At 32.5% G+C, this 189376-nt stretch carries 178 protein-coding genes, 1 tRNA gene, 1 pseudogene and 1 other annotated feature; of the genes and pseudogenes, 13 read left to right on the top strand and 167 right to left on the bottom strand.

The features are described from left to right. Positions 1-78: 78 nt before the first annotated feature. The 11 genes from proC to mraY all read right to left on the bottom strand — a co-directional run bounded on the left by proC (position 79) and on the right by mraY (position 11199). Complete coding sequence (gene proC / locus ACZYT4_RS04275) at positions 79-870, bottom strand: pyrroline-5-carboxylate reductase (RefSeq protein ID WP_463782714.1); 792 nt, start codon at positions 868-870, stop codon at positions 79-81. Between the two features lie 39 nt (positions 871-909). Continuing rightward, complete coding sequence (gene ftsZ, locus ACZYT4_RS04270; protein WP_463782712.1) at positions 910-1974, bottom strand: cell division protein FtsZ; 1065 nt, start codon at positions 1972-1974, stop codon at positions 910-912. A gap of 23 nt (positions 1975-1997) precedes the next feature. Next, complete coding sequence (gene ftsA, locus ACZYT4_RS04265) at positions 1998-3275, bottom strand: cell division protein FtsA (RefSeq protein ID WP_463782711.1); 1278 nt, start codon at positions 3273-3275, stop codon at positions 1998-2000. A 121-nt stretch (positions 3276-3396) separates the two neighbouring features. Beyond that, positions 3397-4161 (bottom strand): cell division protein FtsQ/DivIB, encoded by a 765-nt coding sequence (locus ACZYT4_RS04260; protein WP_463782708.1) that lies wholly within the window; start codon positions 4159-4161, stop codon positions 3397-3399. 9 nt (positions 4162-4170) lie between these two features. Then, on the bottom strand, positions 4171-5082 hold the full coding sequence (murB, locus tag ACZYT4_RS04255) for a UDP-N-acetylmuramate dehydrogenase (RefSeq protein ID WP_463782706.1): 912 nt from the start codon (positions 5080-5082) through the stop codon (positions 4171-4173). Between the two features lie 2 nt (positions 5083-5084). Beyond that, on the bottom strand, positions 5085-6173 hold the full coding sequence (gene murG, locus ACZYT4_RS04250) for an undecaprenyldiphospho-muramoylpentapeptide beta-N-acetylglucosaminyltransferase (RefSeq protein ID WP_463782704.1): 1089 nt from the start codon (positions 6171-6173) through the stop codon (positions 5085-5087). 23 nt (positions 6174-6196) lie between these two features. Further along, the gene (ftsW, locus tag ACZYT4_RS04245; RefSeq protein ID WP_463782702.1) at positions 6197-7282 is read right to left on the bottom strand and encodes a putative lipid II flippase FtsW; all 1086 of its coding nucleotides are present in this window, start codon (positions 7280-7282) and stop codon (positions 6197-6199) included. Between the two features lie 95 nt (positions 7283-7377). Continuing rightward, a complete protein-coding gene (locus ACZYT4_RS04240; RefSeq protein WP_463782700.1) occupies positions 7378-7962 on the bottom strand; it encodes an MATE family efflux transporter in 585 nt (194 codons plus the stop codon). Between the two features lie 7 nt (positions 7963-7969). Further along, a complete protein-coding gene (locus ACZYT4_RS04235; protein WP_463782697.1) occupies positions 7970-8704 on the bottom strand; it encodes an MATE family efflux transporter in 735 nt (244 codons plus the stop codon). A gap of 166 nt (positions 8705-8870) precedes the next feature. Further along, positions 8871-10214: a UDP-N-acetylmuramoyl-L-alanine--D-glutamate ligase gene (gene murD / locus ACZYT4_RS04230; RefSeq protein ID WP_463782695.1), complete on the bottom strand. Its 1344-nt coding sequence runs from the start codon at positions 10212-10214 to the stop codon at positions 8871-8873. A gap of 1 nt (position 10215) precedes the next feature. Then, the gene (gene mraY, locus ACZYT4_RS04225; RefSeq protein ID WP_463782693.1) at positions 10216-11199 is read right to left on the bottom strand and encodes a phospho-N-acetylmuramoyl-pentapeptide-transferase; all 984 of its coding nucleotides are present in this window, start codon (positions 11197-11199) and stop codon (positions 10216-10218) included. A gap of 181 nt (positions 11200-11380) precedes the next feature. Here mraY and ACZYT4_RS04220 point away from each other — a divergent pair, with 181 nt between their 5' ends. Then, positions 11381-12847, top strand: coding sequence for a DUF1846 domain-containing protein (locus ACZYT4_RS04220; RefSeq protein ID WP_463782687.1), 1467 nt, complete (start codon positions 11381-11383; stop codon positions 12845-12847). Between the two features lie 44 nt (positions 12848-12891). Here ACZYT4_RS04220 and ACZYT4_RS04215 read toward each other — a convergent pair whose 3' ends face one another. Continuing rightward, a complete protein-coding gene (locus ACZYT4_RS04215; RefSeq protein ID WP_463782686.1) occupies positions 12892-13272 on the bottom strand; it encodes a DUF3783 domain-containing protein in 381 nt (126 codons plus the stop codon). A gap of 13 nt (positions 13273-13285) precedes the next feature. Continuing rightward, positions 13286-14743 (bottom strand): LCP family protein, encoded by a 1458-nt coding sequence (locus tag ACZYT4_RS04210; RefSeq protein WP_463782683.1) that lies wholly within the window; start codon positions 14741-14743, stop codon positions 13286-13288. A 133-nt stretch (positions 14744-14876) separates the two neighbouring features. On the opposite strand from ACZYT4_RS04210, the gene ACZYT4_RS04205 reads away from it, so the two are divergent. Beyond that, positions 14877-16058 carry an Mbeg1-like protein gene (locus ACZYT4_RS04205; RefSeq protein WP_463782681.1) on the top strand — a complete coding sequence of 394 codons (1182 nt, stop codon included), beginning with the start codon at positions 14877-14879 and terminating at the stop codon, positions 16056-16058. A gap of 5 nt (positions 16059-16063) precedes the next feature. On the opposite strand, the gene ACZYT4_RS04200 is transcribed toward ACZYT4_RS04205, so the two are convergent. After that, positions 16064-17104 (bottom strand): ribonucleotide-diphosphate reductase subunit beta, encoded by a 1041-nt coding sequence (locus ACZYT4_RS04200; RefSeq protein ID WP_463782678.1) that lies wholly within the window; start codon positions 17102-17104, stop codon positions 16064-16066. A gap of 10 nt (positions 17105-17114) precedes the next feature. Beyond that, a complete protein-coding gene (locus ACZYT4_RS04195) occupies positions 17115-19370 on the bottom strand; it encodes a ribonucleoside-diphosphate reductase subunit alpha (protein ID WP_463782676.1) in 2256 nt (751 codons plus the stop codon). A 136-nt stretch (positions 19371-19506) separates the two neighbouring features. Between ACZYT4_RS04195 and ACZYT4_RS04190 the strand changes: the two genes are divergently transcribed. Next, on the top strand, positions 19507-20349 hold the full coding sequence (locus ACZYT4_RS04190; protein WP_463782675.1) for a putative manganese transporter: 843 nt from the start codon (positions 19507-19509) through the stop codon (positions 20347-20349). 32 nt (positions 20350-20381) lie between these two features. Here ACZYT4_RS04190 and ACZYT4_RS04185 read toward each other — a convergent pair whose 3' ends face one another. Continuing rightward, the gene (locus tag ACZYT4_RS04185; RefSeq protein WP_463782673.1) at positions 20382-22931 is read right to left on the bottom strand and encodes an NYN domain-containing protein; all 2550 of its coding nucleotides are present in this window, start codon (positions 22929-22931) and stop codon (positions 20382-20384) included. A gap of 161 nt (positions 22932-23092) precedes the next feature. Between ACZYT4_RS04185 and ACZYT4_RS04180 the strand changes: the two genes are divergently transcribed. Continuing rightward, positions 23093-23395, top strand: coding sequence for a hypothetical protein (locus tag ACZYT4_RS04180; protein ID WP_463782671.1), 303 nt, complete (start codon positions 23093-23095; stop codon positions 23393-23395). 47 nt (positions 23396-23442) lie between these two features. Here the strand turns inward: ACZYT4_RS04180 and ACZYT4_RS04175 are convergent, their stop codons facing one another. After that, the gene (locus ACZYT4_RS04175) at positions 23443-24924 is read right to left on the bottom strand and encodes a glycoside hydrolase family 1 protein (RefSeq protein ID WP_463782669.1); all 1482 of its coding nucleotides are present in this window, start codon (positions 24922-24924) and stop codon (positions 23443-23445) included. Between the two features lie 158 nt (positions 24925-25082). Between ACZYT4_RS04175 and ACZYT4_RS04170 the strand changes: the two genes are divergently transcribed. After that, positions 25083-25370, top strand: coding sequence for a hypothetical protein (locus ACZYT4_RS04170; RefSeq protein ID WP_463782667.1), 288 nt, complete (start codon positions 25083-25085; stop codon positions 25368-25370). A gap of 20 nt (positions 25371-25390) precedes the next feature. Here ACZYT4_RS04170 and ACZYT4_RS04165 read toward each other — a convergent pair whose 3' ends face one another. Next, positions 25391-26260, bottom strand: coding sequence for a methionyl aminopeptidase (locus ACZYT4_RS04165; RefSeq protein WP_463782666.1), 870 nt, complete (start codon positions 26258-26260; stop codon positions 25391-25393). 448 nt (positions 26261-26708) lie between these two features. Further along, a tRNA-Lys gene (locus ACZYT4_RS04160) sits at positions 26709-26784 on the bottom strand. 107 nt (positions 26785-26891) lie between these two features. On the opposite strand from ACZYT4_RS04160, the gene ACZYT4_RS04155 reads away from it, so the two are divergent. Together ACZYT4_RS04155 and ACZYT4_RS04150 are read left to right on the top strand one after the other, a co-directional pair. Further along, entirely contained in the window at positions 26892-28406 is a 1515-nt protein-coding gene (locus ACZYT4_RS04155) for an HAD hydrolase-like protein (RefSeq protein WP_463782663.1), read from the top strand. After that, complete coding sequence (locus ACZYT4_RS04150; RefSeq protein WP_463782661.1) at positions 28390-28911, top strand: phosphatase PAP2 family protein; 522 nt, start codon at positions 28390-28392, stop codon at positions 28909-28911. Before ACZYT4_RS04155 ends, ACZYT4_RS04150 begins: the two co-directional genes overlap by 17 nt. Positions 28912-28966: 55 nt before the next feature. Here the strand turns inward: ACZYT4_RS04150 and ACZYT4_RS04145 are convergent, their stop codons facing one another. The 3 genes from ACZYT4_RS04145 to ACZYT4_RS04135 are packed head-to-tail and all read right to left on the bottom strand — an operon-like array spanning position 28967 to position 30924. Further along, positions 28967-29692, bottom strand: a complete 726-nt coding sequence (locus tag ACZYT4_RS04145) for a CPBP family intramembrane glutamic endopeptidase (RefSeq protein ID WP_463782659.1) — start codon at positions 29690-29692, stop codon at positions 28967-28969. Further along, a complete protein-coding gene (locus tag ACZYT4_RS04140) occupies positions 29685-30548 on the bottom strand; it encodes a DUF975 family protein (RefSeq protein WP_463782656.1) in 864 nt (287 codons plus the stop codon). The genes ACZYT4_RS04145 and ACZYT4_RS04140 overlap by 8 nt, the downstream gene beginning before the upstream one ends. Before the next feature lie 43 nt (positions 30549-30591). Beyond that, positions 30592-30924 (bottom strand): type II toxin-antitoxin system PemK/MazF family toxin, encoded by a 333-nt coding sequence (locus ACZYT4_RS04135; protein ID WP_463782653.1) that lies wholly within the window; start codon positions 30922-30924, stop codon positions 30592-30594. Between the two features lie 285 nt (positions 30925-31209). Between ACZYT4_RS04135 and ACZYT4_RS04130 the strand changes: the two genes are divergently transcribed. Continuing rightward, positions 31210-31617, top strand: a complete 408-nt coding sequence (locus ACZYT4_RS04130) for an Hsp20/alpha crystallin family protein (RefSeq protein WP_463782651.1) — start codon at positions 31210-31212, stop codon at positions 31615-31617. A gap of 28 nt (positions 31618-31645) precedes the next feature. Here ACZYT4_RS04130 and ACZYT4_RS04125 read toward each other — a convergent pair whose 3' ends face one another. From ACZYT4_RS04125 to ACZYT4_RS04095, 7 genes are all read right to left on the bottom strand, one after another. Then, positions 31646-32767 carry a CDP-glycerol glycerophosphotransferase family protein gene (locus tag ACZYT4_RS04125; protein ID WP_463782647.1) on the bottom strand — a complete coding sequence of 374 codons (1122 nt, stop codon included), beginning with the start codon at positions 32765-32767 and terminating at the stop codon, positions 31646-31648. Next, positions 32767-33801 (bottom strand): CDP-glycerol glycerophosphotransferase family protein, encoded by a 1035-nt coding sequence (locus ACZYT4_RS04120; RefSeq protein ID WP_463782645.1) that lies wholly within the window; start codon positions 33799-33801, stop codon positions 32767-32769. The genes ACZYT4_RS04125 and ACZYT4_RS04120 overlap by 1 nt, the downstream gene beginning before the upstream one ends. A 164-nt stretch (positions 33802-33965) precedes the next feature. Continuing rightward, the gene (locus ACZYT4_RS04115) at positions 33966-35081 is read right to left on the bottom strand and encodes a glycosyltransferase family 2 protein (protein ID WP_463782641.1); all 1116 of its coding nucleotides are present in this window, start codon (positions 35079-35081) and stop codon (positions 33966-33968) included. 18 nt (positions 35082-35099) lie between these two features. Continuing rightward, positions 35100-36146, bottom strand: a complete 1047-nt coding sequence (locus ACZYT4_RS04110; protein ID WP_463782638.1) for a glycosyltransferase — start codon at positions 36144-36146, stop codon at positions 35100-35102. A 1-nt stretch (position 36147) separates the two neighbouring features. After that, positions 36148-37263, bottom strand: coding sequence for a glycosyltransferase family 2 protein (locus tag ACZYT4_RS04105; RefSeq protein ID WP_463782634.1), 1116 nt, complete (start codon positions 37261-37263; stop codon positions 36148-36150). Between the two features lie 18 nt (positions 37264-37281). Then, a complete protein-coding gene (gene glf / locus ACZYT4_RS04100) occupies positions 37282-38379 on the bottom strand; it encodes a UDP-galactopyranose mutase (protein WP_463782630.1) in 1098 nt (365 codons plus the stop codon). 16 nt (positions 38380-38395) lie between these two features. Beyond that, positions 38396-39424, bottom strand: a complete 1029-nt coding sequence (locus tag ACZYT4_RS04095; protein WP_463782628.1) for an acyltransferase — start codon at positions 39422-39424, stop codon at positions 38396-38398. A gap of 259 nt (positions 39425-39683) precedes the next feature. Here ACZYT4_RS04095 and ACZYT4_RS04090 point away from each other — a divergent pair, with 259 nt between their 5' ends. Beyond that, positions 39684-40850 carry a nucleotide sugar dehydrogenase gene (locus ACZYT4_RS04090; RefSeq protein WP_463782626.1) on the top strand — a complete coding sequence of 389 codons (1167 nt, stop codon included), beginning with the start codon at positions 39684-39686 and terminating at the stop codon, positions 40848-40850. A gap of 11 nt (positions 40851-40861) precedes the next feature. Here ACZYT4_RS04090 and ACZYT4_RS04085 read toward each other — a convergent pair whose 3' ends face one another. The 18 genes from ACZYT4_RS04085 to pyrF form a co-directional block, all read right to left on the bottom strand. Then, positions 40862-42031 carry a CDP-glycerol glycerophosphotransferase family protein gene (locus tag ACZYT4_RS04085; protein ID WP_463782623.1) on the bottom strand — a complete coding sequence of 390 codons (1170 nt, stop codon included), beginning with the start codon at positions 42029-42031 and terminating at the stop codon, positions 40862-40864. 14 nt (positions 42032-42045) lie between these two features. Beyond that, positions 42046-43089 (bottom strand): acyltransferase family protein, encoded by a 1044-nt coding sequence (locus tag ACZYT4_RS04080; protein ID WP_463782620.1) that lies wholly within the window; start codon positions 43087-43089, stop codon positions 42046-42048. Between the two features lie 17 nt (positions 43090-43106). After that, positions 43107-44147 (bottom strand): acyltransferase, encoded by a 1041-nt coding sequence (locus ACZYT4_RS04075; protein ID WP_463782616.1) that lies wholly within the window; start codon positions 44145-44147, stop codon positions 43107-43109. Positions 44148-44149: 2 nt separating this feature from the next. Beyond that, positions 44150-45331, bottom strand: coding sequence for a CDP-glycerol glycerophosphotransferase family protein (locus ACZYT4_RS04070; RefSeq protein WP_463782612.1), 1182 nt, complete (start codon positions 45329-45331; stop codon positions 44150-44152). Between the two features lie 19 nt (positions 45332-45350). Beyond that, positions 45351-47990, bottom strand: coding sequence for a glycosyltransferase (locus ACZYT4_RS04065; RefSeq protein ID WP_463782610.1), 2640 nt, complete (start codon positions 47988-47990; stop codon positions 45351-45353). Between the two features lie 51 nt (positions 47991-48041). Next, on the bottom strand, positions 48042-49058 hold the full coding sequence (locus ACZYT4_RS04060) for a zinc-binding dehydrogenase (RefSeq protein WP_463782609.1): 1017 nt from the start codon (positions 49056-49058) through the stop codon (positions 48042-48044). Then, a complete protein-coding gene (locus tag ACZYT4_RS04055) occupies positions 49058-49765 on the bottom strand; it encodes an IspD/TarI family cytidylyltransferase (RefSeq protein WP_463782605.1) in 708 nt (235 codons plus the stop codon). Before ACZYT4_RS04055 ends, ACZYT4_RS04060 begins: the two co-directional genes overlap by 1 nt. 89 nt (positions 49766-49854) lie before the next feature. Continuing rightward, a complete protein-coding gene (locus ACZYT4_RS04050; RefSeq protein WP_463782603.1) occupies positions 49855-50871 on the bottom strand; it encodes an acyltransferase family protein in 1017 nt (338 codons plus the stop codon). Positions 50872-50926: 55 nt separating this feature from the next. Beyond that, positions 50927-52567, bottom strand: a complete 1641-nt coding sequence (locus ACZYT4_RS04045) for a CDP-glycerol glycerophosphotransferase family protein (RefSeq protein WP_463782601.1) — start codon at positions 52565-52567, stop codon at positions 50927-50929. Between the two features lie 193 nt (positions 52568-52760). Then, a complete protein-coding gene (locus ACZYT4_RS04040) occupies positions 52761-54878 on the bottom strand; it encodes a glycosyltransferase family 2 protein (RefSeq protein WP_463782599.1) in 2118 nt (705 codons plus the stop codon). Positions 54879-54999: 121 nt separating this feature from the next. Continuing rightward, positions 55000-57663: a YfhO family protein gene (locus tag ACZYT4_RS04035; RefSeq protein WP_463782596.1), complete on the bottom strand. Its 2664-nt coding sequence runs from the start codon at positions 57661-57663 to the stop codon at positions 55000-55002. After that, positions 57650-58603, bottom strand: a complete 954-nt coding sequence (locus tag ACZYT4_RS04030; RefSeq protein WP_463782594.1) for a glycosyltransferase family 2 protein — start codon at positions 58601-58603, stop codon at positions 57650-57652. The genes ACZYT4_RS04035 and ACZYT4_RS04030 overlap by 14 nt, the downstream gene beginning before the upstream one ends. A gap of 4 nt (positions 58604-58607) precedes the next feature. Then, positions 58608-59030 carry a GtrA family protein gene (locus tag ACZYT4_RS04025; protein ID WP_463782592.1) on the bottom strand — a complete coding sequence of 141 codons (423 nt, stop codon included), beginning with the start codon at positions 59028-59030 and terminating at the stop codon, positions 58608-58610. A 24-nt stretch (positions 59031-59054) separates the two neighbouring features. After that, positions 59055-60518 carry an Ig-like domain-containing protein gene (locus ACZYT4_RS04020; RefSeq protein ID WP_463782590.1) on the bottom strand — a complete coding sequence of 488 codons (1464 nt, stop codon included), beginning with the start codon at positions 60516-60518 and terminating at the stop codon, positions 59055-59057. A gap of 221 nt (positions 60519-60739) precedes the next feature. Next, the gene (locus tag ACZYT4_RS04015) at positions 60740-61552 is read right to left on the bottom strand and encodes an ABC transporter ATP-binding protein (protein ID WP_463782588.1); all 813 of its coding nucleotides are present in this window, start codon (positions 61550-61552) and stop codon (positions 60740-60742) included. 10 nt (positions 61553-61562) lie between these two features. Further along, positions 61563-62375 (bottom strand): ABC transporter permease, encoded by an 813-nt coding sequence (locus ACZYT4_RS04010; RefSeq protein WP_463782586.1) that lies wholly within the window; start codon positions 62373-62375, stop codon positions 61563-61565. A gap of 68 nt (positions 62376-62443) precedes the next feature. Then, positions 62444-63076: an orotate phosphoribosyltransferase gene (pyrE, locus tag ACZYT4_RS04005; protein ID WP_463782582.1), complete on the bottom strand. Its 633-nt coding sequence runs from the start codon at positions 63074-63076 to the stop codon at positions 62444-62446. Between the two features lie 6 nt (positions 63077-63082). After that, entirely contained in the window at positions 63083-63793 is a 711-nt protein-coding gene (gene pyrF, locus ACZYT4_RS04000) for an orotidine-5'-phosphate decarboxylase (RefSeq protein ID WP_463782579.1), read from the bottom strand. Between the two features lie 297 nt (positions 63794-64090). Between pyrF and ACZYT4_RS03995 the strand changes: the two genes are divergently transcribed. Next, positions 64091-65677 (top strand): putative polysaccharide biosynthesis protein, encoded by a 1587-nt coding sequence (locus ACZYT4_RS03995; RefSeq protein ID WP_463782577.1) that lies wholly within the window; start codon positions 64091-64093, stop codon positions 65675-65677. Positions 65678-65852: 175 nt separating this feature from the next. On the opposite strand, the gene fabZ is transcribed toward ACZYT4_RS03995, so the two are convergent. From fabZ to ACZYT4_RS03755, 48 genes are all read right to left on the bottom strand, one after another. Continuing rightward, positions 65853-66284 (bottom strand): 3-hydroxyacyl-ACP dehydratase FabZ, encoded by a 432-nt coding sequence (gene fabZ / locus ACZYT4_RS03990; protein ID WP_087243245.1) that lies wholly within the window; start codon positions 66282-66284, stop codon positions 65853-65855. Between the two features lie 2 nt (positions 66285-66286). Beyond that, a complete protein-coding gene (gene fabF, locus ACZYT4_RS03985) occupies positions 66287-67525 on the bottom strand; it encodes a beta-ketoacyl-ACP synthase II (RefSeq protein ID WP_463782574.1) in 1239 nt (412 codons plus the stop codon). An 11-nt stretch (positions 67526-67536) separates the two neighbouring features. Then, entirely contained in the window at positions 67537-68271 is a 735-nt protein-coding gene (gene fabG / locus ACZYT4_RS03980; protein WP_463782572.1) for a 3-oxoacyl-[acyl-carrier-protein] reductase, read from the bottom strand. Next, positions 68264-69178 carry an ACP S-malonyltransferase gene (fabD, locus tag ACZYT4_RS03975; protein ID WP_463782569.1) on the bottom strand — a complete coding sequence of 305 codons (915 nt, stop codon included), beginning with the start codon at positions 69176-69178 and terminating at the stop codon, positions 68264-68266. The genes fabG and fabD overlap by 8 nt, the downstream gene beginning before the upstream one ends. After that, entirely contained in the window at positions 69175-70239 is a 1065-nt protein-coding gene (locus ACZYT4_RS03970) for an NAD(P)H-dependent flavin oxidoreductase (RefSeq protein WP_463782567.1), read from the bottom strand. The genes fabD and ACZYT4_RS03970 overlap by 4 nt, the downstream gene beginning before the upstream one ends. Continuing rightward, on the bottom strand, positions 70236-71180 hold the full coding sequence (fabK, locus tag ACZYT4_RS03965; RefSeq protein ID WP_463782565.1) for an enoyl-[acyl-carrier-protein] reductase FabK: 945 nt from the start codon (positions 71178-71180) through the stop codon (positions 70236-70238). Before fabK ends, ACZYT4_RS03970 begins: the two co-directional genes overlap by 4 nt. 1 nt (position 71181) lies before the next feature. Continuing rightward, complete coding sequence (locus ACZYT4_RS03960) at positions 71182-72156, bottom strand: beta-ketoacyl-ACP synthase III (RefSeq protein WP_463782563.1); 975 nt, start codon at positions 72154-72156, stop codon at positions 71182-71184. Continuing rightward, complete coding sequence (locus ACZYT4_RS03955; RefSeq protein WP_463782559.1) at positions 72153-73073, bottom strand: acetyl-CoA carboxylase carboxyltransferase subunit alpha; 921 nt, start codon at positions 73071-73073, stop codon at positions 72153-72155. Before ACZYT4_RS03955 ends, ACZYT4_RS03960 begins: the two co-directional genes overlap by 4 nt. Continuing rightward, positions 73070-73939: an acetyl-CoA carboxylase, carboxyltransferase subunit beta gene (accD, locus tag ACZYT4_RS03950; RefSeq protein WP_463782557.1), complete on the bottom strand. Its 870-nt coding sequence runs from the start codon at positions 73937-73939 to the stop codon at positions 73070-73072. The genes ACZYT4_RS03955 and accD overlap by 4 nt, the downstream gene beginning before the upstream one ends. Further along, positions 73923-75290, bottom strand: coding sequence for an acetyl-CoA carboxylase biotin carboxylase subunit (gene accC / locus ACZYT4_RS03945; RefSeq protein WP_463782556.1), 1368 nt, complete (start codon positions 75288-75290; stop codon positions 73923-73925). The genes accD and accC overlap by 17 nt, the downstream gene beginning before the upstream one ends. A gap of 9 nt (positions 75291-75299) precedes the next feature. Further along, the gene (locus ACZYT4_RS03940; RefSeq protein WP_463782554.1) at positions 75300-75710 is read right to left on the bottom strand and encodes an acetyl-CoA carboxylase biotin carboxyl carrier protein; all 411 of its coding nucleotides are present in this window, start codon (positions 75708-75710) and stop codon (positions 75300-75302) included. Positions 75711-75752: 42 nt separating this feature from the next. After that, entirely contained in the window at positions 75753-75977 is a 225-nt protein-coding gene (locus tag ACZYT4_RS03935) for an acyl carrier protein (RefSeq protein ID WP_463782552.1), read from the bottom strand. A gap of 185 nt (positions 75978-76162) precedes the next feature. Then, on the bottom strand, positions 76163-77986 hold the full coding sequence (locus ACZYT4_RS03930) for an ABC transporter ATP-binding protein (protein WP_463782549.1): 1824 nt from the start codon (positions 77984-77986) through the stop codon (positions 76163-76165). Then, entirely contained in the window at positions 77979-80201 is a 2223-nt protein-coding gene (locus tag ACZYT4_RS03925; RefSeq protein ID WP_463782546.1) for an ABC transporter ATP-binding protein, read from the bottom strand. Before ACZYT4_RS03925 ends, ACZYT4_RS03930 begins: the two co-directional genes overlap by 8 nt. Continuing rightward, entirely contained in the window at positions 80198-80626 is a 429-nt protein-coding gene (locus ACZYT4_RS03920; RefSeq protein ID WP_463782544.1) for a MarR family winged helix-turn-helix transcriptional regulator, read from the bottom strand. Before ACZYT4_RS03920 ends, ACZYT4_RS03925 begins: the two co-directional genes overlap by 4 nt. 86 nt (positions 80627-80712) lie before the next feature. After that, a complete protein-coding gene (locus tag ACZYT4_RS03915; protein ID WP_463782541.1) occupies positions 80713-81954 on the bottom strand; it encodes a glutamate-5-semialdehyde dehydrogenase in 1242 nt (413 codons plus the stop codon). Next, entirely contained in the window at positions 81947-83080 is a 1134-nt protein-coding gene (proB, locus tag ACZYT4_RS03910) for a glutamate 5-kinase (RefSeq protein WP_463782539.1), read from the bottom strand. The genes ACZYT4_RS03915 and proB overlap by 8 nt, the downstream gene beginning before the upstream one ends. Then, positions 83067-83897, bottom strand: coding sequence for a hypothetical protein (locus ACZYT4_RS03905; protein ID WP_463782537.1), 831 nt, complete (start codon positions 83895-83897; stop codon positions 83067-83069). Before ACZYT4_RS03905 ends, proB begins: the two co-directional genes overlap by 14 nt. 165 nt (positions 83898-84062) lie before the next feature. Next, on the bottom strand, positions 84063-86858 hold the full coding sequence (locus ACZYT4_RS03900) for an MBL fold metallo-hydrolase (protein WP_463782534.1): 2796 nt from the start codon (positions 86856-86858) through the stop codon (positions 84063-84065). Positions 86859-87000: 142 nt separating this feature from the next. Then, positions 87001-87750 (bottom strand): MurR/RpiR family transcriptional regulator, encoded by a 750-nt coding sequence (locus ACZYT4_RS03895; RefSeq protein ID WP_463782531.1) that lies wholly within the window; start codon positions 87748-87750, stop codon positions 87001-87003. Further along, on the bottom strand, positions 87747-88484 hold the full coding sequence (locus tag ACZYT4_RS03890; RefSeq protein ID WP_463782528.1) for a MurR/RpiR family transcriptional regulator: 738 nt from the start codon (positions 88482-88484) through the stop codon (positions 87747-87749). Before ACZYT4_RS03890 ends, ACZYT4_RS03895 begins: the two co-directional genes overlap by 4 nt. Before the next feature lie 123 nt (positions 88485-88607). Further along, entirely contained in the window at positions 88608-90386 is a 1779-nt protein-coding gene (locus ACZYT4_RS03885; protein WP_463782523.1) for an ABC transporter ATP-binding protein, read from the bottom strand. Continuing rightward, entirely contained in the window at positions 90379-92115 is a 1737-nt protein-coding gene (locus tag ACZYT4_RS03880) for an ABC transporter ATP-binding protein (protein WP_463782520.1), read from the bottom strand. The genes ACZYT4_RS03885 and ACZYT4_RS03880 overlap by 8 nt, the downstream gene beginning before the upstream one ends. 120 nt (positions 92116-92235) lie before the next feature. Continuing rightward, positions 92236-92838: a rubrerythrin gene (gene rbr / locus ACZYT4_RS03875; RefSeq protein WP_463782516.1), complete on the bottom strand. Its 603-nt coding sequence runs from the start codon at positions 92836-92838 to the stop codon at positions 92236-92238. Positions 92839-92880: 42 nt separating this feature from the next. Further along, positions 92881-93609, bottom strand: a complete 729-nt coding sequence (locus ACZYT4_RS03870) for an ABC transporter permease (protein ID WP_463782514.1) — start codon at positions 93607-93609, stop codon at positions 92881-92883. Continuing rightward, positions 93606-94484 carry a hypothetical protein gene (locus ACZYT4_RS03865; RefSeq protein ID WP_463782512.1) on the bottom strand — a complete coding sequence of 293 codons (879 nt, stop codon included), beginning with the start codon at positions 94482-94484 and terminating at the stop codon, positions 93606-93608. Before ACZYT4_RS03865 ends, ACZYT4_RS03870 begins: the two co-directional genes overlap by 4 nt. Positions 94485-94498: 14 nt before the next feature. Then, positions 94499-96247, bottom strand: a complete 1749-nt coding sequence (locus ACZYT4_RS03860) for an NADH-dependent [FeFe] hydrogenase, group A6 (protein ID WP_463782509.1) — start codon at positions 96245-96247, stop codon at positions 94499-94501. A gap of 8 nt (positions 96248-96255) precedes the next feature. Next, positions 96256-98055, bottom strand: a complete 1800-nt coding sequence (locus ACZYT4_RS03855) for an NADH-ubiquinone oxidoreductase-F iron-sulfur binding region domain-containing protein (protein WP_463782505.1) — start codon at positions 98053-98055, stop codon at positions 96256-96258. A gap of 11 nt (positions 98056-98066) precedes the next feature. After that, on the bottom strand, positions 98067-98435 hold the full coding sequence (locus ACZYT4_RS03850) for a (2Fe-2S) ferredoxin domain-containing protein (protein WP_463782502.1): 369 nt from the start codon (positions 98433-98435) through the stop codon (positions 98067-98069). Next, positions 98432-98965, bottom strand: a complete 534-nt coding sequence (locus tag ACZYT4_RS03845) for an ATP-binding protein (RefSeq protein ID WP_463782499.1) — start codon at positions 98963-98965, stop codon at positions 98432-98434. The genes ACZYT4_RS03850 and ACZYT4_RS03845 overlap by 4 nt, the downstream gene beginning before the upstream one ends. Then, the gene (locus tag ACZYT4_RS03840; RefSeq protein WP_463782497.1) at positions 98947-99669 is read right to left on the bottom strand and encodes a PHP domain-containing protein; all 723 of its coding nucleotides are present in this window, start codon (positions 99667-99669) and stop codon (positions 98947-98949) included. The genes ACZYT4_RS03845 and ACZYT4_RS03840 overlap by 19 nt, the downstream gene beginning before the upstream one ends. 1 nt (position 99670) lies before the next feature. After that, positions 99671-99997, bottom strand: a complete 327-nt coding sequence (locus ACZYT4_RS03835) for a hypothetical protein (protein WP_463782494.1) — start codon at positions 99995-99997, stop codon at positions 99671-99673. A gap of 4 nt (positions 99998-100001) precedes the next feature. Beyond that, positions 100002-101162 carry a [Fe-Fe] hydrogenase large subunit C-terminal domain-containing protein gene (locus tag ACZYT4_RS03830; RefSeq protein ID WP_463782492.1) on the bottom strand — a complete coding sequence of 387 codons (1161 nt, stop codon included), beginning with the start codon at positions 101160-101162 and terminating at the stop codon, positions 100002-100004. Next, positions 101159-101566, bottom strand: a complete 408-nt coding sequence (locus tag ACZYT4_RS03825) for an ATP-binding protein (protein WP_463782490.1) — start codon at positions 101564-101566, stop codon at positions 101159-101161. Before ACZYT4_RS03825 ends, ACZYT4_RS03830 begins: the two co-directional genes overlap by 4 nt. Further along, complete coding sequence (locus ACZYT4_RS03820) at positions 101566-101916, bottom strand: hypothetical protein (protein ID WP_463782488.1); 351 nt, start codon at positions 101914-101916, stop codon at positions 101566-101568. Before ACZYT4_RS03820 ends, ACZYT4_RS03825 begins: the two co-directional genes overlap by 1 nt. Further along, positions 101910-102401 (bottom strand): NADH-quinone oxidoreductase subunit NuoE family protein, encoded by a 492-nt coding sequence (locus ACZYT4_RS03815; RefSeq protein WP_463782484.1) that lies wholly within the window; start codon positions 102399-102401, stop codon positions 101910-101912. The genes ACZYT4_RS03820 and ACZYT4_RS03815 overlap by 7 nt, the downstream gene beginning before the upstream one ends. A gap of 144 nt (positions 102402-102545) precedes the next feature. Then, positions 102546-103190: a bifunctional phosphoribosyl-AMP cyclohydrolase/phosphoribosyl-ATP diphosphatase HisIE gene (hisIE, locus tag ACZYT4_RS03810; RefSeq protein ID WP_463782482.1), complete on the bottom strand. Its 645-nt coding sequence runs from the start codon at positions 103188-103190 to the stop codon at positions 102546-102548. Beyond that, positions 103187-103954: an imidazole glycerol phosphate synthase subunit HisF gene (gene hisF / locus ACZYT4_RS03805; RefSeq protein WP_463782479.1), complete on the bottom strand. Its 768-nt coding sequence runs from the start codon at positions 103952-103954 to the stop codon at positions 103187-103189. The genes hisIE and hisF overlap by 4 nt, the downstream gene beginning before the upstream one ends. Then, positions 103924-104661 carry a 1-(5-phosphoribosyl)-5-[(5-phosphoribosylamino)methylideneamino]imidazole-4-carboxamide isomerase gene (gene hisA / locus ACZYT4_RS03800; protein ID WP_463782477.1) on the bottom strand — a complete coding sequence of 246 codons (738 nt, stop codon included), beginning with the start codon at positions 104659-104661 and terminating at the stop codon, positions 103924-103926. Before hisA ends, hisF begins: the two co-directional genes overlap by 31 nt. Beyond that, positions 104658-105263 carry an imidazole glycerol phosphate synthase subunit HisH gene (hisH, locus tag ACZYT4_RS03795; protein WP_463782474.1) on the bottom strand — a complete coding sequence of 202 codons (606 nt, stop codon included), beginning with the start codon at positions 105261-105263 and terminating at the stop codon, positions 104658-104660. Before hisH ends, hisA begins: the two co-directional genes overlap by 4 nt. An 11-nt stretch (positions 105264-105274) precedes the next feature. Then, positions 105275-105862: an imidazoleglycerol-phosphate dehydratase HisB gene (gene hisB / locus ACZYT4_RS03790; RefSeq protein WP_463782470.1), complete on the bottom strand. Its 588-nt coding sequence runs from the start codon at positions 105860-105862 to the stop codon at positions 105275-105277. After that, positions 105849-107162: a histidinol dehydrogenase gene (gene hisD / locus ACZYT4_RS03785; protein ID WP_463782466.1), complete on the bottom strand. Its 1314-nt coding sequence runs from the start codon at positions 107160-107162 to the stop codon at positions 105849-105851. The genes hisB and hisD overlap by 14 nt, the downstream gene beginning before the upstream one ends. After that, entirely contained in the window at positions 107156-107782 is a 627-nt protein-coding gene (gene hisG, locus ACZYT4_RS03780; RefSeq protein ID WP_463782463.1) for an ATP phosphoribosyltransferase, read from the bottom strand. The genes hisD and hisG overlap by 7 nt, the downstream gene beginning before the upstream one ends. Beyond that, positions 107779-108741 carry an ATP phosphoribosyltransferase regulatory subunit gene (locus ACZYT4_RS03775; RefSeq protein ID WP_463782461.1) on the bottom strand — a complete coding sequence of 321 codons (963 nt, stop codon included), beginning with the start codon at positions 108739-108741 and terminating at the stop codon, positions 107779-107781. The genes hisG and ACZYT4_RS03775 overlap by 4 nt, the downstream gene beginning before the upstream one ends. Positions 108742-108992: 251 nt before the next feature. Further along, the gene (locus ACZYT4_RS03770; RefSeq protein WP_463782458.1) at positions 108993-110717 is read right to left on the bottom strand and encodes a hypothetical protein; all 1725 of its coding nucleotides are present in this window, start codon (positions 110715-110717) and stop codon (positions 108993-108995) included. A gap of 24 nt (positions 110718-110741) precedes the next feature. Continuing rightward, complete coding sequence (locus ACZYT4_RS03765; protein WP_463782456.1) at positions 110742-111596, bottom strand: damage-control phosphatase ARMT1 family protein; 855 nt, start codon at positions 111594-111596, stop codon at positions 110742-110744. Between the two features lie 60 nt (positions 111597-111656). Beyond that, entirely contained in the window at positions 111657-112427 is a 771-nt protein-coding gene (locus ACZYT4_RS03760; RefSeq protein WP_463782451.1) for a MurR/RpiR family transcriptional regulator, read from the bottom strand. 2 nt (positions 112428-112429) lie between these two features. Then, positions 112430-112798, bottom strand: a complete 369-nt coding sequence (locus ACZYT4_RS03755) for a hypothetical protein (protein WP_463782449.1) — start codon at positions 112796-112798, stop codon at positions 112430-112432. 224 nt (positions 112799-113022) lie between these two features. On the opposite strand from ACZYT4_RS03755, the gene gdhA reads away from it, so the two are divergent. Then, a complete protein-coding gene (gene gdhA / locus ACZYT4_RS03750; protein WP_463782447.1) occupies positions 113023-114231 on the top strand; it encodes an NADP-specific glutamate dehydrogenase in 1209 nt (402 codons plus the stop codon). A gap of 67 nt (positions 114232-114298) precedes the next feature. Here the strand turns inward: gdhA and ACZYT4_RS03745 are convergent, their stop codons facing one another. From ACZYT4_RS03745 to ppk1, 33 genes are all read right to left on the bottom strand, one after another. Next, positions 114299-114523 carry a PF20097 family protein gene (locus ACZYT4_RS03745; RefSeq protein ID WP_463782445.1) on the bottom strand — a complete coding sequence of 75 codons (225 nt, stop codon included), beginning with the start codon at positions 114521-114523 and terminating at the stop codon, positions 114299-114301. Positions 114524-114568: 45 nt separating this feature from the next. Continuing rightward, the gene (locus ACZYT4_RS03740) at positions 114569-114850 is read right to left on the bottom strand and encodes a hypothetical protein (RefSeq protein WP_463782443.1); all 282 of its coding nucleotides are present in this window, start codon (positions 114848-114850) and stop codon (positions 114569-114571) included. 47 nt (positions 114851-114897) lie between these two features. Continuing rightward, positions 114898-116652, bottom strand: coding sequence for a phosphoenolpyruvate carboxykinase (locus tag ACZYT4_RS03735; RefSeq protein WP_463782441.1), 1755 nt, complete (start codon positions 116650-116652; stop codon positions 114898-114900). A gap of 95 nt (positions 116653-116747) precedes the next feature. Beyond that, positions 116748-117242, bottom strand: coding sequence for a hypothetical protein (locus tag ACZYT4_RS03730; RefSeq protein ID WP_463782439.1), 495 nt, complete (start codon positions 117240-117242; stop codon positions 116748-116750). 29 nt (positions 117243-117271) lie between these two features. Next, entirely contained in the window at positions 117272-117772 is a 501-nt protein-coding gene (gene lepB, locus ACZYT4_RS03725; RefSeq protein WP_463782436.1) for a signal peptidase I, read from the bottom strand. A 30-nt stretch (positions 117773-117802) separates the two neighbouring features. Next, positions 117803-118528, bottom strand: coding sequence for a SigB/SigF/SigG family RNA polymerase sigma factor (locus ACZYT4_RS03720; RefSeq protein WP_463782432.1), 726 nt, complete (start codon positions 118526-118528; stop codon positions 117803-117805). Then, positions 118515-118946: an anti-sigma F factor gene (gene spoIIAB / locus ACZYT4_RS03715; RefSeq protein WP_463782429.1), complete on the bottom strand. Its 432-nt coding sequence runs from the start codon at positions 118944-118946 to the stop codon at positions 118515-118517. Before spoIIAB ends, ACZYT4_RS03720 begins: the two co-directional genes overlap by 14 nt. After that, positions 118943-119284, bottom strand: coding sequence for an anti-sigma factor antagonist (locus tag ACZYT4_RS03710; RefSeq protein ID WP_463782425.1), 342 nt, complete (start codon positions 119282-119284; stop codon positions 118943-118945). The genes spoIIAB and ACZYT4_RS03710 overlap by 4 nt, the downstream gene beginning before the upstream one ends. Positions 119285-119412: 128 nt before the next feature. Next, the gene (locus tag ACZYT4_RS03705; RefSeq protein WP_463782422.1) at positions 119413-120558 is read right to left on the bottom strand and encodes a D-alanyl-D-alanine carboxypeptidase family protein; all 1146 of its coding nucleotides are present in this window, start codon (positions 120556-120558) and stop codon (positions 119413-119415) included. A 134-nt stretch (positions 120559-120692) separates the two neighbouring features. After that, positions 120693-121622: a DUF1848 domain-containing protein gene (locus ACZYT4_RS03700; protein ID WP_463782419.1), complete on the bottom strand. Its 930-nt coding sequence runs from the start codon at positions 121620-121622 to the stop codon at positions 120693-120695. Between the two features lie 3 nt (positions 121623-121625). Then, entirely contained in the window at positions 121626-122300 is a 675-nt protein-coding gene (locus ACZYT4_RS03695) for a TIGR00266 family protein (protein WP_463782416.1), read from the bottom strand. Between the two features lies 1 nt (position 122301). After that, positions 122302-122676 carry a methylglyoxal synthase gene (gene mgsA / locus ACZYT4_RS03690; RefSeq protein ID WP_463782413.1) on the bottom strand — a complete coding sequence of 125 codons (375 nt, stop codon included), beginning with the start codon at positions 122674-122676 and terminating at the stop codon, positions 122302-122304. A 57-nt stretch (positions 122677-122733) separates the two neighbouring features. Further along, the gene (locus ACZYT4_RS03685) at positions 122734-123540 is read right to left on the bottom strand and encodes a Cof-type HAD-IIB family hydrolase (protein WP_463782411.1); all 807 of its coding nucleotides are present in this window, start codon (positions 123538-123540) and stop codon (positions 122734-122736) included. A gap of 12 nt (positions 123541-123552) precedes the next feature. Next, positions 123553-124305 carry a MurR/RpiR family transcriptional regulator gene (locus tag ACZYT4_RS03680; protein WP_463782409.1) on the bottom strand — a complete coding sequence of 251 codons (753 nt, stop codon included), beginning with the start codon at positions 124303-124305 and terminating at the stop codon, positions 123553-123555. A gap of 187 nt (positions 124306-124492) precedes the next feature. After that, entirely contained in the window at positions 124493-125803 is a 1311-nt protein-coding gene (locus ACZYT4_RS03675) for an MATE family efflux transporter (RefSeq protein ID WP_463782407.1), read from the bottom strand. Positions 125804-125979: 176 nt separating this feature from the next. Further along, a complete protein-coding gene (locus tag ACZYT4_RS03670) occupies positions 125980-126831 on the bottom strand; it encodes a Cof-type HAD-IIB family hydrolase (protein ID WP_463782403.1) in 852 nt (283 codons plus the stop codon). A gap of 73 nt (positions 126832-126904) precedes the next feature. Next, positions 126905-128206 (bottom strand): pyrimidine-nucleoside phosphorylase, encoded by a 1302-nt coding sequence (locus tag ACZYT4_RS03665; protein ID WP_463782400.1) that lies wholly within the window; start codon positions 128204-128206, stop codon positions 126905-126907. A 341-nt stretch (positions 128207-128547) separates the two neighbouring features. Beyond that, positions 128548-129324 carry an arginase family protein gene (locus ACZYT4_RS03660; RefSeq protein ID WP_463782397.1) on the bottom strand — a complete coding sequence of 259 codons (777 nt, stop codon included), beginning with the start codon at positions 129322-129324 and terminating at the stop codon, positions 128548-128550. Between the two features lie 471 nt (positions 129325-129795). Then, entirely contained in the window at positions 129796-130746 is a 951-nt protein-coding gene (gene fmt / locus ACZYT4_RS03655) for a methionyl-tRNA formyltransferase (RefSeq protein ID WP_463782393.1), read from the bottom strand. A 62-nt stretch (positions 130747-130808) separates the two neighbouring features. Further along, positions 130809-132224, bottom strand: coding sequence for a PTS sugar transporter subunit IIB (locus ACZYT4_RS03650; RefSeq protein WP_463782390.1), 1416 nt, complete (start codon positions 132222-132224; stop codon positions 130809-130811). 85 nt (positions 132225-132309) lie between these two features. Further along, entirely contained in the window at positions 132310-133326 is a 1017-nt protein-coding gene (locus tag ACZYT4_RS03645) for a CapA family protein (protein WP_463782388.1), read from the bottom strand. A 22-nt stretch (positions 133327-133348) separates the two neighbouring features. Next, the gene (locus ACZYT4_RS03640; RefSeq protein WP_463782386.1) at positions 133349-134107 is read right to left on the bottom strand and encodes a MurR/RpiR family transcriptional regulator; all 759 of its coding nucleotides are present in this window, start codon (positions 134105-134107) and stop codon (positions 133349-133351) included. A 121-nt stretch (positions 134108-134228) separates the two neighbouring features. Then, positions 134229-134651 carry a DUF5301 domain-containing protein gene (locus tag ACZYT4_RS03635; protein WP_463782382.1) on the bottom strand — a complete coding sequence of 141 codons (423 nt, stop codon included), beginning with the start codon at positions 134649-134651 and terminating at the stop codon, positions 134229-134231. Beyond that, positions 134644-134871, bottom strand: a complete 228-nt coding sequence (locus tag ACZYT4_RS03630) for an acyl carrier protein (RefSeq protein WP_463782380.1) — start codon at positions 134869-134871, stop codon at positions 134644-134646. Before ACZYT4_RS03630 ends, ACZYT4_RS03635 begins: the two co-directional genes overlap by 8 nt. Positions 134872-134875: 4 nt before the next feature. Continuing rightward, the gene (locus ACZYT4_RS03625) at positions 134876-136057 is read right to left on the bottom strand and encodes an alanine racemase (protein WP_463782378.1); all 1182 of its coding nucleotides are present in this window, start codon (positions 136055-136057) and stop codon (positions 134876-134878) included. Next, entirely contained in the window at positions 136050-137558 is a 1509-nt protein-coding gene (locus ACZYT4_RS03620; protein ID WP_463782376.1) for an amino acid adenylation domain-containing protein, read from the bottom strand. Before ACZYT4_RS03620 ends, ACZYT4_RS03625 begins: the two co-directional genes overlap by 8 nt. 10 nt (positions 137559-137568) lie before the next feature. Next, positions 137569-138681, bottom strand: a complete 1113-nt coding sequence (locus ACZYT4_RS03615; protein WP_463782374.1) for a hypothetical protein — start codon at positions 138679-138681, stop codon at positions 137569-137571. Positions 138682-138692: 11 nt separating this feature from the next. After that, the gene (locus tag ACZYT4_RS03610; RefSeq protein WP_463782372.1) at positions 138693-140258 is read right to left on the bottom strand and encodes an MBOAT family O-acyltransferase; all 1566 of its coding nucleotides are present in this window, start codon (positions 140256-140258) and stop codon (positions 138693-138695) included. Positions 140259-140480: 222 nt separating this feature from the next. Further along, positions 140481-140948 carry a hypothetical protein gene (locus ACZYT4_RS03605; protein ID WP_463782369.1) on the bottom strand — a complete coding sequence of 156 codons (468 nt, stop codon included), beginning with the start codon at positions 140946-140948 and terminating at the stop codon, positions 140481-140483. Positions 140949-141024: 76 nt separating this feature from the next. After that, positions 141025-141606 carry a TVP38/TMEM64 family protein gene (locus tag ACZYT4_RS03600; protein WP_463782367.1) on the bottom strand — a complete coding sequence of 194 codons (582 nt, stop codon included), beginning with the start codon at positions 141604-141606 and terminating at the stop codon, positions 141025-141027. 162 nt (positions 141607-141768) lie between these two features. Further along, positions 141769-142245, bottom strand: coding sequence for a pyridoxamine 5'-phosphate oxidase family protein (locus ACZYT4_RS03595; protein WP_463782365.1), 477 nt, complete (start codon positions 142243-142245; stop codon positions 141769-141771). Between the two features lie 134 nt (positions 142246-142379). Next, complete coding sequence (locus ACZYT4_RS03590) at positions 142380-143456, bottom strand: 6-phosphofructokinase (RefSeq protein ID WP_463782361.1); 1077 nt, start codon at positions 143454-143456, stop codon at positions 142380-142382. Positions 143457-143460: 4 nt separating this feature from the next. After that, positions 143461-145512 carry a polyphosphate kinase 1 gene (gene ppk1 / locus ACZYT4_RS03585; protein ID WP_463782359.1) on the bottom strand — a complete coding sequence of 684 codons (2052 nt, stop codon included), beginning with the start codon at positions 145510-145512 and terminating at the stop codon, positions 143461-143463. Positions 145513-145751: 239 nt separating this feature from the next. On the opposite strand from ppk1, the gene ACZYT4_RS03580 reads away from it, so the two are divergent. Then, complete coding sequence (locus ACZYT4_RS03580; RefSeq protein ID WP_463782357.1) at positions 145752-147542, top strand: flavin reductase; 1791 nt, start codon at positions 145752-145754, stop codon at positions 147540-147542. Between the two features lie 24 nt (positions 147543-147566). On the opposite strand, the gene ACZYT4_RS03575 is transcribed toward ACZYT4_RS03580, so the two are convergent. From ACZYT4_RS03575 to ACZYT4_RS03525, 11 genes are all read right to left on the bottom strand, one after another. Continuing rightward, positions 147567-148253: an ABC transporter ATP-binding protein gene (locus ACZYT4_RS03575; protein WP_463782355.1), complete on the bottom strand. Its 687-nt coding sequence runs from the start codon at positions 148251-148253 to the stop codon at positions 147567-147569. Continuing rightward, complete coding sequence (locus ACZYT4_RS03570) at positions 148250-150415, bottom strand: ABC transporter permease (protein ID WP_463782353.1); 2166 nt, start codon at positions 150413-150415, stop codon at positions 148250-148252. Before ACZYT4_RS03570 ends, ACZYT4_RS03575 begins: the two co-directional genes overlap by 4 nt. Before the next feature lie 27 nt (positions 150416-150442). Next, on the bottom strand, positions 150443-150673 hold the full coding sequence (locus tag ACZYT4_RS03565) for a hypothetical protein (protein ID WP_463782350.1): 231 nt from the start codon (positions 150671-150673) through the stop codon (positions 150443-150445). Between the two features lie 55 nt (positions 150674-150728). Beyond that, positions 150729-152930, bottom strand: a complete 2202-nt coding sequence (locus tag ACZYT4_RS03560; RefSeq protein WP_463782348.1) for an ABC transporter permease — start codon at positions 152928-152930, stop codon at positions 150729-150731. Positions 152931-152985: 55 nt separating this feature from the next. Continuing rightward, a complete protein-coding gene (locus ACZYT4_RS03555) occupies positions 152986-153984 on the bottom strand; it encodes a sensor histidine kinase (RefSeq protein WP_463782346.1) in 999 nt (332 codons plus the stop codon). Then, positions 153969-154634: a response regulator transcription factor gene (locus ACZYT4_RS03550; protein ID WP_463782344.1), complete on the bottom strand. Its 666-nt coding sequence runs from the start codon at positions 154632-154634 to the stop codon at positions 153969-153971. Before ACZYT4_RS03550 ends, ACZYT4_RS03555 begins: the two co-directional genes overlap by 16 nt. 69 nt (positions 154635-154703) lie before the next feature. Further along, entirely contained in the window at positions 154704-155528 is an 825-nt protein-coding gene (locus tag ACZYT4_RS03545) for a MetQ/NlpA family ABC transporter substrate-binding protein (protein ID WP_463782342.1), read from the bottom strand. A gap of 14 nt (positions 155529-155542) precedes the next feature. Continuing rightward, positions 155543-156208 (bottom strand): methionine ABC transporter permease, encoded by a 666-nt coding sequence (locus ACZYT4_RS03540; RefSeq protein ID WP_463782340.1) that lies wholly within the window; start codon positions 156206-156208, stop codon positions 155543-155545. Between the two features lies 1 nt (position 156209). After that, a complete protein-coding gene (locus ACZYT4_RS03535) occupies positions 156210-157229 on the bottom strand; it encodes a methionine ABC transporter ATP-binding protein (protein ID WP_463782337.1) in 1020 nt (339 codons plus the stop codon). Positions 157230-157264: 35 nt separating this feature from the next. Further along, positions 157265-157496: a binding site (T-box leader), on the bottom strand. A 41-nt stretch (positions 157497-157537) separates the two neighbouring features. Further along, complete coding sequence (locus ACZYT4_RS03530) at positions 157538-158704, bottom strand: cation diffusion facilitator family transporter (RefSeq protein WP_463782334.1); 1167 nt, start codon at positions 158702-158704, stop codon at positions 157538-157540. Positions 158705-158713: 9 nt separating this feature from the next. Next, positions 158714-159064: a hypothetical protein gene (locus tag ACZYT4_RS03525; protein WP_463782332.1), complete on the bottom strand. Its 351-nt coding sequence runs from the start codon at positions 159062-159064 to the stop codon at positions 158714-158716. A 185-nt stretch (positions 159065-159249) separates the two neighbouring features. On the opposite strand from ACZYT4_RS03525, the gene cysK reads away from it, so the two are divergent. After that, positions 159250-160176 (top strand): cysteine synthase A, encoded by a 927-nt coding sequence (gene cysK, locus ACZYT4_RS03520; RefSeq protein WP_463782330.1) that lies wholly within the window; start codon positions 159250-159252, stop codon positions 160174-160176. 70 nt (positions 160177-160246) lie between these two features. On the opposite strand, the gene thrS is transcribed toward cysK, so the two are convergent. The 28 genes and pseudogenes from thrS to ACZYT4_RS03380 form a co-directional block, all read right to left on the bottom strand. Beyond that, complete coding sequence (gene thrS, locus ACZYT4_RS03515; protein ID WP_463782328.1) at positions 160247-161980, bottom strand: threonine--tRNA ligase; 1734 nt, start codon at positions 161978-161980, stop codon at positions 160247-160249. Next, positions 161967-162494 carry a GNAT family N-acetyltransferase gene (locus tag ACZYT4_RS03510; protein ID WP_463782326.1) on the bottom strand — a complete coding sequence of 176 codons (528 nt, stop codon included), beginning with the start codon at positions 162492-162494 and terminating at the stop codon, positions 161967-161969. The genes thrS and ACZYT4_RS03510 overlap by 14 nt, the downstream gene beginning before the upstream one ends. 238 nt (positions 162495-162732) lie before the next feature. Next, positions 162733-163011: a hypothetical protein gene (locus ACZYT4_RS03505; RefSeq protein ID WP_463782324.1), complete on the bottom strand. Its 279-nt coding sequence runs from the start codon at positions 163009-163011 to the stop codon at positions 162733-162735. Between the two features lie 28 nt (positions 163012-163039). Next, positions 163040-163258, bottom strand: coding sequence for a hypothetical protein (locus tag ACZYT4_RS03500; RefSeq protein WP_463782321.1), 219 nt, complete (start codon positions 163256-163258; stop codon positions 163040-163042). 170 nt (positions 163259-163428) lie between these two features. Then, positions 163429-164853 (bottom strand): pyruvate kinase, encoded by a 1425-nt coding sequence (pyk, locus tag ACZYT4_RS03495; protein WP_463782318.1) that lies wholly within the window; start codon positions 164851-164853, stop codon positions 163429-163431. 32 nt (positions 164854-164885) lie between these two features. After that, complete coding sequence (gene pfkA / locus ACZYT4_RS03490; RefSeq protein WP_463782315.1) at positions 164886-165845, bottom strand: 6-phosphofructokinase; 960 nt, start codon at positions 165843-165845, stop codon at positions 164886-164888. Positions 165846-165940: 95 nt separating this feature from the next. Continuing rightward, positions 165941-166834, bottom strand: a complete 894-nt coding sequence (locus ACZYT4_RS03485; RefSeq protein ID WP_463782313.1) for an ATP-binding protein — start codon at positions 166832-166834, stop codon at positions 165941-165943. Next, positions 166831-168078, bottom strand: coding sequence for a DnaD domain protein (locus ACZYT4_RS03480; protein WP_463782311.1), 1248 nt, complete (start codon positions 168076-168078; stop codon positions 166831-166833). Before ACZYT4_RS03480 ends, ACZYT4_RS03485 begins: the two co-directional genes overlap by 4 nt. After that, complete coding sequence (gene coaE / locus ACZYT4_RS03475) at positions 168059-168655, bottom strand: dephospho-CoA kinase (RefSeq protein ID WP_463782309.1); 597 nt, start codon at positions 168653-168655, stop codon at positions 168059-168061. Before coaE ends, ACZYT4_RS03480 begins: the two co-directional genes overlap by 20 nt. Positions 168656-168667: 12 nt before the next feature. Continuing rightward, positions 168668-169480 carry a DNA-formamidopyrimidine glycosylase gene (gene mutM / locus ACZYT4_RS03470; RefSeq protein WP_463782305.1) on the bottom strand — a complete coding sequence of 271 codons (813 nt, stop codon included), beginning with the start codon at positions 169478-169480 and terminating at the stop codon, positions 168668-168670. Positions 169481-169490: 10 nt separating this feature from the next. Further along, a complete protein-coding gene (gene polA / locus ACZYT4_RS03465; protein ID WP_463782298.1) occupies positions 169491-172100 on the bottom strand; it encodes a DNA polymerase I in 2610 nt (869 codons plus the stop codon). A 2-nt stretch (positions 172101-172102) separates the two neighbouring features. Continuing rightward, positions 172103-175159, bottom strand: coding sequence for a DNA polymerase III subunit alpha (gene dnaE, locus ACZYT4_RS03460; protein ID WP_463782295.1), 3057 nt, complete (start codon positions 175157-175159; stop codon positions 172103-172105). Positions 175160-175200: 41 nt separating this feature from the next. After that, entirely contained in the window at positions 175201-175509 is a 309-nt protein-coding gene (locus ACZYT4_RS03455) for a hypothetical protein (protein ID WP_463782291.1), read from the bottom strand. Between the two features lie 84 nt (positions 175510-175593). After that, the gene (locus ACZYT4_RS03450) at positions 175594-175833 is read right to left on the bottom strand and encodes a TIGR03905 family TSCPD domain-containing protein (protein ID WP_463782288.1); all 240 of its coding nucleotides are present in this window, start codon (positions 175831-175833) and stop codon (positions 175594-175596) included. 10 nt (positions 175834-175843) lie between these two features. Beyond that, entirely contained in the window at positions 175844-176977 is a 1134-nt protein-coding gene (locus tag ACZYT4_RS03445) for an FAD:protein FMN transferase (RefSeq protein WP_463782286.1), read from the bottom strand. Positions 176978-177080: 103 nt separating this feature from the next. Then, positions 177081-178010 (bottom strand): hypothetical protein, encoded by a 930-nt coding sequence (locus ACZYT4_RS03440; RefSeq protein ID WP_463782283.1) that lies wholly within the window; start codon positions 178008-178010, stop codon positions 177081-177083. Between the two features lie 188 nt (positions 178011-178198). Continuing rightward, the gene (locus tag ACZYT4_RS03435; protein WP_463782279.1) at positions 178199-178918 is read right to left on the bottom strand and encodes a lysophospholipid acyltransferase family protein; all 720 of its coding nucleotides are present in this window, start codon (positions 178916-178918) and stop codon (positions 178199-178201) included. Continuing rightward, positions 178918-179391, bottom strand: coding sequence for a dihydrofolate reductase (locus tag ACZYT4_RS03430; protein ID WP_463782276.1), 474 nt, complete (start codon positions 179389-179391; stop codon positions 178918-178920). Before ACZYT4_RS03430 ends, ACZYT4_RS03435 begins: the two co-directional genes overlap by 1 nt. Further along, entirely contained in the window at positions 179391-180278 is an 888-nt protein-coding gene (thyA, locus tag ACZYT4_RS03425) for a thymidylate synthase (protein WP_463782273.1), read from the bottom strand. The genes ACZYT4_RS03430 and thyA overlap by 1 nt, the downstream gene beginning before the upstream one ends. Before the next feature lie 93 nt (positions 180279-180371). Next, positions 180372-181055, bottom strand: a complete 684-nt coding sequence (locus tag ACZYT4_RS03420; RefSeq protein ID WP_463782271.1) for a hydrolase — start codon at positions 181053-181055, stop codon at positions 180372-180374. A gap of 35 nt (positions 181056-181090) precedes the next feature. After that, a complete protein-coding gene (locus tag ACZYT4_RS03415) occupies positions 181091-181978 on the bottom strand; it encodes an ROK family protein (RefSeq protein ID WP_463782268.1) in 888 nt (295 codons plus the stop codon). Positions 181979-182509: 531 nt separating this feature from the next. Further along, a pseudogene (locus ACZYT4_RS03410) lies at positions 182510-183075 on the bottom strand (recombinase family protein). A gap of 1143 nt (positions 183076-184218) precedes the next feature. Continuing rightward, the gene (locus ACZYT4_RS03405) at positions 184219-184725 is read right to left on the bottom strand and encodes a shikimate kinase (RefSeq protein WP_463782266.1); all 507 of its coding nucleotides are present in this window, start codon (positions 184723-184725) and stop codon (positions 184219-184221) included. Then, the gene (gene pheA / locus ACZYT4_RS03400) at positions 184712-185830 is read right to left on the bottom strand and encodes a prephenate dehydratase (protein ID WP_463782263.1); all 1119 of its coding nucleotides are present in this window, start codon (positions 185828-185830) and stop codon (positions 184712-184714) included. Before pheA ends, ACZYT4_RS03405 begins: the two co-directional genes overlap by 14 nt. 1 nt (position 185831) lies before the next feature. Beyond that, positions 185832-186902: a chorismate synthase gene (aroC, locus tag ACZYT4_RS03395; RefSeq protein WP_463782260.1), complete on the bottom strand. Its 1071-nt coding sequence runs from the start codon at positions 186900-186902 to the stop codon at positions 185832-185834. Continuing rightward, positions 186880-188157: a 3-phosphoshikimate 1-carboxyvinyltransferase gene (gene aroA, locus ACZYT4_RS03390; protein ID WP_463782258.1), complete on the bottom strand. Its 1278-nt coding sequence runs from the start codon at positions 188155-188157 to the stop codon at positions 186880-186882. The genes aroC and aroA overlap by 23 nt, the downstream gene beginning before the upstream one ends. A gap of 1 nt (position 188158) precedes the next feature. Continuing rightward, the gene (gene aroB / locus ACZYT4_RS03385) at positions 188159-189217 is read right to left on the bottom strand and encodes a 3-dehydroquinate synthase (protein WP_463782253.1); all 1059 of its coding nucleotides are present in this window, start codon (positions 189215-189217) and stop codon (positions 188159-188161) included. Between the two features lie 17 nt (positions 189218-189234). Beyond that, the gene (locus tag ACZYT4_RS03380; RefSeq protein WP_463782717.1) at positions 189235-189363 is read right to left on the bottom strand and encodes a hypothetical protein; all 129 of its coding nucleotides are present in this window, start codon (positions 189361-189363) and stop codon (positions 189235-189237) included. Positions 189364-189376: the final 13 nt, after the last annotated feature.

Below are 189376 nucleotides of genomic sequence, written 5' to 3'. Positions count from 1 at the left end.
TGCCTTTTTCATCGCTGTTTTTTCTTTCCATTTTTTTACAAAAAAAATAGAAATATCGACTATTTCGATATTTCTATCCTATTTTTTTGATTGATAATGAACAGCAGCGGATATAGCTGACATTAAAGTTGCACGAAGTTTTCCTTCTTCCAATGCTTCAACCCCACAAATTGTTGAACCTCCTGGTGAACAGACTTGATCTTTTAAAACGCCAGGATGTTGTTTTGTCTGTAATTGCATAGCTGCACTTCCCAGCAATGTCTGCGATGCCAATTTATACGCCATATCTCTAGGAACACCTTCTTTGACAGCCCCATCTGCCAAGCCTTCTATCATCATATATACAAAAGCCGGTCCACAACCACTTAATGTTCCAGCTGTTGCCATAAGATGACTAGGCACAACTTCAATATTTCCAATAGACTCAAATAATTGTTTAACAAATACAAACTCATCTTCTGTCAACGAATGACGTTCCTCAATTAACGACATTCCTTTTAATACACGCACAGGCGTATTAGGCATAACAAATATATGACGTGTAGAAGAGTCCAATAATGATTGATATTTATCAAAATCATAACCTAATACAATTGAAATAACTGCTTTTCCTTTCAACATCTCAACATATGGTCGTAACACTTCTTCCACAACTTGTGGTTTCACACCAATAAAAACAAATTCACTCTTTTCAATAATTTCTTCTATTCCCTTTGCAAATTCCATATTTGTGTCCTGCATTTTTTGCAGTACCAAATCATTAATATCATACGCTATCATCTCTTTAGCTGACAAAAAACCAGAATCTATAATCCCACGAGCAATAGACCCAGCCATATTACCTAATCCTATAAATCCAATTTTTTTCATTACAAACCTCCATATAAAGAAAAGCTAACAAAAGTTAGCTTATAATTTTCTATTTCTTAAAAATGCTGGTACATCATCGTCATCATCATCTTCATACATTGATGGTTTGACAACAGACTCAAAAGAAGATGTCTGCTTTGCAGGTGCAGGTTCTTCTTCATCTTCAAATCCAGTTGCAATAACAGTAACAATAACCTGGTCATCCAACTGGTCATTAATAGCCACACCTAAAACAGTATTCACATCATTTCCAACTGCTTCTCGAATTGTTGCTAAAGCTGTATTGGCATCATACAAAGTAATATTTGTTCCACCTGTCACATTGACAATGGCATCTTTTGCACCAGCAATAGAAACATCTAATAAAGGTGAAGAAATAGCACGCATTGCAGCTTCTTCAGCTTTATTTTCTCCATCACTCATACCAATTCCAATCAATGCTGAACCTCTATCTTTCATAACTGATGAAACATCTGCAAAATCAAGATTAATAAATGCTGGAATAGCAATCAAGTCTGTAATTGTTTGAACACCTTGTCTTAAAACATTATCAGCTTCTCTAAAAGCTTCTCCCATTGGCTTACGGCCAATAGCTTCAAGCAATCTATCATTAGAAACAACAATAATTGAATCTACATTTTCTCTTAATTCAGCCAACCCACTCTTAGCCTGTCTTAAAACTTTAGGTCCTTCAAAAGTAAATGGAGAAGTGACAACACCAACTGTTAAAGCACCTAGTTCACGAGATATCTTTGCGACAACTGGGGCAGCACCTGTTCCAGTACCACCACCCATTCCGGCAGCAATAAAGACCATATTTGCTCCTGATAAAGCTGCTTTAATTTCATCTTCAGTTTCTAAAGCAGCTTTACGTCCAACTTCAGGATTCCCACCAGCTCCTAAACCATGTGTCAATTCTTTACCTAAAACAATTTTATTTTCAATATCAATTCCCTTTAAGATTTGTGCATCTGTATTGGCAACATAAAAGTCAACACCTTTTACACCATCTTTGGCCATTCTGGCAACAGCATTACAACCACCGCCACCAACACCAATAACTTTAATCTTTGCAACTTGAACAAAATCTAAATTCCCATCCATATTTCTCTATCCTCACTTTTATATTAATCTTCTTCACTAAATAAATTTTCAATCACTTTTGTCAATTTACCTTTTTTCTTCGTATCTATACCATAAGTCGTTTTGGTTTTTGTCAATCCTTTAAATCTGATACTCATTGTATTAGAAATATCGGGCAAAACAAGTGACGGATCCATTTGACCAAAAATCTTTAAACGATCATTGAGATAATACATCATACCAAGACAAGAAACAAAAGACATATCTCTAGCACCAATTGTATCAGGGCGATATGTCCTGACTGCACTATTTAAAACCTGTGTCGCTATATCGTCGATAGCAGGTAGTTCTCCACCTCCACCAACAATCACTGTTTCATAGCTTCTTCCGTCATTAATCACATCAATCTTTGTTTTAATGACTTCCATAATTTCCTTAACACCTTCAACTAAAACTTGTGCCAAGTCTCTTTGTGTATAATGTTTTTCCACATCATTTTGACTTGTTGTATGTATAACATCTTCATCTCCAATATGAAGATCACATGTTCCATATTTCACTTTATATAATTCCGCCTTATCCATTGGTATCTGCCATGATGCAGCTATTTTGCGAGTTAAATCATAACCTCCAACATGGGCCTGAGCTATGTACTTTAAATAACCATCCTCAAAAAAAGCAATTGTTGAAGAACGATATCCAATATCAATTAAAATAGCCCCCTCCTGAAGATAAACAGCATCGAATGCTTCTTTGGCACAGGCATAAGCATTAATTGTAATATCCAAAACTTCTACACCTGCTTTTTCAACAGCATTAATATATCCATAAAGTAATTTCTTTTTCGATGTAATCACTAAAGATTCTACTTTTAATGATGCTGATTTTTCACCAATCGGAATATCCTTCATCGATTTCGTATCAAGGTAAAACATTGCCGGAATTACAGAAATAATTTCTTCATCTTCCTTTAATTCAAAACGTTTTGAAAGCTTTAAAGCACGAACAATGTCTTCACTTGTAATCTGATCCAAAGGAGAATTGACTTTTGTAATTCCATCGCTTTGATATATATGCGCATGAAAAGACGGTATGCATAAAGCAACTTTTGTAATTGTTGCCCCTAATGTTTCTGAAGCTTCATCAATCAATTGTTTGACTTCACTCACCACAGCAGGCATATTCTCAATCTGTCCTTTACGAATTCCATGACTTGTTATTTTCTTAGCAAATAAAATATTAATATTTGCACTGACAACTTCACCAACAAGTAATTTTACCGTTGCACTTCCTATATCTAACACTGCATAGATATTCTTCATATATGATTCTCCTTCAAAAAATACTTCTTTATTATTGTAACATAATTTTTTCCATAAGAAAACATATAAATAACGAAAAAGAAAGACGAAAATCAAAAAAATAATGCACCAAATCGATGCATTATTCACAGTCTTTCATATAGACATTATTACCCTCAAAACTAAAAATACATTTATTCTTATAGACTTCTTTATTCGCTTCATAATTATATATATTCAACTGATTAACCATATCTTCAATACGAAGATAAAGAATTTTTCCGTCATCCATAATAAATTTCAAACGTGTTTCATCGGCTTTTTTAGGATCATAAATAATATCACTTGTCTGACTCTTGACAATCTCAGGAATATTCACATATTCCTTCGCAAATTGTTTCAATAAATCTAAATCCGTAAACTTTGTAATTTGTGGTGTTGATTGTAAAGAAGCAATCAAATCTTTATCATCAGTCTCACTGACATTTCCTAATTCATCAATCACATATGTTTTTTGATCAATCACACTATAAGCAACTTTTTGTGCTTCTTCAATTTCAATACGCACCGTACCAACTAACGATTTCGTGACCTTTACTTTTTTTACAAAAGCCATAGCTCCAACTTCTTTTTCAACTTGACTCGTATTGACCAATAAAGTCACGTCTCCTTTATGGACAGAAATTCCACTTAAAATATCTTCCTGGGAAAGTTCCTGTTGTCCAGTTACCACTATTTGACGAACACGCGAAACATCGCTCACAAAATATGCGCCGATCATCACAAAAATCAACAATACCAATAATATTTTGATTTTTCTCTTTAATTTTCGCTTTCTTTTATCTTTCCTTAATTTCTCAACCTGATTTTCATCATGTTCATTATAATAATATTGCTTCTGATGCATGAAAATCACCTACTCCCAATTAACCAGAATAACCTCTTTTTCTAGTTCTATGCCAAAACGATTAAAAACACTTTTCTCTACCAGTAAAATTAAATCCAATATATCTTTTGCACTGGCATAACCATTATTAACAATAAAATTAGAATGCTTTGGAGAAACCTGAGCGCCACCTATTTCATAGCCTCTCAAACCACATTCATCAATATATTTCCACGCTGGCTTCTCTTCGGGATTTCTAAAGATACTTCCAGCACTTGCAAAATTCCATGGCTGTGTAGACATACGTTTTTCCTTACGCTTATCAAGGACATGCATAATATCCTGAGGATCACGAGAAGTCATTGTAAATGTGGCTTCAATGAGAATCCATTCTTTGTGTTTTTGAAGAATGGACTGACGATATCCAAATTGCATTTCATCACGATTTAAAACAATCAATTGACCTTCTTCATTCAAAATCAAAGCTGATGTCAAAACATCACTGATACAATATTTATAGGCCCCGGCATTCATATAAACGCCTCCCCCAATTGTCCCAGGGATTCCACCCATAAATTCAAAACCAGATAGTCCAACTTTTGCTGATTCATACGCCAAATAAATCATACTAACACCGGCTTGAGCCTTAATTTCTACACCATTAAAATGAACTTTATTTAAATTTTTCAAAGAAAAAATAACACCTTCATATTCTTTGTCAGAGAACAAAAGATCAGAGCCTCTACCAATAACCATATGCTTAATCTGATGCTTTTGACAATATTGCATTCCTCTTTTTAATGCTTCAACATCTTGAATATGCACAAAAAGTCTGGCAGGTCCCCCAACTTTGAAAGTTGTATGTTTATATAAAGGTTCATTTTCAATAATTTCACCTAAATCTAATTCAACCAAATCATAAAATATATTTTCAAAATCCATGCTTATTTCCTTTCTAACGTTTTTAAAATTTCCTGATATATATCTTCACAAGCATGTGGTTTTCCTAGTTGACATGCATGAGCTTTTAACGAACTTAATAATTCCTGATTTTTCAATAAACTTCTTATTTCTAATACAAATTTTTCTGCTGTTAAGTCCTTTTCCAAAATCATGCGTGCAGCCTGCGCATTCACCAGTTCCTGAGCATTGTATTCTTGATGATTCGCTACAACATAAGGACTTGGAATCAATACAGAAGCAGCACCTAAAGCCGTAATTTCCGCTAAAGTTGTAGCACCAGCACGAGACACAATAACATCACAACTTGAAATCAAACTTGGCATATCATCTACATAATTCACCAAATGAATAGATGGATTCAAATCTCTCAAGTCTTTTTTCATTTCATCATAATATTTCTTTCCAGTGACATAAATGACATCATAATCATCATATTGCATCTGACGCAAAGCTTCCTTCATAACACGATTTACTGAAGAAGAACCTAAACTTCCCATCACAATAACAACTGTCTTTCTTGAAGCAGGAATTCCATAAATGTCATGAATATCTTTTAATTCCTGATGTGATACGACACTTGCACGTGGATTTCCTAATAAAACAGTTTTATTACTTGGAAAATCATTATACGCTTTTTGATAACAACATACAATCTTATTCACTCTTTTTATCAAAACTTTATTTGTTAAACCAATGATTGAATTTTGTTCATGGATCATTGTCGGTATTTTTAAACTTGATGCCGCCATCACTATCGAAGCACTTGGATAGCCTCCAAAACCAATAACTATATCAGGCTGAAATTCTTTTAAAATCTGTTTAGATTTCTTTAATGACTTCAAAAAAATGAAGACATTCTTTATTTTCTGTAAAGGATTGCCAACAAAACCCTTAACATCCAATCCATGATAGTCATAACCTAATTGCGGAACAACTTGAGATTCTAAGCGATCTGTTGTTCCCACAAATAAAAATTCTGCATTCTCATCTTGTGTTTTGATATATTCAACAAGGGCTAAAGCAGGGTACAAATGTCCTCCTGTCCCCCCAGCACTCACAATTATTTTCATCTCTCACCAACTCCTAATCCACATTATAGCACATCACGACAAGATTTCGAAATATTAATTAAAATTCCTATACTCATTAATGTAATGGTTAAACTTGTTCCTCCATAAGACATTAATGGCAATGTCACGCCTGTGACTGGAAACAACCCTACAACAACACCTAAATTAATCAGCGTTTGAATTCCAATCATAGAAATAATACCAACCATTAAAAAACCTCCAAATAAATCAGGAGCATTCTGACTGACTTTTAAAACAGTTTTAAAGAGAGTGACATATAAGAGGATTAACAAAACTCCGCCAATAAAGCCAAATTCTTCTGCCACAATCGCAAAAATAAAATCTGTTTGAGGTTCCGGTAAATAAAAATGTTTTTGAATACTTTGATCAAAACCAACCCCTAATAAGCCTCCCGGTCCAATCGCATACAAAGCCTGAATAGCCTGAAATCCACTTCCTAAGGGATCTTGAAACGGATTTAAAAAAGACAAAATACGTTCCATACGATATGGTGCAGATAAAATCATAATAACAATGCCAAAAATTCCTATAATACCTAAGCCCACAAAATAAATAAAAGGAAAAGGAGAAACAATAATCATGACAATGATACTACATGCCATGACTACACCACTGCCAAAATCGGGTTGCAGCATAATTAATAGAAAACCTAGTCCCATAATTCCCAAAACAGGAAAACTGTATTTTAATTTCTTCATCTGATAATAATGCTTTTCAATATAGACAGCAGTATAAATAATGATACCAATTTTAAATAATTCACTAGGCTGCAAGGCAAAGACACCAAAATGAAACCAGCTACGACTTCCACCTCTCACCACACCTAATCCAGGAATCAACACGAGAATAAGCAAAAGGAAACAAATCACGAGAATCAATTTATAATATTTTTTATAGAGATGATAATCAATACGTGATGTCACAAACATAGCCAATATTCCCAAACACGCAAAAAGAGTCTGACGTTTGATATAATAGAGAGAATCGTCATATTTATAGAGTGCCCAGATATGTGAAGAACTATAAACACTTATTAGACCAAATATCACAATGATCAACGTCAGGCAAACAATTTTTTTCGTTTTCATAGTGACACCCCCATTATTTTTAATATATGACGAAAACGAAAAAAAAGAAGATATATTCAAATATCTTCTCAAAACACATAGAAGTTCCTTTTTTATCAATGACTATACAACTCTTGCGTATATGTCTTCATATTGAATCCAGCATAAACAGCTACAAAAACTTCTGTTAATGGCATAGCAAGCCATAAGAAATTCGGAGATATAAGTGGTAACAGGAATATCAATAGGCCACTGAGAATCAACACTCTTGAAATGGAAACAATAAAAGAAATTTTAGGTTGTAACAAAGCTTGGAAATAATATGTTGAAAATATATTAAATGGTAACAGTAAGAATGACAAACCATAACAGCTGATAATTTGTGGAGCAATAGCAGTGATTTCTGGTGTAGGTGCCATAAAAATACGAACAAATGTCATTGGTGTAAACAGGGATAAACCAGTCCATACAAGACTAAAAAATGCCACACTGATTAAAGCATATTTTAAAATCTCCTGAATACGACGAGGTTGATTGGCTCCATAATTGACAGAAATGATCGGCTGTGATGCCTGTCCAACACTATATGCACAACATTGTACAAAGGTTGAAATATTCACAATAATTCCATATACAGACAAAGCATTGGTTCCGAGATATTTCATAATCTGTCGGTTAAACAAAATTGTCAAAATTCCCATAGCAACATCAATAAAAAAATGTAGAGAATCCAGTAATAGATATCTTCGTTATCTTTTCTACAAAATGGGTAGGCTTTTTCAGTTTTAAAGTATTTGTCTTTTTCACAAAATGAAGCATTAATATCACAAAAGATATAACAGCTCCCATAGCAGTTGCTAAACCTGCTCCATAAACACCCATATCCATCACAAAGACAAAAAAATAATCTCCAAAGATATTAAAAATTCCACCTGCCAGCACACCAATTGTAGCAAGAGTCGGATCATTATCATTTCGCAAATAAGCAGATAACATCTGATTCAATAAAAAGAACGGAACGACATATTGGATAGGCTGAAGATAACTTAATCCTAAAGGCAACAATTTTTCTTCAGCTCCAAAAAGCATTAATAATTGTTCATCAAAAACAACAACTACAAACCACGCTAACAAAGCCAGAACAATCGCTCCAATAACTGATGTTGTAAAAATTTCATGAGCTTCCTGATCCTTACGACCCTCTTGTCCTTTCAAAGTACTAAAGATAACAGAACCACCAATACCCATCAATAATCCTAAACTATAGACAATATTCCATATTGGTGCCACAACAGCTAATGCAGCTGTTCCATCTGGTCCCTGATACTGACCAACCATAGCCATATCAACAATAGAATAAATTGATGTTATTAAGGCACTCCCAAATGCCGCTGCAAGATACTTAAAAAATATCGGCCTTATTCTTCCATTTAAAAAATCCATTTTTTTCTTCCTCCCTCAACAAATAAAAAAGCTGGACAAGAACAGATATCTCAATCTGTAGCCTTATCCAGCTCACCATTTCTTATGAATAGCTCACCCTCCGAGCAAGCATAAATATTCTATTACTTTTTTATCAATAGTCAAGATAGATTCATTTCTCTTTCACTTATTCAAATGCGTTGACAATCTGCTTAAAGACACGTCCACGTTCCTCATAACCACTAAATTCATCATAAGAACTTGTTGATGGGGATAACAAAACAACATCTCCTTTTTGAGCAATGTCTTTTGCTTTTAAAATAGCATCTTTCATATGTGGAACCACAATCGTTGATGGACAATGCATGTCTTTGGCAAAACGCTCTCTTGCTTCACCAAAACAAATCAATGTTGAAATATGTGAATGATAGGAAGCCATCTCTGTTAAATCCAAGCCTTTTTCATGTCCACCCATTAATAAAATAACAGGTTGTTCAAAGGCCTTTAGTGCTATGATAGCAGCATCTGTATTCGTCGCTTTAGAATCATTATAATAGCGAACACCTTGATATTCTCTAACAAATTCAATACGATGCTCAACTCCCTGAAAAGCTGCCAAAGCATCATGAATCACTTGAAGACACACACCACTCAGTGCACAAGCCACAATAGCAATCATCATGTTTTGAACATTATGTTTGCCAACAATTTTGATTTCCTGAAGCTCTATGACTTTTTGTCCCTGATAATATATAGCCTGATCTTTAATCATACAGTCAGCTTCTTTTTCCAATGAAAAAGTTATTCTTTGGGCATGAACAGGATATTTTTTCAAATATTCCTGCAATACCTCATCATCTAAATTTTCAACGAAATAATCATCTTGATTTTGATTCATATAAATACGTGTCTTAGATGCATAGTATTCATCTAATGAATCCATGTAATCCAGATGATCTGGAGTCAAATTAATAATCGTAGAAATATGAGGATGGAATTGATCAATATCTAACAATTGAAAATTAGACATTTCTAAAACAACATCATAATGATCCTGATGAAGCAAATCATTTTTCAATACCAAAGAAGAATAAGGTGTTCCCACATTTCCTGCTAGACAAACCTGATGTTGTGCCTGTCTTAAGATATTATCAATCAAAGTGACTGTTGTTGTTTTTCCATTTGTCCCTGTAACAGCAATATAATTTTGCATTTTGGCAACCTGATAAGCCAATTCAATTTCTGTATAAACAGGAATACCTCTTTCTTTTAACCTTAAAACAAAAGGTTTATGATAATTAATACCAGGATTTTTCACAACAAAATCAAAATCTCTTTCAAATAATTCCTGAGGATGACCACCTGTAATCATCTCAATACCACGACTGACATATTCATCATAACAGTCTATTTTTTCCTGTCTCGCAAATTCATTCACTGTAATGGTTGCATGTAGTGCTGACAAAAGTTCTACAGCAGCTTTTCCACTTTTTGCTAGACCTAAAACTAAAACTTTTTTTCCTTTTAACATATTACATAACCCCTAATACAATACCAACGATTCCGCAAATAAATCCTAAAAACCAAAATGAGATGACAACCTGCTGCTCACTCCATCCCAACATTTCAAAATGATGATGAATAGGTGCCATTTTAAATACTCTTTTTCCTCTTGTTTTAAATGAAACAACCTGAATAATAACAGATAATGTTTCTACCAGGAATACTCCACCAATCAGAATCAATAATAATTCCTGACGTGTTAAAACTGCTAATGCTGCAAGAAGGCCACCTAAGGCAAGTGAGCCTGTATCTCCCATAAAAATACGTGCAGGGTGATAATTGAAAAACATAAATCCTAATAAAGCCCCAATAACAGCCATCGCATAAATAGCAATTTCATAATCCTTATTCATAATAGCAAAAATAACAAAAACAGAAATTGCAATCATAGAAAGTCCTGTTGCTAATCCATCAAGACCGTCTGTCAAATTCACAGCATTGCTGCCAGCTGTAAACATGAAATAAACAAGAATTGGATAAAACCATCCAATATCAACTTCAATATGTAATAATGGAATAGAAATAGCTGTATCAAAACCTGGAATAAAATATCTTGCTAAAAAGTAAAAAGCTATAGCAACCACTGACTGTAAAGCATATTTATATAAAGGCTTTAAACCTTCATTTGTTTTTCTTACAACAATCAAATAATCATCAATAAATCCAACCAATCCAAATCCAACAAAAGCAAATGTCAATAAATGAATATAAGGATTATTTAATGAAGAAAAATTAAGAATATAAACAATCAAAACAGCACCTAAAATAAAAACAATACCACCCATAGTTGGTGTTCCACCTTTGGCTTTATGTGATTGTAAACCTTCTTCTCTTTCTACCTGACCAAACTTTAATTTCTTTAAATACTGAATAGCTTTTGGCATCACTGCCAAAACCAAGACAAATGCCAATAAAAAATTCAAAACAATTCTCAAAAAGACCATATTAAACATAATAAGACTCCTTTACCTCTTTTTATCTTTTTACAATATATCATATTTTTTCTTCAATAACAACCTATCAAAAAATGTCATCTTCATTCATAATTATCAATGTTTATCGACATAATATTTTTTTATTATTTTCTTTAACTTCACTTCATTTTCTATATAATGTTGACTAGGAGTGAGAGAAATGAAGAAAGCATTTAGTAATGAATTATATGTTGAACTACAATCTAAGCATATACAAGAAAGAATTGACCAGTTTGACAATAAGTTGTACTTGGAATTTGGTGGTAAACTTTTCGATGATACTCATGCTTCAAGAGTATTACCAGGATTTGAACCAGATAGTAAATTAAAAATGTTACTGACACTTAAAGATAAGGTGGAAGTGATTATTGCTGTATGCGCCAAAGATTTAGAAAGACACAAGATGAGAAGAGATTTAGGTATTACTTATGATGATGAAGTCATTAGACTTATTGATGAATATACGCGTGTTGGTTTATATGTCGGTAGTGTCACAATTACACAATACCAGCATCAAAATTCAGCCGATACTTTTAAAACAAAATTAGAAAAACGTGGCATTCAGGTCTTTATGCAATATCCTATTGAGGGTTATCCACATAATGTTGATCATATTATTTCTGAAGATGGCTTTGGTAAAAACGACTACATTATGACAACAAAACCATTAGTCGTTGTGACAGCCCCAGGACCTGGTTCTGGAAAAATGGCAACATGTCTTTCACAGCTTTATCATGAACATAAACATGGCATTCGTGCTGGATACGCTAAATTTGAGACATTCCCAATCTGGAATTTACCATTAAAGCATCCTGTTAACTTAGCCTATGAAGCTGCAACAATTGATTTAAATGATGTCAATATGATTGACCCATTCCATCTTGAAAAATATAGTGAAACAACAGTCAACTATAATCGTGATATTGAAATTTTCCCAGTATTGAATACAATGTTTGAAAAAATCTTTGGGGAATCTCCTTATGCTTCACCTACAGAGATGGGTGTCAATATGGCGGGATATGCCATAATAGATAATGAGGCCGCAAAAGATGCCAGCTGTCGTGAAATTGTGCGTCGCTACTACCATGCACAGGTTGACTATCTCATGGGCAAAATCAATGATCAGTCACTTGAAAAAATGCAAATGTTATTATCACAGGCTGGTGTAGATGCCAAAAATCGTAAATGTGCTATTGTTGCAAGAGACATTGCACAAACACGTCAAGGACCTGTATGTGCTATCGAATTAAATGATGGCAAGTTAATCAGTGGAAAAACATCATCATTATTGCGTGCCTCAAGTGCCGCAATGCTTAATGCTTTAAAATATTTAGCAGGCATTGAACAGGATATCGAATTAATTTCACCGACTATGCTTCATGCGATTCTATCTTTAAAAAATGATTATTTAAATATGAAAACACCATTATTAGATATCGACGAAGTTCTTTTAACCTTAACAATTGCTTCATCGCAAGATCAAAATGCTAAAAAATGCCTTGAAGCTCTACCATTATTAAAAGATAGCGAAATTCATTCAACTGTTATTCTCAGCAATAAAGATACAGCAACATTAAGACAATTAAAAATGAATCTGACTTGTGATCCTAAGCATGCGCATGCTTAGGATTTTTTATAAAGAAAAGACTGAAACATTTCAACGCCTTAGTTTCAGTCTTTCATATTCATAAACTGCTGATATTCATTAGCGACACTTTGATAAAGCTGTACAAATGTATAATCAGCATTGTATTTTGTGAGAATAGCTTTATAAGGAATATGAGGGATTCCTTTCATTCTAAAAAGCTGTAATAGCATATCCAGCTGTTCATCATGATTTAATGCAAAGAAAACAAATGTCTGTTCCATTGGTGCCAACAACAGATTTTTCTCCTGTGCATCATATCCTTCAAGTTGGAGCAGATACCCCATCTTTTGATGAATCTGATCATCTGGAATTTCTCTTATCACAATATCTAAATCTTTCGCAATATCTTCAATTTTAGCTCTGATATCATCTGCTAGATGATATATTAAAATGGTATCTTTCATAACTATCCTTTCTTTATTGTTCTAAATCTCCCGTTTCGGTAGAAATCTTTTCATTATTCATCATCTGATCAATATAATCACAAGCCTGCTGAATAGACAATTCATATGGAATGACCACAGAAGCGTTCATACCAACAGAATAGCAAGGCATAGAAGCACTGTCACCAATAATCTGATATGATTGAATATCCCACTGAGGCATATCAGATAATTGCATTTGAACCAAGGCATTCATTTCTTCACTGGTCATATTCGTTTCAATACTTTGACTGACTGTATCCAGCACCTGCGAAAAAGAAGTTAAAATGGCTGGTGAACAAACTTTTTTCACAATGGCAGAAATCATTCTCTGCTGATTTCTTCCTCTTGCAAAATCTCCATCAATAAAGGATTTTCTTTCACGCACAAAAGCTAATGCCTGCTGTGCATTCAACTGATTGTTTCCTTCTTGAATCTGATAATTTCCAATCTTTGTTGTAAAGGATACTGGTGAATAAACAGTAATTCCTCCTAAAGCATCAACAATATCAATAAAAGACGTAAAATTCATACGGACATAATAATTGATATCCTGATCAACCATATCCGATAATGTATCAATGCTTTCCTGTAAACCATACATTCCTGTATGCGTAAATTTATCATATTCACCATTGCGATGCAGTGGATAATAAGTATCACGTGGAATACTGATCAACAATATCTGTTTTGTGGTAGGATTGACACACACCAGCATATTCACGTCACTACGAGAAATCGTCGTTAAATCTCCATATTCATCATTTCCACTAATATAAACCAAAAATGGTTTTTCAGTCACATCCACACTTTTAGCATTGACAGCATCTTCATTTTGTTTCACCTGAAAAATGACACGGGTATCGTCACTAAAATTCTCTTCTTCCTGTTCAACAAGACTTCTAAATGCTTCATCTAAAATAATGGCATCCACATCTTCATTATAAAGCTTCTCTACAAGATTATGGAAATCTGAAGAATCCTCTAAAGAAATCTTGCCCACTTCTTTTTCTATCTGCGAAACAGTATAATCCATTGTTTCCTCATCAACATAAGAAACATGTGAAACCAGATGTTGAGGTAATTGATGTTCATTTCTAATTTCAGAATCCTTCAATACAATAACAGAAACCGCTCTTGTCTGAAATGTTTCATCCGCTAATAAATCAACAACCTGACCGGTTCTATAAATATAAAAAGAGCCGACTGCCATAACCGAGCTTAATAAAAGGCTCAATAACTGCGTCAATAAAGAACGCTTACTTCCTTTCTTTTTATAAAAAATCAAGAAATATTCACCAATCATTAAGGCAACCAAAATAACAGCAGTGATTATTATATATTTCATCGGAACAAAACTAATAAAATACATTGTTGACAAAATAACAATCGACATTAGAAATTGGATACTATAAACAATACGTCGTATATATTTATTGTCTAATTTTTTCATATCGTGACACATCCTTTTTTGTTAGGTTATCATATTTCGACAATTTTAGCAATCAAATATCAAGTCATGATTTGCATTTTTAAGAAAAATCATGTAAAATGTGTCCCAATATAAGAAATAAGGAGGCGATTTGATGACTTACAATACAATCCATCATTATGTTCAATTACGTGGTGACCTTTTGGCTAAACAATTTCCTTATAATGAAATTGATGCACTCATATTTAGTGAACTGGCCTATGTCTATTTTGATGAAATCATTGATGAACCTATCACTTTAAAGGAGGCTTATCAAAAATATCAACAAAGAAATGCCAATCTTTCTGAAAAACAACTGCAAACGATTATGGTTCCAAGTCATGCTTTATTTGAAGAAATAGCAAAATCACCACGTTATCAAAATATTCAAATTATCGCCTACGTTAATGATATCAATAAGGAATTTATCAAACAGTTTTCTGCTTTAGCACTTCTATTAGAAGATGGTCGTATTGTCATTTCTTATCGTGGCACGGATGATTCCTTAATTGGATGGCATGAAGATTTTTTAATGTTATGTGAAAAAGTTGTTCCAGCGCAAGAATCATCTGTCCATTTTCTAGAAAATATAGCCAGTACAACTATTCATACAACCTTATGGGAAGATTTAAACAATCCATTTTTAGATGCATCCTTATGGCGTCGTTTTCAAAAACATTTTCAATACCAAAAAAATCGTCCTTTATGGCTTGTTGGTCATTCTAAAGGAGGCAATCTTGCTATGTATGCAGGATGTTTTTGTCAAAAAGACGTTCAACAAAGAATTATCCAGATTGACAATTTTGATGGTCCAGGTTTTCAGGACGAAATCATTCATTCAAGCAATTATCAAAAAATGTTACCTCGTATTCATAGCTACATTCCTCATTATTCCTTTTTTGGTATTGTCTTAGGTCATGAAGAAGATTATACTGTGGTGAAAAGTCAGGAGATAGGAATGATGCAACACAATGCCTTTTCATGGCATGTCAATGCTAATCATTTTGAAAAAGATGAATTATCATATGAAAGTGTAGAGTTTGCTGTAAAAGTTATTCTTTTTTTAGAGAAATTAAACTATGAAGAAAAACATCAATTTGTAAAGGCAATGTTTGATCTTTTTGATAAATTATCCATCTATACTTTTTCTGATTTATCACATATTTCTTATAAACATATTATTAATGCCATTAAAGAATTAACTTTATTAGACACCAAAACACGTAATATGTTGTTAGAGGTTCTTCATATGTTATGGCTTGAAGCCAGAAAAATCAAAAAAGGTACTGCTCAATAATAGTTTTATAAATCATCTTCAATAGCCCCTGATTTAGCATATGCTGTTGACTTAGCTTCAAAAAAATCTGTTTTGATCTGATTGGCCTGACTATATAAAGAGACCCAATGCATCGATTCCGGTTCATCTTCATATCCTTCAAAAAGTGGCTTAAATCCTAATGATGTTGCTCTTAAGTTACCCAAATAATGAATATAGTCACTGACCATATCTATTGTCAATCCTTCAATACGATTACCTAGAACGTATTCAGCCCAAGCTATCTCTTCTTGAACACCACGTCGCATCATTTCGCGATAGACTTCAATATTTTCTTGAGTAAACAGTTCTGGTTCTTCTTTTTGAAGTTCTAATATCATATTTCTAAATAACCATAAATGTGTATTTTCATCACGATTAATATAACGAATCTCCTGGGCTGAACCCGGCATCTTTCCCATTCTTCCTAAATTATAGAAAAACATAAAACCACTATAAAAATAAATACCTTCCAATATATAGTTAGCCATAATGGTCTTCATCAAATGAAAAGAATCACGATGCTCTAAAAAAGCATTATACTGTTCTCCAATAAATTGATTGCGCTTTAATAAATGTTCATCATATTTCCACTGATATAAAATTTCATCACGCTTAGCTGGAGAACAGATAGTATCTAGCATATAACTATAGCTTTGTGAATGAACGGCTTCCTGAAATGCCTGAATAGTTAAGCAGAGATTGATTTCATTAGCTGTAATATATTCACCAATATGGGGTAAATTGGCTGTCTGCAGTGAATCTAAAAAAACTAAAAATGAGAGAATCTTATCATATGCCTGTCTTTCTGCATCCTTTAATAGGCGATAATCCTTAATATCTTGTGCCAAATTGATTTCTTCAGGAATCCAGAAATTATTCATAGCTTGACGATACCAGTCATGAACCCATTGATATTTCATATGATTAAAATCATTCAAATTCGTTGTATTTCCATTGATCATACGACGTTTTCTAACATCAGTATCTCCTTGTGCATTAAATAATGCCTTTGTCTTTAATTCCATATGTCCTCCTTTATGCACTACAAGATTCACATTCTTCAACTTCTAAAGATTGACTCCTGACATAATACAATGTTTTCACACCTAATTCATAAGCCAGAATATACAAATTCAAAAGCTTTCTGAAGGTAAATTCCTGTGTAATATAAATATTCACTGATTGTGACTGATCAATATGACGTTGACGTATTCCAGCAGCTTTGATAATCCAATTTTGATCGATATAATGTGCATTTTTATAAAGCCAAAATGTTTTGGGACTCAAATCTGGGGCCACACGACGCATCAGACTTCCCTTTTTTTCTTCAATAAAAAACTTTTTCATAATAGGATCAACAGCAGCTGTTGTTCCTGCAATAATAGATGTTGAAGATGTTGGTGCAATAGCCATTAAATAACCATTTCGTAAGCCATAGTGATGAATCATCTCTTGAAGCTGTTGCCATTTTGGAGAGTGATAATTTCTTTTTTGAAAATAAGCACCTGTTTCATAATCACTTCCCTGAAAATAAGCATAGTGACCCTTTTCTTTCGCCAATAGACAAGAGGCTTCTAAAGCATAGTAGTTGATTTTCTCATATAACTGATCCATGAATTTTAAATGTTCATCACTTTCAAATGGAATGCCTTTTTGACATAACAAATGATGATATCCACTTGTTCCTAAACCAACGGAACGATATTTTTGATTCGTGATTTGGGCAAAAGGAATTGGATAATAATTGAGATCAATGACATTATCTAACGCCCTCATCACAACATGAATTGTTTGCTGGAGTTCCTTCTCATCATCTACATTTAAACGCCCTAAAGTTAAAGAAGCCAAATTACAAACAACAAAATCTCCTGGCTTTGTTTTTTCTACGACAATCGTTTCCCCATGAAGATTAACAGTCTCAGTATCTAAAATCTCCATAGCACTCATATTCTGTGCAATCTCACTACATAGATTACTACAATAAATCATTCCTTGGTGATGATTAGGGTTCATTTCATTGACATGGTCACGATTAAAAGCAAATGGTGTTCCCGTTTCTACTAAAGATCTGATGATCAGACGAACAATTTCTTTAACTGTCATCACTCTTTTAGAAAGACGATCGTCTGCAACACAATCATAATAACGTTGTTCCCACTCTTGACCAAAATAATCCTCTAAATGATATCCCTTAATTTCATAAATTTCATGAGGACACATCATATACCATGGAGCATCTAAATTCGTTTTAGCAAGTTCCCAGAAAAGATTTGGGTAGCAGACTCCAGGAAAGATATCATGTGCTTTCATGCGATCATCTCCATTATTGGTACGAATCTGCAAAAATTCAGGCAAATCTTTATGCCAAACATCCAAATAAACAGCTGCTGCCCCCTGTCGCACACCAAGTTGATCAACTGCAATGGCTGTATCATTAACCAGCTTCAGCCAACGAATGACACCGCCAGCTGCACCTTTATAGCCACGAATCGAACTCCCGTTAGCGCGCACTTTTCCAAAGTACAGTCCCATTCCTCCACCATGTTTGGATACCTGAGAGAAATTATCTAAACTTTTATAAATGCTATCTAATGAATCTCCCACTACATCCACAAAACAAGAACTCATCTGATGGAATGGTTTTCTGGCATTAGACATGGTAGGTGTTGCCATGGTCACTTTTAAAGTACTGAAAACATCGTAAAACTGTTTAGCCCAATGCACACGCTCTTTTTCCTGCATCGCTAAATGCATAGCTATTCCCATGAACATTTCCTGTGGTGTTTCTAAGACATGATGTTCATAATCATGAATCAGATAACGTCTATAAAGAAGTTCTAAACCACTATAATTAAACAAATCATTGCGTTCATCTTTCAAATATGCTGATAATTCTTCAATTTCCTGGGGAGAATAATGTTCTAAAAGATAAGCACCATAATATCCCTCACGAACAAAATATTGTACTTTCTCAACAAAAGTAGACAATTGAAGCTGCTGCATACGTTGCTTCACTTGACACATGATATCATATCCTAAAAATCGTGCTGCAATCATTTCCCACTCTGGTTCTTCAACACTAATCAATTCTTCACTCGCCTTCGTCAACATTTCAAAAGCCTCTTGGTGACTCATTCCCTCTTTATAAAAAGAAAGCCATTTGTTATAAAGAGATTGTAAATGATCTTTATTTTGGCAGAAATCTTGTTGAATCCTTTCAAAAACAGAAAGTAAATCCTGATTTCCCATTTTTTGTAAAAAAGTCGTTATGATTTTTTCATTTGTCTTCATTTTCTCACATCCTTGTCGGCATTCTACCATACCATAAAATACTTTGACCACTCATATGCCCAACAAATATTTTTATAGCATTTCATTAGCATTTTTTTCATCGTTGTGATATGATTAATCACTATCGGAGGTGTATATGTTACATATTTTAGAACACTCATTACAAGATTTAATCCCTATGCTGCCATTTTTATTTCTCACTTATTTATTAATGGAGTATATTGAACATAAAGGGACACAAAAATTTCAGACATTTTTAACAAACGCACAAAAATTAGGACCTATCATTGGAAGCTTTTTAGGTATTATTCCTCAATGTGGTTTTTCTGTGATTGCCAGTGGACTTTATCTGAATCAAAGTATAAGTCTAGGAACTTTATTATCCGTCTTTATTGCAACAAGCGATGAAGCCATTCCAATCTTAATAGCGCAACCAGAACAGAGTCAGATTATTCCTCTTATTATTATTTTAAAAATTGTTGTGGCTATTGCGGTCGGATATATTGTAGATGCCTTGGTTCAATCCCATCATCTTCAAAGCAATCATTTATTACATGATATTCACGAACATTGTGATGAAGAAGAACATGGTCATGGTATAGTCTATCTTGCTTTTATTCATACTATCAAAATTTTCATCTTTGTCTTTGTAGTCAATTTTGCCTTGACATGGATTATTGAAGAAGTTGGTGAAGATACATTAAGCTATATTCTTATTAATGGTTCTCTTTTCCAGCCAGTGCTTGCTGCTATCACTGGTTTCATTCCTAACTGTGCCGCAAGCGTTCTCTTATCACAGCTATATATTGATCAAGTTCTCAGCTTTGGCGCATTATTTGCCGGTCTGATGACAAGTGCAGGTTTGGGATTACTTGTTTTATTACGCATGTATGACAATAAAAAAGATATTTTCAGAATTGCTGGTATCTTATTGATCAGTGCCAGCATCACAGGAATTCTTTTACAATTTCTATTTTAAAAGCAAATGCTTATCAGCACTTGCTTTTTTTATTACTTATATTTTTTAACATCATCTAGTAAAAACTCATGATTTTGTGGTTGCTTTCTTTGAAATTCTTCAAAATGATGTGTGCTCACTGCTTCTACTTCCAAAGCCAATTCACGAGATGACATACGTCTCGCTCCTCTACCAATGACAATCGTCTGTTCTAAAGCATCTGAAGTTGCGACAATCACACGATAATCACTCGCCAGCTGGTGAGTTACTCTTTCAATATACATATCAGCTGTTTGAGCTTCTTTGGTATAAACAACATAGACATTATGATGTTTTTCTTGTGTACCCAAATTTTGTTTTACTTTATAGGCATCAAAAACAATAATCATCAAACATTGTTTATATCCCTGGTAATTACTTAAAATATCAATCAGTCGATCACGAGCTGCACCTAAATTCACCATCGCCAAATCTTTAAGTTCTGACCATGAATGAATCACATTATAACCATCCACCAATAAACATTCTGGTTTGACAGTGACACTCATTGACTCTTCAAACTGTTGATTTTTGCGATAATAATCATCCGCTAAACGACGTTTGACTGGGCCATATGTTCTTTGAAAGATAGCATCCAACTCTTCATCTTCACTGTCATAAACCGGCAAAGTAGAGTCTGCTTGTTTTTGAGATGAAGACTGATAATGATAAGGTATATGCATATAATTTTCTACTTCATTCCATGGAACATAAAAGCCTGCTCCCTGACGGCAAAAAATAGAACCTGTCGGATTCAAAGTATCAGTTTCACTATCATATCGAATACGATCTATGACTTCCTGTGAATTATGACAAGGATAATATCCTTTCATTGTACAAATCATCTGCCCTCTTCCTTTTGTTGCAGAAATGATATTTTGCTGATAATCCTGCAAACAGGCAGCTGGTCCAGAGCCATAGATATCAACTTGAGCAGAATGATTTTCTATACTCACCTGAGCATGTCTTTTTTCTAAATCATATAAAACACGACTTAAAAATTCTTCAGGTATTTGAATATGAATGTCATAATAAGGTTCCAGTAACTGTGATTCTCCTTTTTTAAGACCCTGACGAATGGCACGATAAGTCGCTTCACGGAAATCTCCACCTTCGGTATGTTTCTGATGAGCCTTTCCACTCAGGAGTATAATCTTCATATCTGTAATCGGTGATCCTGTCAAAACACCTAAATGTTCTTTTTCCTGAAAATGGGTCATAATTAAATTCTGATAATGCAAAGCCAGTTCATCATGAGAACACTGACTTTCAAAAACCAACCCACTTCCTGCAGGCATTGGTTCTAACAAGACATGAACTTCTGCATAATGGCGCAATGGTTCAAAGTGTCCAACACCTTCAACTGGTTTTGTAATCGTTTCTTTATAAAGTATTTCACCATGATCAAATGTCACATCTTCATGGAATCTATCATGAATGAGATTTTGCAGAATCTCAATTTGAATCGTTCCCATTAATTGAACATATATATCTTGTGTTTTAGCCACATAAGAGATATGTAAAGTAGGATCTTCCTGTGCCAGTAGCTGAAGATTTTTCAACATCTGATGACAATCTGTATGAGGAGACAAGACAACACGATAATTCATATAAGGAGTCATCATAGGTTGAGAAACACTCTGATCTTTCAATGTGCTACCTGGCAAATAATTCTTTAATCCTTTTAATGCAACGACATCACCTGCGTTGGCTTGAGATAATAGTGTATATTTCTGTCCATCATATAAACGAATCTGATCAACTTTTTCGTCTTTCAAAACATCTTTAACATGCAATGTTCCACCCGTCAGTTTCACAAATGTCAATCGATTTCCCTGCTGATCATGATTGACCTTATAAACCAGACCATCAAGCTCCTGCTGGTAAGAAGGTTCTTGCACATATGTATCCAACATATCTAAAAAGGTACTCACCCCATCATTTTTTAAAGCTGAGCCAAAAAAGACAGGAAAGATTTTTCTTTGGAGAATACCTTTTTGAATATGCTCTATAGAAATACTTTGATTTTCCATATATTCATCAAGCCATAAATCATCAACTAATGCTAGGTTTTCATAGAGCTGTGGCATTGGAATGGTAAAATCCAAACAAAATTCATGACATTTTTGTGTCAATTCTTTAAGCAAATCTTCTTTGATATAATGTGTCTGATCCATCTTATTCATAAAAACAAATGTAGGAATATGATAATGTTCCAACAAACGCCATATCGTTTCAGTATGGGACTGAACTCCATCCATCCCATTAACAACAATAATCGCATAATCCAAAATACGAAGTGTACGTTCCATCTCGGCAGAGAAGTCGGCATGACCTGGTGTATCAATCAATGTCAATTGTGTATTTTTCCAGTGAAAAAGAGCCTGTTTTGAAAAAATCGTAATACCACGATGACGTTCCTGCTTATCATAATCTAAAAAGGTATCTTGATGGTCCACTCTTCCTAATCGACGAATTTCTCCAGAAAGATAAAGCATACTTTCAGATAATGTTGTTTTTCCAGCATCAACATGTGCCAATATTCCAATAACGATTTTTTTCATTTCAAAGCCTCCTTCTCCTTTAAAGTTCTTGAGAAATTATTATACACTATTTTCATCATAATATCATCTTTTTCATCTCAGACATAATATCATCTTTTTCATCTCAGTCTCTTCTTTTTTATCAAAATATGTTACAATAGAAAAGAAAGTGAGGATTGTTTATGTTTGTAAGACTTCATGTCATTATTTCAAGTGAAAATGAACAAGATGAAAAAACAATTAAAGATTTGCTGTATCAAATCAAACCAGAATTTTCTATTTCACCGGCTCGTGAATATGCCGGTTTAAAAGATCATAGTGAATTCTATGCCACTTGTGATATTGAGCCAAGTGAAGTTCAACCTTTGTTAGATTATCTCAACAATGATTGGGATGGTCCACAGGATGACTGTATCTGTTATGGTTTTAATACAAAAATGTTTCATGAACTTGTTTATTACCTTGGATTTACTTTATTCGAGTAAAAAAGTTTTAGGATATTGTCTGATGTGACACCTAAAACTTTTTTAGTTTATTTATTTTCAAGTAATATGTCTCCATTACTTTCAATGATAGCTTTATAACGATAATAAGAATCTTTAATATGACGCTCTAATGTCCCATGCCCATCATTAAAACGATCAACATAGACAAATCCATAACGTTTTTTCATTTCACCAGTTCCAGCTGAAACAACATCAATTGGTCCCCAGTATAAATATCCCATAACTTCAACACCATCTAAAATTGCTTCATGAACATATTTTAAATGATCTTCTACATACTTCATTCTAAAATCATCATGAATGTGTCCATTTTCATCAAGATTTTCATCTAATCCTATACCATTTTCAACAATAAATAATGGCAAATGGTAACGATCATATAAAACATTTAAAACATAACGAATTCCTTTTGGATCAATAGGCCAAGACCAAGGTTTTGGGGAACATCCTTCCAAATAAGGATTTTCTTTTCCTAAGATACCTCCAGTATCTCCACCCAATGCGTATTCTTTTTCATATGTTGATGAACGATAATAACTAAATGAGAAAAACTCTACTGTATAATCTTTCATTAACTGTAATTCCTGCTCATCCATAACTGGTTGGAAGTGATGTTCATTCCATACACGTTTCACATAGCCAGGAATTTCTCCAAAACAGAAAGCATCACCAAAATAGAAATTAGACATTCTGACTGTATCCAATGCACCCCAAACATTATCTGGATCACAATTATAAGGATAAGTTGCGACAGATGAACATGTTAACATACAACCTACTTTGGCATTTGGATCAATGTCATGGCAAAGTTTAACAGTCCATGCATTGGCTACACAAAGATGATAATAAGCCTGCCATTTATCTTCAAAGGTTGTTGAACCAATTGGATCATCAGGATTTTCAGGATTTAATGTCAAAACCCCACCAGCGACTAAAGGATTACGCATCATATTATTGACTTCATTAAATGTCAACCAATATTTAACCTTTCCTTTATAACGATTAAAAACTGTTGTCACATAACGTTTCCAAAAATCAATCAAACGATGATTACTCCATCCACCATACTCTGTCAACAAGTGTAATGGTGTCTCATAATGACTCAATGTGATAACTGGTTCCATATGTAATTCTAACATCTTATCAATTAAACGATCATAAAATGCCAGACCTTTTTCATTAGGTTCCTCTTCATCACCATTGGGAAAAATTCTTCCCCAGGCAATGGAAGTTCTAAAACAATTAAATCCCATACCAGCCATCAACTTAAGATCTTCTTCATAACGATGATAAAAATCAATCGCCTCATGACTTAAATATACTTTTTGAGGATCAAGACACATCTCATATTTTTGTGTCTGTGAATTCCATTTTAAACCTGGATCCTTTGATCCAATTCCTACCATAACATCTGTAATATTAGGTTCCTTGCCATCTTCTAACCAGGCCCCTTCACATTGATTGGCGGCTACAGCTCCACCCCATAAAAAATTTTTAGGAAAACTCATTTTTCTCTACCTCCGTATATATCATTTTACTCCTTTTTTTAATTTCTCATGGAAAATTTCAAAAAAAGAAAAGAAACATCAGGACATGAATCAGTTATAAAAATCAATTTACTTACATCCGCAATTCTTTTATAATATAAATGTTGGGAGATGAAATGATGGATAGAGAACTTTTCGCAAGAAATATCATCAATATCATTGATGTCAAACATTGTACTGAATATGGTATATTCATGAACGATGATTTATTTGATCAACTCTTAAAATATTTAAAAAAGATGGCTCCTGATGCCCTTAAAGATATTGATGTATTTATGGCAGGACATGAACAAACTATAAAAAAAGTGATCGCCAACAAACAGATTGATATATATGAATATAATCAGTTTATGAACGATCTTAAAAAATTCAAAAAGAAAAATATAATGAAATCAAAACGCCCCTAATCAGAGGTGTTTTTTTGATACTACATTGAAATGATTTCAACACCTGTATCAGTAATCAAAAGCGTGTGTTCCCACTGTGCTGACAATGATCCATCATCGGTATACACTGTCCATCCATTAGGAGCAATATGTATAAAACGCTCTCCCACATTAATCATAGGTTCAATCGTAATCACCATACCAGGTACCAGAAGTGTCGTTGGATAATGTGGGTCGAAATGTAAAACATAAGGATCTTCATGCATTGATAAACCAACCCCATGCCCACAAAACTCTCTCACAACACTATACCCATTTTGATGAGCATGTGTTTCAATGGCTCTTCCAATATCGCTGATTGTACTTTTGAATGGACGAATCGTCTCAATCGCTTTATAAAGACACTCACGCGTCACTTCCACAAGTCTTTTGGCTTCATCACTGACTTCACCAATCATGAACATACGCGATGCATCAGCATAATAACCCTGATAACATGATGTTGCATCAACATTAATAATATCTCCATCTTTCAAAACAACCTGAGGACTTGGAATACCATGACAAACTTCATCATTAACTGATGTACAAATACTTTTTGGATAACCTTCATAATGCAAATCAGCCGAAGTCGCATCATGAGCTTTTAAATATTCTACTGTCATCTGATCAATTTGTTCTGTTGTCATTCCCGCACAGATATTGTCTTCTATATAATCTAGCAATCCATTATTGATAACAGCTGCCTGTCTAATCCCCTCAATTTGTTTCTCATTTTTTATCATGGAACGTTTTGGAATGACGTATCCCTGTTTTTTTAAATAACGCAATCTCTCATCAAACTTTTCATGACATTTTTTATATTTCTTATGACTTCCACACCAACATTCATCATTACCTAATATTTTCATAAAATCCCTCTTTCTTAAAGTTAAATATCGCTAACTATTAGTTTAAACCTCTTTTGATATCTTGTAAACAAGATAAAATAAAAAATCAGAAAAATATCTGATTTCTTATTCGTTGTCTTGTGTGTTAAGAGATCGGTTTTTGACAACATGAGATAGTGAGAATTTGTTTGAAATAAGGTATACCTTGATTTCAGCTATTGTGTATAAGTAAAGAACTGACACAAGATTCACAATAGCTATTAACAGTTTAACAAAATTACTCATTTGTTATATCAATCTTCATTAAAGTTTCAGTTAATTTTATGTTAAATCACTTTTGACAACCACAAGTTGTAAGAAGCATATCTTCCATTCATCTGTCTTCACAGATTTCATTTCTTTTATTATAAAAGCATAAAAAAAATCGAAAAATATCGATTCAATCAATACTTTTCGATAACTTATCAAATGGTCTCCCCGCACGGGATCGAACCGTGGACCCTCTGATTAAGAGTCAGATGCTCTGCCAGCTGAGCTACGGAGAGGTGATTAACGAATATATAATACACTAAACTCTCAAAAAAATCAAGATATTTAAATGGAATATTTATATAATATTTGATATAATGTTACACATAAGGTGGTGGTCAATATGTCTAATCAATCTCTTCAAGATATTCAATTAGCTATTATTCCTCTTGACGGAACTATTTTTGACCTCAATAGATACAGATATAATTATACACATCATTATTGTGAAAGCCACAAACTTAATTATTCATTAGATGATTTTTATCAGCATCTCTCTAATATGTATGATATGTATAAAGACACTCCTATCCAAAAAATATTGAGTGAAGGTCTTTTTAATGCTAAAGTAGAAAGAGAAATGATGCAGTATTTAACTTATAAAGGTCTAAAACCTAAAGAAGGCTTTTTAGAACTTCTAGAATGTCTGCATCAAAAAAATATACCTGTTGCTGTTTTATCTACACATCGTCAAAAAGATGCACAACAATATTTATCTATGTGTCATTTGACTAAAAAAGTACAATATATCATTGGAAGTGACACTGTCAGTATGTCCTTACCTTCTACGGAAATACTTGAAAAGATTCTCAATCATTTTCAAGTCAAAGCCCAAAATACATTAGTGATTTCATCCTTTGCGTCATTGAATCAAGCCAGTTATCAATTAGGTATGAATATTATCTTTTGTGAAGATTTAAAGGCTGCTGGTACATTTGAAAAAGAAACGTCTTATAAAGTCTGTCATAATTCATTTGAAGTTCTGAATACTCTTCTATTTGATCGTTATAATGAAGTTGATATGTATTCTTCTGTTTTAGGTATGCATGAACATATGTCTAAAGAAGAATTAAATCAGGTCAAGGAAAAATGGGAACATGATTATCCTGATGATTCTCAATTAGGTCAAATTGTCAATCAGACATATGCCTATCATATATCACAATTAAATGAACCATTTATGAAAGATGGCAGCGTTTATCTAAATCAATCATCACCTAAAAAGCAATTTCATTTTGAAGATGAAGAACAATCACAAGAAACAATCAAATCCACTGAAACCAAAACCGAATCATTGGCAAATGATAGCCATCAAAAAAAATCATCCATAAAACTACAGCCACAGGAAGAAGATGAATTAGCCTCACTTTTAAAACAAATCAACTTTAAAAATAAAGATATGCCTTCACAAGATAAAGAAACCTCAGCTGATACAGATTTAGATGAAGAAGATGATGACAGAGAGAATGAAGACAAACAGTTCTCTTTTATAGATATCCTCTTTAATTTCATTTATATTGTTGCGACATCATTCCTTATTATCTTTATTGGTATTGTGATTTATATTGCATTTATTCCTCAATTTGAAAGTCAGAGTGGTTTCTTCCATATTCTCAGTCTGATTTTTCAGGGATACTATGCCATTATTGAAGCATGCTTTAGAGTTTTCTTTGACAGCTTACATACTTTAATTCCTTTCATTCCTTCTTATCAGGATTATTTATCTCATAATCAAATGTTTTCCTTAGATGGTGTTCAACTTTTTAATATCTTCATCTTCCAAATTATTTTATTAGCTCTAATCAAGATGATTATCTATATTTTAAGGAGAGATTCAAATAATGAAAACGATTCTTAAGACCATTCAGCATTATGATAAACGTGTATCATTCTATATGTTGCGCTTCTATCATCACCATCGGTTAAACCAATTAATGAAATTTATTAGCTCATGTGGAGATTTTGGGATTGCATGGCTCATTGTTATTCTTATTACGAATGTAATTATGCCAACACGTTCAATGTCCATCCACATGTTAGCAGCTCTGATTGCAACTGCACTCATTGGACAAATTACAATCAAAACACTAGTCAAAAGAAAAAGACCCTGTCATCTTTATCCACAGGTTCATTTACTTGTTCCTACACCTAATGATTCTTCATTTCCTTCCAGTCATACGGCATCATCATTTGCCTGTAGTACCGTCCTGTTTATCTTTTTTCCTTTGATTGGTATTTTTGGATATATTTTTGCTTTTCTCACAGGTGTTTCGAGAATCTATTTATTTGTTCATTTTTTAAGTGATGTCATCTGTGGTATGATTTTAGGGATTTCTATTGGTTATATCATTTGTCTTATATAATTATAAAAAAGAGGCTAATATACATGAATCAAAATGTATATCAGTCTCTTTCTTTTTATAATAGAACTAAACACATAGAAATCATATTATTCATCATATGTGACAAAATAGGAACATAAATATTGTTTTGTTTTTCATATAAATAACTCAATACAAATCCCATCAGAAAATATGGAAAGATTTGTACCCATTCTGAAATATTACCATTCATAACAGCTGACATAATATGAATAAAACCAAAGATAAAAGCAGAAATCAAATGAGCCATCTTCGGATTCCATTCATATAACCAGCCAAAGACAATTCCTCTAAATAACATTTCTTCAACAATAGGTGCTAAAACACAAGACACAAAAATCATAATCACCGGATATGATGTAGAGATAGATTCTATAAACTGTTGATTCTCACTGCTTTGATTACCTCCTAAAGCTAAAGTCAGCAATCCTCCAACAATCTGGCAGGCATAAATTAGTAAAACACCAACAACACATCCATAAAACATATGATTCTTTATATTCTTCTTAAAATCCTTAAATTGTTCAATCATGCTATCTTTTAATAGCCATCCTGCTAAAAGCAATAAAATCAAATCAAAAACCAAATTTAAATAAGCATTTAATTGTGTATAATCTGCCTGAAGATGAAAATGCAAGATTAAAAACTTAAATAAAGCACTCAATATTATTGATCCACAATACATATAAAGTGGCAATATCACAAAAATAAACATCCATTTGGCTTGTGTTGGGACTCTTCTAGAAAAACTTGTATTAAACATAAGATTCATCTCCAAAATCATTTTTATACTCATAACGATGATATGCTAATTCTTCAAAGAAAATAGTTCTTGATAAATAATATCTTGGTACATAAGTATAAATGCCAATAAGTCCTGCCACAATAGCCGCCACTAAAGATCCAAAAATAGGTAAAAAGATTAACGCTTCTTCAATTAATAACTGCAACACTAAAATACCAATCATCCAACCTAAAAAAGAAAGATTTAATTTGATAAAATCCCAGATATGTCCTTTCATTAAACGATAAGATTCTTTAATAGCCTGTAAATTTTTCATATGATATTGTTCTAATAAATATGGTACAGCAAACATGTAAGCTGAAATCACAAAAACAAGAACAAGTAAAACAAGATAACAAAGCATCATCACAGCAATAAGTGATGGAGCTTTCTGAAATAACTGAATAATGGTCTGAGTATATTGACCACTTGAAATAAGAATGTTAGACATGATTTCAGGATCCAATTCAGAAACAAAGAGACCTAAAATCATAAAAATAATAAATATAGAAACAAAAAGAATGAGAACCATGATGATGTTGTTCAATAAATATGTAGAAAACAATTCTTTTATTCTTTTGAATCCTACAAATGCATCATCATCTGATAACAAATGTGCCTGATTTCTCACCATTTTTAATGAACTGACAACATAACCATGAGATAATGTTAAGAAAACAAGACTGATAATTGCATAAAGTAAACTACTCTGACCAGTATTAAATAATCCAGGTATTAGCCCAAGTAAAATCAGAATAATTAAAATACGTATATATTGTGCTTTATTCATTTCAAGCACTTGATTTGCTCTTTCTTTGATTTTTTGGATATTCATTCACATCACTCCTTAATGTATTGCCAACATTATATCATATCTCCTATTTAATGTCTAAACTTGTTTTGATAGCCTGATCAACCTTTTCCATTAAGGAATCTGATAAAGTCCCTAATCGTTCATCAATTCTTTTTTTATCAATTGTACGTATTTGTTCAAGTAAAATAACTGACTTCTTATCAAGAAACTGTGTTTCAATAATGACATGTGTAGGTAAATCATTTTTTGTCATTTTTGATGAAATGGGCGCTATAATAACAGTAGTTGAATATTTATTGCCCTTGTTATTTTGTAAAATCAAAACAGGTCTATATCCTCCCTGTTCACTGCCTACAACTGGTGATAAATCTGCATAATATATTTCTCCCCTGTTCATAATATCCTCCTATCATACCCTTAATATATGAAGGAAAATGAAAAAAAGAACCTCATCGTCAAAAGTGAAAAGCAAAAACATCAAAAACAATTCTTTTTCATAATAACAATATACTTTCATCATGACGAAAAATGGAAATAGATAAAAATTTTTATTTTTTTAGCACTCTTGACTTGACTCTGCTAAAATTAGTACTATAATATAGTTGTAGTTAAGGAAAGGACCTTAACCCAAGGAAAGAATTTTATATCCAATAAAGAATTTGAAAGAAAGAGGCGATGTATTATGAAATTCCTACCAACTATTAATGATATGTTTAATGATTTATTTTATGATCCTTTTATGAATCGTTCTTCTATTGATACAATGCGTACTGATATCGTTGAAAAAGACAATGAATACAAATTAAGTATGGAATTACCTGGTTATCAGAAATCTGATATCAAGATGGAATTAAAAGATGGTTATCTTAAAGTTGAAGCCAGCAGAAATTCTCAAAATGATACCAAAGATAATGATGGTCATATTATCAGACGTGAAAGATATAGTGGAAACTGCTATCGTAGTTTCTATGTTGGAGACGTTTCAGAAAATGATATTAAAGCTTCATTTGATAATGGTGAATTAAAGATTTCTATACCAAAGAATAATGTCAAACAAGTAGAAGATAAGAAATATATTACGATTGAATAAAAAGAACCTTCGCAAAACGCGAAGGCTTTTATATTTTCTGCTGTAATATAAAATCAACAATATCACGTGTATAGCTTTTTTGTGGTGGAGCAACCATTTTTCTAGAAAACGCTTGAATATCATAATTTGACTTATCGTGTAAATTTTCTAAAAGTGTCTGTGGTTGTGTATAAATCTCACCTGGTAAATCATGTTGGTAATCAATATACATATTCCTTTTTGACATATATTCTTCATAATCAAATGCATAAAAATAAATAGGTTTATTTAATAAAGATGCTTCAAAAATAACTGCTGAATAATCTGTAATAATATAATCAGCAACATGAAAAAACTCTAAAGATGTATATTGATGGTCTTCAATAATTCTTGGATCATCAATATGAAACTCCGTTAATGGATGAAGTTTTAAAACAAAATGATATTTTTCAAAATCAACATATTCAATGAACTCTTTGACTGCTTCCTTAAAATGAGAATCATCTTTTCTAAATGTAGGTGCATAAACAATGACTTTTTTACTTTGATCTAATAATTGAGGATAACTTTGTTGAATACGTGCAACAATAGCTTGTTTATGTGATGAATCAATTAACAAATCAGTCTTAGGTAATGGAAACACTTTAACCTGTGATAAATTGACATGAAATGCTTCAGCAAAAAAAGGTCTTGTATATTCACTGCTTGAAAAAACATATGTATAGTTCTTATGCATTCTCATCAAATGTGCAACCTTTGAACTTGAACCTTCAGGGCAATCTAAAATACTGTATCCAAATTTCTTGAAAGCACCTAAAGCATGCCAGATTTGGATCACAATAAGTTCTGGTCGCTGTTTAAGAATACTGACAGGAATACAGTAGGTATCTAAAATAACAACTTGTGATGTTGCAATATGGTACATTTGTTTTAACATATGAAAACAATAGAAAAGATGATTCTTCATACCACTTTTTAACATTTTTGCTAAGACAACATGTTGAATATCAGGTCTCACCTGTTTCATTTCATCAATCAGCATTTGGAAATCTAAAGGTGTCGTATCCATCTGACGAGAAATATAAGTAATTTTCTTTTGCACAGGCAAACATTTCATCAAAGCAAAAAGAATATTAAGAAAAAAGATTCCAACATTAACAACAATACCCATTATTCTTCCTCCCTTAAAAGCAGATTGACAAATCGTTGACTACTCTTTCCGTCACAAGCTTCCATAAACTGTTTTTGAAACTCCTTTTTTTTGTCAGAAAAATCTTGAGCTGACAAAATAGCATTCACTAATTCTTTCTGATTTTTCACTACAGGTCCGTAAGTATAATTTTCATATGGATAGAAAAAATCTCTTTGTTGAATATATTCTTCTAAGTCATAAGCAAAAAAGATTGTTTGTATGTCCAATAATGATGCCTCAAAAATAACTGATGAATAATCTGTAATTAATATATCTGTCACAAATAACAAATCATTAATTTCTCTAAGAGAAGTCAAATTCATAAAAAAATGTTCATCTAAAATTTCCTGACATTTATTCTTTATATAAGGATGCAATTTTAAAATCAATACATATTCATCTCCCAATGCTTTTTGAAGAGATGAAAAATGAATATGCTGAAAATCATAAAATCCCTGATGAATATCATTTCCTCTAAATGTTGGAGCAAATAAAATCACTTTCTTATTTTTTAATAATGGATATTTCTGATAAAGATCTTCTCTGATTTTCATTTTATATGTTGAATCAAAAAATATATCTGTTCTTGGTATTCCATAACTATGAACATTTTGAATATCCATACGAAATGCTTTCGCATAATCCTTACGTATACTTTCACTGCTGACAATGGCATCAGTATAATTTCTATGTGTCATTGAGAAACGATCGTGATTTTGTTTTCTGGCAAATCCTACAGTTTTAAATGCACCAACAGCATGCCATACCTGAATCAGTTTCGTCTGCTTTCTTAAAGGAATAGGATAAATCAAAGGATAAAAATCATCAACAAGTATATATTTTGACATAGCTATGTCTTTACAAATGGCTTTTTTATCATGTTTGACAGAAGAGGATACATATAAATGCTTTTTCACAATATATGTATTATCTAAAGCATTTTCTATAAATGCAAAATTTCCACTCATATCTCCTCTAGAATCTGATAAAAATGTTATCTGCTTTTTATTCAAACGAAACCTCATGCAATAAAAAATATATAAAATAATGTAGTCTAAACGACGTATCACCTGTAAAATCATTTTTATGAAGCTCAACACAATTATCACCTACTTTCAAGCATTATATCATAACTTTACTAAAAAACAAAAAAATTATAAGTCAATATCCTATCTCCTTATAATTTCTTTATTTTCTCCTTTATTTTTGAACATACCTTCCATATCTTTGAATAATAAAGCGTATAATATATGCGATAAGGAATTTTACGTCCACGTGTATAAATATCCTGATTCACTGATTGATATTGAGATAATAAAAATTGATTAGGTGTCAATGTCATGACATCTTTAAAATCATGATAATCTTTTGGTACATAAAAGTAACTTTGATCAAGTTGACTTGGAATTTGAAAATCTCGAATCAAATCCTGTTGTAATTTTGCATAAATGTTCATAAAAGACTGAATCAATGTCTGTGTTTTTAAAGAATATAACATCCCATTAATTAAGCGATTATCAAAAGATTGCTTCACTTCTTTACAAAAATCTGGTTCGTCTTTTAATGATTTATAGACTTGATAGTATGCCTGATAACTGCAAAAGACTGTCTCTGAAGCTTTTCCTGTTAAACTTTGTTGGTTATTAATACGATAATTAATTAAAGGTTTATCAACAATTGTTATACGTTCTGCCAGAAAATAAGACATCATTGAAAAATATGTATCATTCGCTTGTTTTAAATTTTGAAATCTTAAATGATATTTTTCAATAAACGACCTTTTCCACATTTTGTTCCAAGGAACATTCGTTGAAAAATTAAAAATGTAACGTGGATGTGTTTTCCTTGAAAAAGGAATATGTTCTGGTAATTTTTCTTTCTTTAAATATGTCCCAGTTTTAATCACTGTTTGTGTTAACGTATCATATCTATTTGCTGCACAGACACATAAATCCGCTTGATCTTTCTCACATTTTTTATACATGGACTCCAATGCATTTTTTTCAAAAATATCATCAGCATCCCAAAACACAACATATTTTCCATGAGCTATATCAAGAGCATGGTTACGTGCAACACCTGCATACATATTCTTTTGTTGAAGAACAATAATACGTGAATCCTGATTTTCATACTGCTTTAAAATAGTCAAAGAATCATCTGTAGAACCATCATCAACACAAATGATTTCAATGGATTTTAAAGATTGATGAATAATACTTTCCATTGTTTCCACAAGATATTTTTCTGCATTATAAATAGGGACAACCACACTCACTTTGATATTGTTCATGATTGTGAAAACCTCCTCTTATTGACGTAAAACTTTTTTAACATTTCTGATTCGACGTTTGATAAAATTCTTTGTTTTACGAATACGCGCACTTGTATTCATCCACTTATAGGCAGCTTTTGGATCATCAATAATGCGTGTAATTTTTTGCCACTCTAATTTTGTAAAATCTGACTCTCTGAATTCATGAAGTTTCATAGCTTCTTTAAATTCTTCTGACAGACGATATAAATATTCCAACCTAAATTCTTTCGCAATACGTCCATAATTCCAAAAATAATTTCTGACACGTTTAATAGAATATTCATAAATAAAATATTCCTTTAATTGTGGATTTGAATCTAAAAAATCATGAATAAATTGATATTCATCATTCATGCAATAGACTTTTGCTTTACTATTAACAGATGAATTGGGATTATCACGACGATTCATATAATAAGGTCTATTGACAAAATACATTCTTTCAGCCCAGCAAAAAGTCTGAAACCAAAAACCATTATCCTGAAAAGATGCTCCAGGTGTTGTATTATGACGAATATGATGTTTTTCTAACATTTCTCTTTTATAAATTCCACTCCATGTATTTAATATATATTTAAAAACTTCTGGGTGTTCTTTTGGATTCACAACTTCATTATAACCAGTGCCATCTTTTGATAATTGATTGTATGTTGCCACTAAAGTATTATTTTTATACACAAATCGATAAAAATCTGCTTTGATAACATCTAAATCTTTCTCATGAGCAATCTGATATAAATCTTCATACATATGTAAATCCACATAATCATCTGGTTCAACAATACCTACATATTCTCCTGTAGCTCTATCCAAACCATCATTCATGCCTTTTCCATATCCTTCATTTTGCTTATCAATAATAACGATACGGTCATCCTTTTGCGCATAGTCTTGAATAATCTGAAGTGATCCATCAGTAGATCCATCATTGACACAAATAATTTCTATATCTTTCAATGTTTGATGAACAATACTTTCCATACATTCTACTAAATATTGCTCTACATTATAAATTGGTACAATAATTGATACTTTTGCCATTTTAATGATTTCTCCTTTTTAACATTTTTTTGATTTGGTGAGGAATATACAAAACCATTTTTCCTACTTTATAAGTTGTTGAATTTTTGACTGTTTGAGCACCATCATCATTTTTCTGTTTTGATTTTTTTCTAAGCAGAAAAAATTGCTCATAAACATATGTATCACAATCTTTTTGTAAAACTTCATTGACTCTATTAGCATAAGACTCCACAAGAAAACCTTGTGGATATTTTTCTAAATTCAAAGAAGGAAAAATATTGTCTCTGAGTAGTTGGTAAACTTTTTGATAAGCTTCACCTTCAATCGTATCCAGGTTCCAAAAACAAAAATGAACATACCAATTCACAAATGATTTTTCTACTTCCTGATATTTACCGATGCGAATCAATTCATCTCTTAAAGCATTTGCTGCCAGATAAAAACAATTCCATGATTTTTCTCTTGTGACTGATAGAGATGGAGAAGCATTAACACGATGATGAATTAATTTTTCATTTAATGCATAAATTTTGTTAGCTTTAACGAGTGAAGAAAAAACAAAGAAAAGATCATTAGATGTACGCAAATTTTGAAATGATAACTGTTCTTGAACAATAAATTCACGACGATAAAGTTTATCCCATGCCCAGCCTACACAAAAATGAAAAACATGATCTTTAATATCCTGATACGAAAAAGGATTACACGGAATTTCATTCATGCGCAATGCATAATCCATTGGTAAATAACGATGATTTTGTTGATCATATTTATCTCCTTTAAAAATACAAATATCAACTTGATGTTTCTGACTACTGAGATAAGCTTTTTCAAGCATTTGAGGTTCATAAAAATCATCAGCATCTAAGAATGATACATATTCTCCTTTGGCATATTTAAATCCATGATTTCTGGCAACAGCGGCTCCCTGATTTTTTTGTGAAACATAAATTACACGCTCATCTTCCAATGCCGCTTTCTCAATAATATTTTTTGTCTGATCTGTTGATCCATCATCGACACAAATCACTTCAATCTCTTTTAAACTTTGATTTAAAACATCCTTCAAACATTTTTCAAAAGCTTCACCACCATTATAAACAGGTATAATAACAGAAACTTTAATCTCACTCATTTCTCCTTTTCACCTCATTTAAACTTCTTTTTCTACACACTTCAAAGCTTCTTCTATGACATGATGCATATCAAAATATTTATACATGCCTAATCTGCCACCAAAGATGACTTTATCTTCTTTATCAGCTAATGCTTTATATTTGGCATATAATGTATTATTCTTTTCATCATTCATTGGATAATATGGTTCATCTCCCTTATGCCATGAAGCCGGATATTCTCTAGTTATGACTGTTTTTGGCTGTGTTCCATATTCAAAATGCTTATGCTCTATGATTCTTGTATAAGGCACTTCATATTCATTGTAGTTGACAACAGCATTTCCCTGATAATTGTCTATATCTAATACCTCTTCTTCAAATCTGAGACTGCGATATTCCAGTTCTCCATAACAATAGTCATAATACTGGTCTATCATCCCTGTAAAGACAATCTTATCTGCCATCTCTTCCAGATCTTTGTGATGTTCAAAGAAATCACAATTGATTTTCACATCAATCCCTTCAAGCATCTTTTCAATGATCTGTGTATATCCTCCAATAGGTATACCCTGATACAAATCATTGAAATAGTTATTATCATATGTAAATCTGACTGGCAGCCTTTTAATGATGAATGATGGTAACTCTGTACATGGTCTACCCCATTGCTTTTGTGTATAGCCCTTGACAAGCTTTTCATAGATATCTTTTCCAACTAGAGAAATAGCCTGTTCCTCTAGATTTTTAGGTTCAGTAATGCCTGATTCTTTAATCTGTTCATTGATTTTTTCCTTCGCCTGCTGAGGTGTGACAACACCCCATAACTTATTGAAAGTATTCATGTTAAAAGGCATATTGTAGATTTCACCTTTATAATTGGCAATCGGACTATTGGTATATCTGTTAAATTCAGCAAACTGTTGAATATAATCCCAGACTTTCTTGTTAGAAGTATGGAAGATATGAGCCCCATACTTATGAACATTAATACCTTCTACTTCTTGAGTATAAATATTTCCACCAACATGACTTCTTTTATCAATAACGAGACATGTCTTTCCTTTTTTATGGGCTTCATAAGCAAAGATACTGCCAAACAATCCACTTCCTACTATTAAATAATCATATTTCATATTCATTCTCCTCTCACTATGCAGGTACACATTTTTTCAATATAGGTATTTTTTGCATTAATTTTACAATTATGACACATATCAACATGATGAAAAATGGTCCTATAATACGATAAATCACAACACGTTGAGATATTCCTGATACAAGTAAAAAAACTTGAATAACAAACCAGTGAATCAAATAAATGCCAAAAGTTGTGGAATTCACACTAGATGTTATTTTCTCTAAAATCTGAACTTTATTGACAGACATATATTTAAACGCAACAAAAATAGCTGTAGCGTATAAAACCGATGGTGCATTAGTATATCCTTTAAATAAACGACTAACATCTCCAAGCTGGTATGATACATACCATGTGCCTAACCAATGAACTAAAAATCCAACAATTCCCAGTATATAAATCCATCGTCTTTGTGATTTTGTAAGAGGATAACGATCTATATAATAGCCTATCAATACAAATAAAACATGATTTGTAGCGACTGGTAATTGTAAACTTCCATTATAAGGAATTCCTATCAAATCAAAAAACAATGGTAATAAAGAAACTGTTAAAAATGAGAAGCATATGATATATTGAAATATCTTTTGTCGATTTTCAGATGGTATCGATGAGAGTACAGGAATACTTAAATAAATAGCTATCAATGGTATAAAATACCAATATACAGTAATCATATCAGCATTCATCAAAACATCGATAATCATTTTCAAACTGACATCATTCCAATTGATTTCTTTCATCATAATCATCCATAATATACCTATTATTGACCAAATAATATAAGGAATAACAACCTTATGAATTCGTTTTTGAAAATATTCTCTAGTAGAATACCTTTTTCGATAATCCATTAAAGTGACACCTGTTATCATAAAAAATATGGGAACCGCAAAATACATGAGACTTTCAATAAAATTTGCTAATACCCAATAATTTTCATATCCAAAATCCCAAAAACAATGATTCACATGTAAGACAATGACTGCGAAACAAGAAAAAACATTGAGTATTTGAATATAGGATTTATGTTTTAACACAAACTTCACCTCTTAACATTATATTTGTAAATATACTCTATTTATATCAATGAAAAAATCATCAAAAAATTAAGTTTTTGTTAACCATATGTTAAGAAGACGGGTCCTTATATCTACTCAAAATATTATCTCAATCATAGTATTATGAACATGAACACGATGAAAAATTAAGTTTTTGTAAAGTCATGTTAAAGTCTTGTAAAAGGGGTTTACAAAGTTTTGGAATCATTTAAACTAAAAAAATGAAAAGAGGTAGAATATGAAAGTAACAGTTGCTGGAATGGGATATGTCGGTTTAAGTTTAGCATGTCTTCTTGCTCAAAAATATGATGTTCATGCTATTGATATTATTCCCGAAAAAATAGAAATGATAAAAAATAAAAAGTCTCCTATTAAGGACACAGAAATCGAAGAATTTTTAGCTCATAAAGATCTTCATCTTTTGCCAACTTGTGATAGTCAAGTTGCATATCAGGATGCTGACTATGTCATTGTTGCAGCACCAACAAACTATGATGATGCATCTAATCACTTTGACACAAGTGCTGTAGAAAGTGTCATTCAAGAGGTATTCAAATACAATGATCATGCTACTATTGTTATTAAATCAACGATACCTGTTGGGTATACACAGTCAATCAATCATCAATTCAATACACAATGTATTATCTTTTCGCCAGAATTTTTAAGAGAGGGAAAAGCATTGTATGATAATCTCTATCCATCGCGTATCATTGTTGGAGAAGATAGTCAACGTGCACATATTTTTGCTGAAATGTTAAAAGAATGTGCTATTAAACAAGATGTTCCTATTCTTTATACTCAAGCCACAGAAGCAGAAGCTATTAAATTATTTGCTAATACATATCTTGCTTTACGTGTTGCTTATTTCAATGAATTAGATACATATTGTGAAATTAAAGGACTCAATACAAAACAAATTATTGAGGGCGTTGGTCTAGACCCACGTATTGGTCAACATTATAATAATCCATCTTTCGGATATGGTGGATACTGCTTACCTAAAGATACAAAGCAATTAAAAGCCAATTATGTTGGTGTTCCTAATGATATTATTAAAGCTATTGTAGATTCCAATTTAACAAGAAAAAAGCATATTGCACAAATGATTTTAAATAGACATCCTCAAACCGTTGGAGTCTATCGTTTAACAATGAAAGCCAATAGTGATAACTTTAGAGCGAGTGCTATCTTAGATGTCATGAATATGATTAAAGCACAAGGCACTAAGGTCATTATTTATGAACCTACTTTAAATCAGGATAGTTACGAAGGTATGAAACTTATAAATGATTTAGAGACATTCAAAAAACAAAGCGACATTATTTTAGCAAATCGTTTTAATCAGGAAATTGATGATGTTATTCAAAAAGTTTATACAAGAGACCTTTATTTTAGAGACTAAAAAGGACTCCACTAAGAGTCCTTAAAAATCCATTCACATGTTTTTTGAGTGGAATGTCCATCACACGCACTCAAAAATCTTTGATAAAAAGCTTGACGTTGAGATTCGTTCATGTCTTTATTCTGTAAAGCTTGTATAAGCTCATCTGTATTTGTCGTGATTGCTCCATAGACATATTCATAAAAGTCAAAATAAAGGCCACGACCTCCATAACCTGTATATTCATCTAAATCATAGGTAAAATAAATAATAGGTTTATGTGTAAAATAATAATCAAAAACAACAGATGAGTAATCTGTAATCAAAATATCAGAAATAATCAATAAATCATTAATATCACGATTATTAGAAAAATCTCTGTAAAAATGATTATATTGTGTTAAGTCAGGCATTTCAACAATTCCTCTTTGAATATTGTTATAGAGGGCAGGATGCCATTTAATAATAAAAATATAATCTTTATGAAATGTTTCATATATTTTTTGAAAATCAATCTTTGAAAAATCATAATTAGCTTTAGAAACAGGTGCCCCACGATATGTTGGCGCAAATAAAATAATTTTCTTCCCTTGATAACGAGGATGTCTTTGATAAAAACTATTTTTGACATCCTCTTTATATTGATCATCAAAAAACATATCCGTACGTGGAAATCCTGTAGCTTTTATTTTCGATACATCCATATGAAAAGCTTCAGCATAACAGCTTCTAATGTCTTCACTGCTAACAATAGCTTTTGTATAAGTACGATATCCCTTATGAATAGGTCCAACATCTTCACCAGTATTTGCACGGGACCAACCAAACTTCTTAAAAGCACCAGCACCATGCCATAACTGAACAACTTCCTGATTTTTTCTCACTTGTAAATAATTGCATTCTCTTGATAAATCATCCAATAAAATATATTGAGATGTACTCAAATGATATATTAATTTGAATTTACTAATGAGTCCTCGTCTTTCTCTATGATCGCTTTTCAAAGCGACTATTTTTTTATATTTTGAACAATCTAGATATTCATAGATACATTCCAGATTCCCACCCATAACACTTCTTACATCTGATAAAAAACAAACCTTATTTTTTTGAAGTGGAAACAGGAAAATGCATAATCTATTTAAAAAAATGGATATGACAACATTTATTCCATTGAATATCTTTTTTATTATTTTTTTCATATACTCCCTCTTTTCTACATATATGTAGATTTAAAGACCTTTTTCTTCAGATAATTAGCAAAACAATTGATATAATACGCAAGAATGATTGTCGCAACAAAACATAAGCTCAAATATAAATAAGGATCCCATTCATGAATATGATAATATTGAAATAAAATCATAGGAATTCTTTGAAGAATATATATCCAAAATAAGTGTCCACCCATCCATGATAATATTTGACTATGAAAAGACAATTTCATAGATAAGAAAACAAATATTAGGCAAAACAATATAGCAACAACATTAAACATCATTAATCTGGTATATCTATATTGAAAGAAATAGATATATAAAATAATTGTCAGAAAAGTCACAATATAGTATATGATATGATATTGCTGGAAAACAACATCTATTTTTTCTTTAAAGTAAGAATACCACATTCCTGCAACATAACATAAATATGTACTACTCCAATAATTATCCCTAATCAGTGACATTATATATACATATCCTAAAGATAATAAAGTCATCAAACAAATAGAAATTATTTTTTTATGATCACATATTCGAAAGCTTAAATAGGTAAGAATATATAATGTAAATATAGCAAACATATACCATGCACTATTGCCAACACTTGTCCATCCTGTAAAAGAAAGCAAGATAGTTGGTAATGAATAGTGACGTCCGATAAAAAGATCTAAAATTAAAAATAGAATAATAGCTAAGGAAAAATCAAAAAATATTTTTCCAATACGATGAATGGGTAGTGAATCAATATATTTTTTCCCTTTATGTTTAATAGATTCATAAATACCATAACCTGAATAAAAAAGAAATAAAGCTACCATTAATTGGCCAAAATAATTCAAAACTTGAATAACAAATTGATCACCCATAGTTGTAAAATCAGCATATGTTCTCACATGACTCAAAAACACAATGATAACAAAAATGCCTTTTATAGATTGTGTATATTCTTTTGAATTGTAGTTTTGATCTAATCCTGCATAGTGAAATCTTAACGAATATATCATGACAAAACACAACAATACAAATAAGATAATCATCTTTTATGGTCCTCCTTTTAAATCCAGTGTTTTATCAAATGAATCTTTGAAAAAATATGCGCCATAAACATAGAAAATAATGTAATACCTATTGAAAGAATAGGAACAGAAAACCAAGCATTAAAGCTTAAAGAATTTATATGTAATAAATTATCTAGATGTTCAATAACAAAAGGATGAAACAAGTAAACAAATAAAGTATAATGTGAAACTTGAACAATCTTTGTTTGAAGTCTATACATAGATTGATGAATAGGAATTTTTAAGAAAATCATCAGTATTAAAATAGCTTCAACAGCTGGGAAAAAAGTCTGATTTTCATACAAAAAAGAAACTTGCTCGCCATTATATAAAGAGTATATTTGTGTCAAAATAATGCCTACAACAGTCACAAAAATAAGAACACCTATGAAATAGATTGTTTTTATATGTTGCCATTTTTCTTTTATATTATCAATATAATATCCCATTAAAAAATACCCACAATATATTCCTAAATCAAAAGAAAAAGTACTTAATAACTCCCTTATAATATCTGGTAAAAAAGGCAATGCTAAAAAAGTCGCTCGTAAGATTCCCAAAACCCATACTGCTATACATGTATATTTGAGATATTTGCCCTGCTCATAGTGGACAATGCACCATAAAACAGGCAACATTAAATAGACCCCAATAAGTGCAGGTAAATACCATAAATGAAACTCAGACGCTAATGTTTCTTCAAATAAAGTCTCTATCGTTAAATGTGAAATTCCAATACGATCAACTGCATATAGAAAAGACCAAACAAAATAAATAATCAATAATTTACCAATATTCTTTTGAAACAATTGTTTTAAGGGCATCAATTGATTTCGTGACAAAAAGAGTTTTCCACTAATCATAAAAAATAGAGGAACACAACTTCTCACAGCACTATCATAGACATTAAATGCTAACCATTCCATACTATGGACATTTACACGACTCCAATTTTGTCCAGAAACATGTAGAAACACAACCATGAAGCAAGCAAAAATTCTTAAAAGGTCAATTCTTAAATCTCTTTTTTGCCCCATTATCAATCATCTCTTCCAGAAATATAATTCCAAGTTTTTTCAGTAGAATGACCATCACAAGCGTTCATAAACTGTGCAATAAATTTTTGGCGTTTATCTTCCATCATTTCAGGATATTGGATACAATCAATCAAGTCATCCTGATTTTTGGCAATTTTACCATAAACATAATCATCAAAATCAAAATATAATCCTCTTCCACCATACTGAGTATACTGTTCCAAATCATATGCAAAATAAATAATGGGTTTATTCAATAAAACATAATCAAAAACCATAGATGAATAATCAGTAATCAATAAATCACAGACAATTAACAAGTCATTGATATCACGATAATCAGAGAAGTCTAAGAAAAAATCCTGATATCCTGATAAATCTGGAGCTTTTTGTTTACCTAAAATAATATTATTATAATACATTGGATGCCATTTAATAATCATGACATATTCATCATGAAAATGCTGATACAGTTGCTGAAAATTCAACTGACTATAATCATATGCCGCATCATTGACTTTTGTTCCACGATATGTTGGCGCAAATAAGATGATTTTTTTATCTTTCAAATTTGGATATTTTTGATAAAATGATTGCTTTGTTTTTTCTAAATAATCATGATGAAAAAAATCATCTGTTCTTGGAAAACCAGTTGCTTTGATTTTTTCTTCGCTTATCGAAAATGCTTCAGCATAACACCATTTAATAGCATCACTACTCACAATTGCTTTTGTATACTTTTTATATCCAGTATGGATAGCTCCAATTTTCTCACCATTGGTCTTTCGAGAAAATCCAAATTTTTTAAATGCCCCTGGCCCATGCCAAAGTTGAACAAGTTCTTGATTTTTTCTCACACGTAAATACGTTGTTATGGCAACCATATCTTCCAAGAGGATATAATGTGATGTCACTAAAGTATATATAAGTTTCAATTTCTGAAAAAAACTTGTTTTGATTCTACGATCCATTTTAAACATAACAACACGTTGATAATCCTGGTTTTCCAGATAATCATATATAGCTCCTAAATTGCCACCCATAACTTCCCTAGAATCTGATAAAAAACAGATTTTTTTTGTTCGAAGTGGACAAACACGGGGCAAAAAGCGAAATAAAAAGATAGTTATCTTTTTATCAGCTTTTTGATACCATTTTTTTATTTTCTTTTTCATTTTCTTCATAAAATACTCCTGTATATTATCAAATTTTGTTTTTGATTAATTCCTGATAAATTTTTTCTGAAGGATCTTGATCGACAGAAAAGAATTCTTTCATTCTCGTTAGATAAGGTTCTTGCGGTTGAAAATCATTTTCTATAATTTGTTTTAATTCCAATAATAAATGATCACTTGTATGGCATAAACATCCAAATGCATCTTCATATTTCAAATCTAAAGAACGATATGAATGTAATCCAGCCATTACTTCTTTTTCATCAGGCAAAAAATACAAAATAGGTCTTTTTAACATCACATAGTCAAATTGATATGATGAAAAATCAGTGATAAAAATTCTATATTCACTCAAATCATGTTTTTCAAAGTTAAGGTTAACATTTTCAACATCTTCAAGTTGAAAATGCTTTTGATAAGGTTTAAAAATAGGATGTAATTGAAAATCTAAAGTTAACTGATATTGGTTCAGTAACTGATTTAATTGATCTGAGTGTAAGAATTGATAAATTTGTTTATAAAAATCTGAAGCTAAAAATTCCTGATCCTTCAGAGCACGTCGATTATTAACTAAATAGCCAATTAAATATTGACGCCATGAAGGAGCAAATAAAATTTTATTTTGTGCTTCTTTTTCTTTTTGAAAGGACATTCTTGGCATTCCAGACATTATCAAATCATCTTCCGAATAATCATAATTTTGAATTAGATTCTTTTTTTCAAATTCAGAAGAAATAACAAATTTATCTATTTCTGTAAATTCCTTTGCGTACATTCTTTGAAGTGATGCATGAAGAATTCCATGTTGAAGATATACCAATTCATAATCCAGTAAATCTTTATACCAGGACATCTTTTTAAATGGCGAATATATTGATATTGAACTAAACGAAATCAGAAGTTTTTCTGCTTGTAAAAATAATTCTTTATGTTTTTTACTTTTAAATTTTAAAAGATATTTCCTTTGCTCTTTTGTTAACTTTCCATTTAAAAAAGAAGTGTCTCCATCAACAACATAATATCTTTCAATACCATCATTTTTATCAAAATCATGAATAAACTGGTAATATGCATTATCAATAACTCCAGGCGAATCAGAATATAACCAAACTTTCTTAGAATGCAATCCTAGATATCGATAATAAAGAATACCTGGAAGCTGTTTTTTAGGATAAAACAATAAAGATTTAAGCTCATATAAATAATCAGTAACAACATGACGTTGAGAAACTTTAAAAACATGGTGAAAATGATGATAAGTTAAACGATAATTCTTTAATGGAATAGAATTTTTTTTGAGTTTTTTTACAAATCCACAAAATCTATTATTCAATGCTTTTGCTAAAATCAATACATCATTAACTTTAACATAAAATTGAAACGACTTAATTTCTTGGGGATCAAATATATATTCAAATGCATAAGAATCTGCCGTTGGCATCTTTGTGTTTTTAAATGGAACTTTTGACAAAGTCAATGTTTTATGTTCTTCAAAATTCTCACCATTTCTTTTTTTACCAGTAATGATAAGTTCCTGCAATGGATAAACCTGTAAAAGAGGCGAAACAAAAGATACGAATAATTGTATTTTCCCATTTCTCATACGACTTCGATATAAGTAACAGCGAATATTCTTCCCTTCAGAAAATTCTAGACCTGAAGCTAGGGATAGATAAAATTTTGGTGAATGAATAGACGCGTTGACTTTTGAACCTTTCCATCGCAGTAAATATAATTTTGTAAAAATATCAGAAGATAAATATTGGACAATAACTTCATCATCAATTTTTTGTAAAATATGAAATATCCTCTGTTTGGCCATTTCTAAATCTTTTCCTTTATAATGATAAGGTATTAATTGATCCTGTTTAATTCGCCATCCAAAGGTATTGATAACTAAAGTTTGAACATATTTAGGTATTTGTCCATTTTTTTGAAATTTCTCCAATAAAGCTTCATTATAACCCATAATATCTTCAAAGCAATAATATGGATTGTTACGTGTTTGTGAAACACTGGCACCATGTCTTCTATAGTAATATTTAGCTTTTTTTACAAAACCAAGCTTATTCTTTTTCATCAATAGGCATGTGTCAAAATTTTGATCTTCAGATAATTTCATTGAAATATCATATAACTGATTATTTTCAAACTCATTTTTAAATATAATATTGACTGTTGACTGATTTAAATATGGGTATTGATCAAGATCATAAATCCCTGTCCCTTTATCATATTTTTTGGGACTATAACGACTATGTAATAAGATTTTTCCATTTCGATCCCAATATATCGGATAAGTGACAAGATCAACTTCATGATAATGCTTGTCAAAAAAATCAATCAAATTTTTTATCGTCTGATGATCAAGATAATCATCAGAATCTAATAACATAATGTATTTTCCTTGTGCTTTTTTTATACCAACATTTCTTGTATCTGAAACACCTGTGTTTTCTTTATGAATATAGCAAATATTGTGGTATTGTTGAGCTAGTTTTTTACAGATATCATGACTATGATCAGTTGATCCATCATTAATTAATAATATTTCAATTTGTGATACATCCATATTTTGATTCTCAATTGATTTTATACATTCTTCTATATAATCTTGATTGTTATATACTGGAATAACCACTGTTACAAGATATTTAAAATGATCCATTCCTATCCTCCTTAATCAAATTAAAATAAAGACAAGATACAAAATCTTGTCTTAAATGTCCCATTTCATAACTGTCTTGAAATCATTATTTAAATCATCTTCAAAAGCTTTATGCATATCTTTAATAGACTGAACAACAACTTCTTCTGAGATAATCGTTGATAAATATTCACAAACATCTGGATATGTTTCCATTAATTCGACAGATTTCTTAAAATCATCATAATTACTACGACTATTACCTAAAAGTGTTAATCCCTTCTCTAAAACCATACGTGTATTTATTCCTACAGGTGTTTCACTTACTCCCATTAATGTAATAGAACCCTGTGGTTGAATATAATCTATAATTTGATTAATGGCAGCTTCACTCCCTCTACCACCTACACATTCAAAAGCATGATCAACTCTTAAATCACTAGGAATATTATTAATAAGATATGTTTCATCGACAAATGAAAAATAAGCCATCTTGTGTTCTTCAACACCAAACACAATAATCTTTGTATCTGGATATGTTTTCTTTAAAACCAATGCGGAAATAAATCCCAAATTCCCATTTCCCCAAATACCAATCACATTTTTTCTAGCATTTGCAGATTTTTTAAAATTTTCTACAGCGTTCATGACAACACTTGTTAATTCTAACAAAACTGCAACCCTTGGTTCTATTTGAAATGGAATAATCAAATCTCTACGCATACTTACGACATTTTGCATAAAACCATCAAAACCACTTGCTCTAAACTTGCTAGAACGGAGATAGTTTTCTTTAATAATATCATCATGTTCCATTGGAGTGTTTGGAATCATGACAACATTCGTTCCTACTGGATATTCTCCTTTAGGATCATAAACAACTTCACCAACAGATTCATGAATTAAAGCCATAGGTAATTTTTGTTTCATAATCACACGCCCACGACTTCCTGTATAATATCTTTGATCAGCTGCACAAATAGATAAATATGTAGGTCTCACAATAAGATTTTCATCATCTATCTTCAAATCCACAAAATCTGCACGAATTTGTTTTGGAGCAATTAATCTATATGCCTGATTAATCATTATTTATCACCTTCCACTAATCCATTGGCAACTTTTAAATCATGTTGAGTTGTAATTTTCATATTATAAACTTCACCACGTACAAGGTGAACTGGTGTTCCTTTAATAACCAATGCTTTACAAGCATCTGTTAAAATATTTTTTTCATCATCAGTCAATGATAAAAACAAGCTTTTTAATAATTTAATATTAAAAGATTGAGGAGTTTGTCCTTGATACATTTCGCTTCTCACCGGAATATCTGTAATCACTTTTCCATCTTGAGAATGAACAATTGTATCAAATGCTTCTACAACTGTATCAACAGCTCCATATTTTAAAGCTCCGTCAATATTATCATCAATAATTCTTTGTGTTAAGAACGGACGAACTGCATCATGTGTAATGATGATATCATCATCATTTAATCCAATTTGATTTTCAATATACTGAATTCCATTCATAATCGTATCATTACGTGTTGCACCACCAGCAACAACAACAACCTTATCAGTTACAATATGATATTTCTTTAATGTATCTTTTGTATAAGCCATCCATTGTTCTGGACAACAGATAATAATCTTTTCAACTCTTTTATTTAAAATAAACTGTTCTACAGTATGAATAAAAATAGGTTTATGACCTAACTTTAAAAATTGTTTAGGCATTTCTGTATTACCCATTCTTGTTCCTTTACCACCAGCTAATATTTCTGCATAAATCATAGTTTACCTCCATTCATAACTATACATCTCATATTGTAACCTTTAATAATTTTAAAGTCAATGAATATAAACATTATCTTAAAATCTTGTTAAAAACATGTAAATTGAGTTTTCTTTATCAAGTGATACATTCCATCATATATATTCATCCACAATTGATTCAGATAATGATAAATTTTTATAATAATAGGATTATAGGATAAGAAAAAGATAATTATACCACCGATAAAAACAATAGATTGTCCTTCCATGCTAACAGGCCATGATGGTATAAGCAAACGCATCACTCTAATCCAATAAGTATGGAAAATATAAATACCTCCTGTTTCTTGTCCAATATGAGATAAGACCATTGAATGAGTCGGTAAAATTTTTAATAGACAGCATGAAATCACAACTGTCAAAACACAATTCAATATTCTTATTATCATACCTGTAAGTAATGAGACATCATAATTCTGATATGGACTATCATTATAAAACAATGAAACTCTCATTAAATCGTTTTGTGTTAAATAAATCATCATAAAAAGAATAGCCAATATAATCATCCAAGAAAGTTTAAATGATAATTTGTCTTTAACCAATTGAAGATGGTGAGGTTGACAATGATATCCACCTAAAAAGAAAGGCAGATACACAAAAAATCTAATAATAACATCATTTTTTATAAATGGAAATACGCTAATAATCAATGCCATAATCACTGATATTATCATATGGAAAGGTATTTTGATGATATATTTTAAGAAAAATCTATAAAAAAACATCACTAATAAAAACCACATTGACCAAGATGGGTTAATCACTGAGAAATCAGTTGATCCAGTTAATATATTCTTGAATGTATATGCTAAAAAATTAAAAAAGAAATATGGAAAAAAATAGTTTCTTATAGCAGTATGATGGGCTTTCTGATCATTTTTAGAAAAATAACCTGATACAAAAATAAAAGCTCCCATATGAAAAACATATATAAATGCATAAATTCCTTTTAAAATATAATTATCATCAATATAGCTTTCCAATACATGTCCAATAACCACACATATGATTAATAATGCTTTAAAATTATCTAGCCAAGCATTTCGTTTTATTTCACTCACTTCAATCACCTTTACATATTATTTATTTTATAGAAAAACAAGATGATTTTGACATCTATCTTGTTTCAATTTGACCTAAAATCAACTGGTCAATAATACGATCTGTTGATTTTCCATCAGTATATTTAAAATTCTTTTTCACAAAAGATTCTACTTTTTCTAGTTCAAAATCCTCTTTTTCCAATGCATCTACCAATTGTTCAAAAGTTCTCACAATTTTTCCAGGAACCATTTCTGAATATGGTTCATAAAAACCACGATCTGCTTCATACTTCATTCTATCAAAAGCATAAAATAACATTGGCTTATGGAACAACGAAAACTCATAAATAACAGATGAATAATCAGTTATCAAAATATCTGTAATAAAGAGCATATCATTAATTTCTCTAAATCCTGAAGCATCAATAATAACATCTTTATATTTTTCTGGAATTTGTAATGGCGTTTTAACAAATGGATGCATCTTGATTAACATAACACTTTTTGTTTTTAACAAATAGTCACCAATCAAATCAAAATCTATCATATCCATTGGAAAAGATGCTGTTTTCGCATTCACCCCTCTAAATGTTGGTGCATACATGATGACCTGAGAAGCCTGTCGACATTGCGGAAAATAATCTAACACCTGAGGAACGATTTTCTTTTTATATTCTTCATCGAAGAAAATATCCGTTCTTGCAATGCCAATAGGCACAATTTTTTTCTCATCCATGCCAAAAGCCTCAGCATAATGTTGAGCCGATAATTCACTACTAACAGTCATATATGTATAACATTTATGAACATGTGTATCAAATAATGGTGCTCCAGGTTTTCCAATTCTTTCTAAACCAACTGTCTTAAAGGCACCACAAGCATGCCATAATTGTATAACCTTTACATGATCCAAAAATTTAACAAGATAAATTTCTGGTTGGTAATCATCAACAATCACTATATTAGCTCTTGCAAGTTTGTATGTAAAAGTAAATTTTTTCAATAAAGAGCGATATGATTTAATACTATCTTTATAAGAAAAAGAAATCTTAAATTGTTTATCTATTCCTCTTTCCACCATACGATCATAAACAAATTTTTCATTACCACTAATAGAAGATCGTGATGACGAAGTCAATAAAATTCTGTTTCCATGAGGCGAATTAAAACATTTGAAAAAATCAAACATTTTCACAAAAGCCCATTGTCTTAAATTTTTCAGTTTTGTTTTCATGATTTTTTTTATTTTTTTTCTTAATGTCAATGGTTCAGGTGGTTTTTTATAAACAATCTTTAAATAATATGATAAATTATCCTGATCAATTTGGCTTTCTACATGATAATAATGTTGTGGTTCTCTATCAAAATAAGCATGGTATTGATTTGTCATATGATATGTATTTTCTTGAATTCTTTGAATAAGTTCTTGTGTTGGATGCACTTCATGATTCTTTTGTAAACTATCAACTCCTACTAAATACCAATCTCCACTATGAATAGGATATTGATGATCTAGAGACATTAAATTAAATGAAATAACAAATTGATTTTTATTCCATTCTATATGAGCTATTTCTAATCTATCATTTGTAATATAATCACGTATCAAAAATTTCTCGATTTTTAATTCAGGATTTGTATTCTCCCCTGATATTTGAACTATAATACGTTTAATTTTTATATCTGTAATTATTAAACTTTGTTTATTATCCATTTTAAAACTCCTTTTCATATTTTTAACAAATACTTAACAATAAAAATACCATTTTCTTTATATTTTTTCAACTTCATTTCAATTTTATTTCATATAACCAATCAGTATCAACATTGTATTCATCAACTATATATAAAAGGTTGTTGACTATTTTATCAACAACCTCAGAATATATTCAATATGATTTTCTTTTTTAAATATGTCTTTTTATATACCTAATCCATGTACTTGGCTTTAAACGATTTAGCTTTCTTCTCAATTCTTTATTTTCCTGACGTAATTCTTTGATCATTAAACCACGTTCATATTTCTCATCAAAAGTTATTTGTAATCTTTGTTGTTTTAAAATCAGTTCACTCTTGATATTCCCAGGTGTTGCAACAAGAATTTTAAAATGATACATTTCATGTAAATCTAATGCTAAATAGGACATTTTTTCTGCTTTATCTAATCTTGCATATATATCTCTAGCATTTGTCAATAAACGTAAGATCATATCAAAAATAGGCTTTTGTTCTTCATTAGAATAATTTTCAAAAACTGATATCTGCTTAATCAAATCCGCATATGCTATATAATACCCATAAACATTTTGAAAACTTTCTTTTTTTGTCATAATTGAATTATGACGATATCTTCTTTTGAAATAGTCTTTATGAATATAACCAACTTTTTTTGATAAAATCATATTCATAATGGTGAATGCATTATCTTCATGCAACACCCCCTCATGAAAACGCAACTGATGTTTCAAGATATGCTCTCTTTTCATCAATTGCAAGCATGCAGAAGCCTTAAACTCATCATGCTCGCACATTCTTTGGAACAATTCAATACCAGTACAAACATTTGGATAAACACCTATCCTGTGATACTGATTAACCAAATTCTCATCAAGACTATCTATATCATCACTAAAACATGATGCATCAAAGAAAACAGAATCAAGATGGTTGTTTGAAGCAAATTCATAAGTTTCTTTAAGTGCATGACTATCTAAAATATCATCCCCATCCATAAAATAAACATATTCCCCTATAGCTTCCTTAACACCATGATTTCTCGTTGCTGATAAGCCCATATTTTCCTGATTAATGATAGTGATTCTTTGATCTTGTTTAGCAAATGTTTTCACAATATCAATTGAATGATCTAGCGAACCATCAATAATACAAATAATTTGAATGTTTTTTAATGTTTGAGAAACAATACTTTCTAAACAATCTTTTAAATACTTTTCAACATTATATATGGGGATAATCACTGATACTGCACAAGAATCAGTAAAGCTTGCTTTTTTGATAATTTGATAACAATCTTTTATTTTCTTGTTTTTTTCTAAAAGTTGTGATTGTTTGAGGATATATTTTTGTCCTTTTACAAAATAATAATCATTGATATTGATATAAAATGATTCTGGATATTCTAACAAATGCATGGATGTATATTTTTCTTCTCCTAATGCTTGAATAATTTGTTTTTTAGCTTCCTCATGATGTGTCGTCTTTAAACAATAAACAGTACTTGATAAAGCAACTCTAACAAAACATCTTTCAACTTCTGTATAAATACCTCTTGTCTTTAATTCATCATAAATAGCTTTATAGGCATCAATAAAACAACAAGGATGTTTTTCTTTACGACTTTGTGTATTATTCTTTAAACCCACACGGTAATTCACAAAATCAGCATCAATCCATGTTATTCTTTCTGCTATAGCCATGGCTGTTATTGTAAAGAAAGCATCATTTGTGTTGGGTATAGATTGAAAACGTAAATGTTCATTGATTACAAAATCTTTTGAAAAAGCTTTTGTCCAGGGAGCAGGTGATGTCAGACATAAAATATCATCTGGGAAATCATGGCGATTAAAGACATCCTTTCCTTCTAGCTTCTCTCTTCTCAAATAAGTCGAAACCTCAATATATTCTCTTGTTTGTTGATGATATTGTCTTGCTCCAAAAAGAACAATTTGTGCTTTCGTTTCTTGACCACGTAAATATATTTTTTCAAGCATATCTTTTTCAAAAAAATCATCTGCATCTAAAAAAAGAAGATATTCCCCTCGAGCTATATCTATAGCTTTATTGCGAGCAACTCCAGCGAACTGATTTTGCTGATGTAAAACAATCATTCTGGAATCCTTTTCTTTGTATTCATGCAAAATATCTAAAGACATATCTGTAGAACCATCATCAACACAAATCACTTCAAATTCTTGTAAAGTTTGAGAAAGTAAACTATTTAAACAATCTTTTAAATAATCCTCTACATTATATACTGGTATAATCACTGACACTTTCACACACATAAACTGACTCTCCTCAATTTTAGAATTAACAACTTCATGTTAAAATATGCGTATGAATTGAAAATGAAACTTATGTTAAGTTTATGTATAGAAAAACAAGATGAACTATTTTTCACCTTGTTTACACATTTTGATATTTACGTTTTTTAAAAACAATAGCAAAAGTTGCCCAGCCAACAGTTGATAAAATAAGACCCACTTTTAATCCTGGAGTCACATATCTGAGTTCGATTTGATGCTCTCCAGCCTCTAATGGAATTCCCATATACATTGTATTGACACGATATAAATCAACTTTTTGACCATCCACATATGCTTCCCATCCTTTATTGTAAGGGATGGTTAAACATAATAATTTATCTTTTTCTAAAGAGATAGTCCCTGTCACCTTATTTGTTCCTATCTCAATATTTTCTAAGGTATTTTCTTTGAGCTTTTCAACATACTGCTGATAATACTCCATTGATTGATAAATAATCTGCATACCTTGAGCTTGATATGTTCCTGTAGATGGAAAAGTAATGGTAATTTCTGTTGGCCCTTCTTCAACATATCCCATATTTAAAAGATACTCAGTTGTTCCTTCATAATAAGAATTATAAGGCGTTCTGACAACAAGAGTTCTTTGCGTGTGATTGCGATTATTTGATACCTTAACGTTTACCTTATCACGTCTTGCTGTGGGCGTTAAATATTGAAGATTCGCAAAATAAGTATAAAATTCTCCAGCTGCCTGCTGTGGAATCTTAATCTTTAATTTTGCATTTTTTTCTTTAACAATCCATTGATCTCCTTGTACTTCCATCCCTTGCCAATCTGTTATTTCATAAGATATCTTTTGACTGGATAATTGAGGAGAAGCAGTGAATGATGAAGAACTATCATCATTGATGACAGCCATTTGAAGAAGTGCTTCCTGCTTTTCTATAGCAGATAAAGATTCATAAGTTTGTAAATCCATCGTCTGATCATAGGTATACCCTAACGGCAAAGCATATTGATTTTCATAAAGCTTCAATTGATCCTTTTGCTGAATCAATGTATAACCATAAGGCACATAACCTTCCTTTTCATCAGGCGCAATAAAATATTTTGCTGAAGCCAAAGTATTTAAAAATGTACGATAATCCACCCCAGTATACGCTGAAGATAAAGCATTAACATTCAACATTTCTTTAAAAAATTCACTGACATAACCATTACCTAAACTATAAAAGAAAGTTAGTGAACTATGATGAGACTGTAAGCCTGCATTACGCATCCATTTTTCACCGAAAGAAACTTCATCAATACGATAAAACTCTGAATTATCAAGTAGCTCTTCAAAACTATCATAGCGCGTATGTGTCAAAGTCTGATAACCTTTAGAAAAAGGATGGAACTCATTAACATAATGCATATAAGGTGAATCGTATTTCAGTCTGGCAGTCACACAAACATTGATAATCACTAAAAATAAAAGAGAACAATATACAAACGATTTAATCGGTAAATGAAATTGCTTATGACAGATCATAGCAATCAATAAGATAATCATCATAAGAACTAAAAAAGCAATAGAAATGAGATGTGTTTCCAAAAATTTTTGAGGAACATATAAAATAATTCCAATATAGACAAACATAATAACAAATAAAGTCACGAACTGATAAACCTTTAATGTATAAAGCTTTGGAAAGACACATACAATAATATAAGCAAGTAACATGGAATAAGCAAAAATCCAACGATTTGTAATGTATGAGAAACCATTCATGACAGATCCAAAAAAAGGCATACACAGACCAATTGTCAAAACAATAAATGCAATCTTCAAAGAACGATGTTGTTTATCTAAAAACAACATAATTGTTGTAATAAAAATAAGTGATGTATACATTGTCTGACTCCAATATTGTGCAGAATGAACGGACATATTAGAAAAGAAAATTTGAAAATAATAACGCAAATGATAAAACAACGGAATATAAACATCACTTTGACTTCTAGAAGTTCCAAAAAATAAAATCAATACTGGTATCAGTATAACAGCTGACATCAGAACTCCCATAACTCCATATAATAAAAACTGTCCTAATCTCTTTCCAATATTTTTTATATAGTGATCATGATGATAGTCAAAAAATCTTATGATACAGTAAATGACGACAACCATACATAAAATATAGAAAAAATAAAAATTACTTATAACTGATAAAAAAACACTAAAAACAAATAATATAGGCGAAGACTTTCGATATATTTTCTCAACACCTATCAATAATAACGGAAGATATATCATTGGATTGATAAAATAAGGATGTCGAACACTCGCAACGAGTGCATATCCACAGAAAACATAAACAATAGCCCCTAAAATACTATAAGCATAGGCATGTTTCATGTAACGACAATACCAAATAAATGTGAATCCCGCTAAATATAGACGTAATATTATTAAAAATTCATATAAATATTCACAATAACGGGAAGGGACAAAAATAGATAATAAATTCAATGGATCACCAATACAATAATAATGCAATGTAGAAATAATATCGGCTCCATATCCCATTGCAAAATCCCACATTGGAAATTCAAAATGAGTGACTATGTATCTTAAATATCTTCCAAAATACATTAATGCATTATAGTGTTGAACAAGTCCGTCTTTAGTCTCACCAACCCATATAAATGATTTTTTTGCTAAAATAAATGAGATAAACACTCCTAGACATGTCAAAAGGAAAAGACCTGTATAACATAAATAAGGATGCTTAGAAATCCATTGTTTAATGTGCTTCATGGTGTTTCCCCTTTGATTGATAAATTTGTTTAATCAGATAAACAGGTCTGTTTTTAGATTCTAAATAGTTTTTAGATAGATATTGTCCTAAAACACCAATACATAACAATTGGATTCCCGCTGTTAAAAGTATTAATGATGCTAAGGTTGGAAAACCAGCAACAGGATCTCCCCAAATCAATGTTTTAATAACAATCGTTGCTAGAAAAACAATAGATATTAAAAAGAAAAGAATTCCTAAAACAGAAGAAATCACAAGTGGCACTGTAGAAAAGGCAACAATCCCATCAACGGCATAAATAAATAGTTTCCAAAAAGACCATTTAGATGTTCCAAAAGCACGTTCCTCTACCTGATAGGGCATATAATAAGTCTGAAATCCGACCCATGAGAAAATACCTTTAGAAAAACGGCATTTTTCAGGTAGTGAAACAATAGCATCTACAACCTTTCTTTTCAAAAGTCTAAAATCACTGGCAGATTGAACAAATTCTACTTCTGTCATTTTATTAATTAAACGATAAAAACAATCTTTGAAGAATGTCAATATTTTTCCTTCATGACGCACTTCCTGATATGCAGCAACTTCATCAATATTAGGATTATTCTTCAAAATATCTAACATTTTTAAAATATACTCTGGTCTCTGTTGAAGATCCGCATCAATAATTGCAACGTAATCTCCTTGTGAAGACTCTAACCCTGCTAATAAAGCTGCTTCTTTCCCAAAATTTCTTGAAAAATCGATAACTTTTATTTGATAGTGACTTTCATCTGAAATCTTTTGTAACTTCTTTAAAGTCTGATCTTGACTTCCATCGTTAATGAAAATCAATTCTGTTTCCGGCATAATTCCCTCTAAAACACGTGTACATTCCTGATAAAATAAAGGGACATTTTGTTCTTCATTATAACATGGTATAACAATAGATAATAACATTTTCTTACCCCTTCCTTTGAAAAACGAAAAACTTACTGATAATATAATTTCCAATTAAAACAATAACTTGTGTTTCTAATTTGGCAATAACTTCTTCCTGTCCAATTATCTCATATAAAACGAAGACTCCTCCGACTTCTATAATCATTGTCAATAATCTGGCTCCAATAAACGAAACCATTTCTTTCATCAGTTCTGCCGTTGAGTGACAATGTGATTGAAATACAAATATTTTATTTGTTACATAAGCAAATAAAATAGCACAGATAACTGAAATGATATTGCTTATATTCACTTCAACATTCATGATTTTACATAACACTGTAAATACAATTAAATTCACTGCTGTTGTACATCCCCCAACAACAATATATCTTAAAATTTCCTGATGATATAAATTCTGTATTTTCTTCATCAATCCATTCACAAAAACTCTTCCTTTCCCCTTTAATTAATTGGCTTTAGTCCAATATTCGTATGGAAGCATCTGCAACCATTTTTTCTGAATGCTCTTCAATTGGGAAGTATATAAATTCAATGCATCATTTTTCTTTGTTTGCTGTAAATCTGATATATTTTCAACAAGATCCGTAGGAATTTCTCCTGGCTTATAAAACGTCCCAAAATAGTAAAGTTCAGAAGCTCTTTCTTTTTGTTTATATATCTCTGTAACAAAACGATTAGTCATTTTATGATGAATATGACCATATTCACCCTCTGGATTATGTGTCACAATCATATCCCATGCCTGATAGTTCATCACTTTTGTAATATCTTTCATCATTTCTTTTTTGATTGTTTTCCAATCATCTCTTTGACCATTTCTTAAATCATAATATGACAAAATAATTCCTTTGGCTCCCAAACATTTTAATGCATTCTTATATTCTTGTTTTCTTGTTTTATTATCGCCATTTGTCAGACATACAACAAACCATTGACCTTCGGCCAAATGACCACCACCCCATAATGTTTCATCATCTGGATGCGCAACAATCATTAATTTTTTTGTTGAAGAAATGCCAGCTTTTTTTAACATTTCATCTGTAATATATGGACCTTTCGCTGATAGATTGACCTTCTTCACTGTAACTTGAACCGTATAATGAAGACTATCAATCGTAACTGTCACTTTCGTATTTCCCGCTTGTTTTGCAGTAATGATTCCATCTTCAGATACACTGGCTATACTTTCATCCGAACTCATATAAAAAATTTTTCCAGTTTTATTATTTAGAAAAGAAATCTTATCTTTCAAATGATATTCTTCTTTTAATTCCAGTTTGATACTTTTAGGGACTTTCCATTGAATATCATCTTTTGTGAGAGGAGATTTTTCAACTTCCAGATTTATTGAATCCATGATTTTTCCATTCTTTACAATACTGATAGAGACTTGACCATGTTTCTTTGCGAGAACTTTCCCTTGATCAACAGTTGCTATTGTATTATCAGATGAAGCCCATTCAAGCTGTGCTGGCTCATTGGTAATTTCATCTATAGCAGATAATTGTATCTGCTCATTTTCTTTTATCTTCTTCTGATATTTTTTTTGAATACAATAAGTATGTGGTTTCACTTCAACTTCTATATTCTTTTTCTTATTTGAATCTTTTATCTTAACTTCAATATTTGTTTTCCCTTCATGTAAACCATATACTTCTCCATTTTTTGATACTGAAATAATCTGATGATCATAGTTATTAAATTCTATATTTTTCTCATATTTTTGATCTTGCGCTGTCGCATGAATATCTTTTTTTTGATCAGTATATATAGAAATTTGTTTCTCATTTGATGGTATGTTCACTTCAGCATTTTTTAGAGAATAAAAATCATAAATGAAGTATAAACCTATAGCCATAAAAAAAATTGTCAAAATAACAATGAATTGTTTATTTAATAATTTCTTCACTTATATCCTTCCTTCCACCAATGAGTATAGAGCAAAGATTTGTATAAGTTGTGTACATTATGAAATTTATGTCAATTTCTTGTAAAGAAAATGTAAATACAAAAATCATGAAAATATTTTTATAATTTATATAATATCAAAAAATAAAAAACAGAGATGTGGACTATCATCAGACAGCTACTTCTCTGTTTATTTGATTTAAAAAAGAATGAAATTTTATTTTATAAATGAAATATTCTATCAAAAAGACTAACTTTGTGATTAACTAATAATCTCTTTTCAAATTTATCATCACGTTCTTTTTTCTTATCGGCATTAGATAAACCATTATAGTAATCAACATATTCTGCATAGTGATCACAGACTTCATCGACTTCACCATACTCTTTTAACATACCGCCTTCAATCCACATAGCCGTATCACAGAATTCTCTAACTTGTGCTAAAGTATGAGAGATAAACACAATCGTTTTACCATTATCTTTCAATTCAGTCATTTTATTTAAACATTTTTGAGCAAAACCTTTATCTCCAACAGATAAAGCTTCGTCAACAATAAGAATATCAGGATCCAGACAAAGATTTATAGAGAATCCAAGTCTTGATTTCATACCACTCGAATATTTCTTAACAGGCTGATATAAGAAGTCTCCAATTTCTGCAAAATCAATAACACCTTGCTTAATTTCTTCTATACGTTTTTTTGATAACCCAAGCAAAGCACCTTTCAATTCAATGTTTTCCATACCAGTTAACTGCATATTCAAGCCTGTATTAATAGCAATCAAAGCTTGTTCACCATTGACAATCATTTCACCTTCATCAACTTCACTAATTCCAGCCAAAATGACAGACATTGTTGATTTTCCAGAACCATTTGTTCCTAAAACACCAACAACTTCTCCTTGAGGAATCTTAAAATTAATATCCTTAAGCGCATAAAATCTTTTATCATTTGTGTGTTTTTTATCTTTTGATTTTAAACTATATATCTTAGACACATGTTTAAATTCTATTGCATATTCTTGATTCATCTTTACACCTCTAAATTAAATCAATAAATTTATGTTTAAATTTATACATCATATAACTACCACATATCAAAAGCACAAATGTAATCACCCAGAAAATAATGATTTGAGTTCCAAAAGATGCAATACCTTGATGATAAAAGAAACAATCTCTATATCCCTGAACAATATAGTCTATCGGATTAAATTGCATCAAAACACTCAATAACCTATGCTTTGATAGTTTTGAAGGTGCCCAGACAATTGGTGTTAAATACATCAATAATCGCATACAAGCTAATATAAGCTTTCTCGTATCACGTGCTAGCATATTCAAAACTGATGTAATCATAGATAATGATATTGCAAACATAGATGCACAAAATAAATAATAAATTAATCCTAACCAATGAATATTAGGATAAAAACCAAAGAATAAAAACAAAATAACCAATACAACCATCAAACACAGATGATTAAATAATTCTTTCAAAATAACTGTTGCAGGCAAAATACTCACAGGAAACTTCATTTTTGTAATCACATTGACTTTTGAGTAGATGGCATTACATCCATTTGTGATACAAGGAGATACATAGAACCAGACAACAATTCCACCAAGTAGCCAACATATGTACGGTATTCCATCTTGCTCTGATCTTCCTGTCATAATGATTCCAAAAACTAACCAATATGTCAAAACTTGAATTGTTGGGTTTGCAAAGTTCCAAAATAATCCTAGTTTAGAATCACGCATATCCGCCAATAACTCATATTTTGCAATCGAATATATTCTAAATAAATTCGTAAAATTTTCCTTGAGAACATATCTTAAACTTTTAAACATGCATAATGAGCCTCCTTCTTCATGTGATAAGCTTATATACTTATACAACAATTCCCTAAAAAATGCAATTATTTTTGCATCCAAGACTCATCGTGAGGATCTTTTTTCCATGCTTTTAGTTTTTCTAAGTCAGCAGCTTCAATATAATCATGATCAACAGCGACCTGAATTAAAGTATCATAGTTTGTCAATGTGTGGAAACTACATTCTTTAGCCTCAAAATTCTTTGCAGAATCGGCTAAACCATACGTAAAGATGGCAACCATTCCTAAAACTTCACATCCTGCTTCTCTTAAAGCATCAACACATTCTAATGATGATCCACCAGTTGAAATTAAATCTTCTACGACAACAACTTTCATTCCTGGTTTCACAATACCTTCAATACGATTATTTCTACCATGAGATTTCGCTCCACCACGAACATATCCCATTGGTAAATCTAAAATATCTGCCACTAAAGCTGCATGAGCAATCCCTGCAGTTGCAGTTCCCATTAAACATTCACATGATGGATAATGTTCTTTCACTAAATGTGCTAAACCTTGTTCAATATCATTTCTCACCTGTGGATAAGATAATGTCAAACGATTATCACAATAAATTGGTGATTTAATACCTGATGCATAAGTAAAAGGCTCATTTGGTCTTAAAAAGACTGCTTGAATATCTAATAAATCTTTTGCTATTTTCTTTTCCATAATTCTCTACTCTCCTTGAAATTGTCTATAAACTTCTTTATATGTTGCAACTGGATCATCAGCATTTGTAATTGTTCTTCCTACAACAATATAACTTGATGTTAATTCTTTAGCCATTGCAGGTGTTGTCACACGCTTTTGATCATTGACACTATCACTGGCAAGTCTAATTCCAGGTGTCACTGTTAGAAAATCCATACCTAAATTTTCATGAATAATTTTTGATTCTAATGGCGAACAAACAACACCATCTAATCCAGCTTCTTTAGCATTCTCTGCCCATTTTAAAACAACGTTTTCTAATGGTTCATGGATCAACAATTCATCATCCAGTACTTTTTGATCTAATGACGTTAAGCATGTCACAGCAATACATAAAGGACGTTTCTTTCCAGCACTTCCTTCATTTAAACCTTCAATGGCTGCTTTCATCATCGCAATACTTCCTGATGCATGAACGTTAACCATGTCGACATCCAATTTTGCTAACTGTCTCATTGCACTTTTAACAGTATTAGGAATATCATGTAATTTTAAATCAAGGAAAATCTTATGCCCTTTTTCCTTAATCATCTTAATCATTTCTATTCCTTCACCATAGAAAAGTTCCATCCCAATTTTCACATATAGCTTTTCATCTTCAAACTTATCTAAGAAATTTTTCACTTCTTCTTTTGTCTGAAAATCTAAAGCAATACAAATTCTACTTTCGCTCATAATTCTCCTCCAAGACATATTTTTATATATTATACCACAATATCAATATTAAAAAATAGCTTTTTTTCATTTCCTATTAACGTCTTCACTTTTTTCATATTTTTAATCATACAATTGACCATATGAGCATCTGACTCATTATAAATTTAAATACGTTCTCATGACAGATTCATATTATACAATTCATGTGGAAAAATTGTGAAGTCGCTTTTTTATATGTATTGATTTAAGTTTTTTTGCAATTATTGGAATTAATGATATAATAAACAAGAAATCATTGGAAAGTGGGGTTTACGAATGTCGCGTTCGATTGTAAAACAGGCTTCAATTCTTGCGGTAGCAGGAATCCTGGTTAGAATTATTGGGGCTTTATATAAAAGTCCATTAACTGCTTTGATTAGTGCTGAAGGTATTGGATATTATTCAATGGCTTATAATATTTATGCCTTGATATTGCTTTTATCATCTTATAGTATACCAACAGCTATTTCAAAACTGATTGCTGAAAAACTGGCTTTACATCAGTATAATAATGTTCAGAAAATTTTAAAATGTTCATTTATTTATATTTGTATCATTGGTGGGAGTGCTTCTATCATCGCCTTTTTCCTGGCACCATTTCTGGTCACAGGACATTCTGTCTTACCATTAAGAATTTTATGTCCGACTATTTTCTTTTCTGGGTTATTAGGGGTTTTTAGAGGCTATTTCCAGGCCCATCAGACAACATTTTATACATCTGTATCACAAATTATTGAACAGATTTTTAATGCAGGGGTTGCTATTGGATGTGCCTATTTATTTATCCAACCATATATGCAAACAGGTGGTAGTGAATTAGCTGCAGCCGGAGCTGCTGGTGGTGCTGTAGGTCCAGGTGTCGGTGTTCTTGTTGGATTAATCTTTATGATGATCATGTATTTAAAAAACCACAATCATTTAATCATTAAAGAAACACCTGATGATTATGAAGATTCTTATCAAGATATTTTTAAAATGATCATTCATATTGTGACACCTATCATTTTTGCAACATGTGTCTATAATCTAATTACAGTCATTGATCAATATATTTATTCTTTTGCAATTGGTACCGACCCTCAATCTGCCACAATGTGGGGTGTGTATTCAGGACAATATATCGTATTACAAAACGTACCTGTTGCTTTAGCTTCTGCTATGTCAACTGCCTCTATACCAGCTATATCATCTTCATGGTCATTAAAAAATTATCGCGAGACAAGAGAGCATATTCGTTCAGGTATTCGCATCACAATGATGATTTTAATCCCTGCTGCAGTTGGTATGAGTGTTTTAGCCTATCCTATCATTGGTTTGCTTTTCCCACAGGAAGAGACATGTGTTGTTTCAACTATCATGCTCACAATTGGAAGTCCAGGCATTGTTTTCTTTGGTTTATCCACATTAACCAACGGAATCTTGCAAGCTCTTGGTGAAGTCAATACCCCATTAAAAAATGCAGCTATTGCTTTAATTTATCATGTTGTTATTACAATTGTCCTTTTGATTTTTACACCTTTAGGTTTATATTCATTAGTCATTGCCAATTGTTTATATGGTTTACAGGTTTGTTATTTGAATCAGAAAATGCTTCGTAAAAAAACTCGTTATAAACAAGAGATGAAAAAGACTTATATCTTACCTATTATTTCATCTATTCTTATGGGAATCGTTGTTGCTATTGTATACTATGGATTATTTGCCTTAACAAGAAAAGTGCTTATCCCACTTATTTTCGCAATCGTAATTGGTGTTATTGTTTATTTTATCATTATATTCTATTTCTATTCAGATCACCCAGAAGAGCTTTCTTCAATACCTTATGCTAATAGAATCATATACAAATTAAAAAAACATAAATAGTCAAAAAAGCTATTGTTATATGTCTATCATATAACCAATGCTTTTATTATTTACAGCTATACACTTCTATGAATATAATAACCGAATAATACCTCATATTTAAAATAAATATAATACTTTGTATACAAAAACAGAAAGACAAAATATCTTTCTGTTTTTTCATTGATCTATTGAATTATTCACCAACAGCACACATAATTTCTCCAGTGACTGCAATTTCATCTTCAACCTTTGCTTCAATAGCCGCAAAGTAAATACCACCTTTTTCTTTTGTTAAAGTGACAGTCATTGTTAAAACATCACCGGGAATGACTTGTTTTCTAAAACGTGCTTTATTAATTCCAGCAAAGAAAGCAATCTTGCCTTTGTTTTCTTCTTTAGAAAGCAATAACACACAACCTGTTTGCGCTAATGCTTCAATAATTAAAACACCTGGCATCACATGTTTTTCAGGGAAATGCCCTAAAAATTGCATTTCATTAGCTGTTACACATTTTCTTCCTACAATTGTTTTCCCATCTTCACTGATACTTTCAATACAATCAACAAGTAAGAATGGATAACGATGAGGAATAATTTTTTGAATATCATTAGAATTATATAACATATTTAGTCCTCCCATTTTTTGAAAATCAATGATGCATTATGTCCACCGAATCCAAGAGAATTGTTCATTGCATAATGAATATCTTGTTTTCTACCTTCATTTGCAACAATATCCAAATCACAATCTTCATCTTTGTTTTGATAATGAATTGTAGCTGGGATATAACCATCCTGTAAAGCTTTCACACAAATGACTGATTCTAAAGCACCACTGGCTCCTAATAAATGTCCTGTATAAGATTTTGTTGATGACATGGCTAAATGATAAGCATCATCACCAAAAGCATATTTTACAGCCAATGTTTCTGTTTTATCATTTAAAGGTGTAGATGTTCCATGAGCATTAATATAATCAATATCAGATGGTTGTAAAGAAGCATCTGCTAAAGCCTGTTTCATAGCTTCTCCACCACCACTTCCATCAGATAATGGTGCTGTAATATGATAAGCGTCACAAGTTGCTCCATAACCAACGATTTCACCATAGATAGTTGCATTTCGATCCAAGGCATGTTGTAACTCTTCTAAGACTAAAATAGCTGCGCCTTCTCCCATAACAAAGCCACTACGATCTTTATCAAAAGGAATAGAAGCACGATTTTTATCATCACCTGTATGCAAAGCTTTCATAGAAGCAAATCCTGCTACAGATAAAGGTGTAATAGAGGCTTCACTTCCTCCAGCCAACATAATTTCTTCATATCCATCTCTAATTTTATGGAAGGCTTCTCCTATCGCATTTGTTCCTGCTGCACATGCAGTGACAATAGAAGAAACATGACCTTTTGCTCCTAAATCAATCGCAACGCTTCCTGCAGCTAAATTGATTAAAGTCATAGGAATAAAATATGGGGAAACTTTTGATGGTCCTCTATTCAATAAGCTTTGTTCAGCTTTTTCAATAGATTCTACACCACCAATACCACTACCAATAATAACTCCAAAATGGCTCTTATCCATTGTTTCTAAATCTAATTTTGCATCTTCTACAGCCTGTTTAGCAACAACTCTTGCAAATTGAGTAAAACGGTCATTAAATTTTAAATCTCTTTTTGTAAAATATTGTTCAAAATCAAGACCTTTCACTTCTCCTGCCAATTTCACTTTATAATCACTTGTATCAAAATGTGTAATTTCATCAATTCCACATGTCTGATTTAAAATACCATTCCATGTTTCTTCAACAGTATTTCCAATTGGAGACACAGCTCCCATTCCTGTAACAACGACTCTTCTTTTCATGTTTTTCCTCCCTACATGACCATTCCGCCATCAACATTGATCACTTGGCCTGTAATATATTTCGCACTATCACTTGCTAAAAAGTATGCGACATTCGCAACATCTTCTGGTTCTCCCATTTGTTGCAATGGAATATTTTTCAAAATATTTTCTTTTGTATCATCACTTAAAACATCAGTCATCTTTGTGGCAATAAATCCTGGTGCAATGGCATTAGCGCGGATATGACGTGGTGCTAATTCTTTTGCAACTGATTTTGTTAATGCAATAACCCCTGCTTTACTAGCTGCATAATTAGCCTGTCCAACATTACCAATGATTCCAATAACACTGGCCATATTAATAATAACACCAGATCTTTGTTTCATCATAATACGAGAAACAGCTTTAATGGTATTGAATGTTCCTTTTAAGTTCACATCAATCACATCCATAAATGATTGTGTATTCATCTTTAATAATAACTGATCTTTTGTAATTCCTGAATTATTCACTAAAACATCAATAGATCCAAACTTTTCTAAAACAGCTTTCATCATTTGATCCATAGCATCATAATCAGTAACATCACCTTCATAAATCATAGCTTCAATACCATGAGCACAACATTCTTTTTGTACTTCTAAAGCTTCATCTTGATTTCCAATATAATTAATGGCAATATTGTAACCTTCACTTGCAAATTTTAAAGCAATGGCTCTACCAATTCCACGACTGGCACCAGTAATTAACGCTACTTTACTCATCTTTTAACGCTCCTAACATTTGATTTAAACCTTCAATACTATCTACACTATAAACTGGAATACTTCTATCTGTTTTCTTAACAAAGGCACTTAACGCTTTTCCTGGTCCAATTTCTACAAAAGCTTCTACACCTTGAGCAATCATATATTGAATAGATTGATAGAAGTAAACACTTGATTTGATTTGTCGAGTTAAAATATCAATAAGATCTCCATCTTCTTCTTTTCCTGACACATTATAAACAACAGGAATTTTTGTTTCATGAATATCATATTTTTCTAGCTCTTCTTTAAGTTTATAAGATGCTTCTTCTAATAATGGAGAATGGAAAGCTCCTGAAACTTTTAATGGAATGACACGTTTTGCGCCAGCTTCTTTTAATTTTTCTGAAGCAATCTCAACAGCTTCTTTTGTTCCCGTAATGACAATTTGTCCAGGACAATTGTAATTGGCAATTGTGACACCATCAATAGGTTCAATCACTTCTTGAATCTTCTCAGCATCCATTGCTAAAACAGCTGCCATAGATGTTGTTCCAGCTGGCAAAGCTTCACTCATAATCTGACCACGATGTCTGACAATAGAAATTGCATCCTGTATGTCAAAAGCACCTGCATAAGCTAAAGCAGAATATTCTCCTAATGATAAACCTGCAACATAATCAGGATGAATACCTTGAGCTTCAATCACCTTGGCAATGGCTAATGATGTTGTTAAAATACAAGGTTGTGCATAAGATGTTTCATTTAAAACATCTTCAGGTCCTTCAAAACATACCTTTTTCACATCAATATCAATATGGGCCTGATCAAAAACATCTCTAGCTTCTTGAAATTCATCATAAAACGCTTTTCCCATGCCTACATATTGGCTACCTTGACCGGCAAAAATCATTCCTATTTTCATAGATTCTCCTCCATTTCTTCTATATACTCCTGAATCACTTCATCAACATGTTTCATCTCATGAATCCTTGCAGCTTGACTGCCTACAAAAACAAGACCATTATCCACATTTCCTTTAACACTTTGAATCAATGCTTCACTGATACAATAAGGTGTATTTTCAGGATTACAAGGAATCATACAATGCAAACAATTCTTCATACAAATGTTTCCTGTTTCTCTTGTTTTCTTTACAAAATCATTCACAATGGCACGCCCTGGCATTCCTGCTGGACTAGAAACAAGCTCGATATCTTCTGCTTGACATTGAATAACCATATCTTTAAATTCCTGAGCTGCATCACATTCATAAGTGGCAATAAATGGTGTGGCAATCTGTACACCAGTTGCCCCCTGTTTGATCAATTCAGCAATTTTCTTTCCTGAATCAATACCTCCAGCAACAAAGATGGGAATGGTCTTTTTATATTTTTCTTCCCAAGACTTTAATTCTTTTTTGACATCAGCTAAGATTTCACTTAATTTCTGACATGTATGTGATAAAAGTTCATCTTTTTTAAAGCCTAAATGTCCACCAGCTTCGCTACCTTCAATGACAATGAAATCAGGTGTATATTGATAACGTTTATCCCATACTCTAGCAATTAATCTGGCAGCTTTCCCACTCGATACAATCGGTGCCAAAAGGGCCTTTCCCTTAGCAAATTTAGGCAAATCTAATGGTAAGCCGGCTCCTGAAATAATCGCATCACATCCACTTTCCAGTGAAGCTTTCACAAAATCCTCATAGTTTTGACTGGCAACCATGATATTAACACCAATCAAACCATTTCCTTGAGCAATCTCTTTAGCACGTCGAATATGATCTTTTAAAGCCTTGCAATTCACAGCAACAGGATTTTTTCTAAATCCTTCATAATTATAGCCTGGATGGGCAGCACTGATCACTCCCATGGCACCACATTTAGCAACAGCACCAGCTAATGATGATAAGGAAATTCCAACACCCATTCCACCTTGGATAATAGGAAGTTTCATGAAACGATCTTGTATTTTTATCATTGGATTTCCTCCATGACTTTTTGTAAGTTTGCATAAACTTGTTTTGTAGATTCCATCATTTCATCAAGAATCTGTTGCATTGGTTTTTTCTCTTTAACCATTCCGGCAATCTGTCCCATCATGACAGATCCTGTTTTCACATCACCAGTTTGAACGGCCTTTCTTAAAGCTCCTAATGTTAATTTTTCTAGTTCTTCACGACTTTCAAAATGTCCTTCAAGCTTTAAATATTCTCTGGCCATCTGATTCTTTAAAATACGGACAGGTGTATTCACACTTCTTCCTGTAACAACAGTATCTGTATCTTTCGCTTTAATAACAGCATCTTTATAATTTTCATGAATTGGACATTCATCAGCAACCAATAAACATGTTCCTACTTGAACACCAATAGCACCTAAGCTTAAAGCTGCCATCATACCACGTCCATCAGCAATACCACCAGCTGCAATAACGGGAATATTGACAGCATCAACAACCTGTGGCACCAAAGCCATTGTTGTCATTTCACCAACATGTCCACCAGATTCTCCACCTTCAACAATCAAAGCATCAGCACCAGCTCTTTCCATACGTTTGGCTAAACCTACGCTTGGTACAACTGGAAAAACTTTAATACCGGCAGATTTCAATTTTTCCATATATGTTCCTGGATTTCCAGCACCAGTTGTCACAACATGGACACCTTCTTCTACAATGACATCAATAATCTCACTGGCATAAGGATTCATCAACATGACATTCACACCAAATGGTTTATCTGTTAACTGTTTACATTTTTGAATTTCTTCACGTGTCTGAGTGGCATCCATTGATCCTGTCGCAATAATACCTAAACCACCACTGTTAGAAACACAGGCTGCAAAAGAAGCTGTCGCAATGTTAGCCATGGCTCCTTGAATAATGGGATATTTAATATTTAATAATTCATTTAATAACACTTTATTGTCCTCCTACATTATCAATTAAAGTTGCTCCATAAGTTAATCCAGCACCAAATCCAACTAAAATCACACGTCCATGTTCAGGAATCAAACCTTCTTCTTTGGCCATGGCATAAGCAATTGGTATACTGGCAGCAGATGTATTTCCAAACTCCTGAAGATTCATATAAAATTTTGAAATATCAACTTTCATTTTCTTCGCTACATGATTGATAATACGATAATTGGCCTGATGTGGAATGACTAAATCTATATCATCAATCGTTAATCCTGACTGCTCTAATACATTTTCAATAGATTCTTTTAAAACTCTTATCGCAAATCTAAACACATCATTTCCTTTCATTGTTAAAAAATGTGTTTGTGGTTCACTGTTTTGTAAATCATGTATTAATGGTAAACCTTCAGTATGTAACACTTGTTGAAGATCACCTTCACTATTGGCATAGTGATAAAGCTGTGTTTCTCCACGTCCTAAAACCATCGCTCCTGCGCCATCCCCAAAAAGAACACATGTTGAACGATCGTTCCAGTCAATCATTTTACTGATTGTTTCACTACCAATGACTAAAATATGATGATAACGATTTAACAAATCACTGGCAATCTGAAAAGCATAGAGAAAACCACTACATGCCCCATTAATATCAAAAGCAAAGATTGGGCAATCATTTAATCCCAATTTAGCCTGAACAAGACACGCTGTTGAAGGTGTCATACAATCAGGTGTCATTGTTGCAACAATAATGACTTCAATATCTTCCTTTTGAATATGTGCATCTTCAATTGCTTTTAAACTGGCTTTATAAGCCAAATCACTTGTATTTTCTGTTTCACTGACATAACGTGATGAAATGCCTGTTCGTTGAACAATCCATTCATCACTTGTATCAACTCTCTTTTCTAAATCAAAATTAGATATTTTCTTTTCTGCACTGACATATCCAGTACCTAATATTTCTATTGAACTCATGACATACTTCCTATCTTACGAAATTTCTGATAACGTTTTTCTAATAATTCTTTTTCCTTTGTATGTGTTAAAACATCTAATTCCTTTAATAAATATTGATCAATATTATCTAATACAAGTTTTAAATCATTTTGCATACCACCTGTTGGTTCTTTGACAAGATAATCAGCAATTCCTTTTTCATATAAATCATAAGATGTTAATTTCATCACTTCTGCTGCTTCCTGTACACGACTATCATCTTTCCATAAGATACTTGCAAAACCTTCAGGTGATAAAACAGAGTAAATAGCATTTTCCAACATACAAATACGATCAGCAACACTGAGTGCTAATGCACCACCACTGCCACCTTCTGATAAGACAATACAAATAACCGGTGTTTTTAAATCTGAGAATGTATATAAACATTCTGCAATAGCTTGAGCCTGTCCCCTCTCTTCGGCTTCAATTCCTGGATAAGCCCCCGCTGTATCCACAAAAGTAATAATTGGGCGATGAAACTTTTCTGCTTGTTTAGCAAGTCTTAAAGCTTTGCGATATCCTTCTGGATTGCACATTCCAAAATGACGATTCACATTTTCTTCCAATGTCTTTCCTTTAGCCTGCGCAATCACTGTAACCGGCATATTATGAAAGTAACCAATTCCCCCAATAATCGCTTGATCATCTCCAAAGCATCTATCCCCATGTAATTCATAGAAATGATCAAACAATCCTTCAATAAAATCACTCGCTTTTGGACGTGACGGATGTCTTGCCAGTGTCACACGATCCCAAGCTGTTAAATTATGATATGTTTCTTTTGTCAGAGCATCAATCTCTTTTGATAATTCATCATGTTCACTTTGATCTTGAGTTTGAGCTCTTTTGGCTTGTAATTCTTTTATTTTTCTTTCATTATCTATGAGGCTCATAATCTTCCTCCATGTAACTTTAATAAATCTGAAATCACATTCTTTAAATCATGTCTTTGAACAATCATATCAATAAAACCTTTTTGAAGTAAAAACTCTGCTGTTTGAAAACCTTCAGGCAATTCCTGTTTGATTGTATCCTGAATCACACGTTTTCCGGCAAACCCAATTAAAGCCTGTGGTTCAGAAATAATAATATCTCCTAACATTGCAAAGCTGGCACTGACACCACCAGTTGTAGGATGTGTCAACAATGCAATATATAAACCACCCTGATTAGAAAAGCGCTTCAATGCGGCACTGATTTTGGCCATCTGCATTAAAGAGTCAATACCTTCCTGCATTCTGGCTCCACCACTTGTACAGCTAATAATCAGTGGTAATTTTTTACGCATGGCTAATTCTACAGACTTACATATCTTTTCACCAACAACTTTTCCCATGCTTCCCATCATGAAACGAGAGTCCATGACACATAAAACCACGCGTGTCTGATTGATTTTTCCTACTCCACAGATCACTGCTTCATTCATTCCTGTAGACATTTGTGCTTTTTTCAGCTTTTCATCATAACCTGGAAAATTCTCAGTGTTTTGTGAGCGTTCTTTTTCTAAATATTCTTTCCATGTCCCTTCGTCAATCAAATCACGAATACGTTGTCTTGCACTAATTTTCATATGATAGCCACATTTAGGACAGACATAATCATTTTCAATCAATGAAAAATAAGGAATAGATTCATGACAATGATCACACTGTTTAAAAATATTCTCTGGAATTTCTTTTTTTTCTTTAACTTTATGTCTTTTTAGCCATGAAGAGAATTCTTTCAATTCTTCATTTCTTTTTTTAAACAATTGATCCATTCTCTTTCAACTCCTTTATAAATGTTTCACAGAAACTTGTATCGTATTTTCCTTCGATAAATTCTTTAGAATGAAGGACATAATAATGAAATTTGGTATTTGTTGAAATACCATCAATAATCACTTCACTTAAAGCTGCACGCATTTTTTTAATACATTCTAATCGTGTAGGGGCAAATGTAATCAATTTTAAAATCATGGAATCATAATAAGGTGAAATTTCACAACCACTATACATGGCACTATCCACACGGACACCTCTACCTCCTGGCAAATGCATAAATGTGATTTTTCCAGGTGTAGGTGCAAAATCACGATTCATATCTTCAGCGTTAATACGGCATTCTAAAGCATATCCATTTTGATGAATATCTTCCTGCTGATAAGGGAGTTTATGTCCTTCAGCCACCTTAATCTGTAACTTCACTAAATCCACACCACAAATCATTTCTGTAATAGGATGTTCTACCTGAATACGCGTATTCATTTCCATAAAATAATAATTTCCATGTTTATCTAATAAAAATTCAATTGTTCCAACACTATTATATCCAACATGACGACAGGCCTTTAAAGCATCTTCAAATAATCTTTGACGCACATCTTTCTTTAATATATGGCAAGGAGCTTCTTCAATCATCTTTTGATGACGTCTTTGAAAAGAACAGTCTCTTTCATATAAATGAATGACATTACCATGCTGATCTCCAATGACCTGAACTTCTATATGCTTTGGATTTTCAATCAATTTTTCAAGATAGACATCATCATCTCCAAAACAGGCTTTGGCTTCTGATTTGGCATTTTGATACTGTGTTTCGAACTCTTCTTCATTATTGACAACACGCATACCACGTCCACCGCCACCATTGCTGGCTTTAATCATGACTGGATAACCAATATCTGCTGCAATCTGTTTCCCCTGTTCAACAGTTTCAACAACTTCCTTAGACCCTGGAATAACGGGAATACCTGCTTCTTTCATCATTTTTCTGGCTGCTGATTTGTTCCCTAACATATCAATAATATCAGGGGAAGGTCCAACCCAAATCAGTCCACATTGCATAACCAGTCTGGCAAATTGACTATTTTCACTTAAAAATCCAAATCCAGGATGAATCGCATCACATCCTGTATTACAAGCTGCCTGTATGATGGCATTCATGTTCAAATAAGAATCATTTGCTAAGGGTCCACCAATACATACAGATTCATCAGCAAGCTGAACATGTAAAGAATGCTTATCAGCTGTTGAATAAACAGCCACTGTCTGAATCCCCATTTCTTTACATGTACGAATGATTCTGACTGCAATCTCTCCACGATTAGCAATTAATAATTTTTCAATCACATTATCACCTTACCCTATCATCATCAAAGTCTGATCATATTCAACAGTTTCACCATCTTGCACTTCAATAGATAAAACTTTTCCAGAGACAGTTGCTTTGATTTCATTCATGACCTTCATCGCTTCAATAATACAAATTGTATCTCCTTCTTGAATCATATCTCCTACTTTGACATAAGGTTCTTTTCCTTCACCACTAGACTGATAATATGTTCCAACAATTGGACTTTTGATTGGTGTCCCCAATTTTTCTTCTTGTGTATTGTCTTCAACAGTTTGTTCTACTGTCACAGGAACAACCTGTTTAACTTCTACATCTTTTTCTAATGTGATATGTAAATCACCATCAGTTAAATCCATCTTAGATATTTGACTTTCTTCAAACATCTGCATAATTGATTTAATTTTTTCAGTATCCATATCCATTCCTCCTTAGAAAAATAAGCTAAGTGAAACCTTAGCTTATTGTTTAGATTCAATTAATTTCACAATATCTTCTACAGTTACTAATGCAGCTAATTCTTCATCAGAAATTTCAACATCAAATTCTGTTTCTAAATCTAAAGATAATTCAACAGCTGCTAGAGAATCAATTCCTAAATCATCTTTTAAATTTGATTCTAATTTAATTTCATCTCCATCAATATTTAAAGATTCTACTAAAGCATCTTTTACTTGTTCAAACATGATATGTCCTCCTATGTGTTTACTTAAAAATTTTTATATTCTTACTTCAAATTTTTGAAGTAATGTTACTATACACCTCTTTTTCTTATTTGTAAATAGATTTTCCATATTTTATTTAAAAAATTTTATATAAATTTTTTTAAAGTATTTAAATATTAAAAAAATAACTTACTCCTAGAAGTAAGTTATTCATGACTAGATTCAAATTGTGATTGATAAAGATTAGCGTAGAAGCCACCTTTTTGAAGAAGTGATTCATGATTTCCAAGTTCAACAATATCTCCATCTTTCATGACAATAATTGTATTGGCATCCTTGATTGTAGAAAGTCTATGTGCAATGATAAAGCAAGTTCTACCTTCCATCAGCTTATCCATACCTCGTTGAATCAAAACTTCAGTTCTCGTATCAACTGATGATGTCGCTTCATCAAGAATTAGAATTTTTGGATTTGCTAAAAAAGCTCTAGCAATTGTTAATAACTGCTTCTGTCCTTGAGAAATGTTATTTGACTCTTCATTGATGACTGTATCATAGCCATCTTCTAATGTATTAATAAAATGATCAGCATAAGCCAGACGACAAGCTTCATACATTTCTTCATCCGTTGCATCCAGTTTTCCATATTTTAAGTTTTCTCTAATCGTTCCACCAAATAACCATGTATCCTGCAAGACCATACCAAATAAACTTCTTAAATCACTTCTTGCCATATGTGTAATATCTTCACCATCAACAAGAATATGACCACCATTCAGTTCATAAAAACGCATCAGCAGTTTGACAATCGTTGTTTTTCCAGCACCTGTTGGACCAACAATTGCCACACTTTGTCCTGCATGAACATGCATTGAAAAATCATGAATGATTGTTTTTTCAGGTGTATATCCAAAACGAACATGATCAAACGTGACACTTCCCTGCATCTTTTGAACTTCATCATGCCCAACTAATACATTGTCTTCACTCATTTCTGGTTCATCTAAAAATTCAAAGACACGTTCTGCTGCGGCAGCTGTTGACTGTAATTGATTCATGATCTGAGCTAGCTGCGTAATAGGTTGATTAAACTGACGTACATATTGAATAAAAGCTTGAATATCTCCAATTGTAATCATTTGAGATGTCGCTAAAAAACCACCTAAAAGACAGACACCAACATATCCAATATTTCCAACAAAGTTTGTTAGTGGCTGCATCAATCCAGAGAAAAATTGTGATTTCCAGGCTGATTCATATAAATCATCATTATATTTTTCAAACTGTCGAACTGAACTTTCTTCTCCATTAAATGCTTTGACAACCTGATGTGCCCCATACATTTCTTCAATATGTCCATTGACATTTCCTAAACTTGTTTGTTGAGAAATGAAATATTTCTGACTTCTTTTCATGATTTTAGACATAAAAAACATAGAGACTGGCAAAACACATAATGCCAATATAGTCATAGGAACGCTGATGGTTAACATCATGATAAAAATACCAATGACAGTGACAGTTGAAGTAACAATCTGTGTTAAACTCTGATTCAATGACTGAGCAATCAAATCCACGTCATTTGTGACACGTGATAAAGTATCACCACTAGAATGTGTATCAAAATAACTTAATGGTAAACGATCCATCTTTTCAGAAATCTCTTTTCTAAAATCATAAGCAACTTTTTGTGAAATACCTGAAGTTAAAAATCCCTGTACATAGTTCAATAAAGCACTTAATAAATAAATACAAACTAAGAAAATGAGAATTTGAAAAATAGCCTCAAAATCAATACCACCAGTATGTGTGACCTTAGCCATAATACCTTCACTTAATTTATCTGTTGCTTGAGCTAAGACCTTTGGTCCAAAAATAGAGAAGACTGTTGAGCCACCAGCAAAGATAAAAATGAAAATAAATTTAATATAATAAGGTTGAAGATGTGCAAATAATTTCTTGATTGTTCCTTTAAAGTCCTTAGCTTTTTCGGTAGACATTCCTCTACCACCCATATGTCCTCTAGGCATTGGCCAATTCCTCCTTTGAAAGTTGTGAATAAGCAATCTCCTGATAAACCTGACAGTTTTTCATCAATTCATCATGAGTACCTTTTCCAACAATTTTTCCATTATCTAATACGATAATCTGATCTGCATCCATAATAGAAGCAATTCTTTGTCCAACAATCAAGACGGTCTTTTTTGTTTTTTCCATTAACTGACTTAATTCTTTTCTTAATGTCGCATCTGTCTTAAAGTCAAGTGCTGAAAAACTATCATCAAAGATCAGAATTTCAGGATCCTTGGCTAAAGCTCGTGCAATCGCCAGTCTTTGTTTTTGCCCACCAGAAACATTAGTTCCACCTTGGGAAATAGCTTCATCTAAACCATGTGGTTTCGCATCCACAAATTCTTTTGCCTGAGCAACTCGAATGACTTCATTTAAATCTTCATCACTGGCATCAGGTGCACCATATTTCAAGTTAGAACGAATTGTTCCAGAGAATAAGACACCTTTTTGAGGAACTAGACCAATACGTTCTCTTAAATCATGCTGATAAACCTCTTTAACATTGACACCATCGACAAGCACTTCACCTTCACTGACATCATAGAAACGTGGAATCAAATGAATTAATGTACTCTTTCCTGATCCTGTTGAACCAATAAAGGCTGTCGTTTGTCCCGGTTTTGCGACAAAGCTGATATGACTTAATACGGCTTCCTGTGCTCCAGGATATTGGAAGGATACATCTTTAAACTCTACCATTCCTTTTTCTTGTTCGTGGAATGCTTCAGGCTGTTTAGGATCTTGAATTGTTAAATCTGTTGATAAAACTTCATAAACACGATCAGCAGCAACACTGGCACGTGGAATCATAATGAAGATCATGGCAATAAACAAGAATGACATAATAATTTGCATTGCATATTGAATAAAAGCCATCATTTCTCCAATCGCAATATTTCCTAAATCTAGTTGTTGAGAACCCACCCAAACAACTAAAACAGTCGCAAAGTTCATGATAAACATCATAATTGGCATTAATGTCGCCATAGCACGATTGACAAATAAGTTAACCGTTGTTAAATCATTATTGGCTTTATCAAAACGTTCTTCACTATGTTTTTCATTACCAAATGCTCTAATGACTAAAACTCCTGTTAAATTTTCACGCATTGTTAAATTTAATTTATCAATTAAAGATTGAATGATTTTAAACTTAGGTAAAACAACTTTCATCAAAACAATGATGACAGCAGTAATGACAATTAATATCATTAAAATAATCCAAGTCATTGATGATGAATGTGTAAAAGCTTTAATTAAAGCTCCAATTCCCATCATAGGTGCAAACAAAACAATTCTCAGCAGCATAATCATTAACATTTGCACTTGTGTAATATCATTCGTTGTTCTAGTAATTAATGAGGCTGTTGAGAATTTATTAAACTCACTGTTAGAAAAACTCTCAACTTTTTCAAACACTGCTTTTCTTAAATCTCTCGCAAAGCCAGATCCAACACGTGATGATAAAAAGGCTGATGCCATTGCAGCAAGTGATCCTATCAAAGCAATGCCCAGCATCTTTAATCCAGATTGGAATATATAAGCCGCCTGCATCTGATCGACATCTGCTCCTAAAGCTTCATATTCAGTTTTGACACCATTTCCAGCTGCTACCAGCATTGTTGACTCACCCATTGTCTCAATCTGACTGTCAATCTGTTGTGTCATCTGGTTTCTTGTCTCTTCATCCATCATCGCAAAAGCCTGATAGACATCCATTCCCTCAGGTAAATTTTGGAATAATTGCTGATATTCAGCAGAATTTTCATCCATACTATCAATAGATGAAACCATCAGCATAGGCTTAATCAATGCACTTTCCAACTCTTTTGTCTGTTGTTGTGAAAGATCATTAAGAATATAAGCATCTTTCAATTTTGGAAAGTCTTTTTTTATGTTATCTGATAAATCTTCATATGGGGTATAAGTATAACTTGATTCAATAGTATCTTTTTGCTGTTCATCTGCAAAAATTAATAAATGTTCAAAAGTTTCCTGACTATATACTTCAGCAATTGACGTATCAAATCCCCCAGCTTGGATCCCATTTGTCACTATATCACTCATATAGTCTGGCAAGGCCAATTCAGATTGTGACTGAATAAAAACACAAGCAATACACAAAAGTATTGGCAACCAGAATTTATAAGCAAACTTGCGTAACTTAATCACTTGATTTCCTCCTTTAAATTCTTTTTGATTTTTCTGATCACATTTAAAACAGCATCATAATCATCAATCGTCATATTTTGACAGATAACATGATGAATATGATCAAAGTCCTGTTTCAACTCATTCATGATTGTTTTTCCAAAATCAGATAAAACAATCTGATAATTTCTTTTATCGTCTGGATTCATTTTCTTTTCAACAATTCCCATGTCAACCAGACGTCTTATTCGAACTGAAAGAGTTGCTTCAGTAATACGAAGTTCTTTAGCAATCTGTTTTTGATTCACTTCATTTTTTGAAATAAAGGAAATCAAACGCATCTGTTCAATCGTTAAATGATGACAACTTTGCATGGTCAATTTTTGAACCAATTTATGAACTTCGCCCACTTCTTCCATCATCTTTCTAAAGTATTCATATTCCATAGCATACCTCCTTCGAATAAATGTAACTCCCATTATAGTTAGTGCACTAAGTATTGTCAAGAAAAAAACAGTTATTTCCATAACTGTTATTCTCTTACTTCTCCATGACCATAAATCTTATATTGATAAGATGTCATTTCTCTTAATCCTAGTGGTCCTCTCGCATGCAATTTTTGTGTACTGATTCCTAGTTCTGCCCCAAAACCAAACTGTCCACCATCACTAAAACGTGTAGAAGCATTATGATAGACACAGGCAGAATCAATACTGCTCATAAAGAAATCTGCTCTCTCTTTATTTTCTGTAATAATGGCTTCTGAATGTTTAGTAGAATATTGATAAATATGTTCAATGGCTTCATCAATGCTGGAAACAACTTTCACAGCCACAATATAGTCATCATATTCTGTCGCATAATCTAAAGAAGTGGCCGGAATGCAAGGAATGATTTTTTGAACTTTTTCATCACCACGGATCTCCACTTGATTTTCAAAAGCCTTATACATCAAAGGCAAATAAACATCCGCAACATCCTGGTGTACCAAGATGGTTTCAATCGCATTACAAACTGATGGTCTTTGTATTTTCGCATTTACACTGATATCTATCGCCTTTTTCATATCCGCATCTTTATCAATATATAAATGACAGTTTCCTGCCCCTGTTTCAATAACTGGTACAGTAGCATTTTGAACCACATGTGAAATCAATCCAGCTCCACCTCGTGGTACGACAACATCTACATAGCCATAAGCATGAATCAATTCATCAACCATTTCTCTTCCACCATAATCAATAAGCTGAACACATTCAACAGGTAATATATTTTTGATAGCCTCCTGCATCAGCTTTGTTAAAATACGATTAGAATACATTGCTTCTTTGCCACCTTTTAATATACAGACATTAGAAGACTTGATACATAGGCAGGCAATATCCACTGTGACATTAGGTCTTGATTCATAAATGATACCAAATATCCCCATAGGGACTCGCACCTGTTGTATCAATAAGCCATTAGGCCTTTTGATTTCTCTGATGATTTCTCCTATTGGATCCTCTAATTCAACTAACTGCAAAACATCTTGCGCCATAGCCTGAATTCTTTTTTCATCCAGTTTTAAACGATCAATCATCGCTGAGGACATACCTTGTTGCTTCGCATTTTCAATATCCTTTTGATTTTCTTGAATAATATTTTGCATCTGATCAAGAAGCGTTCTTGAAATCTGCATTAAAGCCTGATTTTTTGTTTGGGTATCTATTCTCATCATCTGACGACTGGCATCCTTTGCCAGATGCAGTTGTTTTAAAAGTTTTTCATTCATGGTTTTCATCTCCTAACAATACCATATTATTCACATGAATCACTTCATCATAGTCATGACTCTTAAGTATGTTTTTCATTTCCTGACTATTATGACCCTTAATTAAAGAAATTTCAAAACTTGTATATTGCACAATCCCTTTAGCAATCTTTTCTCCCTGTTTGTTGAGAACGTCTACAACCTGCCCAGCAAAAAACTGTCCCTGAACATCTAAAATACCAGAAGACAATAAGCTTTTATGCTGCTTGATTGCCCGACATGCGCCATCATCAATAATCAAACTTCCTTTCGATTGTGTACGATAGGCAATCCAATGTGCTCTTGCTTTCATATGTCTACCACTTGCGCCATTGAACCATGTTCCTTCTTCATTTTCATCAAAAATATGCAATAAACTATTTTCCTTTTGTCCATTCACAATAACCATATGTTTTCCATAATCATTGACAATCTTGGCCGCTTTAATTTTGGTAGCCATTCCTCCCGTTCCAAGCTGTGAAGTTGAACCAGATGCCATCTTTTCAATATTTTCATCCACGCGATCAACATATTTTAAAAACTTTGCTTCAGGATGTACATGTGGATTAGCAGTATATAAACCATCAATATCACTGACGAGAATCAACAAATCTGCATCAATCACAGGAACCAGTAAAGCAGCTAATGTATCATTATCTCCAACTTTAATTTCTTCAACTGCCAAAGCATCATTTTCATTGACAATAGGAATCACACCATATTTCATCAAAGCATTCATTGTATGCGAAAGGTTTAAAAGTCTCTGACGATCATCAAAATCACCATGATTTAATAAAACCTGTGCACATTTTAAATGAAACAATTGAAAAAGTTCTTCATAAATTTGCATCAGCTTGGCCTGCCCAATAGCTGCCAAAGCCTGCTTTTGTGGAAGTGTTTCAGGCTTTCGTGACAATTCCATAAACCCCATTCCAGCACTAATAGCGCCAGAAGACACAACGACGACCGAAAAACCTTTTTCAATCAGTTTTGCTATTTGCATAACGAGATATAAAATTTTTTGTTTATCAATATAGCCAGTTTCCTGACATAATGAAGACGATCCAATTTTAATAATGATTCTTTTAATATTCTTAGTATTCCTCATGATAATCCTTTCTTATTTCCTTATAAAATAAATATTTTGCAATTTCAAATCTTCCTTTAAAAATACCAATATATAAAAATAAAGATGTCACAATACAAAACAGCATCAAAACATCATTCAAATGTCCAATCCATAAAACAATACAACCCGTGATCATCCAATAAAAAGCATGTCTTAAAATATATAAAAGATAAAGACGGATATAATCTATAATATGATATTTCATTAAACGAATAGAATAATGAATACATTCACTCCATGAAAATTCTTCAAGTTCCATTACATAAGGAACTGGCATAAACAATGTTGTTAAAAAGAGATAAATAATAATACATACAATCAAATTCATAAACAGGAAAGCATTTTGTAAAATAGGCTGAACATATTCAAACTGTGGTATAAAATATTCCGTTTGAATAAACGCATTTCCTAAAGAAGCAATCCATTGTACAGGAAGTTCAGGAATCAGATTCCTTATTGTTAATAATGATGGAAGAAAACATATCAAAACACTCAATAAGATAATCGCTTTACGCATCAGATATGCTGGAGCTACTCTTGGGAAACAGAAAACGCCATTCAATGAATCATGATAATCCAAAACTGGTTTTTCTTCATCAACCAGTTTCATTGCACATTTGACATACCCATGACCAATAGGTGATAAAAACAAAGATACAAAAAAGGAGAAAAGTCCACTTCTTAAATATTGAGCCAAAATACCTACATAACCAACATAGAAAAACTCTGGAATAATGCTTGTTTTATATTTTCTATAAATCTGATCTGCTTTTTGTCCAATCCATTGAATATTCATAACTTCCCCCCTTTTTCGTTATTGAAGATATTATACACAAGTTCTTAAAATTTGTAAAACTGAAAACAATCTCTTTAGATGACTACAATTATCTTGCAATAATAAAAAGAAGCTATAATGATTCTTGATTATAACATCAAGTTTTCATTATAGCTTCATTAAAGATTAATTCAATCTCTTTTTGATAAAGTATGCACCAGCACCTAATGCAATCATACCAGTTACAACATAAAGACCAATAACACTCTGATCTCCAGTTTGAGGAGTTTGAGCTGTTGTTTGTGTACTTGTAGTACTTGTTGGAGAAGTTGTTGTCTGTTCATTAGGTTTTGGAGTTGTTGAATCTTGAGGATTCTGTGAATTTTGTGTTTCTTCAGTTTCTAAATCATTTCTAAAGTTAACTGAAGCCACTTTTAATTCCTCAGCATCTGTTAATCCATTAGCGAACATTTCGCTCATTCTCTCACTTGTCACTACTTTTCCATTTTCCACAATGACAAGTCCACCAGCCCATTTTTTATCCTGAGCTACTTGATCTTGTGCATATTCCAGAGCTGTTAATACCCATGATGCAAAATCCGAAGTATTCAAATAAGGCGTATGTCCACCAATAATACCTGTAATTCCATGTTCTTCAATATAGTTAACTGATTTTTGAACACCATCAATCCAACTTTGAAGTGATGATAAGCTAACAGTCGTTCCCCCTAAATGAACTTGTGCTCCTAAAGTATCACCACTATATAAGATGTTGTTTGTTAAATCTGCTAACTGTCCACCACCTGGTGTATGTTCATCTGGAATTTCAACGAACTGGAATTCGTTTCCAGCAACACTAATCTTTTCCATATCACTGATTGTTTGAACATCAAACAATTCAACAAGATCTTGGCCAATCATATTGTCTGCAACTGTATCTTTTTCAGTTAAAACAGTATGTGGTTCATTTTCAGGCCAGATAAGTGTTGTGATTTCTTTTAATCTTTCATCCTGTGCAATCATGGCCAAGTTATTGACATGGTCACCATGATTATGAGTTAAGAAGATCTTCAATGATTCACATTTATCGCCAATGACACTCTTAATGACATTGTTAAGCGCATAAGAACCATACATATCAACATCAATCATGAAAGCTTCTTTACCATCTTCACTGACATAAATCATAGGATTTTCAAGATCTGTACCACGTAACATATACAATTGACCAGGACCTTGATTATCCATTTGAATCACAAAGAAATGACCATATTTTAAAGTATATTCATGTTGCATTTCCTGAGCTTCTTCATCGCTTAATCCCATCACAAGTCCTGTGATTGAATCATGAGCTCCTAAATCATATCCCCACCATCCATGAGAATCAATATGGAATGTCAATGTCACATTTCCTTCTTTACTTGTTGCAATGACATCAGAACCATTACTCTTCGTATAATCATATTTTAAATTCGTTGTTGGATCAAAATCATTGATTTGTTTCAATAATCCAGCAAGTTCATCAATATAAGCACTGTTGACTTCATTTCCCTTATTGTCAACAACAGTATATTGAGGATATGTATCCAACAATTGTTGAATCTGTAAAACATCAGTATAGTAGTTCATCATATTGTAATAGCTTTCCCCGGCAGCTGATTTACCATTGAGATAATCAGAAGCCAAATAAACATCTTTCAATTGAACGTCAACTGTTAAAGTTTTATTTGATTCATCTACAGTTGCTGTTAAATCAGTTGTATCAAGATGTGCTTTTAAATATTCAGAAACTTTTTGTTCTGTCTTGCTTCCATCAGCTTCATATCTAGGAATGATAACTGAACTAATGGCTTTATCATAAGAAGCAGTATCTGTTGCTGTATTAGTTTTTTGACTAGCAAATTCTAGTACTGCATCTTCTTGAGCTGTAAATCCAGGTCTTTTCCCATCGTGATTTAAGTCGCTTGCTTCTGAATAAAAACTAATTCCATTACCATAAGCTTTATTAGTAATATATTCATTATTTCTTACATCTTTCATCAATTGAACAAACTCTTTGACGTATTGTTTACCTATTTCTCCAAGAAGACATTGATCTTCTGTATTAGCTGTAGCTGCGACATATGGATTTGTATCATATTGTTGCCAACGATGTCCACTATAAAGAATTGGATTATCCATATCTTTAATAGCATTCCATAAATTATTAACACCATATTCAAATTCTTCTAATGTTTTAAGATTACCTAAATAAACAGTACTTGATCCCACTGAATCATCTGAAAAGATAATTTCTCTTTCATAATTAATTAATGCACATGATCCTTCAGTTTGACCAGGAACATCTACAACTTTCATTTTGAAATGTGTTGTTCCCAAAACATCATCTTGTTTAAATGTTTGAACCTCGTAATTTGCAGTCACTTCTGGAATACCAGCATAATCCTTTTCATGGATATACATAGGTGTACCTACAGGGATAACTTCCGTAGTCACAAATGCACCTGTATGATCTCCATGATTATGAGCAATAATTACTTGTAAATCTTTGTCAACATTAAATACTAATTCATCTAAAATACTTTTAAGATCTTGATTAAATGTTGTATTTGCTGATGCTGCACCATTACCACCATCTATCAATACAACTTCATTTCCATCAATAATTAAATACATTGATGAACAATTATTCATTCCTTGATTATTGAAACCAGCTGGATTTACAGCAGTCGCTTCATCAATGTGTAAAACACCTTCTTGAACTTTTGTAGCTCTTAATCCACCAACTTCATACCAATCTTCCAAGTTTGCATCTACTAATGCTGTTAAGCTATCGGCTTTGTTACCTTCCTCTAAGGAAATCTCTGAACCTTCTTGAACAGTTTGTACTTGTTCTGTTGCATAAACATTGTTAAACAATGCTGGTGCTAACATAGAAAATGTTAACGATAATGCAACAAACTTTTTTAGTGATTTTTTCATTTTTGCCCTTCCTTTCCTCTTTTCTGATATCATTGTACCAAATAAGTAAGCGCTTTTATATTTTTTAAAAAAATGTTTGTTTCTATATTTGAGACACTTATTATAATAAAAAAAACGTCTCATTTTTTGAGACGTATCGAGCTTATAAAAAGTGTTGAGAACATTGAACTGTAAGATAATCCATGATATACATAAGAATAAAATCATCATAATAACTACTCTTTGTTGAAGGAAGTTTTATATCATACTGTGTTGTATGATGATAGTCGTTTTTATGAGAAATCAGGACTGTCGATTGAGAATGGTTTAGTATTTGTTGATAAGTATCTCTATTGCTTTCAAGAAAACGACCAGAATAACTGATAATGATATGGACACCTTCAGGTACATCTATCTTGGAAGGATGATAGCTAAATTGAATAACTTTGACAGGAATACCTAAAATAGCCATATCTTCAATAAATGACTGACACAGCGCTAAAGGATAAGTTGCTCCATAAATATATATTTTTTTATATGTTTGAATTAAATCAACAACTTCTTGAAGCTGATGTGTAAAAGTTTCTTCTTGAAATTCAGCAGTCATCATTTTCATAGCATTCATACAGTTTTGAAAATCAAAATGAGCATTCTTTTCTTTTAATTGCAATGTCCTTGTTTTCATAGTGGATAAGAGTTGACTTTTAAAATTTCTAAATGATTGAAAACCTAATAAATGACAGAATCTTAAAATCGTATTTGTAGACATATGACAATCATCAGCCATTTTTTGAATACTTATTGTTTCAATCACTGATAAATGATTTAAAATATATCTTGCAATTAAATAATAATTATCATCTTTTAAATTATTCTGTTGTATTAAAACTATCAATGATAAAACTGTATTCATGAATTCATCTCCTTTATCATATGTTGATAAATATAATCATCTAAATGTTCTAAATAAAGAGGAGTTGAATGATAATATCCATAAGGAACTTTAATATTATGAAATTCCTGCCATTGATCAGTATCTGCTTCTCCAATATAAAACTTAATGAAAGGAAATTCATTGATTTTTTCAAGATTAAGCATGTGGGATGTGTTTAAACTCTTTTCATAAATACCTTGTATTCGCCATGAACTTTCCACCATAATGAATAGATCATTGGGATGAAAACGTTCAAGAATATCATAACATTTAGATAAGTCCCAACGATTCAACATCATAACATCACAATGTACCGAAAACAAATAAAAAATCATCTTAGAAAAAGATATAATTTCTCTTTCATTTCCATAAAACGCAATTTGCGATGCATGTTTAATTTGCTTTATAAAATCATCTATATTTTGACAATCAATGATATCATGAAGTGGTTCTACTGAATAAGACATATCCTGCGAAGAAATAAGCTTGATTTTGATTTCCTCATCCAGACTTAATAACAAATCCTTGAAGCTTGAATAACCACCTTGATGATAGAAACGATGTAAAGAAGCCTTAGAAATTCCAAGCTCTTCAACTACTTTTTTCACTTTCAAATGATTTAATGAATTCATATGCATCAACAAATAACGTGCAATATCACTATAATTACTTTCTTGTCCGCATAACTTCAATAATCGTTCATAGGTATACATGATATTTTCCTCCCCATTCCTTCAATATTATACTTGATTATGTAGAAAATGAAAAGATAGACATAAGAATATGATATTGATTTGTCTATCAAAAAAGAGAAGTTAAACAAAATTTAACTCCTCCTACCCTTCTTGAAATTGAGCATTATACAATTGACTGTAGAAGCCACCTTGAGCCAACAATTCTTCATGTTTTCCCTGTTCAACAAGATAACCATCCTTAATCACAAGAATCAAATCAGCATTTTTAATTGTTGATAAACGATGGGCAATCACAAAACTTGTGCGTCCTTTCATCACATTTTGCATTGCATCCTGTAATCGTTTCTCTAAACGGGTATCAACTGATGAAGTGGCTTCATCTAAAATCATGATTTGCGGATCTTTTAATAAAGCACGCGCAATTGTTAACAACTGCTTTTCTCCTTGAGAAATATTATTTGCCTCTTCATTGACAATTGAATCATAACCATCTGGTAAAGTTCTAATAAAATGATCCACATTCGCCTGTCTAGCTGCTTCAATGACTTCATCTTTTCTTGCACTCAAACGTCCATAGTGAATATTTTCATAGATTGTCCCATGAAAAAGCCATGTATCCTGTAATACCATTCCAAACATAGAACGCAGTTCCTCTCTTGGAATATCTCTAATATCTACACCATCAATGCGAATACATCCAGATGTCGCATCATAGAAACGTAATAAAAGACTAATCAATGTTGTTTTTCCTGAACCCGTTGGACCGACAATGGCTACCATCTGTCCACTTTGAATATCAATATTCAAATGATGTAAGACTTCTTTATCATGATACCCAAAACATAATTGATCAAATTCAACATGTCCTTTGACATTTTGAATAGTTTGTGGATGTTCAACTGGCTGTTCTTCCGTTTCATTTAATATTTCAGAAATTCTATGTAGAGCCGCAAAGGCTGATTGAATCTGAGATGACAGATTGCTTACCTGAGAAATAGGATCATTGACCTGCCAGATATAGCGCACAAAAGCCTGTAACTCTCCTACCAATAATGTTCCCTGTAAAACAAATAAACTTCCTAAAAAACCAATCGTTCCAATAATCATATAGGTTACCAGTGAAATACATGGTGAAATGATGGATGACATGAATTGTGCCTGAAAAGCATTGTGATATAAATTCTGATTAATATCTTTAAATTTTTCAATCACATCTTTTTGTTTATTAAACAATAAGATTTCACGATATCCACCATACATCTCAGTAATCGCCCCATTCAGATTTCCCACAGCATCCTGTTGCGCCTGGAATTTCTTTTGAGAACGCTTGACAATAACTTTAGTGATAATCGTCGCTGCTGGAATAATCAACAAGACAATACATGTCATCAGAATATGAATACGAATCATCATGACGATGGCTAAAATCAGCATCAGAACACCTCTAATGATTTCCGTCAAAGTTTGCTGGAGAGCATTAGACAAGGTATCGACATCATTTGTGATACGGCTTAATACATCTCCATACTTATGGTTGTCAAAATAGCTGACAGGAAGTTTTCTGATTTTATCCTGAAGGGCATTTCTTAAATCATGCATTGTCTTTTGAATAGAATTGGTCAGAGTCACGATTGTTATCGATTGAGAAACTGTTTTTAAACAGTAAAATCCCAGTAACATCATCATAATTTCAATCACACGCTGAAAATCGACTCCTGCACCTTCTACATTTTGCATAATATCCATTGCATTTTCCATCAATAATGATGTTAGCATTCCTTCAATCATTGGTGAAATCGATAAAGCAAAGCATGTCACAACAATCATAGCAATCGCTATAAAGAAGCCCCATTTATAAGGTGAAAGGAATGGAGAAATTTGATGAATGGATCTTTTGAATGTCTGCCATTTTTTATTCATAAGCCAATTCCTCCTCACTTAACTGTGATGAAGCAATTTCATGATAAATAGGACAAGTCTTTAATAAATCATGATGTTTGCCATGTCCTACAATCTGACCTTCATCCAAAACAATAATCTGATCGGCATCTTTAATCGTAGAAATTCTCTGTGCCACAATAAAAACAATGGAATGCTTGGTTTCATCTTTTAAAGCATGTCTTAAAACAGCATCAGTTTTATAGTCTAAAGCAGAAAAAGAATCATCAAAAATATAAATTTCTGGTTTTCTAATCAAAGCTCTCGCAATGCTTAAACGCTGTCTTTGTCCACCTGAAACATTCGTTGCACTTTCTGTAATCATTTCATCAAAACCTAACGGTTTTTGCATAATAAAATCATAACTCTGTGAGACCTTTGCAGCATGTTCTAATTCTTCTAATGATGCATCTGCTTTTCCATATTTTAAATTTTCCGCTATTGTTCCAGTAAAAAGCATAGCTTTTTGAGGAATAAACCCAATCTTATTTCTTAAATCATCAATACGATAATCTTTGATATCCACACCATCAATTTGAATACTTCCACTACTGATATCATAGAAACGAGGAATCAAATTAATCAATGTACTCTTTCCAGATCCCGTACTTCCAATAAAAGCAACAGTTTCTCCTTCATGTGCTTCAAATGAAATATTTTTTAATACTGGCTCTTCTCCATCTGGATAAACAAAAGTCACATCTTTGAAAATCACCTGATGTTGAGCAGTACGTGATGGCTTTGTCTGAGTCACAGTATCTTGAATACCACTTTGTGTATTTAATACATCCTGAATACGTCTAGCAGAGACTGCGGCACGTGGATACATCACAAATACATTACAAAACAGCATCATTGAAAACATAGCGTGAAAAAGATAATCCTGAAAAGCGATTAATTTTCCTACCTGTAGAGTACCAGCATCCACCATAAAGCTGGCTACATAGAAAATAAGCAGGGTTGCTAAATTCATCAGGAAATAAAAAATTGGCTGAGTCAAAAGCATAAGCTTAAAGATTCTTTTGGTATAACCTGTAAATTCACTATTTGTCTGATTAAAACGAGATTGTTCATAATCATCATTACCAAAAGCTCGAATAACTCTTAAACCGGAAAGATTTTCTCTGGTAATACGATTCATGTGATCTAAAGAGCGCTGCTGTTTTTGAGACAATGGTTCTGATATTCTTGCCACAACAACGACACCAATCACAATAACTGGCAATGTTGCTGCAATAATGGCAGATAATTCTAGTGATGTCTTCAAAGTCATGAACACACTGATAACGACCATAACAGGTGTCATTAAAGCAGTTCTTAATAAAACATTGACAAATAATTGAATCTGGAAAGCATCATTATTAGTACGTGTTATTAATGACGAAATGCCAAAACGATTAAATTCGTGTGGAGAAAAACTTTGAATATGAGTAAAAATATCATTACGCATATCTCTCGTAATAGAAGTAGAGATTTTTGCACAGCAGAATCCTAATATTATCGTCCCAGCCACACCAATGATAGAAATACCTATTGCCAAGAACCACATAGAGTATAAATACCCTTCATTTTGGGTTGTCACCCCATTATCAATCATATCAGCAATTATTGTTGGTAAACCTAGTTCTACCAAAGCAAAACCAAAGACGGATATCACATTTAAAACAAAAAGTTTTTTATATTTTTTGAGATAATGTAATATAAGTTTCATATTGACCTCCTTTTGACATGTGACAACATTATATAACAAATATCCATAAGAGTATAGGTCTATTTCATAAAAAAACAATACTCTCCTTTCAAGAAAGTACTGTTTCTATCAATCAAATCATCATTGTGATTGATCACATGTAAATGGCGCATCTTTTAATCTGATAAAGTATCCTTGATCATGGCTGCAAACTGGACAAAGCTGCGGTGCTCTCGTTCCTTCAAAAATGAATCCACAGTTTAAACACATCCAATAACATGGTGTATCCGATGCATAAAGTTGCCCATTTTCTAAAAGGGTTGCAAACTTTTCAAAACGATCACCGTGCGTTTTTTCTATCTCAGCAATATTAAAGAAATCTTGGGCAATTTTATGGAAACCTTCTTCTTTAGCAACTGTTCCAAAATTCTGATAAACATCTTCATATTCTTCATATTCATTATGTCTGGCACTCTTTAAAAGTGACAAAACATCATCATAGGTATCCACTGGATAGCCGCCATCAACGCTAATCGTTTCTCCTGTCAATTCTTTTAAATGATTATAAAAGATTTCAGCATGTTCCTTTTCCTGATTCGCTGTAAAATAAAAGACATCAGCTAACATGTGATAACCTTTTTTAGCGGCCAAACCACCTGCAAAAGTATAACGATTTCTGGCCTGTGATTCACCCGCAAAAGCACGCATTAAATTATCTTTTGTTTGACTATTTCGAAAATCCATATTCTTTCACCTCAAAAACAGTATAACCATTCTGTCATAAAATCATTCATCACGACTCCATTTCTTTAAAAGAATATGCATAATCATCTGTAAAATCATAATAATAGCAATCAGCCATAATATCCATGCAAAAATGCCTGTCATATCAATTTGAACACGTGCAAAGTATAATTGCTTACCTATTCCATATTGAGATGAAACAAAAATTTCTGCCATTACACCAACTTTTAAGCTTAAGGGCAAACATGATTCAATAGCGGAAATAATATAGCCTTTTATCAATGGTAAATAGGCATATTTCAGATTATAGAAAAAAGAATGATGATAGAGCAAAATGATATCTTGTAAGTCACTGTCAATATGACAAATGCCCTGCATAGCATTGAAATAAAAAACAGGAACAAGCATAAAAAAGACAATCAACAACAAAGCTGTATCACTATGAAACCAGACGAGCAGTATGAGAATATACCCAATTTGTGGAATTGTCTGTAAAAAAGTCATAACAGGTTGTAAACGTTGTCGAAATGGTATAGAAAGACCACTCACTATGCCTAAAAAAATACCGATGATCATCGCTAAGAAAAAACTACTTAATACACGTATCAGAGTCAACCCAACAGCAACATAAAATTGTTTTTCAGATACATAAGTCAGCATTCTAAACAAAACATCGCCAGGAAATGGCAAAATGACTTCTTTTTGAATCATCAATGAAGCCATTTGCCATAAAAGCATCATTATAATAACTGTGATAATTTTTCTTTTCATGAAGCCAACTTATTAGAATTATATGTGATATTGAAAAGCTGTAAAAACTGACTTATTTCATTTTCACATTGATCAGCAGGTACATAATGTACGTTTTGACGTTCAATTGAGGAAACTGTGATATCAACACTTGGAAGTCCTAATTGTTCTATTCCAATATTTTCTAATTTTTCTTTCAATTCAGGATAACCATTTTCACAAAATTCTTCAATAGACTGAAACAATTCATCATTCTGATATCCATCTTTGACAAACATCGCAGCCTGAGGATATCCACTTCCTCCATAGGCTTCCTGTAAATCAACAATGACAGATAAATCAATACCAGATTGTTTCGCTTTCGCAATTGTCGCACTTGCGAGTGGTTCTGCCAATAATCCTACTTTTGCCTGACCTGAAATTAATCTTTGTTGGACAAGAGTAGCGGATGAATAATAATGGGGCTGAAGATTTGTTTCCACATCGACTGTTTCGACAATTTTCTGTGGTACAGCTCCTTCACCAAATAAGGCCAGTTCCCCTGTTTCATCAAGTGCTTCAGCTGAAGTCCCAACATAATAAAGATTACCCCATGTTAAAACACTTTGCAGACGATAATCCGTCTGTTCTTGAGCAATAAGCTGTGCTCCTAAATTAATTGGAGCAACAATGATATCATACTCACTATCTGCTTTAGATAATTCAGCAATCAGCTGATCGGTTCCATCTACAAAATCAATACTACCATCTTCACAGATTTGCTCATATTCACCAACGAGCGCTAAAGATGGTGCACCCGTTGGACATAGAATATGAACAGCTTTTTCTTGTTGTTGACAAGCCGTCATCAACACACCAATGAATAAAGATAAAACTATTTGAATTATTTTTTTCATAAAAACCTCCAGATTTATTTAAATCTTGCTTTCTTTGTATAATGTGTATGCAAGAGGTGATGAGCCTTTTCGCTATTGGGTTCTCCTAAAAAGTTTTTATAGAGATTTTGAATCTGTGAGTTCTTATGAGATTTACGCACTGGCAATGAAACATCTTCATCATACAAAGCTTTGGCACGTGCCTGTTTATAATTAAATCCACTATTTCGTAATGTTGCATTGACATAAGGTTGTCCACCACCATTAATACATCCACCTGGGCAGCCCATAATTTCAATAAAGTGATATGGAGAAACACCCTTTCTGATATCTTCTAACAATGGTTTAGCTAAACTCATGCTTTGAGCCACTGCCACCTTTAATGTCTGATCTCCAATCTTAATCGTTGATTCTTTGACTCCTTCAACACCTCTCACCGCATGATAATCTATCATCGTTAAGTCTTCTTTGGCCAAAACATCTGCGACCGTTCTTAAAGCGGCTTCCATAACGCCACCACTGGCTCCAAAAATAACACCAGCACCACTATATTCACCAAAGAGATCCTGATCAAAATCATCATCTTTTAATTCAGGGAAATTAATTCCAAACATCTTAATAAGTTTTGCCAATTCACGTGTTGTCAAAACAGCATCAACATCTGGATAGGGCTGTGTTAGATTTTCAGGTCGTTCTTTTTCTCCTTTTTTCGCCACACATGGCATGATAGACACAACATAAATATTTTGCGGATCCATATCATGCGTTTGGGCATAGAATGATTTAATCATTGCTCCTAACATCATATGTGGTGATTTACAGCTAGAAAGATGGTCTAATAAATCCGGATATTCATGTTCAATATAATTGATCCATCCTGGACTACACGATGTCAACATTGGTAAAACACCTTGATTTTTAAGACGCCCAATAAATTCATAACCTTCTTCCATAATTGTTAAATCAGCTCCAAAGTTTGTATCATAAACCTTATCAAAGCCAACCAATTTCAAAGCATGAACCATTTTTCCAGTGACACGTGTTCCTATTGGCATTCCAAATTCTTCACCTAAAGCTGCTCTAATTGCAGGAGCTGTTTGCACAACGACATATTTTTGGGGATCATTTAAAGCCTCAATCACATCATGAATTTCTTCTTTTTCATGTAATGCACCAACAGGACAGACATTAATACATTGTCCACATTGCATGCAGTTCACATCATCAAAGCTTTTATCATAGATAGGTCCCACTTTTGTTTTGAAACCACGATTCATATACCCTAAAATACCTAATCCCTGTGTTTTCATACATGTTTCTACACAACGACCACATAGTACACATTTTGACGTATTTCTCACAATTCCTGGTGAAACAGTATCAAAAGTGGGTTCGCTTTTTTCACCGGCAAAAGCATCTTCTCTAACCCCCAACTCCTGACATAAACGCTGTAATTCACAGTTGGTATTACGAATACATGATAGACAGTCTTTAGAATGATTAGAAACAATCAATTCTACAACTCTTCTTCTCGCATCAAGAGCACGAGCAGAATTTGTTTTAATAACCATTCCTTCTCTGACAGGATAAACACATGCAGCACATAATGTCTTTGCGCCTTCTACTTCCACCTGACAGACACGACACGCTCCTGTTCCTGTAACATCTTTAAGATAACATAAAGTAGGAATATGAATGCCATTATTTTTAGCGGCTTCAAGAACAGTTTGTCCCTCATAAGCTTCTACTTCTCGATTATTAATAGTTATTTTTATTTTCGACATATCAACACCTACTTTCTTTCTATAACTTTAAAGTGACAGGCTTTCATACATAAGCCACAGCGAATACATTTATCGGGATCAATTTCAAAAGCTTCTTTTCCAATCTTACCACTGATGGCACCAACAGGACACTGTCTCGCACAAAGTCCACATTTACGACAGCTTTCTTTATCGATTTCATAACGCAATAACTTTTTACAAACACCAGCAGGACAACGTTTATCAACAATATGAGCAAGATATTCATCTCTAAACTGATGAATTGTTGAAAGGACTGGATTGGGAGCTGATTGTCCTAATCCACAAAGCGCTGTATCCTTAATCGTCTGTGCTAATGTTTCCAATTCATCCAATGTTTCCATGGTTCCCTGACCATCACAAATCTGCTGCAACAATTCCAGCATACGTTTTGTTCCAACACGACATGGTGTACACTTTCCACATGATTCATCAACAATAAAATCCATATAGAATCTAGCCACATCAACCATACAGTTATCTTCATCAAGAACAATCATTCCCCCAGATCCCATCATTGAACCTAATTTAACAAGTTCATCAAAACCAATAGGTGTATCTAATTGTTCTTCTGTTAAACATCCTCCTGATGGTCCACCTGTCTGTACTGCTTTGAATGCTTTATGATTTGGACAACCTCCTCCAATTTCATAAATCACTTCTCGTAAAGTTGTTCCCATCGGAACTTCAACCAGTCCTGTATTGGTAATTTTACCACCCAATGCAAACACTTTGGTTCCCGGTGAAGATTCTGTTCCAATAGAACGGAACCAGTCAGCACCATGTAAAATAATTTGAGCAATATTAGCATATGTTTCTACATTGTTAATAATCGTCGGTTTCCCCCAGACACCTTTATGCGCAGGAAATGGAGGTTTTGACACTGGCATACCACGTTCACCTTGAATAGATTGAATCAGTGCTGTTTCCTCACCACAGACAAAGGCTCCTGCCCCTAAACGAATTTCCAAATCAAAATCAAATCCTGAACCAAAAATATTTTTTCCTAATAATCCTAATTCTTTAGCTTGGCTAATGGCTGTCTTAAGACGTTCAACAGCGATTGGATATTCAGCACGAATATAAATATATCCATAATGGGCTACAATAGCATATCCTGCAATAATCATAGCTTCAATCACACTGTGTGGATTTCCTTCGAGAATCGAACGATCCATAAAAGCTCCTGGATCCCCTTCATCGGCATTACAGATGACATATTTTTCTTCACCTGGTTCATCCAAAGCAAACTGCCATTTTAAACCGGTTGGGAATCCTCCACCACCACGACCTCTTAAACCACTCTTTTTGATTTCATCTACAACTTGCTGGGGCGTCATTTCCAATAACACTTTTCCTAATGCAAAATATCCATCTTCAGCAATATATTCTTCAATATTTTCTGGATCAATAACACCACAATTATGCAAAGCGACACGTTTTTGCTTGGCATAAAACTTGGTATGATTAATATCATGGATTTCATTTGTTTCCTGATCAGACTCATTCAACATTAAACGTTGAACTGGTCTTCCTTTATAGAGATGTTCCAATACAATTTCCTGAACATCTTCAACTTTCACACCTTTATAAATAATATTATCTGGATAGATGGAAATATTAGGTCCAGCACCACATAATCCCAAACATCCCGTTCTTAAAACATCTATTTCTTTATCAAGTCCCATAGACTTGATTTCTTTTTCGAATTCTTTGATTAGTTCGCCAGAATTTCCAATGGTACAACCCGTTCCTGCACAAACTAAAACCTGTGTTCTTTTATACGGCATTCTCTACCCTCCTATTTTGAATAATGTCCTACTGTATATTCCTCAATGACTTCTCCATGCATCAAATGACGTAAAACGATATCTTTCGCTTTTTTTGTATCTACCAAAACATATGTTGTCTTATGATTATCTTTATCAAAAACTTCAACAATAGGTTCTAAAGCGCACATCCCAATGCATCCTGTCTGCATCACAGTGACTGGTAAATGTTCTCTTGCGACTTCTTCGACTAAAGTATTCAAGACCGGTCTAGCTCCTGCCGCAATCCCACAAGTGGCCATTCCCACAACAACACGATAATCATGATCACCATTTTCACGCATCGTCATTCGTTCTTTAGCCTGATCTCTAATCCTCTTTAATTCTTCTAACGATTTCATTTCTGCATACCCTCCTTTATATAATCTTTTAACCAAAGTATGATATCTGGTTGATTGATAGGGACTCCATCAAGAATGTCTTTGATTTCTTTGGTATTCAAAACCCACTCAAAATCATCACATATATATTGAAAAACATAATCAATATGATCATCATATTGAATCAATGTAATAAGAGTTTCTGCGATATTGCCCATCGGTGGTGTATCCAAATGATTCTTGACATATTCACCAATGATTTTAGTACCCACACCTTTTTGTGATTCAATGGAAAACCAGCCACCTGTTGCTTCGACACTTTCTTTAAACATTGGAATACCCAAACCAATCTGACGTGTTGTTCTGGTTGTATAAAAAGGATCAGTGACTTTCTGTAAAGTCTTGTCATCCATTCCACATCCATCATCCAGACATTCAATATGAATGATATTATCTTTGTGACTATCACGAATCACAATTTGAATAAGTTTTGCACAAGCACGAATGGAGTTTTGGGCAATATCCAATATCGTCATGGCGATTTCCTGCATAATGCTTTCCTCCATAATCTTTGAAGCTGTTCTTCATCAATTTCATAAAACGGTTCACTTATATCTTCTAGCTGATGCGCATCACTATTGATAAAGATAAACTCATCATCAATATGTGGACATTTCTTTTTTAAATCACGATATTCTTTTGGACAAGTCACTTCTAAAGCGTCATAACTTAAATCAGAAGGAATATCATGATAAATTTCATATATGCCATATCGCTTAGCCAAAACATGTGCCAAAACCGCAACACCTTGAAACTGATGAATGGCTTCAACAACTTGATATATATTTAAATCCAAAGAACTTAACAACAAATGATTTTCCTCAGCTATGATTTCATCCATTGCATTAAAAATATATTGATTGCCATAATAATCAGGCTGATGAGGAACTTGAATCAGATGCTGATCTATCCACTGTTGAATAGGTTGCAGTGGTGTTCCTCTTTGAAAATAAGCCAAGACATGTATCTCTTCTTGACTCTGTAATTCTACGCCATGAAGAAAATCAATATGTCCTTTAAGTATTTTATTTTGAACAATCTGATCTAAATAAGTCTGTTGCTTTAAAGAATTATGATCTGTAATAGCAATCAGCTGTAAACCTTTGATATACGCCATATTAAAAATATTATGAATTGTCATCGTATCATCACTACATGGTGATAAGGCTGAGTGAATGTGTAAATCATAATACATACTAGAATCCTAAACCTATCAGATCTTTTGCAGTCCCAAAAGCATCTTTATGACTTAAAAACAAAGGAATCTGCAATTCTGTTGCCTTTTGAATGGTATCTTCATCAGGATAGCTATCCTGAACAAAAACAATCCCAGCAAAATCATGCAATTGGGCAATGGCAATGACATTCAAATGCTTTTGCACTGTCAGCCATAACATGCCCTCTTTTCCACTAGCCATCACAACACTCAATAAATCACCAATATAAATATCCTCGACCTGTCCATTTAAAGGCACTTCATTAATCAATTGCAAAGGTAATCTCAATATATTTTGAATATCCATATATTCACCTTCTCTTCACACGGCATAATGAATCATCAACTTCACCACTGGCAATACGTGTCGCTAGTCCTCGACAATTCGCAAAACCACAACTGCCACAATCAAATTGCGGTAATGTTTCTAAGATAGCATTGACCTTATTAAACCATGCCATACGATCCTTAAATGTTTGTTTCTGTTCATTCACATGACGTTTTTTATAATATTCACTGTATTGAAGTTGAGCGATGGGAGCCTGACATTGGTCAAGCATACTTTCAATGCGGAAATGTCCTTCAAAAGGGTTGTTCCATAAATAATAACCTCCAATGCACCCCTGATAACAATGATACAATGCTAATAAACGAATATGTTTCAACTGATCAAATTCAATCAGATCCAATACTGTACGAATCTGAGGCAATCCCTCTACACTCATAATTGATAACTGATGATTACCAAATAAATCACCGACATTGCTTTTCACTCCATCTCTATTGATGGCAATATTTTCTTTTCCATGTCCTTTTCTTTTATTAAAATGAGGAAACATTCTAGAAATGCTTAAAGCATAATCAATTTGCGAATCCATTTTTCCCAATGGTTCTTTCGCTAAAGTCAGTTTCCCAACACACTCACATAAAGAGAAGATACCAATATCCTGTCCTTTGTATTTTTCTCTTAAACGTCGAGCTGCAATTTCTACAGGATAATCATATGGTAAAAGATGATCAATCAGTGTTGGATATTCCTGCTTAATTAATCGATTGATTGTAGGACAAAAAGATGTCAACATGACATGGTCTGACTGACGACTATCTTTTAATGCCTGTTGATAAAGCATTCCTTCAATATCACTGTATTGAACGACTTCATCAAAATGAAATGCTTTAATCGCATGAACAAGTTCTTTTAATTCATCAAATTCCTGAAAATCAGACAAGATGGATGTTGGTATTAAGGCAATATTATAAGCATGTTGCTTGAAAGCTTCATCTAAATTCACTTCTCTTATTTTTAACTGTTTTTGATCACATACTTGAACACAAACATGACAGTTGATACATTGAGTATCATCAATAATCACTTTTCCATTGATAATAGAAATAGCTTCTGTTGGACAAGATTTCACACATTTAATACAGCTTTTGCAGTTTTCACCTAAAAAATGAATAACGGGTTTCATTGAAATGTCATATATATATGCGTTCCTTCTTTTGAAGAACGAATATCAAAAGAAGACGCAACACTTTTCATATTAACGAGACCCATTCCTGCTCCAAAGCCTAATGATCTGGCTTTTGGGGAAGCTGTTGAATAGCCCGGTGTTTGTGCAAGTTCTAAATCTTCAATACCAGGACCAATATCATCAAATGACAAACGAATCAATCCATCATCATCAATTTCAAATGTCACTGTTCCTCCATCAGAATGAATGACAATATTAATTTCAGCTTCATAACAGGCAATTGCTACTGCCTTGAGAACTTTTCGCTCAATACCTAAAGTTTTTAAAGTTCTCTTAATATCAGTAGAGGCTTTTCCTGCATCTTCATAATTATCCTTTTCAACCTGATAAACTTTCTTCATCAACGCATACCTTTCTCATAAAGAAGACCGCAGACTTGAAACATTGTTAAATCTGTTTGAAAAAGATTAATGTGTAAATCTTTTGCCATCTCAGCCATATGTGTATCTATAGGTTTACCTCGAACCAGTAAAACAGTCTCTAAATCCAAAACCTCTGCTGTTCTTAATGATTGAACATTAGAAAGCCCACTAATCAATAAAACATCTTCTGTTTCATCCTTTAACAGGGCCAAAGCATCCGACATCAAATCTGTCGCAAATCCATGCTCATAATTTTTTTCATAGATATTTTCATCAGCTATATAAATTTCTCTTGCCTTCAATAGATCCTTGATGTCTTTCACTAACATGGTGCTTCTTCCTTTAAGTAATCAAGAATCAGCATTTTTAAATCTTCAAGTTGTTTCGCACATCCAAAAACTGTTCCATCCACACTGACAACTGGCGCAAGTCCACAGGCACCTACACAACGTGTAGCATCAATAGAAAATAATCCATTTTCACTTGTTGAATTGACTTCACACTCTGTCATTTCACAAAGCAAGTCTAAAATTGTCTGTGCCCCATTGACATAACATGCTGTTCCTAGACATACGGAAATCACGTGCTTTCCTTTTGGTTCTGTTGTAAACTGTGAATAAAAAGTCACAACACCATAGACTTTAGAAACAGGAACATCCAAAGTTTCAGCAATCTTTTCCATGGCTTCAAAAGGAATATATCCAAGTTCATCCTGAATATCATGAAGCATGAGTTTCATAGGCCCTTTTTGATCCTTATGTTTATCAACAATGGCATCAATCTTGTCTAAATACTCTTGTTTTAAACCTCCCATACACATACTCCTTTCTCTTATATATGCTTATTATAACATATTTTGAAAGCGCTTGAAATTTTATTTTGTGATAGAGTTCAACATCATTATTTTCACATCATTGTTTGATAATATGTGTTAAAAAAAGACCATTAGATTTCATTTCTAATAGTCTCCTCGTTGATGAAAAGTTTTTTTATTGCCACTGATTTGATGTCTTTCTTCCAATTTTCTTTCAATATCCTCAACCTGGACACCTTGTTGATACATTAAAACCAGTACATGATAAAACAAATCACTAATTTCACCAATCAATTCTTCCTTATTATTATTTTTGGCAGCGATAATTGTTTCACTCGCTTCTTCTCCAACTTTTTTACATATCTTATCAACACCCTGGTCCAATAAATAATTGGTATAAGACTTTTCTACAGGGTGCAGCTTGCGATCGGCAATGACATCATAAACTTCATGAAAAATAGTCTTTGAAAAATCATAAGGTATGACTTCATTAAAGAAACATGAATAAGCCCCTGTATGGCAAGCTGCTCCTACTTGTTCAACGATAATCAGCAGTGTATCTTCATCACAGTCTAAATACATCCCTTGAATATATTGGAAATGTCCTGAAGTTTCCCCTTTATGCCATAACTGCTTACGTGAACGAGAATAAAAATATGTTTCTCCACTCTCCAACATTTTTTCATAAGCTTCCTCATTGACATAAGCCAGCATTAAAACATCTTTGGTCTGAAAATCCTGCACAATGGCAGGAACCAATCCATTACCCTTTTCAAAATCTGGTCTCATAAATTCCTCCTTACTGGAATATGATGTTGGGCACATAATGCCTTAACATCATCAATCGTTGCTTCCTGATAATGAAACAAAGAAGCAGCTAACGCTCCATCACAATTTGTTTTTTCAAAGACTTCAACAATATCTTCTTTATCACCACAGCCTCCACTGGCAATCACAGGAATCGAAACAACATCCAAGACAGCATTAAGCATCTCAATATCAAAACCATCACGTGTGCCATCTTTATCCATGGAAGTTAATAAGATTTCCCCAGCACCTAACTGCTCACATTGTTGAACCCACTTTAATAAATCAATACCTGTGTTCTTACGACCACCGGCAATATAAACATCATATCCATCATCATCTTTTCTTTTTTTCGCATCTACAGCGACAACAACACACTGCACACCAAATTCATCAGCAGCCTGTTTAATCAAACCAGGATGCTGTATCGCTGCTGAATTAATAGAAACTTTATCTGCTCCACTGGATAATATCATACGAAAATCATCCAAACTGCGAATACCACCACCAACAGTTAATGGAATCGATAATTCACTGGCAGCTCTTTGAATCAAATCTTTGATAATATCACGATTTTCATAAGTCGCTGTAATATCTAAAAAAACCACTTCATCAGCACATTGCTGATCATATCTTTTGGCTATTTCAATAGGATCCCCTACATCTTTTAAGCCTTCAAAATTGACCCCTTTGACAACTTTACCATCTTTAATATCTAAACAGGGGATGATTCTTTTGGCAAGCATGATATCACCTCTTTTAAATTGATTTTGCCTTCATAGTACGCTTTTCCCACAATACAACCCTCATATCCTTGACGTGCTGCTTCATAAATATCCTCGGCATCTTTGACACCACCTGAAACAATGCAACGCAAAGAACTCTCCTGCTGAATTTTCTGATAAATATCAAATGAAGGTCCCTGTAATGTGCCATCTTTGGAAATATCGGTACAAACAATATAGACAATACCCATCTTTTCTAATTCCTTAATAAAGTCCAAATAATAGGTCTGAGTATTGACCAGCCAGCCCCCCGTAGAGACATAACCATCTTTGATATCCATACCGACAACAATACGCTTTTCACCATAACGTTCAAGAGCATTTTTTAAAAATTCTGAATTCTCAATCGCTGCTGTTCCTAAAATCACACGGTCAATACCTATTCTATCCAAATAAAGTTCAACAGTCTCCATATCACGAATTCCACCACCAACTTCTATAGGAATACTGATCGTCTCACGAATTTTTTTGATTGTTGTTAGATTCCCTGTCTGTCCTTGTTTGGCTCCATCTAAATCCACAACATGAAGATATTGAGCACCCATCTTTTCAAACTCTAAAGCCAAATCTTCAGGATGAGAAGAATAAACTGTTTTTTGTTGATAATCTCCTTTATACAGGCGCACTGCCTGTCCATCTTTTAAATCAATTGCTGGTATGACAATCATTGAACCATCTCCTTAAACGCTAATAAAATTTTCTGCCCAATGGCGCCACTTTTTTCAGGATGAAATTGACATCCCATGACATGATCTTTAGCCACAATCGCTGTAATCTTTTGATCACCATACTCACAATAAGCGACTAACTCATCATCAGAAGGAAAAGCCATGTAAGAATGAACAAAATATACATAGTCTCCCTCTTTTATATTTTGAATTAATGGATGTTTTTTAACAAACATTAATTCATTCCACCCCATATGAGGAATTTTTTCTGATACATTCATGAGTTTGACTTCACCTTTTAAAAATCCCAGTCCCTGTGTTTCTTGAACTTCATAGCCTTTTTCAAAAAGAATCTGCATTCCTAAACATATACCTAAAATAGGAATACCCGCTTCTTTTCTTTCCTGAAGAACATCAATCAACTGATACTTTATCAGATTTTCCATCGCTACTGGAAAAGTGCCTACACCCGGTAAAACAATACCTTTCGCCTGACGAATCACCTCAATATCACGACTGACAACAGCTTCTACGCCAATTCTTAAAAAGGCATTTTGCACACTCATTAAATTCCCGACATTATAATCCACAATCACAATCATACTCATCCCTCCTACAATAAACCTTTAGAAGACACAATCTGATCTTGATGATTTTCATCAATCATGACTGCCTGTTTTAATGCTCTAGCAAAACTTTTAAACATAGCCTCAATGATATGATGTGTATTTTCACCATAATTTTCGATAATATGCAAAGTCATCAAAGCATGATCGCTCACTGCCTTAAAAAATTCCTTTGTCATTTCTGTCTCATAATTGCCTAGTCGTTCACAATGCAACTGCGCCTGATAAACCAGATAAGGGCGACCACTTAAATCTAATGTTGTTGTGACTAAAGCTTCATCCATAGGAATGGCCATTTGACCATAGCGATAAATCCCTTTTTTATCTCCTAACGCTTCTTTTAAACATTCACCAAAAACAATACCTAAATCCTCAACAGTATGATGACTATCAACTTTTAAATCACCTTGACATTGAACAGACAAATCAAAGCCTCCATGAAAAGCTAACAGTTCCAACATATGGTCCATAAAACCAATCCCTGTTTCAATGTGTGCTTCTCCTTGACCATCAAGATTTAAAGACATTTCAATATTTGTTTCATTAGTCTGACGTTTAATTTCACTCTTTCTCATAAGTTTCCTCCTTAAATCTTACTGCAATACTATTAGCATGAGCATCTAATCCTTCTTTTTTGGCAAATGTCATCACATCATCCTTAAAAGTTGCCAAAACATTTTGAGGATAATAACTGTAAGATGAATATTTCACAAAATCATAAACACCTAAGGCACTATAAAATTTAGCTGTGCCTCCAGTTGGTAAAACATGATTTGTGCCAGACATATAATCACCTAAAGGCTCAGGTGTATATTCTCCTAAAAAGATAGATCCTGCATTATGAATAAGAGGTAAAGTGTTCATCGGATTATCAACCAGCACCTCTAAATGCTCTGGCGCAAATTCGTTAGAAACCTGAAAAGCTTCTTCAATGGAATCAACAATAAATGCTCCACCATAGTTTTCTAAAGAATCTTGAATAATATCAGCACGAGATAAATATTGAATCTGTTTTTCCAGCTCCAAATTAACTGCTTCTACCAGTGATTTTGATGTTGTAACCAACAAAGCACTGGCTAAACGATCATGTTCAGCCTGACTCATTAAGTCAGCTGCAATATATGCTGGATTCGCCTTTTCATCAGCAATAATTAACACTTCACTTGGCCCTGCAATCATATCAATATCCACTTGCCCATAACAGCATTTTTTAGCTGTCGCAACATAAATATTTCCTGGCCCAACAATCTTATCCACTTTGGGAATTGTATGCGTTCCTAAAGCTACAGCAGCGACACCCTGTGCGCCTCCAACCTTATAAATTTTATCAATACCACAAACATAAGCTGCAGCTAAAATCGCTGGATTGACTTTCCCATCAGCTTTCACTGGTGTAATAATCATCAAATTTTGAACACCTGCTAATTGGGCAGGAATGGCATTCATCATGACCGTTGATGGATAAGTGGCTGTTCCTCCTGGAACATATAATGCAACATTTTTTAAACCACGGGCAATTTGTCCCATGATGACTCCATTGTCTTTATATATCGACCATGATTGACTGACTTGATGTTGATGAAAATCAATCAGCTGTTCCTTGGTACGTTCGAGAATTCTTATAAAATCTTTTCCTACACTTGTCACACCATCTAATATTTCCTGTTTAGAAACAATGAACTGACGAGGATCATCAATCATAAATCCATCAAATTGTTGACAATATTTCATTAAGGCCTGATCCCCATTTTTCGCGACATTATCAATAATATCTAAAACTGCATCATTAACCTGCTTGGAAATTTCTGTCTTTCGTGATGAAAATTTCTTGACAACATCCTTGAATTGTCCCTGTAAATCATACGTTTTTAACATGTTTCTTCCTCCTTTAACATCTCTATTAAATGAAATATCTCGTCTTTTTTAAATTTTAAACTCACTTTATTCACTATCATTTTAGTTGAAACATCACTGATTTTCTCAATAACTTCCAACCCATTCGCTTTTAATGTTGAACCTGTTTCCACAATATCCACAATGGCATCACTCAAACCAACAACAGGGCCTAATTCCACAGAACCTTCCAATTTAATGATTTCAACATCTTCCTGTTTTCTGGTGAAATAATCTTTTGCGACTTTGGTATATTTAGAAGCAATACGCTGACGACGATGGAAAACTTTCTCACGATATTCAGGATATGCCGCAACCGCAAAATAACATTTCCCAATATTCAAATCGAGCATTTCATAATAATCATGAAAATCACTATCTTCTAATGTATCTTTGCCAACAAATCCTACATCAACAATACCATGTTCCAAAAAAGTCAAAACATCATTGGCTTTCGCAAAAATCATTGATAAACCATCAGCTGTCTCAATCAGTAATTCACGATCTTTATGCAAAACAGGCTCCATATCATATCCTTTTTGAGAAAGCAGCTGACACACCTGTTTTTCAATACGACCTTTGGTAATAGCAATTTTAATCATACTTCTTCCTCCTTTTCTAATGCCTTTAAGATATGACTTAAATCATAACTAAATCCAATAGCAGAAACCTGTCTATGGAAATGATTCATCAGTTGATCATATCGCCCACCATTCATAATCGGTTCTGCACTATAAGGAGAATACCCTTTTAACATAATACCTGTATAATATTTCATCATCGGTGTCATAGCCAAATCAAATGTCAGACAATCTTTCATACAGGATGCTTCATATAAATGAATCAATTCTGCAATCGATTCATTTAAGATATCATCATGAATCAGATTCTGTATCTGATATAAAACCTCAACCCCTCCAAAAGTCTGTGGCAAATGCATCAATAAATTTTGCATTGACGTATCAAAAGAATGCTCTTGAACGAAATCTTTCATAGCTGTTAAATCACGTCTTTTTAAGATATCCACAAAGCGTTCATCATCAACAATTTCACATAAACGATGATAGAACTTAGCAGATCCCATTTCTATACGAATCGTTTTTAATTTTAAACATGACATTGTTTCTTTGATTAGCTGAAGACATTCTAAATCTCCTGCAACACCCGCTTTTCCCAGCAGTTCTACACCTGCCTGAAAAAATTCACTGCTACGCCCTTTATGTCTTTTTTCCTTACGATAAACCTTTCCAAAATAACAATATCTCTTCTCTCCCTCTTCTTTTTGTGAGCAGTAAAGCCTTGCGAGAGGAACAGTAAAGTCTACTCTTAAAGCCACTCTCTTGCCTTCATAATTCATATATTGAAACATCTTTTCCTCATCAATACCTATATCCATATCGTTATACAAATCTACATATTCAAAAGATGGCATCAACACTTCCAAATACTGATGTTCCACAAAAATTCTTCTCAAATCATTTTCTATTTCTCTAAGCTTAGAAACATTACTCATAATAGCGTCAATACTTTCTTCTGGTATCAGATATTTAAATTCTTCCATCAAATTCCCCCTTTAACAAAAAAAGACGAGTCTTAATGACTCGTCACTATCTATAAGTCATTAGATACACCCATTGATAAAATATATGCAAAATGGGCTGTATCTTTACACAGATATAACCCTTAAGTGTTCCAATGATGATGGCGATGAAATTGTACGTTTAAAATTGTCTTTTTCATAAATATCACCTCATTTTTTACCATTTTAACATACTTTGTATAATAAAAAAAGAATTTTTTAAAAATTCTTTTTTACCATGCATTTTCCACAACCTGATGCCCTTCAATACGATAAAGATATTCCGTTGTTTGACGTGTTTCATAGGGTTCATTATCTGTCCTTCCTGTTGCAGGCATAAAACGTACACTATAAAATCTGGTTCCAACATAATCCTGATTTTGTTTTCTCATTAAAATAACATCTTCTACAGTCTGTGATTCTGCCACTGAAGAATCAATACGCTTTGTGATGTAAATTCCATACTGATTATCATTTTGAGAAGAGATAGTCATACTCAAAATCTGTACATCTAAAATAACACCTTCACTATTATCAATACGTGTTATTTCCTGATCAATGGCTTTAATAACCTGGTAAATATCATCCTGATTATCATGAACTTTCACCAAATTTTCATTTGACTTAACACTTGATAAATCATCAAGTTCAAGCATATCATTATAAGCTTGATAACGTTGCTGATCTTTCTCTTCTTCATCATATTGAAGAGATTCCGACAAAAGTTCTTCCTGCGAAGATTCGGTTGTTTCCTGTTGTTGAGATTCCGTTTCTACTTCCTCATCATCTTGTTCATCTTCGAAAAGATTCTGATTTAGATTTAAGGTTCTCTGATATGACATATCTAACTGATAGACTTCACACTCGTTATAATCCAAACTGATTAAATAATCATGAAATTCAGTTTGAATATACAAAACATGATTCCCAACCAAAGAGACTTCACATGCTTCCTGATTCATGAACACTTTATGTTGATCAATCACAACATTCATCCATAGACTACCATATGCATGATGCTCTTGATTATTCAACAATGTATTGATATCCTGTGTTATCTTATCAATAGCATAAAAATCATAAGTCTGGTCATGAGCAACATAAAATACATTCTCAAACACACCCACTCTTTGCACGTTATCTGTTTCAATTTGAGCAATTTGCTGACCAAATAGGTAACGAACATTTTGATAAAGAGAGACACAATCATCTTCAATGCGATAAGCCAGTTCATGCCCCTGATATGTCAAATGATCCAATCTACCTAATGGTAAAATCATCAAAATTGCCACAATAATACAAGCTATCATATAAATAATGAAAGCATGTTTTTTAATCATATAAACAAGTCCAATACTTATCATCACAATGAATAAAATACCAAATTCTATCCATAAACCATTCCCATCAATCAGATATGTAGAGGCTAATAGACAATAAAGAATTCCCGCAATCAGTTTAAAAATAATAGTACAAGCAATAATCACCAAAATCATAAGCAAACTCAAAGTGATTCTTCGTTTTGGAGTTAAAGAAATATCAACAACCTGTGAACATAATGTTCGAAAATAATTGAGAGCATCTTCATCACATTCCAAAAACAAGACATAATCTTCAAAAACAGCAATGATAACATGTTGATTATATTGAACTCTTATTAATGATTTCAAATCAAAAATACGATTTTGATAAAAAAAACGATGATTTTCATCTGTAATGACAAGATCACTACTGATAGTTTGTGTCAATCCCTGTTCTTTTCGTCTTTGTCTCATAACAATCATTTCCAGACAAAGAACAAGAATTGCCAAAACGATGCTAATAGAAGGCATTTTAAAAACCAAGCATGTTATAGCTAAACAGCACCCTAAACACATTATCAATATCATAATGAGAGATATGATATTTTTCCTTCGAAAAGATACATTATCCAACATTTTTTGAATATGTAGTTCCATTTTGATTCCCCCTCCAAGTTTAGATTATAACAAGCTTTGAGACATGCAAACGAGTGATTTTTCTGGTATTCCTATATAATGACTAATTACAGCACATTTGACCATCAATAAGAAATAAATATTTTTCTTTTCTTCACTTAAGCACTCAAAATTAGCTTGTCCTTTCGCTATCACCACATCAGCTTTCTGATAAACATCTAAAAACTCTTGGCTGACGCGTGAAAGAACTGTTCCTAAAGAATAATCTCCATTTGATATAATCGTTGCATACTCATCAATACCAACCTTATAGGCATCCTCTTCAATGGAATCATTAACAACCGGTTCGCCTCTTGTCGCAAAATATAAAGATATATTGGGATTGAGTGCTTTAATTCTTTTGAGTAACAATTTATCTAAGCAGATTTCTCCACAATTATCTCCGATATATAGTAAAGATGTAGCCTGCGAGATATCTGTTTTTAAGTTTTCAATATGATTGATTGTTAAAGACAAATCATCGATATTTTGAAAATAAGTCATGACATCATGTTCTACATTTTGATGCATAGGACTAAAATCAATAATATTTCCTACAATGGCATATTTCACGGCATAATCAAAAGTTTGAATACGTTGATCTAATTGATCAAGTTGTTTTAAAAACATTTCATTATAATCATTTCTGATTTGACGGTATGGATCTTGATCATGGATATACTCTTTCACTAAAGCAAAGATCTCACCAATAATTTCAGGATTCGTTTTTGTAAAGTCTACATCACTCATATATCTAAAAACTTGATGAAATAATTCATCTTGATTGAGACTCCCTGTCATCTCTGCCATCTTCACAACCTGATTCATCAGACATGGTAAACATCGTTTATTCATTTTCATTGTTTTCACCTCTACAACGGATTATATCATAGCTTCATCAACTATAGAGATATTTCCATTTTAAGGAAATGATTTTCTTGTTTTTAAGTAACATGAAAGAATCAAATCATTAAAACAATGTATCAAATAAGATAGATTTCCATGAATATGAGGTATCAAAATAACCCGATCAACATAATCCAATGATTGAACTTTTAGATTTCCTGTAACAACCCAAATCTTTGCCTGACTTTTTTTCAATGATTCTACAATACCATAATAACGTGAATAACCATTATCAAAAACATATTCACCTGACATAGAATAAATAACAATCACACCATGACTGTGACGTATATACTCTAATTGGTCTTGAACATGAAAAAAAGTGAGACATATTTGATGGTGCAAAGCTAAATTATATTGAAGTTCTCTCACATTATTTTCACTATTTAATAATCCAAATAAAGCAATATCCTCTACAGATAAAAGCATATCTACAAAAGCAACACATTGTGTGTAATCAAAATGCTCATAGAAATAATCAATATCTTCATGAAGATGCTGTTGAAAATCTGAACAATCCATACCTCTTTGAACTAATGAATGGCGTTTTGGATTACCATGATATAATAATGATTCTTTAAAATCAGAAAACGAAGAAAATCCTATATGACGAACAAAACGACTGATCTGTGAGCAAGATACATGAAGTAAATCTGCGAAAACAGAAATAGTCATATCTGCTATTTCTGTATCGTGTTTTAATATATAAGTTGCAATCATATAATCAACTGGAGAAATTTGAGGATCAGCAATATAATCCAACAACATCATCACAACAAGATTCATAATTATTGATTCATCTCCTGATAAGCCTTTAAAAAAGCATCACTGTTAAAAACATATATATGGCTTGTTTTTTGATGTTCCACAATAATATGATGTTTTGATTTCTTTTGAATAGATTGAATATTTTGATAAGGAATAAGTGTTGGTAACATAGCTGCGACTTTCCATTCATAAATCATCATTTCATTATCAAATAAAATAATCTTATACCTTGCACACATTAACAACAATGCAATCAATGAAAGCAAAAAACATCCTATACTTTGAGGTAATGCTTTTTGAATAAAAGCATAAATACCCAATAATATGAATATAATAAATAAACAAAGACAAAATAAAAACGTTCTATATTCTTTAAATTTTTTTATCATTTTTACCACCTCTTGTAGTTTATCATATTTTATAAAGAATGAAAACTTTAATCAAAACATTATAAAAATTTATTATTTTCAAAAAGAAATACTGCCTTTAATTCTATTTAAACGAAAAAGTATCACATTTTTTATCTAAATTTCAAAAAATGTAATAATTTTTTATTAAAATGCTTGTTTTTTATTTATCATTGTATATAATAAATTCAAGGAGGATTCAAACTATGAAATATATTGAAAAAGTATTAGAAGATGTGAAAACAAAAAATGCTGATCAGCCTGAGTTCATTCAAGCTGTAGAAGAAGTTTTAGAAAGCTTGGAACCAGTAATTGCTGCTCATCCAGAATATGAAGATATGGCTATTTTGGAAAGACTTGTTGAACCAGAAAGAACAATTATGTTTAAAGTTCCTTGGCAAGATGATCAAGGTAAGGTTCATGTCAATAGAGGATATCGTGTTCAATTCTCAAGTGCAATTGGACCATATAAAGGTGGTTTAAGATTACATCCATCTGTCAATTTAGGAATTATTAAATTCCTTGGATTTGAACAAATCTTTAAAAATTCACTAACAACTTTACCAATCGGTGGTGGTAAAGGTGGTTCTGACTTTGATCCACAAGGAAAATCTGACGCTGAAGTTATGCGTTTCTGCCAATCATTTATGACTGAATTATATCGTCATATTGGACCAGACGTTGACGTTCCTGCTGGGGATATTGGAACAGGTGCCAGAGAAATTGGATATATGTATGGACAATATAAAAGAATCAGAGGTGCCTATGAAAATGGTGTCTTAACTGGTAAACCATTACCATATGGTGGTTCTTTAATTAGACCAGAAGCAACTGGTTATGGAGCTGTTTATTATGGTAAAGAAGTTTTAAAACATTTTAATGATTCTTATGAAGGAAAAACAATTGCATGTTCAGGTTATGGAAATGTTGCCTGGGGTGTATGTTTAAAAGCCAGAGAATATGGAGCTAAAGTTGTTTCTATTTCTGGTAGAGATGGATATGTCTATGATCCAGAAGGTATTACAACAGATGAAAAAATTGATTTCTTATTAAAAATCAGAGAATCTAATGATGTCAAATTAAAAGACTATGCTGAAAAATTTGGTTGTGAATTCCACCCAGGTGAAAAACCATGGGGATTAAAAGTAGATATGGCTTTCCCATGTGCAACACAAAATGAAATTGGATTAGAAGAAGCCAAACAATTAGTCGCTAATGGTGTCAAATATATTATTGAAGGTGCCAATATGCCTACAACTCCAGAAGCTATTGCTTATTTCTTAGAAAATGGTGGAACTTTAGGACCAGTCAAAGCTGCTGAAAAATATGGTTTAGGTTATGATTTAATCAAAGGAGCTAATATTGCTGGATTTGAAAAAGTTGTAGCTGCCATGATTTCTCAGGGAATCTATTAATAAAAAATAATGGTTGTTGGATTATAAAATCTAACAACCTTTTTTCATTAAGTATTTATCAGCCTTTTCATAAATCATTCTCATTAATCACTTCAATACAACAGTCAGGACATCTATACACTTTAATACTAGAGCCATGAATCCAACTCATCTTAGCCAACATCTTTTGATAAGGTTTTGCTCTATTGACAATCCAGCTTTGTTTCTTTCCTTTTGGTGTCCAACATATATCTTGTTTACCAATTCCAATATAGCCTTCCTGCATATCCTGTTGACAATATGGACATTTCATATTTTCAAATCCTTTCTATCATAAACCAATAAAATTCATTGCACTCTATTTTTTTCGATAACTCAATAACAAAGGCATCACATTGATAATAAATGAAACAATAACAAAAATCCATAAAATCATGGCCATTGTTGGAACAACATCCTCTATAGCACTCCAATCACCAGCTAAACTCCATGACGCTATCATTTGATATTGAGTGCATAGTGTTAATGCTGTAAAAAATAAAGCTAATATCATAAAAATATGAAAATCTTTTTTAAAATAATAACAATATATATTTATCATTGTAAAAACCACAACGAATAATCCTAAAATAATCCACATAGTCTTTCTCCTATTGATTGAAAAGAATAAGGAAACTCTCCGTTTCCTTATTCTTCAACTGGCAATTCTTTTAATTCATCTTCACCTGTTACATATTTTAAAATTGCAATAGCGGCATCTTTTGGTCCTTGATGCTCATTACCTTTAATACCTAAACGTGTACGCAACTGTCCTACTTTAATACCTTGTTTAAACATTCTTTTAAAGTAATCCTGTAAAATAGGTTCAGTTTGTTCTCTTCTTTGTACTGGTCCAAAAGGATTTGCAAAATAACTTCCAACAAGACCATATTCTGTTGTTGTGCCTTTGGCCATACGATTTCCTGCTCTAAAGACTTCAAGTGCTTCCTCAGGTGTATCAAAGAAGCTTAATGCTTCACCATCTTCGTCATAGTTATTAGCATATAAGAACATATCTACATCATGTTTTGTGACAACATCTTTATAATCAGTAATTGGAATGACAATACGAGCATTCACTTTATCTGGGTTCATGAATACAGATCTATCCAACTCTTTAAAGCTATACCCTGCATCCAAGTCATCTAGTCTGACAAAGGCACCAATTTCTGTTCCAGATGTTTTAACTTTACCTTTTTCTCCTAATGATAAGACACCCATATCATCATAGATTGTTTTTAAATCTGTAATGTATGCGGCACCAATAACCTTGATCTGTTCAATAGTTTCACTCTTACCAGCTCCACTATCTCCCATAACAACAATATTTTTTGTTTCACCATTGTGAAGTGTCATTTTGACCATTGCGCCATGAACTGGCAATTCACGATGATTAATCTTTTGTACATTATGCAATGTTAAACACATTTTTTTCATATATCCAAAATAATCAAAGTCATCACTAGCTGACAATAATGCTACAATCATATCATTAGATTCATCCTGATAGAAAGCCTGATTCATTTCACCATCTTCATATCCATAAACATAAATTAAATCTGGTTTACGATTACGATACTCAGATTCATCAGCTAAATCAAACAAGTTACATAAAGTCACACCTTGAGCCATGAACTTGACATTAAAGTAAACAAAGCATAACAAATCTCCAACTTTTGCAGGATAACATAACCATGATTCAGAATCGAATTTCTTATCTTCAATTGGATTTGTTTTAATTTCTGGAAATACACCATCACGTTTATTACGTTTTGAATACGCAATAAATGGTGGATGAATAACAACTGATTCAATAAAAGGAATTTCATCAAGATTGCGGTACTCATATGGCAAAAATGGACGCATATGTGTTACAGCCAATCCCGCATTAACCCCAGCTGTAATTTGACGTAAAACTTTATCTTTTTTACCAACAGCTGATTGAATAGAGCGATAAACTTCTAAAACAAGTTCTTCAAATTCACTTTGTGCATCAGCAAACTGTACATTCTGATATCCAGCTCTTTTTGTTTCATTGAAAACAATTGCATATCTTTGAAGACGTCTCCAGAATAAATAAATATCTTCTACCAAAGCAATAAACATATCTCTATCTTTAAAATAAGCTTTGCATTGAGAACGCATTGCACAAACTTCTTCAACAGACATAACTAATAATAATTTAAAGATATCTCTTAAATCTTTTAATAAATCAACATCATCTTCTTGGATGCCATGTAAATATTCATAAACTGTTGTATCAGTTCTTTTAATATGTTTAATATACTTTTCTAAAACTTTTGCGAAAGACTCACTTTCAATTAATTGACAACGACTTTGACAAAATTCTTCAGAAAAATTCAAGATTGCATTACCACGTGTAATATTAAATTTATATGCCATATTTTCATCCTTTCTTTCGAGAGATTCACTCCATCTTTCAAATATGACTCAATTCTATCAAAAAAATGCCTTCTTGACTACAAAAATCATAAAATTTATGAAATGATAGCGTTTTTATTTTCAATTTTTATATTTTTTTCGTTTTTTAACAATATTTTTTCTATAAAATAGACAGAAAGATATATATTTTTATGAGAAATATAAATATGTTCATTGTTTTTTTCAACATTTATACAATCATCATTGTATTTAATCTCATCTCTACCAAAATCAATATAATATGTTGTATCACTTAACTGATAGACCATAGTATGTTTTTGATAGTCCACATAAACTTGAGCATCTTCATCCTCAATCACAACCCAATTATATAAATCATTTAGAGACAAATAGACTTTTTCCCCTACTTCAAATCCTTTCAAATCAAAAGTATAAATCTTCTGATCTTTTTGATAACTTCCTATATAGGTATCAATTGTCCCATCATACTCATAATAATGACACCGATTCAAAAACAAATAACTCACAATTCCTATCAACAAACAACCTATCATTACAACCAAAACTACACGTTTATATCTGAGTTTCATGATAATCCTCCCAAAATAAAAAGGTCTTATCAAAAGACCTTAAAAAAGACACGACCAACAACCTGATCATCAAAATCAATATATCCAATTTCTCTAGAATCTACACTATGATTACGATTATCACCCATCACAAAAATCTTGCCTTCAGGAATATCATACGAAAAATCTTCATTCCCTTGCATTGTTTCATTAATATAATCCTCATTCAGCAATTCTCCATTGCGATAAAGTTGATTATCTTTCATTTCCAGATGATCACCTGGCAAACCAACCACTCTCTTAATAATCTGATCTTCCCCTTCTGCCACATGATACTTTACCACAACAATATCATTATATGAGGGTTCTCCTCTTTTATAAAAGAATTTATCAACCAGAATAATATTTCCATTATGATAAGTAGGTTCCATAGATGACCCAACAACTCTAGATATTTGAACAAAATACAAAACACCAAGCGTTAAAGCAACTGTAATAATAATGACTTTTATATATTCTAATAAAGATTTCTTAAAATCGTTTTTTTCCATTTTTTATCGCCTCTGGTGTATTATAGCATACTATTTTCCATCTTTTAAGCGCGATCTTAATTTTGTGACAATTTTCTTTTCCAAACGAGAAACCTGAACCTGTGAAATCCCTAAACGCTTCGCAATCGTTTCCTGATTATAATCTAGCTGATAGCGCATATAAATAATCATCTTTTCCTTATCATCCAGTTTCTCCATTTCCATTTCTAAAGCAATTTTTTCAAACCACATCGTATCACTCTTATCAATTAAACGATCTTCAACACTAATTGTTGAACCATCTTTTTCATAAATAGGTTCATTTAATGATGTTGGATAATAAGATGAATCAATAGCCTCTACAACATCCTGTGGTTCAACACCTAAATATGCAGCGACTTCTTCAATAGTTGGTTCCTTATTATTTTGATTTTGTAAGATTTCTTTCGCTTTTGTGACCTTGATATTTAATTCTTTTAAAGAACGTGAAACCTTAATTGTCCCATCATCACGAAAATAACGTTTAATTTCTCCCATAATAATAGGAACAGCGTAAGTAGAAAATTGAACATGATAAGATGTATCAAAATGATTAATAGCCTTCATCAACCCAATACACCCAATTTGAAATAGGTCTTCCTTATCATAATAACTATTCTTAAATCTATGGACAATTGACCATACCAAACCTAAATTATCTTTCACAACCTCTTCTTTAGCCTGTTCATCCCCTAAACGTACTTTTTCTAAGAGGTCCAATGTTTTAGACTGTGTCATGATTTTTTAAACTTTTTGTGATAATCAGTTTTGTTCCTATATTGATAACACTCTCAATTTCTAAACGATCTGCCAGTGTTTCGATGATTGTTAAACCCATGCCTGCATGTTCCAGATCTTTTGCAGTTGTGTAAAAAGGTGCTTTGACCTCCTCTAAATTTTCTATGCCCTTACCATAATCCTGAACTGTCAACTGAACAGCGCGCCCATCTATTTTCATCTTAATAACCACAAAACATTCAGGATTTTGGTTATAACCATGAATAATAGCATTGCTGACAGCTTCTGAAACAATTGTTTTGAATTCTATAACTTCATCAATTGTTGGATTTAAAGGTGTTAAAAAGGCCGCTACTGTTGTTCTTGCAAAATTTTCATTGTCTAATATTGCACTAAAGCTCACTTCCATCTGATTCATAGCGTTCCCTCCTTTAAACTTTCTATGGATTCATAATAAGGCATAATTTGAAATAACCCCGTTAATTCAAAAAGACGATATGCCACTTGATTTAAACCCGTTAAAATAAGCGTACGATGTTCAAATTTCAATTGATTATAACGCCCTAATACCAGTCCTATACCAGAACTATCTATAAAAGATGTATTTTGAAAATCAAAAACAAGATCTTTCTGTGTTTCATCTATCAAATCACTCAATTGTCCACGATAAACAGGTGCCATAACACTATCAATTTCACCATAAAAATGGACAATAATCAGGTGATGACTTTTTTCAATTTCTATATGATTTTCCATTTCTATTCCTCCTTCCTAAGTATCATATACCAATTCAAAATGAAAAAAAATCGTTTCGCCAAAAGTAGAATTGATTCAACAAAACTAGAACATTTATGCAAAATAAAAATCCATCACAAGATAGATTTTTAAACCAGAATTTTCAATTGATTCACAACTTTTTCAACAAATGACAAAGCCTCAACATCTTGATTGACAATGATTTCAAAAGATGCAATATTTTCATCTTGACGCATTAAAAGCAAATGACCAATTGTTTCACCTTTTTTTAATGGTGGAACCAAATTTGTATAGTTCATCTGATACGTCACTTCAGTAGAATCACTTTTATCTTGAACATATTGAATATCTTCCTTAGCAATGGCTTCTATTTGTCGAACTTTCGCATTATCAATACTTACTTTTTCTATTACATCACCTTTTTGAAACAAAGTGACATTTTCATATAAAGAAAATCCATAATCCAACAATTGAGAAACTTCCTGATTTCTTATTTTAGGATCACTTTCCTTTAAGACAATACCAATTAATCTGAGTCCATTTCTTTTGGCTGTTGTGACAATACAATAACCGGCTTCTTTGGTATAGCCTGTCTTGAGTCCATCTGCTCCCTCATATGATTTTAAAAGCTTGTTGGTATTAACCAGCCAGAATTTATGTGCTGTATCTTCACGGATATAACTATCATAGAGTGATGTTGTCTGAAACAAACGATCTCCTCCTATTTCAATTAAGTAAGCTGCCATGATGCCTAAATCAATTGCACAAGTATAATGATTATCATCATGTAATCCTGTTGGATTTGCAAAATGTGTATTAACGAGATTAAGCTCTTTGGCTTTTTCATTCATCATTTTTACAAAATTATCATTCGTTCCAGCAATACGTTCCCCAATCATAACACAGGCATCATTTGCTGAAGCAATGCTGATGGCTTTAAACAAATCTGTCACATTCATCTTTTCACCCTCTTCAAGATAAATCTGACTCCCTCCCATACTGGCAGCATAAGCACTACAACTCAATTCTTCATCCCATTTCAGCGTTCCTTTATTAATCGCTTCAAACATCAAAATCATCGTCATAATCTTTGTGGTAGAAGCTGGAAAAAGTTTTTCTTTTTCATTATTGGCATAAAGAACCTGCCTAGATGAAGCTTCCATCAATAATGATGATGCTGCATTGGGTGTCAATTTCAAATCTTCTGCATGCACAGGGACAATCTGCATACATAATATGAATACACATAAACAAATCAAGTATTTTTTTATCATGAAAACACCTCAATTTATTATATGAAAAAAAGAGAAAATCAGTCCTTTTTTAAAAAGATTGCTTATCCCTATTTAATAAAAATACATTCACTTTTTGATGAAAGATGCAAGATTAACACCTTGCATCTTTCTATTTATAAGTCCAATGATAATTGTCTTTGCTTGTAACTTTTTTGTTTTGCCTGTTTGATTATATCATCTTTATGAACATGTCCAATTAATAAAGGAGAGCGTGGATCATGTCGTTTATAGTTTTCTATCACCTTTTGTTTATTTTCATTCGCATAACAATATAAACAACCATGTGGGCACGTATTATATTCTCCAATATCACGACTTGGATAACAATGACAATGTTGTCTTAAGGGTTGATTGGAAACAGAAATAAAATCATAACCTGTTATATTTTTTAGAATTGCTTCGTTTAAACAGCTTTGTGAAGATACACCTAAATATGAAAAATCATAAGGTTCTGCACACATTTGGATTTGAAATTGATATTTTCTGGCAATCTTTACAAAAGCTTCAACAAGGGCCTGTTGTTTCAAATAAGAAACTTCCTGAATTCCAGGAAAGTTTCTTTTTGTTTTTTGATAAAGATCAATAAAACTAATAATACAAAGATGTGTATATCCTTGAAGTTTTGAAAGTATATCTTCAAAGTAAAACAAATGTTTTTCCAATGTATATTCCTGATTGATAAAAATCGGATCATAACGAATACCTACTGCTTGTGGACCAAGTTGTAATGACAGTTTTTGAATATCAGAAATAACGTTTTGATAGTGTGGAACATGTGGTTCAATCTGTTTTCCATAGGGTGTAATGGTAACATAGAAAAAAGAAGGATAAGGTTTGAGTTCATCTAAACGTGATACTATAGGATGTGGATTTTTTGTACAGAAGACAAAACAATCTACAACATCTTCATTGATCAAATATTTAGTAATCTGTGTAGGATAATAAGGATTTCTGACATAGACATACCCTTCTTTTAAACGATGAAAAAACCAGTCACTGTAAAAAGCAACAATATCGCTGCGACCACTAATATTAAAAATCATAATTTATTTTCCTGTTGGAATAAAAGGAATAATACTTTGAGCAATTGTTGAAATCGGCATCGTTTGTAAAACAACACGACCCGGTCCTGTAATGACTGTATGAAATAAACCTTCGCCACCTAATAATTTATTCTTCATACCCGGTACAGTTTGTGTTGTCAATTGACAAGTTGCATCCATTAAAGCCAGATTACCAGAATCAACAATGAGCTTTTGCCCGGCTTCTAGCTGATATTCTACAGTTGCGCCATCAATTTCAATAAAGGCAACACCATGTCCAGATAAACGACTCATCACAAAACCTTCACCACCAAAAAGTCCTGTTGATACTTTCTTATTAAAGAAAACACTTCTTTCTACTGTTTCTTCACAGGCTAAAACAGATGATTTTTGAACAACAATTTCCTTACCAGGTGCTATATCATATTTTTTGATTTCACCAGGAAATGAAGAACCAAAAGCAATTTTACCAGCTTCTTTTGCCTGATAGACATTTAAAAACATTGTTTCTCCTGAAAACATTCTTCCAAAGGCTTTACCAATACCACCACTTGTTGTTTCCATCGTCATACATGGATCCATCCAAGCCATTGCGCCACTATCACTCACCATTTTTTCACCTTTCTCCAATTCACAAATGACAACTGGAAAAGGTGTTCCTTGAATTTCATACCTCATTTTATTTTCCCTCACTTTCTAAAGTTTTAATAATCAGCTCTGCTGTTTTTTGGTGTGATGCTAGAGGAACTTGATGGACATCACAAACACGCATCAAAGCATTAATATCAGGCTCATGGGGTTGAGCTGTCAGAGGATCTCTAAAGAAAATCACAAAATCCATTTTTCCTTCACCCACATAACCACCAATCTGCTGATCTCCACCATAAGGTCCAGATAAACAACGATGAATCTTCAAATCCGTATTTTCCATAATTTTCAATCCTGTTGTCCCTGTCGCAAATAATGTATGTTGCTTAAAAAAAGATTCATGTTTTTTGACAAATTCAATCATTTCCTGTTTTTTAGAATCATGTGCTATTAATGCTATATTCATATAAACCACCTCTTATTTTTATTATACATGAAAAAAAGCTCTCATCAAAATGAAAGCTTACAAAATATGTTTTTCAATAAATTTTCCAATACCATCATGATCATTATCATCTGTGATATAATCAGCAACGCTCTTTGTCTTGTCACTACCATTGGCCATCACAACACCAACACCAGCATGAAGCGTCATATCGTAATCATTATCAGCATCTCCAAATGTACATAATTGTTCCATTGAAATATCATGCATTGCCATCACTTCCTGTAAACCATGTGTTTTTGTAACTCTTGGATCCATATATTCATATAAAACACTGGCTGTTTTCAATGAAGATGATTTATACTTGTCATTAGAAAATGTCTGACTTCTTTCCACAACTTGATCCATATATTCAGGTTGACAAATAATAATCAGTTTAGGACGAGGTTCTTTTAAGAATTCATCAAAATCTATGACCTGATAAGGCACACGATCATCTCTTGATAACATTTGAATATATTCATCATCTTTTGGTGCATACAACACACCTTGATAAGGAATAGCAAAATTCACGTCCATATCCTCATAATGATGAATAATATCTTTAATCAGTTCTCCATCTAATGGATAGCTTGATTTATCTACATGAAGAGTATAATCATAAATTTCAGCGCCACCTGTTCCCACAATAGCATCTACCAAACCTTCAATACCCCAAATCTTTAAAAGTGTTTTGACGCTATGCACATCTCTACCTGTTGATAAGCCAAATAAAATGCCCTTTTCTCTCACTTTTTTTATCATATCAACTGTCATTGGAGAAACAATCCCTTGACTGTTTAATAATGTTCCATCAACATCACACATAATCGCTTTGACATCCATAAATGAAACCTCCTAAATATAATATTTTGTATAATAATAAATACGTAAAACATCAAAAATCATCATCATCTGATAATTGAATTGAATACCATCAAAACGTCCTGGCACTTGAATCACATATTGTGCTCCCAAATCATTTTTATTTTTATATTTAACATTTTGCGTTAACAATACAATTTGAGCATCTTGGATATTTTGATGAGCACTTTCTTTTAAATAATCATGTAAAGTTCTTCCAGTAGCACTCATAAAAATAACGACATCATCTTTTTGGAATTGAAAATCTTTCACAAAATGATGATATTGAATGACTTCTTTACCAAAAGTAATAAAATCAGTCTGAAATTCTACCGCAATGCTTGTTGGATACAAAGCCCCTATTAAAATAACACGTTTATTTTTAAATATGAGTTCACAAATTAATTCTAATTCCTTCACAAGACTTTCCTTATCATATGATGGATCCAACTGTTCAATTAAGCCTGCAGCCGAAACACCTAACATACGTGCACGAATCTGAGAGACACGCAGCATATAATCTGCAATAAGTTCATTTTGAAAATCTTCATAAGTTTCAAAGCCTAAATGTCTACAGAAATCTAAAATCTCATCTTCACGAAAATGCCCTTCATCTATAACTCTCTGCAATGAATAATCTTCCATTTCCACATAATGATGGACAACAAACAAACCAATACGATACATATGATCATCATCAAGACAACCATTTAAATATTTTAAAATTCTTGATAAAACAATATCCATAAATGCTCCTCCTTTACATATCTTGATTATAATCCATTTTTGAATGAAAAGATTATTTTTTCTCAAACAGATAAGAGACAAGTCTATTTTATCAAAGATAAAGAATAAAAACAGATGTCCAGCCACTTTAGACATATATTTTTATAAAAAACGAAAAAAAAGGAAAAAATTTGAAAAAATTTTTTCACTACTTTGAAATTTCTAAAAAATGTCGGAAAGAAAACTTGAATTTTCCTATTAGCATTGTGATGAATTCAACACATGGAAATGCTAACCAAATCCCTGTCATACCCCATAAAATCGCAAACAGACAAGCACCCATAATAATACCTATACATCCCCTTAACAAAGATAATCTGAATGCTGAAAAAACCTGATTGGTTGTACTTAATAAGGAAATTGTTAAATAATTATAGCCGATAAATATAAATCCAATAAAATAATATCTCATCCCTTCATCAGCGAGCAACTGTAAAGTTTGATGATTTTCATGATTAAATAAAGCAACCAAATGAGATGATAACAGATAAGCCATACATAACACACAGATTCCTATACTCAAAACCACATAACATCCCTTTTTATATAAGTATTGAATTTCCTGACTCTGTCCTTGACCATAGGCTCTGCTTAATAATGGCTGAAGTCCTTGCGCAACACCTGTAAAAATAGCCAAAACAATCAAAGCCAAATTTGCGACAATCCCATAGGCGGCTACACCAATATGACCTTCCAAATTTAAAATCAGTAAATTAAATACAACAAGCACAAGACTTGAAGAAAACTCATTAATAAAGCTTGATAGTCCTGGCTTTAAAATGGTAAGAAGTTGAGAAATTTGAAATGAAGTTCTTGTCAAGTGAAAGCCATGTCTTTGAAGGAAAATATAAAGACATGCAATGAAAACACTGATGGTTGGCGCCAAACCAGTCGCTAAAGCCGCTCCCAATATTCCCATATGTAAGGGATACATGAAAAGATAATCTAAAACAATGTTTGTTAAACTGCCAGATATCATCATCAACATTGCCAGTTGAGGACTTCCATCATGACGAACAAATGACATGAAAAGATGATTCAATAAAAAACTTGGTGCAAACATAAGAATCGTTCTTAAATAAGTTGTACATAAAGGCAATATATCCTGATTAGCACCTAAACATTTTGCAAGTCCTGAGGCACCATACAACCCCATGAAAAAGAATAAGCATCCTAAGCCTACCGTCATTTGAAAAGATAAAGTAAAGGTTTGATTCGCCTCACCATGACGTTGTTGAGCCTTATAGATACTATAGCAAGTGGCACCACCAATCCCAATCATCACTAATCCATTGAGAAGTCCAAATATCGCAATCGCTATATTTAAAGCAGCCAAACCTTCTGAACCTAATCTATGCGAAACAAAAAACGTATCTGCTAAAATTGTTCCTGATGAACCAATCATCCCCAAGATAGCAAACATCATATATCTCCAAAATTCTTTTTTTAAATGTTTCATTCATAATCCTCCTTTGCCAAAATAAAAAGGTGCCTGAACGCATTCCTTCTCAGATCTACGGAATACGTTCAAGCACCTCAAGATATATTCATCCGATGACAAATATTCATGTGCATTCTTTAATTTTGCTCAACCATCTTATCATGGCATTCATATAAAGTCAAATATTTTCAATATTATATATCACTATCAATCAATTTCATTTCTTTCATCACTTTATAAATACCATCATCATCAGGATCAGTAAAGAAATATTTTCCTAATGCTTTTAAATTGTCTGTTGCTCCTTCATAGACAACACCTACATTAACTTCTTGAAGCATCTGATAATCATTCATACTATCTCCAAATCCAATTGTATCTTTCATTTGTCCATGGAAATGATTCACAACCTTTAAAATACCATCAGCTTTTGTACAATGTTTTAAAATAATTTCTCCGTTTATAAAATCATCTTCCTCTTTAGAAAAAGTCACAATATTAAAGAATTCTTCTAAGAAAGGTACACAATCTAAAAAACTTTGTTTATGAGGTGCTATAAAACATACTTTGGTAACACCTGTTGTTAAAATATTAAAATCTTTAATTGGTAAACGATTTTCTCCCATACGTCTCAACTGAAAAAATCGCATTAATTCTAAATTGTTTTCACAATCTTTTTGATGTTTCTGATCAAAGAATTCATTTACACCTGGAGTCTGATATAAAGCATTTTTAGTTTCCAATGTAAATAAGATATGATTGTTAATGAATAGAGTCATCACTTCCGACAAAATATATTGATTCATAAAATTTTCAAAAATATATTCACCATTCACAATGACAAAACCACCTGCACTACAGATTGCTCCATCAAACTCAATATTTTGAATATCCCCTACAATAGACGTTGGAGCACGCCCTGTACAAAGAAAAGCACGATGTCCATTTTGTCTGGCATTTTGAATAGCTTGTTTTGTTTTTTCAGTCACCATTTTAGATTTGCCAACCAATGTCCCATCAATATCAAAAAATAAAAATTTTCCCATTATTTTCACCACCGCATATTATTATACATCATTTTTCGACATCACGTATAAAAATATCACTTTTTGAAAATAATTATGACAAAACTTCATCAATGAGTTGTGGCTTTCCAACAAATTCATCTGAAAAATCATAAGCATTGAAAATTTCAGTTTCAAGTTCCTGACTTAAACCCGTATTTGTATGAACTTCAACTAATACTTCACCCTTTTTCACAAAATCCCCTATTTTTTTATGAAGAACTAAACCAACACTATAATCAATCTCATCATCTGTTTTTTCACGTCCTCCACCCAGCTTCATACTGACTATACCTAAAGGCTTTGCTTTTAAATCTTTGACATATCCTGTTTTTTGACTATAAACAGGAATTACGTCTTTAGCCTTAGGAAACATTTCTGGATGTCTGATATAAGCATCATCACCACCTTGAGCTTTGACCATAGCACATAATGTACGAAGCGCTTTTTTACTTTCAATAGTCTCTTCAAGCATTTTTCTTGCGGTAATTAGAGAATCTGTTTTTTGAGCCTGAATTAACATATGACTTCCTGCCTGTAAACAAAGTTCTAATAAGTCTTCTGGTCCATGTCCATTTAAAGTATCAATAGCTTCTTTAACTTCCAGACTATTTCCAATAGCATAACCTAATGGCTGACTCATATTAGAAATGGTTGCTCTGGTATCTTTACCAAGCGAATCACCAATGTCAATCATTGTACGTGCCAATTCTTTGGCATCTTCAATTGTATTCATAAAGGCTCCATCACCATATTTCACATCTAACAATATCGCATCACTGCCTGCTGCCAGTTTTTTTGACATGATAGAAGAGGCAATTAATGGAATACAGGAAACAGTGGCGGTGACATCACGCAAGGCATACATTTTTTTATCAGCTGGATCTAAATGACCACTCTGTCCAATAATCGCCAAGCCACAATCATTAACCTGCTTCACAAAATCTTCTTCATCAATCATAATATGAAGGCCCGGTATAGATTCTAATTTATCCAATGTCCCACCAGTATGTCCTAATCCTCTTCCACTCATTTTTGCCACTGGTACTCCACAAGCTGCCACAATCGGTCCTAAAACTAAAGATGTTTTATCACCAACACCTCCCGTGCTATGTTTATCAACTTTGATTCCTTGAATACCACTTAAATCAATAACATCACCACTATGCATCATTTCTTTAGTTAAAATAGCTGTTTCTTCCTTATCTAAGCCTTGAAAACAGACTGCCATGAGCCATGCACTCATCTGATAATCAGGAATATCTCCTTTGGTATAACCTGCTACAATAAAGTGAATCTCTTCTGGAGTATGTTTGAATCCATCTTTTTTCTTTTCAATTAAATCAACCATTCGCATTGTTTTCTTCCTCACTTTTCTTTTTTAAAAGATTACGAAATCTTATATCTCCATTATACACTTCCCAGATTGTGAATGCACGATTTATCCAAAAATCAATATGATTTCACATAACAACAAAATGATTTCCCCAGTTTTCCATAATACCATTTTTTTGATTCACAATGCTTTCTCCTATATTCATTATATGTGATATACTCCTAGAGATCACCACATAAAAATAGAATTCAAAAATGGGCAGAGAAAAAGCAGTTCATTATCAAAACAAACTGCTCCTACAAATATTTTTTAATCAATGATAATTCCTTTTTATAATCTTTGACAATCTTTCATATAATAAATTATTCAGTAAACATATTCATTTGTGAAAACATTTTATAGAGCTTATATTCATCAAAAGGCAGATATTCGGCAATCGTAAATCCTACAACATTGGCATTTTCTGTAATACAGTGAAGAGTTCTTTCTAATTGATCAAATGTCATTTTTCCTCCACCTGAACCATCACCTGTTAATTCATCATTTGCAAAATAAGTAGAATGAAAAAGTTTTTCATCAAGAACATCAACATCAAAATGAACAAGTATATTTTCATGTTTCTTTATAAAAGACAAAATATCTTGATCAGATGCAAATTCATTTGTTTGTATTTTATAATTGACTCCTGCTTCATCTAAAAATTGTCTTTGATAATCATGTAAATCTTGAAGCCCCACATATAATATTTCATCAGATTGAAAATATTTATTTTTCATCAAATCGGATAAGCTTTTGTCTCCATAACCCATCAAAGAACCTAATACCATAGCATGAGCATTTGGATAACCATTTTTTACTGTAGAAACATCAGGGTGAGCATCTATCCAAATGATACCTACATTATCATATTTTCCATGTAAATAATCAAATGGTGCTAACGAAATAATACAATTTCCACCAATTGTAATTATTTTATCTGGATTTTCTTTTTCTATTTTTTCTATTGCATTTTTTATTCCTGATATAACTTCATTTTTTCCATAAATACCATCTATGACTCTTTTTTCTTTTCCATCCGGTGGTGAAATTTCCACGTTTACAACTGGTTGATTGTTATTTTGAGGCAAAATATGTGACATTAAATGAGCTCCAAAAAAAATATTGTTCCAATCCACCACTCATATAATCAGGATATAGTAATCTTATTGTCTTCATAACATCCTCCTTAAATATGATTTTATACTATTATAACACGCGCTATCACAATCGTCATTTGTTCTGCTTTTAAACGATTCCTTAAATGGAATCATTTGTGGTATATAAAATCTTTTAATGCATAATCAAAGACAAATGCCTCTCAATAAATATTATGCATTGCTTCAATAAATAAGATAAGTATTTTTGAACATCTGTAGAAACTCTTTTTCAACAGTTATTTTCTTTTATTCTTAATCTTTTTAATAGCCATAAAAAAGATGCATTCCTTGAATCTAGTTTTATAGATGATGTCTGTCAACTTTTGACTGAGTTTTTGTTTGATGATGAAATACATAAACTTGATTCCTTTCTCACAAAATATTCACTTACAAAATGCGAAAAAATACAAAGTTTTATTCAAACTTTGTATTGACTTCAAAGATACAATGTCCATTCAAATAATCTTTGACAGACATTCTCTTTTTACCTTCTAATTGTAATTCTGTTATCAAATAAACACCATCATTCACTTTAACACCAATCGCATCTTTAAAGATTTTGACGATTGTGCCATTATCCTGATGAGCATGATGTTTCACTGCATTTTCACATTGATGAACATGTCCAGCCCAGATTTTAACTGTCTTTCCCTGATAAGTTGTATAGCTTCCAGGCCATGGATTGGTTCCACGAACCTTGTTATAAACTTGTCTGGCAGACATATTCCAATCAAGACGTTCATCTTCTCTTGTTAGTGTAGGGGCATATGTGACCAGACTTTCATCCTGTGGGATGCGCTGATTTTGACCTGCAAGAATATCAGGCAAAGTCTCTTTAAGCAGCTTGGCACCTAAATCACTTAAACGATCATATAAAACACCCACTGTATCATCTTCTAAAATAGGTGTCTCTCTTTGGGCAATCATATCACCTGCATCCATTTTCTTGACCATATACATAATTGTCACACCTGTTTTATCTTGTCCATCAATAATGGCCTGATGAACTGGCGCTCCTCCACGATATAATGGTAACAATGATGCATGGACATTAATACAACCTAAACGAGGGATATCCAAAACTGCCTGTGGGACAATTTGACCATATGCTGCTGTAATAATCAAATCCGGTTTTAAATCCACAACCGCCTGATAATCTTCTTTAATACGTGCTGGTTGAATCACAGGTATATCATGTTTCAAAGCTTCTACTTTGACATCAGGCATTGTTAAAACTTTTTTTCTTCCTACATATCGATCAGGCTGTGTGACAACACCGACAATATGATAGTTTTCTTCAATCAACATTTTCAAAACAGCTAATGAAAAAGATGCTGTTCCCATAAATACAATTCTTTCTTTCATGTCATCACTCACTTTCATCAATTTATAATATTATGATATTTTTTAATTTTATACAATCATTTTCAATTTTTTTCTTCTAGATATTTCACGCATAGTGCTGTCAATCCATCAAGCATATAAGGACTTGATTCTTTCATACTATAAAATTCTGGCATAAATTCCTCAGGGATAAATGACATTAATTTGTTTTTGACTTCATTCATATCACTGGTCATTGGAGAACAGATGACAACAGCTTCTGGTCCCAACACACAGATAGAAGGTAATAATGATTTTGTGACAAGTTCCAAAACACCTTCGTGTGTCCAGGCTAGTTTTCCACATTCATCAGATAACTGCATACGTCGAATAAAATACTTAATCTCTCCAGCCAAACCATTTTTCCCTATAACAATCTTTCCTTGAGAAATAACACCCTGTCCACCAACACCAAAACCAAAAGGCTGCGAATGATAAATAATATTCTGATATTCAGGATGTTCCAACGCAAAACCAACAACAGCTGCATTAGCATTATTATAAATCACGACCTGTATACCATATTTCTTTTCAAAATCTTCCTTAATATCAATATTTCTTTCATCGACAGTATTTCTTAACTGTTTATCATCTTTAACGATTCCAGGCGTTGCAATACCAATCACATCAATATGAGAATGTTTTAATAAAACAGTATCAATAATATCATATAAATCATAAATATTCATTGTTGGTTTAATAATCATATTGCTATCAATGATTTCACAGTGATCACTTAAACGATAATAGATACGTGTCTGAGCTTTATTATGTGAAATGACAATAGATAAAATACGATTATCATACTCAACACAATGTGTATGTTCTTTTTTGATTTCCTGTGTTTTATTGGCATTATATTGTTCTAATTCATTTTGTAAGAATTTTAAAGCACCTAAAGCATCATAGGATGCAAAAACAGCTGTTGGAATCTGTAAAACCAGTTTATCCGTCAAACTGTCTTTCAAACGATTCAACATATAGCCAATCTGTGGTGCAATCAAAACAACATCATATTTTTCAACTTCTTCATAAATACTTAAATATGAGACAGCATCAAAATGATAATCCAAGCCCAGCATACCTGCCACACTATTTAAGTTTTCCGCAAACATTGATGTTGTTAGTCCTGCTGAACATGACAAAAGAACCTGTAATGTTTTCTCAGCTTTTAATCCAACCAATGTTTCTACCATCTCATCATACAATTGTTTGGCATGATCTTCATCATTCAGTTCAAAATGCAAATAAAACTTAACTGAATCATCTTTTTTCGAAACAATAGAAAATTCAACAATCGTACTTTCTTCAATCTGTGTAAATGTAATAGAAGCTTCCCCATAATCAGTTAATAATTTAATCAGATGTTCATCCTCTGCAACAATCTGATAATCATCACTATGATGTGACTGAATCCATGCAGGAAAATCAAAATCCAATACCTTTCTTTCTTGATCCATAAAATTATCCTCTTTTCTATATCTTAATTCTATTTTATCATGAAACCCCAAACAAAACCATATAAAGAAAAATAGCACATGAGTGCTATTCAATATTATGAACTTTACTTAAAACACGCTCAGCATCATCACCATCAACAATTGTTGGCTGATAATTATTGCGTGATGAAGTTGATGAAATCATACATGGAATGATTTCATGATCTTCTTTAACCAGCTGATCATCTTCAAAAGAAAAAGTATGCTGATAAATCATTGTATCCTTATCACTTGGATTCTTATTTCCACCAAAACAGAAATTTCCTAAACTATAAACAATTTGTTTGCCCTTATAAGTTTCTATTCCCTGTAAAACATGAGGATGAGAACCTATGACCAAATCAGCACCTGTATCAATTGTCTTTTTTGCAATGGAACGTTGTGATTCCATTGGAGATTGATCACGTTCAATACCCCAGTGATAATAAACAATAACCAAATCACTTTGTTTCTTTAAATCCATAATGGCTTGACTCATTTCAGATGTCAAACTATCTGGAAAAGAATAGCCTAAAAAACCAATTTTCACTCCCTGAACATCCATGATACAACTCTCATCATAGCCAAAATGCTCAATCTGATTTTCATCTAATATATCTTTTGTATCCTGCATTCCCTGTTCAAAATGATCACGGGAATGATTATTCGCTAAAGTGACAGCTTCAATATTCCCTTCCTTTAATATATTCACATATTCAGGTTTTCCCTGAAAGGCAAATGTCTTTTCAGCATGATCTCTGGAGGTTGTTAAAGGTCCTTCCAAATTGGCAATCGTTAAATCATCTTTTTCAAAAACAGATCGCACATTTTTCAAAAAATAAGTACTATCTTGTCCCTGATTTTCATATTCCTGATCAAAAGAACCACTATAGCCCTGACCAGCATAATTTCCTAATGTGATATCACCTACAAAAGATAAAGTAATTGTCGTTTTCTTCACTTCAGGTTCCTTTGTTTCAACAGTTTCTTCTGGTGTTTTCTCAACCATTTCCTTTTGATTTTGGCATGCCATCAATGTTAAAACCATCACCATTGATAATATCGCCTGTAATATTTTCTTCATTTTAACCTTCCCCATAATTCTATTATTCTTCTGAATAAAATTTCTGATAATAACGAATACGTATCAAATCTAAAATCATCATCGTCTGATAACCAAATTCCAGACCATCAAATGTTCCTAAAACATGTACAACGTAATCTGGACAAACATTTTCAAATTGAACATATTTCATATTTTGAGTCACCAAAACAACATAGGCATCACACAAATGCTGTTTGACCATTTTTTTCGCATTTTGTTCCATGGTACGTCCTGTTGCTGTGATAAAAATGACAACGTCATCATCAGAAAACTCAAATCCTTTATCAAAATGATGATATTCAATGACTTCCTTACCAAAAGTAATCAAATCGGTCTGAAAATCGACTGCAATACTGCTTGGATATAAAGCACCTACAATCACAACTCTCTTTTTTTCAAATATTAAATCACAAATCTGATCAATCGTCTTTAAGAATTCTTCTTTAGAAAATTTAATATTGAGATGTGACAAAAACTTATCAACTGAAGTATGTAACATTCTGGCATTAATCTGATCCAAACGAATTTGTTTATCAATCATTAATTGTTGATGAAACTCATCATAGGAATGAAATCCAAGATGATAAAAAAAGTCCTGAACTTCTTCTTGAGAGCACTTTGACATATTAACAAACTGCTGTAAATCATATTGACAGATATCTTGATAATGCTTCACTACAAAACTTCCTATACGATACATATAATCATTATTGAGACAACCATTTAAATATTTTAAAATACGGGATATTAATAAATCCATGATGTCACCCCTTTTCTCCATTATACAACAAAACAAAGCTGAAAACTAATATTTCTCTTTACATAAAATAAATCACTCTATACAAAAAGAGGCATTCCTGCCTCTGATATCTTCAAATCGCTTATTTAAGATAACGAACAATACTGTTATACTCATCACCACTCAGTCGATAAATACCATTATAGGGTTCTTCTATATAATATTGATGATCTTTCCTATAAAGGTAGAGAGATCTTCTATCAAATTTCAAATGAAATTCAAGTCTTACCTTTTGACTGACATTAAAAGGCACGCCATTGAGACTCTCCTGTTGGGTTGTTTTCCCTTGTAAAACACGCACAATATCCGCTATCATGTCTTGATCCGTCATTTTCTTACTTGCCTTTTTTTGGACGAAGACAATTCTTTTGATTTTTTGTGGCTGTGGGAAATTGAGCTGATAAGTCATTCTTGACATATACATGCCATATAAAATTCCTGAAATAAGCAATATGATAACTGCTATTTTGAATGTTTCTTTATGAATATGTATATGTCTATTCATCTTGTAATCTTTGAATCATTGCCCACATTGCTTTAGCTGAATTAAAATTTTCTGGAACGATATCTGAAGCCCCAATTTGAACATCAAATGTATCATTGATTTCAGCAACAATTTCTAAGATTGCAAACGAATCTAATTCTCCATCATCAATCAGTGTCTGACATCCTCTAAAATCAATATCACTATCAATGTCTTCTAATAATTCTAATAATTTTTCCATTCTCTTACTCTCCTTTATAATTAAATATATTTGTTTCAAAACGACTACGCTGTAAACATAATCCATCTTGTTTTGAATAAAGATAAATACTTGGTAAATCACGACTTAAAAAGAGTGAAATACCTTCACACATGGCATAGGCACCTACACGTTGAAATTCTAAAACATCTCCAATTTGCGGATTCTCTAAAGGCAGTGACTTAACAAGATTATCATTCATTGTACATAAAGAACCGGACACATGGCAGTGTACAATTTGACCATTTCCCTGCTCTTTTTTTAATTGGCGATAATAAGGAATTTTCATAGCCATCATTTGACCATAATAAGTCATTTGATGCATCCCACCATCAACAATACAATAAGGGACCTGATTGATTTTATAATCCACAATTTCTGTATAATAACGACCGCAATTTGCAGCAATAAATCTACCTAATTCCAAAATAATCTGTCCTTGAAAATGGAGACTCCCTAAGAGCTCTTTAAAACCTTTAAGAAGTTCGACTTCATCATAGGCTTTACTCCCATGAAAATATTCTACATAAAAACCTGGTCCGAACTCTAATTCCTTAGCAACATATCCATATTCTTTTTCCAATCTCTGTAAAAGTGTATCGACATATTTGAGTTCCTGTTCATACAGATTTAATTTTTTTCTTTGAGTCCCAGAAAAATGTTGAATTCCAACAATGTCAACATAGGGATATTGCTTGCGAGAAGCAATAAGATGACATAACTCTTCTTCAGACATACCAAACTGATTTCCGGTTGTTATTCTTAACAATGTTGATACCTGACAATCCAGTTGTTTGGCTATTTCATGAATCATTTCAAACTGGTGTACAGATTCACTTGTATAAACAAGACAATCACGATATGTCGCCATAACTCTTAAAAGTTCATCTGCATTTTTATACACACCTGATAAGACAACTTTCTCCATAGGAATATTAGCTCTTTCACAAATCGCAAATTCTCCATGAGAACAGACTTCATAACGATTTATGATACCTTCAATGCTTTGAATGACAAAAGGATTGGCTTTCATAGCATAACATAACTGTATATTGTCTCCTAACATGTCTTGGATAAACTTTATTCGCTCTTGTAATACATCTATATCAAAGACATATGCCGGTGTTGCTAGATTTGTGATAACATCGCGATACTGTGGTTCAAACATTGTAATCCTCCTTTATCATTGACTTTAATTTCTCTCTATCAATCTTTCCATTTTTTGTGAGTGGGAAACCATGAACCTGACAAAAGGCATTGGGAATCATAAAGACAGGGAGCTCCCTTTTTAAAGCACGTGTCAGTTCACGGCGTTCAATATCACCATCATAGAAAGCTATGATTTTATGATTTTCAAAAAGACAGCACGCTCTTTGAACAGTGTCTACATTTTGCATAGCCTTTTCAATTTCGCCTAACTCAATTCTATGACCCATATGTTTAATTTGAAAATCTTTGCGTGATGCAAAACACAATTCACCTTGTTGATTATAGTAACCTAAATCACCTGTACGATAAATGATCTCTCGATAACGAGAATTCAATGGATTTTGACAAAAAGCCTGCTTTGTCTGTTGAGGATTGTTATAATATCCTAAGCTGACAGCTGTTCCACTAACACAGATTTCACCTAAAACATCTGGCCTAGTCACTTCCTGATTGTCTTCATCTAACAGAAAGACCTTTTCATTATGAAATGCTTTTCCAATGGGAATCACATCATCCTGATCCATTTCACTCATAATATGATAAGCACAATTACACGTAATTTCTGTTGGTCCGTATAAATTGACATACATCGCATCTGGTAAATAAGACTGCCAAATACGTAACTGTTTCATAGGCATGACTTCACCACTAAACATGACTTTGGTTATCTTATGGGGAATCTTATATTCAAATCCTTTCAAAGTTGAAATAATACAAACAGCAGATACTGCCCAAATAATTGTTGTGACTTCTCTTTCACATAAGAAATCCAATAATTTAACAGGTATTGAAAAATATTGTCTTGGGATGATTTGCATAGTTGCGCCAGTTTTAATTGTTGAATAAATATCTTTAACAGAAACATCAAAATCCCAAGGAGCCTGATTACCAATGACATCATTTTCATGAATATCAAATGTTTTTGTAAATGTTTCAATAAAATCGATGACACTGCGATGAGATACACAAACACCTTTAGGAATACCTGTAGAACCAGAAGTAAAAATAGTATATAACGGCATTGTATCAATATGTTGACTGGCAATTATATCTAATTTTTCTTGATTAATTTGTCCATATAAATCTTCTAATAAGATAATCTCACTTTCCATTTTTTTCTTTTGAAGTAAATCCAGATATTTTTGAGATGTCACAATCATTTTTGATTCCAGTGTTTTCATAATATGATTTAATCTTGTTTGAGGCTGTTTCATATCCAACAAAACATAAAATCCACCAGCATAGACCACTCCAAAAAACAGACAAATCGTATCGACACTCTTTTCCATAAAAATAGGAACTGGTTGTCCAATAGAAATCTTTGAAGCTAAGGCACTGCCAATCTCCTGCGCTTTTCTATATAACCCTTCATACGTTATAGATTGATCAATATCTGCAAAAGCAACCTTATCAGGATATTTTCTGGCACTCTCTTTTAAATAATCTAAAACATTGTACATTTTATATCTCCTATTTCTCTATAATTTCTCTGACTTCTTTATAGTTATATCTTTTTTTCTTTCCCAAACGAATCTGCTCATCAGCCCATTTGTATATTTTTTCATAGGCTACCACCTCCTGTTGGTATCGTTGAATGATTTTTTCATCATGAGGAGTATCTGATAGATGATATTTTTCGTCTAATCGTTTTCCTAAATACATTGTCAATTTCTTTTGACCATAAATATTTAAATGATTCTGATTATAAAAATCTGTTTGAGGATTCAGACCCATCTCATCAACATAATCATCCATATCTATACACTCATAACCATATTGGTGTATCAAAGCTTTTGCAGCATTATTACGTTCGCGTTCTGGTATCATTTTCTCTGAATAGTAACGAGGCATATTTGTAAAAACAATATTCGTTAAACCTTGTTTTTGACAATACTCCAATAACTCTTTTAAGTGTTGTCCTGATAAATGATACATTGGTCTTTCTTGTGTATGTGCCCTAATAGGAATTGAAGATTTTTGAGGTATGATTTGTGCTGTCCCCTGAATACCCGCTGATAATAAATGAATATTGTCCTGATGGATGAACTCATCAATACTTTCTTCCACATTGTCTTTAAATTTTGCCCAATTAGAATGGTATTTTAAAAATGGAATATAATATGATAATCTTTCATCTTCAGGAACCAGCTCCTGAATAGTCTGAACTTTATTTTCAGAATAGGGCATATTATCAATCCATGATCTCAAAGGCCCTTCTCTAGTTTCAAAATCATCATTATACAATATACCATTGATATCAATCAGAATGACTTTGGGGTTTTGTGTCTTTAAGACTTCAATTAACATAGATTTCGCAATTCCCATAGGAGCGGCATTTGTTCCAAGAGAATAACTTGTATATCCAAATTCTTGAAACGCTAAAGGCGCAGAATAATCGGTAAATGCTGTACTGGCTCCTATCATGACCATATCAAGACTATTTTTTTCTAATTTATAAAAATTTTTGACACGGACAGCATCTGAACTGTATGCCTGACGACACATGATAAAATTCATCCCACATACCAGTCCTATCATAATGACTGTCATCATCAAGATTTTGCATTTTTGCGATTTTGTCATAAATTGCCTCCTTAAAACTGCATATATACAAATTGTGTTTGGTCATAACCAGGACCATACATACCAAACAATAAAACAATCAGAAATGCAACAATATAAACACCCCAACGTACCCAGACAGATCTTTTTTCAATACATTCACGTACACTCTTTTTCTCCTGAAGAATATCTACAATCAATAAAACAATAAAACCTACCAATAATACAACATAATTTTTACCATTCAATCCAAATGAAACAAGTTCCTTTTTGATTCCTATTGGAAACTCATAAAAGTGAAAACATTTAAGAAAAATGTGCCACCCATCAGCAAATGTAGCCGCTCTAAAAATAATGCATCCTACACAAGTGATCCAGAAAGTACGTAAAATCTGAAAAAGCTGAAAACCATGGGATTGAACGGGTATATGCAATTTTTGATTCAAATAGCTCCAAACTGGTTTCATTAATCCACTGATGCCAATTAACAAGCCATAAAAAATTCCCCAGACAATATAATTCCATTGAGCTCCATGCCATACACCTACCAAGAAAAAGACAAGTAAGTTTCCTAAAGCGATTGGTAAAGTTCGACCCATATGTTTACCAAAATGTTTCTTGGCAAACTTTCCTATTTTTCGAACACCTTGAGTTAAAGAAAATGGATAAAAAACATAATCTTTCATCCAGCTTCCTAGTGACATATGCCATCTTCTCCAAAACTCAGAAACGCTCTTAGAGAAATAAGGACGACGAAAATTTTCTGCCATGGTGATGCCCATTGCTTGTGCACATCCACGCGCAATATCTATACAACCAGAAAAATCTGTATAATCCTGAATTGCATACATAAAGACGCCTAAAGCCACACCCATGCCTGAAACATTCAAATAATTTTCAAAGACAAAATTAGCTATAACAGCTGCTCTATCTGCAATAATCATCTTTTTAAAATAGCCCCATAACATAAGCTGTAAACCAAATTTCAAATCATGATAACTCGCTTTTTTGGGTGCATAAAGTTGGGGTGCCAGATCTTTAAATCGACCGATAGGTCCCTGAAGAATTTGTGGAAAAAAAGACACAAATAAAGCAACTTTTGCTAGATTACGTTCTGGCTCCACTTTTCCCCAATAAACATCAATCACATATGACATTGTTTGAAATGTATAGAAAGAAATACCTAATGGCAATATCAGATGAAGTGTTGGAATCTGACTTCCCAATGACAACGTTTCTAATAGGTGGTTGATATTTTCTGCAAAGAAATGAAAGTATTTTAAAAATAATAATATTCCAAAATTTAATACCAATGTGAAAATCAGCACTCTTTTCCTTTTCAGCTGATATTTCTTTTTACTTTCCTTTGTGGATGCGTGACTCTTTTCCATTTGATATTGCTTACCCATATATAGCGTTGCAATATAGGAGCTGAGTGTGGTTAATAAAATAAATATCAGAAACTTCACACTTGCATAACAATAGAAAAAGTAACTTGCTATTAACAAGAAAATCCATTTCCATTTAGCTGGAATAAGAAAACTTCCCACTAAAACAAATAGAAAAAACAATAAAAAAACTAATGTATTAAAAGCCATAAAATCATTCCTTATTAATCTTTTTTACACAATTCATCTTATAAAATTGTTATGAATTTACTATGGAAATCTTGTGTACTTTCTGTGTATCTTGTCAGATTTCATTTTCAAATAAAAAAAGAAGTCAAATCATAAGATTGACTTCCTCTTGATATCTCATCAAAATCATGAGTTGAAAACTAAAAACTTTCTCACTCACAACATGATTTTTATATTTTCAGTTTAGAAAAAATCATTCAACTCACTAAAATCAATTTCTCTCTCTAAAATCAGTTCCTTTAATCTGGCAAGCTGATTAATAAAAAGTGTTCTTCTCTTTTCTAGTTCATCTTTTTCAAAATTATCATTTTCAAACATTATCCATTCTTCAAGATGATTGAAAACATCCTGATATAAATTTTGACAAAATTGTAACATACTGGTATGCGAATATTGATGACCAATATACTCTTCAGACAATAGCTCTCGTCCATCTCTTTCTAATATGATATGACAGTTATAATAACTGACCACACATAATAAACGCCCTGGCTCCATAAAACCTTTCACACAAAAAGGTAACCTTGTTTCTAATCCATGGATAGCCTGATCCAACCACTGCAAAGCAATATCATCCAAATAACTCAAACGAAATGAGAAAGTACCATCAAGCTGAAACTCAGTCCAACCATATTCTGGTTTTGTTAACATCAAATCATCTCCATTCTTCATTCATTATTTTGTCCATATTATATGGTTTTATGTATTGACTAAGAGACAGCATCATTTAAAAGAACTGTCCAAGAAAGATTAATAATTCTTTAATTCCATAAGAATAGAGAAATAATCCTGCTGGTTTACAAAGCATATTGATCAACATATATTTCTTTGTTGACATACTGGTCAGTCCTGCAATCATACACAATAAATCATCGGGAAAACCAGGAAGAAGAATAGCTAAGGCAAAGAACATTTCAAATTTTTGACCTTTATCCAGCCAGCCAATATATTTATCATATGTTTTTTGATCAGTGACTTTCAATATAAAATTCTGACCATATTTTTTAACCAACTTAAAAATAATATAAGAACCTATCAATAAGCCAATATAATTATATATAAAACCTTCTACCGGTCCAAAAACAATAACACCAATTCCACTACTGACACCACCAGGAATAATAGGAATCACAACCTGAATGATTTGGATAAGAATAAACACAAGAGGTGCTATCGCTCCTAACTCCCTTAAATATAATTGAAGACTTTCTGGATTGGATAAATAATGAGATTGACCCAAATAAACTATCAATACACATAGGGCAATAGTCCCAATCACTGTTAGCCATTTTGTTGATTTTAATGCCATACTTTTCACCTCAATAATAGTATAACCATGAAAATATAATAAAATGATGTATAAATTCTTAATATTTTCTAAATATAACTTATTTTTGATGATTTTTTATCCCAAGCTCATATAATCTTCAATGACTATATATTTTTTTATCACCCTATCTGTACCATATTTTTATTTCTCATGAACTTTTTTACCAGAAATATGTTCAATATCAATAGCTACCAATTGGACGCGATCAAGACTCTTTTTCATAACTGATTCAACTTCTTCAGCCGTTGGAAAATATTTAAGTGCAAATGTACGTACTTTATCTTCAGTCACTTGACGATCTTCAATAAGTCTGGCACGTCCAAAGACAACACAGCTTGATACATAATAAGCCCAGTCTCCATCCACCAGATATCCATCATCCCATGTTGTCAGACACACTTTATCATTGGCTTTTATCGCATCAATTTTATGTCCTGATTTTGCACTATGGAAATAAATCCTGTTTTCTTCTTCATCATAGTAAAAATTAATAGGTATCGTAAATGGGTATCCATCATCACCATGAACTGAAAAAGCTGCTCTTCGATTCTTTTTTAATAATTCTTTTGCTTCTTCTATAGAAATTTCATTTTTTACTCTTCTCATTTTTCTAAACATTACACAAATCCCCTCTCTTTATTGTTCTTTGTTTCTTATTATAAAGCAATTTTTTATTCATAGAAAGATTCCAAAAATCATTTATAAAAAAAATCAGACTTTTTCAACAAGCCTGATTTTAACACTATGCATTTTTAGACAAGTTCATCACCAAAGGAAATACCCATCAGTTTCGCATTTCTTATCACATCACCCTGTACATCTACATATTTTAATTTTCCTGCTGTTTCTTCTAAAGGAATAGCATTCAAATGATGATCAGTGAAAACAACCAATTTTCCATAATCTTTATTCATAATTAAACGGGCACCTTCAACACCAAATAATGTTGAAATTTCACGATCATAAGGGCATGGCTGTCCTCCACGTTGCGCATGTCCAGCACAAGATACACGAATTTCCTTTTGAGTGTAATGTGCTAATTTATTAGCAATTTCATAAACAACAGAATGTCCTTCTCGACTGGCTACTTTTAATTTGTATTGTTTCTTTGACAACATAGCCTCTTCCTTTGAAATTGCTCCTTCAGCACATGCAATCACGATAGATTTCTTTCCAGCATTTGTTTTATTTTGAATCACTTGTGCTAAAATTTCTATATCATAAGGAATTTCTGGCAAAAGAATGATATCTGCTCCTGAAGCAATGCCTGCTGACAAACAGATATGTCCAACTTTATGCCCCATAATTTCCACTACAAAAATACGGCTATGACTATCAGCAGTTGTCTGAATTTCATCTAAATATCTTGTCGCAATATTCACTGCAGACTGAAATCCAAAAGTATAGTCTGTTCCCCAAGTATCATTATCAATTGTTTTTGGTAAACCAATGACATTCAAACCTTCCTGAGATAAAAGATTCGCTGTTTTTAAAGATCCATTGCCTCCTAATACCGCAAGACAATCTAGTTTAAGTTTTTGATAAGTCTTTTTCATGGCCGCGACTTTATCAAAACCATTTTCAATGACGCGCATCTTTTTAAAAGGACATCGCGATGTTCCTAAAATGGTTCCTCCTAAATTGAGAATATGCTCAAAATCCTCAGGTTTCATATTGACATAATTTTCATGCATCAACCCTTTATAACCATCTAAAAAACCAATAATCTCTACATCATTTCTTTGTTGATAAAGTGTTTTTGCAAGGGCACGCATTGTCGCATTCAAAGCTTGACAATCACCACCACTTGTTAGTATACCAACTCTCACAATATCACTCCTTTACACCAATTCCTTTTTTAAAAAAGTATTCCTGACTGTTTAATGGCTCTTTTTTATTTTTAATACGTTTATAAGTTCCATCTCCCAATAATTCACAAGCCTTCACATTATCATTTAACATAGTGTTAAACATTGAACAAATGATTTTTTGAATTTTCTTATCAAAAATTGGTGTTGCAACTTCTACACGTCTTTCTAAATTTCTTGTCATTAAATCAGCTGAAGAAATATAAACTTTCTTATCTTCTCCGGCACCAAAAATATAGATACGAGAATGTTCAAGATAACGTCCAACAATAGAAATAACTCTAATATTATCAGTATATCCTTCCACATGAGGAATAATACAACAGATTCCTCTCACAATCATATCGATTTTAACACCAGCCTGACTAGCCTCAATTAACTTATTAATCATTGTTTTTGATGTCACAGAATTACACTTAAATCCGACATAAGCTTCTTTTCCCTGTTTTGCCAGTTCAATCTGTTCATCAATATATTCACAAATTTTAGAAATCATACAATGTGGAGCCACCATCAAATGATGTGTCTCTGACATCGTTTCTCCTAAACTTAAATGATTAAAGACATCATTAATTTCTTCACCAAGTTCACGATTGTGTGTCATTAATGATAAATCTGTATAAAGTTTTGCAGTATTTTCATTATAATTTCCTGTTCCAATCTGAGAAATATATTGGACACCTTGACTATTCTTATAAGTAATTAAGCAAAGCTTTGAATGAACCTTATATCCATCTAAACCATAAATAACACGACATCCTGCAGCCTCTAAACGTTTTGACCAGTCAATATTGTTTTCCTCATCAAAACGTGCTCTTAATTCTACTAAAACAACAACTTCTTTTCCATTATCAGCAGCTCTAATTAACGATTTGACAATCTTCGAATTCTTTGCGACACGATATAATGTCATTTTAATACTTGCGACATGAGGATCACGACTTGCCTCATCTAGTAATCTTAAAAATGGTGACATTGATTCAAAAGGATAAGCCAATAAAATATCTTTCTTTGCAATTTGTTTAATCATTGGTATTGCATTTTCAACCATTGGACTATTTCTTGGCTCTAATTTTTTATAAAACAATTGTGGATACAATAATCGCAGATGATCTCTTAAAAGACCAATAAAACCTAAATCTAATGGTGCTTGTGATAAGAAAACCTGATTCTTCTTCAAGTTCAAGAAATTCATCAACATCACAACTTCCAATTCTTCTAATCCTTCAGATATTTCCAAACGAATTGGACATAACTTACGACGCTGTTTAATCAATGTTTCCATCATTTCTCGATAATCATCATGTCCTTCTAAAGAATGATCATCCTCATCAATATCAGCACTTCTTGTCACACGAATAAATCCCTTATTTTTAATCGTATACTTACTAAAAACTTTCGAAACAAAATGTAAGATAATATCTTCAACCAAAATAAACTGTCCCTGCATACTTGGCACAGCCAGCATTCTTTCATCAATCGCATTTCCACAAGATACGATTCCCATTTTACGTTTTCCTTTTTTAGATTCCAATTGCACAATAATATAAAGCTCCTTATTATTCAAAAAAGGAAATGGCTGTCTCTTAGATACAACCTGTGGTGAAATTAAAGGTAAGATTTCTGAATCAAAATACTTTTCAAAATACTTACGATCCTCTTTATTTTTAAGTTCATGATATTTCACAATTCCCCAACCATATGCTTTTAAGTCATCCATAATACGTGCATAAATACGATCTTTCTTACGATTTAAAAAACCAACACGTGTTAAACATGCCTTAAGCTGTTCTTCTCCTGTCATTTGTGTTTTATTATCCTTTGAAGCTGGGTAAAATAACATTTGGTCATATAATGTTCCAATACGTACCATAAAAAATTCATCCATATTAGACTGAAAGATAGACACAAAATTCAATTGTTCTCCCAAAGGTACTTTTTTATCTTTCGCCTGCATTAAAACACGGTCATTAAATTTCAACCATGATAGTTCTCTATTTTCTCTACAACCTCTCATATTTTCCTCCTTCTTTTATGTACTTCAAAAATAATATGTCTTATCAATATAATCAAGTCTATTTTTTTGATTTACAGAAAATTAAGGCTTTCTTTACATAAAATTCACAATTTTATTTTACACTTTTTTCTTATCAAAATAAACATCTTTTTATCTTTCATTTATACATACATGAAAATTGATTTTTGGTGTCATTTTGACTATAATTGATATGAAAAAAAGAAAAGGAGTTTGAGAAAATGAAAATGACAAATGATATTCATTATGTTGGAGTCAATGATCATCACATTGATTTGTTTGAAGGACAATATCATGTTCCTCATGGTATGGCTTATAATTCTTATGTGATTGTTGATGAAAAAATTGCTGTGATGGACACTGTTGATATTCATTTTACCCATGAATGGCTTGATCATGTTGCTGATGCCTTAAATGGGCGAAAACCTGATTATTTAATTGTGCAGCATATGGAACCAGATCATTCTGCTAATATTGCGGAATTTATGAAAGTTTATCCAGAAACAACCATTGTTGCGAATGCAAAAACTTTTATGATGATTGATCAGTTTTTTAATCTCAATGAAAATATTCAAAGACAAGTGGTGAAAAATGGTGAAGAGTTGTCATTAGGACAACATACTTTAACCTTTGTGTTTGCGCCAATGGTACACTGGCCTGAAGTCATGATGACTTATGATCAAAAAGAAAAGATTCTATTTTCAGCTGATGCTTTTGGAAAATTCGGAGCATTAGATGCAGAAGAAGATTGGGATGATGAAGCACGTCGCTATTATATTGGAATTGTTGGAAAATATGGCGCACAAGTTCAAGCTGTATTGAAAAAAGCAGCAACTTTAGATATTCAAACTATTTGTCCTCTACATGGTCCTGTATTAAAGGAAAATCTTCAACATTATCTTGATCTTTATCAGACTTGGTCTTCATATCAGGTAGAAACAGAAGGAATTATGATTGCTTATACATCTGTTTATGGACATACAAAGAAAGCCATTGATTTATTAGTAGATAAACTGAATGAAAATGGTTGTCCAAAAGTTGTTGTGCATGATTTGGCACGTGATGATATGTCACTTTGTGTTGCGGATGCTTTCCGTTATAGTAAAATCATTATGGCTTCAACAACATATAATGCAGATATTTTCCCATTTATGAAAGATTTCATTCATCATTTACTGGAAAGAAATTTCCAAAATCGTACTGTTGCATTGATTGAAAATGGATCATGGGCTCCAATGGCAAATAAAGTCATGAAAGGACTTTTAGAAAGCTGTAAAAATATTAATTTTGCAGAACATCAAGTCACAATCAAGTCTGCTTTAAATGCTGATAGTCAAAAAGCTCTTGAAGAATTGGCAGATGAATTATGCCGTGATTATATTGCGCAATCTCAAGATAAAGCCAATAAACATGATATGAGTGCTTTATTTAAAATTGGATATGGGCTTTACGTTGTCACTTGTCATGATGGTAAACAGGACAATGGTCTGATTGTGAATACTGTCACTCAGGTCACTGACAACCCTAATCGTATTGCTGTGAATATCAATAAACAAAACTATTCACACCATGTCATTAAACAAACTGGAAAATTAAATGTTAACTGCTTATCTGTTGATGCACCTTTTAGTATTTTTGAAAGATTTGGTTTCCAAAGTGGTCGTACAGTCAATAAATTTGATGGTTTTGAACCATTACATTCTGATAATGGTTTAGCATTCTTACCACGTTATATCAATGCCTTTATGTCACTTGAAGTAGAAAGTTATGTGGATTTACAGACACATGGAATGTTCATCTGTAAAGTTACTGAAGCACGTGTGATTTCAGATGCAGAAACAATGACTTATACATACTATCAAAATAATGTCAAACCAAAACCACAAACAGAAGGTAAAAAAGGATTCGTATGTAAAATCTGTGGCTATGTCTATGAAGGCGATGTTTTACCTGATGACTTCATCTGTCCATTATGTAAACATGGTGCTGTAGATTTTGAACCTATCCAATAAGGCAAAAACGAATGATTATCAAAATCATTCGTTTTTTTGTGCAGTATCTTGAATAATTTGCCCATCTTCAATACGTAAAATACGATCAGCCACATTGGCTATCATTTCATCATGGGTTACCATAATCACAGTTTCATGATACTTCCTTTGTGCTATTTTTAATAAATTAATCACTTCCTGTGAACTTTTCGCATCCAGATTTCCAGTTGGTTCATCCGCAAAGATGATGGTAGGTTTGGATGCTAGTGCTCTAGCGATTGCGACACGTTGCTGTTGTCCACCTGAAAGTTCGTGGATAAAAGCATATTGCTTTTCCTTAAGTTTCAATAAATCAATAATCTCATCAACATATTCTTCATCTACCTGTTTATTATCTAAATGAATAGGCAAAACAATATTTTCAATCACATTATGTGTTGTAATCAAATTAAAGAATTGAAAGACAAATCCCATTCTTCGTCTTCTTAAACGTGTTAAACGATCATCATTCATATCATAGAGTGATTCTCCCTGTAAATAGACTTTACCAGCATTGGGTCTCACTAATCCAGCTAACACATGCAATAAAGTACTCTTCCCACTGCCACTGGTTCCAACCACAGCCACAAAAGAACCTTCTTCAATCTCAATCGAGATATTCTTGATTGCATCCACCTTATTCTCATCATATCCATAAGTTTTTCTTAAATTCTTTCCTTCTAAAATAATCATGATAAACCACCTCCATTATCAATATTCATTAAATCATTCCATAACACATATAATGGTACAATATAAATAAACATGCATATACCTAAACATATGAAATTCATAATAAGAAATTCGCTTATAGGAATATAGGCGATATTAAGATAAGATCTTTCCAATAAAATCAAAGCGATATTGATGACATTAATAATGATAAAAGAATAGAGACCTTTTTCTAATTCTTTGATTAACATTTCTCTTTTTGTCATTCCTACAATTCTCATCATCATATAATCTCTTTGATGATTCAGTAGATAATTTTTATTCAAGTAATAACATGATACAAAGAACATCATCATAGTCACAAACATCATCTCATCATCAACAAGTAATGGTATTTCTTCATGAACATTGTCATAGGATATAAATTCTATTTCTCCACGATCATTAATAGATAATCCATTTTTTTGACGACTATCTTGAATCATCTTTAAATATTGATCACGCTTTTCAAAATCATCATACCAGATACATAACACCGAATGAGATGATGAAAACATTTTATCAAAAGCTTCTTTTTTCATAAAAATATCACCACTTATAAATGAATATTCATAACTTTCAAAATGATCTTCATTGGTTGTATAAGATTCTACAATTCCTGTAACATAAAAATCATGATTTTCTATTTTTATAGTCTCTCCTATTGCTATACTTGTATATTCGTTCACTAAAACTTCATTTTCATTTTGAGGATAAGTCCCTTCTATTTGTGCTTTTTTCATGAATTCATCATTCAATTCTATAATTGGTGATGATGAAGAACTCCTTTGAGATGATTCATAAGCAGTATTTTGATATGAATATGTATATGTTTTAGGAAAATGAAGCTGTTCAAGTTGCTTTAACTGATCAATATCCCCTTCTACTTCAAGATAATAAGTTTCCTGACAATTAAAGACATATTTGTTAGTACTAGCTGTTGTATTATTGTAAGCTTTAATCATTTGATTCATCAGTAAAGTTCCACTACATAGACAAATCAATATAATAAACAAAAGATTCATTCTCTTATGATTTTTCCATTCTCTCCAAGCTATGCGCCATTTATAAAGATACTTTAATTTACGTATTCTCACATCAAAATATTTAAACTGTGCACTATCAAAGGCTCCACTTAATGCTTGATATGAAGATTTTCTTGCCGGATAAATAAAGAAACAAAGAACACTTAAAAAAGCAACAAAGGTATAAAAAAGATAGGCTGGTAATGAAAATACATAAATGAAGCATTCCTGTGATAGTGAAATATAGTAAACAATCAAATAGGAAAGTACTGGTGCTAGAAGCGTCGCTAATAATATGGAAAAAATACTACATAAAGCAATTTCATACATTTCCATAAGAAAAAGCTGTTTCGTTGTCATTCCTATTCCTCTTAACAAGGCAAATTCTTTCACTCTTTTTTGTATAAATGTTGTTGTCAAAATGAACAAAGACAAGATAAGAAAAATACCACCTTGTAAAAAAGCTCCAAAATTTTCAGAACGCACCATATATTGAACCCAAACCTCATCATGATCATACCCATATGTATTATCCGATGTCCATGTGACCTTTTCATCATCAGTTAAATAAAAAGTATCACAATATAAATAAGATTCATAAAAATCATCTTGTGCCATGATATACATATCACAGAAAATATCTTGAGAATTATGGACAATCCCTACAACTTTCATTTTTTGTGATGTCCCTAAAATATCCACTTCAACAAGATCATTGATTTGATAGGGCAATTGATCACTCACCACAATTTCATGATTTTGTGAAGGAAAATGTCCTTCTTTTAATGTAATTGCACAAAAATCATAAAAGCCTTCATCACCAAAACCAATTCTATTTTGATTTTGTTCTCCTGCCGCATACATCAGATGAACTTCACCATTGTCAAAGTCACCTATATCTTTTTTTAATCCTTCATAATCTTGAACATAATAAGCGTTGTACCATGATCCATAATACTTTTCATTATAAAATCTATGCATTTGATGATAGGACTGTGTGCCAATAATATAAGTATGAAAGGCTAATGTCATCACAAAGATGAATACACACATAAAAAGATATTGACTTTTATGAACTTTGACTTGACAATATGCCAATTGAAATATCGTCTTATTCATATCCCTTCCCTCCTTGTCAATATCTTATCATTCGTAACTTAAATGCCAGTGACTTCTATAATTTTTCTCGGTGAAAATTTTAGGAAGATAAATTTTAAAAACTGCACCATTTTGATTGTATATATGAACACTGCCATGATGAGCTTCTATAATCCCTTTGACTATGGACATATCAATATATAAATAATGTACCGCCACTGGTTCCAACCACAGCCACAAAAAACCTTTTTCAATCTCAATAGAAATATTCTTAATCATATCTCCCCTGTTTTCATCATATCCATAAGTTCTTCCTTAAATTTTTTTCAAATGATTATATTAATCCATCTCCATTATCAATATTCATTAAATCATTCCATAACACATATAATGGCACAATATAAATAAACATACATATACCTAAACATATGAAACTCATAATAAGAAATTCTCTTATAGGAATATAAAGAATATCAAGATAAGATTCTTCCAATAAAATCAAAGCGATATTGATAATATTGATAATGATAAAAGAATAGAGCCCTTTTTCTAATTCTTTGATTAACATTTCTCTTTTTGTCATTCCTATAATTCTCATCATCATATAATCTCTTTGATGATTCAGTAGATAATTTTTATTCAAGTAATAACATAGAACAAAAAACATAATCAAACCAACAATCATCATTTCATTATCTACAAGAAGTGGTATTTCTTCAATTGAGCTTATATAAAATGTGACCTCCTGCATTCCCATATCATAGATGGATATATCTTGAATATCAGCATCTTCAATCATTTGTAAATATTGATCACGCTTTTCAAAATTATCATACCAGATACATAATACAGGATTGGATGATGAAAACATTTTATCAAAAGCTTCTTTGTTCATAAAAATTTCGCCATTAATAAACCAGTAATTAAAATTATTAAAATCATTATATTTATCTCTTTCGATAGTATATGACTGTACCATTCCTGTAATATAAAAATCATGATTTTCTATTTTTATAGTCTCTCCTATTGGTATACTTGTATATTCGTTCACTAAAACTTCATTTTCATTTTGAGGATATGTCCCTTTTATTTTTGCTTTTTTCATAAATTCATCATTAAGTTTTGTGATTTGTGATGATGATGAACCTGCAGAAGATGATTCATAAGCAGCATCTTGATAAGAATACTCATATATTTCAGGAAAATCAAGTTTTTCAAGTTGCTTTAACTGATCCATATCCCCTTCTATCTCAAGATAATAAGTATTTTTACAATCGTAGATATCACTCTCTGGTTTCAATATTCCCTCGTTATATCCTTTGATTATTTGATTTATCAACAAAGGTACACTACATAAACAAATTAATGTCATAAATAAAATATTCATTTTTTTATGGGTTTTCCATTCTCTCCAGGCTATACGCCATTTATAAAGATACTTTAATTGATTTATTCTTACATCAAAATATTTAAATTGTACACTATCAAAAGCACCATTTAATGCCTGAGATGAAGATTTTCTAGCAGGATAGATAAAGAAACAGAGAACACTTAAAAATAAAATGAAAGTATAGAAAAGATAGGCAGGTAATGAAAATACATAAATAAAGCATTCCTGTGATAACGATATATAATAAACAATCAAATAGGAAAATAATGGTGCTAGGAGAGTTGCTAATAATATGGAAAGAACACTACACAAGGCAATTTCATACATTTCCATAAGAAAAAGTTGTTTGGTTGTCATCCCAATCCCTCTCAGTAAGGCAAATTCTTTAACGCGCCTTTTTAAAAGCGTTGTTGTCAAAGCAATTAATGATACAGCGATTAAAAGGCCTGCCTGTAAAAAGACACCAAGATTAGCGGAAATTGTATGAAAATCATTCCATATTTCATTATGATTATATCCATAAATATTGGCATTTTCTTCTATATAATAAGAATCATTGTCGACTAATTTTTGAGGTGAATAATATAATGAGTCACAATACATATTGACTTCCAAATAATTATCTTGCGGTGAAGTGTAAATATCACAGAAAATATTCTGAGAATTATGGACAATCCCTACAACTTTCATTTTTTGTGATGTCCCTAAAATATCCACTTCAACAAGATCATTAATTTGATAGGGCAATTGATCACTCACCACAATTTCATGATTTTGTGAAGGAAAATGTCCTTCTTTTAATGTAATTGCACAAAAATCATAAAAGCCTTCATCACCAAAACCAATATCAAAACCATCATCAGTTTGTCCTAACATATACATAAAATGATACTTTATGTTCTGTTTATCAGCGATTTCTTCTTTTAATAAATCAAACTCTTCTCCATTTTGAAAATTATACTTTATATACCATGATCCATAATACTTTTCATTATAAGCTTTATGCATTTGATAATAGGACTGTGTGCCAATAATATAAGTATGAAAGGCTAACGTCATCACAAAGATGAATACACACATAAAAAGATATTGACTTTTATGAACTTTGACTTGGCGATATGCCAATTGAAATATCGTCTTATTCATATTCTTTCCCTCCTTGTCAATATCTTATCATTCGTAACTTAAATACCAGTGACTTTTATAATTTTTTCTTGGCGAAAATTTTAGGAAGATAAATTTCAAAAACTGCACCATTTTGATTGTATATATGAATACTGCCGTGATGAGCTTCTATAATCTCTTTAACCATGGACATACCAATACCAATCCCATTTTTTTGTTTATTTTGACCACGATAGAAACGTTCAAAGATATGTTTTAAATCCTCTTTTGAAAAGCCTTGTCCATAATCTCTTATAACAATACGAATCAGTGTTTCTGTTTCATCAATATGAATATCCACAGTCTGATGTTGACTATATTCTATACAATTCTTTAAAATATTAATCAAGGCTTCTTTAAACCATTTATAATCACACATGATATTTGTAATAGTCGTTTGTAAATGAATATAGGCATCATGTTGAGTTATTAAATAATCCAGATCATTTTCAATATCTTCAATCATCATCGTGATATCTTCTAATTGAAAATGAAATTGAATGCTATGAGAATCTAATAAAGCTAATGTCAATAAATCATTGACTAATGTTTCAATCTTTAAAGTCTGTTGATAAATATGTTGAACTTTCAATAATTCTTGTCCCTGTAAGCAATCCATTAACATTTCTTCATTTAAACGCATTGATGTCATAGGTGTTTTTAACTGATGTGAAATATTTTCAATATAATCTTTTAATTTGATCTGTTCCTGTGACATCGTATGCAATAAGGCATGATACCTTTTTTGAAGTGCTGCTAATTGGAAAGACAATATACTGATATTTCCTTCACCATCAATGGGTGACATTGGCTGATCTTCTATAATGTTTTCACATTGTTGAATCAGATATGACATCTGCTTTTGAGAATGCTGATAGATGATATAAAAAAGAATGCCTAAACCTATCAATAGAATCATAAAGCAGAGCCAAAGGATTTGAAAATCATTCATCAAAATAAAACTTAATAAACAAAAAATAATGATATAAAAAAGTATCATTATTTTCAAAGCATAGACATTTATTTTTGAATCCATCGATATCCCACCCCTCTGATTGTTTCAATATAAGAACCATGATACGTCCCTATTTTTTCTCTTAATCTTTTCATATGTACCGATAATGTATTATCTTCTAATTCATGTCCAGTTAACTGTTCAATCATCATCAAAAGCTGTTGACGTGTCACAACAATGCCCTGATGTTGAACCAGATGAACCAGAATATAATAAGGAATTAATCCTAAATCTATGTATTTCCCTTGTTTATAAACCTGATAAGACTGTGTATTGATTTTTAAATCAGCTGTATAGATTATATCTTCATTGATAGGTATTCTTCTTATCAATGCTTCAATTCTCGCTAAAAGTTCCTTGATTCCAAAAGGTTTACAGACATAATCATCCCCACCAGCATTCAATCCTTCAACAATGGTTTCTTCATCATTTCGGCATGTTAAAAAGAGGATAGGCATAGAATACTTTCCACGAATCTGTCGACATAAGGCAATACCATTGCCTCCAGGCAACTGAATATCTAATATAATTAAATGAATATCATCACAAACCTTATTCACTGCATCCTGATAATGATAAGCCTGTATCACATGATATCCTTTTGTTTCTAATATTTCTTTTAATGATAATTGAATATTTTCATCATCTTCTACAATCATTATTGTTTTCATGTTAACCACCATTTTCATTTTAGCATAGAAAAGTGAAATAAAAATGAAAAAGATGAGATTTCTCCCATCTTAGTCTACCATGACAACTGCACCTTTATATTGTTTATCAACAAATTCTTTAATTTCATCAGATTTTAAGACTTCAATTAAAGCTTTAATCTTTTCATCATTTTCATGTCCTTCTTGAACAGCCACAATATTAATATAAGGATTATCTTCATTAACTTGTTCAATGATTAAAGCATCTTCAGTTGGATTTAAACCACCTTGTAAAGCATAGTTTCCATTAATAGCAACCAAATCACCTTCACCATTATTAAATGTTGTCGCAAGTAATTCCGGTTTAACTTCTGTAAATGTTAAGTTTTTAGGATTAGATGTAATATCTTTTGTTGTAGCTTCAAGACGTTCTACATTATCATTGATTTCAATGATTCCTGCATCTTCTAAGATTCCTAAAATTCTTCCATGATCAGCAACAGAGTTAGAAATAATAACTTCTGCATTGTCTGGAATATCTTGAATATCTTTGATTGTTTTTGAATAGAATCCAAATGGTTCTAAATGAATACCTGCTGCTTCAACAATTTTATAACCATGTTCAGCTACTTCTCCTTCAAAGAATGGTCGATGTTGGAAATAATTGGCATCAACTTCACCTTCATCTAAAGCTTTGTTGAAGATGTAATAATCATCTAAAACTTTAATGTTTAAATCAATATCATATCTTTCTTTTAATATTGGTTTGGCTTCTTCTAAAATCTTAGAATGTGGGTCCAATGTAGCTGAAACAGTTAAAGTTTTATCATCACGAGAAGCACTGTCTCCACCTCCACATCCTGTTAAACTTACAGCTAAAAATAATGCACAAAGACTTAATAATAATTTTTTCATAAATGTTTTCCTCCCTATCTCTTATCAATTCTTTTCACTATTAAATCACCAATAATCTGTATCACAAAGACAATCACCAAAACAAAGAATGTCGCGGTATACATGACTGGCATATTTTGCCTCGCATAACCATACATATAGGCTAAGTTTCCTAAACCGCCAGCCCCAATACATCCAGCCATTGCCGTATATCCTACCAGAGAAATTCCCATGACTGTAATACTTGAAACAAGAGCTGGTTTCGCTTCTGGAATCAGAACTTTTGTAATAATTTGCCAATTGCTGGCACCCATGGCCTTACTGGCTTCAATGGTTCCTTTATCAATTTCACTTAAGGCAATCATACACATACGCGCATAGAATGGGGCACTGGATAAAATCAAAGCAGGTAGTGCTCCTTTAACTCCTAACATCGTTCCCATGATGGCCATTGTGAATTGTAAAAGCAAGAAAATTAAAATAATAAATGGAATTGCTCTAAACAGATTGACAATGAAATCTAAGATACGATGAACAACCTTTTGCGGATAAAGTCCATCTTCTTTGGTAATATAAAGAATAATTCCTAAAATAAATCCTAATACTACTGCAATCACTAATGAAATGATTGTCATCAGTAATGTTTCTTGAATCGCAACAACCATAGCATCCCAATCAATTTCACTTAAGAATTCATTCATTTTATATCACCTCCACAATCACATGATATTCTTCAAATTGTTTGATAATCTGCTCATAATCTTGAGAATTCCCCCCAAGTACATTAATAATCAAAACACCAAATGAACTATCTATGGTATTTGTTAAATTACCTGAGACAATACTAATATCTAATTGGGTCTGTTTCATAACACGAGATACAATCGGCTGTCTAGAAATATCTTCATCAAAAGTCAAACGAAGAAGTATGCCATCTGGATATATTTGCTTTAAGTTTTCATTTTGTTTATCATCGTCAACCTTACTTGATATATCTCTCACAAAACGTTTCGTAATTGGGTGACGTGGATGTTCAAAGATATCTTTCACACTACCCTCTTCGACAACTTTTCCTTCACTCATCACTGCAATACGATGGCAAATCTTTTGAACAACTTCCATCTGATGGGTAATCATCACAATCGTAATACCTAATTTTCGATTAATATCTTTCAGTAAATCTAAAATCTGTTCTGTTGTATCTGGATCCAAGGCACTTGTTGCTTCATCACATAAGAGAATACTTGGATCATTAGCTAATGCTCTAGCAATTCCAACACGTTGTTTCTGTCCACCTGATAATTCACTTGGATAAGCATTTTCACGTCCCTGTAACCCAACCAGTTCTATCAGTTCTTTCGCTTTTTGCACTCTTTTTGCTTTTTCAATACCTGCAATTTCTAAAGGTAACTCTATATTCTTTTGAACTGTTCTTGACCACAATAAATTAAAATGCTGAAAGATCATTCCCATCTTTGTACGTCTTTGTCGTAAATCTTTTGCATTCAATAAAGAAATATCCTCACCATCAATCAAAACTTCTCCACTTGTCTGCTTTTCTAACTGGTTGATAATACGTACCAGTGTTGACTTTCCAGCACCACTATATCCAATGACACCAAAGATTTCACCATCTCTGATTGAAAGATTCACATCTTGACAGGCATGAATATCACCTTTAGGTGTCTTAAATACTTTTTGAATATGCTTTAATTCAATCATCCAACCCCTCCTTTACAAATAAAAAAACTCGTCCATCTAAGGACGAGTTATAACCCGTGTTACCACCTTAATTCATTGTTGCATCACTACAACAACCTCTTCGAGTACCAACATACTCTAGTACGATAACGGGTACACCCGCCATTAGCTAAAAATTCACTAATGAAACTCCAAGACCATCTTCATTTATGCCTCAATATTCTTTTCCACCAACCAAGAACTCTCTATAAAATCATCATAAACTACTCTTCTCTTCACTGTTGTTAATAATATATTATCTTTTCTATAAAGATTTGTCAAACACTTTTTTATAAAAAAGCATGATCAATTTGAATCACACAAAAATATTGTGGATTGATTTGTTGAACAGCTTTCGTAATCTTTTGTTTCAATTCCTGATGAGATATCTCATCATCAGCTGGTAATAGCACATCAAAAATTAGATTTGTATGTGTAGGCCCTCTCACCAGACGAAAGTCATGAATACTATATTGCTGATTTATATTTTTCACAATATCAATGACTCTTTGTTTGAGTTCATTTGTGAAAGCGTCAGTTGTATCAATAGGATCCATATGAATTGTTGTTAAAATGTTGTACTTTTCCAATAATCCTCTTTCAATTATATCAATCTGATCATGGATTTCCATCACATCCTCATGACAATCTACTTCTGCGTGGAAAGTCATGTACTGACGTCCTGGTCCATAATCATGTAACATAAAATCATGGATACCTAATACTTTATCAAAAGATAAGACATACTGATAAATATCATCAACCAAAGCCTTATCAGGTGCTTTTCCTAACAATGGGTCAACTGTATCTTTAAAAATATCAATACCAGATTTAAGCACAAACAAAGATACAACAATACCAATGATACCATCAAGTGGTAATGATGTGAATAAACTTAAGCATAGTGACAATAATGTCGCAAATGTTGTACAAACATCATTTAAACTATCCTGTGAAGCTGCCTTCAGTGATGGCGAATCAATCAGTTTCCCAGCCTTATTGTTAAAAGATGCCATCCATAACTTCATTAATATAGATACAATTAAAACAATAACAGCGCCCCAGCTAAAATTTAAAGCTTCTGGTTGCCAAATTTTCATAGCAGATTCTTTCAACGATGAAAAAGCCACCAATAAAATTAAAAATGAAATAATCAATCCGGCAATATATTCATAACGTCCATGTCCATATGGATGATCACTATCGGGATGTTTTCCTGCCAATTTAAAACCAAAAAAAGTAGCTAAATTGCTCCCCATATCAGAAAGATTGTTAAATCCATCAGCCATAATAGCAACTGAATGGGTCAGTAACCCAAAAAACAACTTAAAAATCACCATAATACAGTTACATATAATAGAAAGAACACTACACAGTGTTCCATATCTTTCTCTAACCTCTGGATTTTCTACCTGCTGATAGTTGGAAATTGTTTTTTTGACAATCTGATCAAACATAATATCCTCCTAAAAAATATTTGAAATCTTTTTCAAATAAATATTTCTACCATCTCGATGTGCCAATCCACAATCTTCTAATTCTTGAATATAACCATCCACTTTCTGTTGATCAACCTTTTTATGAGCCAAATCTTTTAAAACTTCTATCATCTGTGGATGATCATCTTTAATATAAGCATTTCCTTCATTATCATATGATGGGCTTTCCAGCATTACATTAAGACAAGCAACATATGCCCATTTCACTTCAAGACGAACCATTTTATACTGCATCGTATCAAATAAAGCACTAGGCATATAATATTTCCCTTCATGATTTTTTAAATCATTTATATCATTTTTATGATAACAAATCATATTTATTCCTCCCTTTATGTTTCTTCATTATAACATAGAATAGACATTTTTTGTGAAGAATATTCATTTCTTCTTAAGAACTTTACATTATTATCTTTCATGAATACTGAAAAGTTTTATCATATTCTTTGCTTTTTTGGTGTATACTTTCTATAATGAAAAAAATTGAAAAGGAGGCTTTTGAAATGAAAGTTTATCATAGTATACAAGAAATGACGGGTCAGACACCTATCTTACAGTTACATCGCGTTGAAGAACAGAATCAGTTATATGGACATCTCTTTGCAAAACTGGAATATTATAATCCCGCCGGAAGTGTCAAAGACCGTGTGGCAAAAACAATGATTTTAGATGCTATTGAAAATGGTCAATTAAAGACAGGAGATACAATCATTGAGCCGACAAGTGGTAATACAGGGATTGGATTATGTGCCATTGGAACTGCTTTAGGTTTCAAAGTAATCATTGTTATGCCAGATACAATGAGTGAAGAAAGAAGAAAACTCATGAAAGCTTTTGGTGCTAAACTGGTGTTAACACCTGGTAAAGAAGGAATGAGTGGAGCTATCGCAAAAGCAGAACAATTAGCCAAAGAAATACCTGGTAGCTTCATTCCAAGTCAATTCACTAATCCAAGCAATCCAAAAGCTCACTACCAATCTACTGGTCCAGAAATCGACGAACAGATGAATGGTCAAATTGATATTTTTGTGGCAGGAATTGGTACAGGTGGGACAATCAGTGGTGTTGGTCGCTACTTAAAAGAAAAAAATTCACATGTCCGCATCGTTGCAGTAGAACCCCATGACTCACCATTGCTTTCTCAAGGAAAAGCTGGTCCTCATCAAATTCAAGGTATTGGAGCTAACTTTGTGCCTGAAACTTTAAACACAGATATTTATGACCAGATCATAACAGTTTCTACTGATGAAGCTTTTGAAGCGGCAAGAGAGTTAGCTCAAAAAGAAGGAATTCTCACTGGTATTTCTTCAGGGGCTGCTTTATATGCTGCCAAAACTTTAGCAAGACAACAAGAAAACAAAGATAAAAATATCGTTGTTTTATTACCTGATGGTGGTGATCGTTACTTATCTACTGCTTTATATGAATAAAAGCTTAAAGTTATTTCATAAATCCATGAAATAACTTTTTTAGTACCAAAAAAGCGAGTTACTCAACTCGCTATCTTGTCTTATCTTCAATTTGTTTTAAAACCATATTCACAAATTCATCCAATGAAACAGTTGTTTGTTTTTGTTCACCATAATGACGATAAGTAACTGTTTTTTCATCTCTTTCCTTATCTCCTAAAACCAACTGATATGGAATTTTCTTCATCTGTGCTTCACGAATACGATAACCTACTTTTTCTTCACGGTCATCTAATTCTACACGAACACCTTTTTCTTCTAAAAGTTTGAAAACTTCTTTAGAATATTCTAAATGATATTCATTTTTAACAGGAATAACTTTGACTTGTGTTGGTGCCAACCATAATGGGAATGCTCCTCCAAAGTGTTCAATCAAAATACCAATAAATCTTTCAATAGATCCAAAGATAACACGATGTAACATAACTGGTCTGACTTTTTCACCATTATGATCAACATATGTTAAATCAAATCTTTCAGGTAAGTTCATGTCTAATTGGATTGTTCCACACTGCCAAACTCTTCCTAAAGAATCTCTAACATGGAAGTCAAGCTTTGGTCCATAGAAAGCTCCATCACCTGGATTGACTTTAAAATCTTTCCCTGCTGCTTTACATGCAGCTGCTAAAGCAGCTTCACTCTTTTCCCAGATTTCCAAATCTCCAATATATTTTTCTTCTGGACGTGTAGATAATTCAATATCATATGGTAATCCTAAATTAGAATAAACACGGTCGATAAAGGCAATCAAACGCACAACTTCACTTTCAATCTGATCAGGTGTCATAAAGATATGCGCATCATCCTGTGTGAATGTACGAACTCTAAACAATCCATTTAAAGCTCCACTGGCTTCATGACGATGGACTTGACCAAGTTCTCCCATACGAAGTGGCAAATCTTTATAAGAATGTAGACTGTTTTTATAAACAAGCATACTTCCTGGGCAGTTCATAGGTTTAATCGCAAATTCACGATCATCCACTTCACTTGTATACATATTTTCTTTATAGTTATCCCAATGTCCTGAGATTTCCCATAATTCTCTTGACATCATAATTGGTGTTTTAATGAACTGATATCCCTCTTTCGCATGTTCTTCATACCAATATTGTTCTAGTGTATTTCTTAACAACATACCATGTGGTAAGAAAAATGGCATCCCTGGGGCATATTCACTCATCATAAATAAATCTAATTCTTTACCTAATTTTTTATGATCTCTTTTCTTAGCTTCTTCAAGAAAATCTAAATGTTCCTGCAATTCTTCAGCTGTTGGAAAACAAACGCCATAAATTCTTTGAAGTACTTTATTGTTTTTATCACCTTTCCAATAAGCTCCTGAATGTTTTAACAATTTAAAGTTCTTACATAATTTAACAGTTTCTACGTGTGGACCTCTACATAAATCAACAAAATCCCCTTGACGATAACATGTAATATGTCCATCTTCTAATCCATCAATCAAATCTAATTTATATGGATCATCTTTGAACATTTCTAAAGCTTCTTCTTTAGAGATTTCTTCTCTGATAATTCTTTTTCCATCTTTGCAGATTTTTTTCATTTCTTTTTCAATTTTAGGTAAATCTTCATCAGTAATCACCTGATCACCTAAATCAATATCATAATAAAATCCTTCACTGACAACTGGTCCTACCCAGAATTTCGCCTGTGGATATAAATGCTTCACAGCTTGTGCCATCACATGAGCACATGAATGATTTAAAGTATTCAATGCTTCTTCATTTTTAAAATCTCTCATTATTTTCTCCTCCAATCCAAAATCTTAATGTATCTTCATATTGACTCTCAAAAATGCCACCACATTTTTCAATTGTTTTTCTTGATGTAATATTTTCATAATGGCAGGTTATCAGTACTGGTTCTATTTCCCATTGCTGACAGAATTTTAAAGCTTGTTTCAACATGTCCGTTGCATATCCTTGTCTTCGATAATCAGGATGAATCGAATAACCAATATGACCACCTTGACGTCTTAAAGCTTCATTTAAACAATGTCGAATATTAATACATCCAATGACTACATCATCAACAACATATAAAAACTCAGTACTTGGTACAAAACCATCATCTAATTCAATGCCTAAATGATTCTTTTTTAATCTTGAAACCCATTGCTGGTAGGTGCCAAATCTTTCAAAAAAACCATCACCATTGATACCAAAAGGATTATTCTCATCTTTCATAGCCTGAATCATCTCTTTCATAGATTGTTCATGTTTTTCAGATGGAAATTCTAAATATCCCTTTTTCATGATCTTCCCCCCCCTTTTTAATAAAAAAGAGATTTCATCCAAAGGACGAAATCTCGTGGTACCACCTTTATTCATTATCTTAACAGATAACCTCTTAACCTTAACGCGGTTTGACGACCTTCTCTTTCGAGTGTAGCTTATTAGGGAGTACTTTTATAAGCTATCCAAGATTTTCACCAACCATCTTCTCTCTAAACATTCACTTATAAAAACATATCCTAAATCATTGCTTGTAAGGTTATTTTACATCATTATTTTTGTTTGTCAAGACATCTGTTTCTTTTGTTCTCTTTATTTCATAATATTCAATAATTTCTCCAATACCATAAATAATTAAAGAGATTAAAAAGGAGATAAAACAAGACCAAAGCATCATCAGCATGGACTCAACTCCCATCAATTGGCCAGTATTGAGATACGATGTATTTTTCGCAATTGAATAACCTTGATTCACAATATTTCCAATCAAGAAAATATAAGCACAAATCTTTATCATCCCTGATACTTTGTAAGTCATTTCGTCTAACCCCCCCCCCCGTCATTTTTTACGATATTTCATTATCTTCATGTTTTTTAATCATACAGCCAAAAGCATAGATAAGCAATGCAATCAACAGGGATAAAAAGATATCTTGTGTTAATCTCCAAAATGTATTCATTGAGACAATATGGAAACATAATTGTTGCAATAATGATTTGATAATACTTAAAATCGCAAAGAGATACGCACAAATCTTTAATTTATCACCTGTATGATAAAACATAGTTATTCATGCTCCTTTCATCATAAAAAAACAAATCAAATTCTTTTTCCATTATTAAAATATCATAGAGTTGTGTATAAAATATGAAAAAATCTCTAAAAAAGAAATTTTTTTAAAAAGTATCACTTTGATGTGATACTTGATTGAATAAATAAAAATTGATTGAAAATTTATTTTACAGTGATTAATTGTAAGTAATTTGTTGATCCGCCAACACCTGGAGTTCCTCCAGTAACAAGGATAGTTTCTCCAGCATTAACACCGTTTTCTTTTGCAATAACTTCTGCTAAGTTTAATAAACCTTCTCTTGTATCCATATGTTTACAAGTCACAGGTTTAACACCCCAGTTAATAGCTAATTTCTTAGTTGTCTTTTCATATGGAGTTGCTGCAATAATTGGACATTCTGGTCTATATCTAGACATTTTCTTAGCAGTGAATCCAGATTCTGTGAAAGCAACAATAGCTGCAACATTGAATTTTGTTGCAATTTCAGCAACTGACATACAGATAGCTTCAGAAGTATCATCAGCTGCAGTTCTCACTGCTTTTCTATGTAAAGAATCATAATCTAATGTAGATTCTGTTTTTAAAGCAATTTTGTTCATAACCATAACAGCTTCTTCAGGATATTTACCTTGTGCAGATTCTCCTGATAACATAATCGCATCAGTTCCATCAAAAATCGCATTTGCAACGTCACTTACTTCGGCACGAGTTGGTCTTGGATTTTCTTGCATAGATTCAAGCATTTGAGTTGCTGTAATAACAACTTTACCAGCAGCTTTACATTTTCTAATTAATTCTTTTTGAATTAATGGAACATCTTCAGCTGGAACTTCTACACCTAAATCTCCACGAGCAACCATGATTCCATCAGCAACTTTGATGATATCATCCATTTTTTCAACACCTTCGCTATTTTCAATCTTAGCGATGATTTGAATATCTGGTTTACCATTTTCAACTAATACTTTTTTCACATCTAAAACGTCTTGTGGACGACGTACAAATGATGCTGCAATGTAATCAACATCTTGTTGACATCCAAACTCTAAGTCTGCTCTGTCTTTTTCAGAAATGAAATCAAATCCTAATTCAATACCAGGAACGTTGATTCCACGCTTGTTTTTCACTTTACCATCGTTAGCACATACACATACAATGTCTGTACCTTCAACATGGTCTACTAATAATTCTACTTGTCCGTCATTGACTAAGATAAATCCACCAGGTTTAACATCCTTATATAAATCTTTATAAGTGATTGTAAAACGATCTGCAGTTCCAACAATATCTTCTGTACAGATAACTGAGACTTGACCTTTTTTAAATTCAGTGAATCCACCTTCAAAATCACCAGTTCTGATTTCTGGCCCTTTTGTATCTAATAAAATAGCACAATGTGTACCAAGTTCAGCATTCACATCACGCATTGTCTGCATTTTTCTACCATGTTCATCATAATTACCATGAGAGAAATTACAACGCATAACATTCATACCAGCTAAAACTAATTTTTTCAACATTTTTGGATCTTCAGAAGCAGGTCCAATCGTACAAATAATCTTTGTCTTCTTCATCTTATCTTTCATTCTCAATTAATCTCCTATAGCTCAATTTATATTTAACGAAGTTTTAAAACATCTTCGTAAATACCTTTATTGACTTCACGTTTATGTCCTAAAACTTCAGTAATTGGAAGTCCAACAATTTCACCTTTGACATCGCTGACGCAAAGTCCACCTTTTCCTTCTTCAAGTAATTCAACAGCTTTAATTCCCATACGAGTGGCAAGCACACGGTCTCTCGCAGAAGGACGTCCACCTCTTTGCATATGTCCTAAAACATTGGCACGTGTTTCAAATCCTGTTGCTTCTTCAACACGTTTTGCAAGCTCATGAACATCAGTAATATGTTCAGTAATAACAACCAAAGCATGTTTTTTATCAGAAGCTTTTGAACGTTTTAACGTTTCAATAACTTCATTTTCATCAAAACCACTTTCGCTTGTCACAATCATTTCAGCACCACAGGCAAGTCCTGCATGAACAGCTAAATCTCCACATCTTCTTCCCATAACTTCAAGAATTGTACATCTTTGATGAGAACTAGATGTATCTCTTAATTTATCTAACGCATCTACAATTGTATTTAATGCAGTATCAAATCCAATTGTAAAATCAGTATCAGGAATATCATTATCAATTGTTCCAGGAATTCCAATACAGTTAATTCCCATTTCTGTTAATTTTAAAGCACCATTATAGCTTCCGTCTCCCCCAATGACAACTAAAGCTTCCATTCCAACTTTTTTCATTTGTTCGATAGCTTCTTCTCTTACTTTTGGATCTTTAAATTCTGGGAAACGTGCAGATTTTAAGAATGTTCCCCCAATGTTAATAATATTACGTGTACTATGGCTATCAAATTCTACAAAATCACCTTCATGAAGTCCTTTATATCCTAATCTTACCCCGTAAATTTTAATCCCCTTATTTAAACATGTTCTTGTGACAGCACGAATAGCTGCGTTCATTCCTGGTGCATCTCCACCAGAAGTTAATACTCCAATACATTTCACCATAATCAATTTCTCCTCTCGCTTTATTACCTATTATTCTAACATAAAATGACGGCGTGTTCTACACTTTCGAGTACATTCTATATCTTCATTTTGCCTCAGTCAAGCATTATTTCAATGCTTAACGCTTTCAATTTTGAAATAATTGTATTTGCTCGAATTTCGTCTCCCTTTTTTAAAGTATACACCTTTTTTAACTCATTATAACCATACATACTTGTAAAAAAAGTTGGCAGATGATTCAACAAACGATACGATAAAATCGTTAATAAAATCTCATCACGTGACCATGATGTTATATTTTCTTCTCCAATATCATCTAACAATAAATAATCAACCTTCAACAATTTCTCCATAGCATATTCACTATCACCAGTTGAAAAACTTGCTTTCAAATCAATCAAATATGTTGGAAAATGAATAAATCCAATACGTTTATTTTTCTTTGCTAGAGCATTCATCAAACCAGCCAATAATGTTGTTTTGCCACTTCCCATGGGTCCATGTAAAAATAAACCTTGGGATGAAGGAGATTGTGAATACTTTAAAATTTGACCAAGAGCATTTTGATGGTTTGGTGATAAAGACTGGGCATTTTGGACAATCTCTAATGATGATAAATCCGTCAACAATAATTCATCACTGACATTGCGCATGACAAAACGATCCAACAATAAACGCTTTTCTTCAATAGCTTTTCCAAACGGACAGCTTTGTAATTCCAAAACAACCTGATGATCATAATAAGTTAAAACTTTTTGCATGCCAGGATTATCTTTTGGACATGAATCTAAGGAAGAACATGACTGACAAGTATGAAAATCATCATTATAATCTAAAAATTCCACCCAATAATCTTCCATAATAGAGGCATCCAGATGATACTGATTCAAAAAGTCCTGAATAGACTTTTCTTTTAAAAGGGCAGACTGACTCTCTGTTTTGATTTGTTGTATATTCTGATTCAACATCATATCTGCTATTTTTTTCATAATTGTCCCTCCTTCAATTGATTCAATAAGTCCATCAGTTCTTCAGAAGACACCTGATTGGACTGAGTATTCATTGGCGTTTCTTCCGTTGGCTGTTCACTTGGTGCTTGATTATTCATCAATTCATGATATGCTTCCATCGCTGTATTGATTTTCTTACGTGCCCATGAAGCCCCAATAGCTTCACAATAACGCTTAGATAGACGATTATTATTTTTACCTAACACATATTCTATCAACACATTCACAACGGCTGGCTTTAAGCCTAATTGAACCATCAGCATCTCTACAATCATCAAATCATGATAAACAGGTTCTTTTCCACCCTGTTTTTCTTTCAACAATTCATAAGGTGTTAAAGAATCTAGATATTTCATATGTAAAACAAGTGGTGAAGTAGACTGCTCTGCTGTCTGATATTGCATTGGCTGCTTATGATAGACTTCCTGTAATTGAGAGCTCTGCTGAACATCAAAATATTTTTGAATAGATGCTCTGAAACGTTTTTTATTGAGACCTTTTGATTCCATCGCATCTTTCATCAAACTTGCCAGCGTTAAAGCATCAATGCGATAGACTTGTGCGAGTCCAATGACATATTCCAAATCTTCCTTGGAAAACAAAGAACGATTGACCTGATAGTCTGATAAGCTTTTATATAAAAGATCCATATCATAATCAACAGTCAATGATGATGACTGCTTTTCTAAAAAATCTTCCTGATATTTTAAAAGACGTGTTCCTTTTGGTTTATGGACAATCGTAAAAACATCCTGAAATCTTGCCGTGACTTCCTCATATCCGTCCAGATTCTCTTTCGAAATTTTAAAATACTGGATTGTTTTTTGAAAATCTTCTTCTGATAAAGATAACTGCAACAAAGAAGAAAGAATCGTATTTTTAAAGAAAGCCTTTAAAGATAAAGGTGAGTTAAGGCTATAAACATATTGGGTCATCTCAGAATCATGTTTGACATATGATTTCAATAAACCAATAGCTTCGATACTACGAAATGCCTTTTCTAATTCCATAACATTCATTGAAAGAAATGAAGTCAATCTGGACAATGAAGAAGGTGCAATAAAATGACGCATACGCTTTCCTTCCATATAAAGCATCATATACAGTTGTAAAGCCTGTGAGCCAATCAAAGGCTGATAGAGATAATACAAAGTATCCATCTGAACTTCATCCAAAGGATAGTGCATCTCTACACGATATAAATCAGTGACATACAATTTCATCATTGAGCACCTTTAAAACCCTTTCTATATTCTGATATAAATCTTCAAAATTTTTACGATTATCAATAATATAATCACCCATATGTTTTTTCTCTTCAATGGAAATCTGTTGATTGATTAATAATCTGGCCTCTTGTTCATCAATATGATTACGTGCCATCAATCGCTTTAACTGTGTCTGTTCATCTACATAAACAACTATAACAGCATCACACATTTCATCCATATGTGTTTCATAAAGCAAGGGAACATCTAAAAAGACAAGTGGGTCCTTACATTCTGCAATGCCTTTTTGTAAACATTTTTTAACATAAGGATGAATAATGCTTTCTAAAAGAGCCTTTTTTTGAGCATCATGAAACACAATCTGTCCTAATTTTGAACGACTGATTTGCTGGTGTTCATCAAGACAATCAAAATGTGAAATAATCTGATCATAACAGTCACTTTGTTTTTCTAAAGCCTGATGGGAAATCTCATCAGCATCCAAAACACAATAACCGTGTGTCTTCAGATATTGTGTGACACTGCTTTTGCCTACGGCAATAGAACCCGTAATTCCAATAACACGACTCATTTTCACCACTCCTTAATATCGTTTCTTTTGACAATGTGGACAAAAATATGTTCCACGATTTTGTACCATTATTTTTTTAATGGGCTGATGACAGATTGGACACTCTTTTTGCCCATGAACATTTAATTCCACCTGAAATAAGCCGTGAATACCATTGGCATCAAAAGAATGAATCGTTGTGCCACCCTGTTCAATCGCACGATTCAAGACATCAATAGATACTCTGCGTAATTCATCGACTCTTTTTTGAGACAGACGAGAAGCACGCGTACGTGGATCAATACGCATATAAAAGCATATTTCATTGGCATAAATATTCCCAATTCCACACATGATGCTTTGATCCAGTAAAGCGGTCTTTAAAGGCAGAGAACAATGATGAAGACGCTGGTATAAAGCTTCTGTCGTGATTTCAAAAGGTTCAGGTCCAAGTTTGTTTAAAGGTGGAAGCTCTTTGTAATGAAGCGGATCAATGAGTTCCATGCGCCCAAACTTTCTCGTATCCAGATATCTTAAATCCTCATGATGGTCCATATGAAACACAACATGTGTATGCTTACTGATAGGTTCATCACTTGAGACAATATGGAATTTTCCTTCCATTCGCAAATGAGAAATAAAAGCATGATGCTGACAAAGAAAAATCAGATATTTACCCACTCTATCAATATCTATGATTGTCTCTCCTTGAAGAGCTTTTTGAAAAGTGACAGGATCTCCCTGAATAATACGATCATAATAGATATCTATATCTAAAAGAGGACGATTGATAATAAAATTCTTTAATGTACGTCTGACTGTTTCAACTTCTGGTAATTCTGGCATAAATGATCTCCTATTTTAAATCATACCAGTTAGAAGCGTAAGTTCCTTCTACTTTTAATGGAACAGCCATCTGGAAAGCATTTTCCATAGATGATTTGATAATTGTCATCATTTCGTCCAGTTCATCTTCATAGACATCAAAAATCAATTCATCGTGAACCTGTAAAATCATTTGAGATTTTAATTTTTTCTCTTTCATCAGCTGATCTACACGAATCATCGCTAATTTCAAAATGTCAGCACCGCTCCCCTGAATTGGAGAATTCATCGCAAAACGTTTTGCCTGTTCACGCACCATATAATTTTTATCATTGATTGTGGGAATATAACGTTTACGATTTAACACAGTAGAAACATAGCCTTGCTTCTGGCACTCTTCAACTACATGATTCATATACTGCTTAATTTCAGGATATTCTTCAAAATAACGACGAATAAACTCGCGGGCTTCTGATAATGACACACCAATCTGTTTAGACAATCTAAATTCTCCCATACCATAAATGATGCCAAAATTGACAGCTTTGGCCTGACGACGCATTTGAGGTGTCACTTCTTCATCCTTCACTTTGAAAACAAGAGCAGCCGTATGTGTATGGATGTCCTTATCCTGATGGAAAGCATCTATTAAAGATTTCACCTTCGCTAAATGTGCCAAAATACGCAGTTCAATCTGTGAATAGTCAAAAGAAACCAAATAATCATGACTAGCCACAAAAGCTTTACGAATAAGCTTTCCTTCTTCCTGACGAACAGGAATATTTTGTAAATTAGGATCAATAGATGACAATCTTCCTGTCTGCGTCAAAGCCTGATTAAAGATTGTATGAATCTTTCCATCTGGGAAAATCTGTTCCTGTAAACCTTTAACATAAGTCGAAGATAACTTTGTCAACATACGATATTGCTGGATCAGTGGCACAATAGGGTGTAAATCTTCAATTTTTTCTAAGATATCCTGTGATGTAGAATATCCACTCTTTGTTTTCTTTCCATTAGGTAAACCTAATTTATTAAAGAGAATATCTCCCAACTGTTTTGGTGAGGCAATATTAAAGGTTTCCCCTGCTAAAGTATAAATATCTTCTTCAATACTTTTAATCTGTGAATCAAAAGTCACTTCTAATTTCTTTAAGACATCAACATCTATTTTTGCACCAACATATTCCATATCTGCCAAGATATAAGTGACTGGTAACTCTAAATTCTGATAGAGATCATACTGATCTTCTTGTTTCAATTTTTCAATAGCCTGACTTCTTAAATCATAGATAGCTTTGGCCTTACTCACTGTATGTTTAGCTAATAAATCTAATTCTGGAATATGTTTTTTTGTATTCTTACCAAAGACTTCTTCCTCATATTGTAAAGATGTATAACCATAATAATCTGCAATATATTTCATTTCATCTTTCAGACTTGGATTGAGAATATAAGAAGCCAACTGTAAATCAAAGTCCATTCTTTTAATTTCAATGCCATTCCATTTAGCAGATAAGATTTGTGCTTTGATATTATAACTGTATTTATGATAGTTTTCATCACGTAAATAATCTAAAAATGCCTGATCTTTTAAAGCATTTTCAAAAGTTATGAAATAAGCCTGATGATCATTATATAAAGCATAACCCAAAACAATGGATTTATGATAGTTTTGATCATAAATAGCACCTAAAACACTGCTATCATTTTCAATAGGTGGCATCTTTTCAACGATTTCATATTTTAACTGTGTTGTTTGAGGAACTCGTGATTCCACAGAAATCTTTTTTAATAATGAATTCATATCATAACGTGTATAGAAAGCTTTCAATTTTTCAAAATCATATCCCTCATAACGAGCCTGATTTAAATCCAGTGTTACAGGAACATCACGTAAGATGGTCGCAATCTTCTTAGATTGAATACCAAGATCGATATTTTCACGAATCTTTTCTCCCATCTTTCCTTTGATTTCATCCATATGTTCTTTTAAATTTTCTACAGTTCCATATTGATGAAGTAATTTCAAAGCTGTTTTTTCACCAACACCTTTAATACCAGGAATATTATCAGCACTATCCCCCATTAACCCTAGAAAGTCACGAATCTGATCAGGTTGAAGTCCATATTTTTCCTGAATTGTTTCAGGTGTATAAACATCTAACTGCGTTACGCCTTTGACTGTACGATAAACAGTTGTCTGAGAAGAAACAAGCTGAAAGGCATCTTTATCACCTGTAAAGATAGAAACACTTAATCCATCTTCTTCTCCCAGTCTTGATAATGTTCCAATCAGATCATCACCTTCATATCCTTCTAATTCATAATAAGGAATCTGATAAGCATCTAAAAATTCTCTGACCATTGCAAATTGGCATTTGAGTTCATCCGGTGTTTCCTTTCTCGTTGCTTTATATTCTTCTAATAAATCATTTCTAAATGTTTTCTTACCATAATCAAAAGCCACAACAATATATGCACTTTGTCTTTCTAATATCTTTTGTAGCATATTGGCAAAGCCAAAGACAGCATTCGTTGGAATTCCATCTTTGTTGACCATTAAATTTCCCATTGAAGCTGTCGCATAATAAGCTTTAAACAACAATGAATTTCCATCAATTAAAATTAACTCTTCCATATCTATTCCACAATCTTTGCCTTATCCACAATCAACGATAATTTATCCTTCATATCCACTTTTCCTTGAATAAGACAAATATTTCCTTTCTTTAACATCATACCAATTTTTTGAAAACTTGAGGCAAAAACGACACCATCAAGACTTCCCGTTTCATCCATAGCTTCGATAAAACACATTTCCTGACCTTTGCGATCAATAATATTTTTCACTCTTTGTAATTGCACAACCACATTCACACTCTTATGAACATATCCATCCAATGATGCAACATCCACATAGTTGACATTGACTTTCTTTTTCACAAGTTCTAATGGATGCATAGACAAATAAACACCTAAAACAGCTTTCTCTCGCTTTAATTTTTCTTCTTGTTGATCTTTATAAATAGTTAAAACAGGTTTTTCATCGATACCTAAACTTTCTTTTAAATGTCCATAGTCTCTAATCGCATCTAAATTCTTTAAAATTGTCATACGAGACATACCAAATTCATCCAAAGCACCTGCATCAACTAAAGATTCTAACATTTTTTTGGAAAGATGTGAATTTTCCATACGCATCATAAAATCATAAATATCTTCAAACTCCCCTTTCTGGCGTTCTTCCACAATCGCTTTATAGCCAGCATAGCCAACATTTTTAATAGCCAGTAGAGAATAACGGATATGACCATCTTCTACCATGAAACGAGCATGAGAATAATTAACTGATGGTGGCAGAATTTCTAAATGATAGGCTTTGCATTCTTGAATACAATGTAATTTTGTATTTTCACTTGATAATTCATTAGACAAAATAGAAGCAAAGAAATAAAGCGGATAATTGGCTTTTAAATAAGCCAACTGATAAGCAACATAAGCATAAGCTACACTATGTGATTTATTAAACCCATAATCTGCAAATTTCTCAATCAATCCAAAAACTTCTTCTGCTTTATCTTGCGTATAACCATTATGAAGACAGCCCTCAATGAATTCCTTTTTCATTGACATCATCAATTCCGTTTCTTTCTTAGATGTGGCTTTCCTTAGTATATCAGCTTTCGCAAGTGAAAAACCTGCCATTTTTTGGGCAACCTGCATCATTTGTTCTTGATAAACCATAATGCCATATGTCGATTTTAAAATAGGTTCTAATTCTTTTAACGGATAAGTGATTTCCTGCTCATGTGCACGACGTTTGAGATAAGTTGAAATATTTTGCATTGGTCCCGGTCTAAACAGGGCAATAGCTGCCACAATATCATCAAAACAATAAGGTTTCATTTGTCTTAACAGACGACGCATCCCATGAGACTCTAATTGAAATACGCCATAAGTATCAGCTCTAGAAATCAGCTGATATGTCTTGACATCATCTAAAGGAATCTGATTTAAAACAATCGGTTTTCCCTGATGTGCTTCAATATCTTTACATATATAATCTAACATCGTTAAATTTTTCAAGGCTAAAAAATCCATTTTTAAAAAGCCTGCTTTTTCAATATAATCCTTAGAATACTGACTCATTAATGTAGAAGTTGGTCCAATAACCAGAGGCACAACTTCCTGTAAATTTCTTTTTGATAAAATCACACCCGCCGCATGTGTAGAAATATTACGTGGCAAATGTTCAATCACACTGGTTGCACCAACAATTTTCTTTAAGCGTGAATCCTGATTAATCAACTGCTGAAATTGAGCGGATGTCTGATACATTTGTGTGATAGTTTTTTTGTTTTTGGGTGAAGTTGGAATCATTTTGGCAATCAATTCTAGACGTGGTAAAGGAATTCCCATCACTTTTCCCATTTCTTTGATGGCCACACGTGGCCCATATGTATTAAAAGTTACAATCTGTGCAGCATGGGATTGACCATATTTTTCAATCACATAACGAATGACTTCATCACGTCGATTATCCTGAAAATCAATATCAATATCAGGCATGGATACACGCCCAGGATTTAAGAAACGCTCAAATAAAAGATCATAGCGCAAAGGATCAATGTTGGTAATACCTAAAACATAGGCTACCAAACTTCCGGCAGCACTTCCTCTTCCTGGTCCCACCTGAATCTTTTGAACCTTCGCAAAGCGCACATAATCCCAGACAATTAAAAAATAGTCATCAAATCCCATTTTATGAATCACATTCAATTCATATTGCAGACGCTTTTTATATGCAACTGGAATTTCCTGATTGTCAAAACGTTTTTTTAATCCCACAATGCATAAACTTCTTAAATAATCCACAGCCTTACCCTGATGAGGAACAGGATAAGTTGGCAAATACTTCTCATGTAAAGGAATACTGGCTTTACAGATGGATAAAACATTTTTTGTTTCCTCAATGATGTCCTGAGGAAATAAAGCCGCCATCTCCGCTTCCGTCTTTAAGTATTTTTCACTTGTGAGGGGATTATATTTTTCTTCCAAAGTATTCCCATGTATTGAAGCCTGCATTAAATCAATTGCCAAAGCATCCTGTTTTTTTAAATATCTGACTTCATTAGAACAAATTACTTTGACTTTAACATATCGTGCCAAAGAGAGCATTCTTTCATTGAACTTCTCCTGAAATTTCAAATGATAATTTTGTAGCATTATATAATAATGATCATGAAATAAAGATTGAAACAAACGCATATAACGAATGGCTTCATCTTCCATTTCCTTGATGACATAACGCTCCACAATCCCATCTTCCAATCCCGAAATCACAAATATATGTTCATGATGGCTAGCCAGTCGATCTAAAGCAATCGCATGATCCTTGCTTAAATTAATCTCACAACAAATCTGCACAAGATCAAAATATCCATGATCATCAATTGCTAAAACAAGGAAAGGATAAATATCCCCATCAATCAAGACACTGGCTTCCATCCCAAAAATAGGCTTAATCCCATGTTGAAGGCATGCTTCACTAAATTCCATAGCTGCAAACATATTATTTTTATCTGTGAGAGCTAAGGCATCTAGATGTTTTGCTTTTGCATCTTGGATTAAATCCTTTATTAATATTGTACTTTGTTGAAAACTATACGCACTATAAATCTGCAAATGCCCAAACATACAACCGCCTCCTTTATGCTACATTATAACAAAAAAAATCATTATAAGATACAATGAAACGAGAAAAGAATTAACATAATCGCAATATATAAACAAAAAATAACATATATTAAATCTAAAAAATAAAAAGCATTCACACTTAAAATCCACAAACGATAAAAATATAATCCTATCAGATAAAAGTGATATTGAAGCTGAATCACTTTAAACCATCTTTGATTCAAAATAATAATCAGACTGACAAAAACAGCTAATAAATGAAAAGGAATAATCCACTGAAAACACACCAATTGTAATATCAAAAGAATACCACAAAGTAACTGCATTTTCTTTAACCTGCGTATCATCATAGACATCACCTAATCTATCATATGATAAAAACAAACAAAAAAGACAAAATATTCCCATATAAAAAGTAGAACAGTTGTACTGTCCTACTGTGCTTCTTTTAAAGCTTTTGCTAATTGATCAGGGCAAGATGTTGATTTCGCTCCACAACGAATCCCTTCTAATCGCGAAATCGCTTCATCTTTATCCATACCTTCCACAAGTCGTGCAACACCTTGTGTATTTCCTGAGCACCCTCCTACAAATTTCACATGTGTAACCTTTCCATCCACAACATCAAAATCAATACGTGATGAACATGTTCCTTTTGTTTTATAACTATACATACTTATTCTCCTACTCCAATCTTGATTTTTCTATCACATAAATATTATCATTGTCTTTGAGACCATCTGACATTCTAATCTTACCATCTTCTAATAGCCAGATAGCTTCAACACCATCCAATGAATTCACCAATTCCAATCCATCTTCATATTCCATTAAAAAGACTGCTGAACTAAGAAAATCAGCCAAACCACTGTCTTCAGTAATAATGCTGACACTTCTAAAATACACAGCTGGATACAATGTATCAGGATCAATCAAATGATGATATTTGACACCATTAATATCTTCATAAAACCTCTGATAATCGCCACTTGTGACAATTGATTCTCCCTGTACCACTAATACAGCTTCATTTTCTGCATCAGGATCATCAGCATCGGCTGCAAAGTTACCATCTTGTGGTGATTCAATGCCAACACAGAACTTTTGGGCACATTCATCAAGATAGAAATCACCTTCTCTGGTAATTTTTCTTTGTCCATGACTGGCAACATTACCACCACCACTTAAAAGAAAATTATCCACACCTTGTTCAATCAAATCATCCTTAATCAGTTCAATCGCATACCCCTTAGCAGTAGCTCCTACATCAATAGACACAAGTGCATCATTAACATAAACCGTATTCTTATCATCATCAATCTGAATACTATCAATATTGGTATGTTGGTTGGCTTCTTCTAATTCGGCATCACTTGGAACAGTACCAACCCCATTATTGGCTTCAGCTTCCTCACGATAATCATGCCAAATACTAATCACACTACCAAAAGCAATATTGACCTTTGAAGAAATTGTCTTATTTCTTTCAATACTCAATGTCAACAAATCAATGAGTGGCTGATCCACAACAATTGCCTGTTTTCCAGCATTATCATTAATCGTTTTTAAATTATTCATATCTTCATATGTATTATATTTATCAAACAAATGATCATAGTAATTCAATTGTTCTTCAATATAATCACATTGTGAATTAAATTCATCCTCACTATTTGCATAAGACATATATGTTGTAATCGTATCAAAAGGTCCCATAAAATTATGTGACATCAATTCATATTTTTTTTCACACCCTACAATCAAACACATCATTGATAAAGCGAGTAAACTTAATATTCCTTTTTTCAATTTTATCACCATTCAACATTATAACAATATTCATCTAAAAAAACCATGAATTTTTATACAATATTATTGCATAAAAAAAGGAATTCATTTCGAATTCCCTTTCATATTCCAATTATTTTAATGCATCAGCAACAGCAGCTTGGAATTGAGTAATAGAAATAGTACATCCTGCACTTAAATCTGCATCTGTAGCTTTTCCATCTTCACCTGCAACGTTAGCAACATCATCAGCTGTTTTACCTTTAGCCCAAGTTTCAAATGCAGCAGCTTGTTCATACCATTCTTTACCGATTGGTGAAGTACCTTTCATATTGTATTCACCTTTTAATTCAGTCTTAGTTTTTAACTGAGAACCATCAGCAGGAATCTTTGCAGTATCAATATCTAACCATTGAATTTTTCCATCTGCATCTGTAGCTACTAAAGCTAAATCAGTTGTTAAATAAGTCCAAGGTTCTTGATAATTATCACTTTCATAAGACATAGCTCTACCTAATGATAAGTTATCAGTAGAAACATCTTGAGCATTTTCAATTGCTTTTGCAACTGCTTCTTTGAATTCACCAATGTTGATTGTACATCCAGCAGCTAAATCGCTTCCAGTTTTTGGTACTGAATTATGTTCAGCATCTTTTTCTTCTGTTTCGATACCAGCGATTTCATCAGCTGTTTTACCTTTACAGTATTGTTCAAATGCAACAGCTTGTTCATCCCATTCTTTACCGATTGGTGAAACACCTTTCATACCATAATCAGCACCTCTTTGTTCTTTAGTTTGAGTATACTGTGCATCTCCACCATTTGGAGTTCCTTGTGCAACATCGATATCAATCCATTGAACTTTTCCATCAGCATCTAAACCTACACCTGCAAATGTAGTATTAACTTGTCCATCAGATACAGATGTAACAACACCTAAACCAGCTTTAACATATTTAGCACCTTCAGTAGCGGCACCAGTGTCTTCACCTTTCTTACCGCATCCTACTAAAACAGTAGCCACTAAAGCTGATGCAGCTAAAACTTTTAATAATTTGTTCATAAAAAAATCTCCTTCCCATTTCTTTTTTTGAACTATATATATTATACCTTGAAAGCGGTTGTATATCAAGGAATTTTTGACATCTTTGCGTGTATATTGTGATGAAAATCACATAATCAGAACAAATTATTTTGAATTTATCAATGATTTTGTGAAAATATTCATAAGAAAAAAAAGAATAAACTTTTTTAAAATTTATTCTCGTTTTCTTCTATACATTTTTCTACTCTTGATTGAACCATATGGGCAACCTGAGTACTATTCATATCTTTATATTCATCATAGAATATAGGCTTTAAATAATGAATCTGAGCATCGACTTTTTCAATAGAATTGTTATCAAAAACTTTATAACAGTCAATCAATGCCACTGGAACAATAGGCTTTTGAGCATCCATGACAGATTTAAAAGTACCTCCCTTGAATTCCAGCATTTTATTTTTCTGACGACATCTTGTTCCTTCAGGGAATATTACATAACTGATTCCACTTTTCATTTCTTTAGAAGCTTGTCTAATGACTTTGACAGAAGCTCTGATGTTTTCACGATCAATAGCCAAAGCATCTATCATATTTAAGACATCTCCTAATACAAAAACATGCATCAGTTCTTTTTTAACGATAAATTTAAAAGGTTCATCATGTGTTCCAAATAAAATCAAAGCATCAAATAATCCCTGATGATTAGGAGCCATTAAATATCCCTGTTCTTCAGGTAAGTTTTCTTTTCCATAACAATGAATTTGAACTCTTGACTTTTGATTGACTTTTCTAATTAATCTTTGTGTAAAACCAAATCTTTCTTCAAAAGGAATCTCTTCTTTATGTTTTTTATAACGGTAAATTGTCATTAACCATCCAGGAATTCTATACAGCAATCTTATGACTAAAAATATAATTCTTTTCATTAGGCACCTCTTTGATAGATTTCTAGATCAAATGTTTCAAATGGTTTGACTTCTTTCAAGACAAAACCATATCCATCAAAATCAGGAAAATAAGTTTCTCCCTCATGTGTTCCTTTAATTCTAGAAATCAATAACTGATCAACAAATGGTAGTGATTGCTTATAGATAGAGGCACCTCCTGAAATAAATAAATCTTTGCCACTTTCTTTATATTCCTGAATAACTTCTTCTAAAGATGTTCTAACTTCAACACGATCATCTTCAAAAGGTTCAAAGCTTACCACAATGGTATGACGATTAGGTAACGGTCTACCAATAGCCTGATATGTTGTATAACCCATTAAAATTGTCTGATTTGTTGTGGTTTCTTTAAAATGTTTTAAGTCTTCTTTATTATCCCAAGGCATCCCATTACGAGAATCCTTTTTTCCAATTAAACGATTATCATCCATTGCCACAATAATACTAATCATTAGACACTCACCTTCCCATATAATCTTCCATGACTCTGATAATTTTCAATATGTATATCATCAATTGTAAAATCAAAAATAGATTGAACATCAGGATTTAACTTTAACTGACATAAAGGAAGTGGTTCTCTTGAAATTTGTTCTTTGACAACTTCAAAGTGATCTTTATAAATATGTGCATCTCCAATTGTATGAATAAATTCTTTTGGTTCATAACCACAGACTTGAGCTAACATCGCTGTCATTAAAGCATAAGAAGCAATATTAAAAGGAACACCTAAAAAAGTATCGGCACTTCTTTGATATAACTGGCATGAAAGATATTTCTTATCAGCAGAAACATAGAACTGCAAGAAAGCATGACAAGGTGGCAAAGCCATCTGATCAACTTCTACAGGATTCCAGGCACTGATAATATGTCTTCTTGAAAAAGGATTATTCTTTAATGAATCTACAAGCTTGGCAAGTTGGTCAACACCCTGATTATTGAAGTTTCTCCACTGTCTACCATAAACTGGTCCTAATTCACCATATTTCACAACAAATGGATCATCAGCAGGAAGTTCTTTGATTTTTTCAACAAATTCTTCTAAGCTTTCTCCATGGAAATCTTCTGATTTTTTAAAGATTTCATATGGCCATTCATTCCATATTTTGACATTACGATCAACTAAATATTTAATATTTGTATCACCTTTAATAAACCATAACAATTCTTCTGCTATAGGTCTTAAAAACATTTTTTTGGTTGTTAAAAGAGGGAAACCTTCACGTAAATCATAACGTGTCTGATAACCAAAAACACTGCGTGTTCCTGTTCCAGTACGATCATCACGATCTTCCCCATTCTCTAATATATAACGACACATATCTAAGTATTGTTTCACAAAATTCACCTCCCGTCTATTATAGCGAATAATAGATAAAAAGTCATTATTTTTATCATTATAAAAAAAGCTCTTATCTTTTATAAGAACTTCTTATTCATCATCATGATGTGAACATTGAATACGATATCTTTCCATCATTTCTTTAAAGATTTCCCCATTTGTTGGTGGTGTATAAGTCACAGCATTAGCTCCAGCTTTAATGACTTCCTGAATAGTTTCTTCATTAGGTCCACCCGTTGCTATAATTGGAAAATCTTTATCAATCTTACGTAAAGCTTTAATAATGTCAACAGTCTTTTTTCCTCCAGAAACATTGATAATGCGTGCACCAGAATGCAACATTCTTTCCTTCAATGGTTCATCAAGTGAAACAACAGTCAAAACAATAGGAATATCTAAAATTTGAGATAATTCCTGAACAAACTTTGTTTTTGTTGGTGCATTTAATACCACAGCTGCTGCTCCATGTAATTCAGCATCCAAAGCTATCTTATTCACTCTTGGACCAGATGTTGTCCCTCCACCAACACCTGCAAATACTGGCTTTTGCGCAACCTCAATAATAGCATTCGTAATTTGCATTGTAGGGGTAAATGGATAAACCGCTATAACTGCATCAGCATTACAATTGGAGATAATTGCAACATCCGTTGAGAAGATCAAAGATTTAATTCTTCTTCCATTGATTGTGATTCCAGAGACATCATAAATACATGATGGGACTTTCACAATATGTCTTAATTTTGAATCAACAATTGGTGTTGTTTTTTCCATTTTTATCTCACCTCTAAATTTATTATACATTTATTTTATGAATTTGCTGTGAAGAAATGATAGAGAGCTCCTAACAAATTTGCATCATTGTGATATCGACATGTTAATACAGTTGGTCTCACTTTGGCATGTGTAAATGTCTGAAAAATCACATCTAAACGCTTATTTAATTCTTCTAATAAATCCTCTCTTGCACTAATGCCACCACCAATAACAATCTTTTGTGGATCATAGGCATACTGTAAATTATAAATACCATTAGCTAATACATAATAATATTTATCAACATATTTTGCATATATTGGATCATCATGATAGTGATCAAAAATCTCTTGACCATCGAGTGTTGAAATATCAACACCTTTTTCTTTGGCAACGCTTCTCACCACAGCAACAGTTGAACCAACATCAGACCAGGTATGCATTTCATGCGTTTCAAAGTTAAATTCAGCAATCATATAACCAAATTCTCCTCCATGAAGATGGACACCTTTATGAATACGACGATTTTTCACAATGGCACCACCGATACCTGTTCCACTTACAATAAAACAGCAATCATCTACATCACTTGCTGCTCCTTTCCAAACTTCAGCTAACGCTGCACAATTGGCATCATTTTCCATTTCCACACGCACATGCAAACGGTTTTGAAGATCTTCTTTAATATGTGGTCCATGAATATAATCAATCGCACTCGAACCACCAATGACACCCTTTTCACTATCTACAGCTCCTGGCATACTCAAAGCAACACCTTCAATATTTTCATAGCTATGGAATGCATCTTCAATTACCTGATACATATCTTCTATTGTTGATGGTACTGATACTTTTTTTGTTTCATGGATTGTGCCAGAATCATCTAACAATCCTATTTTAATAGATGATCCTCCAACATCTACACATAAATATTTTTTCACTCTCTTCTTCCTCCTGTATCTCGCAATCTTTCATGTTGTTATTATATCATCAAACAAACTTCTCTGTGAATACCTTAAAACATCTTTTCTTTTGAAATAAAAGTCACACGAGATATCTCATGAAAACCACAATTTCAGATTTTAAGACCAAGGAAAGGACTTTTAGTCATTATCTCTTTTCTTGAATAATTGATATTACTGATATGTCATTGACTCATAATCCTATGTATCTTTATTGCAAAATATCTTCTACACTCATCTCTTTTTTGAATTTTTCTTTTATATTTGAAGGTATAAATCTGATTTGTTAACATCAAATTTCCAATAACTATCTTCTTTAAAAAAGTCTATGACACACAGTCTATTAAATTTCATTAAATTTTTGAGATTATGTAAATAACTGAATGCATTATAATCATCAGTGTCATTAAATCTCGCAACAATAGCCATTATCGTTTCGTAATTTTATAATGAAATCAAGTTCAAAAAGAGCTAAAAATCAATAAAAATGTCTACATTTTACCTATAGTCTCATAAAATACTATCATGGTGAGATTGTTCATGTGACCATCTTAAAAAAGTATCTTGAGCAATCCCTAAAATTTTTGCTGCTTGTCGAGATGTGATTTCATTATTTTCCCAACGATTTTTAATTTCAAAAAAGTGATTTGGTATATGTTTTCTCTTTCAATCTGGGCTACATAAGCTAAAATCTGTAAGACAAGATCAGCGATAAATGTTCCCGTTAAATCATTATGATTATTTTTTCTTGTATCCAAGAGTGGCATATCCAACACAACAATATCTGCTCCTTTATCTTTGGTAATCAAACGCCATTGTCTTTGTACTTCGTCATAATTTCTTCCCAACCTATCAATAGACATCACAACAAGAATATCATCTTTTTTTATCTTTTTGATAAGATGATTATATTGTGGTCGATCAAAATTTTTACCACTGACTTTATCTATATAAATATTTCTTTTTAAAACACCAAACGCTTTTAATGCCAACAGCTGTCTATCCTCACATTGATCTTTAGATGATACTCTTATATATCCATATATTTTTCCTTTCACTCCATTACCTCCTTGCATTCATTATAAATAAAATACTATTATATCAAAAAAGACATTTTCTGAATAAAAAGATGAGAATATTTTCAATGCCCTGAAGTCCAAATTTTAATGGTATTTGAGGAATACATGAGAAACAACTTTAATGTTTATGCAGATATTAAACGCATTAATCTGGAAGACTAAATATGGTTGAAAGTACTAAACATATGTGAGTAAAACAGGTAATATTTAATTAACATTTTTGGCAAAAATTATATTGACAATATTATTCATTAAAAAATTTATTGGTATTGATGAAGCACTCATATATGAAAGGTATATAAAAATAAAAAACTATACAGCAATTGGTAATAAAGTGCATTTCTCCTCTGTATATGTAAAAAGACTGGTTAGAAAATACTTTATTCCATATCTTTTTGTCGAATCATGATAAAATAAAAAAGCCCTCAAGGGCGGAGGTGAAGTCATGCCTCAATTTTACAGCTCCGATAGCTTTAACATGGGAGAACGTAGCCGAGTATTTTTTATCTATTCTATTAACTCGTGTATTCAGAAGTTTTAGCATGAATTGTTATACTTTTGATAATCAAAGAGTTATATAAGAAGTCATAATATTGAAAGTCCACAAAAAAAGAACTATTGGCGTAGTTCTCTTTGAGTAAATATCATTTACCCTTATTAAATCCACTTATAGTATACCATAAAAAACATGAATGTAAAATTAAAAATGTTAACTACAAGGATGTGATGTCTCTTTTAAAAGGAATTCGAAATCGTGTTATGACTTAGATAGATGAAATATGAGCATGAATATAAGCGAAATAAAAAACTCAATAATAAGAGAAATAGGTAATCTAAAATAACACAAGATTTTGGATTACCTCTATAACTTGCTTCTTTCATATCATCATAATATTTTTCCTTGTAAATAGCATTCCTTTATATAACTTCTAGATGACCAGTATATAGGTTTCTTTTCACCATATCTACATTGTTCCATAAAGTCTAACCATTCTTCAGCGACTTTAGAAAATTTCTTGATCTTTAGAAAAAGAATAAATTCATATTCAAAACAATTGACATCATATGCCAAGAAAACATCTTTTACTCATTCTCTATCATACATATTTTTATATGATGAATAGAGCTATAATCACAATGTTATAGCTCTTTGAATAAATTCATAATTTTTAAACAAATCTCTTCTAAAGTTCCATCATTTTTCACATGATAGTCACATGCTTTTAAATAAAGGGAATGTCTTTGTTCATAGAGATCATAAAGTTTTTGTGCACCATCTTTTAATAATGGTCGCGTTGATGTATCCACATCTTTCAATATTAAAGAAATAGGACGATCTATATAAAAAATATATCCTCGTTGACTAAGTGCTTCAATATTTTCGAAATTCTTGATGACACCTCCGCCTGTAGAAATGACATAGTTTTCTTTTTGTGCAATTTCCTTGCAGCATTGCGTTTCTCTTTCTCTAAAATAATCTTCTGAGATGTCAAACATATCAGAAATACTCATTTGATATTTCTGTTCAATATATAAATCCATATCAACCCAATGCATATGAAGTTTTTCTTTCAACAACCTTGCAATTGTCGTCTTTCCACAACCCATCATTCCAATCAAGACAATATTCTTTTTATTTTTTTGCATAATTTCCTAAAATCCTCATTGTTTTCGTATGTGCCTGAATATCTTGAAGAGCCTGAATCACTGAAACATCTTTCAGACTTCCTTCTAAATCTACATAAAAATAATATTCCCATGGTGTTTCTAATAAAGGTCTTGATTCAATACGTAACATATTGATTGAATAATCATTGATAACTTTCATAACCTGATATAAAGCACCTACCTGATGGGGTAAAGTAAAGACAATGCTGATGCATGAGGCTTCATCTGAGACTTCCAAATCTTTTCCAAAGATAATAAAACGAGTCGTATTATCTTGAATATTTTGAATATTTTCCTGAATGATATCAAGATGATAGAGCTTGGCTGCCTGAGATGAGGCAATAGCTCCAATATGAGGATTTTGTAAAGAAGCAACATATTGAGCAGCCATCGCTGTATTTTCATATTCATGAGGTTGAATATGATGACTTTCTAAAAATAATGATGTCTGCAATAAGCCTTGGGGATGAGAATAAACTTCTTTTATATCTTCTAATTTTGCACCTTTTATACCTAATAAATGTTGAGATATTGAAATACTCTGTTCTCCAACGATATAAAATCCATAATCTCTGATGGCATCATAGTTATCATTGATTGCTCCTGTTGAAGAATTTTCTAATGGAACGATTCCATAATCAATTTCATCATTCTTTAAAGCTTCAAAAACATCTTTAAAATGATTATATTGCTGTCTAGGTGTATCAGCTTGAAAATAAGTATCTAGTGCTTTTTGTGAAAAGGATCCAGGTACCCCTTGAAAACCAACTGTAATATTTTCTGTTCGTGGTAACTGAAAAGACATTGTCTGTTGATGAGGCAAAAATGTTGATTGATAGGATTTTGAGATATTCATTAATGATGTTAACATCAATTTGGCATAATCTTTGAGTTCTTCCTGTTGAACACGATTAATATTTTTTTCTAAAACTTCAGCTTCACGTACACTCTGAAATATTTCCATCCGATGAGCTAGCTTATAGCGCACAACATCACGAGCGACGTTCATTCTTTGTTCAAACAATGCAATGATTTGTTGATCTATTGCATCTATTTCCTGACGACATTGTTTTAAATCTTTCATATTATCTGATCATATCCAAGATTGCCAGTGCGACCATAGATTCCACCACGACAACCGCTCTAGGAACAATACATGGATCATGCCTTCCTTTCACTTGAATTTGTGTATCTGTCTGTGTTTCCACATTGACTGTTTGCTGAAGTTGAGATATTGATGGAGTTGGTTTAATGCCGACATTCACAATAATCGGCATACCATTGCTGATGCCTCCTGTAATTCCACCATTATGATTGGTTTTCGTTTTGACCTGTCCATTTTGATAATAATAACTATCATTTGCCTCATGACCATACATTTTGGTGATATCTTCACCACTACCAAAGCTGACACTTTTCACTGCTGGTATACTAAATAACAAAGAAGATAAATGAGATTCAATAGAATCAAAGAAAGGATTACCAATCCCAGCTGGCACATTAATAATGGCACATTCAATCATTCCACCAACCGAATCCTGATGCATACGAGCCTCTTCAATTTCATTTTGCATTTGAGAAAAGATATGCTGATCTAAAACAGGATAAAGCTGTGATGATAATTGTTTTAATAAGTCATCATCTACATCCACTGGAAAAGAGGGTTCCTCAATATTATGAATACGTTTAATATGGGCACCAATGACAATGCCTTTTTCTTGGAGAATCTGTCTGGCTACACTGCCAGCAAAAACAAGGGGTGCCGTTAAACGTCCAGAGAAATGTCCACCACCACGTACATCATTATAGCCATGATATTTCACATAAGCAGGGTAATCACTATGCCCAGGTCGCATCTTGACTTTTAGCTCACTATAGTCTCGAGAGTGTTGATCACTGTTTTGAATCATTGCACAAAGAGGAGCCCCTGTTGTGACACCATCTAACAAACCACTGACAATTTGAACCTCATCCTTTTCCTGTCGAGGCGTTGACATTTTATTTTGTCCTGGTGCACGTCTTTTCATAAACCAACGAATAGCGTCCATATCCAAACGGACACCTGCTGGTAAATTTCCAATCACAATACCAATTGCTTGCCCATGACTTTCACCAAATAGTGATAATTCTATATTATGACCCCAGTTCGCACTCATGATATTCCCCTCCTAACTGCTTAAAATCATCCCAAAATCCAGGATAAGATTTGCTGACACATTGTTCATCATCAATGATGACATCTTCCTGACAAACTGTAGAGGCTATCGCTTCCATCATGGCCATACGATGGTCATGGTATGAAGACACTTTTCCTCCTTTTAAGTAAGGCACACCTTGAATTTCCATAGCGTCTTCAAATTCTTTAGCTTGTCCACCTAACTGGTTGATGACTTCAACCGTTGCCTGAAGACGATCACATTCCTTGATACGTAATCTTCCAATATTTTGAATATAAGATGTTCCCTGACTCAGAGCGCACGCTAAAGCCATCACAGGAATAATATCAGGACATTGTGATCCATCAATAGTGATACCATGTAAATCTGATGGTATCATTCTATCTCCCTGGCTATCTCTTTGAAATTGACAGCCCATTTGTTTAAGTAAATCAATGACAGCTTTGTCACCCTGATAAGAATCAATATTGAGATCCTGCAAATAAACAGGATTATTGAATGCATTGGCTACCAGATAAAAAGCAGCTTGTGAAAAATCAGCTTCTACGCGATAATCACAAGGCTTGTATTGTTGTCCTCCAGCAATCACAAACTCACGATAATCATGATTTTCCACATGAATTCCATACAATTCTAACATCTGTAAAGTTAAATCAACATATCCAATCGACTGCATCGGTGATGTGATGATAATACGCGAATCTTCATCCATTAAAGGCAAGGCAAATAATAATCCGCTAAGAAACTGCGAAGAGACATCACCGGGAATTTCAAATGTATCGCCATGCATACGTCCACGTATATAAAGATCCAATACATTTTCTCGATACAAATAAGAAATACCCTGCTGATCAAAAATATCATAATAAACCTGTAATGGTCTTTGACCTAATCGGCCCTCACCAATAAAATGAAGACTGTTTTCACAAACCAGAGAAATAGGAATCATAAATCTTAATGTAGAACCTGATTCAAAACAATTGATTTCACATTGATTCTTTAAGAATGTTGTTGTTCCATCAATTTCCAAATAATCCTCATGTTCAAAGATCATGGTTCCTAAACTTTTCATTGCCGCAATCGTTGCTTGAATATCCTTTGAATATTCAATATTACTGATAGTGCTTTTTCCTCTAGCTAAAGATGCACAGATGATGGCACGATGTGCCAAACTTTTAGAAGGAGGTACATGCACACTCCCTGATAGTTTTTTTGGTGTTACACAAATAGTCATGTTAAACCTCCTTACTTTCATCGATAAATGATAAATCACTAGGATAGATAAAATAGTCTCCGATTTCTTTTAATAAAACAAAAGATAATTTTTGATGAATATTTTTCTTATCTAAAGCCATAGCCTGTTTAAGTTCCTGAGTTGGAATATGGGCAACTGTAGGCAAATGATAACGTTGCAATACTTGTGCAATCTGCTGGGCTGTTCCTTTTTCCGTTAGACCTTTTTTCTCAGCAATAAAACTCAATTGAACCATGCCGATACTGACTGCTTCACCATGTGAATATTTTTCATAATGATAATACTGTTCAATTGCATGACCCAAAGTATGACCAAAATTCAAAGATAAACGATCTCCAAAATCTAATAAATCTTTTTCCACAACAATACGCTTTAAATCAACACAACGATAAATGATTTCATCAATATTCTGATATAACTCTTCAAAAGACTGATAAGAAGCCAACTGTTGAAACAGCTGTTTATCAAATATACAACCATATTTAATCACTTCTCCCATTCCATCATGAATATATCTTGCTTCTAAAGTTTGAAGAGTCATTGGATCAATAAGAACACAACTTGGATGTTTAAAAGCACCTACCAGATTTTTTCCTTCTGGTAAATCGACAGCCACTTTTCCTCCAACACTGGAATCAACTTGCGCCAACAATGAAGTAGGAATCTGAATCAGCTGTACACCTCTTAAAAAACTGCTCGCTACAAAACCCGCTAAATCTCCAATGACTCCACCACCTAAGGCAATAATCCCATCCGTTCTTGTCAGATGAAATGAAAGCAACTGATGATAGATTTCAGGTAAAATATCAAATCTTTTTGATTGTTCACCATGAGGAATCACAATATGTCCAACCTGGTATTTTGTTTTTAATTGTTCTTCAATCTTTTCCCCATAGAGTGGAAAAACATGATCATCTGAAATAATCATCAGCTTTTCTCCCTGACAAACAGGAGATAAATAATCCAGAATATGATCTAACAAACCTTGCTTTATATAAATATCATAACTATCTTTACCTAAATTGACTTTCAATTTCATCTTTCATCTCCTAAATTCTATATTTCTTTTCCTACAATTTTAGCAATTTCTCCAACCTGTTTCAATAATGCTGTATATTTTTCAGGTTTTAATGACTGTGGCCCATCACATAGGGCATGTTCTGGATCATTATGCACTTCTATCATCAATCCGTCACAC

This window comes from Massilimicrobiota sp. mt181 (genome assembly GCF_055420065.1).
This window is presented reverse-complemented; position numbering and strand designations above follow the sequence as displayed.

What these genes read in the sequence shown, in the direction of transcription:
- hisB (WP_463782470.1), bottom strand. Translation starts at nt 105,862, where the DNA reads ATGAGAAAGAGTGAAATTAAACGTCAGACTAATGAAACAAATATTGAA.
- glf (WP_463782630.1), bottom strand. Translation starts at nt 38,379, where the DNA reads ATGAAATATGATTATTTAATAGTAGGAAGTGGATTGTTTGGCAGTATC.
- pyk (WP_463782318.1), bottom strand. Translation starts at nt 164,853, where the DNA reads ATGAAAGATAAGATGAAGAAGACAAAGATTATTTGTACGATTGGACCT.
- ACZYT4_RS03610 (WP_463782372.1), bottom strand. Translation starts at nt 140,258, where the DNA reads ATGGCTTTTAATACATTAGTTTTTTTATTGTTTTTTCTATTTGTTTTA.
- ACZYT4_RS04180 (WP_463782671.1), top strand. Translation starts at nt 23,093, where the DNA reads ATGTTTGTAAGACTTCATGTCATTATTTCAAGTGAAAATGAACAAGAT.
- ACZYT4_RS03685 (WP_463782411.1), bottom strand. Translation starts at nt 123,540, where the DNA reads ATGGATGTCAAAGCGATTATGTGTGATGTTGATGGAACATTATTAAAC.
- ACZYT4_RS04130 (WP_463782651.1), top strand. Translation starts at nt 31,210, where the DNA reads ATGAAATTCCTACCAACTATTAATGATATGTTTAATGATTTATTTTAT.
- proB (WP_463782539.1), bottom strand. Translation starts at nt 83,080, where the DNA reads ATGAGGAATACTAAGAATATTAAAAGAATCATTATTAAAATTGGATCG.
- proC (WP_463782714.1), bottom strand. Translation starts at nt 870, where the DNA reads ATGAAAAAAATTGGATTTATAGGATTAGGTAATATGGCTGGGTCTATT.
- ACZYT4_RS03535 (WP_463782337.1), bottom strand. Translation starts at nt 157,229, where the DNA reads ATGATTGAATTAAAGCATATTCAAAAAGTATTTAAGACACCTAAAGGT.
- ACZYT4_RS03575 (WP_463782355.1), bottom strand. Translation starts at nt 148,253, where the DNA reads ATGATTATTTTAGAAGGAAAGAATTTAAGAAAAACTTATGGATATGAT.
- ACZYT4_RS03450 (WP_463782288.1), bottom strand. Translation starts at nt 175,833, where the DNA reads ATGTATAGTTATAAAACAAAAGGAACATGTTCATCACGTATTGATTTT.
- ACZYT4_RS03620 (WP_463782376.1), bottom strand. Translation starts at nt 137,558, where the DNA reads ATGTACAATGTTTTAGATTATTTAAAAGAGAGTGCCAGAAAATATCCT.
- ACZYT4_RS03860 (WP_463782509.1), bottom strand. Translation starts at nt 96,247, where the DNA reads ATGTCGAAAATAAAAATAACTATTAATAATCGAGAAGTAGAAGCTTAT.
- ACZYT4_RS03935 (WP_463782552.1), bottom strand. Translation starts at nt 75,977, where the DNA reads ATGTTTGAACAAGTAAAAGATGCTTTAGTAGAATCTTTAAATATTGAT.
- fabF (WP_463782574.1), bottom strand. Translation starts at nt 67,525, where the DNA reads ATGAAAAGAAGAGTCGTTGTTACAGGAATGGGAGCTGTGTCTCCAATT.
- ACZYT4_RS03820 (WP_463782488.1), bottom strand. Translation starts at nt 101,916, where the DNA reads ATGTTAGTGAAAGACATCAAGGATCTATTGAAGGCAAGAGAAATTTAT.
- coaE (WP_463782309.1), bottom strand. Translation starts at nt 168,655, where the DNA reads ATGAGTCGTGTTATTGGAATTACGGGTTCTATTGCCGTAGGCAAAAGC.
- fmt (WP_463782393.1), bottom strand. Translation starts at nt 130,746, where the DNA reads ATGAAAGAAAGAATTGTATTTATGGGAACAGCATCTTTTTCATTAGCT.
- ACZYT4_RS03420 (WP_463782271.1), bottom strand. Translation starts at nt 181,055, where the DNA reads ATGGAAAAAACAACACCAATTGTTGATTCAAAATTAAGACATATTGTG.
- ACZYT4_RS03870 (WP_463782514.1), bottom strand. Translation starts at nt 93,609, where the DNA reads ATGAAAAGAAAAATTATCACAGTTATTATAATGATGCTTTTATGGCAA.
- ACZYT4_RS03915 (WP_463782541.1), bottom strand. Translation starts at nt 81,954, where the DNA reads ATGAATGAAAAACTTTTAAAACAACTGCATCTGGCAAAGGATGCCAGT.
- fabG (WP_463782572.1), bottom strand. Translation starts at nt 68,271, where the DNA reads ATGAGTAAAGTAGCGTTAATTACTGGTGCCAGTCGTGGAATTGGTAGA.
- ACZYT4_RS04040 (WP_463782599.1), bottom strand. Translation starts at nt 54,878, where the DNA reads ATGTGTGTGAAAGTGTCAGTGATTATACCAGTATATAATGTAGAGGAT.
- ACZYT4_RS03760 (WP_463782451.1), bottom strand. Translation starts at nt 112,427, where the DNA reads ATGAATCTTGTTGTGATGATGTTGTTGGATTATATTGCTGATCCTCAA.
- aroC (WP_463782260.1), bottom strand. Translation starts at nt 186,902, where the DNA reads ATGAGTGCGAACTGGGGTCATAATATAGAATTATCACTATTTGGTGAA.
- ACZYT4_RS04030 (WP_463782594.1), bottom strand. Translation starts at nt 58,603, where the DNA reads ATGTTATTATCTATTGTTATACCATGTTATAATGAAGAACAAAATGTC.
- pyrF (WP_463782579.1), bottom strand. Translation starts at nt 63,793, where the DNA reads ATGAGCGAAAGTAGAATTTGTATTGCTTTAGATTTTCAGACAAAAGAA.
- ACZYT4_RS04015 (WP_463782588.1), bottom strand. Translation starts at nt 61,552, where the DNA reads ATGAATCAAGAATATGCAATAGAATTTAAACATGTGTCTAAGATATAT.
- ACZYT4_RS03680 (WP_463782409.1), bottom strand. Translation starts at nt 124,305, where the DNA reads ATGGATATTGTTTTATCAAGAATTTTAAAATATTTAAATGGTTGTCTT.
- murG (WP_463782704.1), bottom strand. Translation starts at nt 6,173, where the DNA reads ATGAAAATAATTGTGAGTGCTGGGGGGACAGGAGGACATTTGTACCCT.
- ACZYT4_RS04195 (WP_463782676.1), bottom strand. Translation starts at nt 19,370, where the DNA reads ATGAAGACAAATGAAAAAATCATAACGACTTTTTTACAAAAAATGGGA.
- ACZYT4_RS03700 (WP_463782419.1), bottom strand. Translation starts at nt 121,622, where the DNA reads ATGATTTTTAATATTAGTGGTCGCAGCGATATTGTTGCTTTTTACAGT.
- ACZYT4_RS04175 (WP_463782669.1), bottom strand. Translation starts at nt 24,924, where the DNA reads ATGAGTTTTCCTAAAAATTTTTTATGGGGTGGAGCTGTAGCCGCCAAT.
- ACZYT4_RS03880 (WP_463782520.1), bottom strand. Translation starts at nt 92,115, where the DNA reads ATGAAACTTATATTACATTATCTCAAAAAATATAAAAAACTTTTTGTT.
- ACZYT4_RS03595 (WP_463782365.1), bottom strand. Translation starts at nt 142,245, where the DNA reads ATGTTTAGAAAAATGAGAAGAGTAAAAAATGAAATTTCTATAGAAGAA.
- ACZYT4_RS03430 (WP_463782276.1), bottom strand. Translation starts at nt 179,391, where the DNA reads ATGATTAGTATTATTGTGGCAATGGATGATAATCGTTTAATTGGAAAA.
- ACZYT4_RS03720 (WP_463782432.1), bottom strand. Translation starts at nt 118,528, where the DNA reads ATGACACAGTCTAAAACATTGGACCTCTTAGAAAAAGTACGTTTAGGG.
- ACZYT4_RS04220 (WP_463782687.1), top strand. Translation starts at nt 11,381, where the DNA reads ATGAAGAAAGCATTTAGTAATGAATTATATGTTGAACTACAATCTAAG.
- ACZYT4_RS03605 (WP_463782369.1), bottom strand. Translation starts at nt 140,948, where the DNA reads ATGTTAACAAAACCAGAATATGGTTGGACTGAGTTTCAGCTTGATGGT.
- ACZYT4_RS04210 (WP_463782683.1), bottom strand. Translation starts at nt 14,743, where the DNA reads ATGAAAAAATTAGACAATAAATATATACGACGTATTGTTTATAGTATC.
- ACZYT4_RS03525 (WP_463782332.1), bottom strand. Translation starts at nt 159,064, where the DNA reads ATGATTTGTTATCATAAAAATGATATAAATGATTTAAAAAATCATGAA.
- ACZYT4_RS03730 (WP_463782439.1), bottom strand. Translation starts at nt 117,242, where the DNA reads ATGAAACTCAGATATAAACGTGTAGTTTTGGTTGTAATGATAGGTTGT.
- ACZYT4_RS03705 (WP_463782422.1), bottom strand. Translation starts at nt 120,558, where the DNA reads ATGATAAAAAAATACTTGATTTGTTTATGTGTATTCATATTATGTATG.
- murB (WP_463782706.1), bottom strand. Translation starts at nt 5,082, where the DNA reads ATGGATTTTGAAAATATATTTTATGATTTGGTTGAATTAGATTTAGGT.
- ACZYT4_RS03530 (WP_463782334.1), bottom strand. Translation starts at nt 158,704, where the DNA reads ATGTTTGATCAGATTGTCAAAAAAACAATTTCCAACTATCAGCAGGTA.
- ACZYT4_RS03960 (WP_463782563.1), bottom strand. Translation starts at nt 72,156, where the DNA reads ATGAGTTCAATAGAAATATTAGGTACTGGATATGTCAGTGCAGAAAAG.
- accD (WP_463782557.1), bottom strand. Translation starts at nt 73,939, where the DNA reads ATGGATCAATTGTTTAAAAAAAGAAATGAAGAATTGAAAGAATTCTCT.
- ACZYT4_RS03660 (WP_463782397.1), bottom strand. Translation starts at nt 129,324, where the DNA reads ATGTCACATATTTTGCCTCAAAATAACAATCAACCAGTTGTAAACGTG.
- ACZYT4_RS04205 (WP_463782681.1), top strand. Translation starts at nt 14,877, where the DNA reads ATGACTTACAATACAATCCATCATTATGTTCAATTACGTGGTGACCTT.
- polA (WP_463782298.1), bottom strand. Translation starts at nt 172,100, where the DNA reads ATGGAAGAGTTAATTTTAATTGATGGAAATTCATTGTTGTTTAAAGCT.
- ACZYT4_RS03835 (WP_463782494.1), bottom strand. Translation starts at nt 99,997, where the DNA reads ATGGATATTCAAAATATATTGAGATTACCTTTGCAATTGATTAATGAA.
- ACZYT4_RS03900 (WP_463782534.1), bottom strand. Translation starts at nt 86,858, where the DNA reads ATGAAAAAATCACTAAAAAAGTTTGTTGCATTATCGTTAACATTTTCT.
- ACZYT4_RS04010 (WP_463782586.1), bottom strand. Translation starts at nt 62,375, where the DNA reads ATGTTTAAAAGTTTAAGATATGTTCTCAAGGAAAATTTTACGAATTTA.
- ACZYT4_RS04165 (WP_463782666.1), bottom strand. Translation starts at nt 26,260, where the DNA reads ATGAAAATATTAGGTAATGATGAATGTTGGTGTGGAAGTCATAAGAAA.
- ACZYT4_RS04260 (WP_463782708.1), bottom strand. Translation starts at nt 4,161, where the DNA reads ATGCATCAGAAGCAATATTATTATAATGAACATGATGAAAATCAGGTT.
- ACZYT4_RS03615 (WP_463782374.1), bottom strand. Translation starts at nt 138,681, where the DNA reads ATGACAAAATCGCAAAAATGCAAAATCTTGATGATGACAGTCATTATG.
- ACZYT4_RS03560 (WP_463782348.1), bottom strand. Translation starts at nt 152,930, where the DNA reads ATGAATAAGACGATATTTCAATTGGCATATCGCCAAGTCAAAGTTCAT.
- rbr (WP_463782516.1), bottom strand. Translation starts at nt 92,838, where the DNA reads ATGGATTTTCGAAATAGTCAAACAAAAGATAATTTAATGCGTGCTTTT.
- ACZYT4_RS03745 (WP_463782445.1), bottom strand. Translation starts at nt 114,523, where the DNA reads ATGAAATGTCCATATTGTCAACAGGATATGCAGGAAGGCTATATTGGA.
- ACZYT4_RS03600 (WP_463782367.1), bottom strand. Translation starts at nt 141,606, where the DNA reads ATGGCATTAAAATCAACAAAATGGCTAACAGTGATTGGGACTATTGCC.
- ACZYT4_RS04105 (WP_463782634.1), bottom strand. Translation starts at nt 37,263, where the DNA reads ATGAGTGAGATTAAAGTTTCTGTTATTATACCTGTTTATAATGGTGGT.
- gdhA (WP_463782447.1), top strand. Translation starts at nt 113,023, where the DNA reads ATGAAATATATTGAAAAAGTATTAGAAGATGTGAAAACAAAAAATGCT.
- ACZYT4_RS03905 (WP_463782537.1), bottom strand. Translation starts at nt 83,897, where the DNA reads ATGAATATTCAATGGATTGGACAAAAAGCAGATCAGATTTATAGAAAA.
- ACZYT4_RS03765 (WP_463782456.1), bottom strand. Translation starts at nt 111,596, where the DNA reads ATGAAAATGAATAAACGATGTTTACCATGTCTGATGAATCAGGTTGTG.
- ACZYT4_RS03645 (WP_463782388.1), bottom strand. Translation starts at nt 133,326, where the DNA reads ATGAAGAAAATATTACAGGCGATATTATCAATGGTGATGGTTTTAACA.
- ACZYT4_RS03480 (WP_463782311.1), bottom strand. Translation starts at nt 168,078, where the DNA reads ATGAAATTGTATGTCACTGATTTATATCGTGTAGAGATGCACTATCCT.
- ACZYT4_RS04235 (WP_463782697.1), bottom strand. Translation starts at nt 8,704, where the DNA reads ATGGATTTTTTAAATGGAAGAATAAGGCCGATATTTTTTAAGTATCTT.
- mraY (WP_463782693.1), bottom strand. Translation starts at nt 11,199, where the DNA reads ATGTTTAATATGGTCTTTTTGAGAATTGTTTTGAATTTTTTATTGGCA.
- pyrE (WP_463782582.1), bottom strand. Translation starts at nt 63,076, where the DNA reads ATGGAAAAGAAAATAGCAAAAGATTTATTAGATATTCAAGCAGTCTTT.
- hisD (WP_463782466.1), bottom strand. Translation starts at nt 107,162, where the DNA reads ATGTTAAAAACGTATGATTTACAGGGACAATTCAAGGATGTTGTCAAG.
- ACZYT4_RS03995 (WP_463782577.1), top strand. Translation starts at nt 64,091, where the DNA reads ATGTCGCGTTCGATTGTAAAACAGGCTTCAATTCTTGCGGTAGCAGGA.
- ACZYT4_RS03380 (WP_463782717.1), bottom strand. Translation starts at nt 189,363, where the DNA reads ATGATAGAAGTGCATAATGATCCAGAACATGCCCTATGTGATGGGCCA.
- ACZYT4_RS03890 (WP_463782528.1), bottom strand. Translation starts at nt 88,484, where the DNA reads ATGTATACCTATGAACGATTATTGAAGTTATGCGGACAAGAAAGTAAT.
- ACZYT4_RS03405 (WP_463782266.1), bottom strand. Translation starts at nt 184,725, where the DNA reads ATGCAAAAAAATAAAAAGAATATTGTCTTGATTGGAATGATGGGTTGT.
- fabD (WP_463782569.1), bottom strand. Translation starts at nt 69,178, where the DNA reads ATGAAAATAGGAATGATTTTTGCCGGTCAAGGTAGCCAATATGTAGGC.
- ACZYT4_RS03940 (WP_463782554.1), bottom strand. Translation starts at nt 75,710, where the DNA reads ATGGATACTGAAAAAATTAAATCAATTATGCAGATGTTTGAAGAAAGT.
- ACZYT4_RS03435 (WP_463782279.1), bottom strand. Translation starts at nt 178,918, where the DNA reads ATGAAAAGAATTATATTTTTAGTCATAAGATTGCTGTATAGAATTCCT.
- fabZ (WP_087243245.1), bottom strand. Translation starts at nt 66,284, where the DNA reads ATGTTATATAATTCTAATGATATTCAAAAAATTATTCCTCATCGTTAT.
- ACZYT4_RS03455 (WP_463782291.1), bottom strand. Translation starts at nt 175,509, where the DNA reads ATGATGATACGCAGGTTAAAGAAAATGCAGTTACTTTGTGGTATTCTT.
- ACZYT4_RS03815 (WP_463782484.1), bottom strand. Translation starts at nt 102,401, where the DNA reads ATGGGAGGTTTAAAACAAGAGTATTTAGACAAGATTGATGCCATTGTT.
- ACZYT4_RS03670 (WP_463782403.1), bottom strand. Translation starts at nt 126,831, where the DNA reads ATGGGAAAATTTTTATTTTTTGATATTGATGGGACATTGGTTGGCAAA.
- ACZYT4_RS04125 (WP_463782647.1), bottom strand. Translation starts at nt 32,767, where the DNA reads ATGGGTATTGTTGTTAATGTTGGAATCTTTTTTCTTAATATTCTTTTT.
- ACZYT4_RS03885 (WP_463782523.1), bottom strand. Translation starts at nt 90,386, where the DNA reads ATGAATAAAAAATGGCAGACATTCAAAAGATCCATTCATCAAATTTCT.
- ACZYT4_RS03695 (WP_463782416.1), bottom strand. Translation starts at nt 122,300, where the DNA reads ATGAGGTATGAAATTCAAGGAACACCTTTTCCAGTTGTCATTTGTGAA.
- ACZYT4_RS03865 (WP_463782512.1), bottom strand. Translation starts at nt 94,484, where the DNA reads ATGAAAAAAATAATTCAAATAGTTTTATCTTTATTCATTGGTGTGTTG.
- ACZYT4_RS04115 (WP_463782641.1), bottom strand. Translation starts at nt 35,081, where the DNA reads ATGAACAATATCAAAGTGAGTGTGGTTGTCCCTATTTATAATGCAGAA.
- ACZYT4_RS03850 (WP_463782502.1), bottom strand. Translation starts at nt 98,435, where the DNA reads ATGAAATCGTTAGAAGAATTAAAGAGGATTAGAGATCAGGCTAAAGAA.
- ACZYT4_RS03775 (WP_463782461.1), bottom strand. Translation starts at nt 108,741, where the DNA reads ATGGAAGAATTTAAATATCTGATACCAGAAGAAAGTATTGACGCTATT.
- aroA (WP_463782258.1), bottom strand. Translation starts at nt 188,157, where the DNA reads ATGACTATTTGTGTAACACCAAAAAAACTATCAGGGAGTGTGCATGTA.
- ACZYT4_RS03740 (WP_463782443.1), bottom strand. Translation starts at nt 114,850, where the DNA reads ATGTGGATTATTTTAGGATTATTCGTTGTGGTTTTTACAATGATAAAT.
- ACZYT4_RS03970 (WP_463782567.1), bottom strand. Translation starts at nt 70,239, where the DNA reads ATGATAAAAATACAAGATCGTTTCATGAAACTTCCTATTATCCAAGGT.
- ACZYT4_RS03665 (WP_463782400.1), bottom strand. Translation starts at nt 128,206, where the DNA reads ATGCGAATGGTTGATTTAATTGAAAAGAAAAAAGATGGATTCAAACAT.
- ACZYT4_RS04045 (WP_463782601.1), bottom strand. Translation starts at nt 52,567, where the DNA reads ATGGATAATAAACAAAGTTTAATAATTACAGATATAAAAATTAAACGT.
- ACZYT4_RS03830 (WP_463782492.1), bottom strand. Translation starts at nt 101,162, where the DNA reads ATGAAACCCGTTATTCATTTTTTAGGTGAAAACTGCAAAAGCTGTATT.
- ACZYT4_RS03930 (WP_463782549.1), bottom strand. Translation starts at nt 77,986, where the DNA reads ATGCCTAGAGGACATATGGGTGGTAGAGGAATGTCTACCGAAAAAGCT.
- hisA (WP_463782477.1), bottom strand. Translation starts at nt 104,661, where the DNA reads ATGATTGTCATACCAGCAATTGATTTAAAAGATGGACAGGCAGTGCGC.
- ACZYT4_RS04065 (WP_463782610.1), bottom strand. Translation starts at nt 47,990, where the DNA reads ATGGATCATTTTAAATATCTTGTAACAGTGGTTATTCCAGTATATAAC.
- ACZYT4_RS03895 (WP_463782531.1), bottom strand. Translation starts at nt 87,750, where the DNA reads ATGAATACAGTTTTATCATTGATAGTTTTAATACAACAGAATAATTTA.
- mutM (WP_463782305.1), bottom strand. Translation starts at nt 169,480, where the DNA reads ATGCCAGAATTACCAGAAGTTGAAACAGTCAGACGTACATTAAAGAAT.
- ACZYT4_RS04080 (WP_463782620.1), bottom strand. Translation starts at nt 43,089, where the DNA reads ATGATTATCTTATTTGTATTGTTGTGTTTTGTCATGATATATTCGTTA.
- lepB (WP_463782436.1), bottom strand. Translation starts at nt 117,772, where the DNA reads ATGGAAAAAAACGATTTTAAGAAATCTTTATTAGAATATATAAAAGTC.
- ACZYT4_RS04135 (WP_463782653.1), bottom strand. Translation starts at nt 30,924, where the DNA reads ATGAACAGGGGAGAAATATATTATGCAGATTTATCACCAGTTGTAGGC.
- hisF (WP_463782479.1), bottom strand. Translation starts at nt 103,954, where the DNA reads ATGCTTGCCAAAAGAATCATCCCCTGTTTAGATATTAAAGATGGTAAA.
- ppk1 (WP_463782359.1), bottom strand. Translation starts at nt 145,512, where the DNA reads ATGAGAGGTTGTAGAGAAAATAGAGAACTATCATGGTTGAAATTTAAT.
- dnaE (WP_463782295.1), bottom strand. Translation starts at nt 175,159, where the DNA reads ATGTTTGGGCATTTGCAGATTTATAGTGCGTATAGTTTTCAACAAAGT.
- ACZYT4_RS03540 (WP_463782340.1), bottom strand. Translation starts at nt 156,208, where the DNA reads ATGAATGAATTCTTAAGTGAAATTGATTGGGATGCTATGGTTGTTGCG.
- ACZYT4_RS03650 (WP_463782390.1), bottom strand. Translation starts at nt 132,224, where the DNA reads ATGGATCAAGAAAGAAAGGTATTGGATTTTGATTTTCCTGCATGGATT.
- ACZYT4_RS03840 (WP_463782497.1), bottom strand. Translation starts at nt 99,669, where the DNA reads ATGTATTATGATTTACACATTCACTCAGCCTTATCACCATGTAGTGAT.
- pfkA (WP_463782315.1), bottom strand. Translation starts at nt 165,845, where the DNA reads ATGGTGAAATGTATTGGAGTATTAACTTCTGGTGGAGATGCACCAGGA.
- pheA (WP_463782263.1), bottom strand. Translation starts at nt 185,830, where the DNA reads ATGAAAGATTTAAAACAATGTCGTCAGGAAATAGATGCAATAGATCAA.
- ftsA (WP_463782711.1), bottom strand. Translation starts at nt 3,275, where the DNA reads ATGAAGAATATCTATGCAGTGTTAGATATAGGAAGTGCAACGGTAAAA.
- ACZYT4_RS04150 (WP_463782661.1), top strand. Translation starts at nt 28,390, where the DNA reads ATGAAAACGATTCTTAAGACCATTCAGCATTATGATAAACGTGTATCA.
- hisH (WP_463782474.1), bottom strand. Translation starts at nt 105,263, where the DNA reads ATGATTGTGATTGTGGATTATAATGTCGGGAATTTAATGAGTGTGCAA.
- ACZYT4_RS04070 (WP_463782612.1), bottom strand. Translation starts at nt 45,331, where the DNA reads ATGAAGAAAATGAAAAAGAAAATAAAAAAATGGTATCAAAAAGCTGAT.
- ACZYT4_RS04055 (WP_463782605.1), bottom strand. Translation starts at nt 49,765, where the DNA reads ATGATTTATGCAGAAATATTAGCTGGTGGTAAAGGAACAAGAATGGGT.
- ACZYT4_RS04140 (WP_463782656.1), bottom strand. Translation starts at nt 30,548, where the DNA reads ATGAATATCCAAAAAATCAAAGAAAGAGCAAATCAAGTGCTTGAAATG.
- aroB (WP_463782253.1), bottom strand. Translation starts at nt 189,217, where the DNA reads ATGAAATTGAAAGTCAATTTAGGTAAAGATAGTTATGATATTTATATA.
- ACZYT4_RS03545 (WP_463782342.1), bottom strand. Translation starts at nt 155,528, where the DNA reads ATGAAAAAATTATTATTAAGTCTTTGTGCATTATTTTTAGCTGTAAGT.
- ACZYT4_RS04190 (WP_463782675.1), top strand. Translation starts at nt 19,507, where the DNA reads ATGTTACATATTTTAGAACACTCATTACAAGATTTAATCCCTATGCTG.
- ACZYT4_RS04060 (WP_463782609.1), bottom strand. Translation starts at nt 49,058, where the DNA reads ATGATTAATCAGGCATATAGATTAATTGCTCCAAAACAAATTCGTGCA.
- ftsW (WP_463782702.1), bottom strand. Translation starts at nt 7,282, where the DNA reads ATGAAAACGAAAAAAATTGTTTGCCTGACGTTGATCATTGTGATATTT.
- ACZYT4_RS04155 (WP_463782663.1), top strand. Translation starts at nt 26,892, where the DNA reads ATGTCTAATCAATCTCTTCAAGATATTCAATTAGCTATTATTCCTCTT.
- ACZYT4_RS03920 (WP_463782544.1), bottom strand. Translation starts at nt 80,626, where the DNA reads ATGGAATATGAATACTTTAGAAAGATGATGGAAGAAGTGGGCGAAGTT.
- ACZYT4_RS03825 (WP_463782490.1), bottom strand. Translation starts at nt 101,566, where the DNA reads ATGAAGAAAGTTTATCAGGTTGAAAAGGATAATTATGAAGATGCAGGA.
- ACZYT4_RS04170 (WP_463782667.1), top strand. Translation starts at nt 25,083, where the DNA reads ATGGATAGAGAACTTTTCGCAAGAAATATCATCAATATCATTGATGTC.
- ACZYT4_RS03755 (WP_463782449.1), bottom strand. Translation starts at nt 112,798, where the DNA reads ATGATAAAAAAATTTAAAGAATATAGAACGTTTTTATTTTGTCTTTGT.
- ACZYT4_RS03710 (WP_463782425.1), bottom strand. Translation starts at nt 119,284, where the DNA reads ATGGAAAATCATATAGAAATTGAAAAAAGTCATCACCTGATTATTGTC.
- ACZYT4_RS03630 (WP_463782380.1), bottom strand. Translation starts at nt 134,871, where the DNA reads ATGGAAAAATTATTAGAATTATTAGAAGACATTGATAGTGATATTGAT.
- mgsA (WP_463782413.1), bottom strand. Translation starts at nt 122,676, where the DNA reads ATGAATATAGCATTAATAGCACATGATTCTAAAAAACAGGAAATGATT.
- ACZYT4_RS03440 (WP_463782283.1), bottom strand. Translation starts at nt 178,010, where the DNA reads ATGAACAAATTATTAAAAGTTTTAGCTGCATCAGCTTTAGTGGCTACT.
- ACZYT4_RS03735 (WP_463782441.1), bottom strand. Translation starts at nt 116,652, where the DNA reads ATGGCATATAAATTTAATATTACACGTGGTAATGCAATCTTGAATTTT.
- ACZYT4_RS03570 (WP_463782353.1), bottom strand. Translation starts at nt 150,415, where the DNA reads ATGAATAAGACGATATTTCAATTGGCATATTGTCAAGTCAAAGTTCAT.
- ACZYT4_RS03635 (WP_463782382.1), bottom strand. Translation starts at nt 134,651, where the DNA reads ATGAATAGACATATACATATTCATAAAGAAACATTCAAAATAGCAGTT.
- ACZYT4_RS04240 (WP_463782700.1), bottom strand. Translation starts at nt 7,962, where the DNA reads ATGGGAATTTTGACAATTTTGTTTAACCGACAGATTATGAAATATCTC.
- hisG (WP_463782463.1), bottom strand. Translation starts at nt 107,782, where the DNA reads ATGATTAAAATTGCTATTACCAAAGGTCGTATTGAAAAACAGGTGTGT.
- ACZYT4_RS04215 (WP_463782686.1), bottom strand. Translation starts at nt 13,272, where the DNA reads ATGAAAGATACCATTTTAATATATCATCTAGCAGATGATATCAGAGCT.
- ACZYT4_RS03500 (WP_463782321.1), bottom strand. Translation starts at nt 163,258, where the DNA reads ATGTTTTATCATACAGGTGATAAATTAAAGATTTGTGCGTATCTCTTT.
- ACZYT4_RS04185 (WP_463782673.1), bottom strand. Translation starts at nt 22,931, where the DNA reads ATGAAAAAAATCGTTATTGGAATATTGGCACATGTTGATGCTGGAAAA.
- ACZYT4_RS03640 (WP_463782386.1), bottom strand. Translation starts at nt 134,107, where the DNA reads ATGGATTTATTAATATCCCGTATTTTAAAATATTTAAATGGTTGTCTC.
- ACZYT4_RS04075 (WP_463782616.1), bottom strand. Translation starts at nt 44,147, where the DNA reads ATGGGGCAAAAAAGAGATTTAAGAATTGACCTTTTAAGAATTTTTGCT.
- ACZYT4_RS03955 (WP_463782559.1), bottom strand. Translation starts at nt 73,073, where the DNA reads ATGAGCCTCATAGATAATGAAAGAAAAATAAAAGAATTACAAGCCAAA.
- hisIE (WP_463782482.1), bottom strand. Translation starts at nt 103,190, where the DNA reads ATGAGACCAGATTTTGAAAAGGGTAATGGATTGGTTCCTGCCATTGTG.
- ACZYT4_RS03625 (WP_463782378.1), bottom strand. Translation starts at nt 136,057, where the DNA reads ATGTTTGAACCACAGTATCGCGATGTTATCACAAATCTAGCAACACCG.
- thrS (WP_463782328.1), bottom strand. Translation starts at nt 161,980, where the DNA reads ATGAGAGATTTTAAAAATGAAGAAGCATTGAATACTTTAAATCATTCA.
- ACZYT4_RS03565 (WP_463782350.1), bottom strand. Translation starts at nt 150,673, where the DNA reads ATGATTAAGAATATTTCTATTGAGATTGAAAAAGGTTTTTTGTGGCTG.
- ACZYT4_RS03510 (WP_463782326.1), bottom strand. Translation starts at nt 162,494, where the DNA reads ATGAAAAAGGGATATTTAGAATTTCCATCTGAAAAACATGAACAATCT.
- murD (WP_463782695.1), bottom strand. Translation starts at nt 10,214, where the DNA reads ATGTTAAAAGGAAAAAAAGTTTTAGTTTTAGGTCTAGCAAAAAGTGGA.
- ACZYT4_RS04035 (WP_463782596.1), bottom strand. Translation starts at nt 57,663, where the DNA reads ATGAAGCACATTAAACAATGGATTTCTAAGCATCCTTATTTATGTTAT.
- ACZYT4_RS03580 (WP_463782357.1), top strand. Translation starts at nt 145,752, where the DNA reads ATGAAAATGACAAATGATATTCATTATGTTGGAGTCAATGATCATCAC.
- ACZYT4_RS03505 (WP_463782324.1), bottom strand. Translation starts at nt 163,011, where the DNA reads ATGACTTACAAAGTATCAGGGATGATAAAGATTTGTGCTTATATTTTC.
- ACZYT4_RS03845 (WP_463782499.1), bottom strand. Translation starts at nt 98,965, where the DNA reads ATGCAGGAAATCGCCATGACGATATTGGATATTGCCCAAAACTCCATT.
- ACZYT4_RS03855 (WP_463782505.1), bottom strand. Translation starts at nt 98,055, where the DNA reads ATGCCGTATAAAAGAACACAGGTTTTAGTTTGTGCAGGAACGGGTTGT.
- spoIIAB (WP_463782429.1), bottom strand. Translation starts at nt 118,946, where the DNA reads ATGAATCAGATGGAAGTGAGCTTTAGTGCAATATTAGACAATGAAAAT.
- ACZYT4_RS03485 (WP_463782313.1), bottom strand. Translation starts at nt 166,834, where the DNA reads ATGAAAAAAATAGCAGATATGATGTTGAATCAGAATATACAACAAATC.
- ACZYT4_RS03675 (WP_463782407.1), bottom strand. Translation starts at nt 125,803, where the DNA reads ATGAAACATTTAAAAAAAGAATTTTGGAGATATATGATGTTTGCTATC.
- ftsZ (WP_463782712.1), bottom strand. Translation starts at nt 1,974, where the DNA reads ATGGATGGGAATTTAGATTTTGTTCAAGTTGCAAAGATTAAAGTTATT.
- ACZYT4_RS04110 (WP_463782638.1), bottom strand. Translation starts at nt 36,146, where the DNA reads ATGGCAAAAGTATCAATTATTGTACCAATTTATAATGTAGAGCAATAT.
- ACZYT4_RS04145 (WP_463782659.1), bottom strand. Translation starts at nt 29,692, where the DNA reads ATGTTTAATACAAGTTTTTCTAGAAGAGTCCCAACACAAGCCAAATGG.
- ACZYT4_RS04085 (WP_463782623.1), bottom strand. Translation starts at nt 42,031, where the DNA reads ATGAAAAAAATAATAAAAAAGATATTCAATGGAATAAATGTTGTCATA.
- cysK (WP_463782330.1), top strand. Translation starts at nt 159,250, where the DNA reads ATGAAAGTTTATCATAGTATACAAGAAATGACGGGTCAGACACCTATC.
- ACZYT4_RS03555 (WP_463782346.1), bottom strand. Translation starts at nt 153,984, where the DNA reads ATGGATTCAAAAATAAATGTCTATGCTTTGAAAATAATGATACTTTTT.
- ACZYT4_RS04200 (WP_463782678.1), bottom strand. Translation starts at nt 17,104, where the DNA reads ATGGAATTAAAGACAAAGGCATTATTTAATGCACAAGGAGATACTGAT.
- ACZYT4_RS03770 (WP_463782458.1), bottom strand. Translation starts at nt 110,717, where the DNA reads ATGGAACTACATATTCAAAAAATGTTGGATAATGTATCTTTTCGAAGG.
- ACZYT4_RS03550 (WP_463782344.1), bottom strand. Translation starts at nt 154,634, where the DNA reads ATGAAAACAATAATGATTGTAGAAGATGATGAAAATATTCAATTATCA.
- ACZYT4_RS04090 (WP_463782626.1), top strand. Translation starts at nt 39,684, where the DNA reads ATGAAAGTAACAGTTGCTGGAATGGGATATGTCGGTTTAAGTTTAGCA.